Genomic DNA, 230,686 nt, shown 5'->3' with positions numbered 1-230,686 from the left:
CCTAGGCGGCACGCTGTCCAATAGCTCAATACTCCCGTCTTCATTCAGTTGTTCCATATGAATATCAAATCCCCAAAGACGATGAATATGTTTCATCACTTGTTGGCGACTCTTATCCAGCGGTGCTCTGTCATGAGGGATATAACGCAGGGTGAGAGAACGGTCCCCGCGTAAATCGACATTCCATACCTGAATATTGGGTTCATGATTGCTCAGGTTATATTGTGCGGATAATTCATTGCGGATAGCACGATAGCCTTCTTCATTATGAATGGCTGAAATCTCCAGATAATTATTCTTATCATCATCCAGCACAGTGAAGAGACGAAAGTCTCGCATAACTTTTGGTGATAGGAATTGGCTGATAAAGCTCTCATCCTTAAAGTCACGCATCGCGAAATGAAGCGTATCCAACCAATCTTTGCCCGCAATATCAGGGAACCAATAGTAATCCTCTTCGGTCGGTGATTGGCAGATGCGCTTAATGTCTTGGAACATAGCGAAACCCAGTGCGTACGGGTTTATGCCATTATAATAAGGGCTGTTATAAGGCGGTTGATAGACAACGTTAGTATGGCTATGCAAAAACTCCATCATAAACCGTTCCGTGACCTGACCTTCATCATAGAGATGATTGAGAATGGTGTAGTGCCAGAAGGTTGCCCAACCTTCGTTCATGACCTGAGTCTGTTTTTGCGGGTAAAAATATTGGCTAACTTTACGGACGATCCGCAGTACTTCTCGCTGCCAAGATTCCAGCAGAGGGGCATTTTTTTCCATAAAGTAGAGCAGGTTTTCTTGAGGCTCGCTGGGGTAACGTTGGGCTTGTGCTTGTATTTCACCACGGTCTTTACGTGGCAGCGTTTTCCATAATGAATTAACCTGACTTTGCAGGTATTCCTCGCGACTTTTTTGACGAGCTGTCTCTTCAACTAACGAGATTTTTTGCGGACGTTTATAGCGATCCACCCCGTAATTCATCAGCGCATGGCAAGAGTCGAGTAGTCGCTCAACTTCTTCCACACCATAACGTTCCTCGCATTCACTGATGTAGTGGCGAGCAAACAGCAGGTAATCCACGATGGAACTGGCATCTGTCCAAGCACGGAACAGATAGTTATTCTTGAAGAAGGAGTTATGGCCATAGCAGGCGTGAGCCATCACCAACGCCTGCATTGTGATGGTGTTTTCTTCCATCAAATAAGCGATACAGGGATTGGAGTTAATGACAATTTCGTAGGCTAGGCCTTGCTGACCTTGTTTATATTTTTGCTCAGTTTCGATGAATTTCTTACCGAATGACCAATGAGTATAGTTAATGGGCATGCCAATGCTTGAGTAGGCATCCATCATTTGTTCTGAGGTAATAACCTCAATCTGATGAGGGTAAGTTTCAAGCCGGTAATGTTTTGCTACCTTGTCAATCTGATCCAGATAGACCTGCAACAATTCAAATGTCCAGTCCGGGCCGTCAGTCAGGCGCTTGTCTTGTGCAGTCTGTTTCGGTGTTGAAGTCGTCATTAGCGCATCCTCACGGTTATATAACCCTGCAAAATACCGGTACTTCAATAATCCTAGCTCATTATGAACAAATTGAGGCATGGCAAGGCCTTATGTCAATATAGATTATTTATTTATCGACAGACTAGATAAACTAAAATGGCGTTTATCAGGATTATTATTCCGAAATAATAGTGATTATGAAGAATATAAAACTAATAAATGTGGCTTGTGCAAGATGCTAATTAATCATTCTGTAAGTAGGGATAAATTTGACATTTTTTAGCCTTTCTAACGCATAACGACATAAAAATAGAATCTTATCGCTATTTCCTAGCGGCTATTGAACTGAAAACTCATTGCAGAGTAAATTAATTGTGAATCAAGTCACAGGTTATAATTAATATGTTGGATAGTTTTTTCTGCTAGGTTAATTTTCTGTCAACAGAACATTATGCTTTTGCTGTCGTTAGGGAGGGTGATATGCGTATCGTCATTTTAGGCAGTGGCGTCGTTGGTGTTGCGAGTGCATGGTATCTGGCCAAAGATGGTCATGATGTCACGGTCATTGATCGTCAGGATGGGCCAGCGCAGGAAACCAGCGCGGCTAATGCAGGGCAGATCTCCCCCGGGTACGCCGCTCCATGGGCAGCACCTGGTGTGCCACTCAAGGCAATAAAATGGATGTTCCAGCGTCATGCTCCGCTCGCTATACACCTTGATGGCAGTAGTTTCCAACTGCGTTGGATGTGGCAAATGCTCAGAAACTGCGACACCTCCCATTACATGCTCAACAAAAGTCGCATGGTGCGTTTGGCCGAATATAGCCGTGACTGCTTAAAAGAATTGCGGGAAGACACCGGTATTGAGTATGAAGGTCGACAGGGCGGAACCCTCCAATTGTTCCGTACCGAACAGCAGTTTGATAACGCCGCTAAGGATATCGCCGTGTTGGATGATGCGGGTGTGCCTTATTCGTTGCTGACAGCGGATCAATTGGCCACTGTCGAGCCCGCTTTGGCGAAAGTCGCACATAAGCTCACTGGCGGTTTACGGCTACCGAATGATGAAACCGGCGATTGTAAACTGTTTACTGAACGTCTGGCTAAGATGGCAGAACAGGCTGGCGTCAAATTCCGATTTAATCAATCAGTCGATAAATTATTGGTGGACGGTGATCAAATCGCAGGGGTGCTATGTGGCGACGATATTATTAAAGCGGATGCCTATGTGGTGGCCTTTGGGGCTTACTCGACGGCCTTGTTGGCGGGGTTAGTTTCTATTCCGGTTTACCCGCTGAAAGGGTATTCACTGACCATTCCCATTACCGATCCTGCTTCATCCCCCGTTTCTACCGTGCTGGACGAAACCTACAAAATTGCGATCACGCGTTTTGATGACCGTATTCGGGTAGGAGGCATGGCTGAAATTGTTGGCTTTAATACCCAGTTGGCGCAAGCACGGCGTGAAACGCTGGAAATGGTCGTCGGCGATTTATATCCCCATGGCGGTAATATCAGTCAGGCTACGTTCTGGACGGGGTTGCGCCCAATGACACCAGATGGTACGCCAATTATCGGGCGCACATCGCTTAAGAATCTCTATTTGAACACGGGGCATGGCACACTGGGTTGGACCATGGCGTGCGGTTCAGGCCAGCTATTGGCTGATATTATGTATGGGCGTCGCCCTGCAATTTTGGCTGATGACTTAGCGGTTGCGCGATATAGCTCTGGCTTTCGGCCAGTGAATTTTACGCCGTTACATGATGTGCATCCTGTTCGTTAATTTGCGTGATCCATAATGACCGCCTTGCAGCATATGACTAATGGGCGGTAGACCTTCACATTTTGTTCTGAAAGGAATAAACATGCCTCGCCCGATCGCCGCTACGCTGCACTTGTCTGCTTTACGCCATAACTTGAGTCTTGTTCGCCGCCATGCAGGTACAGCCAATATATGGTCTGTAGTGAAGGCCAATGCCTATGGCCACGGTTTGGCTCGTATCTGGCAGGGGCTGGATGCAACGGATGGTTTTGCATTGCTGGACCTCAATGAAGCGGTATTATTGCGTGAGCAGGGCTGGCAAGGCCCCATTTTGCTACTCGAGGGGTTCTTCCAGCCGCAAGATCTCGCACTGTTGGATCACTACCGACTCACCACCACGGTACACAGCGACTGGCAGCTTGAGGCGATCAATGCGGCGCGCTTAACAGCACCGCTGAATATCTATTTAAAGCTGAACAGCGGTATGAACCGTTTAGGTTTCCCCATTGGGCAAGCTGAAGCGGTATGGCAATGGGCGAAAAGCCTGAGCAATGTCGGTGATGTGACACTCATGAGCCATTTTGCCAATGCTGATAATGCTATTGGTGCGGGGGAGCAATTCGCGCGCATTCAGCAAGCAAGCGGGCACATTCCGGCAGCCCGCAGTTTTGCTAATTCAGCGGCCATTTTGCGTCACCCCGAGACTCACTACGATTGGGTTCGGCCCGGTATTATCCTGTATGGCGCTTCTCCAAGCGGAGATGTTGCTGATATCGCCGATATGGGGCTGCGCCCAGTCATGCATTTACACAGTGAAATTATCGCGATACAGGCACTATCAGCGGGCCATCACGTCGGTTATGGCAGTCGTTACAGCGCCAGCAGTGCGCATCGGATTGGGGTGGTGGCCTGCGGCTATGCTGACGGTTATCCACGCTTAGCACCCAGCGGCACCCCCATCATGGTCGATGGCATCATGACGCACACAGTGGGGTCGATTTCCATGGATATGCTAACGGTAGACTTAACACCTTGCCCACAGGCACAGCTTGGCAGCAAAGTTGAGATATGGGGAGAAAATCTGCCTATTGATAATGTGGCCGCAGCAGCAGGAACAGTAGGCTATGAGCTGATGTGTGCGCTGGCGAGCAGAGTGCCGGTCAACGTTTGTGCTTGAAATCGTCATCGTCGCGGCCCACGAGAGAAACTCGCGGGCCAGTATTAATCGCATGGGTTCATTAGCGTCAATTTAGGGGCGCGGTGACCATCTCATTTCGGCCCGAAACCCGCCGTTCTTTCCTTCGCTAAAATGCGCTGTCATACCGTGCAGTGCAGCAATACGTTGTACGATGGATAATCCTAAGCCACTGCCGGTTTGCGCTTGACCAGGGGGGCGGAAGAAACGCTCTCCCAGCCGTTGTAGATACTCAGCGCTAACACCGGGGCCATCATCTTCGATACTAAAATAGTGTGCATCTAGTGTGATTTTTACCGTACTGCCCTGTGGACTGTAACGGATGGCATTATCGAGCAAATTTCTGACTAGCAGCGCCAACAGTAAAGGTTGAGCACGGCGTGGTGGCGGTGTCTGGCGGATATCTAACATCAGCTCCACACCACTGGCTCGCGCTTTGTGGTATTTATCCATCACGCCAGTTTGTAATACATCTTGTAGTGCAATGTCTTGTACATCGTCCAAGCCAGACAGTGAGTCCAAACGAGAAAGGGTGAGGAGTTGATCAACTAAGCGAGTGGCGCGGTCAATGCCTTCGGTGAGGTTGGATAACGCATGTTCCCGCACTTCAGTATCATCTTGCGCGAGTAGCGCGACGTCAGTTTGCACTTTCAGTGCTGCGAGTGGGCTGCGTAACTCATGGGCAGCATCTGAGGTAAAGCGACGCTCTCGTACCAACATATCACCCGTACGGGCGAACAAGCTGTTAAGTGCCTCAACCAAGGGTTTGACTTCACTCGGGATATCATCCAGCGGCAATGGTGTTTCGTCTTCTGGTTGGCGTTGATGCAGACGTTTTGCCAATCGCTTAAGGGGGGCCAGTTCACGCGTGACCAGCCAAATCAACAACAACACCATTATCGGCAACGCAATGACCCAAGGTAAAAGCTGCGCTTTGATGATATCAATCGCCATATCACGGCGATAATCCCATTCTTGCCCTACCACTACGCGATATTGACCATCAGGCGTAGTGAGCCATACTAAGCGCCACGCGTCTTTATCGCCTTGCAAAGTGCCATTACTGAAGCCATCTTGCTGGTAGTCATATTGCAAGTCTGGGCCATTATCACCGTCGTTCAATACCATTTTCCCCTCGGCGGTGAAAATAGCAAAGGCGAGTGCATCATCATCCACGTCACCGCGGCGATGGTGGCCCATTTTTTTGCTGCGTGGCAATTGGGGATGTTTAACCGTGAGGTCGCTGATATTAAGGGCAGTCAGGCGCTTAGCGAAAAGCATTTGCTGAGTATCGAATAGCTCATCAACATTTTTACGGGTCTGATGTAAAGCTAAAAGGCTGGCAAACATCCACGTCAGGGCGATAAGGAGAATGAAGCCTAAAATCAGCCGGAGTCTTAAGCTCCGTGTCAGTGATTTCATGCGCTATCTCCAAGCGTATAGCCGATCCCATGGACAGTACGAATAAAGTGGCTGCCAAACTTTTTGCGCAGATGGTGAATATGGACTTCTATCGCGTTGCTAGACACATCGTCATCCCAGTTATAAATTTTTTCTTCAATCAATGAGCGAGGCAATACACGGCCTTCATTCCGTAACAGCAACTCGAGTAGCGCGAACTCTTTGGGCTTCAAATAGAGAGGTTCACCCTTATGTGTCACAGTTAGGTTGATGGGGTCGAGTGATACCGGGCCATGGGTTAAGGCCGTTTGTACTTGCCCATGGCGGCGGCGGATCAGCACTTGCAGGCGAGCTGCAACTTCAATCAGGGCGAAAGGTTTGCACAAGTAGTCGTCTGCTCCCTGTTGCAGCCCCGCAACGCGCTGCTCAATGGCATCGCGGGCAGTGAGGATCAACACGGGTTCATCACGGCCATTTTGTCGCCAGCTACGCAAAATATCGAGACCATCCATGCCCGGTAGGCTTAGGTCTAATATCACCGCGTCATAGGGGGCCGCCCCCAATGCATTTAGCCCTTGCTTGCCTTCGATAAACCAATCCACGCTGAATCCCATTTTCATCAAACCGGCTTTAATCCCATCACCAATCAATTTGTCGTCTTCAATGAGTAATACCCGCATGATCTTTGTCTCTTATGGTGCGCGAAGGAATGTATCTAACTGTTGGTCTGTATCTAATTGTCTGTATCTAACTATCTGGCTGCGACGTTGTACAGCGATAAGCCGTGTTAATCCAGCTTTGCGGGCAGTTTTGAAAAATAAAAGTGGGTATACCGTGTCCTTAAGATTTTGTTAAGAACTCTTTGGTGTAATGCCTTCCGAAGAGCAACAACAGCCTTTGTTAATGCTGAACTAAATCTGAAGAGAGAGAAAAATAATGAAAAAAACAGCTGCTTTATTTGCCATCCTCGCGATATGCAGTGCACCGGTTTTGGCGCAAAAGGGCGGTTTTATCGACCCCAATACGCCAGTGACTCAGACAACAACTAATGGTGGATTTAGTGGCCCAAATGTCGGGGCGGTAACGGTTGAAAAAGTCAAAACGATGAGTGATGACACTTGGGTGACCTTACGCGGGAACATTGAACAGCGCATCGGTGGCGAGCACTATATTTTCCGGGATGCGACAGGAACTATCAATGTCGATATCGATCACAAACGTTGGAATGGGCTGACGATTACGCCGAAGGATACGGTGGAATTGTATGGGGAAATTGATAAAGACTGGAATTCAGTTGAACTGGATGTTAAGCAAGTGACTAAAGTTAAGTAGTTTGTGCCTTGGTGGTGATGCGTCGTCATCCTCTAACACGAGAGGATGACGACAAAAGACGTGTTGCCTTAATGGCTGATTTTTCGGGGTGTTCGCCACCGAGTTGGACTGTTAGTTTATTTTCTGTAATGAGCCACGAACATGTTTACTGGCGCGGCGTGCCCGCCATGCCAGTAAGCAACCGACTAACATGACGATCGCGAGTGACAATTTAGGTTCAATCGGCAATGCCATTGCTAACAGACCCAATCCCGCTCCCCCAGCCATCTGAACAAACCCGACTAAAGCGGAGGCCACACCGGCTTCATTAGCATAAGGTTCTAGTGCATAGCTTGTCGCTGGCCCCATCATAAAGGCTAAACCTGCGCAGGCACTGGCCACTGGTAACATATAGACCAACCAGTGACCTTGTGTTTCAGGTGAGAGCTGAGTCAGACCAAATAATAGACCCACTGCGCCCAATGCCATCAGTAAACTCCCCGTCATCAGGCAGGTAGGGCGGCCCACTTTTTGGATAATCCGATTAGCGAAAAAGCTGACAGCCATGATCCAAAAACCATTAGCCCCGAAAGCGAGTGAAAATTGCAGCGGACTTAGCCCAGCACCGACCATCAAGACATTGGGTGCCAATGAAACGTAGGTTAATGCCATGCCCATCGCGCCAGCATTGACCAGCGCGAAGGTCAGGAAACGGTCATCGCGTAAAATGCGCAGATAGTTTTTTATCGGTAAGCCATTTGAAGGCTGGGTATCCGCTGGGCGTGTTTCTGGTAAAAAGAGAATTACGAGGATTAAGACCAATAAAGCGTACAGCGCGAGGAACCAGAAGGGGGCACGCCAACCGAAGGCTTCGGCCAGTAAACCGCCCAACAGCGGTGCTAAGGCTGGGACGATATTTAATGTTCCATTCAGGAAGCCAAAGGCGCGTGCGGCCTCGTTGCCATTTAGCCGATCACGAACACCACTGAATGCCACGACGGCTGTGCAGCAAACGGCAACCCCTTGCACTAAACGGGAAGTGACAAACATGAACGGGCTGACTGCCAACGCGGCCATCGCAGCACCTAGCATATAGAGGATGATACCCATGATGGCGACAGGTTTTCGCCCATACTTATCGACCATCGGCCCTGCAATGAGTTGGCCAAGACCAAGCACTAGAATGAACAAAGCGATAGTGGATTGAATCAGTGACTCACTACTGTTCAACCCTGCGGCAATGGCAGGAATCGTTGGTAAGTAAAGATCGATGCCCAGAGGGCCAAGTAAAATCAGGCTTAACAGTAGAAATAGGAATTTTTGCATGACAACAGAACAACATCCAGATGACAAAGCAGCACAGATAGACGATAGGCTGGCAATTGAAAAAGGTTAATAAAACCCATTCAAATCGGTGACAATGTCACTTTTTTGAGGTTTAAGATAAGTGAATAGGTTACTACAACTAATAATTTATCGCTTGTTATTCATCGGCTAACTTGTTGCGTGATGAGTATGCAGCTCTATTAGCTTGTCGTGCGATGTTCTAGCCAGTGCTCAAGTTTGGCGGCTGGTAGTGCTTCAGAGAAAAGGAACCCCTGACCAATCAGATAACCTTGTCGGCCCAACAATGCGCGCTGGGCTTCATTTTCGACCCCTTCCACAATCACGGACAGCTGTAAGCTCTCGCCAATACGTATCACGGCTTCGCTCAAGGTCCGGCTCGTTTCGTCATATTCCAGGTCATGCACAAAGCTTTTATCCAGCTTAATTTCATCCAGGTTTAAGCGGCGCAGATAGCTCAGACTGGAATACCCCGTGCCGAAATCATCCATCGAAATACGTACGCCCAAGAGATGAATCTTTTCAATGGTGGCGAATACTGCCGGATTATTTTCAATCAGAATATCTTCAGTGATTTCTAGTGTGAGATCTTCGGGAGGTAAATGATATTGCTGCAAGATATGGAGAATCATGTCTGGCAGGCCAAGATTGTAGAAGTTGGTGGGGGACAGATTGACGGAAACTGAAGGAATATCAACCCCGCGCAAACGCCAGTCGGCTAACTGTTTACAGGCGGTTTCAATGACCCACAAAGCCAGTTCATTGATCAGCCCACTTTCTTCAGCGATAGGAATAAAACGCTGTGGGGGGATATTCCCCAGTATTGGATGATTCCAGCGGCTCAGTGCCTCAACACCATACAGAAGCCCATCTTTCAGCATCACTTGCGGTTGATAAAACAGCTCAAGTGAACCGATATGGAAGGCATGACGCAGAGCATCTTCCATATCTTGACGTTGTTGATTGAGGTTATTCATTTCGACACTGAAGAAATTGAAATGCCCGCGGCCCATATTTTTCGCTTTATGCAGGGCGATATCAGCATGATTCATCAATGTATCCATATCCAGGCCATTTTCAGGGTACAAACTGATCCCGATGCTGGCGGAAGGAATGATGTTCACATTAGCGATTTGGCAGGGTTGAGAGAGCAGGCTGAGTACTTTTTCAACGGTAACGGTTGCTTGCTGCATCGTGCAAGGCGCCAAAATAATAATAAATTCATCACCAGACAAGCGGCCGATAATGTCACCTCTGGACAGATCGTTGCGTAAGCGTTGGGCAACCGAGGCGAGCAGCTCATCACCTGCGGCTTGGCCAAGTGAATCATTAACTTGTTTGAAGCGATCGAGATTAATCACCACGACGGCAAGTTTGTGACCAATCTCCCCAGCCAGTGCGATAGCTTGCTTAGCATAAGCCATAAATTGGCTACGATTTGGCAGGCCAGTCAATGAATCATAGAACGCTAAATGTTGAATTTGCTTACGTGATTGTTCCCGTTCCATCGCCAGAGAGCACAAACTCGTAATGAGTTTGACTAATTGGCAGTGAAACTCACTGGGGCCACGCTTTTCTTTGTAGTAAAAAGCAAAAGTCCCCAGCACTTGCCCTTGGCTAGACAGGATAGGCGTTGACCAACATGCCAAAAACCCATGAGGTAAAATCAGGTGACGATAGTTCTCCCATAAGGGGTCGGTGGCAATATCCTGCACTTCAACCGGTATTTTTCGAAATGCAGCGGTTCCGCATGAACCGGCGATCGGGCCAATGGGCACACATGAAAGTGCGGCAGTGTATATCAACGGTAAACTTGGGGCGGCAAGGTGGCTAAGGTAATTCTGACTGCTAGCTTGTAAAATACTCGCGGTGACCTCTGGCGCAATGCGCTCCACTTCATGGCACAGCAACGCCATCACTTCATCGAGTGGACGTTCTCGAACCAACGCCTCGAGCACTTTATATTGCAGTACTTCATACATTTTTGTCAGGGTGATATCGGTAAGTACACCAATACTATAATTCGACTTACCTTGCTCATCGACTAACGAGTTGATTACCGCTGAACACCAATGAGGTTGGCGATCTTTGCTATAGAAAAGCTCTTGAGGCAGCAATTGCTGTTGTGCTTCAGGAGAAGTTGAATCCATCATAACGAGCTGCTCGGGATGCTCGCTTTGCAGTAAATCGACCATGTTCTGCCCCAGTGCCTGTTCTGGGGTATAACCGAAAAGTTTGGTAAAGCCCTGATTGATATAAACGGCACGCTGCCCAAACTCACTATTCGCTGCGATAAACATCGCACTGTCACTACGATCAGTTAATTGTGTTAAGAGTTGTACCCACTCTTGTGTCGCTTTTTGTTGTTCAATTAAAAAAGTGATGTCTTTGGCAATTTTCACCATCCGAGTCACGGTACCGTCGGGGCCGGGGACAGGCTGATAAATCGCGGCTAACCAGACAGTTGAACCGTCTTTGTGTAATCGTTCAAAGTGACCTTCCAGAGATTCCCCCGCCAGCAAACATTTTTTTAGCATTTGGTATTCTTCGCTGGTGGCGTAATTGGGATGGCAAAACATCAAATGATACTGACCAATTACTTCATTACGTTCATAGCCAAAATAATCAAGATAGTTTTGGTTAACCGCAATAATACGGCTGGAAAGGTCAAACTCAATAATGGCTAATGAACTGTCTAGCGCGCTTAATAGCGCGTCGTTGTCATTGTATTCAGACTGCGAAGCTTCCTGCACTACTGATGTTTTTATGGGCTTCATGGTGAATTCCTATGCGAAAGAAGCGCTTGGCAGTCAATTATTTAAATATGCTCACCTTGGTAGCCATTGAGATAACACCATTCTTTGATAAATGACATAGGATAAAGCTAAATTTACAACAAAAAATAATAAGTCAGACATGAAAGATACGACAGTCTTATTGATTGACTCTTTATCTCTCTCCTGCCGCAGGTTATTGGCAACATTAATAATTAAGTTTAGCCCATAAACAAATGGGTAAATAGGGATTTTGACGCTGGCTCGTGACAGCAATCGATCTATTTATCGCTGAATGAGAAGGGAGAATTAATCATATTTTTGAAAATAAGATGAATGCCATTACCCAACAAAACAACAGTCAGATAATGGCAATATTGGTCGATATTATGACGGGCTATCCATTGAACCGAAACGGCCATTGTTAAAATCTGCAATAGCTTCATTTATTTGCTGTTGCGAGTTCATGACAAATGGCCCGTAGCCGATAATCGGCTCATCAATGGGCTCACCACTGAGGATCAACAGTAGGGCATCATTATTGGCTTCAATGGTGACGTTGCTGCCCGCCGCATCCAGCAGCACCATCTCAGCATCACGCGCAATCGCATCGCCATTCACTAATACACTGCCCCGAAGCACGATTAACGCGGTATTCCAACCAACGGGCAGAGAAAACTCAGCCACTTTCCCCGGATTCAACCGGATATCCCAAACGTTAAGGGGAGAGAACGTATGGGCTGGTCCCCGTGCATTAGCGTAATCACCTGCGATCACCCGCAGGCTACCTGCATCGTCTGGTAACGCAACCTGCGGAATACTTTCACTGCGAATTGCCTGATAACCAGGAGCGGCCATTTTATCCTTTGCCGGCAAGTTGACCCACAACTGCACCATTTCAAAGGCCCCACCTCGTTGGGCAAAAGTATCAGCATGAAATTCTTCATGCAAAATACCGCCGCCTGCGGTCATCCATTGCACATCACCAGGGCCGATAACACCGCCTTTACCGGTTGAATCGCGGTGCTCAACTTCACCATGATAAACGATGGTGACGGTTTCAAAGCCACGATGTGGATGCTGCCCAACCCCTCGACGGTGTGTTGTTGGGGTAAAGTCTGTGGGCCCTGCATAGTCTAAAAGCAAGAACGGACTGAGCTGTTTGCCGTGGCTTTGATATGAAAACAGTGAACGCACCGGGAAACCATCACCGACCCAATGTTGGCGAGGTGCGCGATAAATACCTTGGACTTTTTTCATCTTAATCTCCTCACATCGTCGTTTTTGTCCCAGATAGCGTTGATGACAGCGTAATGCGATATCGCCATCTTGCTGTAAAACCCGCCTGCGACAAGTTGGATAAAGTATATATTTAGGATAATTTAGGCGCTAGATAACAAAATTAATCATCAGTGTCCTATTATTGGAACAGTTGAGAGATGATGACAGCGAGGCAAACATGCAAGATCTCAATGATCTTTACTACTACGCTGAAGTGGTGGAGCACGGCGGTTTCAGTGCCGCAGCACGGGTATTGGGCTTGCCAAAATCAAAGTTAAGTCGGCGGTTGGCGTTGCTAGAGGAACGGTTAGGTGTACGGTTAATCCAACGTTCAACACGGCGCTTTGCAGTCACAGATGTTGGCCGTACCTATTACGAACATTGCAAAGCGATGTTGGAAGAGGCGCGCGCGGCTCAGGAGTCGATTGATTTAACGCGGGCTGAACCACGCGGCGTGGTGCGCATTACTTGCCCTGTCGCGTTGTTGCAGACCACGGTCAGTAGCATGTTGGCCGATTTTATGGCCAGTTGCCCCTTGGTCACTATTCATCTCGAATCAACGAATCGGCAGGTCGATCCGGTGGCAGAAGCCATTGATATCGCTATCCGTGTTCGGCCACCGCCATTGCAAGACAGCGACTTAGTACTGAAAATCTTGGGTAATCGTTGCCAATGTTTAGTTGCCAGCCCTGAATTGATTGCACGGCAAGGTGAAGTCAATATGCCCGCTGATTTGAGCGGTTGGCCGAGTCTTGGTTTAGGGCAACCTCAGCAAGAGTTTATTTGGCGTTTAGATGGGCCAGACGGTGCACACGCGGCTGTATATCATCAGCCTAGATTGGTGACGGCTGATATGACCACATTACGCAGTGCGGCGCAACGTGGCGTTGGAGCGGTACAACTTCCCGTCATGATGGTGGCAGAACAACTGACGCAAGGGTCATTAATTCGGCTACTGCCAACGTGGTCACTGCGTCATGAGATAATTCACGCGGTCTTTCCTTCACGACGAGGCCTGCTTCCCTCCGTGCGTAGTGTGCTGGATTATTTGGCGTTGCGGTTTAGCCAACTCGATGACAGGTAGTGGGGGGGCTGATCCGCTACCTGTGGCAAATATTGTCTGCGGCCAATACCGGCTTAATGTTTGTGGCGGTGATGTGAGTCGGGAAAATGCGGATGAGTATGTGTCATTGGATGATGTTGATGACGATGCTTATGGGGTACTCCCATATCGATGGGGCCATTGTGAGTATGATGATGATGTTCATCATGGCTATGTAAGTGCTCGTGTTCTAACTCATCGTGGATGTGTGGATGTTCATGCCGTTCAGTCAGATGCAACCAAATCCCTATCGCCATCAGTAGGCCAGCCAAGATCAATGGCATCGTGACAGTGTCACCTATTATAACCGCTAATACAGCACCCAAGAATGGCGCAATAGAGAAATAAGCGCCAGTGCGCGCAGTGCCAAGATGGCGTAAGCCAATCACAAACAACGCTAAACTGACACCATAGGCAAAGAACCCAACCAATAACGCACCGGCCAAATTAAGTAATGGCGGTAAGGTTGCGCCGAGTACGAAAGCAAGGCTGAGATTGACGATACCCGCCACCAGTCCTTTGACACTGGCAATCCAAGTTGCATCTGTTAACGACACTTTTCGGGTCAGATTATTGTCAATACCCCATGCGAAACAGGCACCTAAGATAGCCAACGTCGGCCACAAACCCGCAAAATGTGCCTCGCCGGGCCAACTGAGAATGGCGGCACCCGCTACAATCACGATCATGCCTAGCGCAATACGGCGATCAAAATTCTCTTTAAAGGCGAACCACGCTAGCAGCGCGGTAAAAACCCCCTCGGCGTTGAGCAATAATGAAGCCCCTGATGCAGGCATTCCGGTCAGGCCTATCATCAGCAACACGGGGGCAATAACGCCACCAGACGTAATTGCGCCGATAAACCACAATAATTCGTTTCGCGGTAGGCTAACAGAAGGTGAGCGGATGACCAGTCGATAGAGTGCCAGACCCGCGCCTGAGCCAAAGTACAGCAAACCGGCAAGTAGCCACGGGCTAACAGTATTGAGTAATAGTTTTGCTAGCGGGGTTCCAGCACCAAATAACAGCGCAGCAGTCAGTGCTGCCAATACGCCAGGTTGCCGCAGTCCATCATGCCATTTCATGGAATAACTCTAAAAATAACGAGGAGTGATAATTTTAGCTCAAGAAAAAGCCGGAAAACCACTCCTGCATTAGAGATTTCTCAGTAGGAGGATTTTCCGGCAATTTAATATCAATTATCAACAGTTTGTCGATGGAACAATTCGCGGAACACGGGATAAATGTCTTCAGGTTCACGAATGTGCTGCATGGCAAAATTCTCAAAATTGGCCTGTAAATCTTCATATTCACGCCACAACGTTTGATGCGCGCGGCGGGTAATTTCAATGTAACTGTAGTAACGCACCATCGGCAGGAGCTTTTTCGCCAGCAACTCATGACACAGCGGTGAGTCGTCAGCCCAGTTATCGCCATCAGAGGCTTGGGCTGCATAGATATTCCACTGTGCGGGGTCATAACGCTCCTGCACGACTTCATCCATCAATTTTAGTGCGCTGGAGACGATAGTGCCGCCAGTTTCTTGCGAATAGAAGAACTCTTGCTCATCCACTTCTTTGGCTTGGGTATGGTGGCGGATATACACTACATCCACATTTTTATAGGTCCGGCTTAGGAACAGGTAAAGCAAGATATAAAAACGTTTTGCCATATCTTTTGTGGCTTGATCCATCGATCCTGATACGTCCATCAAACAGAACATCACCGCTTGGCTGGACGGTTCGGGCCGGCGCTCATAGTTTTTATAGCGCAAATCAAACGTATCAATAAATGGGACACGGGCGATTTTTTGCTTTAACTCAGCAATGGCTTTACGTACGCGCTCTTCTTCCAGCAGTTGTGCTGGTTCCGAGTTTTCCAACACACTGAGGGTTTCTTCCAACTCGCGTAACTCACGGCGTTTACTGGCTGTCATGGCAGTACGCCGAGCCAGTGAGTTTTGCAGCGATCGCACCACGCTGATATTGGCAGGTACCCCATTAGAGGTGTAACCCGCACGATGGGTTTTAAATTCGGTCAACTGCTTGTACTGATTTTTCTTCAGGTTGGGCAGGGCGAGATCTTCAAACAGCAAGTCGAGATACTCATCTTTGGAAATCTGAAAGACGAATTCATCCTCACCTTCACCGTCCTGACCCGCATTCCCTTGACCACTACCGCTGCCGCCACCGCCGCCTTGAGGGCGCTCGACCCGATCATTGGTGACAAAATGGTCATTGCCGGGATGCACCCGATGGCGTAATCCCCCTCGGCCCTGATGAAACATTGGCTCATTGATATCATCAATAGGTATCGAGACCGACTCTCCGCTCTCAATATCAGTAACGGATCTTTTATTGATGGCATCGGAAATAGACTGTTTAATTTGCGACTTATAGCGGCGTAAAAAGCGTTGGCGATTGACCATGCTTTTGTTTTTGCCGTTAAGTCGTCTGTCAATGAAGTAGCCCATATGTCCCCCAAACGACTTTGCCACCATCCCCTGCATCTTTCGCGCTGTTGCTGTGTTGGCTGCCTTTACTCACCCTAGTCACTTAGCGGACTAAGCTCCTAGGGCCTCGTTCAGTTGCCGCCTTGCTACAACACGAAAGCTTTGGGGCTATCCCCTGTATTTATCGCGCTGTTGCTGTGTTGGCTGCCTTTACTCACCCTAGTCACTTAGCGGACTAAGCTCCTAGGGCTGCCTTCACTCACTCCAGCCACTTAACTGTCTAAGTGGCTGGGGCTTTATTCTGCGTCCACAACACGAAAGTTTTTGGGGCTATACCTGATACCGAAATATATCGGTATCAGGGTTATGATGATTTTCTTACCCGCAGATACCATTCACACAGCAAGCGAACTTGCTTACGGGTATAACCTTTTTCCATCATCCGATCGACAAAGTCATCATGTTTCTTCTGCTCATCCGTCGAGGTCTTAGCATTAAAGGAAATCACTGGCAGCAATTCTTCCGTGTTCGAGAACATTTTCTTCTCGATCACTGTGCGCAGCTTCTCGTAACTGGTCCAGTTTGGATTACGGCCATTGTTATTCGCTCTGGCGCGCAACACAAAATTGACTATTTCATTACGGAAATCTTTCGGGTTGCTGATACCCGCAGGTTTTTCAATTTTCTCCAATTCCGCATTCAGCGACTCACGGTCGAATAACTGCCCAGTATCTGGGTCGCGGTACTCCTGATCCTGAATCCAGAAATCGGCATAGATAACATAACGGTCAAAAATGTTCTGTCCATACTCGGAGTACGACTCCAGATAAGCGGTCTGAATCTCTTTACCGATAAATTCGGCGTATTTCGGGATCAGATAACCTTTCAGGTGTTCGAGGTATTTCTCCGCAACATCTTGCTGGAATTGCTCACGCTCAATCTGTTGTTCCAACACATAGAACAGGTGTACAGGGTTGGCAGCAACTTCAGCATGGTCAAAGTTAAACACTCTCGACAGGATTTTAAAGGCAAAGCGAGTCGAAAGACCGTTCATCCCTTCATCCACGCCAGCGTAGTCCCGATATTCCTGATAAGACTTAGCTTTCGGGTCCGTATCTTTCAGACTTTCCCCGTCATACACCCGCATTTTGGAGTAAATACTGGAGTTTTCCGGTTCCTTCATTCGAGACAGAATCGAGAAACGAGCCAGTGTTTCTAACGTGCCAGGCGCGCAAGGGGCATGGGTCAACTCACTGTGATTTAACAGCTTATCGTAGATCTTGATCTCTTCCGATACACGTAGGCAATAAGGCACCTTGACGATATAAACACGGTCAAGGAACGCTTCGTTGTTTTTGTTATTACGGAAGGTGACCCATTCTGATTCATTCGAGTGAGCAAGAATAATGCCACTAAATGGCAGGGCGGATATCCCCTCAGTCCCGTTATAGTTGCCTTCCTGTGTTGCGGTTAGCAGCGGGTGCAGCACCTTAATTGGCGCTTTAAACATCTCGACGAATTCCATAATCCCTTGGTTTGCACGGCATAAAGCACCGGAATAGCCATAGGCATCAGGGTCGTTTTGGGCATGATTTTCCAACTTACGGATATCCACCTTACCGACTAACGCAGAGATATCCTGATTGTTTTCATCACCGGGTTCTGTTTTTGCAATCGCAATCTGTTCAAGAATCGAAGGCCAGACTTTGATGACTTTGAACTTAGTGATGTCTCCACCAAATTCATGCAGGCGCTTGGCGGCCCATGGTGACATGATCGTGCCAAGATAACGGCTAGGAATGCTGTATTCCTTGGCCAGAATCGATGCATCCTCTTGCGGGTTGAACAAACACAGTGGGTGGTCATTGACCGGGCTGCGCTCACCATTGGCACTTAATATGTAGATAGGGACTCGTTGCATCAGCGCTTTCAGACGTTCAGCTAGTGAGGATTTACCCCCACCAACCGGGCCCAGCAGATACAGAATTTGTTTCTTCTCTTCCAACCCTTGAGCGGCGTGTTTGAGATAAGACACGATCTGTTCTATGGCTTCTTCCATACCATAAAACTCTTCAAAAGCAGGGTAACGCGCGATGACACGGTTAGAAAACAGCCGAGACATGCGGGACTCAAGTGCGGTATCGACCATGACTGGTTCACCGATAGCCATTAGCAAACGCTCAGCCGCATTGGCATAAGCACTGCGATCTTGCTGGCAGATGGTGAGGAACTCCTGCAGTGTGAACTCTTCGTCCTTGGCCGCCTCATAGCGTTGGCGATAGTGATCAAATATGTTCATAGCGATGCCCGTCCTGTTTGAATGGTTGGGAACTAAAAATAGTAGTAGCGCTTTATTGGGTTAAAATTTTGAAACTACTACCTTATTGTTATGGTCGCGTCTCCTCTAAAGGTCAAGTAACCCTTGACTAACAATTTTCCACCCTAAGAACAATAAATAACCATTAATCGGTAACTAAAGCTATTTTTTATTTAGTTTCTAGTTTTTTATATAATATTCACCGTGGTTATCTATTTGAATATCTCGTTATTTTATTGTAATCAAATCTACGTAAATTTTTAGGTTATGATTCTGTCTATTACTGGTGATAAGTTGCAAAAACAATAGGGATATCAGGCTAACCTGTGTAAAGATTTCGCTACTAGCAACCGATTGATTTACACTAAGTTAACTATTTATTTTGTTATCAATGGGATTTCATCTGTGAAAAAGAACGATACAAAAATGAAGCAAATAAAAACACTAGCGGCATTGGCTGTAGCAACAGCTGTCTGCATGCCGACCGCAATGGCAGGAACTTGGTCTCTGGGGGCCTCTGCATTAGTCAGCCCAGATCCCTATCGTGGAAAGAATGACCGCGTCTATCCAGTCCCAATCGTCTCTTATGAGAGTGATAATTTCTACTTCCGCACTTTGGCTGCAGGTTATTACCTCTGGAAAGACGACAGTAACCGCTTATCAATCGATGCTTATTATTTACCGCTGCACTTTACGCCAGGTGACAGTGATGACTACCAGATGAAGCAGCTAGATAAGCGTCGCAGCACCATGATGGCAGGGATGTCATATTCTCATATTGAGGATTGGGGGACGTTGCGAGCGATGTTCTCAGGCGATGTGCTTGATAACAGCGGTGGCTTTATCGGTGATCTTGCTTATCTTTATCGCTATAACGTCGATAGCTGGACATTGACGCCGGGTGTCGGTGTTAGTTGGAACAGCGGCGATCAAAATAGCTATTATTATGGTGTAAGCCGCGAGGAGTCAGCACGCAGTGGATTAGCCCAATATAACCCAAGCGACAGTTGGGCGCCGTATGTTGAGTTAACCGCGAACTATAACATCAATCCAAATTGGAACGCGTTCTTCACTGGTCGTTATATTCGTTTAGCGAGTGATGTGAAAAATAGCCCGATGGTTGATGCGTCATATACCGGCATATTGTGGACGGGTGTGACCTATACTTTCCGCTAATGTAGCGTGCATTATTTTTCGCATGCTATTTCAGCAATAAAAAATGGGGCGTAAAAGCCCCATTTTTGTGTCCATCGCGGATGCTGCTATCAGGCGTTTTTGCGGCTACGAATCGTCATCGCTAAACGGGCAGGCGAATCAGGTGTCGCGACCAACGGTTTATTCACACGCGCTGTTTCTACACAAACCATCGTTTTATAGCCATCATTGGGCATGTCCACCATGCTACTGGCCAGTTCAGCACCTGGATTCCAAGCGACAACATCACTTTGGTGGTGATGATGTACTTCAATCGTGCGTTTCAGCGCAGCATCTTTAATCAGGCTATAGGCTTCAGGCTGCGTATAGATTCGGTCAGTTTGACCATCAAAGACTAAATCGCCTTGCTGTTTTGCATCAGTAATTTTCAGCACTTTATCGAGATATGTCTCACCCAGTCCGCTGATCTTAATCTGATTGATATCACCAATCTGGAAGTAAGTATGCAGTGCAGCAACGGCTTGATAATCACCGTGTGATTCCAACTCCATTTCGCATTCTTCACCCAATTTAAAGCGTGCGATTAATGTGAATGGATGAGGCCAGAACTTGCGTGAAGCATCACTGTCTTCCAAGGTAAAGGTCAGAATCACCCCATTTTCATTCTCATCGTGGGCGCTAAGTGTCCAAGGAAGAAGACGCGCAAAACCGTGTGACGGTTGTGCAGATGGACCAAACCAAGGCCAACAAATGGGTACACCACCACGAATAGCGACACCGTCTTTAAATGGCGTGTTGTTGCTAAGCCAAATAATCGGTTGTTCACCGCTAGGTTGGTAAGCTAATAAGTGTGCACCTTGCAAACTTACAGCAGCACGCACCTTCGGATGGGATACCACCACGATAGGTAAATCATCCAATTGACGTTGGCTGATGTAGGGTGAAATTTGTTCAACAACTGGAAGGGTGAATACTTTCTCGTTCATTCGTTTAGCCTTATGGGAAGGGGAGCTTGAGATCAATTGAACTTCAGTTATTCGATAATATCACAGGCGTTAAGACTTGCAGCAAACGCAGCGGATAGTTGTGGTGAATCATTGATATTGCGCAATTTATTCCTGTTGCGGTTGAAGCTACAGGCCTGCTTAATCTCACCGTTAATGACAGTTTTGGTTGGGGAGTAGGCGATTGAGGGCCAATAAAAAAGCCACCCGAAGGTGGCTTTTGGCAGAACTCGACATCAATCCATTATTTGGAGATGTGGGAGATCAGATCCAGAACTTTGTTTGAGTAGCCAGTTTCGTTATCGTACCAAGAAACCAGTTTCACGAAGTTGTCGTTCAGTGCGATACCTGCTTTAGCGTCGAAGACTGAAGTCAGTTTTTCGCCGTTGAAGTCGGTAGAAACAACGTCATCTTCGGTGTAACCCAGAACGCCTTTCAGCTCGCCTTCTGAAGCTGCTTTGATTGCAGCACAAATTTCTTTGTAAGAAGCTGGTTTTTCCAGACGTGCAGTCAGGTCAACAACAGAAACGTTAGGGGTAGGAACGCGGAACGCCATACCAGTCAGTTTGCCGTTCAGTTCTGGGATAACTTTACCTACAGCTTTAGCTGCGCCAGTAGATGAAGGGATGATGTTCTGGGATGCGCCGCGGCCGCCGCGCCAGTCTTTGTGAGACGGGCCATCAACAGTTTTCTGAGTTGCGGTAGTCGCATGCACAGTGGTCATCAGTGCTTCAACGATACCGAATTTGTCGTTGATAACTTTAGCCAGTGGAGCCAAGCAGTTAGTGGTGCAAGAAGCGTTAGAAACGATTTCTTGGCCAGCATAGGCTTTGTGGTTAACGCCCATAACAAACATAGGGGTGTCGTCTTTAGAAGGACCAGTCAGAACAACTTTCTTCGCGCCAGCAGCGATGTGCTTACGTGCAGTTTCGTCGGTCAGGAACAGGCCAGTTGCTTCAGCAACTACGTCAACGTTAACTTCGTTCCACTTCAGGTTAGCCGGATCTCTCTCTGCGGTAACACGGATGGTTTTACCGTTAACAACCAGATGGCCGTCTTTTACTTCGACAGTACCGTTGAAACGACCGTGTGTTGAGTCGTATTTCAGCATGTATGCCATGTAGTCAGCATCCAACAGATCGTTGATTGCAACGATTTCGATGTCAGAACGTTCCTGAGCAGCACGGAAAACAATGCGACCGATACGGCCAAAACCGTTGATACCTACTTTGATAGTCATATATTCCACCAGCTATTTGTTAGTGAATAAAAGGTTGGTTGTAAAATTACAAAAACCTTACCGAGCGTCAAGCGGAATCGTGTCAATTATTGCTACAAATCAAACCAAGCAGGGTAGATTGAACATTAATCACGCGTTTCCAGATACGATTAGCCTCTTTTTTATATTGGGGCGAATTATTCAGTTTAAAGTGAGAACGCGTAATATTTGAGATTTTTATCACAATTATTCCGTCTGCACTTCGATGGCATACAGTTTAGGACAATTTTAAATGCTTTGTTGTTAATTTTTTGTTATTATTAGACGTTGTTTTCGTTGACTTTATTCCCTGCCAGAGAATCGCACAAATGGCTAAAGAACTGAACCCTACAGAAAATATTGAGAAACTGTCTGACATTCAACGGCATGTCACCCAACAACATGGGACTGAAGCTCCCTTCAGCGGCAAATTGCTGCACAACAAGCGTGAGGGTGTCTATCAATGCTTATGTTGCCATCAACCCCTTTTTATCTCTGAATCAAAATTTGATTCAGGTTGTGGTTGGCCGAGTTTCTACCAACCTATTGATGTGGAATCTATTCGCTATATTGATGATTATTCACATAATATGCATCGAGTTGAGATTCGCTGCGGCAACTGTGATGCACACTTGGGGCATGTTTTCCCAGATGGCCCGCAGCCTACAGGTGAGCGCTATTGTGTTAATTCTGCCTCGCTGAATTTTGTTGATGATCAAAATGGTGAACAAACGGCCGGCTAAGCAAGTGTCGATGCAACATTTTGATACATGAAAAATCGATTCAGCTTGTTATTCATTTCGCTAAGGATGCTCTGATGGAGCTTGAAGACCTGATTTCAGTGATGAACCCTGAAATATACCAACGTTTAGTGCAGGCAGTTGAACTGGGTAAATGGCCGGATGGTGTGGCGCTGACACCAGAGCAAAAAGAGAATAGCCTGCAAATGGTGATGTTGTGGCAGGCGCGCCACAACAAGGATGCTCAACATATGAGTATTGGCACTGATGGCCAAATAGTGATGAAAACCAAGCAAGAGCTGAAGCAGCAATTCAGCCAGCCGACATTGGTGAAATTAAAGCCAGAGTAGGATAGTTACAGCGAATTAATATTACAGTGTGAACAACGGAGCCAATTGGCTCCGTTAAAGTTTATATCGAATCGGGAGTTATTTTTGGTTCGTGTTAACGCGGTCCAACAATTGCGCCAAAGTCAGTAATTCTGCGCCTGCATCACGCATGGCATCAAATGCTTGCTGGCTATCCTGCGGTTGTATATTTACACCACGGCAGCCGTCGACGATGACAGTGGTTTGATACCCAAGCGCTAATGCGTCCAACACGCTGTATTTCACGCAGTAATCCGTCGCCAGTCCCATTATAAGCAGGTGGTTGATGTCTTGTTGTTTCAGCCAATCATCAAGCGGTGTTTTAGCCCGCCGATCGTTGTCAAAGAAAGCACTGTAGCTATCAATCTCGGGATTTTGTCCTTTGCGAAAGGTCGCCACGATCGCCTCATGTTGTAACTGCGGATGCCATGCCGACCCATGAGTATCTTGTACACAATGCACTGGCCACCATACTTGCGCCAAACCATTTAAGTCTCCAATAGTCCATGGCTCTGCATTTGAGTTAACCGCAAAGCTGCGATGTTCTGCAGGGTGCCAATCTTGACTGGCGATAACGTGTATCTTGAGATTGATGCAGGCATTGATGGCGTGATTCGCAACAGCAATGACGCTATCACCTTCCGATACTGGCAGCGCGCCGCCGGGGCAAAAATCATTTTGTAAATCAACTAAGAGTAGCGCCGTGTTCATTGATGCTCCGCAGGATCAGTGAATATTCGTTAACTCGCCGCGTAGGTTTTGTTGCATTAACCGGCGGATGTCTTCAGGGGCTAGCGATTGGCTCAACAAATAATGCAGCTTTGTCAGTGCGGCTTCAACCGTCATATCAAAGCCGCTGATTACGCCAGCATGCGCTAAGGCATTGCCGGTTGCATAACCTTCCATATTGACGCTGCCAGAAATACATTGCGTAAGATTTATCACCACGATACCGCGCTCGCTGGCATTTTTTAGCTCATCCAATAATTCTGCTTTTTGCGGGGCATTCCCCACGCCATAAGACCGCAAAATCAAAGCTTTTACCGGTTGGAGTAAAAAGTTACGCACAACTGCACCGGATATACCAGGGTAGATAGTGACTACGCCGATGGGTTGCGGTGTGATGTTATGAACGGTGAGGGGGCCGTTATTTACCGGTGACTCAACGGATGCAATGCGACGAATGTGGATACCCGCTTCGAGCAAGACAGATAGATTCGGTGAGGCAAAGGCATCGAAGCCATCAGCATGGGCTTTAGTGGTGCGATTACCCCGAAATAGTTTGTTGTTAAAGAACAAGCTGACTTCATTGACGGGATGATTAGCGGCGAGATAAAGGGCATTGAGCAAGTTGGTTTGGCCGTCGGAACGCAGTTCTGCTAAGGGAATTTGTGAACCGGTAACAATCACTGGTTTGGACAAATTCTCGAGCATGAAGGAGAGGGCTGAGGCGGTAAAAGCCATGGTATCGGTACCATGCAAAATGACAAATCCATCGTACAAGTCGTAATTCTGTTGGATGTCATTAGCGATATGCTGCCAGTCTTCAGGCGTCATATCTGAAGAATCAATCAATGGTGCATATTCGTGGATAGTGAAATCTGGCATTTCAGGCCGATGGAACTCTGGCATCAGGGCAAGCTGGCGTTGCAAATGGCCGGACACAGGAATGTATCCATTTTCCGAACGTTGCATGCCAATAGTACCGCCTGTATAGGCGACATAAATAGATTTTTTCTGCATGAGCACTGGGACCTGAAAAACGCTGAATGATATAGATGAATTATAGGGAGACTGGAGAGGAAAAAAAGCCCGGCATAGGCCGGGCGGAGTCGTTTGCTGTTTTTACTAGCAAATATCACGAAGGTACTAGCGAACATCACCACAAGTTAGACACAACGCATAACGGTTCTGCGGGTCATTCAGCGTATTAAGCAAGTTAGGTTGGTCTTTAACCATCTGTGCTACCGCTGAAATCGGTGCGGGTAACCATGCCTGAATGGCTGCTGGCAACATCGCCTGCACTGAAGCACTCATTTGACCGAAAATCAAATCAGCCAGACTAGGTTCATCCACAAACCAATTCAATTGCCACGTCTTCAGTTGGGCTAATTCTGCCACTTTCTTCACAGCATCATCAAAATCACCCAATTGATCGACTAAGCCGTTATTTTTCGCATCTAATCCAATCCACACGTGACCTTGAGCGATTTGATCCACCTGTTCTGGTGTTTTGTGGCGAGAAGTTGCAACCAAATCAATAAAGGTCTTATAGCCATTTTCGATATTAATTTGCATCATCTGAGAGAACTCAGGCGGCAAGTTTTTAGTTATCGCAATATCAGCTAAAGGTGAAGTGGCCACGCCGTCCGTGTGTACGCCAATACTTTCGAGTGAATTTTGGAAAGTGTTAATCACCCCGAAAATACCAATCGACCCGGTTAAGGTACTCGGGCTGGCAACAATATAGTTAGCTGGTGTGGAGATCCAATAACCTCCAGATGCAGCCATACCGCCCATTGACACCACTAATGGCTTATTTGCGGCTCGTAATGCAGAGAGTTCAGAACGAATCAACTCAGAAGCACTCACACTGCCACCTGGGCTGTTAACGCGCAAGATAACGGCTTTGATTTTCGGGTCTAAACGTGCCTGACGAATTTGCGCTGCTAAAGTTTCGCCGCCGACATTTCCCGGTGTCTGCGGGCCGTCAATAATGGCACCATTTGCGAAGATAACGGCTATCTGCTCACTCTGTTGTGGTGGTGGCGTTGGCTGATAGTCATAAATACTGACGAAGTTAAAGTCGTTGTTCTTTTTATCCCAACCAAAGGTCTGGACCAAAAAAGTGTCCATATCGGGACGTGAAGCTAGCTGATCGACCAGCTTATTATCCAACGCATATTTCGCGGGTGAGCCACCTGCAGCTTGCAATCCACTGATAACGCCTGCTGCGCCAGGGAACAGTTGCTCCGGCGTTAGCTGCCTATTGGCGGCCACAGCGGTAAGATAATTATCCCATAGCCCACCAATCCAACGGCTATCAGCTTCACGTGCGGCCGGTGACATATCATCGCGAATCATAGGTTCAACGGCAGATTTATAGGTTCCTACGCGGAAGATATTGGTGGTGACTTTCAGTTTTTCGAGCAACGACTTGTAATAGAGGTTATTGCTCGCAAAACCATGCAAGTCGACAGCACCTTGTGGTGACAGATAGATTTTATTAGCGAAGCTAGCTAAATAGTATTGGGTCTGATTGTAACTATCACCAACCGCATATATGGGCTTGCCGCTGTCACGGAATTCTCGCAGTGCTTTGCCGATATACTGCAACGAAGGCTGGTCAGCGCCGGTGAAATCGCTCAGAGACAGCACCATGCCATTAATATTATTATCGGTTTTAGCAAGACGAATGGTTTCGACGACATCAAACAGGGAGTTTTCTTGTAACCGATTACTGGATGCCCCCAATAATTCACGTCCTAATTGACGCAGCTTATTGTTGACGGCAGGTTGATCAACGACCACACCACTCAAATTAACTAATAATGCACCTTTTACCGGTTCTACCGGCTTAGATTGAAACTGTAAATAAACACCTACACCGATCAAAATGAGCAGTATAAGGAAAAGATTAAGGATAAATTCTCTGACAAAATTCAATAGCCGCCAGGTCCACTTGAAAAAACCAGAAAAGATTCGCCACAAAGTGTGCATGTTATCTCCAACAAAACCGCGCAAGTATGGCTATCCTAATGACCTGAAGTATAAAAGTCAGCTTTAAATCGCAGAGTAACCTCGCTATTTGGCCAACACTGGTAACAAAACGACAACTTATGTTACCGTGCTGAAAATAAAAATTGTTATCAGGAGAAAGTGATGGATGCGTTGGAATTGCTACTTAACCGTCGTTCGGCGTCCCGTCTGACGACTCCCGCCCCGACGGGGGAGGTATTGGACCATATCATTCACGCGGGTATGCGCGCGCCAGATCACGGTACATTGCAGCCGTGGCGCTTTGTATTAATCGAAAACGACGGTTTAGAACGTTTCAGTCAATTACTACAAAAAGCAGTTCAACACGATGGTGCAGACGAGGCAGTGTTAGAGAAGGCAAAGCAGGCACCTTTTCGGGCACCTTTAATTATCACTGTCATTGCCCATGTCACCGAGAATCCCAAAGTTCCTAACTGGGAACAGGTCGTTTCTGCTGGCTGTGCGGTTCAAGCAATGCAGATGGCTGCCTTGGCGCAGGGATACAATGGGATTTGGCGCACGGGATCTTGGACTCACCATCCGGTAGTTCGTCAAGGTTTTGCTTGTCGTGATCAAGATGAAATTGTTGGGTTCCTCTACTTGGGTACACCACAACTAAAATCTGCAACGAAAGTCACGCCACCGGATTACTCAACTTTTGTTCGTTATTTTTAAGAGCTATCAGTGCTATTTAGCTCGTTTATTAGCGCAGCTTCGATGACATGCTGCGTTATCGCCTGCTTTGTGACCAACCTATCTACCCGACAGCGGGTCCCTACTTACCAATCCACGCCTTAGGCGCTACCATAGACATCCTGGATACTTGCCCTATACGCAGCATTCCTGACTAAATAGTTTAACCTTGGGTTAAGCCACTGATTACTGACCACCAGACGGGAGAGTGTTATGACATCGCCAGCGATACGTCTTACTCAATACAGCCACGGAGCGGGCTGCGGTTGCAAAATTTCACCAAAAGTATTGGATAAAATTTTGCATTCTGAGCAACAGAAATTTATCGATCCCCGTCTGCTGGTGGGTAACGAAACACGTGACGATGCTGCGGTTTATGACATTGGTAGCGGTGTTGGCATTATTAGCACCACTGATTTTTTTATGCCGATCGTTGACGATCCTTTTGATTTCGGCCGTATAGCCGCCACCAATGCTATCAGTGATATTTATGCCATGGGGGGAAAACCTATTATGGCCATTGCGATCCTCGGCTGGCCGATAGATAAATTGGCACCGGAAATCGCACAACAGGTCATCGAAGGTGGAAGACATGTTTGTCAGCAGGCTGGGATTTCGTTAGCAGGCGGCCATTCCATTGATGCACCAGAACCGATTTTCGGTTTGGCGGTTACGGGCATTGTCAGTACAGAACAAGTGAAGAAAAACAGCGCCGCTAAGGCGGGTTGTAAGCTGTTTCTGACTAAACCGCTGGGTATTGGCATTCTGACCACAGCAGAAAAGAAAAGTAAATTGCGGCCAGAACATCAGGGAGTCGCGACTGAAACTATGTGCCAGTTGAATAAGTCTGGTGCTGACTTCGCTCACATCGCCGGTGTAACGGCAATGACGGATGTGACCGGTTTTGGTCTGCTGGGGCATTTAAGTGAAATCTGCCAAGGCTCCGGTGTTCAGGCAACGCTTCATTTCTCTGCGATCCCTCGTTTACCTGCCGTTGAAGAGTATATTGCTGAGGGCTGCGTACCGGGTGGCACAGAACGTAACTTTGACAGCTATGGCCATCTGATAGGTGAAATGACCGATCTCCAGAAAAAACTATTATGTGACCCGCAAACTTCCGGTGGCTTGCTATTAGCCGTATTGCCCGAAGCTGAAGACGAGGTACAAGCAGTCGCGGCGCAACATGGCTTGACGCTCAGTCCTATTGGTGAATTAAGCGCAGTTGATCATCATCGGGCGCTAATAGAGATTGCAGAATGATCTTTTCTTTGACGTATTTATGCGGTGAATGATGCGACTTTTTATTGCCGAAAAACCTAGCTTGGCACGAGCAATAGCAGATATTTTGCCAAAGCCGCATCGTCGAGGTGATGGATTCATTGCCTGTGGTAATGATCAAATGGTGACATGGTGTGTGGGTCACTTATTGGAGCAAGCTCAACCTGATGCCTACGATAGCCGCTATGCGCGCTGGTCACTGGCTGATTTACCGATCATTCCGGAAAAATGGCAACTTCAACCGCGTCCGTCTGTCAGCAAACAACTGAATGTGATCAAACAGTTATTGCTACAGGCTGATGAAGTCGTTCATGCCGGTGACCCCGATCGTGAAGGGCAGTTACTCGTCGATGAAGTCTTGGATTACCTCGATTTGATGGCTGAGAAACGACAAAATGTTCGCCGTTGTCTGATTAATGATTTAAACCCACAAGCTGTCGAACGTGCGGTCGAGCGATTACGCGATAATCGGGAATTTATCCCGTTATGCGTCTCTGCCTTAGCACGTGCTCGCGCAGACTGGCTCTACGGCATCAATATGACTCGGGCTTATACCATTCTTGGGCGAAATGCGGGTTATGACGGTGTGTTGTCCGTCGGTCGCGTGCAAACGCCGGTCTTGGGACTGGTGGTACGCCGCGATGAAGAAATTGAAGATTTTGTCTCCAAAGATTTTTTCGAAGTGAAAGCGCATATCGTCACACCCGCCGATGAGCGTTTTGTTGCGCAGTGGCAGCCGAGTGATTCCTGTGAATCCTATCAAGATGAAGAAGGGCGGTTACTGCATCGGCCCTTGGCAGAACATGTTGTCAACCGAATTACAGGCCAACCTGCGTTTGTCACATCCTATAATGATAAACGGGAATCAGAAATCGCACCCTTGCCATTCTCGTTATCGACATTACAGATTGAAGCTGCGAAAAGATTTGGGCTAAGTGCACAGCAAGTGCTGGATATTTGCCAGCGTTTGTACGAAACGCACAAATTGATTACCTATCCTCGTTCAGATTGCCGATACCTACCAGAAGAGCATTTTGCTGGGCGTCATTCGGTACTTAATGCAATTAGCATTCATCAATCAGATTTGTTGCCGCTTGAGGTGATGGATAGCGATCGCCGCAATCGTTGTTGGGACGATAAAAAAGTCGACGCTCACCACGCGATTATCCCGACAGCACGAGCGAGTCACGTGAACCTGACAATTGATGAGGGAAAAGTATACCGTTTAGTCGCGCAACAATATCTGATGCAGTTTTGTCCTGATGCGCAGTTTAGAAAGTGCGTCATTGAATTGGATATTGCTGGCGGGAAGTTTATCGCGAAAGCCCGTTTTCTGGCAGAAGCGGGGTGGCGTACTTTGCTAGGGAGCAAAGAGCGTGATGAAGAGAATGAAGGCGCACCTTTACCTGTCGTTGAAAAAGGCGCTGAGTTATTGTGTGAGCGTGGTGAAGTGGTTGAACGGCAAACACAGCCGCCAAGGCCATTCACAGATGCCAGCTTATTATCAGCGATGACAGGTATTGCTCGTTTTGTTCAGGATAAAGAGTTGAAAAAAGTGTTGCGCGCAACGGATGGGCTGGGCACTGAGGCGACGCGTGCAGGGATCATTGAGCTACTATTTAAGCGTACATTTTTATTTAAAAAAGGGCGTTATATCCATGCAAGTCCTGCCGGTAGAGCATTGATTCACGCTCTACCAGATATTGCAGCACGACCTGATATGACAGCGCATTGGGAGTCGACGCTCACACAAATTAGTGAAAAAAACTGTCGGTATCAGGATTTTATGCAACCGTTAGAGGCCACGTTGCAGGATTTAATTAGTCAGGCAAAACAAAATCAGAATCGCTCATCGCAGGTGTTTCGTGGGTTGCCAGCAGCGCCGTCAGGGGCGACAAAGAAACGAAAGAAATCACCGACCAAGGCTAAGGAGAATGAATCATGAGAACATGGGTACTGCTAGGTTGTATGGGTTTTGTCTCGCTGATGTCCAGTGCTGCAATGGCTAATCGTAACAATGTTGATGTTGTTGTCCCATTGCCACCTGAGGTTTGGAATAACTCCTCAAATCGCAACACCAACAATAATTCTTGTACCCGCTGCTGTGTTTATCAAAACCAGAATTATTCGGAAGGTGCGGTGTTACGAATTGAAGGTGAAGTTTTGCAGTGTGTGCGTGATTCCAGTGTGATCGGTACCAATCCATTGATATGGAAAAGATTAACTCGATAGCTTGATGGTGTGCTTACCCAAACTCAATACCGTGCAAATGACGGTTTTTGGATAATAAAAGCATCTAATAATGGAATGTCTGCAGGCGCCAGTGGATAGGCATAAGCATCCCGTGGTGGCAACCAAACAAAAGCCGAATGGCAATGCAGTTCCGGTTCTCCACTGAAAGATTTAATGTGCCAGGCATGGAGCCGGATAATATTCTTACCCGAATCCCATTGGTTGGTGGCGATATAACCGGCGACAGTTGCGGCAATATTGAGTTCTTCGCTAAGTTCTCGAATCAATGCTTGAGGCTGGCTTTCGCCAGCCTCAATTTTTCCGCCAGGAAATTCCCATAAACCATCTTGATCACTGGAGGCGTTTCGCTGAGCAAGCAAAATTTTATCGTTGCGTTCGATAATTGCGGCGACAACTTCGATCATTTGAATTTATCCATATTGCTCAGTGACAATAAAACAGTACTGCCAGTATTTAGTCCACGCTATTAATTAGAACTGAAATTCAGACCAAACAGGGGCATGATCTGATGGTTTTTCCATTCCACGGATCCCATAATCAATCCCTGTGGCAATACAACGAGCGGCTAATGGGGGGCTTGCCAACAGTAAGTCAATGCGTAGGCCTCTATTCTCGTCAAAGCCTCGTGAGCGATAATCAAACCACGAAAATTGATCGTTACAATCCGGATTCGCAGCTCGGAAAGTATCGACTAAACCCCAATTTTGTAATTGTGCCAGCCACTCACGCTCTTCAGGTAAGAATGAACACTTTCCAGTACGTAACCAGCGCTTACGACTATCTTCTCCAATACCAATATCTAAGTCCGTCGGGCTAATATTAATATCACCCATAACCAATACTTGGGCGTCGGTTGAAAATTGTTGCTCGAGATACTGTTGTAAGTCTGCGTAAAAACGCGCTTTTGCTGGGAATTTTGTTGGGTGGTCGCGACTTTCGCCTTGCGGGAAATAACCATTGATGACGGTTAAAGGACCTTGCGGCGTTGAAATATCGGCCATGATAATGCGACGCTGCGCATCTTCCTCATCTGTTGGGAAGCCTCGACGAACCGCTAAAGGTTTTTCTTTCGTTAACAGTGCAACACCGTAATGGCCTTTCTGCCCATGATAAAATACGTGATAACCGTATTGGCTGACATCCTCCAGAGGAAACATGTCGTCATGCACTTTTGTTTCCTGAAGGCCGATAACATCAGGCTGATGTTGCTCAATTATTGCGGCGAGCTGGTGTGGTCTTGCTCGCAATCCATTGATATTAAAAGAGACAAACTTCATGGTCAACACCGTTGATTCGTAAAGAAATAGTTTTGAATACTAGCAGATACAGAATCAAAATGTAATCCACAAACAAGATACAGCGAGTGATCGAAAATGATATTTACTGTTTTAGCCATGGAGTTCTTATTACGTAATATGAATTATAAAAATAATTTTAAGTAGTCAATATACTGACTCAGAGGTGATATTTTTATTTAAAACTAAAAACAACTCTATTTCTATAGGTCTGTTTATTTTTAATTGTATTAATGTAATTTGAATGTAATTAGAAAGGAAGTGAATGGCATAATGGGTGGCGATATTAAGCTGTTTATTTAAATGATGACTTATATATCTATTTGTTAATTAATTTTGTACGATTTCATAAATTGATATGAATTGTTATCTATCTTTTATGATGATGATAATTAATGCTTTATAGTGTGATGTATGTATCTTTCCAAGGCGTCTTTTAAAATTGTACATTCAGTCGTACCAATTGATTTTATAACATGACAAACAAAATATAATGATTATAAATCATGGAACTACGCTCATTTGTCTGTTAGAAATAGAGGTAATACTAAGGTGTCAATATATAAAGAATCACCAATATATATCGCTGTGAAGTATGTTCGCATGGTTAGTTTCTATGCAGTAAACATTTATATTGTAGTTATTAAATATAAAACTCATATATAAAATTCATTCAATGCCTAATTATGTTTATGACTAATAGCAAGAATGTAGCAATGCATATTTATTTCTGTGGATTTTTACTCAAAGGACTAGTGAATTATGTTTCTATCTAGAAAGCTAGAAGCCTTTATGGCGGTGGTTGAAAATGGCTCGTTGAGTAAGGCTGCCAGGGTGATGAATAGAACAACACCGCCTGTGGCAAAATCAATCAAAGACTTTGAATATATTATCGGGAAAAAGTTATTTAAGCGGGAGAAGTTTGGTATGAGTTTAACTAGGGATGGCGAGGTTTTATATAATGATCTAAAAGATCTGTATCAGCAGGAGAAAGAGATAACCAAAAAACATCTTACTGGCCATGTATCCAATATTATTAATATTTATTACGACTGGGGTAAAAGTGAAAGTTTGACAAAGATATATTTAATGGCAGAAAAAAACAACATTCAAGCCAATATAATTAAATTCTATTATGAAAGCATAGATGATATAGGCGATTATGATGGAAATTCATTGATTTTATCATCGGAAATTATATCTAGCGATAGGTTTGTATTGCTGAATGAGGTTCCCGATAGTGGGTTTGGCATTTATGGCAGGAAAGGGATTTCGAATGAAAGCCAAGATGTATTAAATATTCTACACAATAATATTTGGCTGTGTAATCCTATCGTCTATAGAAGCCAATTCGTTAAAAATCTTGAAGAATCCGTTAAAAAACAACATGGTAAAGTTAGCGTTAGGTTGGTGGATAATTTAGCATGTTGTTTGAGCTTTATCTATTCTGGACGATATATCTGTATTACCGATTCCATAATGGATAATTTTACTGGTAAGTCTGAACTGGAATTTATAAATTTTTCGAGTTTAAATCATGGGAGTAAGCTATATTTTTATAAGTCACGTTCGCATTCTAGTGTATTGAATAGACTAATTGATTACATCCAAACGTTGGACTAAACTTATCTGGTTTTCTATGGTGCGACGTTGTTTAGTATAAAGCTATTTAGCGGTAGCTATATTTTTCTGAGTATTACCTTAATTTAACCGTCAAGCGTAAAAGTATATGGATAAATAAATCCATACTGAGGTGCTACGCTCGGCTCGAACCTTGTCGAAGGTTCTTACCTTCCCCAGAACGAAGCTATTTTTGAGTTAAATGTTTGCTGATTGCATGAGGAATTTGTAGAGATGGTGGTGGGGGAAGGATTCGAACCTTCGAAGTCGATGACGGCAGATTTACAGTCTGCTCCCTTTGGCCGCTCGGGAACCCCACCACTGATTTTGTGGTTTTTACTAAAAATGGCCTAACCTAATGCTGAAACACTAATATGTAATAAATGGTGGTGGGGAAAGGATAATTCGTCACTCCGTTCCTCACCCTTCGGGCCAACGCGATGCGTTGTTGTCTCGTTGCACTCGGCTCGAACCTTGTCGAAGGTTTTCACCTTCCCCTCAAGTGCTTATATCAAATCCCGATATTCAGTCAGCTGCGTACTCGAGGTTAAATATGGTGGTGGGGGAAGGATTCGAACCTTCGAAGTCGATGACGGCAGATTTACAGTCTGCTCCCTTTGGCCGCTCGGGAACCCCACCACTGGCCTAACACACTTAACAATGCTCTCTTGGTAAGCGGGGCGCATCATATCAAATGAAGCGCCCCTGTAAAGACTTGAAATGAAAAAAATAATTCATTAGATGTTTTTTTGTCCTTGTAGATGGATATCTGGACAAAAAAATCTTATTTGCCACTACTTACAAAATCACAGTGCGGTTACCGTACACAAAAACGCGTTGCGCTAAAACACGATACAAAGCGCGACTAAGCACATTTTTTTCAACATCTCGGCCCGCTCGCATCATATCTTCAGCAGTATACGAGTGATCAACATGAATCACGTCCTGCATGATGATTGGACCTTCATCTAAACTATCATTGACATAGTGCGCAGTGGCGCCAATGATCTTTACGCCCCGCTCATAGGCTTGATGGTAAGGTCGTGCGCCAATAAATGCAGGCAAGAATGAGTGATGGATATTAATAATCTGATACGGGAAACGTTGCACAAAGGCTGGCGTGAGCACACGCATATATTTAGCGAGAACCACGTAGTCTGGCTGATATTGTTCAATTTTTTCAATTAAGCGTTGATCATGTTGATCGCGAGTTAAGCCTTCATGACTGATTAAGTGGAAGGGGATATCAAAACGTTCAACTAAGTTCTGCAGAGCATCGTGGTTTCCAATTACTGCTGCAATTTCAACATCCAAGCCGCCATAGGCACTTTTCATCAATAGGTCGCCGAGACAATGCGCTTCCTTTGTCACCATGATGACAATCCGACGCCGCCCTGCAGTATGCAACTCACGGTTAGTGCCTTCTGGTAACGCATCATCCAAATCTGCCAGCAGCGTGGTATCGTTAAAAATACCTTCTAATTCTGTCCGCATGAAAAAACGGCCCGTCAAATGATCAACGAATTCGTTATTCTGAACAATATTCAGTTGGTGCTTGTAACAAATATTGGTGATTTTAGCGATTAAGCCTTTGGCATCAGGGCAAATAGTGCGTAACACTTTCTTTTGTACGTTCTGGTGTGGCATAAGGTGCTAAATCCTGTCTTAACATTACTTGATGTTGTGTAAGTTTAGTTTTTGAAATTGCGGAAGTCATAAAGCAAAATTATTAATTCTGTCCGCAGCATTTCTTATATTTTGTCCCTGAACCGCAAGGGCATGTATCGTTTCTTCCCACGGAAGGCCGCACGCCGTCGACATAATACCAGTTTTTTTCAATTCGAAGAAAGCGAGAACGTTCATGCATCACGCTGCGTTGAGTTTTATTGTCATCGGTAAAATGGGCAATAAACTCGACAAAGCCTTCATCTTGATGACTACCAGTGGTTTCGGTAATGACGATCAATCGGTGCCATAACGTATTGGCAAAGCTTTGCTCAATTCCCGCACGCCATGCTTGCGCATTACAATCCGGATGCCATGTTTTAATCAGATAATCCACATTCTTTTTGGCATAGGCACTATAACGTGAACGCATAAGAATCGCAGGGGAAGCCGCGACCTGCGTAGCTAAATGATAGGGCTCACAGCATTTTGTGTATTCAATGGTGCTACCGCATGGACACTGTTCTGACAAAATTTCTCCGAAACTATTAATCATGTCGCCTCTTGGTTGAACAGCAAATACGTTCAAACGTCGATTGACAAAAAACTATGTAGATTTGGGGGGTATCTTACCTAATCGTGCGATGGGGTTCAAAGTTGATCATTTTTGTTGTCTTGCGATGCCAATAAGTTTTGTGACTCGCATCACAAAAATACTTGACCGTTGTTTCATTATGGCGTAACTTAATAACCGTGATGTATATCACATAAAAATAATGATATTTACTGGAGCTACCCATGAAATTGATCAATAAAGTCATCGCAATGTTTGAAAAAATGAGTGTTTCATTTGGCACTATCAACGGGTAATTATTTTATTAATCACCTGTAAGTCATCATAATGTTCTGTCGCTATTTTCATTTATCGCAGATGGTACTATAGCGACTTAGAACGAACTATGAAATTCGATAGAAATGAGCAATTCAATTTATCGGATTTCATATTATTTTCTACAATGCATATTTTTAGGATTAGTCTCAATTGTTATTCTGATTAAGTAGATTTTTAAGCACTACTTATATTAAATCCTCGAATAATAAATTCAAACAACTTATGTTAAAATAACGTCTGTTCTTCATTTCACCATTCTATCAACTCACCTCTCCCAAAGACTTCATCATATAAATACTTGAGGCGTCATGCTGGTAGTCCCCAAATGCAGATGTAACCTCGAATCCCAAACGCCGGTACGATCGTATTGCATCAGGTTGGTAAGCTCCTGTTTCTAAAAATATTTAACTGATGTCCAGTACATTGGATCTATTGATAATCGAGGTTATTAGTATTGTTGCTATTCCATAACCTCGATGTTCAGGAGAAACAAAAACGCGCTTAATCTCGGGGAATAGAGTATTAGGCAAAAAAAGAATCGCGCAGCCAACGGCCTTTCCCTCTAATTTAGCAATGTAAGCAAATGTTCTTACTAAACGCATACTCTCAATCGATACAGCATGATTACTTTCAACCGGATAGAGTACATCTTGGTACGCATCTAATTGAGCAATGAGTGCAATAACTTCAGGATTAAACAGATCGGTTTGGCATATTTCAACATTCACGGTATGTCCAACTGTTTTTAAGCTATATGTTAGTAATGAAGTGTAAACTATTTGTTTCAATCTTCCAGAGCGATAAATATTCACTATAGTTCTATAACAAATACGATCACTTAGATTGAGAAATATACACTTTTCATCTGAGTGACAACTAGGTCACTGCTTACTAATTTGTAGGCTCTGTCGTTTTGTTAGCGAGGTTCCTAATACCCGATTGTTTAAGCTAATAAATAAAGTGCCAAACTGATTAAAATGGACGAAATAAAATGAGAAAAATCAAGGTTGGACTGGCACTAGGGGCTGGCGCTGCAAAAGGTTGGGCGCACATAGGCGTGATCAACGCGCTTAATGATATGGGCGTCAAGATTGATATTGTCGCGGGTTGTTCTGTGGGGGCGCTAGTCGGTGCCGCTTATGCTACAGACCACTTGGACGATATTGAACGTTGGGTCCGTTCATTTAAATATTGGGATGTCATTCGGTTGATGGATTTTTCCTGGCGCCGCGGAGGATTACTTCGCGGAGAACGAGTGTTCAATGCTGTAAACGAAATCATCAATACCCAAGCCATCGCTGAGTGTAAGTTGCCATTTGGTTCGGTTGTTACAAATTTAACAACGGGTCGCGAATTATGGCTTACAGAAGGGGACATCAAGCAAGCCATTAGAGCATCTTGCAGCATGCCGGGGTTATTTGCTCCGGTGCAGTTTGGTGGTTATTGGTTAGTCGATGGCGCGGTCGTTAATCCTGTTCCTATTTCTTTAGCTAGGGCTTTGGGCGCAGACATCGTGATTGCCGTCGATTTACAACATGATGCACATCTTGTTCAACAAGACTTATTCACTTCGCAATCTTCCGCTGAAAATAAGCCTTTGGATATACCAGTAAACTGGCAGCAACGCCTGAAAACACACATCGCCAATTTCTCGATCAACACGCCTAAGACCATTCCTAGCGCCATGGAAATCATGTCTACATCTATTCAGGTTTTGGAAAACAGGCTAAAACGCAATCGTATGGCAGGGGACCCTCCTGATGTGCTGATCCAACCTTATTGCCCGCAGATTTCAATGCTAGATTTCCATCGCGCAGATGAGGCGATTTCAGCGGGTAAAACGGCCGCGGAGAACAAGTTTGAGCAGCTACGCCATTTAGTCCGGTAGTGCAGGCATCGATATGTAGCAGCATACACATACTAGAAAAGCGAAGTAGGCGTGACAATTTCTGACAAGCGCAAATAGCTATTTTGAGCCACTATTACACATAAGATTAGCAAGAGAAGCAGTACATGGAAAAACCACTAGCAGGTAAAACTATTCTAGTTGTCGAAGATGAAACGGTTTTCCGTTCTGTCATCGCAGGATTCCTCTGTTCACTGGGGGCGACCGTTTATCAGGCGGAAAATGGGCTAAAGGCATTAGAGCAACTTAAAGTCCAGTCTCCGGATCTGATACTTTGCGATCTTGCTATGCCTAAAATGGGGGGGATCGAGTTTGTTGAACGACTACTCATTCAAGGGATAAAGATCCCAGTATTGGTAATATCCGCCACCGATAAAATGACTGATATCGCAACAGTTTTACGTCTTGGCGTAAAAGACGTCCTTTTGAAGCCAATCGTCGATTTGAATCGACTACGTGAGGCTGTTTTGGCCTGTCTTTATCCCGTGCTATTCACCTCTCATGCTATTGAAGAGACAGAACTTATCCAGGACTGGGAAGCTCTGCGCAAAAATCCTTATGATGCAGCGCAGTTACTAAAACAATTACAGCCACCCGCTCAACAGACTATCGCCAATTGCCGTATAAATTATCGTCAACTGACAATGGTTGAACAGCCAGGGCTTGTACTCGATATCGCTGCTCTTTCAGATAAAGATTTGGCATTTTATTGTCTTGATGTGACCCGAGCTGGAGATAACGGTGTTTTGGCTGCTTTGCTACTGCGGGTGTTGTTTAACGGAATACTACAGGAACATTTGTCGCATCAACAGCAACGCCTACCGCAAATGTCATCCTTGCTCAAACAGGTTAATCAACTGCTGAGACGTACCCATCTGGATGGGCAATTTCCATTACTTGTTGGCTACTACCATGTGGAATACAAAAATTTAATTTTGGTATCAGCTGGTCTGCATGCAAACGTGAGTGCGGGGAAAAATCAGGTTCAACTCAGTAATGGCGTACCACTAGGGACGCTAAAAACGGCACACTTAAACCAAATAAGTCAGCGCTGTGACGCATGGCAGTGTCAAGTATGGGGGGGCGGGAGCCGTTTAAGGTTGATGCTTTCAGCAGATGAGTAGTTCAAATGCTATATTTGTTACGCGATAACTAATTCCTACATTTAATTTATTCCGTCCATGCGTTGAATTTCCTCTCTGAATATAAATGGTTGTATAACGAAATTCCGAAAATAGCCTAATTTGTATCAATCAATGTGTACGGTCGAGATGCGTTAAATATCGATTGATATACTTCCTTCCTTACTTATGTCTGAAAATTTCCACCCAGATTTTATTATTCTCTACCAATAAGGTTATGTCGCCTCAGGTTAACTTAAGGTTAGTTCCTGATAATGGCTGCATGTATGCCCTTATTGAATTGCAATGGAAGGATTGAACGAATGAAAGTGACGGTTTTTGGTATTGGCTATGTAGGACTTGTTCAGGCTGCAGTGCTTGCGGAAGTTGGTCACGATGTCCTTTGCATTGATGTTGATGAAAACAAGGTTGCTGACTTGCAAAAAGGCCGTATTGCTATATTTGAGCCTGGTCTTGCACCTTTGGTAAAAGAAAATTATGAGGAAGGGAGACTTCGATTTTCAACCGATGCGCAGGCGGGTGTTGCACATGGTTGCATTCAATTTATTGCTGTTGGTACACCTCCTGATGAGGATGGTGCCGCTGATCTTAAATATGTGCTGGAAGTTGCTGACACCATAGCGAAATATATGGATGCACCTAAAGTGATCATTGATAAGTCTACGGTCCCTGTAGGGACGGCGGATAGAGTGCAACAAAAGATAAAAACTGTTCTGCAGCAGCGAGGTTTAGATATAGCATTTAATGTGGTTTCAAACCCAGAATTTCTAAAAGAGGGTGCTGCAGTTGCTGATTGCAAACGGCCTGAACGTATTGTTATTGGCATTGATACTCATGACAACGGTGTAATTGACTTAATTAGTGAGCTATACGAGCCTTTTAACCGAAATCATGATCGCATGCTTATCATGGATATTCGCAGTGCAGAACTGACCAAATATGCAGCGAACGCGATGTTGGCGACAAAAATTAGTTTTATGAATGAGATCGCTAATATTGCGGAAAGACTCGGAGCTGATGTTGAAAAAGTACGACAAGGTATTGGTTCTGATTCGCGCATTGGTTATCACTTCATTTATTCAGGTTGCGGCTATGGTGGTTCCTGTTTTCCGAAAGACATCCAGGCATTAATTAGATCGGCCGAAAGCTGCGATTATCAGCCGCAACTCTTGCAGGCAGTCGAGAAAATCAATAACGAACAGAAGTATAAGTTAACAGAATTTATTCAACACCATTTTCATTCACAGATTACAGGCAAAACATTCGCACTTTGGGGACTAGCATTCAAACCCAATACAGACGATATGCGAGAGGCGCCTAGTCGAATTTTAATGGAAGCATTATGGCGCGGTGGTGCGATTATTCAGGCTTATGATCCCGAAGCAATGGATGAAGCTCAGCGTATTTATGGCGCGAGGGATGACCTAAAATTAATGGGGACAAAGGAGTCGGCACTACAAGGGGCTGATGCATTGATAATTTGCACTGAATGGCAAAATTTTAGAGCACCTGACTTTGATGTTATCAAATCTAGATTAAAACAACCGGTTATATTTGATGGACGTAATTTGTACGATCCTGAGCGTTTAAATACTCGAGGCTTCACTTATTACGGCATTGGACGCGGTGATTCGATTAATCAAGTGAAGTAATTGTTAGAGGGTGATGTGTTGGGTACAAGATAAAATGTATTTTTTGTACTCAACGCTGACATACGCGACTTACTCGCGACAAACAATATTGCTTTATATCGTAAGATGACGGGGGGTCTTCTTACCATGATCACACTGATTATTGTGATACTTAGAATTAACAGAGTATTCTTATAGCGTTATAAACGGAATGATAACATAGAGTTATTTATCAGTATCAATAGGTTTGTGGCACCAGTGACTTATCGAATGTATGTAAATTCATCTTTGACATCACGAGTGTTAAACAATGCGAGGTGATATATACATGAACGATAAAAAAAACCCTCCGTATTATCAGAGGGTTTTTTTATCGCAATAGTCGATAAACGAATACTATTACAGCAGGAAATCATCCAGTGATTTACCTTCTTCTTCAATGGCTTTCTTAATCACAGCTGGAGTACGGCCTTGGCCTGTCCAGGTTTTCGTTTCGCCATTTTCATCTACATACTTATATTTAGCAGGGCGTGCAGCACGCTTAGCTTTAGTAGTAGCTTTAGTTGCACTCATAGTTTGCAGCAGTTCATTTGGGTCAATGCCGTCAGCAATAAGCATTTCACGGTATTGGCTCAATTTACGTTCGCGTTCTTCAATCTCAGCTTGTACTTGAGAATCTTCTTCGCGGCGTTCATTAACGACCACTTCAAGTTTCTCCAGCATTTCTTCTAAAGTTTCAAGAGTGCATTCGCGTGCTTGAGCACGTAGAGTACGGATGTTGTTAAGAATCTTTAACGCTTCGCTCATTGTCCTGGTCTCAAATTATAATTGGTGGGGGGGCGTCTGGATAATAATAGAGTGCTATTTTAATTTCTGCAATAGCCAATTTGATTCGCATCCTAGAATTTACGTATTTTATTCACGAAAAGTTGCTGCTTGCTACTAATAAGCGATGGCGTTTTGTTATTTGCCGTGTTTTTTTAAGGCAAAAGTTCATTCTGTTCGATAATGACCCTACACGAGAACATGATTTTCTCACTAAGTTATAAGTTTGCTTTATATCAATAAAGCAAGAATGCCCTGTATCTATGCAGGTATGTACAATAATGGTTCGCGCAGAAAAACGGGATATTGATATAGGGTGCAACAAAAGATTCAGTAAGAAAAAAGCAAGCCGTGTTGGATTTGTCAGATTCTGAGAATATTTGTTATCACTATTTTACGAATTAATGAGGGGAGCACATTACTTGTATCATTAATGAACCAATCGTGCGGTCTGCATATCCAGCTTAACGGATTCTTACCTTCACTAATCTGGTTAATGCTCACTCAGCATACTTTTTCTACATCAATATTGTGAAATTGCTCATGTAATCTACCTAATAATAGCGATTAGCTTCAAATGAAAGTGTTACCGATTTCATTAACGTTATCATTACTTAATAAAGAAAACAGTAATATAGCGTAAGATAGCCAACACCGCATAAAGTCAGAATTTATGATAAACTGCATGCATGTTGTCATTCTGACTATTTATTAAACCACTGGAGCGACGAGCCCATGGCTCAACTTTATTTTTATTACTCTGCAATGAATGCAGGAAAGTCTACGGCGCTGTTACAGTCTTCTTATAACTACCAAGAACGAGGTATGCGTACCTTAGTATTTACGGCTGAGATAGATAGCCGCTTCGGTGTTGGGACCGTCAGTTCACGTATAGGACTATCCTCGCAGGCTTTGCTCTATAATCACAGTACATCTTTATTCTCTATTATCGCTACTGAGCACCAGGAAAAACCTGTTCACTGTATTTTACTTGATGAATGCCAATTCCTGACCAAAGAACAAGTCCAAGAATTGTGCCAAGTGGTGGATGATTTACACATTCCTGTTCTGTGTTATGGACTACGTACTGATTTTCTCGGTGAGCTATTTCCTGGCAGCAAGTATTTGCTATCGTGGGCCGACAAATTGGTTGAGTTAAAAACTATTTGTCACTGCGGTCGCAAAGCAAACATGGTGCTGCGGTTGGATGAACAGGGCAGAGCAGTGCATGACGGTGAGCAAATTGTTATTGGTGGCAATGAAAGTTATGTCTCAGTTTGCCGGCGGCATTATAAAGAAGCCATTAAAGCAGCTTGCCTCTAGCATTATCGCTAAGCGCTAAATCATTGCTATAAGATGCCTCACAGGATTCATCTTTGAAATTGTGGGGTAACTTAGCTTCTATCGTATTCGTGTCATATCAGGCAATACAACGCCAACCAAGATATGGCGCTGGGTGATAACGCTCCATCCTAGTTTTATTCTTCGATTGTCATAGTCACTCTCGTTTTTTTGCATATCACTCAATCTTTAAATCTTTCTCTTGTTCAATAGCTACGCCTAAATATAAGGCCTGTCAGGCTCGCTTAGACGCGCGTTATCGTCACGATATAAACCACGTTGAGTTACCTATAAGGCCGAGTGAAATTAGCTCTGTGAGCCTTGCTTCGTGGGCTTATAGCGAAGACTAAAGGAGTAGGAGGAAGAGTTCAGCTTGAGACTATCACAAACATTTTTTAAAAAGAAACCCCCACAAGGCAATAGCCTGTGGGGGTGATATCTTCGCGACTCACCCCATCCGGAAATAGGGTTCGTTCATTAAGATAATTATTTCTTGGCTTTTTTCTCAGCTTTAGCTGCAGGTGCTGCTACAACTGCAACTTCTTCACGGTCAAGTTCTTCGCTGAACTCACGGCCGTAATAAGTATCCATCAAGATCTGTTTCAGCTCAGAGATCAGTGGGTAACGTGGGTTAGCACCGGTACACTGGTCATCAAACGCATCTTCAGACAGTTTGTCTACTTTGGCTAAGAAATCGGCTTCCTGAACGCCCGCTTCACGAATTGAAACAGGAATACCTAATTCAGCTTTGATTTCATCTAACCACGTCAACAGCTTCTGAATTTTTTGTGCGGTACGGTCGCCCTGTGCACTCAGACCCAGATGATCTGCAATTTCAGCATAACGACGACGCGCTTGTGGGCGGTCATACTGGCTGAAAGCAGTCTGCTTAGTTGGGTTATCATTCGCGTTATAGCGGATAACGTTAGAAATCAACATGGCGTTTGCCAAGCCATGCGGAATGTGGAACTCAGAACCCAGTTTGTGGGCCATTGAGTGACAGACACCCAAGAAGGCGTTAGCAAATGCGATACCTGCAATGGTCGCGGCATTGTGAACACGTTCACGGGCAACTGGGTTTTTAGCCCCTTCGTTGTAACTGGCAGGCAAGAATTCTTTCAACAGTTTCAGTGCTTGCAGCGCCTGACCGTCAGAGTATTCGTTCGCCAACACAGAAACATAAGCTTCCAGTGCATGGGTTACCGCATCAAGGCCACCAAAGGCACACAGTGACTTAGGCATATTCATAACTAGATTGGCATCAACAATTGCCATATCTGGAGTCAATGCGTAGTCAGCCAATGGATATTTCTGACCTGTTGCATCGTCTGTCACTACCGCAAACGGTGTCACTTCTGAACCCGTACCTGATGTGGTGGTGACCGCGATCATTTTCGCTTTCACGCCCATTTTCGGGAACTTGTAAATACGTTTACGGATATCCATAAAGCGCAGTGCCAGTTCTTCAAAGTGGGTTTCTGGATGCTCGTACATGACCCACATGATTTTTGCAGCATCCATCGGTGAACCACCACCCAGCGCGATAATCACGTCTGGTTTGAAGGAGTTCATCTGCTCTGCACCTTTACGCACGATGCTCAGGGTAGGGTCTGCTTCTACTTCAAAGAAGACTTCAGTTTCGATACCGTGAGATTTCAATACGCCAGTGATTTGGTCAGCATATCCGTTGTTAAACAGATAGCGGTCAGTCACGATGAAGGCACGTTTTGCACCGTCAGTTGCCACTTCTTCCAGTGCAATAGGCAGGGACCCACGGCGGAAGTAAATAGATTTCGGGAGTTTATGCCACAACATGTTTTCTGCTCGCTTAGCCACAGTTTTCTTGTTGATCAAGTGTTTCGGACCGACGTTTTCAGAGATGGAGTTACCACCCCAAGAACCGCAACCCAGCGTCAGAGATGGCGCTACTTTGAAGTTATACAGGTCACCGATACCACCATGAGAGGCAGGGGTGTTGATCAGAATTCGGGCGGTTTTCATTTTGTCGCCGAAATACTTAACGCGAGCAGGTTGGTTATCTTGATCTGTATACAGGCAAGATGTATGGCCGATACCGCCCATTTCTACCAGTTTCTCTGCTTTTTCAACAGCGTCTTCGAAGCTCTTCGCACGATACATTGCCAAAGTAGGTGACAGTTTTTCGTGAGCGAAAGGTTCGGATTCATCAACAACTTTAACTTCACCGATAAGAATTTTGGTGTTGGCTGGTACTTTAATACCTGCCATTTCAGCAATTTTAGGGGCCGGTTGACCAACGATAGCCGCATTCAGGCCACCATTTTTCAGAATAATATCTTGAACAGCTTTCAGTTCTTTACCTTGTAACAGGTAACCACCGTGAGACGCGAAACGCTCACGAACGGCATCATAAACCGAATCAACAACGATGATGGACTGCTCTGAAGCACAAATCACACCGTTATCAAAGGTTTTAGACATCAGAATAGAAGCAACAACACGTTTAATATCCGCTGTTTCGTCAACAACAACTGGGGTGTTACCCGCACCCACACCGATAGCCGGTTTACCAGAGCTATACGCTGCTTTGACCATGCCTGGGCCACCTGTGGCCAGAATCAGGTTAATGTCTGGGTGGTGCATAAGTTGATTAGATAACTCAACCGTTGGTGCATCAATCCAACCAATAATATCTGCTGGCGCACCTGCGGCGATAGCGGCTTGAAGCACGATATCTGCGGCTTTATTGGTTGCGTCTTTAGCACGTGGATGTGGAGAGAACACGATACCGTTACGGGTTTTCAGGCTAATTAACGCCTTGAAGATAGCGGTAGAAGTTGGGTTAGTTGTTGGTACGATACCGCAGATCAAACCGATAGGTTCAGCGATAGTGATAGTACCGAAGGTTTTATCTTCTTCTAAAATGCCACAAGTTTTTTCATCTTTGTAAGCATTGTAGATATATTCAGAAGCAAAGTGGTTCTTGATCACTTTATCTTCCACAATACCCATGCCTGACTCCTCAACCGCCAATTTGGCTAAAGGAATACGGGCATCTGCTGCAGCCAAAGCTGCGGCACGGAAGATTTTATCAACCTGCTCTTGAGTGAAGTTGGCATACTCGCGCTGGGCTTTCTTGACGCGTGCTACTAGCTCGTTAAGTTCAGCGACATTCGTTACAGCCATAATGCTCTCCTGATAATGTTAAACTCTTTTAGTAAATGAGCTGTTGAAGCAACTAGTATAGTCAGGCTCTAGCAAGCTGTATGAGCAAATAGACACAGTTTTATTATCTTACTTTCTCATTCTTACCGCTGATTTACTGAAAGAGCTTTTATTCACGAGTAATAAAGGTGAGGGGATAAACGACTTTTTTCAACCTTTAGCCCTAATTAACTTGTGATGTTCTTCTGTACCACTGCCCAGAGCTTAACTATTCTTAGGTATGTTTTTCGTGATTTAAATCACAAAAACGTGAAGCTGACACCATTCAGCTATTATTTGTTGAGAGTAATTATCATTTGCGGGGAATTAACTGATAATTAGTGACCTTTAAATATCACTAACACCACAGAAAATTAACAATACATATCAATTAAGATGGTGTTTGGATTTCAAGTATAAATGCTGGTTTATTCCATAGATTCCTACGGCTAATTCTATTACATTAGCGCGCATATTGAGCGTGGTGTCGTCATAACGGTTATTTTCAGTAGAAAGAACTGCAGTTGAACACTGGGTTTATACGAGGCAGCTTATGCGCATTGTCAGTCTCTTTTTCGACGCAGGATGACGACGAACGGGCATTAAGGTGTGTTGTTTGGGGCATTCGTTATAATGGTTTTTCATCTGTGAAGCATTTATTAGCAATTGCGTGGAGTAATATGTGAGTCAATCATTGTTGGACCTTTCAGGTTACATCAAGTTTTTTGTTGGCTTATTTGCACTGGTAAACCCCGTCGGGATTTTGCCGGTATTTATCAGTATGACCAGCTATCAAGCACCGGCGGGCCGGGATAAAACTAACTTAACGGCTAACCTTTCTGTTGCCATTATTTTGTGGATCTCCCTGTTCTTGGGTGATGCAATTCTAACTGTATTTGGTATTTCTATTGATTCATTCCGCATTGCGGGCGGGATTCTGGTTGTCAGCATTGCAATGTCAATGATCAGCGGTAAGCTCGGCGAGGATAAGCAGAATAAGCAGGAAAAAACAGAAACAGCGGTGCGAGAGAGTATTGGTGTTGTCCCATTAGCATTGCCGTTAATGGCAGGCCCAGGTGCGATAAGCTCAACGATTGTCTGGAGTTCCCGCTATCATAATTGGCAAAATTTACTAGGATTAACGGTCGCTGTTGCCTTGTTTGCATTTTGCTGTTGGCTGTTATTCCGTGCCGCGCCGCTATTGGTTCGATTGCTAGGGCAAACGGGCATCAACGTAATAACACGTATCATGGGTTTGCTGTTGATGGCATTAGGTATTGAGTTTATTGTCACTGGAATCAAAGCACTTTTCCCCGGGTTACTTTAGAACATTCCCACGCATTATGATGAAAGGCCGCAGGTTATTTACCTGCGGCCTTTTTGTTTATCTCATCTCAATCCTGATATAAATAAGCGCTTTTTTGGTGCAAATAGTGTATTAATTTTAATCTATTGCACTTAAATATTGCAGGAATAACCTTTAGGCTAAAATAATTTAGCTTAATGCATATTTGTTTGTCTTTAATAATCGTCATACCAACCTTACGCTGAAAACAAACAGACAATTTGTTGTTAAAATGCTCACATCATTCTGTGGGGCTTGTGCTGAATTTATCTAGATGTTATTAGTGATTACACTCCAATGAGTAGGTGTTTATTCTGGCTAAGGCCAAAATGTTAATTTTATGTGTCTTTAACGATTTTCAAGACTTCTTTTTTATCTGAAAACTAATGTCTTTATGACTTATCATCATGATAACAAACATTTTAATTATGAGTGACTGCGTAAATACAGAGAGTAACTATCGTTATACAGCCCTTAGAAAAGAGAATTACTTAACATTTCTGTAAAAATTATTGGCGTCAAATTTAGGCATCTGTTAGTTTCCGGACAACATGGTAATGAGAGATTTCTTGCTTATTCAATGAAACCGAGCCTCAAATTTTTATTTTTGGAATAGTTATTGCTAGTCGTTGTGTGCAGCAGATTAATACAAACCTTGAGAAAAACATCACAAATCTCGTAAAAGGGCAGTTAGACATGCAAATAAAGTTTAAGCAGCGACCACTGGCGATAATAAGTACTATTCTAAGTTTGTCTTTTTCAACTATTTCATCAGCAGCTAGCGTGCCTTCTGGTGAAGTTTTAGCGATAGATCAAAGTATTACTATCAATAATGGGACTGAAGTTGCTTCTTTAGATCCGCACAAAGTTGAGGGTAACCCTGAAACAAATATTATTCTCAATCTATTAGAAGGGCTGGTGAGTAATGATGCCAATGGTCATCTTATTCCGGCAGTTGCCACCCACTGGGATAATGATGGATATAAAGTTTGGACATTCCACCTACGTGATGACGCAGTTTGGAGTGATGGCACGCCAGTCACAGCACAAGATTTTGTTTATAGCTGGCAACGTTTGGCAGACCCTAAAATAGGGTCACCTTACGCCAGTTACTTACAATATGCCCAAATAGAAAATGTTGATGATGTCCTAAAGGGCACCAAAAAACCCGAGCAGTTAGGTGTTAAGGCACTAGACGCGAAAACATTGCAAGTGACGTTGACCGAGCCGGTGCCTTATTTCATTAGCATGTTATCTCATACTTCGATGAAACCGGTTAAGCGCGACGTTATTGAAAAGTATGGAGATAAATGGACTCTACCAAAGAATTTTGTTGGCAACGGTGCTTATAAACTAAAAGACTGGGTAGTTAATGAGCGGGTTGTGCTCGAACGCAGCCCTACGTATTGGAATAACAGTGCGACGGTTATTAATAAAGCGACTTTCTTACCGATAACTTCTGAGGTGAGTGATATTAACCGCTATCGTAGCGGTGAAATTGATATCACCAATAGCGCCATTCCCCCCAATCTGTTTGCCAAAATGAAAAAAGACCTGCCATCGCAGGTTCACGTTAGCCCGTATCTTTGTACTTTTTATTACGAAATTAATAACGAAAGAGCGCCATTTACAGACGCGAGAGTGAGGGCGGCCATTAAATTAACGTTGGATCGTGACATCATCGCCACCAAAATTATGGGGCAAGGGCAGATCCCTGCTTATGGCTTCACCCCAACCTTCACTGATGGCGGTAATTTTGCTTTACCAGAATGGGCAAGTTGGCCACAAGAAAAACGCAATGTTGAAGCCAGAAAGCTACTTGCTGAAGCCGGTTTCGATGAAAAAAATCCACTAAAATTTAATTTGCTCTACAACACATCTGATCAAAATAAACAGCAAGCCATCGCTGCTGCCTCTATGTGGCAAAAAAATCTGGGTGCTACCGTCACCTTGCAAAACCAAGAATGGAAAACCTCACTAGAAAGTCGTCACCAAGGCCAGTTTGATGTTGCCAGAGCGACTTGGTGTGGTGACTACAATGAGCCAACCGCTTTCCTTAATATGCTGTTATCAGATAGCAGCAATAATACGTTCTTCTATAAGAGTCCTGAATTTGATGCAATTTTAGCGAAAGCGCTGGTGGTTAAAGATACCCAAGAGCGTACCGCACTGTATCAACAAGCTGAGAATTTGCTGGATAAAGATTCTGCCATGGTACCGGTTTATTACCGTGTTAGTGTCCGGCTGATTCGCCCCACAGTGGGTGGTTTTACCGGCAAAGATCCGCAAGATTTAACGGATTTAAAAAATCTTTATATCCGTAAGTTGTAGTCGTCAGAAATTGGGCAGTGTAAGCGTATCGCTCAATAGATAGACAGAGTAATAGGGATGTATAGCACAGTATATATTTTGACCTGATGCTAATACATATGGGGTCTTACATTACCGGATTCGTTCCCCGGACGATGTAATTAAAAAATACCTTTCAAGGTGAGGCTTGCCCATTGACTGGGTGAAGCAAAAATAAAAACTGGAGTGGATATAAGCATGACCAACATCACGAAGAAAAATCTCCTAGCCGCAGGTATTGTCACTGCTTTAGGTATGATGGCTGTAGGAAATACGTTCGCAGCTAATGTACCAGCAGGCGTACAACTGGCTGAGAAACAAGTATTAGTCCGTAATAATGGTTCTGAGCCTCAATCATTGGACCCGCATAAAATTGAAGGTGTACCAGAATCAAATATCTCACGCGATCTGTTAGAAGGGTTGGTGATTAACGATCCTAATGGCAAGATTCTGCCGGGTGTTGCAGAAAGCTGGGATAATAAAGACTTTAAGGTCTGGACTTTCCATCTTCGTAAAGATGCTAAATGGTCAAATGGTGACCCTGTAACGGCACAGGATTTTGTTTATAGCTGGCAACGCTTGGCAGACCCTAAAACGGTATCTCCTTATGCAAGTTATGTCCAATATGCACATATCGCGAATATCGACGACATCATTACGGGTAAACAGTCCCCAGAGACTTTAGGTGTCAAAGCGTTAGACGATCATACGTTGGAAGTAACACTGAGCGAACCCGTCCCGTATTTGGACAAACTATTAGCTCACCCATCGATGTCACCAGTCAATAAAACTGTCGTTGAGAAGTTTGGGGACAAATGGACTCAACCACAAAACTTTGTTGGCAATGGCGCATACAAGTTGAAAGATTGGGTGGTTAACGAGCGTATCGTGTTAGAACGTAGCCCAACTTATTGGGACAACGCGAAAACAGTTATCAACCAAGTGACCTATCTACCTATTTCTTCAGAAGTGACCGACGTTAACCGCTACCGCAGCGGTGAAATCGACATGACGTATAACAACATGCCGATCGAATTGTTCCAGAAGTTGAAAAAAGAGATCCCACAAGAAGTTCATGTTGACCCATACCTGTGCACCTATTACTACGAAATCAATAACCAAAAAGCACCATTTACAGATGCTCGTGTACGTGAAGCACTGAAATTGGGTATGGATCGCGATATCATCGTGAACAAAGTGAAAAACCAAGGTGACTTACCGGCCTATGGTTTCACTCCTCCTTACACCAGTGGCGCTGAACTGGCACCACCAGAATGGTTTAGCTGGTCACAAGAGAAACGTAACGAAGTCGCTAAGAAGTTACTGGCTGAAGCCGGTTATACCAAAGACAAGCCGTTAACATTCAACCTGCTATACAACACCTCTGATTTGCATAAAAAACTGGCCATTGCTGCCGCGTCTATCTGGAAGAAAAACCTGGGTGTTGATGTTAAGTTGGAAAATCAGGAATGGAAAACCTTCCTGGATACTCGCCATCAAGGGAATTTCGATGTGGCCCGCGCTGGCTGGTGTGCTGACTACAATGAACCTTCTTCATTCCTGAATATGATGCTTTCTGACAGCAGCAACAACACTGTGCATTATAAGAGTCCTGCGTTTGATAAGCTGATGCAAGACACGCTGAAAGTGAAAACTGAGAAAGAGCGTGCTGATTTGTACCAACAAGCTGAAGTCTTGCTGGATAAAGACTCAGCAATTGTCCCACTGTTCTATTACGTGAATGCCCGTTTAGTGAAGCCTTATGTCGGTGGTTACACCGGTAAAGATCCACTGGATAATATGCACGTTAAAGATCTTTATATTATCAAGCAATAATTGATTTAGGGCAGCCGCTTTACTCGCGTGCTGCCCTTATTGCATTGAAATATAAAGTCGCAGTAAGAGGCTAAAGGTACAGGCAATGTTAAAATTTATTCTACGCCGCTGTTTGGAAGCGATCCCGACACTATTCATTTTGATAACGATTTCATTCTTTATGATGCGTCTCGCCCCCGGAAGCCCGTTTACCGGTGAGCGTAATCTTCCACCCGAAGTGATGGCGAATATTGAGGCGAAATATCACCTCAACGACCCAGTTTATAAGCAGTATTTCAATTATTTGGGGCAGTTGGCGCAAGGCGACCTCGGGCCTTCATTTAAATATAAAGATTATACCGTTAACGAGTTAGTCTCAGCCTCGTTTCCTGTTTCAGCCAAACTCGGATTTGCTGCATTTCTACTCGCTGTTGTGCTGGGAGTCAGTGCCGGTGTTATTGCCGCTTTGAACCAAAATACTAAGTGGGACTATACCGTTATGGGCTTTGCCATGACGGGAGTGGTGATCCCAAGTTTTGTTGTCGCTCCGTTATTAGTCTTGGTTTTCGCCATTATATTGAAATGGTTGCCAGGTGGGGGATGGAACGGCGGAGCCCCGAAATTCATTATTTTACCGATGGTGGCGTTGTCATTGGCTTATATCGCCAGTATTGCGCGTATCACCCGTGGTTCCATGATTGAAGTGCTCCATTCCAACTTTATTCGCACGGCGCGCGCAAAAGGTTTACCACTGCGCACGATTGTTCTACGCCATGCATTAAAACCGGCATTGCTCCCCGTGTTGTCTTATATGGGGCCTGCGTTTGTCGGTATTATTACCGGTTCAATGGTTATCGAAACCATTTTCGGCTTACCAGGAATAGGCCAGTTGTTTGTCAACGGAGCGTTAAATCGCGATTACTCATTGGTCCTGAGTTTGACCATACTGGTCGGCGCGTTAACCATTTTATTCAATGCGATTGTTGACGTGCTTTATGCCGTTATCGATCCGAAAATCCGTTACTAGCACTGGAGCACGCCAATTATGTTGAGCAAAAAAAATAGCGAAGCTCTGGAAGTTTTCAGTGAAAAACTGGAAGTTGAAGGACGTAGCCTATGGCAGGATGCCCGCCGCCGTTTTATACACAACCGCGCGGCGATCACCAGTTTGGTGATCCTAATGTTTATTACCCTATTTGTTATTTTCGCGCCAATGATAGCGCAGTTTAGCTATTCAGATACTGACTGGGGCATGATGTCCGCGGCACCCGATATGGAATCTGGACACTATTTTGGTACAGATTCATCTGGTCGTGATTTGTTGGTCCGTGTCGCTATTGGTGGTCGCATTTCATTAATGGTCGGTGTTGCCGCTGCACTGGTTGCAGTGGTCGTTGGCACATTATATGGCTCTTTGTCGGGCTATTTGGGTGGGAAAGTCGACTCACTGATGATGCGCCTGCTGGAAATTCTTAACTCATTTCCATTCATGTTCTTCGTTATTCTGCTGGTGACCTTTTTTGGCCAAAATATCTTGCTGATATTCGTGGCCATCGGCATGGTGTCTTGGCTTGATATGGCCCGTATTGTTCGCGGGCAGACGTTAAGTTTGAAACGAAAAGAGTTTATTGAAGCGGCATTGGTTGGCGGTGTTTCAACACGGAATATCGTTTTGCGCCATATCGTCCCGAACGTACTCGGTGTGGTGGTGGTGTACGCTTCTTTGCTGGTTCCCAGCATGATTTTATTCGAGTCTTTCCTCAGCTTCCTTGGTCTAGGAACGCAAGAGCCATTGAGTAGTTGGGGGGCATTACTCAGTGATGGGGCTAACTCAATGGAAGTCTCGCCATGGTTACTGATGTTTCCTGCCGGATTCTTGGTCGTAACCTTGTTTTGTTTTAACTTTATCGGCGATGGCTTGCGTGATGCCCTCGACCCGAAAGATCGCTGAGGAGTAGCGCCATGACGACTATTGATAAACAGTCTGCTGTTCAGCAATCTGCATTGTTGGAACAAAATGTATCGTTGGAACAAAATGCGCAACCAGAGCAAAAAGTCCTGCTGGATGTAAAAGATCTCACCGTGACTTTCGGCACACCAGACGGAGATGTGACAGCGGTCAATGCCCTCAATTTTGATCTGCGTGCCGGTGAAACATTAGGCATTGTGGGCGAATCTGGTTCGGGTAAATCACAAACGGCTTTTGCTTTGATGGGACTGCTCGCCAGTAATGGACGGATAGGGGGCTCGGCGAAGTTTAATGGCCGAGAGATCCTGAATCTCCCCGAAAAACAGCTAAACCGTCTGCGGGCCGAAGAGATCTCAATGATTTTCCAAGATCCAATGACTTCGCTAAACCCTTATATGCGAGTGGGTGAGCAGTTGATGGAAGTGCTACAACTGCATAAGAAGTTAAGTAAAAGCGAAGCGTTCGAAGAGTCAATTCGCATGCTTGATGCGGTAAAAATGCCAGAGGCACGTAAGCGCATGCGCATGTACCCACATGAGTTTTCGGGGGGGATGCGCCAACGAGTCATGATCGCGATGGCGTTGCTGTGCCGCCCTAAACTATTGATTGCAGATGAACCGACCACCGCATTGGATGTGACTGTTCAGGCTCAAATTATGACGCTGTTGAATGAGCTAAAACGTGAATTTAATACTGCGATAATTATGATCACTCATGACTTGGGGGTAGTAGCGGGTATCTGTAACAAAGTTTTGGTGATGTACGCTGGGCGAACCATGGAATATGGTCAGGCTCGCGATGTGTTTTATCACCCAAGTCACCCTTATTCTATTGGTTTGTTGAATGCCGTCCCTCGCCTTGATACTGAAGGCGACGCTCTGATGACAATACCGGGCAACCCACCCAATTTACTGCGCTTGCCGAAAGGCTGTCCGTTCCAACCTCGTTGCCAATATGCCATGGATCGCTGTAGCACAGCACCTGCATTAGAAAGTTTCGGTGAAGGGCGTTTGCGCGCTTGCTACAAGCCAGTAGGGGAATTGGTATGAATGCCATGACAGAGAAAAAAGTCTTGTTGGAAGTGGCTGACCTGAAAGTTCATTTTGATATTCAGGATGGCAAACAGTGGTTCTGGCAACCCTCCAAAACATTGAAAGCTGTTGATGGGGTGACACTTCGCTTATATGAAGGTGAAACCTTGGGCGTGGTTGGGGAGTCAGGTTGCGGTAAATCCACTTTTGCTCGTGCCATCATTGGCTTGGTGAAAGCAACGGGTGGCAGCGTGGCCTGGTTAGGAAAAGACCTGCTCAATATGAACCCTAATGAGTGGCGCGATATCCGCAGTGATATTCAGATGATATTTCAGGATCCCCTTGCATCGTTGAACCCGCGAATGACGATTGGTGAAATCATTGCTGAACCGCTGCGGACTTATCATCCTAAAATGCCACGTCAAGAAGCCAGAGACAAAGTCAAAGCAATGATGCTTAAAGTGGGGTTATTGCCCAATTTAATCAACCGCTATCCCCATGAGTTTTCGGGGGGGCAGTGCCAACGTATTGGTATTGCTCGAGCATTGATTCTTGAGCCAAAGCTGGTGATTTGCGATGAACCTGTTTCCGCACTGGATGTGTCAATTCAGGCGCAAGTGGTGAACTTATTGCAGCAATTGCAGCGTGAAATGGGGTTGTCGCTGATTTTTATTGCTCACGACTTGGCCGTGGTCAAGCATATCTCTGACCGAGTATTAGTGATGTATTTGGGGCATGCGGTCGAACTGGGGACCTATGATGAGGTTTATAATAACCCGCAGCATCCTTATACCAAGGCGCTGATGTCTGCAGTGCCTATCCCTGATCCAGACAAAGAAAAGGCGAAAGTTATTCAATTATTAGAAGGGGAATTACCATCGCCGATTAACCCACCATCGGGTTGCGTATTTCGTACTCGTTGCCCAATTGCAGGGCCAGAATGTGCGAAAACACGTCCATTGATGGAAGGGAGCTTCCGTCATGCGGTTTCTTGTTTGAAAGTGGATCCGCTATAGCGTTGTGATTTGGCTATGATTGCCGACTAAAAATTCCCGCCATATTTCTCTGGCGGGGATTTTTATGATGACTGACAAAGCGCACTCATTATGACGAAATAAAATCGACGGACTGAGTTGAGTCGCAGGCAATGAGATTATTCTTTCCACAATATATGGCAAAGTTTATGGTCTTTCTCGCGGCATAACAGCACACGAGCAAAAACATCGTTAATCTCTTCGCCATCACTTTCTGCTAGGCCAATAACAACCTCCGCGAAAAAGTCTGGGTTGACGTCAAAATCAACATGGTCCTGCCAATCTTCCGCGGGGTCAAACAACTCTGCGCCGCCACGTTCTTCAAACTGAAGATTAAATAATAAGATATCTGCCGGATCTAAGTTATCACCCGCCAGTTCGAGAAAAATATCGTAGGCCTGTTCCAGCGTTTCGTCTTCTGTCAGGCGGTTATTGAGGTCCATTGAGCTTGGCTCTTGTGCATTCTGGTCCATTTTGCAGATTCCCATTTATTATTTGCGGATTGCGCTCATTAAAACATTCTCTTTAGCGTTTATACAATGGTTATGCAGCTTAGCGCTGAAACTCAGAGCATCTACAAAAAAGGGCCGAATGGCCCTTTGCATTATAATAATGGGCTGAAGAAGTAGAATAATCGTTCAGTAACGCGATGCCAGACAGGGCGCTTATTCCACTGCTCAGCATCTAATAATACTGAGCGAGCAATGTAGTCATCCTGCACTTGTGCTAAGTCGGCGCCAAAACCATCATCATCAATCACCAAAGTGACTTCAAAATTGAGCCATAAGCTGCGCATATCAAGATTAACGGTTCCCACCAAGCTGAGTTGCCCGTCAACTAATACACTCTTGCTATGTAATAACCCACCTTCAAATTGGTAGATTTTGACTCCTGCATCAAGTAACTCTGAGAAGAAAGCTTTACTTGCCCAGCGGACCATCATTGAATCATTGTTTCGAGGAACAATAATGCTGACATCGACACCACGCTGTGCGGCAGTACAGATAGCATGTAATAAGTCATCGCTCGGAACGAAATAGGGCGTCGTCATGACTAACTGCTCGCGCGCAGCATAAACGGCAGTAAGTAACGCCTGATGGATCATTTCTTCTGGGAAACCTGGCCCAGATGCAATCACCTGAATCGTATGGCCGCTTTCTTCTTCGAACGGCATGATATGGTTGTCTGGCGGTGGGGGCAGAATACGTTTACCGGTTTCAATCTCCCAATCACAGGCATAGACGATACCCATTGTTGTCGCCACTGGCCCTTCCATTCGCGCCATCATATCAATCCACTGGCCCACCCCCGCATCTTGTTTGAAGAAGCGCGGATCAACCATATTCATGCTACCGGTATAGGCAACATAGTTATCAATCAATACGATCTTACGATGTTGGCGTAAATCCATGCGGCGCAGGAATACGCGGAAAACATTGACTTTGAGTGCTTCGACCACTTCTATCCCAGCATTACGCATCATGGCAGGATACGGGGTACGGAAGAATTGTTGGCTACCTGCAGAGTCCAGCATGAGCCTGCAATGAACACCACGGCGTGCGGCAGACATTAAGGACTCCGCAACCTGATCAACCAGACCGCCAGGTTGCCAAATATAAAACACCATCTCTATATTATGGCGGGCTAATTCAATGTCTCGCACCAAGGCTTTTAATGTGTCATCGGTAGTGGTCAATAGCTGTAATTGATTACCTTTAACGCCGCTGATGCCTTGGCGACGCTCACATAATTGAAACAATGGGGTAGCGACCTCACTGTTTGAATTGGCAAAAATGTGTTGGCAATCTTTCAATTCACTCAACCAGCGCGCCGTGGACGGCCACATGGCTTTTGCGCGTTCTGCTCGGCGCTTACCAAGATGAAGCTCACCAAATGAGAGGTACGCAATGATGCCGACTAACGGAAGAATATAAATGACGAGTAGCCATGCCATAGCCGAAGGAACGGTTCTGCGTTTCATCAGAATACGCAATGTTACCCCGGCAATAAGCAACCAATAGCCAAAAACTGAAAGCCAACTGATTACGGTATAAAATGTTGTCATGAGGGCGGAAATCCTGTTCACAAACGGTCAGTAATGAGTGTACGCACAGTCTGGCAAAGACGAAACCTTTAAGCAGAGATAATGTTAGATAAAATCTTTTAGCTTAAAGGACTTGCAATGAAACATTCAGCAGTTCGCATGTGCTTTGGGGTTTCTAGAGTGTGTTGAGTGATGCATATAGTTTGTGTGACATATCGCAGTGCGACATATATAGAAAGATAGTGCATTTTTTGTAAAATACAGAATTTTGCCCAACAGCGACTTGGCTGAGGAGATGAAAGGTTTATACTAGCCCAGTTCTCAGCTGTGGAAGACTTGTTTCATGAGACGGAGTAAAAATGAGGTAGGCCGTTGGCGTATGCTACGGCAAAATCAGCGGCGAAGAAGTCGCTGGCTTGAAGGTCAATCACGACGTTACCGTCATATCTATAGCATCAGACAGCACAATGAGCACCAGCATCGCAGGTCAATATTGTTTACTGTTGCTTATGAATGGTGATTCACTGAATGAGCGATAAAAACAGTCTCTTTATGAGGCTGTTTTTGTTTTGTGTATAATAAATATGATAGTGTAAATCGTTTTTTCACGCAAAATAGCCTTCATTGTGATTCACAATTCTGGATTGGGTAGGGCTTTTTTGACAATGATTTGTGGTCATCGTTGAAGACGAGTATGATATTTTCCACCCTAAATGTCGCCTTTTTTCGCAGAAAAAAAACACCTATCCTAAATTATTGAAATGCGACAATTCCTATTTCACTATTAATAATAAAAAGTGCAACATAATGGATGGTGAGTTTATTTCACATGAGAATGACAAGGCGCTATTCTATATATTAGGCCGCTTCGTTCAAATCGTTCAGTTTCAGGGGTGTTACTGTTGAGTTGTTCGAAGCGGCCATCCTTCTGGTAAAATATGTGATTATGAAATAATAATCATGTTAATCATCGTATTTAAGTAATACTTCCTATCTATCAACGGGTTGATTTTCTCCCTTGTCTTTGTTGGCGTTTTTAATCATCGATTTTATTGATCGATAATAAAAAATTGATCAATTTTATCAATTGATCAATACTGCATTTCTTATTAAATAAAAGGATTTTTCAGTGGATAGCAGGCTAAACATTGCGGTTGATTGCACTTTTATCTGTGAACCCGTTTATCGTAAAAACGGTGAGTTATTTGCTGTGGAGCTATTGAGTCGTTTTACAACTGACTCTTTCAAGATGCCCATTAATACTGAACGTTTCTTGCATCAACTTAATGCTAAAATGAAGGCTAAATTGTTATATGACCAATTATTTGCTGTGGCAATTCACCAGCAATGGTTTATTGATTATCAAATCATACTCTCGATAAATATAGATTTTGATATGGCGCAAGCCGTGTTGTATGACAAGGTCATCATCTCGTTGCTGGAATCCATGCCCTTTATCCGACTGGAGGTGATGGAGAGTTTCCCCAATCTTAATGATGGGCCGGAAAACACCTTATTAAGTAAACTCGCTGAACGATACACGCTATGGTTAGATGATTTTGGTAGTGGTAATTCGCACCTTGCCGCCGCCGCCAGTGGTTTTTTTGAATGCGTCAAAGTAGACAAGCAGTTTTATTGGCAGTGGGCAGAGAGTGTCACGTTCGATAATCTTGTCATGCGATTACGTGATCATTGCCAGTGTATCATCGTGGAGGGAGTGGAAACGCGCCAACAGTTTATTCAATTATCAAATATCGGTGTTGATGCTATGCAAGGCTACTTATTTAATGCGTTGCCACTGAATGACGCTAAACGGTTCCCTGTGAGCATAGAGACAAATTTTGCACGTAAGACTTGAATTTTGCACGTAAGATACGAAGTTAGGCGGTTTTTGTCGAGAATATCACAGTTAATAAGTGTGGTTCGGTGGATGATATTATCCCTATTACAGCAAAGGCTTATCATTCATGTCTCAATATAAATTAGCGAAAACCGTGTTTTTTGGTGATTTGAAAGTTAGCACTGCGCTTTATAAGTACGAAATCTATTGTGAAGAATCAGAGCTGATTTATCACGCTGCTATTTATGTTGAGCAAGTCATTGCTGCAGGTAAACACACTTATCCTGTCTGGGTAAGAAAAGACCACATGATATTGAAATCGCCAGCGCATATGTTGGATAAAGCCGTTGATGCGTGTGAAGAACATTGGATGAAACACTACAAAGCTTAGCTAACCACTGGTTGAGGTTTGCTGGACGTAACATCTATTTGTGCTGATGTGCTGAGTTAACGTCATACCTATATAAAGAATACGAAATAGGGGCCGCTGATGATATTTGCGGCCTTTACATTAGATAGTTAACTCAGAAGACGCGCTTGTAGGGTTTTACGATGACAGATTGGTAGACGCCCGCAGCAACATAGGGGTCTTGTTTAGCCCAGACCTCGGCATCGTGCTGTGACGCAAATTCAGCTATCACGGTTGAACCAGTAAATCCGACCGCACCGGGATCTGCACTGTCGATGGCTGGATTCGGGCCAGCGGTCAGTAAGCGACCTTGGTCTTGCAATTCTTGCAGGCGCGCTAAATGTGCAGGACGCACAGATAAACGTTTGTCGAGTGAGTCGGGGACATCGGTAGCAAAAATGACATACAGCATGTTTCACCTTTAAGATTTGTTTTGTCAGACTTCATGTGAGCGAGAGATTGGCAATACTGCATTGATCCGCCACTGCCTCAGTTCGTCATATCAGCATGTTCATTCCATAAATTCAATCCACTGAGAAAATAGGCTCATCCTCGGCTATCACCTGTATACACTTATCGTTAATGATGAAATAAAATGATCACTCAGGGTAAATAAAAAGTGTCATTTCACCGATGTCGTCGTTTAAAACAACATTTGAAGGATGAATGATACGATTGTTTGCAGTTGCGTATTGAACATGATTGCTATTTGCATTTAAACTTAGCTGCATTAGAGGACACTGAATTATTATGCAGCTAAATAAATTATTCTTGGGTCGACGGCTAACGTGGCCATTCGTATTTTCAGTCGGGTTACATGGCAGCGTGGTTGCGGCGTTACTGTATGTTTCCGTAGAGCAAATGAGCATTCAACCTGAAGTCGAGGATGCACCGATTGCTGTCACGATGGTGAATGTTGCTGATTTTGCTGCGCCACAACCTGCTGCTGCGGAGCCACCACAGGCTGAACCGGAACCAGAACCAGAACCGGTTGAAGAGGCACCACCTGAACCTGAAGTATTGCCAGAACCCGTTCCAGTGCCTATCCCTGAGCCGGTAAAACCAAAGCCGAAACCTAAACCTAAGCCGGTTAAAAAAGAAGTCAAAAAGCCGGAAGTGAAGAAAACAGAAGCGCCACCGGATGATAGGCCGTTTAAATCTGATGAGCCTGCTCTGACGGCGAATAACGCACCGGTAAAATCAGCCCCCAAAGCTGCTGCACCAGGCGCTTCTACTACATCCGGCCCAAGAGCATTAAGCAAGGCGAAACCAACCTATCCAGCGAGAGCGTTGGCATTAGGGGTTGAAGGGCAGGTTAAAGTTCAATATGACATTGATAGCGATGGTCGAGTTACCAATGTCCGAATTTTAGATGCCAAACCGCGTAATACCTTTGAACGCGAAGTGAAACAGGTGATGCGTAAATGGCGCTTTGAAGCCGTAGCAGCCAAAGATTATGTGACTACTATCGTCTTTAAGATCGGCGGCACGATGGAGATGGATTAGCATCTCGCAAGATTGTCTATCCCAACATTAGATTTGTTGTCTTAGTAAACGAAAAAGGGTCGCTTTTGGGCGACCCTTTTGACCATCTATCACATTGGGCCAGCCGCTATTGCGTCGCACCCACTTCGAAATTCCCACGGCCATCAGGTAGCCCGCGTGCTTTACCGGCATCATCAACAGCCACATAGGTAAATACGGCTTCAGTGGCACGATAACGCTGGCCAATTGGCTCGGAAGAGACCTTTTTTACCCAGACTTCAATATTGATGGTAATAGAGCTGCGGCCGGTTTTAATGCAGCGAGCATAACAACAGACCACATCACCCACCGCAACGGGTTTGAGGAACGTCATTCCATCAACTCTGACAGTCACAACACGGCCCTGCGCGATTTCTTTCGCCTGAATAGCGCCGCCAATATCCATTTGTGACATTAACCAGCCACCGAAAATATCGCCATTAGCGTTGGTATCGGCGGGCATTGCAAGAGTACGAAGTACTAACTCACCGTTAGGTAATGATTGCTCACCGCGAGGTGATTGTTGTTCCTGGGTCATCTCTGCCTGCTTCTAAACTTGAATATTTGACGCTGCCGCCATTTGCATGCCGTGCAACGTCAATAAGTTGAGTTGTTTGTTATTTGAAATTATGACTTTTTCTGTTCTTCTGGCATATGGCGATAAATATACACGCCACTGATCAGTGTAAATACTAATGTCAGCGCGGTTAAACCAAAGACTTTGAAGTTTACCCAAATTTCCTGCGGTAACCAAAATGCCACATAGATATTCAGCAGACCACAAGCCAAGAAGAACAGTGCCCATGCCATATTTAAGTTGGACCAAACGGCATCTGGCAGCGTGAGTTCTTTACCGAGCATGCGCTGAATTAATGGCTTTTTCATAAACCATTGGCTTACCAGCAATGCGACCGCAAACAGGGCATAAAGTACGGTGACTTTCCATTTAATGAATAAGTCACTGTGGAATGCCAGTGTCAACGTGCCGAAAACTAACACCATGGCTGCGGTGATCAGCGTCATTTTCTCGACCTTACGGAATTTCAGCCAAGTAAAGGCTAATGCCAATAAGGTCGCGACAATCAATGCCCCTGATGCGACAAAAATGTCATACATCTTGTAGAAAACGAAAAATACGACCAAAGGGAGAAAATCTAAAAGTTGCTTCATGAATCAATCCATCATTTGTACACTGGCCGACTATACCGGATTCAGTGAGGTGAGGGTACTAGCGGTAAAAGACTATTATCCTTAATTATCTGTTGGAATGCGCGTACTGCCAGTGGAATTTGCAGAAACTTACGATAAATAAGGAACAGATTTTATCTGCATATTGCTAGTGATGCATTAACCCAGCATGATGCATACTGAAAATTGGGTTGAGAATTTATGGAGTAAATATGCAGATAAAACGACTTCGGCAATGGATGCCAGGTTTGACCCAATTAATGGCTTATGAGCGTGACTGGCTCAAACCAGATTTTAGGGCGGGGTTATCAGTAGCTGCAGTGGCACTGCCTATTGCCATTGCCTATGCCGAGTTGACGGGGGTTAGCGCTGCTGTTGGTTTGTATTCATGTATTTTACCAATGATTGCGTATGCCTTGTTTGGATCATCGCGGCAATTAATTGTCGGACCTGATGCTGCCACCTGTGCGGTGATTGCCGCTGTAGTTGCACCGCTGGCGGCAGGTAACAGTGAAGTTCACTGGCAGTTAACCATTATGATGACGCTCATGATGGGGACTTGGTGCTTAGTAGCCAGTCGTTTTAAGCTTGGCGCATTAGCTGATTTGCTATCACGCCCGATATTAACGGGCTTACTCAATGGTGTGGCGATTACCATTATTGTCGATCAGTTGGGCAAGGTATTCGGCTTTATGACTCGTCCCCCGCAATTGATTGAGCGGGTCTTAGCGCTGCCCCATAATTTAATTAACAGCCATCTACCGACGGTGGCGATTTCCTTGCTGACTTTTGTGGTGTTATATGGCGTGAAATGGTTACGGCCTAATTGGCCAGCGCCGTTGTTAGCCATTGTCCTTGCGACCTTTGTCTCTTGGGCGGCCAATTTAGAACAATTTGGTGTTTTAGTCGTGGGTGGATTTAGTGGTGGCTTACCCATGGTGCATTGGCCTGATTTTCAACCTGGCTTGCTACGTGACATGGTGATTCCGGCGTTGAACCTTGCCGTCGTCAGTTTTGTCAGCATGATGCTCACTGCGCGTAGTTTTGCCGCCAAAAATGGCTATGAAGTTGATGCCGATGTTGAATTACGTGCACTGGGTATCACCAACATTGTCTCTGCATTGTCGCAAGGTTTTGCTATTAGTGGTGCCAGTACTCGTACCGCAGTGAATGATGCCAATAACGGCAAGAGCCAATTGGTTTCCATTATTGCTGCACTGGTCATTGCCATGGTGCTGCTATTTTTAACTCGCCCACTGCAATATATTCCCATTGCAGCCTTGGGCGTTGTGCTGATATATGCCGCCTGGTCATTGTTGGGGTTCAGGAGTCTTTGGCAGTTACGCAAGCGGAATACGCAGGCATTTTACTTGGCGATATTTACTTTCGTCAGTGTGGTATTAGTTGGGGTCATCAGCGGCATTGGTTTGGCCGTTTTGTTGGGCTTATTGCAATTTTTACGGACAGTATTCCGTCCCACAGAGCAGCTATTAGGGGTTAATGCCGATGGCATGATCCATTCAATGCGCAGTGGTAATGGTATCAAACCGGTTCCGGGCGTGATGATCTACCGTTTTAATTCGCCTTTGACTTACTTCAATGTGGCCTATTTTAAGCGGCGTATTCTAAATTTGGTTGATAGCACGCCGCATCAGGCCGATTGGGTTGTGATTGATGCGGTCGCCAGTTTTACTTATGCCGATATTAGTGTGTTGGCCGCTATCGATGAACTTAAGCGTGATTTGAAGCAGCGCAATATTAAGTTGATATTAGCGGGACGGCGCACTGAGCTGACACGTTGGTTCCGTATAAATAGACTGAAAAGCCACGATGATGACTTAATCTTGGTGCCGGATCTGTATCTGGCGCTGAAGTTGGTTCAGAGTAAACAGCGGGTCGCTGAAAAGAACGAGCAAGATAATGAAGGGCCAGAAGCCAAGCCTAAGCCAGAAGCAGACGTTGAGCCTGAAATAAGCTGACCGGTTTTCATCACTCATGGCTTATACGAGCATGACTTGTTCGTAGAAAAACAAAAAGGGCCGAAATGGCCCTTTTGTCGTGTTATCGAACCTGATACTTAGGCAGTCACATCAGTAGGGCGCAACAACATATATAAGCGGAACAGATATACCAGTAATAACGCAGAAACCAGATTACTGAGCGCGCTTAAAACAACGGTTGCAATCGGTGTTGGCAGAACCGTGAGGTGGCTGACCAAATACAGCAAAATCAATTTAGCCGCTATCCATAACATCATGGCAGGGATAACTAATCGCACATTGGCGAATGCCAATTTGGTACTGGCTTTGATCGAGGCAAAAACGCCCATTTTTTCAGTTGTCACGATGATGGGCGATAGCGACAGTGCAACGGCAATCACGATACCCGGTACGATAAACATCGTAATCCCTAACTGAATTAATAAGGTACCGATAAACATCAACAGTAATAACCGCGGCAACATCGGTAGTGAAAGCCCAATTGCCTGTAATGCGCTAACACGACGGCCTTGGGAAGCCAGCGAAATTAGCGTTAGCATTCCACCCACCAACAACACATTCCCAATTAACGCAGAAAAGGTGGCAGCAGCGGAGACTTTAAGCAAGACAACTTGCTGCTCTGGCGTCATCTGCGACACGAGTTCACTGATGCTCACATTTGCTGATGATGCGATATCACTTTGCGCGGCACTTAAAATACTCAGTTGTTCAGTATCAGGCGTAAAAGCCTGATTTAGCATGACGGTAATGAACGCAGTCAGTAAAGCCATCAACGCGATGGCAGGTAGCTGATTACGTAAAAAATTAAAACTGTCACGGTATAAAGTGTTTGCCGTGATAGGCATGAAAGCTCCTTGGGATCGAAAACTAATACTTAGCCGATGATTATACCTTGTTATGGGTGTTGTGGGACACTGACGTTAGCGGATAAATCATTTCTTCCGACCTCATTACCTCAACGTTATCCATCGGTCGCCACCAGTAAACCTTCAACCGGTCGCCCTCCGGCGCAAATAACACCCAAGCTTAGCAGCATCCTACTTTTTCATTATTCATTAACCAAAACGGTGTGATTTGTCGTAAATCCTGATTTATGATCCAGATCAATTTCAATGTTATTAAGGAATTAAATAACCTTACTCAAAATAGGATTTATTTAAATTGTTTCCAAAGATGTGATCACGAGTGGATCATAAATAATCATTTGTAGGTATATTCAGTCCGCGAATATACCTACAAATGGAATGGATAATGAAAAAAATCACGTTGGCATTGTTAGCTGTAGCCGCTTTGGCACCCACTGCAGCAAGTGCGCACCAAGCGGGCGATTATATTTTCCGGGCAGGGACGGCAACGGTCAGACCGACAACAGGATCTGATGACGTTTTAGGTTATGGTTCCTTCAAAGCGGACAATAATACCCAGTTGGGCATGACCTTTAGTTATCTGATTACGGATAATATCGGGGTAGAACTGTTGGCGGCGACACCGTTCCGCCACAAGATTGGTCTTGGTCCTACTGGTGATATCGCTGAAGTTAAGCAATTACCCCCTACGTTGATGGCGCAATATTATTTCCGCGATAAACAAGACAAATTGCGTCCTTATCTGGGTATCGGCTTGAACTACACCACTTTCTTTGATGAGAAATTTAACAACACGGGCAGTACTGCTGGCCTGACAGATTTGAGTGTGAAGGATTCATGGGGTATCGCAGGCCAGGCAGGTATGGACTACATGGTCAGTGAAAATTGGATGCTAAACATGTCTGTTTGGTGGATGAACATCGAATCTGACGTGAAATTTAAGGCTGGTGGTGTCGAGCAAACAATTAATACTCGTTTAGACCCATGGGTCTTCATGTTCGGCGCGGGCTATCGTTTCTAGCATTAAATAGGCGGGGAAATTTACCGATTCTCATGGTGTGAGTCATTGACTTACCCCTCGGTGAAACCTCCCCGCCAATCGTCAGACTATAAAGTCAGGCAATTCATACGGTTCATTCTATCAATACAATGCATGCTACAAATACAATACATACGTATTGATTACCTAATCAGCATCTGATTACTGACTGACTTCACGCCTGGTACGGTGCGAGTGACTTCTACTGCACGGTCTGCATCATGGCGTGAGCTCACAAAACCACTCAACTGAACGCGTCCTTTAAATGTCTCAACACTGATTTGAGTCGATTTTATATCTTTTGCTGCCAGCAGCGCTGATTTCACTTTAGTGGTAATCACGGTGTCATCGATATAGCCGCCAGTGCCTTCTGACGTTTTTGTTGGCGCACAAGCGGAAATAGCCATCGCCATAATTACCGCAACGCATAAAGCAGAAAATGTTTTAAAAAGCTTCATAGATGACTCTCCATGTTATTGATGTCACAAGGGGACGGGTAACTCTTTGAAAGTGTTATTAACGCATACATTACACATCACTACAGCGCACGCAGAGCATTCAATATGTAAACAAATACTGGGTGTGTTACACAATTATTAGTGATGAACGCCGTTAATTCAAATTTTGAATGAATGTGTCTTCAGGAAGCACTTGAAAAGAAGGGAATAAAGCGCCTGATGGGAACCTGCTATCAGACGCTTTTCTAAAAATTAACAGCGAGTCGCTGCTTTCATCTCAGCCACAAAACGAGCCAACTGCGCCAACATCTCAGCGGGATTCGAGACATTATTTTCAATGATTTTTACAATCGCGGAGCCTGAAATAGCCCCCGCAGCTCCTGCCGCCAAACTGGTTTTGACTTGCTCTGGTTCTGAAATGCCAAAACCTTGCAGAGCGGGCGCAGCATGATATTCCCGTAATTTATCAATCAAATGATTCAGCGGGAGATGGCCGTGATTCTCAGCCCCAGTCACACCTGCTCGAGAAAGCAGATAGGTATAGCCACGGCCATGAGAAGCAATCTCACGCAGTAAATCGTCATCTGCATTCGGTGGGCAGATAAATATTGGCGCAATACCGTGGCGTAATGCAGAAGCACGGAAAGGCGCTGATTCTTCGAAAGGGACGTCAGCGATCAGCACAGAATCGACGCCCACATCGGCACAACGTTGATAGAAATTATCTATGCCGTTGTGGAAGACTAAATTGGCATACATCAATAGACCAATTGGGATAGTCGGATGTTTCTTGCGAATTTCTGCCAACATCTCAAAACAGATGCTTGGTGTCACGCCAGCAGCAAAGGCACGAAGAGCAGCGTTTTGAATTGTCGGGCCATCGGCTAATGGATCAGAGAACGGGATACCCAATTCCAACGCATCGGCACCTGCTGCAATCAGCGTATCAATAATCTCTAAAGACAACGCTGGTGATGGGTCGCCTAATTGCACGAATGGGACAAAAGCACCTTCATTCTTGGCGGCTAACTGTTTAAACAGTTGTTGATAACGCTCCATTAAATCTCTCCCCGAGCTTTCAAAATATCGTGAACGGTGAAAATATCTTTATCGCCTCGCCCAGACAGATTCACGACCAGAATCTGCTCTTTCTCCGGTGACGCTTTAATCATTTTCAAGGCATGAGCCAGCGCATGAGAGGATTCCAAGGCAGGGATAATCCCTTCTTTACAGGACAGCGCTTTAAAGGCTTCCAGCGCTTCGTTATCGGTCACTGACACATAATCTGCACGGCCGATGCTGTTCAGATAGGCATGTTGTGGCCCAACAGATGGGAAGTCTAGGCCTGCAGAGATGGAGTAAGATTCTTCAATTTGGCCATCACTGGTTTGCATCATTGGCGATTTCATACCGAAGTAGATACCGACTTTACCGTGTTTAAGCGGTGCGCCATGTTGACCTGTTTCGATACCATGTCCTGCCGGCTCAACACCAATCAGCCCCACATTTGCTTCATCGATAAAATCAGCGAACATACCAATGGCGTTTGAGCCGCCGCCAATACAGGCTAATACAGCATCGGGCAGACGGCCTTCTTTCGCGAGGATCTGCGCTTTGGTTTCTTCGCCAATCATACGTTGGAATTCACGCACAATGGTCGGATAAGGGTGCGGGCCTGCGGCGGTTCCTAGCATATAGTGTGCAGTTTCGTAGCTACCAGACCAGTCACGTAATGCTTCATTACAAGCATCTTTCAACGTTGAAGAACCGCTGTGAACAGGGATCACTTCTGCACCCATTAGGCGCATACGGAAGACGTTTGGTGATTGGCGCTCAATGTCTTTCGCCCCCATATAGATGCGGCACTTTAAGCCCAGTAGGGCGCAAGCCAATGCGGATGCTACGCCATGTTGACCAGCACCTGTTTCCGCAATGATCTCAGTTTTACCCATGCGTTTTGCTAATAATGCTTGCCCCAAAACCTGATTGGTTTTATGCGCGCCGCCGTGCAGCAAATCTTCGCGTTTCAGATATAGCTTGGTTTTTGTGCCTTCAGTCAAGTTTTGACACAAAGTCAGTGCCGTCGGGCGACCAGCATAGTTCTTCAGTAAGTCTTGAAACGCGGCCTGAAACTCAGGGTCCATTTGCGCACTGACAAATGCTTCTTCCAGTTGCTTCAATGCTGGCATCAGTATCTGCGGCACATACATGCCACCGAACTCGCCAAAATAAGGATTTAGTGTGGTCATTTTTTGTCCTTTACCGGATTAACCAAGTTCTGTTTTTCGATTTAATTCAATTAATAGTCGCGCAGTGTCTTGAACACGGTGGCAATCAATTGGGGATCTTTGACGCCAGGAGCACTTTCGACGCCGGAATTAAAGTCCAAACCGGCGCAGCCTAACTGTGCAGCACAGCCACTGTTGTCGGCATTTAATCCACCGGCCAGCAGGACGTTGTCCAGCGACTCGCCGGCCAATAATGACCAGTCAAAAGTTTGGCCGGTGCCACCTTTGCCATTGTCCAATACATAACGCTCAACATGTTGTAAGTGACGCGCTGGCAGGGTGTCACTGACACTCAACGCCTTCCAAATTTGGCAACTCGCGGGTAAAACATCACGCAGTTGGTTGATATAGGTTTGATCTTCATGCCCATGTAATTGCACTGCCGCCAGTGACAAGCGCACGGCGATATTTTGAATTGTTTCCGGTTGGGCATCTCGGAAGACCCCAACGTACTTCAGTGGCGCGCCACTGATCACCGCACGGGCTTGGGCGATATCGACATGACGAGGCGAGCTATCAACAAAAATCAACCCACCATACACCGCACCAGCGTGATAGGCAGTAGCAGCGTCTTGCGCTCGGGTCAGGCCACAGACCTTATTTTCACCTAACAAAACACGACGCACGGCGGCATTGAGGTCAGGTTCAGACATCAACGCGCTGCCAATCAGAAAACCGTTAGCGATATGGCCTAATTCGCGGACTTGGCGGTAATGATTAATGCCCGACTCGCTGATAACGGTCACGCCAGCAGGGAGGCGGGGAGCCAGTTCGCGGGTACGATTTAAGTCGATAGACAAATCACGTAAATCACGATTATTGATCCCGACGACTTTCGCACCTAAGGCAATGGCGCGATCCAGTTCTTCGGCGTTACTGGCTTCAGTTAACACGCCCATATTGAGGCTGTGGGCCACGGCTGCAAGCTGTAGATAGCTTTCGTCATCAAGCACAGAAAGCATCAGCAAAATAGCGTCGGCCTGATAAAAACGCGCTAACTGAATCTGGTAAGCATCGATAATAAAGTCTTTACACAAAACAGGCTGAGTGACGACGGCACTGACTTGGGGCAAGAAATCAAAGCTGCCCTGGAAATATTTTTCGTCGGTTAATACTGAAATTGCCGAAGCATAATTCTTATAAACCGCAGCAATCTCAGCAGGATTAAAGTTATCGCGAATGACGCCCTTAGAAGGGGATGCTTTCTTGCATTCCAGAATGAAAACTGTTTTATCACCTTGTAGCGCTTGATAAAAATCGCGTTGACTCAGGGTAATGTCGTTTTGAAAACCGGCCAATGGTTGTTGTAATTTCCGCGCGGCAACCCAGATTTCCTTATCGCGCACTATTTTGTGAAGTACGGTTTCCTGCATGATCTATCCTCTTGCTGCCAGAGCGGTAACACGATCAAAAGCTTGACCGCTATGAATCATTTCTAATGCTTGTTGCGCGTTATGACGCAAATTTTCTTGGCCGTGCAATTTCAGCAATAACGCCACGTTAGCAGCAACGGCTGCGGCATGCGCCGGTTCACCTTTACCTTGTAACAAGCGTGCTAAAATGTCACGGTTTTCTTCCGGTGCGCCACCTTGTAGCGAACCCAGCGAGTAACGGTTCAGACCAAAGTCTTCTGGCGCTAATTCATAGTTTTCGATACTGCCGTTATTCAGCTCGGCGACTTGTGTCGGTGCATGAATGGCCACCTCATCCATACCGCCGCCATGAACCACGGCTGCACGCTGGTAACCCAGAACTTTTAGTGTCTGTGCGATGGGCAAAACTAATTCAGGACTATAAACACCGATCAGCGCCAATGGGGGGCGGGCGGGGTTAATGAGTGGCCCTAATACGTTAAACAGCGTGCGGGTTTTTAACTGTTGGCGCACCGGCATCGCATGACGGAAGCCAGTGTGATACTGCGGTGCAAACAGGAAACACACACCCAATTCATCCAATGCTAAACGTGATTCTTCAGCACTCATATCCAGGCGAATACCAAAAGCGGCCAGCAGGTCTGATGAACCCGAACGGCTGGAAACACTGCGATTGCCGTGTTTAGCCACTTTGACCCCACAACTGGCGGCGACAAATGCGCTGGCAGTGGAGATATTAATGCTGTTGGTGCCATCGCCACCGGTGCCGACAATATCAGCGAATAAATAGTCAGGACGTGGGAACGGCTGCGCATCGGCCAACAGGGCTTGTGCTGCACCCGCTATCTCAGCCGGTGTTTCGCGGCGAACTTTCATGCTGATCAATGCGGCGGCTAATTGGCTCGCTTCTAACTCACCGCGCACGATGGCGGCGAACAACAGTTGGCTTTCTTCTTGGCTCAGTGACTCAGCGCGGAATAATTTTTCTAATAATGTTTGCATCATAAATTCCTTCAATATTCTATTCACCAAGAACGTCACTACGATTTAAGGCCTAAAGGGGATAAGGCCCAAGCCAATGTCTGCTCGAGTAAACGAGCACCCTGAGTGGTTAAAATCGATTCTGGATGGAATTGATAGCCACAAACACGGTGAGCATCATGGCGAACCGCCATGACCATTTCACCAAAGCGGGCGTTAACGGTTAATTCTGCTGGGATATTGCTGCCGACTAAGGAGTGATAGCGCGCCACCGGTAATGGGTTTGGCATACCCGCAAACATACCTTGTCCGTCGTGTTCAATGGCGGAGGCTTTGCCATGTAATATCTCGCCAGCATGACCGACATGGCCACCATAGGCTTCAACAATGGCTTGATGACCAAGACAAATGCCGATAATCGGTAATTGTCCGCGCAGGCGCTGCAATAATTCAGGCATGCAACCGGCCTGAGCAGGCGTCCCTGGGCCAGGTGACAGCATCAGCACGGGCTGTTCCATTTGTTGTAAGCGCTCAATAATGGTTTTAGCCGCAATTTGGTTGCGATAAATCACGACGCGATGGCCGCTAGCACGCAGTTGATCCACCAAGTTGTAAGTAAATGAATCGATATTATCGATCAGTAAGATATCGGCCATTAGAAAATCTCCTTGGCATGGTGTGCTGTCGCAATCGCCCGTAACACGGCACGTGCTTTGTTGCGAGTTTCGTCGGCCTCTGCCTGCGGTATTGAGTCAAGAACCACGCCTGCACCGGCTTGAACCGTGGCGATACCGTCTTCAACATAAGCAGAGCGAATCACAATGCAGGTATCCAAATCACCCTGTGCGGTAAAATAGCCTACCGCGCCACCGTAACTGCCACGACGGGAACCTTCACGTTCAGCAATCAATTGCATCGCACGGACTTTTGGCGCACCGCTCAAGGTGCCCATATTCATGCAAGCCTGATAGGCATGCAGCACATCTAAGTCATGACGTAGTGTGCCGACAACGCGAGATACCAAATGCATCACAAAGGAGTAGCGGTCAACTTTGGTCAAATCGGCCACATAGCGGCTACCCGGTTCACAAATGCGGGCCAAGTCGTTGCGGGCCAAATCCACTAACATCAAATGTTCGGCCAGTTCTTTATGGTCAGTGCGCATTTCCAGCTCAATGCGGCTATCTAAATCGCGGTCTAGTTCACCGTTGGCACGACGTCCACGTGGGCGAGTTCCGGCAATAGGGTAAATCTCAATCTGGCGATTAGTTGCATCGTACTTCAGTGCGCTTTCAGGTGACGCGCCAAATAAAGAGAATTCATTGTCTTGCATAAAGAACATATACGGGCTGGGATTATGATCTTTCAGGGTTTGGTAAGCGGCCAGTGGTGATGGACAAGGCAGAGAGAAGCGGCGAGAAGGAACCACTTGGAAAATCTCACCTTCGCGAATGGCTTGCTGCAATTCACTGACTACCGCACCATATTCTTCATCTGACTGGTTACACTGTAACTTCATTTCCGGCACTGATGTAGCGGGGATCGGTTGGGCAGCCTGCTGTAGCTGGTGGCTAAGTTGTTCTAATCGGGCGCTTAAACGCTGGTGTTCGCTGGTATCTGGCGTGAACAGGCTTGACTGTAACTGTGTTGAGCGATGTTGATGGTCCAAAACGAGTAACGTTTCTGCAAGATAGAAACAGAAATCAGGGCAACGCTGGTCATGGCGTAACGGGGGTAAATTTTCAAATCCAGCGACCAAATCGTAAGCGAATAAACCACCGATAAACATCGCTTCTCTCTCTGTCGCAGGCGTATTTACCAACTGCAACAACAGGCGCAAGGCATCAAATACAGATAATGACTGTAAACGTGAGTCTTCGTCCTGAACTTCATTCACGACGGGGAAAGTGAGTTCACGGCCATTCGGGCGCACCTGAATCTCAACTTGCGGTGGCAGTGCAGCATCCAACAGAGGCAATAGCGATGCGCCATTGCGTGTCAGCGCTTCAATAGTGACTGTTTGCGCCAAAGCAGTAATTCGCAGTGCGCTGTCAATAATGAGCAGGCTTTTCAGATTTTGTTTGCTCGTGACCTCAGCGGATTCAAGCAGCAAAGTTGCTGGACGAGCGCCACACAATTGGTGGAATAACGCGGTAGGGTCATCGCGGTAACACGCCGTGGTCGTTAATAACTGTAAGGTAGGGCGCGAAGTCTGCATCATTTATTTATCTCGAAAAAGTGATTCTGAAAAAGCGGCTATGCCAATATTTATCCATAAAAAAACCCGCTATTAGCGGGCTGAAGCAATCTGCACTGTCTGATGACTGGTATGCGTGATTACACCGCCCGTGAGAGGGATATGTGCCACCAACGCAGTAAAGAAATCAGGGTCGTTTTCATCATCAGTCCTATCATTGCTTTTTCAAGGGGTGGGTGTGCTACCCAATATTCGTGACATCACGTTCATGCCTTGCGAACTTGCGTACTAGTAAACTAGTTCGAGGGGGGAATGTCAACACCTCAATGATTGTTTTTTAACATACTTTGCGTAGGGTGCTTATCCAAGTTGAGCAGCATGACAACTCAAGATTGATTAACCAAACAGGCTTATTAGCGAGTATGATAGGCAGCCACGCTTTCTCCGGATTTTTGTTTTGGTTAATAAGACCCTTTTGATAAATAAACCTGCATTAACAGATAACGCCACCTTGCCTGATACGGTATCAACGGCTTTCACACTCTATGATCTGCACAGCCATACTACTGCGTCAGACGGCTCACTCACGCCTGCGGCACTGGTGTTAAGAGCGGCGCAGATGCGTGTTGGTGTCTTGGCGATCACCGATCATGACACCACTGCGGGGTTGGCAGAAGCCGCCGCCACCATAGAGCAGGAAAAATTAGTATTACGGCTTATCTCTGGCGTAGAAATTTCCACTCTGTGGGAAAACCACGAGATCCATATTGTGGGACTGGGCATTGATGAGCATCACCCTAGCATGTGCAAGTTATTGCGCGAACAGTCTGATCACCGCTATGTACGTGCGCAGGAGATCAGTGCTCGCTTAGCAAAATCGCGTATTCCTGATGCTTGGGAAGGTGCTAATCGATTGGCGCAGGGGGGGCAGGTTACCCGTGGGCATTTTGCTCGTTATTTGGTGGAATTGGGACTGGCGAGCAATGTCGGGCAGGTTTTTAAAAAGTATTTGGCCAAAGGCAAGACCGGTTATGTCCCTGCACAATGGTGTACAATAGAACAAGCTATTGATGCTATTACGCAATCTGGTGGTCAAGCTGTGTTGGCGCACCCAGGTCGTTATGACTTAACGGCAAAATGGTTGAAACGTTTGTTAGCGCATTTTTCAGCACAGGGTGGTCACGCGATGGAAGTTGCCCAATGCCAGCAAGCGCCTCATGAAAGAGCGCAGCTCGCGCAGTATGCACGCGACTATAATTTACTTGCATCCCAAGGGTCTGATTTCCATCAACCTTGCTCTTGGATTGAGTTGGGCCGCAAATTGTGGCTGCCCGCAGGGGTGGAACCGGTGTGGCGTGATTGGCCTACAGAGCCAGCCAATACCGATCGTACGTTGAATGATGAGGTAGAGTCATGAGTCAGTTTTTTTATATTCACCCAGAAAACCCGCAACCACGGTTGATCAACCAAAGTGTTGATGTCTTGCGTAAAGGCGGCGTGGTCGTTTACCCGACAGATTCTGGTTATGCCCTTGGCTGCCGGTTAGAAGATAAAACGGCAATGGAACGCATATGTCGTATTCGTCAGTTAGATGGTAATCATAATTTCACATTGATGTGCCGCGATCTTTCCGAGTTATCCACCTATGCGTATGTCGATAACTCCGCATTTCGTTTGATCAAAAATAACACCCCAGGCAACTACACCTTTATTTTAAAGGCAACCAAAGAAGTGCCTCGGCGCTTGATGAATGATAAACGTAAAACCATTGGGTTACGTGTACCATCCAACCCAATAGCACTGGCTTTGCTGGATGTGTTGGGTGAGCCATTAATGTCGACAACATTGATGTTGCCAGGTAATGATTTTGCAGAGTCTGATCCGGATGAAATCAAAGACAATTTGGGCAAACAGGTAGATTTAATCATTCATGGGGGGTCATTAGGTCAACAACCTACCACCGTGATTGACCTGACTGATTCATCCCCAGAAGTTATCCGTGAAGGCGCAGGGGACGCTACTCCCTTCCGCTAAGTGTCGTTAGTCATACTGCTACATAGACATATTGCTATATAAACATATTGTTGGATAAGGCATCGTCGTTGAACACGGTGGTCATACGCAGAGAGTGATTCTCTCGCTGCCTTATCCAACTGTTACCCGTTCGGGCTTTCCTTTCTGTGCTTAAAACGCGCTCATTTCAATTGAGTAGATTGTGCATACCTATTATTTGTCTAAAAAGGGTCTCATCTAAAAAGCATCCATCCTACAAAATCCCCTGAGTCTCTTAGCAAATCTTATGCTTAGTCAATCATAAATAGTGCATGTCTATGACGATAAAAAATCAATCAGATGGGATAAGCATATTATTATCATTTCATTTCAACTCGGAAAATGAGTTAGTGCGATGAATAGAAAATAAAATGGCAGTCCGTAACCAACTAAAATTAAAGCAGTAATAAAATCGTTTTATATTAATTGTTTTTTAAATATGAATAAAAAGTTAGACTAATTTTCTAGTGAGAATTATCTTCGTGTTTAATTTATTATTCAACTGCATCTCTAGAATGTATTTTTAAGACAAATCCAATAAGATTTTAATTGTGAGTGTCGCTGATTAGATTTCAATTTAATTAGACGATCTTTTATTCTAGGAATCATTCCAATGAAAGGTGTAAAATCCTGTTAAAATTAGATTATTCATTTGTTATGAAGTTATGTGCTGTTTTAATGTAAATTATGAATTAAAAATCCAATAATTGTTTTTTTTATGTATACTTGCCGCGTTTAATGGTCAATAAACTCATAACACGTAAATGCTGCAATATTTTGATGTTTACATTTCTTTTCATTTGAAAAAAATTGATTGGTAGTGATTGCTTTTAATAAACATTTTCCATGGTGGGAATAAAGAATTTTCTTATGCTCCGGTGTATTTTGTTAGGATTTTTCTTGTATTATTTTATAATTTAACTTTATGATTTTGTTGTATAAATTTATTTATCTTCGTTTTGGGTGGGATGTTTCCTACAAATTAAGTCGCTTGCTCCTATATATTTAACTAACAGCTAAAGTTTATTATCGATATAGGTAAGAAGCTATAGATATTAAAATACCCCTTAACGGAAGCTAACTGTCTTAATTACATGCTAATTAAGTGAATGTGTTGCCCGTTATATGTAACCCACAAATATAGAGAGAAAATCGAGAGTTCTATGAATCGAGTATTTAAAGTCATTTGGAATAGTGCATTAGGCCGCTACGATGTTGCATCGGAGTTTTCCAAGTCGAGCAAAAAAAACAAATCATTCAGCACCGGAACTGTCGATACCTCTATAGGGTTAGCAAATCATTCCCGGTTGAGTCAAATAGCATTGATGGTGATAGGTACTTTATCTGTCGGCACTGTTTTTGCCGCTGATATAAGTGTGCCGGTCTTTTCACCTGAAGTGGATTTTGAGCAATCTATCTCTGGTACAGGTAATACACTATCTGGCAGTTTTAGTAACATTGCTCGCGGTGATGCGGGCTATAAAAACAGTAAGCTAGGTGATATTCCTGCAGCGAATTTCCTTAACGGCGCAGAGAACCTACTTGGTAAAAATATTTTCAACTTGGGTGACATGGTCACTGAGACTTTCCTTGATCCGAAGGGTACTGGCGCATTAATTACGATTAATGTGTATAGCAGTACTGCGATGTCCATTAAGCCGCTGGCTGATTTTACGGTGCCTGTGTCATATGCGGTCGGTGAGAATGGTCAGTATGTGAATCGTAACTTATTCCATGTGCAAGATAGCAGTGACTTGACAGTCAATGTGGGCAGTACGGCTGCAGGTTGGGTGAATGATAGTACGAACTACTTTAGTGCTATTTTGAAAGGTGGTTTGAAAGGTAGTGCAGAAGCCACCACCTCGTCAGGATTCTATGTCGATTCCAATAATGCATCATCACAGAATACGGTCATCAATTATAATGCCAAAACTGTGGTTAACCTCGGTAACAACAGTAATAACATCCGTGATAGCGGAACCTCCGTCGCCAATGCGGTACTTGATGACTTTGTCGGTGCATTCACCAGCACCTATTTAGGTGCGCAAAATGTTCAAAATTTTGCGGATTTCCAGAAATACAATAACGATTTGATCGCTGGGATCAAAAGTGGTGCGATTGTTCTGGACAGCAAAGGCTATCAGGCTGAACTGGCGCGGGCCTATTTTACGAACGGCTCCAATACGTCACCTAAAGTGACCCCGATCTATCTTGATATGGGCATTGATGCCAATGATGCTGTAAATCACTTAGTCGATTCTAGCCGCGTTGCCTTTATACATGGTGATGGTCAGCATGCCATCGTGAATATAGGAACTGATGCCAATATTCAGGCTTTCAATACTGATATTACTGTGGTGCGCTTAAACGACGGCGCGACATTAAATAATGCGGGGATTTTAGGCTCAGCCGCCGGCACTGTTCGTGGGACCAATATTGTTTTCGCTACCGACAGTACGGTCATTAATGACGCCTCTGGGGTTCTGGATGCAGGGACTAACCCGGACATGCTGGATTTCAAATCCACACCGACTGCCACGTTACCGCTGAATGTGGCTAGCGGCAGTCATACGGCGATTTTGGCTAATGGCGCCTCTTCCGTGACGAACAATGGTGTGATCAATACGGCGTCGCGCGGGACCAGTGTTTATACCCGCGCAGCGATCATTGATGGTACTTCGACGTTCGTGAATAACGGCGCTATCAACATTGCTGCAACCGTTGATTTATCGCCAGCCACAGGGTATTTGAATGAAGGCGTGAGTGTTCAAAAAGGCTCTACTTTTGAAAATAATGGCTCTGTTTATATTGGCCGCCAAGCTCAGCGTTCATTAACCGATGTTGTTGCCGACCTAGCAATAAAGACAGAGTCTTACGCGGTTAAATTAGTTCAAGATACGGTCAATCTGAGCAATATCGCCACTTTTATCAATAATATTGGCGGTAAAATCGTTATTGGCAGCAAGACTGAGAACTCCACTGCGATTATCGCTCAGGGTGCCAGAACAGCCGTCAACCAGAACGGGACTATTGAGCTAAATGGTGCGGGTGCAGTCACTGGGGAAAAAGCGGCGCAAAATGTGGGTATTTCCTCCAGTTTGAATGCGACCAATGTTGTCAATAATGGCGATATCATTATCAATGGTATTAATACCGTTGGGATGAAAGTGCTGACTAACAGTGCCGCGACCAATGCCGGTCACATCTATGTTAATAAAGGGCTGGATGCAGCGACCAATTTGGCCAACTACGGTATTCAGGCGGTGGGTACAGGTGCGGTGGCCAACCTTTCCGGTCAAGTGAGTCTGGTTGGTGACGGGGCTATCGGCGTGGTTGCCGAAGATAAGGGCACGATTAACGTCACTGGTGCGGGTCAGGTTGAGTTTACCTCCGGTACCAAACAAGTGGGTTACCTGATTTACGGTACGGGCTCTAGCATCAATAACATTGCGACCGGCGATGAAACCGTTTCGACGGAAGGCTCTACTTTATATCGTGTTGATAAGGGTGCCTCTTTTGCCGGTACCACGGCTTCAACCATGAATGCGACGGGTAAAGACTCCTCCCTTATTCAAGTCACCGGTGCAGGCAGTAGCTTTAGCTCTGGCGCGTTAGATATGGTGCTTTCAGGTGAAGGTTCCACGGGCGTTAAAGTAGAAGGTGGTGCTACGGGTACCATCACCGCAGATGCCAGTTTGGAATTGAGCGGTAACGGCGCCACTGCCGGTATCGTTGATGGTAATTATTACGGTCTTGATGGTATTGCGACTGGCGTGACCGGTAAATCGGTGCTGATCAGTTCTGCCATTTTAAGCACAGGTAATACGGCGTCAGGTGCTTACGGCTATATCGCTCGTAATGGCGGTGAGCTGATCCACAAAGGGACTATCGATTTTACGCAAGCGGGCAGTACAGGTGTACTGGTCGATGGCGGTATTCTGACTAACGAAAATCTGATCTCTGTTAACGGGACTGCGGTAAACATTCAGGGCGCTAACTCAACAGTCAATAACACTGGTATTGTTAATGCCACCGACGGCACTGCGGCCTTCCTATTAGGTTCCGGCGCAAGTTTGACCCTGTCCGGCAGTGGTGAAACTCAAGCGGGCGGCACTGCACATGGCGTACTGCTGGATACCGGTGCAACAGCACTGACTGTTGACGGTGCCACCATCACTATGATGGCAGGCGGTAGCGGTAATGCGATTGAAAACAAAGCGGAAATTACTGGGATTCAGCTCAACGATACCACATTGACAGTCGGAAACGGTGCTGGCGTTCGTACTGGCGCTTCAATGGCGGCGACTAACTCAGGCACGATTAATGTCAATGGCAGTGGCACAGGTATTCTGTTTGCCAATACGGGCGATACGATAACCAATAATACGTTGGATATGTCTGATTCTTCGGAACTGGTGATTAATGTTAATTCTGCCGCTGGTAAAGGGATTGTCACCCATTCGAGTCAGGATCTGAAAACCGGCGCTAGCGTTAATGTGAATGATGCCGCAGGCGGTGCAGCACTGATTGTGAATGGAACGACTGCGCAAGTCGAACAATCCGGTCGCTTGATCTCTAAGTCACTGAATAACCCAGTTGTCGATATTGATAATGGCAATGTTACCAGCTTCATCAATAGCGGCACCATTGAAGCTAACAGCGCAGATCAACAAGCTGTTATCACCACAACGGGCACTGGTGTGGCATTTACTAATGCCACCGGCGGTACAATCGTTGGACATGTAGACCTGTTGGCGGGTAATAACACTGTTACCCTGATGCAAGGCAGTAAAGGTACTGACTTCACCACCGGCAGCGGTGACGACTTGTTTATTTTGAAAGATTTGCTTGCCACCGATACTGGTGTCTTCAGTTCACTGAATGGCGGAACCGGCACTGATACGCTGACATTTGATCATTCGGTATATACCTTGAGTGATGTTGATGCTGTCCAGAATATGGATTACGTCAATTTGATTAATGACTCGACACTGACATTAGACAACATGCTATTGGCGCTGGGCAATGCGCAGGATGACAACGCCAACACGGGCTTTAATCTCGGTGACGGTAGCCTATTGCAGATCAAAAATCTGAATGCTGTGAACTTTAACAGTAAGTTAAATGGTCTCGGGACAGTGGGTGTAGATACAGCCGGTAACGCGTTTAACTTTACCGCCAATGCAGCACAAAATGCTTTTAACGGTGTACTGGCATTGGGCCATGCCACTTTTGAGCTCGCGGCTGAAAACACCACGGCGCTGATCAATGCGACGTTGAAGTTGGGCGCGGACAGCATCACGACAGTGGCTGATGGCGTTCAAACGATCGCTGGGCTTACCTTCGACGGCGGTACCGTGAAATTTAACACCGGTACACCTGGTGAGACGGTGGCGAAAAGTACTATCCATACCACTAAAGAGATGAATCTGCTTGGTACGGGTACGGTGGAAGTGAATATTGAGAGTGTTGATAACAGCCAGACACCGGTCAATCCTACACTGCCAATCATGGAACAGGATGATGCTAACACCTTGTTGCAATTGGCGACTAGCGATGTGACGGTGCAGGGCAATGGCAGCAATTTGGTACTCAAAGACCAGCATGGCAATGTGATCACTGATGCCACTACCGCTGATATCGCGCAGAATGGCAACACCGTTGCTAAAGGGACATACGATTACCGCCTGACGAGTAGTTTGAGCAACGATGGTCTGTACGTCAGCTATGGTCTGACAGAGATTGAATTGCTGGGTAGCAATGCAGATGCCTTATCGTTGTATGCCACCAACAAAACCGGTCCAGCAGCGGACATGAGTGCCAAAATTACTGGTAGCGGCGACTTGGCCATTGATACCGGTACAGGAAATACTGTCACGCTGTCTAATTTGGACAATAACTACACCGGCATGACCGATGTGCGCAGTGGCAGCTTACAGATGCTGAACGATAACGTGTTAGGGAATACCTCACTGTTATCACTGGCTGCTGATACTGCCTTTGATATGAATGGTCACAGCCAGATCGTGGGTGAATTGAGTGGCACGGCGGGTTCATCACTCAATCTTAATGGCGGCAACCTGACGTTAACTCAGGGCGGTGTGTCTGATGGGGAACTCACGGGCAGTGGCGAATTAACCATTGCCAGTGACATATTGACGGTAAACGGCGCGAATAATACGTTGACCGCAACGACTAACATTGCCAGCGGCGCACAAGCCTTGCTGAACAATGCAGTGGGTCTGGGCAGTGGCAACATTGTCAACGCCGGTCTATTGACACTGAAAAGTGCGGCAGGTCAGTTGGCTAACGCCATCAGTGATGCCGGTAGTGTGGTGCTGGAAGACAGCAGTGACATCACATTAACGGGTAATAACAGTCTGTTTAGCGGCCTGTTTGATATCACGAACGGCAGCCAGTTAACCGCTTCTCAAGCAGAACATTTAGGGACGGCTGCGGTCACTAACGACGGTTCATTGGTGCTCAATAGTGCGAGTGATTGGTTGTTGGCAAACAGCATTACTGGCAGTGGTAGCCTGACTAAAAACGGCAACGGTACCCTGTCATTGACCCAAGCCGCGGCCTATACCGGGCAGACGGATATCAATGCGGGTGGTCTGATCTTAGGCAGCAGTGCTGACCCAATGACGCTGGCCAGCCAGCAAGTCAATATCGCTGGTGGTGCCTTTATGGGCGGCTTCGGTGGGGTGGCTGGTGCTATTGATAACAAGGGCGTGTTGTTTGTTGGTAACCCAACGGCATCTACCTCGCCGATTATGGGCCGTCTGGCTCCGGCCAGTAACATCTTTACTGTGGGTACTGACTTAACCAACAGCGGCACAGTCTTTATCGGCAACAAAACCAGTGATGGTACAGGCACCACGGGTAATCAATTGGTGGTGAACGGTAACTATATTGGTAACAACGGTCTACTGCATTTTAACACGGCGTTGGGTGATGATATTTCTGCGACCGACAGCATGATTGTGAACGGTAATACCAGTGGCACGACCAACGTCAGTGTTGATAATGCGGGTGGTACGGGCGCTAAGACCTTAAACGGTATTGAGCTCATTCAGGTGAATGGTCAATCCGACGGTGAGTTTGTGCAAAATGGCCGTATCGTAGCGGGTGCATATGATTATTCACTCGCACGTGGAGTAGGTTCAAATGCCAGTAACTGGTATTTGACCAGCCTGAGCAATGTGCCAATTGACCCAGAGAACCCGGTTGATCCAGAAAATCCGGTGGGCCCAGGCGAAGAAACTAAACGTCCAGAAGCGGGTAGCTACACGGCTAACTTAGCCTCGGCTAACAATATGTTTGTGACCCGTTTGCACGATCGCTTAGGTGAAACGCAGTACATCGACGTACTGACAGGCGAGCAGAAAGTGACCAGCATGTGGTTGCGTAACGAAGGCGGTCATAACCGTTCTCGTGATACCAGTGGTCAGTTGAAAACCCAAAGTAACCGCTATGTGATGCAACTGGGTGGCGACATTGCCCAGTGGAGCAACGATGGCTTGGACCGCTTACATCTGGGTGTGATGGCTGGCTACGGTAATAGCAAGAGCAACACCAATGCGAAGTCTGGCTATAAGTCTAGCGGTTCGGTCGATGGTTACAGCACGGGTGTTTACAGCACGTGGTATGCCAATGACGAAGATAAGTCTGGCTTGTATGTCGACGGTTGGGCGCAGTATAGCTGGTTTAACAATAGCGTGCAGGGTGAAGGTCTCGCGACGGAAGAGTATAAATCGAAAGGGTTTACAGCCTCGGTAGAAAGTGGTTATACCTTCAAGGTTGGTGAAAATAAATCGAAGAATGAGACTTATTTTATCCAGCCGAAAGCCCAAATCACTTGGATGGGTGTGAAAGCTGACGAGCACCGTGAAGCAAATGGGACTCAAGTTAGCGGACAAGGCGATGGCAATATCCAAACTCGTCTGGGGTTGCGTTCATATATGAAAGGCCACCACGAAAGTGATAACGGTAAAGATCGTGAGTTCCAACCGTTTGTAGAAGCCAACTGGATCCACAATACCAAAGATTTTGGCACCAATATGAACTCGATTGAAGTTAAGCAGGCGGGTGCTAAAAATATCGGCGAACTGAAAGTGGGCGTTGAAGGGCAATTGAATAAGCAACTGAATGTCTGGGGTAACGTAGGGCAACAACTCGGTGATAAAGGTTACAGTGATACCCAAGTTATGTTAGGTGTTAAATACAACTTCTAATCTCCGTAATATCATAAAAGACGGTACTTCGGTGCCGTCTTTATATGGACTCAATATATATTGTTTATCGTTAATAAACTCGATTAAAGGGTGATGTGACACATGAGAGTCATGGTGGTTAGTTATTGCAATTTAACGCTATTATCATTCGATATAATCATCAGAGAAATTAATATGGTCCATAATGAGGCCATGGGTGTGAATGTTGAACAATACTATTCCATTGACGATGAGAGAATATACAGTGAATCAAACGAGCGTAGTGTTGTTATTCTCGACGTTGACGATATTAATCCTTCCAAGGTATTTAATACCATTAGTCAAATAAGAGCGTCAAACCCACTATCTTTCGTTATGGTTTTTTGCAGAAAGCATGCTGGCACTGAGGATTTCACCTATCTCTCCATTCTATCTGATGGAATACTGTGTAAAACATCATCAGTAAAAAACATTAAGCTAATGATAACCAAGGCATTAAGATCACGAAAAACGCCAAAAAACTTTAATCGACTTGATTTGAAAAATAAAATCAAATCGCAACTCACTGAAAGAGAGAATGAGGTTTTTGAATGTATATTAATTGGGTTAAGAAATCCTGACATATCAGTACGATTAAATATGAAAAGTAAAACAGCCAGTGCCCATCGGCGAAATATTTATAATAAACTAGGTGTAAAAACAGTTAATGAAATACTCAGGACACTACTAACATCGCAATAGGTTAATGGCTGGTTCCTTATTTATATTAAACTAATTGCTAGTTAATCATAATCAGTCGTATTAGGGCATTCTTTGCACGTTAAAAGCTATTGCGCAATATATCACACCGCAATGTGTAACTAATAACGCTAAGTGTCTGCGACCGATGGAAAGTTTGTTAACAATAAAGCCCCTAAGCGGGGCTTCAGACGTGTATTTATAGGGGATAACGTAATATCGCGTTGAGGTCGGCACCGGATGGCAGGTCTTCGCTGCGTACAGCCAATACTCTTGCTCCGGTTGCAATCGCTCGTTTGGCAATCTCATCGATAATCCCGTAACTCACTTCATTACCACTGCCGCTGAAGGAGATTAAGCCTTCATCATCAATGGTCCCATTTACGCTGCTGTCGATATTAATCAGCAGTAATTCAATGGCGCCAAAAGTTGCTGCGCGGGCCGTATCGGATAGATCCTGCGTCACCCGTCGCTTACCTGAGCGGGCCTCGAATTGTGATTTCAGCACATTTAACTGCGTTTGATAATAGTTCTCTAACAATGGACGAACCTGAGTCACCAGCTCAGATGCTCCCAAATGCTCGGCATTACAGAAAAGTGTTTCGTCGGTAAGATTCGGTAACGAGTTGGTTGCACGATAAATAGCAGCTAAAGGCTCGGTTGTAACCAAAATAAGCGGGTAGTTATGTCTCGCAAAGATTGGGCGCAAGGCTTGGTCTATTTTTCGGGTGTATTGCGCTAAGCGTATCTTATGGTGAACCGCGCCATGCTGATGGTCGTTTAATGCAGCGTCGCCCATTGCATCACGTTTGCGAGATGGCATATTCGGCACGATAACTTCCACTGGCGGTGCATCGGCAAAAAATTCAATCAGGCGCGTCTGATTCTCTGATAAAGCCAGAACATAGGCTGAGTGAGGGAAGGTGAGTGCTCGCAGTAAAGGTTTAAGGTAGAAACGCTCGCCTATTTCAAGCTGGTTGGGTAGTTTGTTTGCTAAACGGTAAGTTGTAATACTGTCCGGCGTGGCCAGAATGGCTAGACTGTGGGCATGTAGATCCCAAAAATCCTCATCTTCCAACACCGAATAAAGTTCTTCTTCCAACAGAACTAAACGGCGTTTATCCAAACCTTTTTCCGCAACCTGCTGCAATGCTTCTTTAATGAAGTTGCTCAATTGAATTTTGCTTGCTTCTAATTTTTGGTGCAACGGAGAAGTTTCAAGGTAGATGGAAATACAGGCATCAGAGCGGACATCAGATAAACGAGAGAATTCTGCATGGCTTGGAATATCAACGTATAACATAGGCCACCTCGCGAGTTTACAGTTTAGTTGTATGAGGTTATTCAGTTGGAACAGCTATCATATTATCGACTAGAACTATGCCACATAGGCTGTGTCAGCATTTAGTATAGTCGCATAGAGGATCTTATCACCGGTCACATTCACCAATTGGAGGGGCTGAAATTAATATAAAAAAATCCATTGCGCTCTGTGGTAAACTTAAACCCGTTGTTTACCCATTTGTTATTCATGTTGTGTACCTTAATGTTATAACTCATTGATATTTAATGAGGCGTTAAGCTAACGCATTGATTTTGTAGTTAAAACTGACGCCTGTGAAGGCGACATTAGAGGTTGCTCAATGAGCGAGAAGTCAGAAGACCAAAAGTTACCAAATTCAAAGCCGCAGAGCCCTAAATCACAGGGCGATAAAATCGTGGGCGAAAAATTACAGAAAGTCTTGGCCAGAGCCGGTCATGGTTCTCGTCGGGAAATCGAAGCAATTATTCAGCAGGGCCGTGTTAGCGTAGATGGCAAAATTTCTACGTTAGGTGATCGTGTTGAAGTGACTCAAGCCACTAAAATTCGTCTTGATGGCCATCTTCTTTCTATAACTGAGTCTGAAGAAGTCGTGTGCCGTGTTCTGGCCTATTACAAACCAGAAGGCGAACTTTGTACCCGTAATGATCCTGAAGGTCGCCCAACGGTATTTGATCGTTTACCTAAATTGCGTGGTTCGCGTTGGGTTGCGGTAGGCCGCTTGGACGTGAATACCTCAGGTTTATTACTGTTCACCACAGATGGTGAGTTGGCTAATCGCCTGATGCACCCAAGCCGCGAAGTTGAGCGTGAGTACGCAGTACGCGTGTTTGGTCAAATCGATGATGAAAAGATCAAACAGCTCAGTAATGGCGTGCAATTGGAAGATGGTCCAGCGGCATTCCGCACCATCACTTTCCAAGGTGGAGAAGGGATTAACCAGTGGTATAACGTCACCTTGACCGAAGGGCGCAACCGTGAGGTTCGTCGCCTGTGGGAAGCGGTTGGCGTGCAGGTGAGTCGCTTGATTCGTGTACGTTACGGTGATATCAATCTCCCGAAAGGTCTGCCTCGTGGTGGCTGGACTGAATTAGATTTGAAAGCCACTAACTACCTACGTGAGTTAGTAGAACTCGATTCTGAAACGGTGAGTAAGTTGTCCGTTGAGAAAGATCGTCGCCGAGTTAAAGCGAATCAAATTCGTCGGGCGGTTAAACGCCATACTGAAGTTGCGGGCCGCCAAGTTGCTGGTCGTCAAGCTTCAGCGCGTAAAGGTTCGACTCGTCAAAATGTCGGTAGTGCTGTACCAGTAACAAATACCGGTCGTCGCGGATCGAATAAGCGCGGGTAAAGAGTACGTGTAGGAAAGTGATATTATGGGGAAGGGATAAGTGATCCCCATTTAATCAGATCAAAAAAAATGCCGCAGAGTTATCACTGCGGCATTTTTTTTGCAGATGACTTTGTCAAATTACCAATCAATACCTTGCTGAGCTTTAACACCGGCATCAAAAGCATGTTTCACCGGTCGCAATTCACTGACAGTATCGGCCATTTCCAGTAAATCACGATGGCATCCACGACCGGTAATAATGACTGTTTGATGAGCTGGGCGCTGTTTAAGGGCATTAACGACTTCATCGAGTGCTAAATAGTCGTAAGCAACCATATAAGTCAGCTCATCAAGTACAACCAAATCCAGGGTTGGATCAGCCAACATACGTAACGCGTGCTGCCACACACCCTGACAAGCTTCGGTATCGGTTTCTCTGTTCTGAGTATTCCAAGTAAAGCCAGTTGCCATTACTTGAAATTCAACACCATGTTGTTGCAGTAAATTTTTCTCGCCATTGGGCCATTCCCCTTTAATGAATTGAATGACGCCGGCTTTTAAGCCATGACCCACTGCTCGGGTGACAGTACCAAACGCCGCAGTGGTTTTGCCTTTGCCGTTACCGGTAAAAACGATCATGATGCCGCGAATTTCCTGTGCGGCGGCAACCCGTGATTCAACCTTTTCTTTTATTTTTTGTTGGCGTTGTTGATGGCGTTCTTCGGACATTGAATATTCCTTTTATTACTCAGCAGGGCCGGGTTTACGACCTGGTTGTGCATCAAAGCTGATACCCGTCTTTCTTCGGCTATCATCGCCCATGAGGTAAAGATATAACGGCATAATATCGGCCGGTGTTTTTAATTTAGATTTGTCTTCATCAGGGAATGCACTTGCACGCATTGGGGTTCTTGTCCCCCCAGGGTTAATGCAGTTCACTCGCAGATTAGTCTGTTTATATTCTTCTGCAAGAACTTGCATCATGCCCTCTGTTGCAAATTTGGAAACTGAATAGGCTCCCCATCCCGCACGACCTTGGCGGCCTACGCTAGAACTGGTGAATACCAGTGAGGCACTAGGGGCTTTCAGCAGCACAGGGAGTAGTGCTTGCGTAAGCATAAATGTCGCATTGACATTCACTTGCATGACATCTTGCCACGTGGCGATATCCTGCTCAGACATGGGCGCGATATCACCCAGTAAACCTGCGTTATGCAACACCCCATCCAGATGGGTAATTTGGTCGCCTAGTTTATCCGCTAATTCCTGACAATCGTGTTGAGTGGCCTTTAACAGATCGAGCGTTATCACTACCGCAGGTAAGCCACTCTCCGTAGCAATCTGTTGTTGAACGGCGATCAGTTTGCTCTCGGTACGGCCAACTAAAATTAAACGTGCACCAAAACGCGCATAAGTCAGCGCGGCTTCACGACCAATACCATCACCTGCACCCGTGACTAAAATATAATGATTATTGAGCAGGTCATGTTTAGGTTGATAATGCATAATTATTCCTCTTGATGGCGGTGGGCATTTTGCCCAAGCGTGCCGCGATATCACTTATATTCTTATATTTAAGCGAAACCAATGCAATTCTTCATTTGCGCAAGACGCCGAGGCGTGGGTTCGCTAGAATGCCAATATCTCTCTAATAGCAAATGAATAAGGCGGTATTTGTGGAGTTGATTTCTCTGTACGGACTGTTTCTGGCGAAAGTGGTGACCATCGTGATTGCGATAGGTGCCATCGTGTTATTGATTGTCAGCCAAGGAATGAGGAAACAAGGGCAACGGGGAGAACTGAGTCTGGTTGATCTGGGTGAGCAATATAAGGAAATGCAGCGAGAAATGCGGCTGGGTCGCATGAGCCATGGGGAACAAAAAGCCTGGAGTAAAGCGTTTAAAAAACAGCAAAAAGCCGATCAGAAACTGAAAACACAACGTGCCAAAGCAGGTGCGGTCGCAGCCGTAAAACCCTGTTTATATGTTATTGATTTTAAAGGTAGCATTGATGCACACGAAGTCACTTCATTGCGTGAAGAAATTTCAGCAGTATTGGCCGTCGCTACAGCTCAAGACGAAGTGCTGCTCAGACTGGAAAGTCCCGGCGGTGTGGTTCACGGCTATGGCTTAGCTGCTTCGCAACTCGAACGTTTGCGTCACAAAGGTATCCGCTTGACGGTAGCGGTCGATAAAGTTGCCGCGAGTGGGGGTTATATGATGGCCTGTGTGGCTGATCGTATCATCAGCGCACCCTTTGCTATTATCGGTTCCATCGGTGTTGTGGCGCAAATTCCCAACTTCCACCGTTTGCTGAAAAAGAACGATATCGATGTAGAACTGCATACCGCGGGTGAGTTTAAGCGCACTCTGACATTGTTTGGTGAGAACACCGAACAAGGGCGTGAGAAATTCCGCGAAGATTTGAATGAAACGCACCTGTTATTTAAGCAGTTCGTTCAGCAGCAGCGACCATCGTTGGATATTGATGCTGTCGCCACCGGTGAACATTGGTTTGGTACGCAAGCGAAAGAGAAAGGGTTGGTCGATGCCATTGGGACCAGCGATGATTTACTGATTGCTGAAATGGATAATCACGAAGTTATTGGTGTACGTTATTCACGCCGCAAACGCCTAATGGATCGCTTTACCGGGAGCGCGGCTGAAAGTGCTGACCGCCTATTATTGCGCTGGTGGCAGCGTGGCGAGAAACCCCTGTTATAAACGTTAATCCTATTTCTCACTCAGAATAACAGGGGTTTTGTCCCCTGTTATTTTTTGCGCTATTGGACGGTATTTCAAGTTCAACAGAACGCTAATCAATTAAATGATATTTAGCTGACAAAACGTGAGCTAAGTGCTTAAACATATTAAATACAGCCGTTGTTTTTGCCGTTGGCAACCCGTCAGCATCAAGGAAAAACTCTCCGCGGAAGACTAATACAGGCCCTTTTTGCTCAACTTCCGTCGCCTGCATACCCTGGATATAATCTTCATGTTGACGAATAATCTCATTGGCTTCTGCCAATAATTGATTTCGTGTAATGGGTGTGGTGTTACCGAGCATTATTTCCCCTCATTATCAGGCAATTTATCTCAGCATTGTACTGCGGGTTAGCATTTGTTCGCAAACCGGCTAAGGTTTACTCGAGCCGTTGATGGTTTTATCACCGTGATTGGATAAATACAGATTACAGGCTAATTTGGTTGCGTAGCGCTTTTTATCAGGTAAAGTGTGGGATTTTATACTATTAGGTGGAAGGTTTTGTTCGCACCAAGAGTCAGAATTAACGGATATCTCTCTAGGTGCAGGCGAAAATTTTTGAGCGGTAGCCCGCTAAGACTCGGAGCGATATTTTATCGTCCGATCAAAAAAACAGGTTGATCTCCTGAGAAAGTACCGCAATATAAAAAAGAGATACAGAATGCCGCGGTACGGCAAGATAAAAACCTTCTTTTAGAAGAAATAATTTAGGTAAAGGTAATTATGGGTAAAGCTCTTGTAATAGTTGAGTCCCCGGCAAAAGCCAAAACTATTAATAAATACTTAGGGAATAACTACGTGGTTAAGTCCAGTGTCGGTCACATTCGTGATTTGCCGACCAGTGGCTCAGCCAGTAAGAAGAGCGCGAACTCAACTGAAGATAAAGCCAAGAAAGCAGCGGATAAACCCAAAACCAAAGTAAAGAAAGACGAAAAGGTTGCCTTGGTCAATCGTATGGGGGTGGATCCTTATCATGGCTGGAAAGCGCAGTATGAAATTTTGCCCGGTAAAGAAAAAGTGGTTGCCGAGCTGAAAGCATTAGCTGAAAACGCTGACCATATCTACCTCGCAACCGACCTTGACCGCGAAGGAGAGGCGATTGCCTGGCATTTGCGGGAAGTAATTGGTGGTGACGATAAGCGTTTTAGTCGTGTGGTATTTAACGAAATTACCAAAAACGCCATTCAGCAAGCGTTTAATCAACCCGGTGAACTGAATATCGATCGGGTCAATGCCCAGCAAGCTCGCCGTTTTATGGATCGGGTTGTGGGGTATATGGTTTCGCCGTTGCTTTGGAAAAAGATAGCTCGTGGCTTATCTGCTGGCCGCGTTCAGTCTGTTGCGGTGCGTTTGGTGGTGGAGCGCGAACGTGACATCAAAGCATTCGTTCCTGAAGAGTACTGGGAACTGCATGCTGATTTGCTCGCGAAAGGTGAAGTTCCGATCCAGATGGAAGTCACCCATGCGCACAATAAGCCGTTTAAACCGGTTAATCGTGAACAAACGCATGCGGCACTGAATTTACTGGAGAAGGCCAGCTACAAAGTACTGGATCGTGAAGATAAACCGACCAGTAGCAAACCCGGCGCGCCTTTTATCACGTCCACCTTGCAGCAGGCAGCCAGTACTCGTCTGAGCTTTGGGGTGAAGAAAACGATGATGATGGCGCAACGCTTGTATGAAGCGGGCCACATCACCTATATGCGTACTGACTCAACCAATTTGAGCCAAGATGCACTCACCATGGTGCGTGGTTATATCGGTGATAATTTTGGTGATAAATATTTGCCATCTGCACCGAATCAGTACAGCAGCAAAGAAAATTCGCAAGAAGCGCATGAAGCTATTCGTCCATCAGATGTGAATGTACTTGCTGAACAGTTAAAAGATATGGAACCCGACGCACAGAAGCTGTACCAGTTGATCTGGCGCCAGTTCGTCGCTTGTCAGATGACACCGGCTAAGTATGACTCCACCACATTAACTGTGCAGGCAGGGGATTTCCAACTGCGGGCCAAAGGCCGTACTTTACGCTTTGATGGTTGGACCAAAGTGATGCCAGCTTTACGCAAAGGTGATGAAGATAGAACCTTGCCAGTGATTGAGGTTGGTAGTGAGCTTGATTTGCAGAAACTTATTCCAAGCCAACACTTCACTAAGCCACCGGCACGTTACAGCGAAGCTTCTCTGGTAAAAGAGTTAGAAAAACGCGGCATTGGCCGACCATCTACCTACGCGTCAATTATTTCCACTATTCAGGATCGTGGTTATGTTCGGGTAGAAAACCGCCGTTTTTATGCGGAGAAAATGGGTGAAATCGTCACTGATCGGTTGGAAGAAAATTTCCGTGAATTGATGAATTATGATTTTACTGCACGCATGGAAAGTGGCCTGGATCAGGTCGCTAACAATCAGGCTGAATGGAAAGCGGTATTGGATGGCTTTTTCGCGGAATTTAGCGAACAGTTAGAAAAAGCTGAGAAAGATCCTGAAGAGGGCGGCATGCGCCCAAATCAAATGGTCATGACCAGTATCGACTGCCCAACCTGTGGTCGTCAGATGGGGATTCGTACTGCTAGTACTGGGGTATTCCTAGGTTGTTCTGGCTATGCATTGCCACCGAAAGAACGCTGCAAAACCACCATTAATCTGGTGCCGGAAGCAGAGATTCTGAATATTCTGGAAGGTGATGATGCGGAAACTAACGCCTTGCGCGCCCGCCGCCGTTGCCAGAAATGTGGCACAGCGATGGACAGCTACTTAATCGATAACCAACGTAAATTGCATGTCTGTGGTAATAACCCCGCATGTGATGGTTATGAGATCGAGCAGGGTGAATTCCGCATTAAAGGGTACGAAGGTCCTATTGTTGAGTGCGAGAAATGTGGCTCCGAAATGCACCTGAAAATGGGGCGTTTTGGTAAGTACATGGGTTGCACGAACGACGAGTGCAAGAACACTCGTAAAATTTTGCGTAGCGGTGAAGTAGCGCCACCGAAAGAAGACCCTGTTCCACTGCCAGAGTTGCCTTGCGAGAAATCTGATGCCTATTTCGTATTACGAGATGGCGCAGCAGGTGTATTCTTGGCTGCCAATACCTTCCCTAAATCGCGTGAAACTCGTGCGCCGTTGGTTGAAGAGTTGGTCCGCTTTAAGGATAGGTTACCGGAGAAATTGCGCTATCTGGCTGATGCGCCGGTCACGGATAAAGAGGGGAACAAAACCATGGTCCGCTTTAGCCGTAAAACTAAGCAACAGTATGTTTCATCAGAAAAAGAGGGCAAAGCCACAGGATGGTCTGCTTTCTATATTGATGGAAAATGGGTTGAAGCAAAAAAATAATGACCCCGTGAGGACGGTGGTTTTTCAGCAGAGAAATCATTGCAGAAGAAATACACCGCGACACAATTAAAAACCAGCCTTTATGGCTGGTTTTTTTATTGGGCTAATCTTGCCAAGTGCTTTATAGTCTTAGTTAATCCATCGAAGTTATCCGTCTTTGGCTAACGTCTGCATGATCCCAAATACCATTTTTATGCTGATGCTCTTTATGAGTCACAAGGGTCTATACAGCTACGGATGAAGTGATATAGTAATCTAGTTATATAAAATATTTTCTTATCACCTAAGGTTATTATAAGGTCAATACTGACCAACACAGCATTATGCAGTTACGGGTTTTAGTTAATAACTTCTCGGCGTACCGGGTGATACCGATATACCAAACCGTGGGTTTTCCACGGTGTTCAACCTAGGATGGTCTAGCTATGAAATTGCAGCAGCTCCGTTATATTGTTGAGGTGGTCAATCATAACCTTAATGTATCGTCCACCGCTGAAGGGCTGTACACCTCGCAACCGGGGATCAGTAAACAGGTCAGGATGCTAGAGGATGAACTGGGTATTCAAATTTTTGCCCGTAGTGGCAAACATCTCACGCAGGTCACCCCAGCAGGGCTAGAAATCATTCGTATCGCCCGCGAAGTATTATCAAAAGTGGACGCTATTAAAGCTGTTGCTGGAGAACATACCTATCCAGATAAAGGATCACTGTATGTGGCCACAACACATACTCAGGCTCGCTATGCGTTACCGAATGTCATTAAAGGTTTTATTGAACGTTATCCGCGAGTGTCCTTGCACATGCATCAAGGCTCGCCGACACAGATCGCTGAAGCCGTTTCGAAGGGCAGTGCGGATTTTGCCATAGCCACTGAAGCGCTACATTTATACGACGATCTGATTATGTTGCCGTGCTATCACTGGAATCGAGCGGTTGTTGTCAAGCCTGACCACCCGTTAGCAGGTAAAGCTCATGTCAGCATTGAAGAATTAGCGGCTTATCCGATTGTGACCTACACCTTCGGTTTTACAGGGCGTTCAGAGCTGGATACGGCATTTAACCGAGCTGGCCTGACGCCTCGTATTGTTTTTACAGCGACAGATGCAGATGTCATTAAGACCTACGTACGCTTAGGATTAGGCGTTGGGGTGATTGCCAGCATGGCAGTTGACCCGATACAAGACCCAGACTTAGTGACAGTTGATGCTCGGGATATATTTACCTATAGCACCACCAAAATTGGTTTCCGCCGTAGCACATTTTTACGTAGCTATATGTATGACTTTATTCTACGTTTTGCTCCTCATCTTACTCGTGACGTCGTGGATAAAGCGGTGGCACTGCGTTCTAATGAAGATATCGAGGCGATGTTTAAAGATATTAAGCTGCCGACGAAGTAATAACTAAATCAACAGCTTACATCTGCCTCTAAAAATCGTGGTCGCTCACATGTGTAAGTTATGTGTGAGTTATGTGTAACTTTCCGCCGTGAGCTTAGACTCAACAGAGGAGGGGATCAACCCCCTCTGTTTCACATTTCATTAGAACGCAGGTTTATCCACCACATTGGAGAAACAATGGAGCTTTTAGAAGAGTGCAAATTGTGTGGTAAAAGTGCTGTATTGCAGAACTCGCATATAATCCCACGCAGTTACTATAAGCGTCTTAAAAGAGAATCAAACCAATTAGTTGTCATTGTTGATAGTGATGAGATAGAACCTCGACTCAGTAATTCAGACCCAAAAGAAAAACTACTTTGCACCGAATGTGAACAGTTCCTTAGTGTAAAATATGAATCTTATGGGACTAAAATATTTAGAACTTCGAAGAATGTTATTAAGCAGGACGATCGGATTACAATAAATGGCTTCGATTACAAGAGATTTTATCTATATTTCATAAGCATATTATGGAGAGCATCACTAACTAGTAATGATAATTTTAAAAGTATCGCTTTAGGTGGTGAGTTTGAAGATCTTTTAAAGTTTTGCATTATAAATAACAGAATGAAACTTGGACGAGGCAATAGCTTAAGAATTGACCATTTTTTAAGATTATCAGTGGCTAGAGTGGTTGATAGTTCAAATAATATCTCTGACGATATGATTAAGAACGTAATGATGAACTTCAGAATGGATAAAAGTAATATTGAGAAGGTTGCTATATTTTACCTTATGCTTGAGGGTTTTTTAATCGTTTACTATCTTAGTCCAGGGAAAGATATACATGATGTTAGAGCCAGAAGAATACAATATCAAATAGTGAATGGTAGTAGTGCTAATATTATGAAGATTGAGATTGGCGAACTCAAAGTAATAAGAGAAATGTTTAATTTAGCTATTAATAAAAGTAAAAAACACCACCAATAACCCCCTCCCATTTTGGCCTCTTTTAAAAAAAGGGGCTACTCTCCTATCTTTCTTGCCTTAAAAATATCCGTCTCAGTGTCCTACCTTCTAAGCACTTCACCACAGGCGAGAATCATTCGCATTATAATCCTAAAATATCGTTAGCTGTTTAAGCGCATAGGAAGCCCGTACAGAAGGGTTGGTGTATAGCTGTGGGTATGTATGACTAAGGCCCGTAAAGGGGCTAAATGCAAGGGTTATCAAGGCGCTAGCATGGTGTGATTAGATGATGAAGGTAGTGTAAGTATTATCAACTGTCTGTTGGTCTAAACCGATATAGCGCATAGTGATAGCTGGGGTGCTGTGATTTAGCACCTTTGCAATTGTTTCTATGTTTATCCCTGAGTTGTACATTACCCATCCTCTCGTTTTCCTCATGCTGTGAGTGCCTAAAGCAATACCTATAATCTCACCTATCTCTTTGAACTTTCTAGATACGTTCTCCCTACTTATAGGCTTCCCTTTGGCTCTATTAGTAGACACTTCAAATAGGTATACATGAGTAGGGTTGGCAGCTTTGCGACGCTCTACAATGGCTTTAGCCTTGCCGTTTAGCAGGATGTGACGAGGCTTGCTGGTCTTTCCTTCAATGATAGTCAACCTGTCCCCTTGTACGTCTGCATAAGTCAGAGATAGCAGGTCAGATATGCGTAAGGCTACCTGTAGGCCAAAGTTCCAGATATCAGCATAGGTTTGATTGCCATGCTTTAGGAGTAGTTCGCCTACCTGCTCGGCTTGTTCACTTGTCTTGACTGCATCAACGAGGTTCATCTAGCCACTTCCCTTTGTTTACTGGGTTTTCTAAGTCACAGAATGTTTAGTATGAAGTCAGTTTAATCTAAAAGATGGAATAGTCAATGATTACGAGTGTTTTCTATATCACAGAATACCAATGTGTGACTTAGGCATAACATCTAAACACCTCTTTGTTATGTGTTAAACATGAGAATGCATATCAACAACAAACAATAATAAAATTTTCATTTGTAGTTCATTTTTGCATGGTTTTGAGGATGGAAAGAGATATTCGCTTAGTATCTTTTTACCTCCATTTTATTGTGGATTCAGGTAGGGCGGGGCTTCTAAGCTCATATAGATGTATATGCACTGTTGTAATCACTGCCTAACCAGACAAATCATTACACCATCATTACCGGTTATTTAAAGGTTATATAAACCCTATATTAACTGTTGTTTTTGATCAGTATAAACAATCAAATAAGGAAATGTGATAGGTATAAGCGATAGATTTAACCGATCGATTAAGAGAGTTCGATCGCCACAACCAGTTTTCAAAATGACTAATAGTTGTTTACCCTATATGAAAGACGTATTTATTTTCAACTTATTGATTTAGATCATTTTTGTTAGGGGTGATAATGCACTGGATACTGTTAAGTGGTGTAGATGGTGACTTCATGAATGGTATACTCATAGAACGGGGCTTATTGTTGAATCTGTTGATCCTATTATAACAAAGATAATAGGCGTTTCTAACTAAAAATAAAACGACATACTTATAGTAGTTATCGGTGTGTCGTTACTCACTCCTTAAGCATCCCATTCTTACACCGATAAAACGATCTACTATAGACTCTGTAAGAGTCAGGAATAAAAGCCACTACTATAAGAGTAATGGCTGAAAGAGTGATACTCACTCGGTTAGAGTGTTCACAGCCATAATAGATAATGTGTTCCAGTAACGCTGTACCAGCTACACACACCCAATCTAACTGGAAAGTATGTAATAGGCTTTTAGAAGAACGTTTTTAATAAACAGAGAAAGAAAAGAATAATCTTAAGCCTATAAGGGCTGAAAGAACTAAAGAACAAGGTCAACACAGCAAACCATGCAAGATTTTAATAATATATACATTGTGCAAGCTGTTAGCTAACAGCTTGCACAAGTAGATAGAAGAGACACGAGACCAAGAATATTGCATAGTGTAATATCTTTATCATTACATATGTGATGGTTTGGTTATCGAGTGTTACGTATCATTAAAAGAGTAAGGGACATGGGTTTATCGTGTTCATTAATCATTTAATTATACGGTTACAGTTAGTAGGGGGGTCGGTGTGAGCGTAGCGAAAGAAGACCCTATTATATAGTAATGCGTTTTATAACATGAGTCTGAGGTTTAGCATGAGAAGCGATAGCTTAGAGTGATTAACTCAGTAAACGAATGTTAGAAGTAATCGATAGTCAGAGTGTCAGAAAGACAGTCGGGATGTCGATTTATTCTTATCTCTTATAGTAGTGGCTTTTATAAATGACAGACAGGCTACAACCTTATAGATAACCTTACAGACAGTCTTACAGATGGTTTATCTAATATGCAAGGATAGAGGCACGATTCAGAAGGGATTATGCCTTGTAGAAGACGAGTTCTATTAAAACCTAAGCTACCCTATGCCTATCAGCATGAAGGGCTAAAACAAGGGGGAATCAACAAGAGATATATAGAGAAAATAAGCCGTACAAGGTTTTATCTATTAATCAATCAGACTGCTTGTAAAACGATTTTATTTCTGTTATTGTAATATTGGATATACATAACAAAAATAATATTACTTATATATTGACATTATTCCAAATCTGATGTATTATAAATAGTAGGAGTAAGAGAGTTTGTTTCTAAGCTAGAAAGATAGTTAAAATAAATTAATCGTCTGAGGTCACCCAATAGAGGTGGCCTTTTTGCATTGAACAAAAGGAAAAAAAGAATGAAGAAAACTAAACAAACAGTTCGTAATACAGCAGAAGAAACATTAGCGGATATCCTTTCAGGGAAACTCGCATACTCAGCACTTCGAACTTACATTCAGCCTAGATCTGGTCTTAGTGCTTCGCGTAGGAACATGTACTCACAGGCCATCGTACTTTATAAAATGCACGTGTTAGAACAAAAGTTAAAAGAATTGCAAGAAGAGGCTAAACAATAACAATAACTAGGAGGAAGATTGGCAAGAACTAAGGGTAGCGTTATTACTGTCTGCAATAAAGAAACAAAACATTATTTAAATGATTATTGGGATTATGAAGAACTACCTGATTGGGTTGATAGCTGCATATGCGGCGCATTAGGTCAGGCGGGTAAAGATACCAGATTATCACCTTATCGATTCTTTCGTGCCTTACAAGCACTTGAAACACTATCTACTATTACGGTGAAAAGTTACTTTGATAGAAAAAAGGTAATCTTTGATGAAGACGAGAAAGGTTATTGTGATACAACGGTAAAGAACTATACAAATGTGCTCAAGGTTGCATCCAAGGCTATTGCTCATCATAGACTAAATCCAATTAATAATAAATTTCGTGGTAGTCGCGGCTCTATTCTGGAGCAACAAGCTATTACACCACCAGATATTACTATGCAACAGTCAGTAAGTTCTGCCATCAAAGCCTCTGATGATGAAATGCATAAGCTACATATTTTGAGTCTCCACGGTAGCCTGCCAGATGTTTTAAAATTTTACGATGAAGTACATTATAAAAATGAAAGTATAGCAGCGTAGAGTCTAAATCTTATTCTAAATAGGGGGTGTTATTCGTACATGCAATATTGAACGTAAACAGAAGTATAACGATTGTGTAAACAGCCAAATTAAACATCCTAATGATTTGTACTATGCCCTGACAGCAGCAGAGATAGAACACCTCAAGAAGAAAAGAAAGAAACCTCTTAAGGTCACTGAAGATGGTGTGGATTATTTAGATGGCGGTGTTTATCAAAAAGACTATGCAAAAATCCCCCATATGGGCTGGTTGTACTTTAACCGTCGCGACCAGTACGAGTTAAACGAGCATCAGGCTGGTATGTGGGTTCCAGTTCACGAATAGAGGATCATAAAATGAAGAAGAAATTAATTATAGAATTGGAAAGCTACCAGTACCAACTGCTACTAAAAGAGTGCAATGCTCGTGGGTGGAGTATTAGCGGTTATTTGGTGTGGATAGCCCAACAGGAATCAAAGAGAATTGAACAGGAGGTGAATTGAGAATACTAATTTTACTATTTCTGGTGACTTTGACCGTGGCGGCTTTGCCAATAGTAGCACCAGGATTAATTATTTCACAGCTACCAGCCGCAACGATGGTAATAACCGCAGTAGCGTTACTATAAGATTCAGAAGCGATTGTGCCTTGTAGGAATAGAGTTCTCTATAAACCCAAGCTACCCTATGCCTTATGGTGTACTCGATTAAAATACCGTGTTCGCTCCGTCAGAATGCGGTGATATATAAAAGCCAAACAATAATAATAAAAAACAAGGAAACCAAAATTATGTTTTATTTTCTACAGAGAAGAGCCGAAAAGAAGATTATCAAAAAAGTCGGTAAGGCAATTACTGAATTAGAATCTGTCTACCTTGATTTAGATTACTTTACCAGAGATGACATTAATCTAATCGAACTTATGCAGTGGACTGAAGATAAACTAGACGCTATGGCAGCGGTTATTGAACCGAATGAAGATTTTATTATAGAGAACCACCCTGAATTAATTACGAGAGCTAACGTAGTAAGTCGTATCGCTCTCCGATGCGCAGAAGCAGCCATGAAAGAGTTCCAAGATGAGTTAGCAGGAATGGGTAATATCCTTGCGTGAGATTCATTTAAAATAAATAATAAATAGTCAAGGAAAACCACCACAATATATTGTAGTCAATACCGAATTATGGTATAATAGATTATAGAGGGATGATTTGAAACTTATTACCACGAATAATAGCCATAAGAATTCCTCTCCTTAAAATTTAACGAAAGTTCTGTGCCAACTTAATTTTTCGTAATATAATGTTTATCTGTGGGACAATTCCTTTGTGTTTCTGGCACAACTGCTACAGATGCATTTCTTAAGGTCTTTACTTTAGAGACTTTAATAAATGATACGCTCTTCACGTTCATTTCTCTGATAATCTTATTTCTTCATTGTTACTTCCTTGTTGTTTGTTTGCATAAAGATAAGGGTTCTATCACTGGGTGTGGTAGAGCCCATTATTTTAACTTTAAACTGCATTTTTTCGTAGTTCAATTAATTCATATACTTATCTTCTAATAGTAACAATCAAAGTAACAATTTAACTTTAAAATACTTTCAAAAGTCTCTTGCTGTTGATTTTGATTATTTCTTGTTTATTTATTTATTCTCTAAAATTAAAAATATTCGATTCAAGTCAACTCAAGAGGCTTTTCAAAGTGAACAATAATAACATTAAATAATATGAGGTTAGATGAAACCAAAAAAACTACTAAAAGACGTCACCTTTGATTGGGAGGCTGATAAAAAAGCTCCACTGGGGCCACACCTCGCCTATACACTATCTATTCAAGGTGGTGCAGCATCCGGTTATAACAAAGCGTTAGTTTTTAAAGCTCGAGGAACTAATATTACAGAGGAATTACTTAAAGCTCTAGAAATTGCAGGTATTACCCTTGAAGAAGTAGATATCAAAGAAGAAGAAAATAATAACGATATTCTAAAATCTTTCGAAGACTCTTTATCTAATAAATACAAACAATAATAACAACAAAAGGAAATAATAATATGTCACTACAACAATACGGTAAAACTGGCACATCGCCACTGGGCCAGAATGATATAATCGCATATGCGGCTGATCACATTTTCTGTCAAAAGCTTGTAACTATTACGCTCCCAGCTATTACCTATGCAGGTTCAGTTATTGATACCACATCAGGTGCATTAGCAACCTCATCAAGTACAAAGGTCTACGTAGTCTTGGAGGATTACCCAGCAGGTGCATCACAAACAATCCGTGTAGCAAATCCTTTTGGAGTAGTGTTGCGCGAGGCAGTCTTGCAGGCAGCGGATACCGCAGGTCTAACTAAATCAAGAACACTATTGATTGCTGACGGTTTCCGTCTTCAGTAACAGACTAAAAAGATAACAATAATAATCTAATTTTAATTCTAAACAATAAAATAATAAAAACACTTGCATGAGTAAGTGAAAATAAAATAATAATAAGGAAGATATATAATATGGCTTTTAATCGTGCCCCAAGTAATCCAAGTGACCAAATCGTTTCCCTTGGTGAATTGTATAAAAAAATTAAAGTCCCAAACCGACTATTTAACGCATTGAATTTATTTAGTGTAGAAACCCACGATACATTAAACGTTAGCCTCGATCGCTTATTAGACCGTGCAGAACAGGTGTTTAATGAGAACGTTCCATATGGCCCAGATTTCAACACGATTCTCCGTCCCCAGTTCTCTAACTATTTATATCAGCTCCCGTATTTCAGCAGCGTTGATGAACTTACGAGCCGTGACCTAGAACGCTTCCGTCGTGCTGGCTCTGATAATGATCAATCATTACAGCAAGCTAAATTAGAATTGGTAGAAAAACAAGCTATTCAATTTTATAATACTAAAGATAAGATTCTGGCGGGTTCAGTATTACGTGGGGTTTCTAAATCTCAATATGCTGGGCAAGGTGATTTGAACTATTTCGACGAATTTTCAGGAACCACTCAAACTAATATTGAATTTGATTTTGCTGTAGGTAAATCTGTCCCTCAACAATTAGACAGTTTGATTCAACAATCCCAGATTGAATGCCAAGGTAAGAATGGTGATGTTGAGCAACGCTTTATTATTTGTTCAGGTGAATTAGCTAACCAATTGCGCTATCATCCAAGCGTTGCCGAGACAATGATTTATAATTTATCGAGTCTGTCAGCTGATAACTTTTTATCACAATATACTGAATTGCTTCCTGCATACCAGATGTGGGTTTACAAGGGAATTGTGTTTATTGACGTGACGGGACAAAACGCCCAATATAGCATCCCTGATAATGGCGGTTATATGGTTACGAAATTCAACAAGAATAGTCGTGTCCACGTTCACCATGCTGGGCCTGCGGTTAAATCAGCCTTTATGGTAGGTGAGCAAGGCTCGTTCTTGCAGTATATGCTTCCTGTAAATGAATGGGGCTTCCCAACTGTTGTGAGTGAATTCAGCATGCTGGCTGTGAATAACTTACCGCAATCTACGTTCAGTCTGTCTATCAAAGCTTAAGTTAGGTGTGAGGGTATTTATTAATATAATGCTTACCCTCTTTACATGCCTACTTATTCTATTTTTGAACGGGGTTTATATTAGCCCCGTTCTTATTTATCTATCATTTATATTATATAGAGGTATTGTATTATGGTTATTTGCCTAGAAGAGGGTAGCTCACACCGTGTAATTCGACGTATATCTGGCAATGATGTATTGAATGTCTTGAACATTAGACAACTTGCAAAGCTATTCAATATTTCGGAATCAACGGTACATTGGCGGATGAAACAACAGAATATGTCACTCGAGGATGCGCTGACATTACCACTTCAATCTAAAAAATAAGCTCAGCCTAAATAGCTGGGCTATTTTTTTTATCTAAATAGAGCGAACGGAAATAATAACAACAAGAGGAAGATAAATAATGAATATAACAGCAGCCAAGTTAACAAACATTGTTAAGTATCAAACAGATACCCAAAGCCTAAAGAAAATCAAAGACGACATGAAAAAGCTGAAGAAAGAAGCAGCTGGAATTCTAGATAATAGCATTACTCCCAAGTCGGCAGCTAATAGTGTCAAGATAGCGAAACAGTCAGCACAGGCTCAAGTAAGCGCGATGAAGAAGGTATATGGCAGTGCAGGTGCAAAGGGTGGCCTAACAGGTATGCTAGGAAAACCCCATAAAGACTGGCTACAGACAAGCTTATTGCAGTCAAAGCAGATGGAACAGACAGGGAAAGCTCAACAAGCCCAAACTAAAGCAACTAAAGAGGCTGCACAGGCTGAGAAGCGCCGTTTACAGTTAAAGAAACAATCAGAATTAGCACTGAAACGGGAAATTAACGGGACAATGAAACTCCGTGATACAACGTTTACTATCAGTAGAATGGAGAATCTGGGGGTCGGGCAACGTTATAAAGCAATCCAGCAAGCAAAGCTCCTGAGCCAAGAGTACAAAAAAGGTAACTTAGACCTCAGTGAGATGAATCAACAAATGCGTTTCTTAGTGGCAAATACCCGTAGAGCTGAGGCACAGGCTCGTAGACTTAAACGAGAGACAGCCAAAACAAGAGCAGCAGAAGGCCGGAACGGTGGTGGTGCTTTGTTAGGTGTGGGTTTGGGGGGAATGATGGCAGCTGGTGCTGTAGGCGGGGCTTACGCCGCGTATAGCAGTGCCAGTTCATCTGTAGACCGTGCTAAAAGTATCAATAAGTTAACTAAAGCTGGTGCTGATAGTTACGAAGCACAGGCGCTTCAAAAATTGGTACGGACCAAAGGGATTGATGCAAATTTAGATAATGTTTTCCAAGACTTACAAGAAAAGATTGGTGAACTTACCAGCCAAGGAACTTTTGACAAGAAGACCGGCAAGCTGAAAGGTGGTGGTGAGCTGACCGATGTTTATAACGATTTGTTTAAGCCGTTGGGCTATTCCATCAAAGATATCGGTAAAATGACCTCTGGTGAGTTCGTTGTAAATATGGTGGCCAATGGTAAGCAGCTTAAAAAGAGTGCATCCGAGATGCGTTATTATACCGAGACCGTGAATGACCTATCGAGAGTAAGTGGGCTCTTTGCTGACAATGGCAAGCAAGTAATTGATACCCTTCAAGATATGAAGAAAAAAGGTCAGCTGTTGACTGATGAACAGTTAGCGAGTCTTACCCGTTTGAGAGAGTGGGGAATAGCTGTTAAAGATGCATCACAAACATTAAGCGATAAGTTCTCAATCAGTCTTAGTAACGCGATGGGTGGAACGGATGGCCTAGCCGAAGCTATGCGTCAGTTAACACCTCTTGTCGAGGGATTGGGCAAAATCATTGCAAATATAATCAAGCTTACTGGATTCTCTGTTAACCAACTAGCCGAACCAAAGACAAAAGCACAATTATTTGAAAGTGTTAAAGAACCTCAAAGGAGATTGAATTCCAACTCTAGTTTAATCATGGGGTTGAGTGCTTGGGAGCTATTGAAGAATCAGTTTAAAGATAGCAAATCAGCGATGGTGCCTACACCGCAAGCAATGTTATCTCCTACACCGTACCAAGGCGGTAGTCAGTACCAAGCACCAGTAAATCATATAACTGTGAAACCTGCGGATGTGAAATTGAACATAGATTCGGGAAAGCTCGAAGGTGTATTTAATTTAATAAGTGAAAATAATATCAATAGTTACAACGACAACATCTTAAATGATATTAATAGTTCATATCTAAACCGCTAGGATTTCATGACAACAGCCCAATTGCGAGGCTGTTGTCATTACTCACTAACGACTTTTGTTTGCTTGAGAGAGCACTGATCCAGCAAGCGTCTTAGTCTGTTCGCTGTATTTAGGACTTGTCAGAACTTTTGATGCTACTTCCTCCATATGAGCACCTGTTTGGTTGCTGGTGCCTGCTTGGGATAGTGCCGAACCAGCAAGCTGCTTTTGAATCACGGAAGCATTAGGATTTTTCAATATTTGTGCCGCCTGCGATGCTATTTGTGACGAGGTTTTCTTTGTGTTGGTCATATTTTTTTATCTCATGTTGTGTGTAGGGTTTACTCCATGTAGTGCCTTTTCGTGGTAAAATTCACTACATGTTGATTTTACTGTATGTAAAAACAGTTTCTTGGTCAAGTGGAATCTTTCACAACTACTGCTAATTTTTTACGTTAAATCTATAGCAGACTTTAATAATATAATTGCATCGTCTGATTTATAAATCCTATCGGTAGTTGTCTTGTGTGCATGCCCTAAGAGTTCAAATCTGACATAATCAGGAATGTTCAATTTTCTAAGTCTGTCACTCATACCATATCGATAGCTGTGTGCTGTAACGCCTACTCCCGTATAGATTGAAGAAACAAGCTGAGAAGCCCTATCTGGGGTATAAGTGAATGTTGGTTTATCAGTGAAAACACCGAGTTTTAGCAAGTCTTCATGAATAGGTATGGTTCGCGTAGAGGATTCATTCTTAAGGGTTTTATTCCCTTCATCGTTTATAGAAATACACTCAACTCCATCAATTACACGGTAGTCGGCTGGCTGTAGCTGTGTTATCTCGCTTATCCTGCATCCAGTGAACCAAAGCAACTGGAGTAACCACCAATTCTGTGAATGCTCAGGGAAGCCCTTAAGTGCTTGTTCATGCTCTAGATGGAGTATCCCTCTCTTATCAGTAACATTTGATACCTTCCTAAATCCCATCCCATCAAACGGACTTCTTGTAATGAAATCCCGTTGCTTACAGGCAAATGTGAACAACCCTGATGCCTTGATAAAATAATCATTGCATGTATTAGGACTGAATCCTTTATCGACTAAGTGCTGCTTAAAGTCAGAAATATCAGACTTACTCACTTCTGTTATCAATCTATTACCTAAAAAATCGATGAAGTAACGACAGCGTGATTCATTCACTTTAAGCGTCTTTTCCCTCCAATCGTTTTTATTACTTTTTAAGTAATCATCCAGAACAACTAACAGTGTTAAACGCTTCTCTCTGTTTTTCTTTGGTTTTGGTGCAACAGCCCTTATTGGTCTCTCTACAACTGGCATAGTTTGGGGTAGAGAAGGCGGCACGGCATAACCCACCAGAGCAGTTAATTGAAGCTGTTTTCTGCATGAATAGAGCATCTGACGTACTGTCTCAAGTGGTTCACAGGAATGCTGATGATAAACCATCAATAAACTACGAGACATTACCGCAGCCTCATAGGAATCTCTGGTGCCAAGGGTTATGTGAATGGCTGTCCCATGATGATGCTTGCAAAATGTATACAATCCAGATGGACGACGAAAAACCTGTGTGATTCCTGTGTAATTCCGTTGGTACATACTTTCAATACTCCGCTAAGCCTTGTGCGGAGCGACTCAAAGATATCGAGGCGATGTTTAAAGATATTAAGCTGCCGACGAAGTAAATTTTGCACATCAAGGTAAGTCCATCACTTTTGAGTGATGGATTTACCTTATCAGAGAGAATAAGTAAAAATATAAAAGAAAGTAGAATATTCATTTGATATTTTAATTCATGTCAATTCCCAGAATGCTATTAAAAGGAATGCATATGGATAGAATATCCTACCCAATATCAAATATAGATATTAGCCATACAGTTCAAGCCTTAGAAACAAAGGGCGCTATACACGATAAAGCCCATTTCTATATTGATGGTTATAATATTGCAGATCATGACAATATCAGTAAGGTGTTAGAGCAGTTAGTTCATAAAGGTTGGCTAAATTCACCTAGCGATTTTAATGAATGTGAAAGACGAGTCAATTTGCTTAGTTTAATAAGTGAGTTTTCTATGGCAGATGTCGTCCTTGAATATAGTGATAAAACCTACCTCCACTTAGATCATGATCCTCATATATCAATGGAATTTAAGCGTAATGATGATTCAGCGCTTGAAATGGTCTACTCAGCGACTTATAGCGACGTAGAGGGGGAGGTTTTCACATTGAATTGTAAGATGTTATTAGGTGATGACTTCACGTTAAATGAAAATAAAGCACGTGTATATTTTGAATTTAACGATAACTGCCCGATTGAGCTAAGGAAGGATCTGGATTGTCGAACAGTTACTGAAAGAATTATTGATTGGTTTAAAAAAATATTCTCACCTAGTTCTTACATTGCTGCCAATACTGCTTCATTCACAGTTAATGATCGCGCAGAAATTAAAATCCCCCCTGACGATGATTATGATTGGGATGATATGGCTGATGTCGGAATAATACGTTCAGCGGAAAGTTCAGCTCTCGGGGAAATAGACTCTTTACTTGATGAAATAGATGAGTTATTTGATGGGACAGATCATTATTCTAATAAAATAGATAAGTCACCTAATGAAGGTTTCAAACAACTTACCGAAGAACTTGGGGCGGTGAAAGCTTGGGATCGTAACAATGGATACCAATACGTTACTGTACCAATAGCTGATATTGAAAATAGCGAATAGCCATTACCATCGTTTCCACCTATCACTGCGAATGATCGCCATTGTTGCCAAAATGTTAATGTTTCTTTGTGTTATATTTAGTCTAGACCACATTATTTCAAGGGAATACACCCTTGGCATTAATGCTGACTCAGAACACTTATAAGAAACAATGGAGGCACTATGTCGTTGGATCTGCGGAAAACGAGTATGGCCAAGTTGGTTGCCCTCAATCACGAATATCACTACTACAGCCTGCCGACGCTTGCGGCAGTGCTGGGGGATATCGACCGCTTACCTAAATCACTGAAAGTTCTGTTGGAAAACTTATTACGCCATCTAGATGGGGAACAAATAAAGGAAGAGGATTTAGCGGCAATTGTTGATTGGCAACAAACGGGCCATGCCGATAGAGAAATTGCTTATCGACCCGCTCGTGTACTAATGCAGGACTTCACTGGCGTTCCCGCCGTGGTGGATTTGGCTGCCATGCGTGAAGCGGTTACTCGATTGGGCGGCGATGTGGCGCAGGTTAATCCTTTATCGCCCGTCGATTTAGTCATTGACCATTCAGTGACTGTCGATGAGTTCGGTGATAAAGCCGCATTTGGTGAAAACGTTCGTTTAGAAATGGAACGTAACCACGAGCGTTATATTTTCTTACGTTGGGGGCAAAAAGCCTTTAGCCGCTTTCGGGTTGTGCCACCGGGAACAGGGATCTGCCATCAGGTCAATTTGGAATATCTGGGGCAAACTGTTTGGCATGAACAGCAGGGTGATAAACGTATTGCTTATCCGGATACGCTGGTGGGGACCGACTCCCATACCACCATGATCAATGGGTTGGGGATTCTTGGCTGGGGTGTCGGCGGGATAGAGGCAGAAGCGGCTATGTTGGGCCAGCCTGTTTCAATGCTTATCCCCGATGTTGTCGGTTTCAAAATGACCGGCAAAATGCGCGAAGGGATCACCGCTACTGACTTGGTGCTGACGGTGACCCAAATGCTACGCAAACACGGTGTCGTAGGTAAGTTTGTCGAGTTTTATGGTGATGGATTGGCCGATTTACCTCTCGCTGACCGCGCAACTATCGCCAACATGTCACCCGAATTCGGCGCAACCTGCGGATTCTTCCCTGTTGATGACGTCACGCTGGGTTATATGCGTTTAAGTGGTCGCAGCGATGAGCAAATCGCGCTGGTAGAAGCTTACAGCAAAGCGCAAGGATTATGGCGCAATCCCGGTGATGAACCGGTGTTTACTAGCCAGTTATCACTGGATTTAAGTACGGTCGAAGTCAGTCTTGCCGGACCGAAACGCCCTCAGGACCGTGTCGTGCTACCCAAGGTACCTCTCGCGTTTAAAGCATTTGAAGAGCTGGAATTCAATAGCAAAAAAGATAAAGTCGAGCAGGTCGACTTTACTCTTGAGGGGCAAACCCATCAATTGACTCATGGCGCGGTGGTCATTGCGGCCATCACTTCATGTACCAATACCTCTAATCCTAGTGTGTTGATGGCGGCGGGCCTGCTTGCCAAAAAAGCCTCAGAAAGGGGATTAAAAACCAAACCTTGGGTGAAAACTTCGCTCGCACCCGGCTCCAAAGTGGTCACTGAGTATCTTAATTCGGCAGGCTTAACGCCTTATCTGGATCATTTAGGTTTTAATTTGGTGGGCTACGGATGTACGACTTGTATCGGTAACTCAGGCCCATTACCGGAACCAATAGAGAAAGCCATCAAAGCAGGGGATTTAACGGTGGGTGCGGTACTCTCGGGTAACCGTAACTTCGAAGGGCGCATTCATCCTTTGGTGAAAACGAACTGGCTCGCTTCGCCCCCCTTAGTGGTTGCCTATGCATTGGCAGGGAATATGAATATTAACCTGACTCAGGACTCTCTGGGTAACGACCCTGAGGGTAACCCTGTCTATCTGAAAGACATTTGGCCCAGCGGACTCGAAATCGCTAAAGCGGTGGAAGAAGTCAAAACCGATATGTTCCGTAAGGAATATGCTGCTGTGTTTGATGGCGATAAAGATTGGCAGGCGATTCAAGTTGAAAGTACCCCAACTTACGATTGGCAAAATGACTCGACTTATATTCGTTTACCGCCTTTCTTTAAAGATATGAAAGCATTACCGGATCCCGTTCAGGATATCCACCAAGCCCGTATTTTGGCAATATTAGCCGATTCAGTGACTACTGATCACATTTCACCTGCGGGGAATATCAAGTCAGATAGTCCTGCGGGCCGTTATTTGCGTGATCGTGGGGTAGAGATCGGTGAATTTAACTCCTATGGCTCTCGTCGTGGTAACCATGAAGTGATGATGCGCGGCACATTCGCCAATATTCGTATTCGCAATGAGATGGTTCCGGGGACCGAAGGCGGTATGACACGTCACATTCCATCTCAAAATGAAATGTCTATCTACGATGCAGCAATGCGCTATCAACAGGAAAATGTGCCTCTTGCAGTCATTGCAGGTAAAGAGTACGGATCGGGGTCCAGCCGCGATTGGGCAGCCAAAGGGCCACGATTATTGGGTGTTAGAGTTGTGATCGCAGAGTCATTTGAACGTATTCACCGCTCTAATTTAATTGGAATGGGAATTTTACCACTCGAATTCCCGCAAGGCGTCAACCGTAAAACACTGGGTTTAACGGGGGATGAGTCGATTAGCGTTTCCGGATTGCAAAACCTGTCTCCAGGGCAGGTGGTGCCGATAATGGTCACCTATGCTGATGGAAGGCAACAAACAGTGAATACTCGCTGCCGTATCGATACGGGCAATGAGCTGGTTTATTTTGAGAATGACGGCATTTTGCATTATGTGATACGCAAAATGTTGTAGTAGATAGTGACGCTGTCACTAATGAAGTTGAACGACAAAAAGGGTGATTGAGAGATCACCCTTTTTGTCATAACACGATCTTTAACTCATAAGAGTAACGGGTTTATGGCAGGTCGTTAGCGTCTTACTTTGTCAGTAAATGGCCCATTTTGGCTGCTTTTGTCGCCATGTACTGCTCATTCTTCGGGTTACGGCCAACGATTAATGGCACACGCTCGACAATGTTAATGCCCGCCTCGGTGAGGATCTCAACCTTTTTCGGGTTGTTCGTCAGCAAACGTATCGCTTTGACGCCCAATAATTTATACATGTCTGAACACAAGGTAAAATCACGTTCGTCAGTCGCAAAACCGAGCTGGTGATTGGCTTCGACAGTGTCCGCGCCAAGATCTTGCAGCGCATACGCGCGGATTTTATTCAATAGACCGATATTGCGGCCTTCTTGACGATGGTAGATCAGTACACCGCGACCTTCTTCAGCAATATGGGCCAAAGCTGCTTCTAGTTGAAAACCGCAATCACAACGCAGGCTGAACAACGCATCACCCGTTAAACACTCAGAGTGAACACGGGAAAGTACAGGCTCATCACCGCTGATATCACCAAAGATTAAAGCCAGATGATCATGCCCAGTGGCCAGTTCTTCAAAACCAACCATCAAAAAGTCACCCCATGGAGTGGGTAGTTTGGCTTCTGCTACACGTTTTAACTGCATCTTACTGTTCATATTATAACGTCAGACCCTTAGGGAGGTTGTTGCTATCCTACTGTGGATATCCGCATTAATCAGCGATCTACCCTATACATATTCATTTTAGGGATAGGATTAAATAAAAAGTTTCGCCGCGATTATTATTAGCTATATTGCCATAACTTGATGCGGACTGCTGTTCAACAAAGCAGCAGTAAGTCAATAGTCCATACCTGTTGGTAACTTATATCAATAATATAAAAAATTTGTTTATGTTATCAATGGGTAGCGGCACTTATACTCTATTGCTATAGCACTGGCAAAAATTGTGCTATCAACCGGTACTTGCGGTGAGATAGCGATGGATAGAGATATGATCAAAAAGGGTTTTAGATGGGGAAAATAGCAAAACGTATTAGTGTAGGAACCCTTATTTTACTGCTGCCGACGCTGATTATCTGGCTATACGGTTGGCACTGGCAGCCTGGTGGTAATGAAAACTGGCTTAAGGGACTTTTCTGGGTGACAGAAACCGTCACTGCGCCATGGGGAATACTGACCAGTGTGCTGCTCGGTGGTTGGTTCCTGTGGTGTTTACGCTTTCGGATAAAACCTGCCATCGGTTTGTTGGTCATCTTGGGGGCCGTCATCATCGTCGGGCAAGGCGTTAAGTCACTGATTAAAGAGCAGGTGCAAGCGCCTCGTCCGTTCGTCGTATGGCTGGAGGCGGAACATCATATTGATAATCACTATTTCTATTCCTTACCTCGCGCTGGGCGCAGCGAACTGGTTAAGCAGCAGTTGGAAAATCAAGTTCTCATTCCATCTTGGCTAAGCAGTCATTGGCAGTTTGAAACTGGCTTTGCTTTTCCATCGGGTCATACGGTTTTTGCAGCCACTTGGGCGCTGCTAGCGGTGGGGTTATTATGGCCTCGGCGGCATTATAAAACGGTCATCATACTGATGTTATGGGCACAAGGCGTCATGATGAGCCGTCTGGCTTTAGGCATGCATTGGCCACGAGACCTGGTTGTTGCAACGCTTATCAGTGGATTATTGGTCGCGATTGTTTGCGGGCTAGTGCAACGTTGGTTCGGTTCGTTAACGATTGCACCGACTGAACAACATGAAATTGAGCAGCGGGAGCACAAGGAGAATTAAGTCCTTGATGATAATTCTTCATTCTAACGCTTAAAATTCTATCGATTAGATGCTGAAACGTCGCTTTATCTTGGTGTAGGGTTCTTTGCTGCGTGAGGAAGTGCTAATTTATCAAGTAACGACGCCACATTTTTGGCATAATTCATCAGGTTGATTCGGCCTTTAGGAAAAAACGTGAAATATTTGCTGATTTTTTTGTTAGTGCTGGTGATTTTCGTGATTTCAGTCACATTAGGGGCGAATAACGATCAGGTCGTAACCTTCAATTATTTATTAGCTCAGGGCGAATATCGAGTATCAACTTTATTGGCAACGCTTTTCGCTGCGGGCTTGGTGCTTGGCTGGATTATTTGTGGGCTTTTTTATCTGCGGATCCGTATTTTACTGGGCCGAGCAGAGCGGAAAATTAAACGTCTTGAATCACAGCAAGAGGTGCCTGTCGACACTGGTGCGACTGTCACGACATCTGCTGTCAGCAAGGAATAATTTTCTATGTTAGAAATGCTGTTTCTGCTGTTACCCGTCGCGGCTGCCTATGGCTGGTACATGGGGCGTAGAAGCGCTCAGCAGGATAAACAGCAGGATGCAAACCGCCTGTCACGAGAATACGTGGCAGGGGTTAACTTCCTTCTCTCCAATCAACAGGACAAAGCGGTTGACCTGTTTCTTGAAATGTTAAAAGAAGACAGTTCGACGGTGGAAGCACATCTCACACTTGGTAATTTGTTTCGTTCACGTGGCGAAGTCGATCGAGCAATCCGCATCCATCAGGCATTGATGGAAAGCGCTTCTCTGACTTTTGAACAACGCTTGTTAGCCATTCAACAACTCGGCCGTGATTATATGGCAGCCGGATTCTATGATCGTGCCGAAGACATGTTTAACCAATTGGTTGAAGAACAAGATTTCCGGCTCGGCGCATTACAACAACTCTTAGTGATTCATCAGGCGACCAGTGATTGGAATAACGCAATCGAAGTTGCGGAAAAACTGGTCAAGATGGGCAAAGATAATCAGCGTTTAGAGATTGCCCATTTTTATTGTGAACTTGCTCTGCAAGCGATGGGCATCGATGATCTCGATAAGGCGATGGGGCTATTAAAAAAAGCGGCTTCTGCTGACAAGCAATGCGCTCGCGTCTCCATCATGCAGGGCCGAGTCCATATCGCCAGAGGTGAGTACGCTAAAGGGGTTGAAGCGCTGGAACGCGTCTTGGAGCAAGATAAAGAAATGGTCAGCGAGGCTTTGCCTATGCTGAGCGATTGCTACCAACATTTGAAACAGCCCGAGGCTTGGGCTAATTTCCTTAAACGCTGTGTAGAAGATAATACCGGCGCGACAGCTGAATTGATGCTGGCAGAAATTTTGGAGCAACACGAAGGCCGCGATGTGGCGCAAACTTATATCAACCGCCAATTGCAACGCCATCCTACTATGCGAGTTTTCTATCGATTGATGGATTACCACTTAGCTGATGCGGAAGAAGGGCGAGCGAAAGAGAGCTTGCTGTTACTGCGGGATATGGTTGGCGAACAAATTCGGACTAAGCCTCGTTATCGTTGCCATAAGTGTGGTTTCACTGCTCACTCGTTGTATTGGCACTGTCCGTCATGCCGCGCTTGGGCATCGGTTAAACCTATCCGCGGACTAGATGGCCAATAAGCCAATATTTGTGATGGAATGTGTAGCTGAAGGTGTGATCAGATAGTGATTGATCGGGTGAACTGAATCACCCGATGTTTCGATAAAGCGTTGTATGGCACAATTAGGACGAGTTACTTTTTCTTCTGCGGTGCTTTAACGCCATCTTTCAGTAATTGGCGTAGTTTCTTCAACTCTTTTTGGCTAAGTGGTTGCTCTGAGATCTCTTCTACACCTTGGTTATCAATCTCACCGTGATGCAATTTGCTGTCTTTACGACTGCCCTTCGTATTTTTAACATCAACCTCAAAACTTTTTTCTAATCTCTCGCAGACTTCGGTACTGAGGGAAAATTGTTTCTCTAAGGCGGCAGCCTTAATTTTTTCTTTTAATTCCAGAGGGATTTTAATGGTTAACGTCGATGTTTCGCTCATTATGTAACCTTCAACTTAGGGGAAAATACCAAGCTAAGCGAGGTAAGGAGAACTGTCTAGGGGATAACACGATTGTCACAAAAAATTCACATTAAAAAATCGCAAAAGTGTGAAATGACACTTATTTCAGACCATTAACCGGGGAAATATCTAAATGGAATGGTCAAAAACAAAAAAGAGCGCTGTACGCTCTTTTTTGTTTGGACACAGACTTAATCGAGGGAGGGATGAAGTCTTAACGGTATATTACTGCGGTGCCATGCAGCTTATTGTTACCGGTCGCAGAAGTAATCATGAAGCTTTTTGCACCTGCAGCTTCTGCTTTTTGTGCCAATGCATTTTCTAAATCGGTTAATGTGCTGGCATTGCTAGCAACAACCACGCCAATTTCATTCAATTCAGTTGATTGAGCATGCTGGATTTGCGTAGCGGCAACGCTGGCAAATGAAGCAAGAGAAAGGACCAATGCTGGAACGATGTATTTGATACTCTTCATGTGGAACTCCATTTATCACTGTTATATGTATAGTTAAGGTTTGATTCTTTGTTTGCTAGACAATCAATACCTTGCGATGGAGTGTATGATATAGGTTTGGTATTGAATGAAAATCACAAAGCACTGAAGGTATCATTCAAATTATTTGATTGATAATTTACGCTTCTTGAAACTATTTTACTTAACTGCAGCTATGCTGCTGCCAATTGCTTGACATAACTTTAATTAATCAATCAAAGTCTGACACAGTCACTGTATATACCGTGCTGTGCGATGGCTGTAATTTAAGTGGCGCACCCTGTAGAATGACCGCGTTAATATTCTCTTTTGACTAAAAAAGGCTTAAAAATGACGTCTGCAACGAACACGAATAACAGTGGCCCGTTCTCTTCTCCCATCGTTGTCGCGTTGGACTATGCCAACAAAGACGCTGCATTAGCCTTTGCGGATCGTGTCAATCCACGTGACTGCCGATTAAAAGTGGGCAAAGAGATGTTTACTTTATATGGCCCACAATTGGTTCGTGATCTTCAGCAGCGTGGTTTTGACGTATTCCTCGATTTGAAATTCCACGATATTCCTAATACGACAGCCCACGCAGTTGCTGCTGCGGCTGAACTAGGCGTTTGGATGGTCAATGTCCATGCTAGCGGTGGTGCTCGGATGATGACTGCTGCCAAAGAAGCCTTATTACCCTTTGGCGCACAGGCACCGCTGTTGATTGCTGTCACCGTATTAACCAGTATGGACGGTGAAGATTTACGTGACATTGGCATCAATATCAGCCCAGCAGAACAGGCCGAGCGGTTAGCAAAACTCACTTGGGACTGCGGCTTGGATGGCGTCGTCTGTTCTGCCCATGAAGCGGTTCGCTTAAAACAGGTGTGTGGAACTGACTTCAAGCTGGTGACTCCTGGCATTCGTCCGCAGGGCAGTGACGCAGGCGATCAGCGCCGCATCATGACACCAGAACAAGCTGTCGACGCGGGTGTGGATTACATGGTAATAGGGCGTCCGATCACCCAATCTCCTGACCCAGAAAAAACGTTGACTGAAATTCTGGCTTCGCTAAAAAAGGGCGCATAATGAGCAATGATAATAGCCGCTTAGTTTATTCAACGGATACGGGTCGTATCAGTGAGCCAGAAGTAAAAGCAGAACGTCCTAAAGGCGATGGTATTGTCCGTATTCAGCGTCAAACTAGCGGCCGCAAGGGAAAGGGCGTAAGCCTGATTACCGGTATTGACGGCAGTGATGATGTAATCGAAAAATTGGCCGCTGAATTAAAGAAGAAGTGTGGTTGTGGCGGTTCAGTTAAAGACGGCATTATTGAGATTCAAGGCGATAAACGCGACTTGCTAAAACAACTTTTAGAAGCCAAAGGAATGAAAGTCAAACTGGCGGGCGGTTGAGGTAATTCTGTAGAGAATAAATAGACGGTCTTTATTATGTAAACGCGGTATGTCAGCGACTTTTACGTTTATCCAAAGTTTTTTCCGTTTACCCAAAGTAATTGGCGTTGCAGGTAGGCAGCAAGTGAACTCATCCCGGTGAGCTTACATCAGTAAGTGATTCGGGTGAGTAAACGCCGCGAACACCCCTGCAACGTCAAGTACGAAGGATAAGGTTATTTACTGACCTGATGGCCAATCACCCCACCAATAGCAGCTCCCCCTAACGTCCCTAACGTACTCCCCGTCAGCACGGCACCACCTACAGCACCGGCACCAGCACCAATGGCGGTATTACGATCACGTTTTGACATGTTAGAACAAGCGGACAGTGAAAAAGCGAGGGTTAGCGCTAATGCCGCAGTGGCAAATCGTTTGTTGATCATCATAGCTATTCTCCTGACTGTTAGCTTGGTATGGATAGATCAGGCAATACACTTTGAATGTATATATCCTCATCTAGCTGTATCAAATTGAACTTACCTAACTAAGTATAGGCATTATATCAATTCTAGCTGCAGTCCTAATTTTTGAGTATTTAGAATAAAAAACGCCATATAGGCATTAATTCGGGATTAATGCTGAAAAGTCCTTTTGTCACCAATAGAAACTAGTATAAATGCCCTGAAATCATTTAAAAGGTAAATAGTCTTAATTTGGCTAGCTGAGGGGAATGACTTAAGGGTTTTCTGAGGCGAAAGGCACAATTAACCCATTGTCTGCCTTGAATAAAATATTACCGTCAGACATGCGTAGTTCGCAGACTGCGCTTTCCAGCCGATCCTTACGCAGTTTATAGCGATTTCGCCCATACCGGTTCTGACCTGTGACGCTGAAAATGAATCAAATTCAGTTAATCAGGATATGACGATGCTCAACGAACTGAAGCAGCAAGTTCTTGCCGCTAACTTGGCGCTCCCGCGCCATAATCTGGTGACATTCACTTGGGGTAATGTCAGCGCCGTTGATCGGCAAAGTGGTCTGCTGATCATCAAGCCTTCAGGCGTGGAATATGATGTCATGACGCTGGACGATATGGTGGTGGTTGAGTTGGAAACCGGTAAAGTAGTCGAGGGCAATAAAAAACCCTCGTCAGATACCGACACTCACCGAGTGCTCTACCAGCGTTTTCCGCAAATTGGCGGCATTGTTCATACCCATTCTCGCCATGCCACCATTTGGTCGCAAGCCGGGCTGGATTTGCCTGCATGGGGTACGACGCACGCTGATTATTTTTATGGCACCATTCCGTGTACCCGCCAGATGACCCCCGAAGAGATAGCGGGTCGCTACGAGTGGGAAACCGGCAATGTGATCGTCGAAACGTTTCATGAGCGAGGCATTAAGCCAGAAGATGTGCCTGCGGTTTTAGTCAATTCTCACGGGCCCTTTGCTTGGGGAACCAGTGCAGATAACGCGGTACATAATGCGGTGGTGCTAGAAGAATTGGCCTATATGGGGATCTTCTCACGCCAATTGAACCCACAATTAGGCGATATGCAACCGCAGTTGCTCGATAAGCATTACCTGCGTAAACATGGGAAAAACGCCTATTACGGGCAGTGATGACGTGAACTTTATTCGACCCGTGCTCAGTCTTGCACGGGTTTTTCCAGCCATAACACTGAATCTGTGATGTCTAACATTTTGGCTTCGACTTGGGCAATAGCATCATTGATGCCTTGATTGTAATAGTGCGCACCCAACTCGCGGCTAATAAACTCCAGTAAAAACTCCGCATCAAAATCTTCCAGTTCAATACTGTGCTCTTGTTCCAAATAATGCTGGATCTTTCGCGCCATGCGCTGTGTTTGTTCACGCGTGAACGTAATGTCTGCCACTGTGTGACCCCGTTAATCGTTAAATATTATGGCGAAGTGATGAATTCAACCCACTTATTCACTAATGATATCGACTTGAATATCTTGTGCGACGAGCTGTTGTTGATAATTTGTCGGTAGGCGGCTATCAGTGATCACTCGGCTGATTGAGGATAATGGTGATAGTGAGTTCTGGTGCACGAGACCAAATTTTGATGCATCAGCCAAAATAATATTTTCAGCGCCTTTCGCTAACACGGCATTGATAACGTCTGCCCGAAGCATGTCGCGCCCCGTAAAACCTGCATCTATCTGGTAACCATCAATGCCAATAAATGCTTTACTGAAATTGACATGGCGCAGGCAAAGTTGAGTGAGTGGACCCACCATACTGTCGCTTTTCTTCTGATAAATCCCCCCCAGTAGGATGACCTCGCAGGCAGAATCTTTTAATTGGCGCGCAATGTAGCCGCTTACCGTGACCAAGGTAATCCCGGGGCGTTGGGCTAAATGATGGGCCAGTAGGGCATTGCTGCTCCCACTTTCAATAAACACCGTCTCACCGTCATTTACTAATGAAGCGGCATAATGAGCCATTTTTTGCTTCGTGGCGAAATGGGTCATCATGCGGACATCCACGTCATCACTTTCAAGTGCCGCAGCAGAACCGTGCACGCGCTTGAGCAAACCTCTTTTCTCCAGCACGTTGAGATCTTGGCGAATGGTGACCTCGGAGACATGGGTAGCTTGGGCTAACTCATTGACGCTAATACGTTGGCGGTCATTGACCAATTGTAAAATTGTCTGTTGTCTTGGGTTCATGGCATTCCAGAGGGATAAATGTACTCAATAGGGACGCTGTCAATCATAGTGACAAGTTATCGTCGAACAATAATACCTTAAATAGCATGGTCAATGCGCTGTCGTCATAAGGTAAAAGTGATATTGAATCACATTGTAGTAGTGAATGGTTCTTCGTTTGAAATTAACTTAACTTTCGAATGAAGGTAAATTGATAGAGATCACGTTATTCATTGGCGATTAGTTTATGATTACTGTCAATGAATCTTGACCAATCTATTTGCTCAGATGGGTTCTCAGACTCACTTGAACGCTAAATTTATCCCAATCGGAGGTTTTATGGAGCTTTATCTCGACACCGCAGATGTGGCCGCAGTAAAACGGCTGGCACGCGTATTACCATTGCAAGGTGTGACCACAAATCCCAGCATTTTAGCCAAAGCGGGCAAACCTATCTGGGAAGTATTACCTGCACTGCGTGACGCATTGGGTGGCACGGGCAAGCTTTTCGCCCAAGTCTTAGCCAGCGACAGTGAGCTGATGGTCTCTGAAGCGGTATTATTGTCGCAGCGCGTCCCTGGTTTAGTGATTAAAGTCCCCGCCACTGCTGAAGGGCTCGCTGCGATTAAGAAGTTGAAAGCGATGTCAATCCCGACGCTGGGCACGGCAGTTTATGGTGCAGGGCAAGGGCTATTGTCCGCATTAGCGGGGGCTGAGTATGTTGCGCCTTACGTTAACCGCTTAGATGCGCAAGGGGGAGATGGCATTGCGATGGTACGTGAGTTACAGCAATTGCTGACCCTGCATGCACCCAATGCAAAAGTGCTGGCCGCCAGTTTCCGGACACCACGCCAAGTTTTAGATTGCCTGTTAGCGGGTTGCCAGTCAGTCACTATTCCTGTGGATGTGGCTGAGCAGTTTATCAGCACGCCAGCAGTGAAAGCAGCAGTAGAGCAGTTTGAACATGACTGGCAAGGCGCGTTTGGTTCAGCCATTCTGAGCTAACAATAAAAACGCCCTGCGGAGTATCAACAGGGCGTTACGGTGTCACTGATTTGCAAATTCGGTCAAATCATCAATCGATGAAATTAACCTCCCTTTGGCATTAACAGGGGCATTTCCCCAATTTACCTGCTTTGCTCGGGAAACGAGCGTCAAGACAATAGCGGTGAAAATCCCGTTCACTCATCGGGGGTGTTTCAGGGTGGTGACGGCGCATATGGTTCACATAATTGCCGTAATCCTGAACGCCGACCATCAGGCGAAAGCTCTGCGCTATACGCTGGGCAATCAGTCGCACCCAACCCCAAAAATGGGTTGGATGAGCAACGACAGGCACCAGTGGTATGCAGCGCGTAATGATACGCGGTGCAGTGGTCGGTTGTGGGCGAAAAGGTAAACCAACATTAGCCACGGGCAGTCTCCTCACGGAATACGATTTCAGTTTCATGAGTGGTCGGTTTGCTGGATTTCAACGCGCGACGCACCACAAAGAAGGATGAAATCAACATGGTTACCGCCACCAGCATGAAGAATGCACATAAAGCGGCGTTAATTTGGTTGTTAAACACGATAGTTTCCATGTCCTTAATGCTCTTGGCGGGCGCGATTAATACCCCTTGCTCCACACCGGCAGAGAATTTCCGAGCTTGAGCCAAGAAGCCAATGCTTGGTTTTTCATGGAAAATCTTTTGCCAGCCAGCGGTCATCGAGGTAATAAACAGCCCGACAGTTGGCACAATCGTTACCCAAGCATAGCGTTGCTTCTTCATTTTAAACAGGACGACAGTCCCTAAAATCAGCGCCATTGATGCTAGCATCTGGTTACCAATACCAAACAGTGGCCACAAGGTATTGATCCCACCTAATGGGTCAACCACACCTTGATAAACGAAGAAGCCCCAGCAGGCGACGGCGACCGTGGTGCCTGATAAGTTACCCAACCAAGAGCGGTTATTTGCCATGCTTGGTACGACGACCCCGACCAAATCCTGCACCATAAAGCGGCAGGCGCGGGTCCCAGCATCGACGGCAGTCAGAATAAACATCGCTTCAAACAGAATGGCGAAGTGATACCAGAAGGCCATCATGTGGCGGCTATTAAACACTTCGCTGATGATATGGGCCATCCCGACGGCGAAGGTCGGTGCACCACCTGCACGAGACAGAATCGACTTCTCACCAACATCTTGGGCGATCATCGTTAAGGTTTCAGGTGTGACCACAAATCCCCAACTATTAATCGCTAACGCGGCACTTTCTACCGTGCTACCAATTAATGCCGCCGGTGAGTTCATGGCGAAATAGACACCTGGGTCGATAACAGACGCACAGATGAGCGCCATAATGGCGACAAAGGATTCCATCAGCATTGCGCCGTAACCGATAAAGCGAATATGACTTTCGCGCTCAATCAATTTCGGGGTTGTGCCACTGGCCACCAACGCATGGAAACCTGAGATTGCGCCACAGGCAATGGTGATAAACAGGAACGGGAACAAGCTGCCGGAGAATACTGGCCCGCTACCATCAATAAAGCGTGAAACGGCGGGCATCTTCATTTCAGGCATGGCAAAGACAATGCCCACGGCTAAACCAATGATGACCCCAATTTTTAGGAAGGTGGATAAATAATCTCGTGGAGCCAGCAACAACCACACCGGCAGCACGGACGCGATGAATCCATAGATAATCAGCACCCATGTCAAGGTGGTGCCGTGTAAGGTGAAGAACGGTCCCCAGTAAGGGTCTGCTGCGATATTCCCGCCATAAATAATAGCGGTCATCATCAGTACGAAACCGATGATAGACACTTCGGCAATTTTACCGGGGCGAATAAAGCGCATATAGACGCCCATAAACAGGGCTATGGGGATGGTAGCGGCAATACTAAACAGACCCCATGGGCTATCAGCTAAGGCTTTTACGACCACCAAGGCCAATGCGGATAAGATGATAATCATCACACCCAATGCGCCCAACATGGTAATCACGCCAGCAAAAGCACCCAGTTCTTGTTTCGCCATTTCCCCCAGAGAACGGCCATCGCGGCGGGTGGAGATAAACAGGATCAGGAAGTCCTGTACCGCACCGGCCATCATCACCCCAACCAGAATCCAGATAGTCCCGGGTAAGAACCCCATCTGCGCCGCTAAAATAGGGCCAACGAGTGGTCCTGCACCCGCAATAGCAGCAAAATGGTGACCAAATAGCACCCATTTATTGGTCGGGACATAATCCAAACCATCATTACGGCGCTCAGCCGGCGTTAGACGCCGATCATCGAGCTCAAAAACATTCTTGGCAATAAATAGGCTATAAAAGCGGTAGGCGATGCTGTAACAAGCTACCGCTGCAATCACTAGCCAGATAGCGTTGACATGCTCGCCTCGACTCAGCGCTAGCATGGCAAAGGCAAATGCACCTATTAACGCCACGGTCAGCCAAATGACGACAGTCTTGACGTTCTTCATGGGTAACGACTCCTTCGTTTGTAGGGGGTGATCTCACGATCACTTAACATAGGAGCTTTAATGTGAAAGAAAAGTAGCGGAAGTAAAAAATGTGATGCGTAAATGTTTTTACGTAATAATTGGTAGTACTTTTTTACATATTGCTATGCGGGTAGGAATAAGACGATGGGTAGGTTAGGCAGAGATAAATGAGCGAAATAAGTTGTGATCTGAAAGAGTGGGATCAAAAAAACCGTGGCATGTTTTGCATCACCACGGCTTGTGTTGACTTTTACGACATGACTATTTGTCGCGGGCAAGGCTAGACAACAGGGCGGGCAACCACATTGCGGGTTTCCATGCGTACTTCAGCAATGCGAACCTCAATCTTGTCATTCTGGCTGTAAACCGTCTCGCCGTTAATCTGTACAGTCCCAGTTTCCTGACTGCACACCATCTCATCACGCACGGCGTGAATAAAGGGTGCAGGAATAAAGGCCACCGCGCCGTTATCCAGCAATCGCACTCGTAGGCCGCCACGGGTAACATCAATGATTTCAGCAGGGAAACGCGTATCCGTGCCTGCCTGAGGTTGCAGATAGCGGGCATATAGCCAATCACCGACATCGCGCTCAGCCATACGATTCAGGCGACGGCGCTCAGCCAATTGAACGGTGATTTCATCTTGCGGTTTCTCTGCTTGCTGCCCAGTAATAATGGCTTTTAGCAGACGATGATTGACCATATCACCGTACTTACGGATAGGTGAGGTCCAAGTGGCGTAAGCCTCAAGACCCAATCCAAAGTGTGGACCCGGAACCGTGCTGATTTCAGCAAAAGTCTGGAAGCGGCGGATACGGCTATCAAGGAACTGAGTCGGCAACGCATCCAAGTGGCGACGTAATTCGCAGAAACCTGGCAGGGTGAGCAGCGCCTGTGGATCAGCTTCAACCCCATTGGCTTGCAATACGGTCGCGGCTTGGTCAACCAATGCCGGATCGAATCCGGTATGGACGTTATAAATACCAAAACCAAGGTTATCTCGCAGTGCTAGGGCCGCGCAGACGTTGGCGGCAATCATACACTCTTCAACAATACGGTTCGCAATGCGACGATGCTCAACAATAATATCCAGCACTTCGCCTTTTTCACCCAGCAGGAAACGGTAGTCTGGACGGTCTTTAAAGACTAACGCATTAGCCTGACGCCATTGGCTACGGGCTTCACAAACTTGCTTCAGCAAAGTGATTTGCTGTGCTATCTCAGGGGTTTTCGGCTGCCATTCGCCTTGCCCATCCAGCCAGTCAGACACTTCGTCATAAACCAGTTTGGCTTTAGACTCGACCCACGCCGCTGAGAAACGAATGTCGTGACCCAAAGCGCCATCAGCAGCGATGGTGACACGACAGACCAATACGGGACGGCGTTCATTAGGTCGCAATGAACAGAGGTCATCGGATAAATTGCGTGGCAACATCGGGATGTTAAAGCCCGGTAGGTAGTTGGTAAATGCACGTTTGCGCGCGATTAAATCCAACTCACTGTTTTCATCGACGTAGGCAGTCGGATCGGCAATAGCGATAGTTAATAGCAGGGAACCATCACCGTTGTCTTCCACATACAATGCGTCATCCATATCTTCAGTGCTGGCGCTATCGATAGTCACAAAATTCAGGGCGGTGAGATCTTCACGCTGCAGGTCAGTATCATGCAGAGGGGATTCAACCATCGCTGGGGCTTCACGCTCCAGATTATGGCGCGCTAAGGTGACCCACCAAGGCACGAAATGATCTTCGCCATTAGTGATGAATGCGGTGAGGTCAGCGTGGAAGGTCCGATCCCCTTTTAAGGGATGGCGGCGCATTTCGGCCACTGCCCAGTCACCATTTTGGAAGTCATGTGGCAATTCAGTCACTGGACGGCATTGGATGGCATCACGTAGCAGCGGGTGGTCAGGGACAATAGACAGGCGATCATCTTTACGTTGAACGCGACCGACAAAACGGGCTAAAAATGGCTCAACCAGTGTTTCTGGCTCAACAATTTCACGATCTTTATCCGTGTGCAGTGTGGCAATGATCCTATCGCCATGCATCACTTTCTTCATTTGTGGCGGGGGAATAAAATAACTTTTCTGCCCGTCTACCTCAAGAAAGCCAAAGCCTTTCTCAGTCCCTTTTACCACGCCTTCGACGCGTGGGGTCTGAGTGTGAAGTTGCTGTTTTAGCTGCGCCAGCAGCGGGTTATCTTGAAACATAGCGTCCAGTGAATGGTCAAGTGAGTGGGTTTAATCCGGCTGACAGTTTTACGCGAATCAGCCCCGTCGGGCAAGCGGCATATCATGCTGAGAGAAAATTCCCATCTGAATTTATCAGCCTAACTGCGGCCTTCCTTCTGACCCCATTTGGGGCCAGAAGAGGGTAATAAATTCAGGCAATACGGGGTGATTGTGGTGGTTGCCAGCGCCGGACGGTAACCGGTACGGATTTAGAGGTCGGAGTATGGGTGCCATCGCCAAAACTGGATAAGGGTACCAGCGGGTTGGTTTCAGGGTAATAGGCGGCCAGATTGCCACGGGGAATATCATAGCTAACCAGCTTGAACCCACTGACTTTGCGGGTGATGCCATCATTCCACAGGGTTTCAATTTCAACCAAACTACCATCTTCTAATGCCAATTCGGCCAAATCCTCAGGGTTGATAAACAAAACTTCCCGTTGCCCGTAGACCCCACGATAGCGATCGTCGAGGCCATAAATCGTCGTATTGTATTGGTCGTGTGAGCGTAATGTTTGCAGTACAAAGGGGGCTGCTATTGGGCCATTCGTTTGTGGGAACAAACTATCGGGTAGGGCGGCGGCGCAAAATTCCGCTTTACCACTGGGGGTTGCAAAACGCATTTCAGCGGCGGCACTGCCCAAATAAAAGCCCCCCGGTTGTTCACAACGGGCGTTGAAGTCATCGAAACCAGGCAATGTGGCGGCAATATGGTCACGGATCAAATTGTAATCATCCGCCAGTGCCAGCCAGTCAAGACGTTGGTTTTCTATGGGTTGATGGGCAAAAACGGCATTCGCGATGCCACAAACAATGGCTGTTTCTGAATGCTGTGTTTCTGCCAGCGGTTTACCCACACCTTCAGAAGCGTGCACCATACTGAACGAATCTTCGACAGTGATAAACTGCGAGCCAGTGGCTTGCATATCACGCTCAGTACGTCCTAATGTCGGCAGAATTAAAGCGTCGGCACCCGTGATGAGGTGGCTACGATTGAGTTTAGTGCTGATATGCACCGTCAGATCGCAATTACGCAACGCTTGCGCTGTGCGCTCAGTATCAGGCGCTGCTGCCGCCAGATTCCCGCCAAGGGCAATCAGTACTCTCACTTCCCCACGCAGCATGGCTTCCAATGCTTCGACCGTATTATGACCGGCAGCTTGCGGCGGGGTGAAACCAAAGTGTTGGCCTAAACGATTTAGCATCGCGGCCGAGGGCTTCTCATCAATCCCCATCGTGCGGTTACCTTGCACATTACTGTGCCCACGAACAGGGCATAACCCCGCACCAGCTTTACCTAACTGACCAAACAGTAATTGCAGGTTGGCGAGCTCCCGTACGGTTATCACTGAATGTTTATGCTGTGTAATTCCCATGGCCCAAGTCAGGATAACGCGTTCAGCGTGCTGATAAATACCAGCAGCATGGCGGATTTGCTCTTCACTCAGGCCCGATTGCTGGATGATCTGCGCCCATGACGTGTTATCAACAGCAGCCAAATAATCATCAATTCCCTGAGTGTGCGCGGCAATAAACGCCTGATCGAATAAGCCAGAATCGCCCTGCAGCAACTGCTGACGATGAGTTTCCAGCAACGCTTTGACCATACCTCGCACTGCGGCCATATCCCCGCCAAGGTTAGGTTGAAAATAGGCTGAACTGATCGGTGAAGATTTTGGTGTCAACATCTCAATGGGGTTTTGCGGATCGGCAAACCGCTCTAAACCACGTTCATGTAAGGTATTGAAGCTGACAATCCGTGCGCCGTGATCTTTAGCGTGGCGTAAGCTGTGTAACATCCGTGGATGGTTGGTTCCCGGATTCTGCCCGAAGACAAAAATGGCATCTGCCTGCTCAAAATCTTGCATCCGGATGGTGCCTTTACCGACACCAATACTTTGTTTCAACCCGGTTCCGCTGGCTTCATGGCACATATTTGAGCAGTCAGGGAAGTTATTGGTCCCGAGCATGCGACCAAACAACTGATAAAGGTAAGAGGCTTCGTTACTGGCACGACCGGAGGTGTATAGCTCTATTTGATTTGGGTTATCTAACCCATTAATGTGCTTGGCAATTAACTCCAGCGCACTTTCCCAACTGATCGGCTGATAGCGGTCAGTTTGCGGGTTATAGCGCATTGGATGAGTAATGCGGCCTTGATATTCCAGAAAGTAGTCACTCTGTTGGCGTAGCGTCGTCAGGCTATGCTCAGCAAAAAACTCAGGTTCTACCGCCTTGCGAGTCGCTTCCCAACTTACGGCCTTGGCACCATTTTCACAAAAGCTGAAGGTGCTGTGGTTATCATCACCCCAAGCACAACCAGGGCAGTCAAACCCCTTAACCTGATTAACACGCAACAAATTGCGAATGTTTTTCAGCGCTTGCTGACTATCCAAGACAAAACGGGTCGTTGCTTCAAGCGAACCCCAACCGCCCGCTGCGCCGGTATAAGGTTTTATGGCTGGTTTAAATTTCATGATGATGTGCCACAGATATGCTCTGTATTAAGTCGGTGTTAAGGCAGTGACAAAACAACACATGGCGTAAACCCGTTTTGTCACTCTTCTGGAGGGGAGTATTAACGCATCCAATCGAATCCCACTGTTAGCATTTAATGTGTCGGATAAACTTTATCTTTGAATTCACACAAATCCTCAATGATGCACGAGCCGCAGCGCGGTTTGCGAGCGATGCAGGTGTAGCGACCATGAAGTATTAACCAGTGGTGGCAATCGAGCTTAAATTCAGCGGGAACCACCTTGAGTAACTTAGCTTCAACTTGGTCAACATTACTGCCGGGGGCAAAACCGGTGCGATTACAGACACGAAAGATATGGGTATCTACCGCGATAGTCGGCCAACCAAATGCCGTGTTTAGTACCACATTGGCGGTTTTACGACCGACACCTGGCAAGGCTTCCAGCGCCGCGCGATCTTCTGGTACTTCGCCGTTGTGTTTATCCAGCAAAATACGGCAAGTTTTAATCACGTTCTCGGCCTTGGTATTAAACAGGCCTATCGTTTTAATGTATGACTTCAGGCCATCTACCCCAAGATCCAGTATAGCTTGTGGGGTGTTCGCCACCGGATAAAGCTTAGCCGTGGCTTTATTCACGCTGACGTCCGTGGCTTGTGCTGAAAGCAGCACAGAAATCAGTAACTCAAAGGGAGAGGTATACACCAACTCAGTGGTTGGATGCGGGTCGTTATCCCGCAGACGGGTCAAAATGGCGACGCGTTTTTCTTTGTTCATAAGGCTTTCCCTGCCGCAATATCTTGAGATTGTGGTGCCGTGACCTGCACATGGGCTTTGCGCGCTTTCATTTTTTCATCAATAACGTATTTACCGGCGAGCAACAGTCCCAAACCGATGAAAGCACCCGGTGGTAGCATCGCCAACAGGAATGGGCTATCCAGATGCATCACTTCAATGCGTAAAACTTTTGCCCAGTTACCTAATAACATGTCAGCGCCATCGAACAAGGTGCCGTTACCCAAAATTTCACGCAGCGAACCGAGAACAAATAGCGCGCAGGTTGCTCCCAGCCCCATCGCTAAACCATCCAGCGCTGATAAGCCAACAGGGTTCTTAGCTGCGTAGGCTTCCGCACGACCAATCACAATGCAGTTGGTGACAATCAATGGGATAAATATCCCTAGTGACTCATATAAACCAAAGGCATAGGCGTTAATCAGCATTTGGACGGTACTGACCACTGATGCGATGATCATCACGTAAATCGGGATGCGGATTTCATTGGGTACCCAGCGTCTCAGCGCCGATACCGCTGTATTGGTGCAAACCAGTACCAAGGTGGTAGCAAGCCCCAAACCGAGCGCATTGGTCGCCGTCGATGAAACGGCCAGCAGGGGGCAAAGCCCCAACAATTGCACCAACGCGGAGTTATTTTTCCATAGCCCTTGGGCTAGCAAATTTTTTGCTTCACTCATTGATTCTCTCCACAAACCGGCAAGCTATCGAGCTTGGCTGGCAGGGTTTCCAGATACAGCGCTGTATTTTTCACCGCCCGAACAACTGCCCTTGGTGTAATGGTGGCACCGGTGAATTGATCAAAGTCGCCGCCGTCCTTTTTGACCGCCCAGCGCTTATCTTGCTCGCCATCAACATGCTTACCGCTGAAGTGGGTTATCCAATCAGAAAGGCGTACTTCGATTTTGTCACCCAGCCCCGGTGTTTCATGATGTTCCACCACACGGCTGCCGAGCACATTGCCCTTAAAATCTGCGCCCACTAATAATTGGATTGCACCAGAATAACCATCTGGCGCGGTTGTCTCAATGGCCACGGCAACCGGTTTATTATCCTTACGGGCTAAGTAAAGACGATGGGGGGCCAGATTACCTAACGCAGAATCAGTGACAACGTAACACTCTGCTTGCATGTCATTATCGTAATACTCAGCCGGAACCACCTGATCGAGCAACGCTTTTTGTTGCAAAGCGGCTTGATGCGCGATAGTCGTTTCGGTTAAGGCATTCACTACCGCGGTCAAACCCGTGGCACCTGCAGCAAACAATGCCAGAGTAATGCCGTGACGTTTCATTGTGTTGAGCATAATGGCACCTTACTTATTTGCACGGCTGTTCTTATCCGAAGGCTTGCGCTGACTGGATTGATCATGGCCATAAACCCTTGGCTGGGTATAGTGGTCGATCAACGGAACGGTAATATTGGCGAGTAATACGGCAAAGGCGACGCCATCGGGGTAACCGCCGTAGACGCGAATTAACCACACCAAAACACCAATTAATGCCCCGAAAATCAGACGACCGCGGGGCGTGGTCGATGCGCTGACAGGGTCGGTGGCAATGAAGAAAGCGCCTAACATGGTCGCACCGGAAAACAGATGGAACATCGGCGAAGCAAAGCTCTGTGGCGCAATGAACCAACTGATAGCAGCACAACCCGCTAATGCCAGTAAGAAGCTCACGGGAATGTGCCAATGGATCGCTTTACGCCATAACAGCAACAGACCACCGGCAAGGAAGCCGATGTTAATCCATTGCCAACCGACGCCAGCCAAGGTTCCACCAAAGATAGGTTGTTGCAGTATTTGTTCGGCTGGTTGCGAACGCAATGCGGTTTTGAAGCCATCAAGTGGGGTAGCTTGGCTGATACCATCAAAGCCAATCTGTAGTTGATGCATACTTGCACCGCTGTGGGTGTAGCCAGTAAATATGGTTAATAAACTGTCATAAAGGCCCACTGGTGTGCCCTGTAATGGTAACGGGGGCAACCAACTGGTCATTTGCACCGGGAACGAAATCAGCAGGACGACATAGCCCACCATGGCAGGGTTAAACGGGTTTTGCCCCAAGCCGCCATAGAGCTGTTTAGCGATAACAATAGCGAACATCGTACCTAATACAATCATCCACCAAGGCGCTAAAGGCGGCAGACTTATCCCCAATAACAAGCCGGTCAGCAGGGCAGAGTTATCTCGCAGACGAGTCAACACGGGCTGTTTGCGTAGCTGTAAAACTGCTCCTTCGGCCAGCAGGGCAGTCACCATCGCCAAAGCCACTTGAATCAGGCTGCCATAACCAAAGAAATAGGTCTGGGCAATGATGCCCGGAATACAGGCTAAGATCACCAGTAGCATGATGTTACTGGTGCTCCGTTGATTATGTGTAAAAGGGGAGCTGGCTATCTGCAACCTAGGGTGCTGAGTGGGTGTTACTGGCCTAAATTTCATGAAATTACAACCATATGTCGAATGCTTAACTGGGCTATCAAACGCAAACACCGTGCGAGCAAGCTCATCTTGCTGGCGTCGATACACTTAGCCGTTATGGGGAATAATATTGCTGCGCATTCTACCCTATTCGAGCAGCGTGTAATACGCCTTAATCATAGGGTTATTATCGATTCTAAGCTGAAATATAAGGTTACGAATAGCTTGTGATTAATAGTTAAATTTATAAAAATTAACTTGCAATTTATATCATGATAGTAACAAGAGAATAGTTAAGGTTAATTGATAAAAGTCGCATTTATAATTAGGTGGAAGGTGTTTGGATTAACTTTATCTCTTTGTTTTATTGAGGATAACTACTGTGATTACACAGGGCAATCAACTGTAAATTAACGATTTATTAACGCATTGATTTCGTCAAAAGAAAAGCATTGGCATAATGATAGATTAATGTAGTATGCATTAGATTATATATTTAAAGAATAATGAAATGATGAACGAAGACATATTATTTATTGAAGAGTTAATTGAATGGATCGAAATCAATTTAGAGAAACGTCCGACATTGGACGATGTAGCTAAGATTTCTGGATATTCAAAATGGCATCTGCAACGCAAATTTAAAAGTATTGTGGGGTTACAATTAGCCTCCTATATACGTGGGCGGGTTTTAACTCGGGCCGCCGTTGCCTTGCGAATTTCACGCCGACCCATCATTGAGATCTCTGATGAGCTGGGTTTTGACTCGCAACAAACCTTTACCCGCACGTTTAAAAAGCGTTTCGGCACGACACCCAATAACTTTCGTCAGATGGAGCATTGGGATGTGCAGGGGATGATCCCTCGTTTTGGTTTCTATGAGCATTACACGCCGAAAATCAATAGGGTAACTCTGCCTGAGAAAGAATTAGTGGGTTTTACACGCCGGTTGGATTTTGATGAGCACAATCATTGTAGTGGTCAGCACTCTTCTTTTATGGCGATGAAAGATGAGATTCTGCTCGATTTCTTCAAGGAAATTAACTTCTCATGCCAGCGAGTGTATTCCTTGTTTAATGCTCAGTCGTGTCAGCAAGAGCAGAACAGCTTGGAGTATTCGACGGCAATTGATAAAGACAAGCGTCATGAAATTCAAGGGCACCGTGAAATCGATAATATCGCTATCCCTGCGGGTGAGTTTTTGTCGATATCTCATCAAGGCAGTGCCAAGGAATGCGTGAAGTTTTCGACGTATCTTTTTAACGCTGTTTTGCCCAAATTGCGTGAAGAGTTTGGCGGTGGAGTTGAAATGGAAGTGATTGAGATAGACAGTTGCCATGCCGAATCGAAAATGCGGGATATCGCGTGTAGTTATCGCTATCTCATGTCAGTGCGTTAATACGCTGCCGTTGGTGTACGGCAGCGCGCCATTTAGCCTGTATTAGTCTGGATTAACAGCTTGTGCCGCTTTTTTAGCTTTCACTCTAGCAATGGCCGCAGCAACCGCGGCTTTGCGCGGGTCTTCTTGTAACTCTTCAGCTTGCTGGTGCTCAACCACTGGCGCGGCTTCAGCTTGTGCTGCTTTTTTAGCTTTCACTCTGGCAATGGCCGCAGCAACCGCGGCTTTGCGCGGGTCTTCTTGTAACTCTTCAGCTTGTTGATGCTCGACCACTGGCGCGGCTCCAGTTTGCACGGCTTTTTTGGCTTTCACTCTGGCAATGGCCGCAGCAACCGCGGCTTGGCGTGGATCAACTGCCTCGGTGGGCGTTTCAACTGCGATAGCGTTTTGCTTTTCAGCCTGACGCGCTCTCGCTTGTGCTTTACGGGCCTCACGGGCTGCAATCACCGCGCTATTATCCGGTGTCTGCCCAGCCGTCACTGTGATGGCAGCATCTGTGTCGTTGGTTTGCCGTGCTAATCGGCTAACAGCAGCCTCTACTGTTTGCTGATCCGCATCCGTTAATTTCACAGCGGCTTGCTTGTGGCGCAACTCTCTGGCGAGTTTCTCTCGTGCCAGCCGTGCTTGTTTAGCCTCAAAACGTGCTTTAGCTTCAGCCGCGCGAGCACTCTCTTGGTCTAGCGCGCGTATCTCAGCTTTTTCCTGACGGTAGTACTGCACCAGCGGAATATTGCTTGGGCAAACATAGGCGCAGGCACCACATTCAATACAATCGAATAAATTATGGTTGCGGGCTTTTTCATGCTCTTCGCCGCGACTGAACCAATAGAGTTGTTGTGGCAGCAAACCCGCTGGGCAGGCATCCACGCACAAACCACAGCGAATACAGGATTGCTCTGGTTCTGATAACCCCATTTCGGCTTCTGCTGGCGCTAAAATGCAGTTACTGATTTTAACGATTGGCACATCTAAACTGGGCAGGGTAAAGCCCATGAGCGGGCCACCCATAACCACCATTGGCTGACTCTGTGGTTGGAATCCGGCTAGTTTCAGCAAATGCAGCACTGGTGTACCGATTCTGGCCCAGAAATTACCGGGTTTCGATAAGGCATCACCGGTTAGTGTCACCACCCGTTCAATTAAGGGCTCATCGTCGATAATAGCTCGTTTGATGGCGACGACTGTCCCCACGTTTTGCATTAACACGCCGATGGACGAAGAGTGTTGACCAAAGGGGACTTCTTTGCCGGTCAAAATCTTGGTGAGCTGTTTCGCGCCGCCAGAGGGGTATTTAGTCGGTACGACCCGCAACTGAATATCATCGTGATCGAGTAGCGCTTGTTGTAATGCTTTGATGGCTTCTGGCTTATTATCTTCAATGCCAATCAGCACTTGCTGTGGTTGCAGTAAGTGCATGAGAATTTTGGTTCCCGCAATCACTTCATCGGCATGGTCTTGCATTAATTTGTCATCAGCCGTGATATAAGGTTCACATTCGGCTGCGTTGATAATCAATGTAGTGACGCTATTCAAACCACTTTGTAATTTGCTCGCGGTAGGGAAACCTGCACCGCCTAGCCCCGCAATCCCAGCTTGATGAATACGGTCCAATAGGGTGACTTTGTCCCGCTGTAGGTAGTCAACCCAGGGTTGCTGTTTCCGCCAATTGTCCTCGCCATCGGGAGTGAGGTGCACGCAAAGTTCTGCCAGACCTGAGGGATGTGCAGTGATATGGGGTGCAATGGCGGTGATGGTACCTGATGTTGGCGCATGAACAGGGACTGTTCGGCCACGGCCAACGGTTAGCGGTTGCCCCTTTAAGACATGCTGACCTGCGCTAACGCACAATTCACCCTCAGGCCCAAGATGTTGTTGCAAAGGAATGATCATCTGCTCAGGCAAAGGCGCAATGCGCATCGGCACCGTGCTTGATTGCAACTTCATTTCAGGGGGATGAATACCGCCGTCAAAATCCCAAATGTTGTCGCGTTGGCGGGAAGTAAACAGCTTAAACATGTTGCTCCACATCTATCATTTTCACCGGAATCATCTGTGAGGCAACTAACTGAGGAGGCAAGTTGGTGACCGGAATGGTGCTCAGGTCCCATTTCCAGTTAGCTGTCGTTGCTGCTACAGGGATCATTTCAATGCAATCAGTTGGGCAAGGGGAGACGCATAGATCACAGCCGGTACAAAGATCGGGTAAGACGGTATGCATGGCGCGTGTAGCACCAACAATGGCATCAACGGGGCATGCTTGAATGCATTTGGTACAACCGATGCAGTTGGCCTCATCGATAAAGGCTACTTTCCGCTGCGGGTGGGCTGCGGCCTCATCGCCATCCAAAGGCTGTGGCTCGACGGCCAGTAATTCGGCCAGTTTGAGCATCACTTGCTCGCCACCCGGTGCGCATTTATTGATTTTTTCGCCGCCGCTGGAAACGGCTTCAGCGTAAGGACGACAACCAGGATAGCCGCATTGGCCGCACTGACTTTGGGGCAGAATGGCATCGACTTGTTCAACCACGGGGTCACTCTCGACCTGAAAACGGCGAGCAGCAAAGCCCAGTACAACGCCTGAAACCAGCGCCAATGTACTCAATGCACCAATGGCAATCCATAACGACATCATTAGAACTTCACCAATCCAGTGAAGCCCATAAAGGCTAGCGACATGAGTCCGGCGGTAATCAAGGCGATAGAAGAACCGCGAAAGGGCGCAGGAACGTCGGCCACGGCCAACCGTTCACGGATCGCGGCGAACAGCACCATGACCAGAGAGAAACCGGCAGCAGCACTGAAACCATAGACCGCCGATTGCATGAAATTATGAGATTGATTCACGTTGAGCAACGCCACACCTAATACCGCGCAGTTCGTGGTGATCAGCGGTAAAAAGATGCCCAGTAAGCGATAAAGCGCTGGGCTGGTTTTCCGCACCACCAGTTCAGTGAATTGCACCACAACTGCGATAACTAAAATGAATGCCAGCGTCCGCAAATAGACCAGCCCGAGGGGCAGCAAAATAAAACTGTTCACCATCCAAGCGCAAACCGAGGCTAATGTCAGCACAAAAGTGGTCGCCAGCCCCATACCAATAGCCGTCTCCAGTTTTTTGGAAACTCCCATAAATGGGCATAGGCCAAGAAATTTGACCAGAACGAAGTTGTTCACCAGCACGGTGCCGATAAACAGGAGCAGGTATTCAGTCATTGCGGAACCTAAAAAAATAAAAGCCGCCTATTATCCAAAATTGGCGGCCTGACGACAACAGATGAAGTGCAGGGTTATTACGATTTTCCCCACTTTTTAGGGGGAAAACGTGCGTTTCTCCCTTAATTTTCAGTGAAAGTCATTTTCACCCGTTGAGAACGCTTGATATAAGGGACAAATATCGCCGCGGCTAACAGAGGCCAACTGAGCGCGCGCAGGGCAATATCATCAGTGATTGGTGAGAAAGCGAAGGCTTTTAGCGCTAATAATACGGTGACGAGTAACCACAGAATAAACCATTTTACAAAGCGGCGAGAGCGACTGCAAAACAGCCAGATAACCCAGACCGTGTAGACCCACATCAGGAGCGTGGTGACGACGGAAAAATACCATTGCAGCGTAAACGCTTGCGAGTTGGTCACCAAGTATTCTCTCGATTCCGGCGAGAAGATCGCCATACCATAAAGTGCCAGCATTAACGTGGCACTGAGTAGCGTCACGATGAGATAAGCCAGCGGAGCCAATAACCAGCCCCCAATACGTTGATATTCCTGTGGTTGAGACATGGTGACCCTTTTGATCTATTTTGGTTAGGGATGATAGCTCGTGAGCTATCATCCCCTTTGAATAGCGCTAGCTTAACCCGCAAATATGCCCTTCGTCATCTATATCAATATGGGTATATCCTGGCTGAGCACCCAAACCAGGCATGGTCATAATGTTACCGGCATAGATACGGACAAAGCCCGCACCGGCCGATACCGCGCAGGCGGTGATGGGTAGCACAAAATCACGGGGGACATTTTTCAAATTGGCATCGGCACTTATCGACAACGGTGTTTTGGCCATGCACAGTGGTAAATGACCAAAACCGGCGGTGGTTATCTCATCAAGCTGTTGGCGGGCCTCAGGGGTAAAACGAATTTCTCGTGCGCCATAACGTTGCGCCAAAATTTCGATCTTTTGTTCTAATGTCGCGCTATCTGAATAAGGCAGCAGAGGGAATACTGATTGCTCGCAGGCATTGATCACCTGTTGAGCTAATGCGAGTGTTCCTGACCCGCCTTTGGCGAAAGCGTCGCTAAATTCGCAGGCATAAGCGCCAGCAGAGAGCGCAAAGTCGGCTAAGAATGTCAATTCTGCAGCACTGTCGTCAGGGAAACGGTTTACCGCTACCACAACCGGTAAGCCATAGCTTTTGGCGTGTTCAATGTGCCATTTCAGGTTGGCACAACCTTCATTGAGTAACGGAATGTTCTCTGTGAAGATCGCGACTGGCAGAGGTTGGCCCGGTTTGATATCAAAAGCACCACTGTTCGCTTTCAAGCTACGCAATGTTGCCACTAATACCACGCAAGCGGGGGCTAGACCTGATTGGCGATACTTGATGTTAAAGAATTTCTCCATCCCCATGTCAGAACCAAAACCCGCCTCGGTCACCACGTAATCGGCCAATTGCAATCCTAGCCGGTCTGCGAGCACGGAGGAGTTACCGTGCGCGATATTGGCAAATGGCCCTGCATGGATTAACACCGGTGTCTGTTCGCTCGTTTGCATGAGGGTTGGGTGAATGGCCTCTTTCATCAAGGCGGTCATGGCCCCCGCAACCCCCAAATCTTCGGCGGTAATCGCTTGACCCGTGATTGAGTGAGCCAAAATAATGCGACCAATACGTTGGCGCATATCTTGCAAACTTTCAGATAATGCCAAAATAGCCATCAACTCCGATGCTGCCGTTATTTCGACATGATCTTCGCGTTCGACTCCATTGATACTCCCCCCGATCCCCACACGAATATGGCGTAGCGCACGATCGTTATGATCAACGACTCGCGGCCACAGAATGTGTTTTGAATCAATCTCTAGTAAGGGTAAACCGGTATTTTGACTAAAGGATTGGCCCAATCGCTGCTCATGGTACATGCGAGCATCCAGTGCGGCGGCGGCCAGATTATGTGCCGCGCTGATGGCATGTATATCGCCCGTTAAATGCAGATTCAGTTTCTCCATCGGTACAACTTGTGCAGCACCACCACCTGCGGCCCCCCCTTTAACACCAAAAACAGGGCCGAGGCTAGGCTGGCGGATACACGCCACGCCACGATGGCCCAACAGATTAATGCCTTGGCTTAAACCAATCGTGGTGACGGTTTTGCCTTCACCAAAGGGGGTGGGCGTAATACTGGAAACCAAAATGAGCTTACCTTGTGGGGCATCCGCCCGTAAGGCTTTGATATCGACTTTTGCCATATGATGGCCATAAGGGATTAAGGCTTCTTCCGACAGGCCAAGTTGCTGCGCAATCTGTTGGATGGGTAATAGCGGAGTATCAGGGGTGCGAGCAGGGATAGGGCATCGGTCATCGGCAGTAGAGGATAGTGTCGGTGTCATGGCGAGAAAAAGTCCTGTTATCAGTGATAATACGGCAGGAGCCAACCTCAGTGGCAATTAATCACCGCGAAATTATCACACAAAGTGGTACATCATTGACGATATAAATCAATAAATGTGAAGTGACCCATGGCTATTAGTCCATTGGCTTAAAGACAGAGCGATTAATATACGTTTCCAATATTGTTACCTTGCTTATTCCTAGCGTGAATTTAATTCTTATCTAATAGTTCAATCAACATTTCTTTAATTATAAAGAATTACACACTCTTACCTGACGCTAGTCGTATAGAAAAAACCTTTTATGATATTGGCGCTATATATTATTCGGCGGGTCCGGTATTGATATTTTTGGTGACCGATATTCCTAATGCTTTAGGTGGTAATACAATTTATGGAAAACCATGTTCACTCTTCATTAGTTTGCGCTGCGCGATTACTCCGTTTAGCGGGGTTGAATTCGCAGACGGCTGATGAGTTTAGCCAAAATACGGTTATTGATCATACGACAATGGCCACGCGTGCTTCATTGCAGCAATATTTAACTCAATTTTCTCGTGTCACATCAGCACGTTTTAAAGTCAAAACACAGCAACTTAAAAATATTCAGCCTGAACAGTTGCCGCTAGCCTTTCGTGATATGCGAGGCAGATTCATTTTATTGGCACGGTTTAACGATAAACAAGTCTTATTACAGCACGCAGAGAGTAATAAACCTGAAATTATTACATATCAAGAGCTTGCTGATATGTGGAGTGGGGTGGTTATTTATTGTAGCCAGTCACGCTTTAATATCCGATGGTTTATTCCCGTTTTATGGCAACATCGAAAGTCGTTAACTCAAGTGCTGGCCTTATCCCTGCTGTTACAGTTTCTAGCATTGATCTCGCCACTTTTCTTTCAAGTTATCATGGATAAAGTGCTCGTCCACCATGCGCTGACTACACTGGATGTGTTAATTACGACCCTCATTGTCGTCGGGGTGTATGAAGTTATCTTGAAGTTTTTGCGAGAATATATTTTCGCTCATACCACTACGAGGGTTGATATTTTATTAGGGGGTAAGTTATTTAAGCATTTAATCAAATTACCTTTAAGCTATTTTAAGCAGCGTCATGTCGGGAATATTGTCGCTAGAGTACGAGAACTCGATAATATTCGTGAATTTATTACGGGTTCAGCGCTGACACTCTGTGTCGATGTTGCCTTTACCCTTATATTATTTATTGTAATGTGGTGTATTTCCCCGTTACTGACGTTGATCATATTGGGGGTTCTGCCCCTTTATTTTTTATTAGCGGTATTGACCACTCGGCCATTGCAAAAAAAAGTAGAAGTATTGTGCTGCTGCGCGGCACAAAACGGTGCCTTTTTAACCGAAACCGTGTCGGGTGTTGAGACAGTCAAAAGTTTAGCGCTCGAACCCCAAATGCAGCAACGCTGGGAAACACAGACTCGTGATTTTGCTGAAGCGAATTTTCAGGTGCAAAACCTGCAAAACCTCAGCAGCCAAACGGCGCAGTTACTGCAAAAAGTGGCCGGTGCGGTGGTCATTGTCGTGGGGGCGTATCAGGTGATGTCTGTCCAGCTCAGTATCGGGCAACTGATTGCCTTTAACATGTTGGCTGTCCAAGCCTTAATGCCAATGAGTAAATTAGTCGATTTATGGCAACAGAGCATACGAGCGCAAGTTGGCTTGATGCTGATATCCGACATTTTAAGTTTACCGGCTGAGCAAGCGGTGGATGCCACCCCTAGCGACAAACCCATCCGTGGTGATATCGCATTAAAAAATGTGCTTTTCCGCTATCGCCCTGATCTAGACCCCGTACTTCGTGACTTCTCACTTTCTCTGCGTGCAGGTGAGCATATTGGGTTGGTAGGGCCGTCAGGTTCGGGCAAGAGTACTGTGGCGCGGTTGTTGCAACGACTCTATGTCGCGGAGCAAGGGAACATTACTCTTGATGGCTATTCTTTAGGGAATTTCTCGCCTGAATATTTGCGACGCCAAGTGGGCGTTGTCATGCAAGAAAGCTATCTGTTCAACCGTACCGTGCGTGAAAATATTGCTCACTCGCGACCCACAGCCTCGCTCAGTGAGGTCGTCAATGTTGCATCACTGGCAGGGGCGCACGCCTTTATTCTGGCTTTGCCATTAGGCTACGACACCGTGCTGTCAGAAGGCGGTTCGTCCCTTTCAGGTGGTCAACGCCAGCGTATCGCGATTGCTCGCACCTTGATGGCCAATCCCCGCGTGTTAATTTTCGACGAAGCGACCAGCGCTTTGGATGATGAATCACAAGCTGAAGTATTGAAAAACATGGCCAGCATTATTGCTAATCGTACCGTTATCACCATTGCTCACCGGCTGTCGACCGTTCGGCATTGCCATCGTATTGGCGTCATGACCCAAGGGCGCATCACTGAGTTGGCTAATCATGATGAATTACTGGCGTTGAATGGCGTCTATGCCCAGCTTTGGCTGCAACAGGCTGATTTTAGCCATGAGGAATTAAAATGAAATTGATACAGTTTTTGGCTAACTCGCCGTTCATTAACGGATTAAAGCGCTACTGGCAGCGCCATTTCCCCGCTGATCGCCCCCGCGATGAATACGACTTTCTTCCTGCCTATCTAGATGTCGTGGAGCGACCTGTGGCCCCACTTGCACGGCGTACAGCATGGTTTTTGATGCTGACGTTGTTGCTGGTGTTGATATGGTCGGTTATTGGGAAGCTAGATATTCATGCTTCAGCAAATGGCAAAGCCATTGTCTCTGAGCATTCGAAAGTGATCCAACCGCTAGAACCCGGTGTCGTGACAGCCATTAATGTTCGCGATGGTGACAGGGTTGAAGCCGGTCAGATCTTGATTGAGTTGAACCCGATCGGTATTGATGCGGAGCTCAGTAATATCAATAAACAATTGATGCATCGCTTGCTAGAAGCCGCGCGTATGGTGGCACTGCTGACAGATGACCCGCTGGCGCACTTTATCTCCCCTGTAGAAGCACCTGAAGATTTGATTAAGATGTCAACGGCACTTTTGGCGAAAGAGCATGAGGAAGTGAATGCAGAGTTGTCCCGTATGGACAGTGAGCAGGTGGTTAATCAAGCCCATCTACAGGCCGCTATCGCCAATATCGCCAACCAAAAGACATTGATGAAAAACATTCATCAACGTCTACAAGCATTGCGAACGTTGGCCAAATCAAAATCGATTGCTGAAGTCGAATTGTTGGTGCAAGAACGTGAATGGCTAAACGCGACGGCAGAAGCAAGCCGTTTTCAAAGTGAGCAAGTCGTTTTAGAGGCGAAGAACCTCAACTTAACGCAGACACGTTTGCACTATTTGGCTGAAAAAAAACGCAGCTACCAAGAACGATTAAATAAAGCCCATGAAGTGATTAATCAATTGCAGCAGGAACAGATCAAGTTGAGTGAAAAGCAGCGCCAACAGACCTTGCGCGCACCAGTCTCAGGAGTGATACAGCAATTGGCCGTTCATACGCTCGGTGGTGTGGTGACGACCGCTCAGCCGCTGATGGTGTTGGTGCCCGAAGATCATCAGTTGGAACTGGATGTCATGGTACTCAATAAAGACGTGGGTTTTGTATTGCCGGGGCAGGCGGTAGAAGTGAAAGTCGACAGTTTCCCCTACACCCGATTTGGCACGCTATCGGGTGACGTCAAACATGTCTCCCGTGATGCCATGGAGGATCAACAGCTAGGGTTAGTCTTCCCAGCACGTATTCGGTTGCATAGCGATACGCTTATTGTGGAAGGGAAACCCGTACGGCTATCGGCAGGGATGGCCGTCAGTGTGGAGATCAAAACAGGCCAACGGCGGGTAATCGATTATTTGCTGAGCCCACTGCAACAATATCAATCCGAAGCCATGAGGGAGCGTTGATATGACGAGTTCAACGTCAACTCAGGCGATTCAACCCTTGGCGGCGTTAGCCCATGCCGCTGCGTGTTTTGATCTGGCTGTAGAACCCTCTCAATTGGCCCATCAGTTGGGGTTAACATCCGAAAAAATAGATAGCATTGCTGTCTGTCGCTGCGCAGGTTGGATTGGTTTGCGTGCGAGGAAGGTATACCAGCAATTTGAACGTTTGGGGAATTTAGCGCTACCGATACTCTTTAGGGATGGTGCGCAGTGGTACGTGCTGCTGGCATTCAATGAAGATGGGGCGGTCATTTACAATGCAGCTAGTCACCAGAAGCAATCCGTCAGCCAGCAGCAACTGGCTAGTCTGTGGTCAGGTGAGGCTATATTGCTGGCAAAAGCAGAACAACAAACGCAGAAGAAAACCGCGTTTGGCTTCAGTTGGTTCATTCCGGTGATCGCCAAGTATCGCCACCAACTCCGTAACATCATTTTAGTGTCGTTACTGCTGCAAGGCATTTTGCTGGTCACACCCATGCTATTTGAAACGGTAATCGACAAAGTGCTCGTCAGTCGGGGTGTCGGGAGTCTGATGGTACTTGGCAGTGCCATGATTGTATTGGCGATTGCTGAACCCTGTTACACCTTCTTACGAGGGTGGTTGTTCTCCCATCTATCCAGTCGTGTGGGGGCTGAGCTCAATACTCGCCTTTATCGTCATTTGCTAGGGCTACCACTAAGCTACTTTGGCGAGCAACAAACGGGGCAAACGATCGCCAAAGTCCGCGAAATGGAACAGATCCGCAGCTTCTTAACGGGATCCGCTTTAACGATGCTGCTAGACCTGATTTTTGTCGGCACTTTTATCGCGGTGATGTTTTGCTACAGCAGCCAATTGACGTGGATCGTACTGTTTTCTTTGCTGTGTTATCTGCTGTTTTGGTGGGCGGTGGGAGGCGTTTTACGCCAGCGTGTTGAGCGGCAATATGAAGCCAGCGCGCAGAATACTGCGTTTTTGACCGAAGCCATTAGCGGGTTGGAGACCATTAAAACGTCAGCAACGGAGCATCAATTTAATCGGGGCTGGCGGCAATCATTAGCGGGTTACGTTCGGGCTTCCTTTGCTTGTGCGCGAACAGCGAATACGGCTGAGCAAGGCATTACGCTGATCAATAAGGTGACGTCAGCTATCTTACTTTGGTATGGCGTGAATTTGGTTTTGGTCGGTGATTTGAGTCCAGGGCAATTCATCGCATTTACGATGTTTTCAGGTTATGTCACCCAACCCATCCTGCGTTTGGCGCAGATCTGGCAAGATTTCCAACATACACAAGTTGCTCTGAAACGCATCGGTACTATCTTGGATTGTCCGACCGAACCGGGCAGTGCGGGATTATCCTCCGGCAATGAGCGGACGGGAAGTTTGACCTTTAAACAGGTGCGTTTTCGCTATCGTCCCGATACGGCTGAGGTGTTGCAGAATCTTAATTTGGAGATTGTGGGCGGCGAATTTATCGGCATTACAGGACCGTCAGGCTGTGGAAAATCCACGCTGACCAAGTTGCTACAGCGTCTCTATATCCCGCAGCACGGGCAGATTCTGGTGGACGGGCAAGATTTAGCCATTACCGACGCCACGGCATTACGTTGCCAAATGAGTGTAGTCTTGCAAGATAGCGTACTGTTCTCAGGCACGTTGAGAGACAATATTTGCCAATGCCGCCCCAACGCTGATGACGCTCAGGTTGAACATGTCGCCCGCCAAGCGGGTGCGCATGATTTTATTATGTCACTGCCGCAAGGCTATCAAACGCAGGTTGGAGAAAAGGGCAGTTTACTTTCCGGCGGGCAACGACAGCGTGTCGCTCTCGCTAGAGCACTCATGGCAGACCCCAAAATCCTGATTCTTGATGAGGCCACCAGCGCTTTAGATTATGAGTCCGAGGCGGCCATTATGCGCCAATTGCCGGTCATCACCCGCAATCGCACGGTGATTTGTATCGCCCATCGGTTAAACACTTTACGTCAGTGTGACCGCATTTTGGTCTTAAAAGAGGGGCAAGTGCTAGAACAAGGCAGTCATCAGGCGCTGGTGGATCAAGAGGGTGTCTACGCGCGTTTATGGCAGTTACAAACGGGATAACATGTCGTGTCAGGCAATAAAGCGTCAGCAGCCCCTAAACATGAGATAGACAACGTACATGATGATTGAGTACTGTATATATCATCAGTTGTCGATTGTAACGGAATCTATCGTATTAAAAAGGGGACTTATGATTACTCGACTTGCCATCTCGGGTTACCGTTCTTTGCGTGACGTGGTACTGGAATTAGGGCAATTAAATGTAATTACCGGTGCTAATGGCAGCGGTAAATCTAGCCTTTATCGCGCACTAAGATTGCTGTCTGACATTGGTCAAGGGCAGGTGATTCAGTCGCTAGCGGCAGAGGGAGGGTTGCAATCCACGCTTTGGGCCGGGCCTGAGTCTTTTTCCAAGGCCATGAAATTGGGAGAGCAACCGATCCAAGGCACGGTCAGGCATCATCCTGTTAGTCTTAAATTGGGTTTCGCGGGTGACGATTACGGTTACGCCATTGATCTTGGGTTACCGCCCCCGCGTCGCTCCTATTTTGCCCGAGATCCAGAAATCAAAATTGAAAGTTTGTGGTGTGGCAATATTCTCACTCATAACACCCTTTTTGCTGAGCGTCGCGGCCCGCGTGTACGGGTTCGCGATGAACGCGGCAGTTGGCGTGAGGCTTACCATGGGTTAGCCGCTCATGACAGTATCATGACGCACAGTACCGACCCTCGAGATGCACCTGAGATCCTACTCATGCGCGAGCGGATGCGTGCATGGCGTTTCTACGACAATCTACGCACGGATCGACATGCCCCTGCACGTCAATTGCAGATAGGCACTTATACGCCGGTACTGGCCAGTGATGGTTCGGATCTGGCGGCGGCATTGCAAACCATCATAGAAATCGGGGATGCCGACGCCTTAAACCACACCATTGCAGATGCTTTCTCGGGGACAACATTAGAAATTCTGCCTAATTTTGAAATTCAACTGTCACAGCAAGGTTTACTACGGCCGCTTAAGGTGGCAGAGCTTTCTGATGGCACGTTGCGGTACCTATTATTGGTGGCGGCGCTATTATCACCCCGACCACCAGAGATGATGATACTGAATGAACCAGAAATCAGTCTGCATGTTGATTTACTCAAACCACTGGCTCGTTTAATTGGTCAGGCCGCACGACATACGCAAGTGATTGTGGTTTCACATGCCGCAGAACTGGTGGGGGCCTTGCAGGAAGAAGCGCACTGCAATCAAATCTTGTTGGATAAGCAATGGAGTGAAACACACGTGCAGCAAGAAAATATACCTGAATGGGAATGGCCGACGAGATAGAAAAAGAAAAGGGGCGGTTAAGCCCCTTGGTTATATCGAGAAAATTGGTTTAATCGAAAACAATAAGTTCACTCGTACAGGTTACATGTCGGTGCGCTTAACGATTGTTAAGATGGTAATACACTTCATTCCAACGGATTTCATTCTTGAATGCTGGCAGAGTGGTGTCGTTGTCGATCAGCAGGAACTCAATGCCATGCATTTCTGCATACAGGCGCAACTCGTCGACACCAATAGCTTGCGAGAAAACAGTATGGTGCGCGCCACCCGCGATGATCCAAGCTTCGGCGGCGGTGGCCAGTGAAGGCTGAGCTTGCCAAATAGCGCGTGCCACTGGGAGTTTAGGCAATGGATGTGGCTGCTCAACCGTCTCAACGATATTGACCAACAGCCGGAAACGATCGCCCATATCGATTAAGCTGGCATTCAGCGCAGGGCCAGCAGGGGTAGAGAAGATTAAACGAGCCGGATCAGCTTTCCCGCCGATACCCAAATGTTGCACGTCCAGCAGCGGTTTTTCTTCTTTGGCAATAGACGGGCAGACTTCCAGCATATGAGAGCCGACCACGAGATCATTACCCGGTTGGAAGTTATAAGTGTAATCCTCCATAAATGAGGTGCCGCCTTTCAGGCCCGTTCCCATCACTTTGAGGATGCGCAGTAATGCTGCGGTTTTCCAGTCACCTTCGCCGCCAAACCCATAACCTTGCTGCATTAAGCGCTGTACCGCTAATCCCGGTAACTGCTTCAGGCCGTAGAGGTTTTCAAAGTTAGTGGTGAAGGCTTTAAAACCACCTTGCTCTAGGAAACGCTTCATGCCTAGCTCAATTTTTGCAGCGTCCAACAAGTTTTCGCGTTTGTTACCGTTCAATTTTACGGCATCGGTCAAGCGATAAGTGGCTTCATACTCTTCCACCAGCGTATCAATATCAGCCTGACTAACGGCATCGACGACCGTGACTAAATCACCAATACCATAAGCATTAACGCTGTAGCCAAACTGGATTTGGGCGGCAACTTTGTCCCCATCCGTGACGGCAACTTCACGCATGTTATCGCCAAAGCGTGCCACTTTGAGTTGTTGGCTTTCTTGTTTAGCTGCCGCAACACGCATCCATTGCGCGATGCGTTGATGAGCTTCTTTATCCTGCCAGTGACCGGTGATCACGCTATGTTGCTTACGCATACGCGCGCCAATGAAACCAAACTCACGGCCGCCATGGGCGGTTTGGTTCAGGTTCATAAAGTCCATATCCATGGTTTCCCATGGGATCTGTGCATTAAACTGCGTGTGGAATTGCAACAAGGGCTTATTCAGAATCGACAGACCACCAATCCACATTTTGGCTGGGGAGAAAGTGTGTAGCCAAGTCATCACGCCGACGCAGGCGGTATTAAAGTTAGCTTCGCGGCACAGTGCTGTTATCTCATCGGGTGTGGTCACTAAAGGTTTCAGCACCAGTCTGAGGGGTAAGTCTGCTTCGCTGTTGAGGCTATTGACGACCTGATGGGCATGATCCATCACTTGTTGCAGTGTTTTAGGACCATAGAGGTTTTGGCTGCCGATGACGAACCACACTTCTGATTGTTTGAATATGTCCATCTGATACTCCAATTAAAAATAGATAAGGTTAACCATCAAGATCAGTTGATCGGTGCGTAATGGGGTTCGGCGGACAAACACCACTGCTGGTAACGTTGATAAAGCTGCTGATAACGGGCAACTTGCTCGGCATTTGGAGTCAGGGTACGTTCAATCTGACAAGCCATATGGCGCTGTGCTGTTGGCACATCATCAAACACGCCTGCGGCAACCGCGGCAAAAATAGCGGCACCAAGTGCACAGCATTGATCCGAGGCCACTATTTGCAGCGGGCGGTTCATCACATCGGCACAAACTTGCATGATAACCGGAGATTTACGCGCAATGCCGCCTAAGGCCAGCACGTTCTCGACGGGGATATCTTGTTGTTCAAAGCATTCCATAATGGCACGCGCCCCAAATGCTGTCGCGGCGATGAACCCGCCAAACAGAGTGGGGGCATCGGTACCCAAATTCAGATCGGTAATGACTCCTTTTAGGCGCTGATTTGCATTAGGGGTGCGGCGACCATTAAACCAATCCAGTACCACTGGGAGGTGATCAAGGGAGGGATTTTTCGCCCATTCAGCCGTCAGTGAGGCCAATAGAGTAGATTCAATTTGTTTTAGCTGTGGTTGCAATTCGGGCTGTGCCAAGGCGACTTGGTGTAATGGCCAACTCAGCAGACGACTGAACCAAGCATACATATCACCGAAGGCAGATTGACCAGCCTCCATACCTATCCAACCGGGCACGACGCTGCCTTCGACCTGCCCGCAGATGCCCGCAATAGCACGATCACCTACCAACTTTTCATCAGCAATCAAAATATCGCAGGTGGAGGTGCCGATGACTTTAACCAAGGTATAAGGCTGAGCACCCGCACCGACAGCGCCCATATGGCAATCAAATGCACCGCCAGAAATGATCACGGTGGCCCCGAGACGTTCAGCCCATTCAGCAGTAATTAACCCCACAGGACGTTCGGCAGTATAGGTATCGGTAAACATGGGGTATTCAAGGTCGTTCACCAGACTAGTGTCCAGTGCGGCTAAAAACTCCCGTGGCGGTAATCCTCCCCATGATGGGTGCCACAAACTTTTATGTCCCGCGCTACAACGGCCCCGTTGGATATCCTGTGGCGCCGTAGTGCCTGATAACAATGCTGGAACCCAATCACAGAGTTCAATCCAAGATACAGCCGCTTCACGCACCGCCGCATCAGCACGCGTGACATGCAGAATTTTTGCCCAGAACCATTCGGAAGAATAAACACCGCCGATATAGCGCGAATAATCCGCAAATTCACCACTGCGGCATAGACGGTTGATTTCTTCCGCTTCTTCAATTGCTGTGTGGTCTTTCCACAAGACAAACATCGCATTGGGGTTATCGGCAAAATCAGGGCGTAATGCTAAGACCCGACCTTGCGCATCAATCGGTGCCGGTGTTGAGCCGGTGGTATCCACCCCAATTCCTACAATCTGTTGACGCTGTTCTGCTGACAAGCGGCCGACCACCTGACGAATGGCTTGCTCCATGGCTTCTATGTAGTCAAGGGGATGATGGCGAAATTGGTTTTGAGCCGCCTGAGAATAGAGTCCTTGCTGCCAGCGTGGGTAGTAGACAACTTCGGTATCGATCTCGGTGCCATGTTGACAGTCTACCGCCAATACCCGGACGGAATCGCTGCCAAAATCTAGGCCGAGGGAGATAGCCTTATTTGCCGAAATGGCACTCTCTGCCGAGATAACGTCGCCTGTCATAAGTGGTTGCTCCTAATGATTGCAGAACACGAGGATTGATTGGCAATAGCCTATTGATTGCTATCAAAGATAGAAGTGTGTGCAAGCAAGCGGTGAGGAGTAGATAGCTGGAAGTATGCACTTTTCTGCTTCCTACAGCGTTTTTGTGATGTCAGTCAAAAGTTAGAGAGAGGTTAAATTTGCTGAATATATGGATAAATAAACTGTAATCTCCGGATGTGATAGCGCTCTACATTCCAAAGCATAAATCACGCTAAAACTGTCATCGTCTTACCGGGTATGGCGAGGTTATCTGGCTTTTAATAAAGCATTTAGCCTTGAGGAAACGAAAAAACATGATTGATAACGTTTCCACTAAAAATCGTCAGAATTGAATTCTTGACGAATAAATAAACAAAAAATGTCTCTTCCTACAAAAACAGTCCGGAGAACACTATGCATAAATTAACTAAGGCGCTGGCGGTAGTTGGGTTAGCGGCCGTTATGTCACATTCAGCTATTGCCGAGAGCATGAAGTTAGGCTTTCTGGTAAAGCAACCTGAAGAGCCCTGGTTCCAGACCGAATGGAAATTCGCGGATAAAGCCGGTAAGGACTTAGGTTTTGAAGTGATAAAGATTGCAGTGCCCGATGGTGAGAAGACGCTAAATGCAATTGATAGTCTGGCGGCCAGTGGCGCGAAAGGCTTCGTTATCTGTACACCAGACCCGAAATTAGGGCCAGCCATTGAAGCTAAGGCGCGCAGCTATAACTTGAAAGTCATCGCGGTTGACGATCAATTTGTGAATGCCAAAGGCAAACCGATGGAAAGCGTGCCGTTAGTGATGATGGCCGCGACCAAAATTGGTGAACGCCAAGGGCAAGAATTGTGGAAAGAAATGAATAATCGTGGTTGGCAGCCGGGTGAAACCGCTGTGATGGCCATTACCTCTGATGAGTTGGACACAGCACGCCGTCGCACTACGGGCTCAATGGATGCGCTGAAAGCGGCGGGCTTCCCAGAGAAACAGATCTATAAAGTTCCGACGAAATCCAATGATATCCCCGGCGCATTTGATGCCGCCAACTCCATGTTAGTACAGCATCCTGAAGTGAAAAACTGGCTGATCGTGGGTATGAACGACAACACCGTGTTGGGTGGTGTGCGAGCAACAGAAGGTCAGGGCTTTAAAGCACCGAATGTCATCGGTATTGGTATCAATGGTGTGGATGCCGTCAGCGAACTGTCCAAAGGCCAAGCGACCGGCTTCTACGGTTCCCTGTTACCTAGCCCAGATATCCATGGTTACAAAAGTATCCAGATGCTGCACGACTGGGTAACCAAAGATGTCGAACCGGCGAAATTTACCGAAGTCACCGATGTGGTGCTGATCACTCGGGATAATTTCAAAACTGAGTTAGAGAAGAAAGGCCTGATGTAATTCTGCTATGCGCAATGGCGCACTGGGGGTAGGCGTGGCTTACCCCCAGTGCAACCCCACTTTATAAGGAAGCCATCATGTCAGCACTCCATTCTGCGTTACAAGCCGAGCTGGAAGCCGAGCAGTCACCTTATTTGGCCTTTTGTGGCATCGGAAAAAGTTTCCCCGGTGTTCAAGCGCTGGATGATATTAGTTTCACGTGTCAGGCGGGCCAGATCCACGCACTGATGGGTGAGAATGGTGCGGGTAAATCCACCTTGCTGAAAATTCTCAGTGGCAATTACACGCCAACGCAAGGCGAGATCCGCATTAAAGGCAAAACGGTTAATTTTACCAATACCACTGAGGCGCTTGATGCCGGCGTCGCTATCATCTATCAGGAGCTGCATTTGGTTCCGGAAATGACGGTGGCTGAAAATATCTATTTGGGTCAATTGCCCACCAAAATGGGCATGGTTGATCGCAAATTGCTGCGTTATGAGTCCAGCATACAGTTGGCACATTTAGGATTGGATATTGATCCCGATACGCCACTGAAATATCTCTCTATTGGCCAATGGCAGATGGTAGAAATTGCCAAAGCGCTGGCCCGAAATGCCAAAATTATTGCTTTTGATGAACCGACCAGTTCGCTGTCGGCGCGTGAAATCGAACAATTGTTCAGAGTGATCCGCGAGCTACGCGCTGAAGGGCGGGTCATTTTATATGTATCCCACCGGATGGAAGAGATTTTTGCCTTAAGTGATGCCATTACCGTCTTCAAAGATGGCCGCTATGTACGCACTTTTGATGATATGGCTCAGGTCAATAATGATTCGCTGGTGCAAGCCATGGTCGGGCGTAATCTGGGCGATATCTACGGTTATCAGCCACGTGAGCGAGGTGCTGCGCGCCTGACATTACAAGACGTCAAAGCCATTGGCGTGAAATCCCCCATCAATCTGACGGTGCATCAAGGCGAGATTGTGGGTCTGTTTGGTTTGGTCGGTGCGGGTCGCAGTGAGTTACTGAAAGGGGTATTTGGCGGCACAAAATTGACCAGTGGGCAGGTATTACTGGATGGCAAACCCATCTCGATTCGATCGCCCATTGACGCTATCACGGCCGGTATCATGCTGTGCCCTGAAGATCGCAAAGCAGACGGCATCATTCCCGTCCATTCGGTGCAAGACAATATCAATATCAGTGCTCGACGCAAAACATTGACGGCGGGTTGTCTGATCAATAACCGCTGGGAGCGGGAGAATGCGGCATTACGTATTGAGTCACTGAATATCAAAACGCCAGGTGCTCATCAGTTGATTATGAATCTATCGGGGGGGAATCAGCAGAAAGCCATATTAGGCCGTTGGTTATCCGAAGATATGAAAGTGATCTTGTTGGATGAACCGACACGGGGCATCGACGTTGGGGCTAAGCACGAAATTTACAACGTTATTTATCAACTGGCGAAGCAAGGTATTGCCGTGTTGTTTGCCTCCAGTGATTTGCCCGAAGTGCTCGGGCTGGCTGACCGGATCGTGGTGATGCGTGAAGGGGCGATTTCCGGCGAGTTAGACCACGGTTATGCCACTGAAGAGCAAGCGCTAAGTTTAGCGATGCTCCGCACCCCGAATATTGCTACTGATGCCGCGCCTGCGGTTGCCTGATTAAGGAGTAAACCATGTCCAGCGTTACGTTGAATTCTGATAAGAAGAATCCGGCATCAAATTCGTCACCCTCACAACCGCCACAGGATGCGCCAGCTAAAGGCGGCTTAGGCTTATCTCGCATCTGGGACAGTTACGGCATGCTGGTGGTCTTTGCGGTGGTCTTTATTGGCTGCATCATCTTTGTGCCTAATTTTGGCTCCTTCATCAATATGAAAGGGTTAGGGCTGGCTATCTCGATGTCAGGGATGGTGGCTTGTGGGATGTTGTTCTGTCTGGCATCCGGTGACTTTGACTTATCCGTCGCCTCGGTCATTGCATGCGCCGGTGTCACTACCGCTGTCGTGATAAATATGAGTGAAAGCCTGTGGCTGGGTGTGGGCGCAGGTCTGTTACTGGGGGCCGCCTGTGGCTTGATTAACGGTTTTGTGATTGCGCGTTTGAAGATCAACGCCTTGATCACCACATTGGCTACCATGCAGATTGTCCGCGGCTTGGCCTACATCATTTCTGATGGTAAAGCCGTGGGTATCGAAGACGAACGTTTCTTTGCGCTAGGCTACACCAACTGGCTGGGTTTGCCTGCGCCCATTTGGATAACCATCGCTTGTCTGGCTCTCTTTGGTTTTCTGTTGAATAAAACGACTTTTGGCCGTAATACCTTGGCGATTGGTGGTAATGAAGATGCGGCACGTTTGGCTGGGGTACCGGTTGTGCGCACCAAAATTATTATCTTTGTCTTGTCAGGATTAGTCTCAGCCGCGGCAGGGATCATTTTGGCCTCGCGTATGACCAGTGGCCAGCCGATGACGTCGATTGGCTATGAACTGATTGTTATTTCAGCCTGTGTGCTGGGTGGGGTATCACTCAAAGGCGGTATCGGTAAGATTTCCTATGTGATTGCCGGTGTCTTGATTCTCGGTACAGTGGAAAATGCCATGAACCTGCTGAACATTTCACCGTTCTCCCAGTACGTTGTTCGTGGTTTGATTCTGCTGGCAGCAGTGATCTTCGACCGTTACAAACAGCTCGCTAAGCGGACGGTATAAACGCGCTGACGACAGAAAAATCCATAAAAAATACTCTCTGGCTCACAATTTTGTCACGACTATCGGGCGGCGTGAAATCTGCCCGATAAACTGAAACAAGCAGGATGAGTTTATAGACCAAAAACAGCGTAGGGCTCCAAGGAGGCTATATGTACCATCGAATGGTTCAGGAACCGCAACCCAATCCATTGTTGCCAGGCTATACGTTTAACGCCTACCTGGTCGCGGGATTAACCCCGATTCTGGCAGACGGACCACTCGATTTCTTTATCGACCGGCCGGGCGGCATGAAAGGCTACATTCTGAATCTGACCATTAAAGGTCAGGGTAAGATTTTTGATGGCGAAAACACGTTTTACAGCAATCCCGGCGATTTACTGCTTTTTCCCCCTAAAGCTCCGCACTATTATGGCCGCTCACCCAACAGCGATTGTTGGTATCACCGCTGGGTTTATTTCCGGCCACGGGCGTATTGGGCAGACTGGCTGGAATGGCACAGCAAAACACATGAAGTCGGCCGTTTATCCCTACCGAATAATAATTTGTTGCTGGAATTTGATCGCCTGTTTGCCAATATCGAACAGACACAAAAATCTGGCCGGCGCTTTGGCGAAGAGCTGGGAATGAATTTGCTCGAGCGTTTGCTGCTGCGTGCGATGGAAGAAGACCCCCTTAGCCCGCAACGTATCATGGACCCTCGCGTCATTGAGGCATGTCAGTTTATTACCGGTAATCTGGCGGGTGAGTTGCGTATTGATGAAGTTGCGCGGCATGTCTGTTTGTCGCCCTCGCGGCTGGCGCACCTGTTCCGCGAACAAGTAGGGATTAACATCCTGCGTTGGCGTGAAGATCAGCGCGTTATCCGTGCAAAGTTATTACTGCAAACGACCCAAGAACCCATTGCCACGATTGGCCGTGTCGTTGGATATGACGATCAACTCTATTTTTCCCGTGTTTTCCGCAAGCGTGTAGGGGTGAGCCCCAGTGATTTCAGGCGTCGCAGCATAGAAACGAACTACCCACAACGCAGCCTGCGCCAGCCCGAATGGCGGGATAATACCGAGGCGCTAGTGCGGGTTTAAGCCTGCGAGTCACACACAGTAAAAAATTACCTCTTGTCGCGGGAATCATCATGGTGTCAAATCGGTTAATCGAGAGATATCAGATAACAAAATAACCCCCATAAAATTCAAGGTGTAGGAAACATCACTACGCCTTGAAAGATAACGGGGATTCCGGGCAAGAGGAAATATAATGGCCGAAAAAATTAAAGTGGGTCTACTGGGCTACGGTTACGCCAGCAAAACCTTCCATGCGCCGCTGATTATGGGCACTCCGGGGCTGGAACTGGCAGGTGTTTCCAGCAGTGATGCCAGTAAAGTCCATGCTGACTGGCCAACGATGAATGTGGTTTCAGACCCACAAGCGTTATTTGACGATCCCTCTATCGACCTCATCGTGATCCCCACCCCCAATGACACTCATTTCCCGTTAGCACAAAAAGCACTGGCAGCGGGTAAACATGTGGTCGTTGATAAACCTTTTACCGTGACACTGTCACAAGCAAATGAACTGAAACGCCAAGCAGATGATGCGGGCTTATTGCTTTCCGTGTTCCACAATCGCCGCTGGGACAGTGATTTCCTAACGTTAAAAACGCTGCTGGCGGAAGGTGCGCTGGGGAAAGTGGTCTATTTTGAGTCTCACTTTGACCGCTATCGTCCGGAGATCCGCCAACGCTGGCGTGAACAAGCCGGTGCCGGTAGTGGCATCTGGTACGATTTAGGGCCGCATTTATTGGATCAAGCACTGCAACTGTTTGGTTTACCAGACACCTTAAATGTGGATTTAGGCATGCTCCGCCCCGGATCGCAGTCGGTTGATTATTTCCATGCGGTGCTGAGCTATCCTGAGCAACGGGTCGTGCTGCATGGGACGGTGCTCGCCGCAGCAGAAACCGCGCGCTATATCGTCCATGGTTTGCAGGGGAGCTATATCAAGTTCGGCTTAGACCCACAAGAAGATCGGCTGAAAGCGGGTGAACGCTTACCGCAAGCAGATTGGGGTTATGACATGCGCGATGGTATTGTGACACTGTCACATGATGGTGTGCTTGCCGAGAAACCATTATTGACCATTCCGGGTAATTATCCCGCTTATTACGCCGGTATCCGTGACGCTATTTTGGGCAATGCGGTTAACCCTGTTCCGGCCAGTGAAGCGATTAAAGTAATGGAGTTGATTGAGTTGGGTATCGCTTCTGATCAGCAGAAGAAAACGTTGCCCGTCACGTCAGCAAATTAAGGGCAGCTAAGCAGCTTGAGATAGTTGAAAAAGTGCCCGTTGCGGAGAAGACAAGCAGATCGTAAAGACGCCGTAAAATCATCCTTGATGGCGCGAACGCTTTACTCTTCTGCCTGTCCTCACCGTTCTAGACTGAGTCATCGGTGTTTGCCAGCAGTCTGAGCAGCTTGCTACTCGTTAAGTAAAAGAATGACAACTCCAGCTACGAAGGGAATGAGGAACACTTTGGCATGTCATGGTTACAACGTCTTAAGATAGATACGTTTTTATTAGTCCTGATTTGTGTGGTGATTATCGCGTCAATCTTCCCGTGCGAAGGGGAAGTTAAAGTGTGGTTTGAACACCTGACGACCGCGGCAATCGCATTATTGTTCTTTATGCACGGTGCTAAGTTATCTCGCGCAGCAATAGTTTCGGGGATGGGGCATTGGAAACTGCATTTAGTGGTCTTCCTCAGTACGTTTGCCTTATTCCCGCTGCTGGGTTTAGGGATGAACGCTTTGGTGCCCGGTGTGTTAACCCCAACCCTGTATCTGGGCTTTCTCTACTTGTGTGCTTTACCAGCCACCGTTCAATCCGCCATTGCTTATACCTCCGTGGCGGGGGGAAATGTGGCGGCGGCAATCTGTAGTGCATCAGCATCGAGCATCCTTGGTGTATTCCTGTCCCCGATTTTGGTGGGCATGTTGATGCAGACGCAAGGCGGGGAGACAGATACGTTGCATGCCATTGGTTCAATCGTCATGCAATTGATGGTGCCATTCATTGTCGGCCATCTATCACGCCCGTTGATTGCTAAATGGGTTGAACGCCATAAAAAACTGGTGAATATCACTGACCGGTCATCCATTCTTTTGGTGGTGTATGTTGCCTTCAGCGAAGCGGTGGTCCAAGGGATTTGGCACCAAATTGATGGTTGGTCGTTGTTGGCGATATTGGTTTGTTCGATGGTTTTACTCACCGTTGTATTGGTCGTCAATACGTTGGCCGCACGTTGGTTAGGCTTCAATACGGCAGATGAAATCACCATTGTGTTCTGTGGATCGAAGAAAAGTCTCGCTAACGGTATTCCGATGGCAAATGTATTGTTCCCCGCCTCTGTAGTCGGGGTAATGGTATTGCCATTGATGATATTCCATCAGGTTCAATTGATGGTTTGTGCGGTATTAGCACAACGTTACGCCAAAAGGGTGGCGCGCGAGAATTCCGAGCTGGCGCTGTCGACGGCACAGCAGGCTTCAAGGGATAGCGTCGAGACGAAGTAGACTCCGGTCATAGCCAATTGATTTAGTGTCAAAATATTGGATTCAAAATAGAAAATTAGGTTCAAAATAGGAAAACGCCCGTACCTGATTGAGATACGGGCGTTTTTATGTCGACTGTTGTGACTGACTATCCCAGGACTTTATCGCGCAGAGCCTGCTTTTCAGATTCGCTAAGGAAGGCCATAGTCAGACCATTTTCTTGCGCTTGACGAATTTCTGCTGGCGTTAGCCCCGCAGCAGGTGCAGCAACATGATATTCGTTTCCAATTTCAATGCCTTGAACCGCAGGATCATCGGTATTGATTGAGGCGATAACACCGTGGCGCAAGAACAGGGCCAGTGGATGTGTCGCTAATGAGGCGACCGTACTGGTTTGAATATTGGACGTCAGGCATGATTCGATACCGATACGGTGTTCAGCCAAATAATCCATCAGCTTAATATCTTCCACTGCTTTGACACCATGACCAATTCGTTCTGCGCCGAGCTCACGGATTGCCTGCCAGATACTTTCAGGGCCGGCGGCTTCACCCGCATGAACGGTGATACGTAAACCCGCATCCCGTGCACGATTAAAGTGGCTGAGGAACAGACCGCCGGGGAAACCCAGTTCATCACCGGCCAGATCTAGCGCAGTTATGCCGTCACGATGTGCCAGTAATCCATCAAGTTCTTGCAGGCAGGCTTGCTCTCCAAATGTGCGGCTGAGAATGCCGATCAAACGAATATCAATATCAAAATCACGACAACCGGCGGTAATACCGTCAATTACCGCTTCCACGACACCGGCAACGGGTAATTGGTGCTTCATGGCCATGTAAAAGGGTGAGAAGCGCAGTTCGGCATAATGCAGGCCCGCATTGGCAGCATCTTCGACATTCTCATAAGCTACACGGCGACAGGCTTCCAGCGAACCTAATACCGCGACACCCCAATCTAACTTTTGCAGGAAACTGATCAAATCGGGTTCAGTTTTGGTGATTTGCACATGTGGGCGCAGGGCGCTAAGTTCATTGGCAGGTAAGGGGAGATTAAATTGGCGACCCAAATCCAGAATGGTTTGCGCACGGATATTGCCATCAAGATGGCGATGAATGTCGGTCAAGGGCTGGCGGGGATCAATCATAATGTGCACTCACTTTTATCGGGAATCGATTCTAGTCGGTAAAGTGCGGAACATTATAAAAACAAATCAGTGAAAATATCCACCGAGTTGCATAGAAAGATGATTTTCATCACACATAATGATGAGTGACGAGGTGATAGCAAGATAGCGCACCATTCATCAACGGAATGGTGCGAGAAGAATCAGTGTGGCAGTGGTGAGTTTGAGTTAGTGACACGGACGACTTTCAGCGTGCCATTTTTTTCAGCAGCGACAAAAGCGGCTTTGGCACGTTTCATGCCCTCTATTTTTCGCTGAAGTATCATAAAATCGAGGTGTTTTGATGGCATATCCTCTTCCTCCTTCGCCAATATTTGTCTTGATTTCAACGGGTATATTGAAGTTTCTTTTTTCACACAGTCGGTCATAAAATAGTTTTAACCTAGTATTAACAGCAACAGATAAATAGACCTGAGGTATAAATTTATTATAATGATTACTAATTATAATATTTAATGCATCACCTAATCTCATTAGACTTTGATAATTAAGCTGACTATATTTTTCTGCGGGTAGTTCAAAGTAGTGTTCATTGTGAAAATTTTCTGCTCGGTCAAATTTTATTTCATAACTATTTTTTGGAATGATAAAACCCAGTTCGTCATTAGAAAAATTAGATGTTTCTCCATTTTCTAAGATGACCACTTCCGAGAAAATAATAATAAAATCATGGTCATCAATAGAAAAGTTCAAACGTTGAAATATGAAATCACCATAACTTGCAGTTATAAAATTCATGTTTTCAATTCTAGGCACAAATCCTTGTTCCTATATTTAAATGTAACCCATCCAAGAGAGGTTACATTTTAAATATATTCACTTGGTGCACAAACAGTTATTACCAACTGAATTCAGCTATTTTCCCTGTAAAAACTGGATGCCGTTAATGAGTTTATCCATGCCAGCTTCTACCTTACTACGTGCGCAGCCAACATTAAGCCGTAAGAAGCCTCGACCCTCTTCGCCATAGGTGAAACCCGGCATAATAGCCACTTTCTCTTTTTCGATGAGCACTTCTTGTAACTGATGATCGTCAAGATTCAGTGGACGTAAATCAATCCATGCCAGATAGGTCGCTTGCGGTGGTTGCCAATTCAATGTTGGGAAGGCTTCATTTAAGCGCTGTGCCACATAAACTAAGTTGGCTTGCAGGTAGCTGCGCAATTCGTCTAACCAATGAGCCCCTTGCTGATATGCGGCAATATGCGCCACGATAGCTAATACGGCGGGGGAAGAGAGGCCATCACGACCTTTCAACATTTGGCTATAGGTGTCGCGGGTTTCCGTATCACTGATAAAACCATAAGCGCCAGTTAATGCGGGAATATTAAATGTCTTGGACCCCGACGTTAGCAAGGCCCATGGTGTTTGTCCTACCTGACTCCATGGCGTATGCCGTTGATTACCCCACGTCATGTCCATGTGTATCTCATCACTGATCACTTTCACCTGATGGCGTTCACACAACTCTGACATATGAACCAACTCTTCAGGTGTCCACACTTTACCTGTGGGGTTGTGTGGGCTACACAGTAATAACACCTTGGTTTGAGGCCGCGCTAATAGAGCCTCCAAATGGGCCATGTCGCATTGCCATTGGTTATCCACTTTATGGAGTGGGCAACTGAGTAGTTGCCGCTGGTTACCGAGGATCACCTTATAAAAAGCATCATAAGCGGGGGTGTGGGTGACAATAAAATCACCAGGTGCTGACCAGCAGCGAATCAATTGGGCCACCATGTAAATCACTGATGGCCCATAGACCGCCATCGATGTATCAATATGGCAACCAAAGCGTTGCTGATACCAATGACGAATAGCCCCCAGAAAATCTTCATGCTGCCAACGGCTGTAGCCCAATACTCCGTGCTCAATACGTTGGTTGAGTGCTTGTAAAATCACAGGAGCGGTCGGGAAATCCATATCAGAAATAGTAAATGGCAGTAAGTCCGCCGCACCAAAACGGTCAGCAATATAGTCCCACTGGGTACACCAAGTACCATGACGGTCAACCGGCGTGGAGAAATCGAACATGAGTATCTCGCTTATGAAATATACCCTCGGTTTTTGAGGTGACAGGGCGAACCGCTATCACGTCAAGAACGTTGGGTATATCGGAATGTAAGTAACGGCGCTTACTGTGTGACAGCGCTAAGGTAGGGCAAATTGGCCATTGCTTATCAGTGAGTCTAATTCATCTTTCACTGATTGCACTTGTGGGCCGATAACGACTTGCAAATTATGGTCATTCAATTGAATCACACCGATGGCGCGGTTGGCCTTCAAGGCTTCTTTATCCACGAGGTTCATGTCTTTGACTGACATTCGCAAACGGGTAATACAATTATCCAGTGAGACAATATTATCCGCGCCGCCCAAGGCCTGAAGGATAGCAGGGGAGTTATAGCCAGATTTACCAGTGACGGTACCCGCAGCCGCTTTTTCAGCATTGCTGCTGGCGACGGTTTCATTTTCACGTCCCGGCGTTTTGATATTGAAGTGCTGTATGGCAAATCGGAAGATCATATAGTACGCAACGAACCATATCCCGGCGACAACCGGCACCCAATACCATTTAGTCGCGGTCCCATGCAGAATACCAAACACCACGAAGTCGATGATATTGCCGTCAGTGTTCCCAATGGTAACGCCCAACAACGCCATCACAGTAAAGCCTAAGCCTGTTAAGATCGCATGGATCAGATACAAGAACGGTGCAACAAACAAGAACAGGAATTCAATAGGTTCGGTTGTTCCGCCAATGACACAGGCAACCACACCCGAAATCAGCAATCCTTTAATTTTATGACGATTTTCTGGTTTTGCGCAGTGATACATCGCCAATGCAGCACCGGGCAGACCACCGAGAAATGCGGGCATTTTTCCCTGAGAGAGGAAGCGAGTGGCGCTTTCAGAAAAACCGGTGGTTGTCGGACAGGATAATTGTGCTTGGAAGATAGTCAGTGCGCCACTGACACTATGGCCGCACACATCCATCGTGCCACCCGCTTCTGTGAAACGAATCAACGCGACCAAAATATGGTGCAAGCCGAATGGGAGCAATAAGCGTTCGCCACTGCCAAAAATCATTGGTCCGAATATACCGGCCCCATTTATTAATCGACCCAAACCATTAATACCGGCAGCGAACCAAGGCCAGATCAATGGGATCAATAAGCCAATAAGACCAAGAACCACCGTGGTGACGATAGGGACAAAGCGTGTGCCACCAAAGAAAGCTAATGCATCAGGTAGACGAATGGTATTGAAACGTTCATGCAGCAAATAAACAATAACCCCAACAATGACCGCACCCAATATGCCCGTATCGATAGACTGAATCCCTAATATATTCTGAATGTTATGGGTTTTCAGTACTAAAGAGTCGGTGGTGGGTAACACGCCGCTGGTGGTGAGATAAAAGTTAGTGGCGAGGTTGAGTACGGCAAAGCCGACAAAACCAGAAAATGCTGCGACGCCTTTATTTTCGCGCGCCATACCCAAGGGGATAGCGATGGCAAACATGACCGGTAAGAAGCTAAAAGCAAAAGAACCGACCTTGCTCATCCAAGTGAATAATAGCTGGAAAGCTGGGTGACCGATGAAGGGCAAGAGGGTGATGACATCTTTACTGCTCAGTGAGCTGCCGATGCCTAACATGATCCCACAGAAGGAGAGCAAGGCGACCGGCAACATGAAGGTTTTCCCTAAACTCTGGAAAAATTCCCACAGCGTGATTTTTTGTTTTTTTACCGCTGACATAGTGGCTCCTGTTCTTAAAACACTCGATCGTGGTGATCTTTTCGTCTCCTTATCTGGAGGTAAAATAAGATAAAACGTTTAACCCAGATAATATGAGTGATAACTCACAATTATTGATCCTATTTTTGTATAACCTTCGCATTTATCACGCTAGGTAGAACTAAAGGCGCGTATTTTATCGAATCCACAGCTAATGTATGCAAATCGAGGATCCTTGCTGAGTATTGATCTGCAATGTCAGATCCGTTGATTGTGCTAGAGTCATTTCTGGGATTAAACGTTTAACTTGGCTTATTAGTTGGTATGACCATTAAAAAAATCACCATTACTGATGTGGCGAAATATGCGGGTGTTTCTGTAGCGACGGTTTCGTTAGCTATCAGTGGCAAAGGCCGCATTTCTCCCACCACCTCAGATCGCGTCAATCAGGCTATCGAACAGTTAGGCTATGTCCGCAACCGGCAGGCGGCGCAACTGCGTGGAGGGGAGTCGGGGGTGATCGGCTTGATAGTTCGCGACATAGGCGATCCTTTCTATGCTGCAATGACCGCCGGTTTAAGTGAGGCGATCGAGACAGAAGGTAAAGTTCTGTTTCTGACGCAAAGTGGCCGAGAAGGTAAGGGGCTATTGCGTTGTTTCGATACCCTAATTGATCAAGGGGTTGATGGATTAGTTCTGGGGGGCGGTGCCCGAGCAGAAATGGGGCTACAGCAAAAAGCCGCAGAACACGATATTCCCCTCATTTGTGCGGCCCGTGCGAATGTATTGGAAGGCGTCGATGTTGTACGGCCAGATAATATGCAAGCCGCCAAAATGGCGACTGAGTTTCTCATTGATCGTGGTCATCGGAAAATTGCCTACTTAGGGGGCCTCTCGCACTCATTAACTCGTGCTGAACGATTAGGGGGTTTTTGCGCCACATTGCTACAGTATGGCCTGCCGTTTCGATCAGAATGGGTGGTTGAAAGTGATGGTCAGCAGCAAGCCGCTGCCGATGCAGCTGAAACCTTATTACGGCATCATCCAAATGTGAGTGCCATAATTTGCCATCAAGCCTCGGTCGCGCTTGGGGCTTATTTCGGCATTTTGCGTACTGGTAGAACCATTGGCAGTGCGGGTGTCGATACTTACCTCGATCAACAAGTTGCACTGATAGGGTTTGGCGATGCACCAGAGGCCGAGCTGACTGAACCGCCATTAACTATTATCACCAGTTCAGCACGTGAGATTGGCTACAGTGCCGGACAACGTTTACTCCAGCGCATTGCAGGCGTCGATTTACAATTACAAGACGTTATATTACCGCCGGTGTTGATCCGCAGAGGATCAGCCTAAGAATAGAAGATGAGGTTCGAAGGCCAATGGAGTAAAAAACCACGTTATTAACGCAACTTATTGTTAAGGATAAGTTTTAAATGCCACAGTCGCTAATGGACTCACTGCCGATTTGTCTATTTCCTTATACTGCCCCGGAGTTTTCCCAAAATGTTCTCGGAATATCTCAATATAAGCACTGACGTTGTTATAGCCGCTCAGATGTGCCACTTCGTTTACGGATAATCCGGCGAGAATCCATTGAAGTGAAGAGAGTACTTTTACCTGTTGACGCCATCGGCTAAAAGTTAGACCGGTTTCCTGATGAAACAAGCGGCTAAGATTTCGTACACTAATCCCCCATTTATGGGCCAGTTGTGTCTGACTCAACACACATCCGGGGTTTTTTAATAATTCGTTTGCAACATTTCTCGCCCGACGATCTTCTGGCAGTGTGAGCTGAAGTGGCAATTCAGGTAGCTGATTCAGTTCACAGGTTAATACTTGCAGAAGTGCATCTCTGTAATCGACAGGCCTGTTCAGGCATAGCCGTTCAAGCAGCTCCAGGATGAAACTATCCACTCCGTAGACCCCAGAACTGAGGGGGAAATGAAGACAGTATGATGGTTTAAGGTAAAGACATTTGCCGCTTACGGCCCCCGCACTCCGAGCTTTGTGGTACAGATTCGCCGGAAACCACCCCACCGACCCTGGGGTGACAATCCATTGAATCAATTCCGTCTCAATTATCATAAGTCCCTGGCTAAGCCAGAATAACTGGCCTGATCTGTGCTTATGCCACTCCGTTGAATGCATACCGTCATATTCAATCCGAGATGTTTTTATCTGCATGGCCGATTAACCGTATATGTTGTCCTGATGTCGATAATATACCAGTCAGGTCCTGAAGTAGACTTTCTGTCATTACTCAGAATGGAGAATCAAAATGCAAAACATTAAGCAGACAGTCATTGCGGCACTACAGACGCTCATTACGGATCCATTGCATGACGAGAGTAAAATTGCAGCATTTTTTACTCCTGATTATCAACAGAGCGTGGATGGTAAGCAACTGGACTACCATGGGTTTATCGCACATATGAAGGCCATCAAATCGCATACAAAACGGATGAGCATTTTTATTAAAAGTGTCGTGGCTGAAAATGATACGGTGTTCACTCATCACTATGTGAATGTGGAAAAAAATCAGGGTGAGAAGAGCGAGTTTGAGATTTTTGCCTGCTTTACTTTGTCATCTGACAAAATTATCCGCTGTGAAGAACTCACAAGAATGATTAACGGGCTACCCGGAGACAGCGATCTGGGTAGCAGAAGTTAATTTTTTTCAGTCTATAGTGCGTGGCGCAGAAGTTTGCCCGTTATGGGTCCGCGCCACGGATTCGCTCACGCTCAACTACTGGGGCCAGAATACCTGCTTTTACTCTGCTTTTTACAGGTATCAAATATCATAATATGAGACTGTTAAGAATCGGTATTATCATTTCCTACCTCGACAGAATAATTATCTTAATGAGTTAACTTTTCATAATAACTAATGATATTTAATTTTCACTATCGATTGATATGTGGCTATTCTAATTAAGATACAATTAAACTATATTTAATTGGATTAATAATTTACGCAGATTATTATTAATTAGTTATATTGATACTTATAGGAATAATATATGAAGAAATTATTATTTGTTATTACTCTGTGCTCGATAGGAACGGCAGGTGCAACTTGCAACGTGCCAGAAAACATCGAGGGAAAAGATTTTATTATGGCAATATCAGCCAGTTACAGCCCGACAAACCCGATGGCTGGTAATGTTTACAAAATGCAATACCGTGGTGATAAAAAATACAATTACAAAGTACTTAATAACGGGAATGACTATTCTGGTCAATATCAATATAAGCGAATCGCAGATAACATCGGCATCATTAGCTCAGAGGAAATGTTTGGTGAAAAATTGGCAAAATATACTTTGACGTTAATATGTGACAATGAAAACTCAGGTGTTTATTTTTATCAACAAAGTGATGGTGTTGCAGGGAATAGATCGAATACATCACACTATTATTTATTAAACTAATGAGCTAAATTTAGCCAGCAATATATCTGATAAAAAAACGGAGCCATTCGGCTCCGTTTTATCACGGTACTGATACTGCTTATTGTGCTGGTGTGACTGACTCAGGCGCAGCACCAATAGCAGGTACATCTGCTGGTTCGTCGCCAGTATTTTCTTCAGCAGGTGCTCCGCCGAACATACCAAATAAGCCAACAAACTCTTGTACTGACATTTTCTGACCATTCAAATCGACTTTGTCATCAGCAAAGTGGATGCTACTGCTAATAACATTATCTTTAGTTGTGGTCAGCTTAAACATTTGGCCCATGGCAGCAATGCCTTGAACCTGTTGTTGTGCCAATTTTTGTGCTTCTTCTGGGCTGTAGCCCTGCAACTGAGCTGCCTGCGTGGTCAATTCCGTTGCCATCGGCATTGGAATGGTCAGCGTTGCATCGACTTTTTTCACTGCTTGTGTTAGCAGAGGTTCGCCGTTGGTTTTCGCTGTTGATGGATCAGTGAGATCAACATTCAGCGTAAAGGTACTTTCCCCTTTCGAATTTTTCCAACTCAATGGCGCAATGCTAAACGTTGGGCTGCCTTTCAGTAGTGCAGGGAGCTTAGCAATTAACATTTCTGTCATTTCTTGCTGATATGCTTCCGCATCTAGATTTTCGCCAGCCTGAACGGCTTTCAGCGCTTGTTGATTATAAGCGGCGGTAAACTGCTTGAGGCTTTGACCATCCAAACGATCAAAGGCAAACGCTAATTTGCCAGAGCCAAAATCACTGCCCTGAATTTTCAACGCATCCAATGTGTAAGTCAGCTTACCGTTCAAGTCTTTATCGGTTTCGCCTAATTGGGTATTCAGGTTGAAGCCAACCAATGTTGCAGTCTCTTTACCATCTAGACTGAAGCTCATCTGCTTAATGCCAAGCTGTTGATCGCCAATACTCAGGTCAAATTTACCCATCTGGCTATCGCTTTTCAGTACCAAACCTTGAAGAGTGAATTGCTCGATTTGATCCCACTGATTTTTAGTTGCGAAAACAATATTTTCGCTGTCACCGCTCATCTTCACATTACGGAGATCACGGGAAACATCAGCATCAATCTTGGCACCAGAGAATTTCACACTGGTGGTATTTTGCTTATAGTCGATTGGAATAAAGGTAATGGCAGAAGAAGTATCACCGCTGTAAGAAATGCGAGAGTCTGCTGTAAACGGCGACTGTCCTTTGGTGACCTCAAACAGTTTTTTCAACGCTGGAGTATTGGCAAGTTCGGTATGTACCGATGCCATGCTTGGGATTAGGTTGAATTTCTTTAATTGTGCTAATGGGAAAGGGCCGTGGTCGATAGTTTCGATGAAAGCGACTTCATCGCCATCTTTTAACGCTTTTTCACCAGCAACACTGCTATCTGCTTGCAGGACATAACGAACTTGGCTCGTAAACAAGCCGCGCTGGTAATCTGTATATGCGAGTTTCACACCGGCTTTTGGCAACAGTGTGCGGATCTGGTCATTCGCGTTATTAACCAACTCGCCCATACGTTGTTCAATCAGTTTACCTGTATACCATGAGGCCCCAGTCCATGCTGCGCCAAGAACGACTATGACGCTGACAGCCACTAACGATTTTTTCATTGTTCTGTTCATCCTTTATCTAATATACCAAATACACTGTGTTGATCACGGTACTGAGTTACTCGTTAAATATCACCAAAGAGAATTCTTAAAAAATCCTCAAATCAATATAGGCCAAACTGTTCACAAACAAATATTATTGATGCAATTACTCTTTATTGCGAGAAACGAAATCTAACTATCACAACGGCAAAAGGCCAGTCATTGACAACAAAATGAGTACCTTTGTTCATTCTGCGTTGTAAACACGGGCAATAGAGCCTGTTCCTTGTACAGTTACCGGCGATTCGTTGGCCGGTATAAAGCAGGACTCCCCCGGTTGCAGGGTGACTTTCTGTTGCTGTTTTTGTAATACAGCTTCGCCTTGAACGCAGAATACTATCGCAGCGCTATTTTGCGCTAATGTCTGGGGGGGAGAAGTTAGTGTATGCAACGAAAAGGCAAAATCTTCAACGGGGATAGGGAAGACCAACTCATTACCTTGCTGTTGTGGGCTGGTGAGTAAAGTGTCCGCGGGCTTAGGAATAAATTGTAAGTTAGCCATTAACTCAGGAATATCAATAAATTTTGGCGTTAAACCAGCCCGCAATACATTATCGGAGTTGGCCATCACTTCCAACGCCACTCCGTTTAGATAAGCGTGAGGAGTCTCGGCATAGAGGAACATGGCTTCACCTGGTTGTAACGTGACGACGTTTAATAGCAAAGGGGAGAACAAGCCGCTGTCATCAGGGTAGAAGCGAGAAATGCTGCGAATAGTATCCCAGGGTTCACCCAGTTGGTTATTAAGTGCCGATTTAAGGATGGCCAATGCACGTGTTTTAGGTTCGCCAGCCATACTGAGCAAACTGGCAAAAAGCGTGGCTAAATGTTCAGTATTCGGTTCGCGCAAAAATACGGCGATATCCGGATGAGCAGCCGCCAGCGGCTGAAGTAGCACTTGAATATCATTTAATGTGCGAAAGCCATTCATGGCCTGGAATGGGGTCAGGGCATAGACCAATTCAGGCTTATGGTTTGCATCTTTATAATTTCGCTCCGCAGCATCTAGTGGGATCCCTGCTTTATTCTCTTTAGCGAAGCCAATTTCGGCGGCAGCTTTGCTAGGATGAACCTGAATTGATAGCGGCTGAGCTGCGCAAAGTACTTTAAATAGGAAAGGCAATTCGCCAAAACGAGTGAAAACGTCGTGCCCAAGATTGGCTTCAGGGTCTTGCTCGATGACTTCACGCAATGAATGCCATTGACCGTTTGCATCCGCAACTTCAGAACTACTCTTAGGGTGAGCGCCCATCCACAACTCTGCCATCGGTTTGGCTTGCGGATTTGCAATACCATAAAGCTCGGTCAGTGCGGTAGTACTACCCCAAGCATAGTTTTGTACTGCATTTTTCATTTTTTGCATGTCGATGGTCTGCCGTTTGTTGAGGGCCAAAAGAGGGTAAGACGCCAGTCAGCGATGAGATATGGCCATCTGGTGAAAGCCCGAGCCCGATAAAAATAGTCCCTTAGTAAACAATGGGGGTCAAGGGGTTGCAAGTAGTAATGCTATTCGGTTCGCAGGTTGACATTATAAACGATAGAAATACGAATCAATCGCATCAAGGTGTCGATAAATATGCCATGATAGAGTTCGTGCTGCTGGAGAGCGGTATAGCAGACTTCAACTTTTCAGATCCAAATGTTAAGGAGATAAAGATGGCAGCGACTCGCAGTGAAAAAGACTCAATGGGGCCTATAGATGTACCCGCAAGCCAGCTATGGGGAGCGCAAACTCAACGTTCATTGGAACATTTTAGGATCTCACAAGAGAAAATGCCGACAGCGTTGATTCACGCTTTGGCACTGACTAAACGCGCGGCAGCGAAGGTTAATCAGGAACTTGGGCTGTTGTCAGCCGAGCGCGCAGACGCCATTATGCGCGCGGCCGATGAAGTGTTGGATGACTGCCATTCAAGTGAATTTCCGTTATCAATCTGGCAAACCGGTTCTGGTACTCAAACTAATATGAATATGAATGAGGTACTTGCGAATCGAGCCAGCGAATTGCTCGGCGGTGAACGAGGGAATGGTCGCTTAGTTCATCCCAATGACGACGTTAATAAAAGTCAAAGCTCGAATGATGTATTCCCAACAGCAATGCATGTTGCTGCGGTGATTGCATTAAAAGAAGATCTGCTGCCGGAATTGAAGATATTGCAGGAGACGTTAGCGGAAAAAGCAGAAGCGTTTCGCGATATTGTGAAAATTGGCCGGACACATTTACAAGATGCCACGCCATTAACATTGGGGCAGGAGATATCAGGCTGGGTGGCGATGCTATCTCATAGCCGGTTGCACATTGAGTCCGCTATTCCTCACCTCTGCGAATTGGCGCTTGGGGGAACCGCCGTCGGAACGGGGCTGAATACACATCCTGAATATGCTGTGCGCGTTGCCAACGAAATTGCCGCACTGACTCATCAACCCTTTATTACCGCCCCGAATAAATTTGAATCTTTAGCGACTTGTGATGCATTGGTTCATGGCCATGGCGCGTTGAAAGGTCTCGCCGCCTCATTGATGAAAATTGCCAATGATGTGCGTTGGTTATCTTCCGGTCCTCGCTGTGGTATTGGTGAAATCTCTATTCCTGAGAATGAGCCTGGTAGTTCCATCATGCCGGGTAAAGTGAATCCGACTCAATGTGAAGCGATGACCATGCTATGCGCTCAAGTGATGGGTAATGATGTCGCGGTGAATATAGGCGGGGCATCTGGTAATTTTGAGCTGAATGTATTCCGTCCGCTGGTTATTCATAACTTCCTACAATCAATCCGCTTATTAGCGGATGGTATGCGTGGATTTAATGAACACTGCGCTGTTGGGATTGAACCGAATCGCGATCGTATTACTCAGTTGCTAAATGAGTCATTGATGCTAGTCACGGCGCTGAATACCCATATTGGCTATGACAAAGCGGCTGAAATTGCTAAGAAGGCGCATAAAGAAGGGCTAACGCTAAAAGCGGCTGCCCTCAAGTTAGGCTATCTAACCAGTGAGCAATTTGATGAGTGGGTCCGACCGGAAGAGATGGTCGGAAGTATGAAGTGATTTTTCGTCGTATGATGTTTTAATGCCGGATGAGCTTCCGGCATTTTTCCGCTGGTTAAAAATTTTCGGAATAAAATCGCACGCTGTATAATTTTAATAACACCAGCGGCAATATTATTGACTTGGATGAGCAAGGTCGGCTCATTTGTTTTTAGCTTCTTAAGATTTATCTGCCTCAATATATAAATGTAACCTCGGGATCAGTAACTTCATCGGTTTAGCATCTGGCTTATATTTATGTTTGATATGGCGAACATCGTAATCTGTAAGTTCACCTAATTTAGGTAAATCAGCCTCAGATTGAACCTCGCAAAATGCAATCAATGGCATAGGGCAGGGGTGTTGCACCTGTTTTTGTTGTTCTTGATACCAAACTCGCGCAATGGGTTGCACTTTAACTGGGCGCTTTATTTTTAGTTTTGTTTTCTCGGGTAAACGCTTAATGTCCGTTATTTCTCGACTAATAGATTCTACCCATTGCTCACGTGTAAACGGCGGGACTGCTCGCCCTGAATTCAGACTTTTATCTAACTGAGCCAAAATCTCTTCACGGGTGACATTTTTGATTATATGTTTGTTTGCCCATCCAAAACGTACTGAGCTGGGATTCAGTAGTGGCGTTATTGTGCGATAGGTATTCAAAGTGATCAATCCGTGCAGGTGGGTATGGACAAACTCAAAACGCTGTTCACTAGGTAGTCCTGACTCAATGGTGATGATGCGTTCCAATTCAGTTTTTAACTGGTTAATTTCGCGAATAGTATTCTGACAATCATTTAATTGATGCGTTGTTACTGAAAAGCAGAGCACACCAGGCAAACGCAGAGCCGCTTTGCTACTGGCATTTTGGCCTTGATGATGAATAAACAGCCGCTGAAAATGTTGCAGTCCTAATTCTCTGGCTTGATTACCCACGGTTGCAGCTACTGTAATTTGATCAATAGGTTGATGCTCTGTTCCTTTTTCTATTTCAGGAAGAGTGAAAACCCGAGCCGCAAGCAGCGGTAAATCAATAAGTTGCTGGTGGAGATGTTGCAGCTCAACCTCTAACGAGTTAAACCTCTTATTGAGCCGATCAATCAAATCATATTTGTTCATTTTGTTTTCTAGTAAAGGTAATTTTAGTTACAACATACAGTATTTGATTTTCATAGAAAAGCGATCTATGAAAACATTGCATCGCCTTTAATTAAATTAAATATGAAACGAAGAAGAGGGTTCGACAGGGTAGAGTTGACAAATCGGTAAAACATTTGACCACAACACTAGGGGCTTTATTTAAATCAGACTGATTAAAGAAAACGAAATGAAAAAGGCTAGATGACAAAAAACGACATCTAGCCTTTCGGATGAATCAACGCTTAAGCTAATGCTTTTGCTTTAAGCTGCATGTACTCACTTTCAGTAATCACACCGTCATCCCATAATTTTTTAGCGTCTGCGATCTGTTCGGCGGGAGATTTACCGGCTACCTGACGAATATATTCATTGGTATCTGAAACATTCTTTTGTACTGATGCACGATAACGTTGTGCCATGCCTTTACCGCGAGTAACCAGATAGAGAAGAGAGGTAAGTAGCGGGATGAATAGCAAAAAGATAATCCAAATCGCTTTATAAAACCCACTCAACTCGTGGTCTCTGAACAGATCCGAAATCACCTGAAACAGAATCAGCAAATAAGCAATAAAAAAGAAAATCGAAAATGTAGTCGCCAGAATATCCCACAGCGTTAGAAAATGACTTGTCATATGCTCTCCTGCAATTATTAATAAATTAAGTTAATATTTACCGTAAAAAAGTCGCTATGTACATTATATACTTAATTTAAATTTCAACAGTCCTTGTCAGTAAAATTAAATTTTCGCCGTTTCTGGTAGTTTGCGTAAACGCTGACCAACAAAAAGTGCGACTAGCAGAAGTGCCGTGATAAAAGCGACAACGCCTGTCCAACCTAAATTGAGCCAGAAAATCCCGCCCAATGTTCCTGCCACACTCGATCCCGCATAATAGCAAAAAAGGTAAAGTGAGGATGCCTGCGCTTTTGCGCGACGGGCTCGGCGACCAATCCAACTGCTGGCAACAGAATGAGCGGCAAAAAAACCTGCCGTAAATATCATCATGCCGATAAAGATACTAATGACTGGCGGGAAACAGGTAATAAGAACGCCAACCAACATCATTCCAATGGATGCCAATAATATCGGCCCTCGACCATAACGGCCAGTCAGGGAACCCGCTTTTGGCGAACTATAAGACCCTGTCAGATAAACTATCGACAATAAGCCGACGACTGCCTGACTGAGATAATAAGGCTGAGCCAACAAGCGATACCCTATGTAATTAAATAGGGTCACAAAGCTCCCCATAATGAGAAATCCCTCAGCAAAGAGCAAAGGTAAACCAGGATCACGCCAGTGCAGTTTGAAATTAATAGCCAGTGTTCTTGGCCGTAATGAGGTTGGACGGAAGTGTTTTGATGCGGGAAGAATACGCCAAAACATACAAGCGGCCGCTAATGCAAATAAGCCGATCACCGCTAGTGCAATACGCCACGAGAAGAAATCACTGAGTACCCCAGTCACTAAACGACCACTCATTCCTCCAATAGAGTTACCGCTAATGTATAACCCCATAGACAATGCAACAAAGCTTGGGTGTATCTCCTCACTAAGGTAGGTCATGGCTACTGCTGCAACACCACTGAGGGCTAAACCAATTAATGCCCGCATGAGTAAGATGCCATGCCAACTGGTCATCAATGAGCAAATAATTGTACAGATCGCGGCGAGCATCAGCGCAACGACCATCACTGATTTACGCCCAACCGCATCTGAGAGAGGGCCGGTAAACATCAACCCAAAGGCAAGCATTCCCGTCGCAGCGGAAAGCGATAAGCTGCTTCCAGCGGGCGAGATATTGAAGTCTTGCGACAGTAACGGCAGGATCGGTTGCACACAATAGAGTAGGGCAAATGTCGCCAAGCCTGCTGAAAAGAAAGCCAAGGTTACGCGGATAAACTGTGGTGTGCCTCGTTGAATATAGGGGCGTTTAGACAAACGAGGAACATCGGGTGTTGGTGATAGTGAAGAGGCGTCATCATTAGCTGCGGGCGCGGGCTCTACGCTAGTCGTAGTGCGCAAAGAGGTGGTCACGGTATTTCCTTTTCGTTAATACAATCAAAAAACTCTTTTCACCAAAACTTGGTATAGCCGTTGAGCGGCTCAATGACAAGATCATAGAAATTGCTGAGTTTTTTGTCTAATATATTAATTATTCCGAATAAGACGCTTAACGTATCAATTCACATCAATGACTATTGAACTCAGACATTTACGTTATTTTATTGCTGTTGCAGAAGAACTGCACTTTGGCCGAGCGGCTGAACGACTACGTATTTCACAACCACCATTGAGCCAACAAATTCAAATTCTTGAAGAGCAAATTGGTGCACGATTGTTTGCACGTAACAATCGTAATGTCAGTCTGACGCAAGCTGGCGCATTGTTTTTAAAAGAATCCTACCAAATTTTGGCGCAGGTTAATTCTGCCTCGGAAAAAGCCGCACGCTTGCATCGAGGAGAATCAGGTGAGTTAACTATTGGTTTTACGTCCTCTGCGCCATTTATTAGCACTGTCTCTAAAAACTTGCGGGCATTTCGTCAATTACACCCGCAAGTCCATATTAAAATGCAAGAGGTCAACACAAAACAGCAAATTGAGCCGTTACTGGATGGGCGATTAGATATTGGTGTGATGAGAAATACGCGGCTGCCAGATGCTTTACAATATCGATTGCTATTACGGGAACCCCTAGTCGCAGTGGTTAATGAAGACCATCCGTTAGCTGCATTTCCCGCAGGCAGCGTTAAATTCAGTTCATTAGCCGAGCAGCCTTTTGTTTTCTTTTCTCGCGAAGTCGGAACAGCGCTGTACGATGAAATTCTTACGCTGCTAGCCCGTGCGGGCATTACACCCTATATAACTCAGGAAGTCGGGGAAGCAATGACTATTGTGGGTTTAGTCTCCTCTGGTTTAGGTGTTTCCATATTGCCCGCCTCATTTACTCGCGTAAAAGTAGATGGGGTGAAATATTTACCCTTGGCCGAAGCTAGCGCAACAACCGAAGTCTGGTTGGTTAACCATAAGCACCGTCCCGTAACGGCCCCAGCAGAAGCATTGATTCGCCTGATGGTGGCGGATATTAAGTGACAGTATTGGCTGTGGACCCTAAGAGATGAACATCTCCACCGTATAAATAACGACCATTTCCGCTATCATAAATCGATGATTATGTGCAGTAAATCACATAACTAATCAAATAGTTGACGCCTTATGCTAAAAGCCCCAACATAGCCGATAATCTTTATTTAGAAGCGCGAAAAATACTTGGTTGGCAGAGAAGGAGCCAGTTTAGTGATAACGGATGGACAGCCTGGGCATATTGATCAAATCAAGCAGACCAATGCAGGGGCCGTTTACCGGCTGATTGATTTGTTCGGCCCAATATCCCGTATTGAACTGTCTAAAAGGGCACAGTTGGCCCCTGCCAGTATCACGAAAATTGTGAGGGAATTGGTTGAAGCGCATCTGGTTAAAGAAACTGAATATCAGGATGTTGGCAGTCGCGGTCGCCCAGCGATAGGCTTAGTTCTTGATACTGAAGCTTGGCATTATGTTTCAGGGCGTATCAGCCGTGGTTCTATTACTCTCGCCTTACGTGACCTCAGTAGTAAATTGGTGGTCGAAGATCAAATTCCATTACCTGATAGCCACTCTGAGCCATTGCTTCAGCGTATTCTCAACGAAGTCGATCAATTCTTCATTCGGCATCAGGAAAAACTGGAAAGGCTAACCGCAATAGCGATCACCATGCCCGGCATCATTGATGCACCCGCAGGTATCGTACATAAAATGCCATTTTATGATGTCAATGAAATGCTGCTTGGTCCTGCATTAGAGCAAAGAACGGGGCTTCCTGTTTATCTACAACACGATATTTGTGCTTGGACTATGGCTGAAGCACTTTATGGTGCATCACGTGGTAGCCAAAATGTCATTCAAGTTGTGATCGATCACAACGTAGGGGCCGGTGTTATCACTGCGGGCAGAGTATTACATGCCGGCAGCCGTAGCGTGGTTGAGATTGGCCATACCCAAGTAGATCCCTACGGCAAACGCTGTTATTGCGGCAATCACGGTTGCCTTGAAACGGTTGCCAGTATTGAGAATATGCTGGAAATTGCCCAGCAACGTTTAAGCGGCTCAATGAGTTCGTTATTACACAGTACGCCATTAAGCGTGGAATCTTTATGCGATGCCGCCTTAGCCGGTGACCAACTGGCGAAAGATATTATTTTGGGGGTTGGTCATAGCGTTGGACGAATAGTTGCCATTATGGTTAATTTATTTAATCCCGAAAAAATCCTAGTAGGCTCCCCGCTAAATAAAGCCGCATCTATTTTGCATCCCGCTATTGCTGCTTGTATTCGCCAACAAGCGCTGCCGGCATACAGTGATAATATAGTTGTTGAACCGACTCTATTCTTTAATCAAGGCACAATGCCGGGTGCAGCATTAGTAAAAGAGGCGTTATATAACGGCTCATTATTGGTGAAATTACTGCAGGGCTAGCATATTGCCACTAATAAATAAGAGTTAATTATTAGTGGGTATATCTGAATTATTCGTTAAAAAACCCACTCAGTTCGTTAAAACATTGCGCTAACGCAAGCTGTCCACAGTCTGCATCGCCTAGACTTTTATTCATGTTGCCAATTTCGTGCATGTTAAGCGAAAAAACTTAAGTCGGCGTGGACAGATTTTGGAGTATTGTTATGTTAACGCGAGTATTTGTGACGGGAACCGACACTGCTGTCGGTAAAACCGTAGTGTCACGGGCCTTGCTTCAGGCCTTAAGCCAAAATGGCAGAACGACGGCTGGCTACAAACCTGTCGCAACCGAGAGCAAAGAAACACCCGATGGCTTACGCAATCAGGATGCCCTGATTTTACAAGCATCGTCATCGGTTAATCTAGATTATCAAGAGGTTAATCCATTTCCACTGCAAGCCGATGTTATTCATGCTTGTTCAGATACGCTGATTAACTACGGGGAGATGACACAAGGGCTGCAGCATTTATCCGTTAAAGCCGATACTGTTGTCGTTGAAGGTTGTGGTGGTTGGAAAGTCATGATGAATGATCAACGTTTCTATTCTGATTGGGTAATACAAGAGCAGTTACCTGTCATTTTAGTCGTTGGTATTAAAACAGGTTGTATCAACCATGCGTTATTAACGGCACAATCTATTCTTAATGATGGATTACCTTTATTAGGTTGGGTTGCGAATCGTATTAATCCTGGTTTAGCACACTATGCTGAAACAATAGCGATGTTACGCGAGCGGTTACCTGCGCCTCAGTTAGGGCAATTCCCTTATTTACCGCATCCAGAAGAAAAACCATTAGCAAAATATTTAGATTTATCCGTTATCAACCAATAATACATTTCTCTTGTTGTGTTATTAATTAATGTTCGTATTGCTAATAATGGTTGCGTTGTTAATGATGATCATGTGGTTAAAGGCGATTAAGAAGGGTAATTAACTGAATAATCATCATTAAGAACAATTTTCACTGACAGTATTATTTTAACGCGAATGGTAAACTGATGCTGGCCGCAACCAGCGAGCTATCGTTGTTGAAATCACACAAGAAACAAGCAGGCCGGGGAGAAGAGTATATTCACCGGTCATTTCGCACACCATTAATGCTGCCATTATCGGGGCATGAGTCGTTGCTGCGAGTAAAGTTGCCATCCCGGTCAGTGCCATCAATAAGGCGATGTTGTCACCGAGTGCTGGCCACCAAGCAAATACTTGTCCGCATACCATACCAAATGCAGCACCCACAAAAAGCGTCGGGGTAAATACACCACCCGGTGCACCGGACCCACTGCTCGATAATAGGGCCAATAGCTTACATATCAGTATTCCGCCCATCAATAAAATACCTGGCGGCGTTGTGAGTAACGACTGCACCACACTATAGCCATTCCCCCAAACCTCTGGGAAAATCAGCGAAAGTAATCCTACAATGAGCCCCCCTAACGCAAGTTGTAATGGGGGCAAAAGATTCAGTGAGCGAAAAGCATGCCCGCTTGCACTCATCGCTTTGAGGAATAGCGGTCCAAAAAAACCGGCTAACAATCCCATTAACGCCATGAGGAAATAGTGGATTGGCCAAGGAGAAGGGAGAGGATCCACGAGATAAAGTGTTTCCTGACCACCGTGCAATAAATTCGTGGTGAGCAAAGCACTCACTGCGGCGATAACAACAGGTCCAAGAGAGGCCAGCATCAAAGTGCCAAAGAGAATTTCTGCAATAAATAAACTCCCCGCCAGTGGAGCATGATATGCACTTGCCATGCCGGCTGCAGCGCCACAGGCTACCCAAAGTTTCCATTCACTCGGTTTTGCATAGCGTTGTGCAAATACAGAAGCAAATAGTGCAGCCAAAAGCACCATCGCACCTTCTCTACCAATCGCACTGCCGCTCGAAACAACCAGCAATGAGGCAAGGGATTTGACCAAACTGGCTGAAACATCTAACCGGCCATCCCCCGTTTCAATGGCTTCCATATAATCAGTTGGAGCACTGGGCTTTTGTTGTTGATAACGTTGATAAGCCCAAAGTAAAGAACCTGCCGCCAAACCGCCCAGCGCGGGAGTCAGTACACGTCGCCAACCCGTAATTGAGGATGCAGCGGCAACCAAACTTCCATCAGTTCGAGAAAAGAGTAACCATTCGAGCCCATACATGGACTGATGAAATAGCCAAACAATCAAGGCAGCCATTATGCCTAACATGATCGAAATTAGCAGGCGGCGCAGCATGATGCGGTAGTAATAGAGATGTGCTGGTCGTTTCATGTAACGCCATTACAAGATTGAAAGTCACAGGCTGACATATTGAAAAAAACTCTTATTTTTCGATACAGTAGATTGTTACTTGCCAATGAATAAATGGCCAGTGAATCTTCATCAAAACAAAAGGGCGCACCTAAAGGCACGCCCTGACGGAATACAGCGAGAGATTAGTTGCCGCTATTAATACGCGTATAAACAATCTTCTGGGTATCATTTTCGCAATGCCCAACGACTTGGCCGCCAGCTTGTTCCGCTTGATCGTTAGGGACGATATCCAGCTTAAATCCTGATTCAGGCACACCATTACTGATAATTTTCTGCGTAATATCGGCTTTTACACTTTCACAAGAAGCCAACGCCGCTAACGGTGCCAGAGAGAATAATAATGTGCTGATAATAATTGTTTTTTTCATCATAAAGTCCTTATGTGGATGAATAGCCTATCTAACGTATTGATTCCTAAACTTCTCTTAAGGATAGTTCAGATACCTATAACCTCAAGTAAATCTGAGCCATAGCCTCTATTTACGGATTAATCTGGCGACCGGATGAACGGTCTAGGCAACGTTCAGTATTCGGTTCCCAATAAGCGTTTAAGTTCTCACTACGGTCACAGCTATCTTTCGCATCTTCAGCACGATCGAATTTATCAAAATTCTTTTCGACACGATTGTTCACCTTATTACGTAGGCGATGGGTATCATCCCATTGCTGCTGGCTTTGGCGCGCTTGTTCTTTGGACATGGGATCATTATTCCCACCAACAGAAACACAAGTGCTGCCCTGGGTACAGTTTGCCGATTGTGCCAATGCGGGCATCTGCCAAGCCAGTGGTAATGCTAGCATTGCGACCGGTAAAAAAGCGCGTATAAAGCGTGGCAAGATATTTATTTTCATCGTCTTAAATCCTTTCTGAGTCAATGATGTTAAATCATCATGTAATTAACTGGCACGCTATCCGCGAACAAAAATTATATCATTGCTTGAGGGCGATAAACTAGTCAACGACAACTCGGCTACAAAATGAGTAAAGTAACCGAATGTTAATTGAGAATATTTGTTTTAATAGCAATATGTTAATTACGGTATACCGAGGCTAGGGAATGTTAAAGACATCGCTACTGTTTTTTGTCACTGCGTTAGCAGAAATTATCGGTTGTTTCTTGCCTTATTTATGGCTGCGCAAAGGGGGAACAATTTGGCTCTTACTACCAGCAGCGGTCAGTTTGGCGCTGTTTGTTTGGTTATTGACACTGCATCCTACCGCCAGCGGGCGAGTCTATGCCGCTTATGGTGGCGTATATGTTGCGACAGCATTAATTTGGTTACGCGTCGTCGATGGTGTAAAGCTTTCGATGTTTGATTGGGTTGGTGCGGGTGTTGCACTGGCGGGAATGCTGATTATTGTCGCCGGTTGGCGAGTAAATTAAGGGCGGGGCGCAGAACACCCCAACCACAATAATGTTTGATATTAAAATTGAGAGCTTGATAAATTGATAGCTTGATTTTAACTTTCGCGATGGATGCTTAACCCTGCAAAGGATTGGCTCACCGGCATCATTTCGATTGAGTTAATATTCACACGAGCAGGCAGGGTGGCAACCCAATATACCGCTTCTGCGATATCCTCAGGCGTCAGAGGGTTCGCACCATCATAGGTTTTGTTAACTTTATCGCCATCACCTTTAAAGCGCACTGATGAAAACTCAGTGCCACCCACCATGCCAGGTTCAATATCCGTGACGCGAACGCGAGTACCTTGCAGGTCAGCACGCAGACCCAAGCTAAACTGCTTAACAAATGCTTTCGTCGCGCCGTAGACATTCCCACCTGCATACGGCCAGTTCGCCGCTGTAGAACCAATATTGATAACATGACCGACATTGCGTTCAACCATGGCTGGCAGTAGAGCGCGAGTCATATTCACCAAACCCTTGGTATTGGTATCAATCATTGTATCCCAGTCGTCAGCATTGGCTTTATGCGCTGGTTCCAGTCCTAACGCTAAACCTGCGTTGTTAACCAGCAGGTCGATATTCTTCAATTCAGCCGGTAAGTCATCAATAACTTGTTGAATCGCCGCACGGTTTCGCACGTCTAGCTTCACGATATGCAGTTTATCACCAAGTTCATCCTTTAATTCTTCCAGACGCTCTTGACGGCGGCCTGTCGCAATAACCTGATGACCGTGACTAATAAATTTACGGGCGATAGCCTCACCAAAACCAGAGGTCGCACCTGTGACGAAAACGATCATATACATTCCTTATTTTCGTTGCTAAAAATATAATTGATATGATTAACATACTCTTAACGATAAGCAGAAGCTATTACGGTGAGTCATTTCTGTCTTTCAGCGTTTTGACGGCTTCTTACGGACCTCATCACCCGCATCGTGGTTAAGTGTCAGGGTATCGATTACCGATAATAATGCGACCATACCAATAACCACAAATGCTATCTGGAAATTTTCCAGCGGAATAATGCCGGCTCGATAGGGATGAAACCACTCAGCAATCCGCAGCGCCAGCGCACCTATCGCGATTCCCAAGCCCATCGACAACTGTTGAGCCATATTCGAAAAAGTATTGGCTCCGGACATTTTAGGTGCCGGTACTTCTGAATACGCTAAAGTATTTAGCGCAGTAAACTGCATAGACCGTGTCAATCCACTGATAAATAGCAGCACTATAATCAAAACATGAGGTGTGTCAGGGGTCATCAATGCATAAGCAAAGATAGTGACTGCATTCAGAAAACCATTCACAAGTAGGGTCGGACGAAAACCAAAGCGGTACAAGATCGCAGAGGTAAAAGGTTTCATGGTTAAGTTGCCGGCAAATACGGCCAAGACCAATAAACCCGCATCAAACGCACTCAAACCAAAACCAATCTGGAAGAGTAAAGGTAATAAAAAGGGGACTGCCCCGATAGCCATACGAAATACACTACCACTCCAAATGGTGACACTGTAACTTTTAATGCGCAAAGCCCAAAGGTCAACTAATGGGAAAGTCTGCCGTTTAGCATGATAAACCGCTAACAAGCCCAATATCAGACTGCCCGCAATACAGAATAGAGGGACAAAACGTGACAAAGTTTGATGGTTGAAGAGTTCCAGACCCAACATCAAACTAAAGCAGGCTGAACCAGTCAGTACAAAACCGAGCATATCGAAAGGCGTTTCTTTTTGCGGTAATTCTTGCGGGATAAGCCGCCATGCCAACCATAAACCAATGGCACCCAGCGGCACATTTAAAATAAATATCCAATGCCAAGAGGCATAAGTGGTAATAAAACCGCCGACCGGTGGACCGAGAATAGGAGCGACTAAGCCGGGCCAGGTAATTGTGGCAATCGCTTTTATGAGATCAGATTTAGCCGTATTACGCAGGACAATTAACCGACCTACTGGCACCATCATGGCTCCACCAAACCCTTGTAGAATTCGGGCCCCAGTGAAAGTCAGCAGATCAGTACTTAATGCACAAAATACTGATGCCAAAGTAAAAATTACCATGGCGGCGGCGAAGATATTACGCGCGCCGAAGCGATTAGCAATCCAGCCACTGGCAGGGATAAATACCGTCAAAGTAAGAATGTAAGCAGAAATCCCGATATTCATATCGATGGGATGTACAGAAAATGTTGAAGCCATCTGTGGCATCGCGGTAACAATGACCGTCGCATCAAGATTTTCCATAAAGAAAGCACCGGCAACAAGTAATGGCAATGCAGACCCACGCAGTGCAGTCGAGCGCATGATTTTTACCTTAGAGCTAACGGGCAGTAAATTGATTTGAATAGATATAATGACAGATAGTAAACACTGAAATCACGTTTCAAATCTGCAGACTTTTATGAGTTATTTTGAGCATACCGGAATCAGCGGGTAGAAAGAAGGGGACTTGCGGCAGATGAAAGTATTTTGGGAGAAGAACAAAAAAATTAAGCCGTCTAAACGACAGCTTAATTTATGTTGGAAATTGTTTCGTCATCACTATTTTTTCTTATACACATCAGCAGTCGCATGGATTTTGTCATTGGTCATGGCTGATGTCACAACAAAATAGTCACCGCCAAGCTCGTCCGCTTTTTTAGACAGCTCTTCCTTGGCGTCACTGGGGGCTAACTCGCCAGCGGTGACGATGTTACCAATTTTTTCATACTGATCAGGACTTTTATTAAGATCTTCTTTTGTTAGCAATTCGGCGGCGATAGCACCGGTAGAAAATGCACCCAAGAGAACTAACGTCGTGATAGTTTTTGATAAATTCATAATAATTCCTCTCATCAAATATTTTTACGCGTGAGTAAATCTATTTCTTTGGAAGGATAAGTATTGTTCTCATTACTCGTTTCATCCAGTAAATGACCTGTTTTTAAGAATCTTGTACATTCCATTGATAATCATGGACAGAGAAAGTGAAGCATGGATGAAGAAGATTGATGCGCTATGGAGGAAAGAAGTGGAGTAGGGGAAAGATAGATTAAATCCGCTGTAATAATCAGTCGGATGGACTATCCACCCGACTCGATGACGACATTACAGATAAGAAACCGCGTATTGTACAGAGGCAATGACAGACCCGGGTGTTGCTTGTCCTGTTGCGAAGTACTGAACCGCAAAATCATGCTCTGCTGAAGTTTGGCCTGCTTTCAAAACGATTCCATCTTGCGCCACACCACTGTTCAAATCGATACCGGTCGTTGTCGTGGCATCTTTCAGTAATTGCAGTTCAACATTGGTTGCTGTTCCGCTATTTTTTAAGTTACCTGATGCAGAAACTTGGTTGCCTACAAATACAGTTTTGATATCTACATCACTGGTATCAGCTGTGCAACCTGAAACGCCCAAAGTGAATGTCGTTTTACCCGCTTTTTTACCAGAGGCATCCAAGTCAGCACTTGATACTGTTGGTAATAAGACCAGTGGACTTGATTCAATACCATTTACAGTAACAGAACATGTTTGTGCCGTTACTTCGCCCTGGAAAGTAATCGTATTATTATTTGCTGCCATGGCGAAAGTAGTCGATGCTGTGAATAATGCCAGAGCCAAAGTAATCTTATTCATTTAAAACTCCAAAGCGTTAATTTAAATTTAGTTTGACTTTCATGCTTATATTGATGAAAGCTCAAGTTAATCTATTAATGATGAAGTGGATAATGACTACGACGGCCAAAGCCAATTAATTATTTTCGTCAGATTCCACAAGGGTGGTAATTAAAAGTAATTAGGCGACATTTATTATCTACACATGTCTTACTTGATGTGATGTATAATATATAAGATGTACTTTGCTGCACATAAGACAAACAAACCACTTTGTGTGGGAAATTTCCTAACATAGACTTTTTACGATTGATTAATTCATATCTATATGAATTTAAATGAATTCACTGATAAATAAAAATCAAAATAATAAGATACTTCTCGTTGATTTTAATGCAATTGCTGATTTATATTCTTTTCCCGTTATTTTCATATTGTTTGTTGGTTATTTTTATAATCACGCACTGAAATAATTAATCACACTGCGGAATTAGTTTTGCTATTGCGAACTAAGAATGTCACTAAAAATGGAAAAGTATAAACGTCAGTATGTAGTGAATACTTTAAAGTATTATTCAGAATGATGGTGTAAAGTAAAAATGAAAAGAAAGTTACTTCTTATGGCTATGTTAGCCGCTAGTTTTTCAAGTGTTGCAGCAGAACATGCTCCTCATTGGGGTTATGAGGGACAAGATGGTCCTGAAAATTGGAGTAAACTCTCGCCTGATTTTTCGTTATGCAGTACCGGCAAAAATCAATCTCCTATTAATATTCATGACTCACTCAAAACCCATCATAGCAATCTTCAATTGACTACTCAGCCAAGTAAACAGGAAATTGTCAATAACGGTCATACAATTCAGGTCAACGTTACAGACGGGAGCACTTTGGTATTGGATGAAGATACGTTCACACTGCAACAATTTCATTTCCATTCACCCAGCGAGAACCTGATCGATGGCAAACAATTCCCGCTGGAAGCTCACTTTGTATTTAAAGATAAAGATGGCGAATTAGCCGTATTAGCGCTCATGTTTAAAGAGGGTAAATCAAACCAACAGCTGACTGAAGCTTGGCAAAAAATGCCTGCGGAAGCGGGTCAGAGTGTCGTGCTAAACAAGCCAATCAATATCAAGACGCTTTCAGATAAACAGCAAAAGTTTTATCGCTTCAGCGCTTCGTTAACGACGCCACCATGTTCTGAAGGTGTTCGTTGGATCGTGTTTAAGGAACCGGTAAATATTTCCGCTGAGCAGGTCAGCCAATTTAGCTCTGCGATGAAACACCATGCCAACAATCGGCCAGTGCAGCCGCTAAATGGTCGTGTCATTATCAATTGATTTTGCCAGCGGGCAGCATAGTAGGACTTCAATGAATCTGGTCGCTGATGCATTTTTATGATCGTCTGGTGCTAATGGTAAACTTTACCAAGTAAACCGTCAGTGACAATGCAGCACAACAATGACAGCGGCAAAACCTCAGATTCTACGTACCCTTACCATGGTGCGCATAATGTATATTATGTTAAATTGCATTTGTGAGTTCCCATCGTCACAGATACATGCCCACCCTGAGTTATATCATGTCTCACGTTGCTGTTACCTCCCCTCTACTTATGTCCACGCTATGTAAATGTCATCGCCCAAGTAATCACACCCGCGACCACTGTGGTGAAAGTCAGTGCTAGCAAAAAGAGCACATCAATAACTTTTTCCAGCGCATGGTTACGACGCAATTTTCGGGTTCTCAGCGCCCAATATGATAGTACTGTCGTGATCAAATAAAGAATTGCATTAACTGCCAGTAAGTCATCGCCCAGTGTGTCTTCACGCCTTAATGCCGTGATCACCTGAAATATCCCAATAACCGTAATGCAAACACCGACCATGCCAGCCGATGCCGTGAATATATGAACGCAAATATCCTCGTCCAGTTCTAGGCTGTCTTTCTTGTGGACCATGGAATACCTCTTGAAAAAAGTCACCGTTAAGATGCCATCTGTATGACTTTCTTTAATATCGTTCTTGTATAGGTTTGTTTGATTCTTTTACTTAACTATAAGCAAAAAATCTAGATCTGCGATTTTACTCTGGGGAATTATCGAGTTTCCTAATCGATGGTATCAGGCCCGCGGCAATCGTCGCTATCACCACTGCGGCGGCTGAAACTAATAAAACCCCCGAAGTGCCGTAATGCATAGCAAGAGGACCGGCCGCGAGTTCCCCGACTGGAATCGCAATAAATGATCCCAATGCGTCATAGGCATAAACACGAGCAAGTTTCTCAGGGGGAATATGAGTTTGTAACGAATTCGCCCATACAACGCCGAATTGACCAAAACCAACACCGGCAATAAAAAATGCCCCCATAAGTACCGTTGTCGAAGGTGCGACACTCAAGAGAACAATCGGAACAGCGCACAGTGAAACGAGTAAGACGCCAACAAAAAGATCCCGCCTTGGACGCCACCGCAGGGCAATAAATGAACCGACGATCAAGCCGATACTCTGTGCCGCAACAATAATGCCCCAACCTACCCGCCCAAACGTTGCATCAGCCACAATGGGGCCGAGAATCATGACAACGCCACTAAAAGCAGCATTCACAATAGTAAATTGGGCTACGATGGACCAAACCCATGAGTGAGAGATGAATTCTTTCCACCCATCACGCAGATCCTGCAAGATATTCGTGTTTGACTCTTGGGACAGCGTTGGATTAACCCGAATGAAGTAATACAGTGGTGCGGCGGCGGCGAAACCCAAGGCATCGACTGCTAAGCCCCATCCTGGCCCAATTGCGCTCGTCAAAATTCCCCCTAAAGAGGCTCCGATCACCGTTCCCGCATAGATACCAACTTGGATAAAAGCATTTGCAGTTCTGAGGTGATATTTAGGGACTGTCTGCGGGACCATTGCCGAAGATGCCGGTAAAGCGATTCCTGCTGCTGCACCATTAATGGTACCGAGTAGTGCCAAACCGATAACCGTAGCTGTGCCATCCAACACTAACCAAGCCACCACTGCTTGAGATAAAGCAGCAATCGTTGAGGAAGAGAGTAAAACGAGACTTCGGGAATAGCGATCAGCTAGCACACCGCCAATTAACAAGAATGCGACATTAAAAATCGAACGTGCCGCCACAACCAGGCCGAGATCAGTTGCAGAACCACCGATATCCAACACAGCGAAAGCCAAGGCAATCGGGGCAATTCCATTACCTAATACGGTGAGAAGGCGGGCAAAAAATAAATTTCTAAAAGGGGTGTAGCGAAATAAATGTCGGGAATACGGGACGGGAGAACTTGCACTCACTGGCATGTCTCCGAACTGGCTTGAGTATTATTAACAAATTCTATTGCATTAATTGCTGCCTGACTGCCCTGCTCTTTTTGTTTATTTTGGCAACATCTAGTCACTTTTTACTCCGATAATAGGATGTGGTTAACACGTATAGTAAAAGGTGATGAACTTACCGTTTCCACCTTTTACTAATACGAGTGACAGCCACTAAAGCCCCCCATTAAAACGGTGAAACGACAGAGCCAATACGCTGACAAAAGTCATCGTATGCATCGCCCAGTTTTTCGAATAATTTGCCAATGTTATAGATGTTTTTCATTTGTTGTTCCTCTGCGTAATTGAAATATTTATTGTGTGATGTTCATCACAAAACGAAGCTTAACGCTTTCGGAACGGCATTTCAATATTTTTGTGATTAATGTCACAAAAAACCAATAGTATCTTCCCCTGAGCAATTCCCGAACTCAAGCCACTCAAATACCTTCTTTTTAAGCTGATTTGTCTGTTTGAACTCACGTTTAAAAACTTGTCATTTTAACTGTAACAAGCAAAAACGTGAGTTTGATCTCATTTTATCCACAATAACAAGACTATAAAGAAACGCAGTATTGATAAATATGAAACAAAGTTTTGATTAATGAAGGGATGCAAATGGAAAAGAAAATAACGATTCGTCACACAGTGGCCTACGGGAGTGCCAATCTGTTAGGCAGTGGCGCTTTGGCTATCAGTGGTGCCTGGTTGATGTACTTCTACACCACATTTTGTGGATTATCGGTGGTTGAGGCGGCAGCTATATTTTCTCTCGCCAGTATTCTTGATGCGATTAGTAACCCTATCATGGGTTACATTACCGATAACTTTTACAATACTCGTCTTGGCCGAATGTTTGGCCGCCGTCGCTTCTTTATTCTGATTGGTATTCCACTGGTCTTATTTTATCCCTTGCTTTGGGTGAGCGGTTTTGGGTTTTGGTATTACCTCGTCACCTACGCCATGTTTGAGCTAATTTACACCTCCATCATGGTGCCCTACGAAACCTTAGCGACAGAAATGACAACCGACTTTGCCAAACGCTCTAAGCTAACCGGTTCAAAAGCCATATTCGGAAAAATTGCAAATTTCATGGCAGCCTTTATCCCTGGCCAATTTATTGCCTTCTACGGTAAAGACTCGCCAATGCCCTTCTTGTATACCGGGATCGCATATGGGGTCATTATGTGTCTCGCCATGATCTTCCTGTACGTATCTTCTTGGGAACGCCCAGCCAGCGAAGTGGTAAAAGAAACGACGAGCAGTTTTGTTCAAGCAGTCAAAAAACTGTGCATCGATATGGCATCAACTTTCCGCTTGCGTATATTCCGCAAACATTTGGGGATGTATTTGTTTGGATTTGGTGCCGAATGGTTATTTGCCTCTTCATTTACCTATTTTATTATCTTCGGCTTGCGCCAAAGCGCGGTTTTGGTATCACAACTCAATAGTTTCAGCTCAATAATGCAACTCATCTCGACCGCATTCTTTATCGGTATCTGCGTAAAAATGGGTTTTGCTCGCCCTTTCCGTATTGCATTACAAGTGGTGATCGTCAGTGTTTTCGCTTATGCCGCGCTCTACTTCACCGGTTGGTCTGATACCAGCACGGTGATTGTATTGTTCGCCATTACAGTGGTATTCGGCCTGAGTACTGGGGGTATCTACTATATTCCATGGACCGTTTACACCTTCTTGGCCGATGTGGATGAAGTATTAACAGGGCGTCGTCGTGAGGGACTTTATGCTGGTGCAATGACCTTCGCAGGCAAAATGGTTCGTTCTGTCATTGTTTTTGCCATGGGCTGGACCCTGAGTAAATTTGGTTTTGTTTCGGGCCAATCAGTGCAACCAGAAACGGCTGTTCAAGCTATCGTAGGTGTCTTTGCTATTGGTGTGTCGGCTCTGGCCTTAGTCGCCATCTATTACACCACGCAAATGAAACTCGACCGCAAAAGTCATATGGTTCTGCTAGAAGAAATTGCTCGCATTAAGGCTGGCGGCGCGATTGCAGATATTGAACCACAACCACGCGCTATTATCGAGGAGCTAACCGGTTGGAAATATGAACAATGCTGGGGTAATAATCCACTCGGACAAAAAGTATCACCAGAAAAATTAAGCGAATTAACATCAGAGAAATAATCCAGAAAATAGCCCCTCGAATTTTTCGTGGGGTTATTTGCATGTGTCGTACTTGTTGCCAAATAGGACCAACTTAACTTATGTCCCTAAACAACAGAGTCGCTATCTTGTAATAATCAACATTCAATGAGTACTCGTCTTAATTCATCTGGAACTAATTGAAGTCCTTGTTTAGTATGTATGTATCCCGTCTTTGCCATTAGCCAAACAGATACTTATGAAAAAAATCATGAAGCGGCTGGAGATCATCAAAAGCGCTATCGAGCTTGAAGATGATGATATCGTTCGCCAACAACTTCCTTATCTAAAATGTGAAGCCGATGATGCGGTGCTCGTTTTTATCGTCGCAACGATTGAGCAAGGAAATTATTCCAATGCGCTTAAAGCCATTTCGACTTGGTTGAACAGCCATCATGGCGTTACGCAGTGGCAAGATCTTGAATTAGCTGCCTGTAAGTTAGAATTAAAAGCGTTGGAAGAACAGCTAAGTGAGTTAATCGATAAGCGTAATGAAAGAATTCAGCTATTGGACGATTTTAATGACCTTTACCATGTTCGGCTTGGCCCGATCACTCAACAGATCCTCAATTTACGCAAACAATTAGCAGAAAGCACCTTGCGCAAGGCCGAAGCAGAAGCCCGCCGCAAAGAACGTGATTATCACAACTGTCAGCTATATATTGCTCAGGCTATAGACGAACTAGCCAAACTCAAACAGCATTGGTTATCTCCTTCCACTATCGCCAGTGAAACCATCGAGTTACGCAAACAAATTCAGCAACAGACCGCGTTGGTCTCATCATTACTCATTGAAATTCAAGCGTTAGAAAACAACGTTTACTCACGTAATACTGAGTCAACCCGCAAAGCCCGCGAAGAAGCTAAAGAAAAATATGAGCGCTATCAAGAACAGCAATATGATGCGGAACAGCGGCATGGCAATCATCAAAAACTCTCGTCGGATCAACGTTTGGAGTTAAAAAAATTGTGGCGACAAGCCAGTCGATTATGTCATCCCGATCTCGTCGCCGATGAATTTAAAGAAAAAGCCCACCAACTCATGGTGCAACTGAATCAAGCTCGTCAGCGTGGTGACTTTACCGCCATTTACAGTTTGCTAGAGAACTTGAAACAAGGGCTTGAGCCATTGATGGCGAGTGATTGCATTGATGACCTTGAAAGACTGCGCAGAAAAATTACTGAAGTAAAAGATCAAATTGATGTGATGTTACGTGAACTGGATGAGTTAGAAGGCCAAGAATCATGGCGGCTGGTCACTTCTCATGTTGATAAAGATGACTGGTTCAAAACACAAGAAAACGTATTAGCTAAGATCCTCAACAGCCTAGAACAACAACTCGAAGAAGCTGCGTCAGAGGTATTACAAGAAAGTGCATAATCGGACGATATAGCCAATAGAGCAAAAACAATGGCTTCTTAATTGAATGAATGGGAGTGAAAATGATCAAACTCAGCGGGCGATTAATTTGTCAGAATCTAGATGAAGCCCGAATTGTCCAGCGCTTTCTCCCTGAGCACATTAGCTTAACCAGAAATGAATCCGGCTGCATCGCCTTTGATGTCGCTGTCACTGCTGATCCCCTTGTTTGGTCAGTTGAAGAGTTATTCACCAATGAAAACACCTTCACAGCACATCAAGAAAGAATTAAAACTTCCCAATGGGGCACTGAAACTCGCTTTATTCTGAGAGAGTACGAGATAACGGAGATTGTATAATTTCAGTGTCAATTATGCGTATTATTGAGTTCGTCTTTATTCTCAAAAAGGTCATCCATGATGAAAGATAACCAATACCAGCCCCCAAAGGTCTGGACTGAAAATAATGAAAGCGGCGGTGTGTGGTCCAAGATTAACCGGCCTACAGCGGGTGCTCGATTTGACGCTACCCTACCCGTCGGTAAACATCCGCTCCAGCTTTACTCCCTAGCAACACCTAATGGCCAGAAGGTTACAATCTTGCTGGAAGAGTTATTAGCTATTGGTGTGAAAGAAGCGGAATACGATGCGCATTTGATACGCATAAGTGAAGGCGATCAGTTCTCAAGTGGCTTTGTTGCCGTTAATCCAAATTCGAAAATCCCAGCATTGATGGACCACTCAACATCTACGCCGGTGAGAGTGTTTGAGTCAGGTGCCATCCTGCTGTATTTAGCAGACAAGTTTGGTCATTTCTTACCGAAATCCCACGAAGGTCGCACAGAAGCACTGAATTGGCTCTTCTGGCTACAAGGGGCTGCGCCTTATCTGGGCGGCGGTTTTGGTCATTTCTATCACTATGCGCCAGTTAAAATTGAATACGCGATTGACAGGTTCACAATGGAAGCCAAGCGTCAGCTTGATTTGCTCAACACACTGCTTAAAGATCGCGAATACATCGCAGGGGATGAATACTCCATTGCTGATATCGCTATCTGGCCGTGGTATGGCAACTTGGTACTGGGTCTGCAATACGAAGCTGGGGAGTTTTTGGATGTGAAATCCTATACCCATTTGCTGCGCTGGACAGAAAATATCGCCAAACGGCCAGCGGTACAACGCGGTAGGATTGTTAACCGCACATGGGGAGCCCCAGAGGAACAGTTGCCTGAACGCCATGATGCATCAGACTTTGAGCATTTAAAGTAATATTCTAACGTCTAGTATTATGCTTCACATAGCAATCTCGCCGCCCCCTTCATAGGGGGTTTTACCTGCAATTTTCATCACTTCTGCACCCATAGTCACAAAAGGCGCGCGCCGGCTGGCATAAATAATCCCGCCCGCTTGGGCTCGAACTGCTTGTACCGTATCGGTAATGGGATCGACGATTTCAGCCACCACTTCCCCCTGACTGACCCATTCGCCTGGCTGGCGCAACAACAGTAAGATACCACTGACTGGCGCGCTGACGATTTCACCGGCCGTAAAAGGCAACATTGTAATCTCACGCTGCGGTACTGCCGGTGCGCTCCCCGCGATGGCTCCTCGGTGCTGCAAGTAATGATAGATACGTTCTGCGTCGGCACTGGCTAATGCATGGCTGACATCTTGCTGCCCCCGCAATTCGACGGTAACCGCCATGCAAGCCGGTGCTAATTGACGAAGGTTCGGATGCTGCTCTGCCAGTCGATGCCACGGCAACCCGCAAGCTTCATCAAAAGACCCCCCGCCGCTGTCGTGTGACAGCAAAACGGTATCGATAGCTAAAAACTGCGCCAGTGTTTCTACCTGATCGCGCCAAGCTGGATCGGCGTATAAGTGCAAGATAGCGTGATCGTCACAATGAAGGTCTAGCACCAGATCAGCATCGCAAGCCAGCTCTAATAAATGTTGGCGTATGGCGGCGACTTCACTGAGCACGGGTAAGGTTTGCAGAGCATCAACCATGGCCGTCCGTATGTGTTGGCGTAAGCCTTTTACGTCGGTCAGGCTAGGATTATTGGTAGGTAGATTAGATATCAGGTGTGATGGAATCAATCGGGCCAGATCGGGGAAATCGCGATTGAAATTACGGCCACTGACTAAATCGAAACGGCCAATACCGCTGTTGAGCAACACTTGTGCAATACCCGCAGGATTTGCCATCGGCACAACAATTATTTCGCTTTGAATTTCACCACGCCGTTCCGCCTGACTCAGTAATCTTTTAAGATAATGTAATACCAACATGCCGGGCAGTTCATCGGCATGGAGCCCAGCTTGCAGGTAAATTTTTTCGCCTATGCCCGGCTGGCCAAAATAAAAATGGGTTAATTGACGCTGCCCACCGAGGGCATGTTCAGGTAACTTATGATGATTGATTTTCATTGGACGTCCTATCTGTGGAAAAGAAAGCCCGACTTGACCGAATTGACAAAAAAATCCTCGAAATCCTAAGCCAAGATGGTCGCATCTCTTATCAGAAGCTGTCTGAGCAGGTGAATCTGACTGCGCGCCCCTGCCTTGAGCGTGTCCGGTTATTGGAGCGCGCCGGTATCATCCGCGGCTACAGTGCAATTGTTGAGCTGCCTGAACCAGAGCATGCCTTCGTCATTCAGGCGCAAATCGCCTTGGCTGATCATGGTCAATCGCAAGCAGCATTCGAGCAAGAAGTCCGTAAAACGCCGGAAGTGCTGGATTGCTGGTTGGTCGGCGGCAGTTTTGATTTCTTGGTGCGCATTGGGTGCCGCAACATGGAACATTATCGCTTACTGGCGGATAACTGGCTGACCAGCAAAAAATTTCGGGTCGATAAAATCGTTACCTTGACGGAGTTACAGGTCATTAAGCGCACCTGAGAACTTAATCGTGGCGGGCAAAGGCGAGCCAACGCCGTTCTGCCTGCGAAAACAAAAAGATCAGCACAAAAGTACACAACAGGTACAACGCTGCTGCCATCAAAAAGGGAATAAACGGCGAATAGGTCGAGGCATAAAAAGCCCGCGCTACCCCAGTGATATCCAGTAACGTCACCGTGCTCGCAAGAGACGTGGCATGTAACAAAAATACCATTTCGTTATTGAGTGCCGGAATACCGCGCCGCAGTGTTGCGGGTAGCACTAAACGCCGAATAATCTGCCATTGGCTCATGCCAAACGCTTCACCTGCCACCCATTCTTGGCGCGGGAAAGTGATCATCATGCCCGCCAGTAACTCCGCGACGTATGCACTGGTATTGAGCACCAGTGCTAAAGTGGCACAAAAGGTGGCATCGCGGAACAATAGCCAGAAAGGTTGGTCGTCCTGCCAGCCCAATTGCACGATATCAAATTGGGATAGGCCATAATAAATCAGCATCAGTTGCAGGTAGAGCGGCGTACTGCGAAAGAAATAGGTGAAGCTGCGAATAAGCCATGCCAATGGCCGAGGACCAAACGCCTGCCCGACCGCCATCAGTAACGCAAGCAACATACCCGGTACCACTGACAGTAAAAACAGTTTGGCGGTCATCGCCAGACCCGTCGTCTCAGAACCATCGCTGTACAAAAAAGTCGGGACAGCTTCCAGTATGGTTTGCAGATTCATTAGCGCGCCCTCGCCGCAGTTGAGGTCGAAAGCGCATAGCGCCGCGCAAGGAGGCTAAAGCCCCAACTAGAAAGCGCAGTAATGACCATATAGATCAGCGCCACCAAGAAGTAGAACAAAAACGGTTTTTGTGTCGCTCGCCCCGCCTGCTCAGCCAACCACACCATATCTTCCAAACCGAGAATGGAGATCAATGCGGAAGCCTTCATTAATCCTAGCCAGTTATTATTGATACCCGGAATCGCAAAGCTGAGCATTTGCGGCAACATAATGCGCCTGAACACTTGCCCTGGGCGCATACCATACGCCACCGCAGCTTCAAGCTGTCCACGATCCACCGTTTGAAATGCCCCTCGGAAGGTTTCGGTGTAATACGCGCCGAACACAATACCAATCGCCAATACCCCAGAGATAAAAGTATTGAAGCGAACGGGTCCCAGCCCCAATAAGCTGAGGAACCCGTTCACCAACATTTCACCGCCAAAGAACAACAGCAGCATGATGACCAGTTCAGGAATACCCCGTACTAACGTGGTGTAACCAGTCGATATCCAACGCAACCAGCGCGAGCCAAAGAGCTTAATGACCGCATTAATCAACCCCAAGGTGAGCGCCACCAATAATGAAAGTAGCATCACACACAGCGATAATCCTGCCCCATGAGCCAGTAATGGCAAATACTCTACAACCATTATCGGCCTCCCGCCGCTGACAAGTTGCATCTGGACAAGTCATCACTCATCCACTGGTTTTGGTTAGCAATATTCTTCTGAATAACAATGCTGACTCTGACTAGCCATAAAGTTAGCAAGTTATCAAACTTAGTTGCCGTAAATGTCGAAGCTGAAATATTTCTTCTGAATGGCATCATAGGTGCCATCAGCGCGGATAGCCTTGATCGCACCATTCAACGCATCACGTAATGCAGGGTTATCTTTACCTACCGCGATTCCAACGTCAGAAGAGATGGTTTCGTCTTGGATAACGGGGCCAGCAAACGCAAATTTTTGCCCACGGGGTGTATCGATAAAGCTGCTGGCTGCTTGAATGTTATCTTGCAGCGATGCGTTAATACGCCCAGACAGGAGATCTAAGTAAACATTATCCTGATTGGCATAGGAGACAATTTTCACCCCTTGCCCACCCCAATGTTTTTTAGCATAAGTTTCGTGAATCGAACCTGTTTGCACACCGACAGTTTTGCCTTTCAAGCTCGCGGCGTCTGGCAACAACGGACTGCCTTTACGCGCGACTAATTGGGCTGAACTGCGATAATAGCGATCAGTGAAATCGACTTCTTTTTTACGTTCATCCGTGATGCTAAGAGACGCAATAATCGCATCGAACTTTTTAGCGTTAAGCGCGGCAATCATGCTTTCGAACGGTTGCTTCACAAACACACATTTAGCATGCAAATTGTCACACAATGCATTGGCGATATCGATATCAAAACCTGTTATTTCGCCGTTAGGTGAAAGCACGTCAAAAGGTGGATATCCGCCATCCACACCAAAACTGATCGTCTCAATCGTTTGAGCCGCAACTGGGGTAGAAAGCATCGGAGCAGAAAGTATCAGGCCAGTAAACAATGCAACTAATGTCTTTTTCATGATTAAAATCCCGGTGTTGGCAAGTCGTTATAAACGATAAGTCATTAGAAACGAAGTGAGAGGCAGGTCAAGCCGCCATCCATTTTTTTAAACTCACTGGTATTGAGCTGGATAATCGGCATCCCCAGTTTTTCAATTTGTGCCAAGGTGTAAGGATACCCCTGCGGGGTAATTAACGTATCGTTAATCCATAACGTATTTCCAGCATAGGACTCCGCTTCAGGGATAACAATGGTATTAAACGACGCGAATGCAGGATGATGCTGGTAATCCTCTGTCAGCAACAAAGTGTTGCGGCCCACGTAGTTAACAATCGATTTCAGGTGTAGCCCTGCGCTCACTTCAATAGCGGTGACACTGTAACCATATTGCTCAACTGCCCCCGTAAACTCAGTAATCCCGACCTGATCAGTCCGCGAGGTCAGCCCGATGAAGAATTGTTTACCCACTAACAAAACATCGCCGCCATCAAGATGCCCGTTATTGCTCATCCGAAAAACAGGTCGATCAGTAAAGAGTGGTTCGATGGTATCCACCTCCCCTTGGCGACTTGGCGCGCCTGGGTGTGTTATCACCGCCAACTCCGGCATCACTACCGCAGTGTCTTCGACAAAATGCGCATCAGGATAGGCCGGAGCCGCAGGCAAAATAGTCACTTTCAATCCCAGTCGCAGCAACGTATCCACATAGGCGAGAAACTGTTGTCCTGTGACCGCGACATCGGGGGCGCCCAATTTGGACGTTGTCTGGCCGTGGCCACAAGTGTCTGCTGGGAGTCTGGCGATGGCTTGAGTAAAGTGCATAGCGGATTCTCTTGATTAAATGGGAGCAAAGTCGTTGATCTGATTATTAAACAGATACTGTCTCCAATCAGGTTGAAACTAGCCATCACCGCTATACATTTGCGCTGTATATGAGTTTGATGGCGACCTATTCCGCTGTTGAGATATAATAAGTTATCTAATGTATGAGCCGCGAAGGACGCCCAATGAAGAATTTACTGGTAGTGATGATTGCACTGCTCTTAATCAGTTGTGCCAATACCGGTCATGTCGGCGTGAGTGGTGGCTCGGGAGGAATATCCTCGATCAGTATCGGTACTGGTGTTCGACGCTAAGACAAAGGGCGTCGATATGACACCCTATTCTCAGCATTAATGCTGAGTATCAGCGGTTACTTTAGTCTGTCGTAGATCGAGTTATTGACTAAAAAGTCGGAGGTTAACCCTGATGCTGGTGTATAGACGTCACCCTTAATTAATGAGAAACGGGTACCCATCTTTCCTTTAGAGACATAACGTTCACCCTCATCATTTTCAGTTATACCGGTATACGAAATACTCTGCATCTTTGTATAGAGTTCGGCATTCCTCTGCATTGCGATGTGGAGTTCGAACAATTGTTCTTCATCCAAATCAAGCTTTTTATCCTGATTGACACCCCACCTTGTTAGGCATGTCTCCGCAAAATGACGAACGACCATCCCTGGTTCAAACAAAATCTTACTCCCGGAAATACCATCACTGGATGCATTACCGACCAGCGTCGCATGCCGACCTGACATGGGGTAGATATGCACTGCCGTTGATTTATCCGTTTCGGGGATCACGCAAGAAAAACCTTTTGAACGCTCATCTCTGGCATAGAATGCCACGTATTCTTTGACGTTATGACCTAACGTCACTTTCTCACGTTGGAAATTCATTGGGCCGGGCACGGGGTCTACTGCAAAAATATTCACTGGGATTGTTTTTAAGGTTGGGTCCTCAAGCATTGCATTGGCGAGCATATGGCAACTGATCCCACCTCGGCTCCAACCAACAAGGTTAACTTGCGTTGGAATAACTCCGCCTTTCCGGAAAGATTGAATAATTTGCTGTTGAAGTTGCTGTTGGCTTATTTTCCGCTTGCCGTAGTCATAGTGCCGCCAGAAAAAAGAACCCGTGACTTCAACGTCTTTAATGGGAACGCCCGCTCTTTTTAGTTGAAGATATTGTTGTTCGGTCAACTTCTCTCGCCGCCAGTCGAAATTGCCTTTTATCATCTGGATGGCATGATTCACGTTTTCTTGCCAGCCGTAACCGAAAGCACTGCCCAACCAACCGTAATACTTACCACTTTCCACCCAGAGTTCATCATCCTGAATATTCCCGCTACCCGGGCCATCGATAATAATCCATTCGGCAAATTCTCGACCCAAATGATGAGACGCTAGGTTAGAAATCAACTCCCCATTCCAAAAATTAAGGTTGGAATCATCAAATTTGTTCGATCCTGTACCACAAAAATAAATTGTCAATACTGTCATAAATACCTCACTGAATATATTTACGTTAACCTCTGCGCAAAGAACCAATATGAATGAAACATCTAAATATCGCTAATTCATAGAGTTAGAATTAAACGCAAAGGGATTCGCTAGTGATTGTTATACAACTAAAAAAGGAAATAGTGTTGTATTGGCATATAAAAATATTGGGAATTAATATTGATAGAATAAATACAAGCACCCTCCATTTTATTAATTCGCCAATATTATCATTCACCACATAAACAGGCTGCATAGCTGTCATGCAACCATTTATTTATTAGTGCTATTTATTGGCCAATTATTAACAACCGCCGCAAATGATTCTCGCCTTGCCCATATAACGAGTCAATAGTCATTTTTTATTCGCTTCCCTCTTTATCACTATGTAGGAGGGAAGCTTCTAAAAGACCCGCTCATGGGTTATCGCCATTTATTGCGGCAATCAGTGCTTATTAACGGAATGGGGGTTCGTTAAAGGTCCGTAATTTACGTGAATGTAATTGATCACCTTCTGCACGCAATAAGTCTATGGCTCGAATACCAATCTGCAAGTGCTCAGAGATAGCACCCTCATAGAAATGATTAGCCTGACCCGGTAATTTAATTTCACCGTGTAAAGGTTTATCCGAAACACAAAGTAACGTGCCATAAGGCACTCGGAAGCGATAACCTTGCGCTGCAATAGTCGCACTTTCCATATCCACGGCCACTGCACGGCTTAGGCTGAAACGCAGCGCCGAAGCGGAAAAACGCAGTTCCCAGTTACGATCGTCTGAGGTCACCACTGTACCAGTACGTAACCGCTGTTTTACCTCAACACCCGGCATACCACTCACGGCTTTGGTGGCATCGTATAGTGCCCGCTGCACTTCAGCGATACTTGGAATTGGGATATCCGGCGGTAATACTGCATCGAGTACATGGTCGTCACGTAAATAGGCATGCGCCAGAACATAGTCACCAATCGCCTGACTTTCTCGCAAACCGCCGCAATGGCCGATCATCAACCACGCGTGTGGCCGTAATACCGCCAAATGATCACAAATAGTTTTGGCATTGGACGGGCCCACACCAATATTCACCAAGGTGATGCCATGCCCACTTTCAGCCACTAAGTGATAAGCAGGCATTTGATGTTTCTTCCAGGCCAAATCAGAAGTCGTTCTTTCCGGATCGGCCGTTTCCGCCGTAATGTAGTTGCCACCGGCACACGACAGCGCGATATAAGGGCTAGATGGGTCCAGAATTTGCTCACAAGCCCAACTGACAAACTCATCAACGTAGCGGCTGTAATTGGTAAAAAGAATATAGGGTTGAATATGTTCTGCCGGTGTACCGGTATAGTGTTTCAGGCGCGCCAGTGAAAAATCAGTGCGCAGCGCATCAAAATGCGATAACGGGAAATCCGCTGAGGCGGTATCAATTCCATCAGTGATGTCATCACCAATTTTTGCCAGATCAGTGGTCGGGAAATGCTGTGCGAGCCCCGCCGTCATTGAGCGATCCAGAATCAGATCGGAACCATCAATAACAAAAGGATATGGCATTTCTTGTTGTGACGGTGTCACTTCAAATACGGCACCATACTCAGTTTCTAGCAGAGACAACTGCTCAGTCAGGTATTCGCGGAACAGCGCTGGCCGCGTGACAGTGGTGCTGTATTGACCCGTACGCGAGAAACGCCCATAAGCACGAGTGCGTTGGTGATCACGGAACCGGCCATCCCAACTCACACTCAATTGCGGGTATGAGAATAAACCCTTAGCTCGCTCCCCCACATCCGGCAAAGCACCGTCGCGGATAAATGCACTGATCGCATCACGTAATGCTGCCAGTGCAGAGTCGTATAACGTCTCCAGCCGATCAATCGCCTCGGTTGCTGAGAGATGAGTTGTCGCTTGTGATTGATTCAAAATAACTCCTTTTATTACGCCAAAGCCGTGTGACTAAATTTCTCAATGGGTTGCCTCACCAGAATCATCATGCATTAAAAAGATGACAGTGCCACCGCGAATTGTTTTTTAAATTAACTGTTTTCGACAAACAAGGTGCCATTTTGCCACTTATTCCGGCGTTTGATTCCGCTTATCAACACTAAAGTATAGGTTGTCGCAGATAACACATTATTTTCTGCCTTGGGCTTCATTACAAAGGTCTTTTTTGCGTGGCGAAATCATTTTTACGCAGTGGTAGTTTGGACGATCTTCTCGCGTTGGGCGAAAACGGGCAACCGGTTTATGCCTCAGCACTTCAGATCAGAGAGGCATTGCGCCTTAAAAAACAGCAGCATATCGCTGATTGCTTAGCCATTCCTCAGGTCAATGAGCAAGGCGACCGAATTGATTGGTATGCCCCTGCGGAGGGTAAGGTCACCTCGTGGATGGCGGCCAGCCACGCTGAGCGTAAAGCGGCGATAAAGCAGCTATCTGTGTGTTTGTCGAGTATGAGTGACTTGTGTCAGCGCGCGCAAAAATCAGATAAGGCCGCTCAACGACTGTTTGGCGTCCTGCTCGCGAAAACCTTGCAATTTCCGGATCAAAGCTACGTCTATTTAGTGGCGGGTAAACCTGTCGTAACGTTCTGGGGCTTTATCAGCCAAGATAAAAAAATGCGCACTGACCCGCTTGATTGTCTCCGTCAGACCGCAGAAGTTACCGAGCCACCGATCACCACGCTAAGCGCCGCTTCACTTGCACCGATTGCCCCGCCGGTGGCACCTATCGTCGAATTACCGCCTGAGCCTGAAGCGCCACCTGCCCCGCAGCTCGAGGCTGCTGTGCCGCCAATACCGACCGTTGAACCGATCAAAAAAACCGTTAGTTGGTTGCGATTCAGTTGGGCGCTACCCGTGGTCGCGTTAATCATCGCACTGATCGTGCAGTTTAGTGGGGGAATGACCGATAAACCCTCTACTGTCCCAGAGGCTAATGCAGCGGTCATTGAGGATACCGTTGCTGAGGATAAAATAACTGAGGATAAACCGGCCGAAGATAAAACGGCCCCTGCCGTTTTGCAAACGCCTGCAACCCCGCAAATTAATCTGGCGCAACCGGAAACCAAGACTCCACCGCCTTCAGCGGAACCAACACTGCCAATGGGTCATGCCACTGTCATCCCTGCACCTATCGTTGCTGAACCCGCTAGCGCGCCGGTTGCCAACACCACTGAAAATAAAAATGAACTGATACTGCCTTTCGATGCAGTCAAAGTGGGATCGACTACGTTCCTTAACGGTAACTGGCGTGTCAGTCCAGAGATTAAAACCGCCCATACAGGGAAAGCGCCGAGTCTGAGATATCAGATTAAAAATGGCAAAGGCACGGTAAAAATCACCCACGGCGATAATGTCACCTGCCGTGCGAACATCACGACCGGATTGATGAAGTCCGGCAATTTGGTGATCAATAGCCGCTACAGGGCGCAGTGCAGCGATGGTTCTAAATATCAAATCCCCGAGATCGTCTGTAAACAAGGTGTCAGCGGCGTTGCCGATTGCAAAGGCAAATATGACGCTAATACGATTCTTCCAATGACGATGAAGCGTGAGACTAAATAATATTATGCTGGCTACGATCACCGACTATAAACAGAAAATCACGCTTATTCAGAATAGTGGTATCCAGTTTCTGGACTTCGCGTTTAAACCACAATTAGAGACTGAACAACAGAATAAATTTGTCCGTAAGAGTGCTAACGGCCCGTTGTTACGCCTTAATTACCATGAAGAAAATGGTAAGTATGCGTTGATAGTGCCAGGTGCAGCCCCTGAGATTGTGAAACCTGAATTTGGTTTTCCGTTGGCGCAATCACTCAAATTGTTGAATAAAATTTGGCTCCCGCTCCCCTTTTTACGCTTCAATCCGCCGCGTAATTTTATTGCTGGGCCTGATAACTGGGCCAGAGTACAAATTTTAGTCTTAGATACGCCGGATCAGGATGGCAATACATTACGCGTCACGTTGGCCTTTGACACTAAAACCTACCCTGAAGGCCACGCCAATGAACCCTTAGCCCCAAATGAAAACGACATCAAAACCGGTCTGAGTTTTGCGCTCGCCTACCAAAATGAAGAGCTAGCCGAGTTCCTCGATTTGACGTGGGTGGATGGTTGGCTAAGGGAAGTGTTCACACAGCAGGCGTCTGAACAAGAAGCGCGGACAGCCCGCCATATCAGCACTTCACTGCGTGAATTTGAATATCAAGCACATTATCTTAACTTGCTGGAATTACTGGGTAGCCAGATTGGAATACCTGAAATCAAAATCAATACCAGCACCTTGCAAGAGCCGGTGGTGAATGTCGATTTGATTCTAGATGTAGGCAACTCCCACACCTGTGGCATTTTGGTTGAAGACCATGCTGATGAAAGCAACGGGCTAAAACAGACTTACGAATTACAAATTCGAGATTTGAGTGAGCCTCATTTTCTGTATAACGAGCTGTTTGAAAGCCGCGTGGAATTTGCTCAAGCGAAATTTGGTAAACCAAATTACTCAGTCGAAAGTGGTCGCGATGAGGCTTTTGTGTGGCCATCGATCACTCGTGTCGGCCGTGAAGCTAGCCGTATGGCACTACACCGCTTAGGGACTGAAGGGTCCACTGGGATCTCCAGTCCTCGCCGTTACTTATGGGATGAAGAAACCTATGCGCCTGGTTGGCGCTTCAATGAAACACAAACTGCGCAAACACTGGAGCCGCCTGCGACCGCGCTTCCGCTCACCCATTTGGTGAATGATGATGGTCAACCGCTGTACAGTATGCCGGTGGACGAACGACTACCCGTATTTTCACCTCATTATAGCCGCAGCTCATTGATGACATTTATGTTGTCAGAGTTGTTGACGCAAGCACTGATGCAAATCAATAGCGCTGCGCAACGTTCGAAAATGACCCACGCCAATGCGCCGCGGCAATTACGCGCCATTATCCTGACACTCCCGTCTGCCATGCCCAAACCTGAGCGCGAGATTTTCAGACACCGGATGCATGAAGCCATCGCCTTAGTCTGGAAAGCCATGGGCTGGCATCCCGCAGATGATAATTTTATATCTGAAGCTGATCGCGCCAAAAGCCAGATACCAGTCCCAGATGTGCAAATGGAGTGGGACGAAGCCACTTGTGGCCAGATGGTCTATTTATACAACGAAACTCAGGTTAATTTTGGTGGCCGCACCGCCGCCTTTTTTGCCAGTATGGCACGACCGGATAAGCAGCTTGATGCCGGTGAGGTGGCGGGCAAAACGTTGCGTATCGCCTCAATTGATATTGGCGGCGGCACAACAGATCTCGCGATTACGCAATATTGGCTGGATGATGGCATGGGGAATAATGTCAAAATTAGCCCGCGATTGTTGTTCCGTGAGGGATTCAAAGTTGCGGGCGACGATATCTTGCTCGATGTCATCCAGCTTTACATCCTGCCAGCCCTTCAGGCACGGTTGAAGAAAGCCTCAGTCGCGGATAGCAATGGGCTAATGGATAAATTATTCGGCAATGACGGCAGAATGGACGGGCAATCAACGCTACGCCAGCAGGCAACATTACAAATATTTATGCCAGTTGGACGTGCGATTCTAGAAGCCTATGAAAAATTTGATCCGCTGGACACCAGTGCTGAAGTCGATGCCAGTTTTGGCGAGTTATTGGCGCAACGCCCAACACAGAAAGTGCTGGATTATATCAACAGTGAAGTTCAGCGAGAGTTGCCTGCCGAGGTTGGCGAATTTGATATTTTGCAGGTGCCATTGGTGCTGAAGCTGAGCAAATTGCATGGCGAATTTTTGTCTCACCGGATGAGCATCACACAAAACCTGCGGTCATTGTCTGAGGTTGTGTCACTTTATGCTTGCGATGTGTTGTTGCTGACCGGCCGCCCTTCGCGCTTCCCTGGAGTTCAGGCACTCTTTCGCCATCTGCAACCGTTGCCTAACAACCGTATCCTTTCGTTAGATGGCTATCACACTAATGACTGGTATCCATTCAACAAACATGGCCGTATTGATAACCCGAAATCCACAGCCGCAGTGGGTGCAATGCTCTGTTTACTGGCACTCGATTTGCGGTTAGCGGGATTTTACTTTAAAGCGGGCGATTTTCAGCCTTACTCCACCATTCGCTATTTGGGCATGATCGACAGTAGCCATACGCTGACAGAAGAAAATGTTTACTATCGTGATATCGATATGGATAGTCACAGCTTCGCTTTACCCACCGAGGTGCGTTTTCAATTGAGGGGTGCGGCATGCCTTGGCTTCCGCCAGTTGGATAATGACCGCTGGCCTGCTTCACCACTTTATACCCTATCCATCGTCGATCCGGAGTTAGCACGCAAAGTCGCAGGCGACAGTGTATTGCACATAAAGCTAAAACTGGTGAAAGGCGATAGCCATGTCGCGAACAAACACAGTGAGAATGGGCCAGAACGTTTCGAAATAGCCGATGCGGTACTGTTAGATGGCAGCCGTGTACCGCTGCATCATCTGCGCCTCAAGCTAAACACACTCGTCAGCAATGGCTCTGGATCAACCCATTATTGGATTGATAGTGGGAGCGTATTTAGAAAATGAAATCATTGACCAGCAAACAGCTTAATAGCCAGCTTCAGCAAATGGCGCAAGGTATTGATCAAACGATCGGATGGGTAAGCAACACGCGCCAACACAGTGTTCGACTGGATACCGAAGCCGACCTATTGACCATCAAACTTCAGCGTCATCGCAAAAAAACACGTCAGTTAGCAGACTCAGTTTTAACCGCCATGACCATTGGCTTCTTTGGCCAGTCGTCCGCAGGGAAGCAGTACCTTATTTCAGCACTAACAGCGGGTACTAATGGCCGCTTGGAAACCACGCTCGGGGGTAAAACACTCGACTTTTGGCAGCAAATCAAGCCCTCTTATCAGGCCAGTGGCATTGTTACTCGATTCAGTCATCAGACTGGCATCCTTCATGAAAGCCATCCAGTCCTGCTTTCCTTACTGACTGAAATAGATATAGCCAGAATTGTAGCGGGCGCTTATTTGTCAGAAAATCAACAGAATGAATTGGATCATTCCCTTGATGAACAGCATATCGCCGAGCATTTACAACAACTGGCTATGCGCCGACAACCTAGTGTCACCGCTGGGATGAACAGTGACGATGTCATTGGTTTATGGGACTCTCTGGCCCGCCATGATGCACTCCGTCAAAAGAAATTGGAGACCCATTTTTGGCCTGCCGCGGTTGAATTGGCTCCTTATCTGAACATCGATGATCGCGCCAATTTATTCTCCGTGCTTTGGGCCGAACGCCCCCCAATGACCGATGCATACCGTCATTTCGCCTACACGTTGCAACATCTAGAGGGAGCAACACAATTACTGGCACCACTGAGTGTGTTAGTCGATGATACCTTGCTACCTGCCAATGGCATCATGAATGTCGCCACCCTCAATGACTTGAACACCCCTGCTGACAGCCACATTCATGTACTGCCATGGATCAACAATGAAGCTCATCAATCAGTGACGTTGTCACTTGCTGAGTTAACCTTCTTGGCGACAGAATTGCAGATCCCATTACCTATGTCCGCCAATGAAAATGCTTTTGAATCGGTGGACTTAGTCGATTTCCCTGATTTTAGCGACACGCATAATACGCCAACGGCACTTGAATACACGGCTTATCCGCTGGCGACACGTTTATCACAAGCAAAAAATGACTTCCTGCTTGAACACTACACGGATAAACAGCAGGTCAACTTGCTATTAGTGTGTCATGCGGCAGCGACACGCGATGATGTGAAGACGGTAGGCAAAGCACTGGATTATTGGGTTAAGCAGACGCAAGGGGAAAATGCCCAAGTACGTGACCGGCGAAATCCTGGGCTTATCTGGGCGCTCACACCATTCGATCAACGGATGAGTACCGAACAACCCGAGAATGGCATGTCTCATCATGACGAAGCCGTGCAACGTTATGTCGGCAACCCCGGCGACAGTTGGGGTACGCTGCTGGCATTAGATGCGCGCGGTGTTGAACGAATGATGGCTTATCTGACACAAGAAATTCGTCGAGATATCAAGACTGAACGTATTATCGAACAATGCCAAGAACTGCAACGGGAACTGACTGACAATTTGCTCGCTGATTGGGCTCAGCCAATTACCAGCGAATCACAACAAAAACAGCAGGTCGCAGAAACTTTGCTCAAAGTATTGCAAACCCGAACTGGTTTACATGGTGAATTACTGGAACGGCTATTACCTTCGCGGGATGACCTACGCAGCCTTTATTTACAACAGCAAGCACCAAGGCAGCAGCAAAGTCGTGTGGCTGAATCCACCACATCAACACTCAACGCAGAGCCATTTAGCATCGGTATTGATATCGACTTATTTAGCGACCAGCCCCTATCATCTGATGTCCGGCCAACAATCAAGCCCAATGTCGAAAGTGATTATGAAACTGAATTTGCAGCAAGTGTGCATCGCTATTGGATCAATCATCTGCGGCGACTGCCGGATAATGGCCCGTTGATTGAATTATTAGGCATCAGGAAACCGATCATTGAGATGTTATCCGCTGAGCTCATTACCGCGAGTATCCGGTTAGATATTGCTGGGCAGTTGGTCACTATTCTTGCCGACAGCGAGCAAGTGGGATTACATCGTGAAACTAAAGCAGACCGTCAAGTTTCACGCGCTTTGACTGTCTTGGGTGATTTTGTTGCTTGGATAGGTTTTTTGCAAATCAGTGAAGAGCTACGCCCTAATAGCCGTATTAATCGGGGCGCTAAGATTTTTGCCAAACCTCCTCAGTCAGCCTCCCCGTTGGGTGTTTCGCAGCGATTAACAAAACTCGCACACACCCCAACCAATACCACTGCGTTTTATATTTATGATTGGTTGGTAGGTTTAGGTGAAATGATTATTCATAACGAAGGATTCTCAGCTCGCAGTGAAATAACAGCGCAGCATCGTGAGCAGTTAGCATCAATAGTTTTGTTGTTGAAAAATGATGGGCTGAAAAACGATAAAAGCTAATTGCCCCACTCCCAGTCGAAACGCAACAAAACGGCAAGATATTATGCTGCCTAAAAGTGCGTTAAAAACACTTCATTGGGGGAGAGATAGCCAGCGATTTTCACCCTCGCGTATTGAGCAAATGTTCAAGTGCAGCAATCTTGCGATGGGTGAATGGGGCAAGTCGCTTGCCATGCTTCGAATTTCTCGATATCTCCTATTGACGGACGTCGTAACAACCAACGTGCCAGCTTAGACTTGTTTTCTTTCTCAACGCTTTTGGAGACTACTGTGTTATCCGTTGGGATAGTGCGTTGTGGTTTAGGCGTTTGGGCAGCAACTGGAAAAATAGATTCAACGATAATGCACAAACGGAGATAACCATTAGTGGCGGAAAATTTGCGGGTGTGAAATACAATATTGCCTTGGGTATGGCGGTGGCAGATATAATGCAAAATATCGCTGGCTTGCCGCAATGTAATGTGAAAAGCCGCGCTAATTTCATCACGCCCTACTGGTTTATCTTCAAGTAAAGCCCAATGGGCGACAATAAAATACAATGGATTATTGCTCAGATGTTTTAAATTTTCAGGGATGTGATAATTAAAATTATGACTTTCTGTGTTATCAGATTTTAGCTGCTTCATACTATTTCTAAGGGTTATTTAGATATTCAAATTCGGCACTCCAGCTTTAAAAACCTTATCGGTATTGAGTGCAGAAAATGTGGGTTGTGCTTGATAAACAATAAAGTTAGTTACCAAAACAGTGTTTGAGGGTTTCCATAATCTACTCTTCAATGTCTGCTGTGGAAAATAACATCCTTATCTCTGCATTTGCACCATCAAAATGACCTGAACATCCATGCCATTCGCGCAAATAGTTACTGAAGCAGTTTTCTGAAATCCCAAGCCACATAGACCAGTGGTCATCATGAAGGATTTGACGATATTGCCATACTAGGGGTTGGCGTACGCACCGCCGGTAGTTAAGTAACTCTTTTGCAATGAGAACAAGTTCATCAGCAGAAATGCTTTTTGGCACACTTCCCGAGTTCCCGCAGGCTAGTGAAGATAATCGTTCGGTTGTAATTAACATGACTTACCACGTAAAAAGTTGAGTTGTTTACAATGTGAAGGAGCATTGATATTACCACTTGAGTAATTTTATGCTACGCAATTTCCTGACATGCGGATTAATCTAAACTTACATCAGACCAGCGAGAATATAGATATATAATAAATACGAGAACACCCTGTAGGCGTGTCTTTCCAATGTAATAAAAATTACTCTCCTGTTATGGATTTAAATAAATCTCGTTACCAGGTTACATTTATATACTTATTTCGATCTTATTAAATATCTATTGTTTGCAAAAAAATAAATATTGACATCGCTATATTGTCGTTCTTAGGGTTCGCTTATCATCAATAGAACAACGATATTGGAGTTATCAATATGAATATTTCTGACGGCCGTCAATTATGGCGCGGCCATGTTGTGGCCACCGATAAAATATCAATCGCCACCATGAACAGTAGAAACTTTAATTTAGCTGCCGCATTAACCATTGCCTTACTACCTGGTTTTCCTGTGTGTGCGGAAGACACCTTGCCCACTATATCAAGTACTGTATCTGGAGCAGTACAAATATCCCAGTCGGGAAAAAATATGCAAATTGATACATCCTCCGCGCGCACGGTTATTGACTGGAAAGATTTTAGCATCGGTGCAGATAATAAAGTCCATTTCCGTCAACCAGATGGTAGTTCAATAACGCTGAACCGTGTGGTGGGAAAAGATCCCAGCAAAATATTTGGTGTGCTTACTTCAAATGGCCAATTAGTCCTGCTCAACCCAAATGGTATTTGGGTTGGCCCAAATGCCAAAATTAATACTCAGTCGTTGGCCGCGGGAGCCGCCATGGTAACAGAGGAGCAACTCAAGAAATTTGAACAGTCGGGTAAATTAGATATAGCCATAACCGGCATGCTGAAAAACGAAGGTACTTTAACCAGTGCAGAGAGCGGCACGATTACGTTGTTGGGCGCTCAGGTTGAAAATAACGGAGTGATCAAGGCACATAAAGGCACGGTGAGATTAGCGACTGGGCCTGCGGCAACGCTTGATTTTCAGGGAGACGGTCTGATCAACCTTACCATTAATGGCGCTCCAGCGGAGAGTAATAGTGTCAACTCCGGGCTGACTGGTGGGGTGCATAATAGCGGGCAAATTGATGTGGGTAGCGGCGTTGTAGCAATGAGTGCACAGCGAGCGGCCAAACATCTGGACTCAGTTATCAACCTAGGTGGTGCAGTCATTGCTGACTCTGTCAGCGAGCAAGGTGGAAGCATCATTCTAGGAAATGCTGAGCAGAGCATAATATCAGGCAAATTGTCAGCTAAAGGAACCCAGGGCGGGAACATCACATTGTTCGGAAACAACGTGGTATTGACGTCTTCTGCCAATATTGACGCTTCGGGTACACAAACCGCGGGCGGAAAGATCTTAGTCGGCGGTGATTATCAGGGCAAAGGAACAATGTCCCGAGCTGATAAAACAATTGTAAATAAAGGTGCGGTGCTTAAAGCCGAGGGGAAAACAAATGGCGGTACAATCGTTGCATGGGGCGATAAGCAAACTCATTTTGCAGGGAGTGCTAGCGTAAAAGGGGATGTACGGGGTGGCTTAGTTGAAACTTCAGGGCAGCAACTAAATGTCACCAGTGATGCAAATATTGATGTATCAGGTGGAGAGATTGCAGGCAAATGGCTGCTTGATCCTAAAAATCTAACCGTGAGTGACACGGGCAGTATGGTTATTCCTGATGTCAATGATACGAACAACTGGACTGTATCCAATCAGGCCATTATTAATGCTCTGCAACAACGAGGCACCGTTGAAATCACAGCGACCGAAAGAATAGATATCAATGCTCCGATTGTTGTAAAGAATGTGTTCAAGGATGCCAATTCTAGCGCAACGCTATCGATTATTTCCAGCGGGAACCCGACTCAGGGAAAAAACTATGCAGGTACTGATCTAGAAGAGAAAAGTGGCAGTATTTATATTAATGCTCCAATTATATTGCAGGGGGGGAACTTATTTATTGCAGCGACTGGCGATGTCGTATTTAAAGATAATGCAGGTAGCGAAACAGGTGATGCGGCTTGGAATAAAAGAGCGATTGTTGATTTGGGCAGTGGTATCGCATGGATCAAAACATCTAACGCAGGTTCAATCAGACAAGATGCTAATACGGCATTAAAAGCAGCACAGGTTGCACTAGAAGGTGCCAGTGTCCGAATGGACAGTGAACTGAACTACGCCGGGAAACTTGCTGGACGTGCGAGTAATGGAATATTCACTTACTCACAAACGAATGCATCAGGTACCACTCTTTATGGCCCAGGCGTCACTATCAATTCACCCATCATTGGTAGTAATGAAAGTATGACAGGAATTACCAGCCAGCAGTTAATACTGGTGGGTGAACAAACTGTATCGGCAGTCAGCGGGAAAATGGATGCGAATGTCACACTTAAAAGTAATGAGCAATTTGATTATTTAGTGTTTACCGCAGTGGACTATAACGTTATTGATAAAAATGGGAATTCTGTCACCCTTTCCACGCAACAGCTAATAGATTTTTTAGATAGTTCGGATTATTTATTAGGTGGTCTGGAATTTACTGACTCTAATGGAGATAAATGGGTAATTAAACCTAATATATCGAATGCAAATCTTTCTGATGTAACTTTAAATGATGTTCCAGTGGCTTCACTACCGGTTGGTTTTTCATTTGGAGCCAATAATGGGAGCCATGTCGCTTTTGAATTTAATAATACAGCGAGTTGGGGCGTTATTCCTTACCAGGGGCAGGATATCCCTGGCGCTAAACTAAATCAGGAGATCCAGTATAACCCTATCGACCAACAAAGCCAGCAGCTCATTATTAACCTTGGAGTGAAGACGGATACAGTACGGGCTAATTTAGGTTTTCTAATGGATGACGTGCAATGGGTTAATGATGCCAATAAAAACCCTGATGGATATAGGAATTTATTTGAACAAGCGAAAGTCTATATGCTGTCTTCTACACAAAATCCGGAAGGGTCGATAAATATCGCCACTTATCAGGCAAAGGTTAAGGTAAACACGGAAGACACTACACGCGTTTATGGTGAGGCTAATCCCGGCGTGGTAGAGGTCAGAAGTAACAATGAACAGATGAATAAAATTATTGATGTCGATAATTTTATAGCCCGCCAACTGGATAATAGTGGACGCAATGAATTTACCATTCAGTACAGTCTGCCAGATATTAATGAGAATGTAGGAAAATATAATATATTTAATTTAGTGGAAGGAGGCAGTGAAGTTAATTCTCGCTTCAGCGTTGACGTCGATAAAACCGTGATGAGCATTACTCCCGCTGATTTGGTGGTGGTGGCCGACAGCGTGAAGAAGAACGTGGGTGATGCCGATCCAGCGCTTACCTATAGCATTGATAATAAATACTGGAAGTTTGCCGGAGATCAGAAAAATGTAACATTAGGCCGGGAAGCTGGAGAATCTGTTGGCAAATACAGCATCAACACACTAACCCATGAAATCAGCGCAAATTATCGGGTAGTGTTGGTCGATGGTGAGTTACGGATCGAAGGCCCTTTAGACTCCGAATTACCTCTGCCGCAGCTACCAGTACCGCCTAAAACCGATTCTGGTCACCCTGCTGTTTTACCAGGAACAAACCCGATCATTCTATCCGGTGGCTCGTCGGCTGAACGCTGTACAACAACGGAATCGCCCTCTTCTATTTTTGCCAGCGATACTGCGAGCGCTGCAATCGTACGTGCGTATTCTGTTCATCTGATTTGTAAACCACGCAGTTACGGCACAGAACAGGATTCATTCCCTACGCAAGAAGAAGTGATTGGCTACATAAAAAATCTGGTTATAGAAGGGAAATTAGACCTTCCTGACTGGAACCGTACGCTTATTCCGCGCGTCCACCAGGTTGAACAAAATAGTCGAGAGGATTAATCATGAGCAAATTTACAGATAGAGCTATTCCAAAAGAACAAATGCGCATGATGCTCGGCGCAACATTAATGATTCCCGTTATTCCATTTTCTTTTGCGGCTGACTTGCCATTATTTAAAACCATTGACCCCAGCAGAATAGAAATGCTGGATGCAAGAGGCGAGAAAAAGGATGCATATAGTATGTCAGGCGCATCCGAAGAGTTATCTGAGTTGAACCAACAGCAAAAGATTTTGGATATCCAACAACCAGAAAACGCACCCTCAAAAACGCCTTCCCGACCTTTTACTGTGAAGCATGTGGAATTATCAGGAGTTTCGGTTTATCCAGAAGAAAAATTCCGCCCTTTACTCGCCAAACTGGAAGGTAAATCGATAACATTACAGCAAGTTAATGCTGTCGCTCAGCTGATTACCCAGCAATATAGAAACGACGGTTATTTACTGGTGAGAACTTTTGTTCCTTATCAGCAGATTGTTGATGGACAAATACGTATTCAGGTCATTGAAGGGAAGATTAACCACGTAAATAATCAAGGCGACACAAATAAAGCCATGAAACGTTATGCGGATAATATTCTTCAGGACCAGCCGCTGACAAGCGCGCAACTGGAACGTAATTTATTATTGATGAACGACTTACCTGGAAATGTAGCACAGGGTACCCTAAGCCCCTCAACTGAATCTGCGGGTAGCGACTTGTTAATCACAAACGAATTACAGCGCTGGGATGGTTTTTTAGGCATTGATAATCGTGATAGCCGTTATTATGGTTCCTGGCAAGGCTATGGTGGTCTGAATCTTAATAATCCATTTGATTTAGGTGATCGCCTCTCGGCACGCTATGGGCACTCTTTTGAAAGCAATTTCATGGCCTTTTATGAGGGACAATATGAAGCACCAATAAATCGTTATGGCACGACAATGAGTGTGTTATATCAACATAGCGATGGGCACCCTGATATCTATAGTTTTCTTAATGCAAACAGCCACGGTGACAACATAATTGCACGTCTGAATCACCCTTGGGTGCGTTCAAGAATGAAAAATATAAACACCTCGATTGCCTTTACCTGGTACAACGGAACATCAGAATATCTTAATGACCCCGACTATGCGCCTTCGAGCGACGACAAAATTCGTGCTTTGCGTTTCGGTTCAAGTTGGGACTTTATCGATGTTTACCATGGTAGTAATCTTATTAAAATGGAGCTTAGCCAGGGACTTCATGTGATGAATGCCAGCCATGAAAGACGGCAAAACCCTTCACGAGAAAATGGCAAGACTAATTTCACCAAGCTTCAAATTGATATCCAGCGATTGCAAAACCTGGATCCGATCACCAGTGGATTAGGGCTATATATAGCAACCTCTGCTCAGACGGCATTTAATGACCCACTGTTAACACCTGAACAATTTGGTATTGGTGGTAGCCAGTTTGGCCGTGGATATGACCCTTCTGAAATTGCCGGTGATAGCGGTATCGCAGGGAAGACTGAATTACAATATTCAAAGCAACATGTTATTCAGGAAAAAACAATCCCTGTGCAATATTATAGTTTTTGGGATATTGGTAAAGTATGGAATAATAAGCCGCGATATGAAGTGACTCAAAGCTTGGCTTCTGTAGGTGCGGGGGCTCGTATTAATATTCTTACTGATTCATATATCACTGGGGAGGTTGCATTCCCACTTACGCGCCCTGTCGCAGCAGAAGAGTCTAAAGGTTACAATGGGAATAAAGCACGCTTTTACTTTAACTTCTTGAAAACTTTTTAGGTGAAATATAATGATATAATGCACGAGTCAATAATGTTCTAGGTCATAATGGTGGCTTAAGTTTTTATTTAAGTCGGTGTTATGACCTGTATTATCTCCCCAGAAAATCATTCATTAACAATCTAAAATTTTCTTGCTTATCCATTTCTTTACGATAGACAATGTAAGCCTCTATTTTTGGCGTGGCAAATGTATAATTTAATCGGCGAAGGTTGAATATTTCCCCAAAAGAATCGAAGGTGTTTTTTGATAGAAATGTAAAACACTGAGTGTTTGATACTGTTGATAAAAGAAATAATAATGAGTTGGTTTCGACAATAGAATTAACAGCTTTAATTTCAGAAGAAAAATTCTGTTTGTGAAAATTCATTATATCGTCAGAAGTCAAATATGTGATTAACTCAAACGTCGTAAAATCTTCCTCTGTTACCAGTTTATCCCCCCAAGTATTATTCTTACTGCATACTAACTCAAGCTCAATATCTTTAATTTTTATACAATTAAGTGTGGCTTGAGATACTGGCCCTGAAGAGAGTACTATGTCAGCTTTTCGATAGTTAAGAAGATCGACAGTAGAGGGGATATCGAAATTAGTCTCATAATATTTTATTTTGTATTTAAATTTTTGGCTGCTAATGTTTTTGAGCATATAATCGTAAGCAAAAACATAAAACGGAGAATATACTGACAGTGTTTCCTGATTATTAACAGAACTATCATTACAGAGGAAATCACTCATTGATTTTATACTGTTCTCTGTCTTTCTGTAAAGATCATCAGAAAAAACAGTTGGTGATAATGTATTACCATGACGGATAAAAAGCGGGTCTTCAAAGTGCAGACGTAATTTTCTTAATGATTGGCTAATGGCCGGGCGAGAAATATTAAGAATATTAGCCGCTTCCGTGACACTACGTGTTGTATAAATAAGACCGAAAATTGTCATCAAATTGAGATTGAATGAAGATAACTTAATTAACTCATCTGAGATGGGTTTTCTGGTCATTTGTTAACTTCCCCTCTAAAGATACAAGCCATGCTAGTTAATAAAATTAGGAATCATTTGTAATAACTTAATCAATATAAATAGTTTAATGAGAAAGTGTAGCAGCGGAGAGTGATTTTTCCAGCATCAGGTGCTCAAACAACTTAATGGGTAAGCAAACCCTACAACGAACGAACTCAACTCCAGTTTCAGGGTGTTGAGATTACAGATAACCGCAACTCTGCTGGGCCCCCATCCCCAATCGCAGCGGAAATATAATGAGTTACTCTTGGCAATGTACCAAGAGTAACTCACTGCCGCCATTTTTATTATGGTAATCATTAAGCATTAATTTTTATTGGCTAAATTTCTAATTCAGCCAGACGTTAATGCAATTAATTCACCATGAATATCTTACAATGCTCTAAGAACAATGATTCCGGGCGTATTTTTTACATATTGTAGAAAAGGCGAATCAACAACTTTCATGTTCTTCTTCAATGAGGAAGCATTACGCAGTACAGCGCCCTCTGGGGTCATGATAAAAATGCCGGTATGCGTGACATCTAGCCCTTTTATCTTGGTGTAGATACCAATGTAATCACCTGTTTTTAAATGATTAACGACTTCATCATTGATAAACTCCGCTGGAATATAGTTTATATTCCGCTTAACAACACCTAACGTCGGAATAAACTCATCACCATTTTCTCGTTGATTTAAGTATTTGGTGACAGTGACCGTATGAGGGCTAATTTGCGCGGTGATATCTTTTGCGTTTAATGGCTGTCTATTTGCCCAGTCAGTAAAGAAATGCTTGCGATGTGTATAACTAATGTCATTGTTAACGTAACGCGTGCTGATCAGTTTTTCAAAAAAATCAGACTGACTCGTGGAGTGGCGTAGTGAATTGACATAATCAAGATAAGTAAAACAATCCAATCCTCTGAAATCAATCACCAATCTCTCCGGATTGGTAGGCGAACCTACTAGCACGTTTGCTTTATAAGGTGTACCTAGAAATTCAGCTGATACCGCATCAATCATTTCACCAGTACGGGATGTTTCGATTTTTTTTGCATGTGTATTGATGATATTAACAATACGACTTTCAGTATAACTATCAATGTCTGTCATGCCTTCAGCGCTTGTGGCATTTTTCGCGCTACACCCCATCAATGGTGCGATTAAAATTAAAAGTGATAATTTATGCATAATTCCCTTCTGCAATAGATCAAACGACTTTAATTTTCACACTTTAAGACTTGGAAATTAAACCGGCCATCAACAAACCATGGATTCATTGAATCAGCGTGACATGATAATTTTGTTTAATTCCATCACTAAAAACAAACATTAACAAAATATAAACATCAAGGCGTATTTTCACCATTAATAAAAAACGCATCAATTAAAATAAGCAAACAACTGGCAATGTAATAAATTCAATTCCCCACAAACATATAACCCCATGAATAATAAAATCAAATAATAAACAAGCTAACTAAAATAATCATCACACTGCTTAATTTCACCTTGCGTCATATAATCTAGCCGTCTACGTTTAAAACTCCCATTCATACACGACGGTAATTACATCATGATTAGTAATACTACTAATAAATTGCAAGAAGAATTATTGGACTCAAGGTTTGGTTCACAGGCTATTCGCCATGTAGCTGAATCCACCCATTTCCCATTAAAAGAAATGCGTGATGATATTGCTTATCAAATTATTCATGATGAGCTCTATTTAGACGGTAATGCACGGCAAAATTTAGCGACATTTTGTCAAACTTGGGATGATGAGAACGTCCATAAACTCATGGATCTTTCCATTAATAAAAATTGGATTGATAAAGAAGAATATCCGCAGTCAGCCGCTATCGATTTACGCTGCGTTAATATGTTGGCTGACCTTTGGAATGCACCCAAACCCATCAATGGGCAAGCGACAGGAACGAATACTATCGGTTCATCCGAAGCCTGTATGTTAGGGGGGTTGGCGATGAAATGGCGCTGGCGTAAAAAGCAGTTAGCCGCCGGTAAGCCCATCGATAAACCTAACCTTGTCTGTGGACCCGTACAGGTGTGCTGGCACAAATTTGCGCGCTATTGGGATGTTGAGATTCGTGAAATTCCTATGGAACCGGGTAATTACTTTATGGATGCGAAGCGAATGATCGACGCCTGTGATGAGAATACCATCGGTGTTGTTCCCACGTTCGGCGTGACCTATACCGGCAATTATGAGTTCCCTGAACCTTTACACCAAGCCTTAGACAAGCTGCACAAAGAGAAAGGAATAGATATCGATATCCATGTGGACGCCGCGAGTGGTGGTTTCCTGGCTCCATTTGTCGCATCAGAGATAAAATGGGACTTTCGTCTGCCAAGAGTAAAATCAATCAGTACTTCAGGCCATAAGTATGGGCTTGCACCATTAGGATGCGGTTGGGTTATTTGGCGAGATCAGGATGCACTTCCTGAAGATTTGGTCTTTAAAGTCGATTACCTTGGTGGGCAAATCGGCACGTTTGCTATCAACTTCTCCCGCCCTGCAGGGCAAGTTATCTCCCAATATTATGAGTTTCTCCGATTAGGCCGTGAGGGATATACCAAAGTCCAACAGGCGGCCTATCAGGTTGCGCATTTCTTAAGTAAATCAATTGCACCATTGGGCCCGTATGAATTTATTTGTACAGGTGATCCCAAAGGTGGCCTACCCGCCGTTTGCTTCAAAATAAAAGACGGCGCCAAAACGGGCTACACCTTATATGACCTCTCTGAGCGGTTAAGGCTGCGAGGCTGGCAAGTACCCGCTTTTACGCTGACCGGTCATGCAACTGATATCGTCGTGATGCGAATAATGTGCCGTCGTGGGTTCGAAATGGACTTCGCCGCACTCTTACTTGAGGACATGAAATGTTCTCTCCACTATTTACATGAGCACCCTGAACTGCATGGTATTGCACACCAAAATAGCTTCAAACACACATAGAGATTGCCGGCTTAATTGCAAAAATTAAAGGATGGATGTCAATGACAAATAATCAGCCTAAGCCTGTGGCCATAAAGAAGCTCGGCATCGCCACATTGGCTATTATGAATATTGTCGCCGTTGTCAGTTTAAGAGGCTTACCTGCTGAGGCTGAATACGGATTAAGTTCTATATTTTATTATATTTTCGCTGCTATTTTTTTCCTTATTCCTGTTTCATTGGTGGCGGCTGAACTCGCAACGGGTTGGCCCGAGAAAGGCGGTGTTTTCCGTTGGGTCGGTGAGGCATTTGGCCCTCGCTGGGCATTTTTAGCCATGTTTATGCTCTGGATAGAAGTGACTGTTTGGTTCCCGACAGTATTAACTTTTGCTGCTGTCTCCCTCGCTTTTATTGGCCCCAATCAACGTTGGGATGAGGCGCTATCAGCCAATCGTTTTTTTGTCCTCAGTATTGTGTTAGTGGTTTATTGGCTCGCGACCTTTATTGCCTTTAAAGGTGTAGCCACCTTTTCCAGAGTCTCCAAATGGGGCGGCGTTATCGGTACAATCATTCCGGCTATTATTTTGATCATCTTTGGTTTCGCTTATTTGTTTGATGGCGGTACACCACAAATAGTACTTTCATGGGATGAAGTGATTCCCGACTTCTCCAATTTTAACAATATCGTTTTAGCTGCTAGTATTTTTCTGTTCTATGCAGGTATGGAAATGAATGCCATTCATGTTAAGGACGTCGACAATCCGAATCGTAATTATCCCATTGCCATTATGTTATCTGCACTGGGAACAGTCATTATTTTTGTTTTCGGCACCCTTGCCATCGCATTTGTTATTCCAAAAGCTGATATCAATCTGACGCAAAGTATTTTAGTGGCTTATGGTGATATGTTCAGGTGGGCAGGATTTAACTGGCTCAGCCCCGTTATTGCAATTGCCCTAGCGATCGGCGTATTAGCAGGAGTGGTCACTTGGGTTGGTGGGCCTTCGTCAGGGTTATTGATTGTGGCAAAAGCAGGTTATTTACCTCGTTGGTGGCAACACACTAATAAGAATGGTATGGCAACACACATTCTATTATTGCAAGCACTGATCGTTTCTCTGCTATCCATATTGTTCGTTATTTTACCTTCGGTACAGGCAGCATTTCAGATTCTCAGCCAATTAACCGTTCTTTTGTATCTCGTTATGTATATCCTGATGTTTAGTTCCGCCATTTATTTGCGCTATAGCCAACCGCAACGCCCTCGCCCCTACCGTATCCCCAGCGGCGATATTGGTATGTGGATCATTGGTGGCGCAGGCTGGATTGCATCCATCGTGGTCTTTTTACTCAGTTTTGTGCCACCGAGCCAAATTGCCATTGGCAGCCCAAAAACCTATGTTTGTATATTAATCATTGCAACCCTATTCTTCATTATATTGCCGCTTCTGATTTATGCGTTCCGTAAACCTCACTGGCGTGATGAAAAAGCCGATTTTGCACCCTTTACTTGGCAAGAGGCAAATAGTCATCCCGGTCTGCCCGCTGAATCAGGCAATATTGCCACGGAAGGTAAAACATCGCATTTGGTCTCAGGAAAAACAGATAAATAAGCTACTAATAACGGTAGCCACTGTGGAGTGGGATGATGAAACCAGACTTAAAAGTACTGCAACACTGTGTCAATAAAGCACATAAGCAATATTCAACCGCCGCCGGAGGGCACAACGCCAGTTATATTCCGTATCTGGCCAGTGTCCCTTCAACATTAGCCGGTCTGGCCGTGGTGACTGTTGACGGTGATATTATTGTGGCCGGAGATGCTGAATACCGTTTTGCCATCGAATCTATTTCTAAAGTCTGTACTCTCGCACTGGCATTAGAAGATGTTGGCCCGCAAAAAGTCCAAGAAAAAGTGGGTGCGGACCCCACTGGCTTGCCGTTTAATTCTGTTATGGCGCTCGAATTGCACAAAGGAAAACCGTTATCGCCTTTAGTGAACGCAGGCGCAATGTCTACTGTGAGCTTAATTCAAGCGAATGATCGTGAAACCCGCTGGCACAATATTCTGCAAATTCAGCAACAATTATGTGGTGCACAGATTAGCTTATCAGATGAAGTCAACCAATCAGAGCAAACGACAAATTTCCACAACCGCGCAATTGCTTGGTTACTTTATTCTGCAGGTGCCATGTATTGTGACCCAATGGAGGCTTGCGAAGTCTATACCCGCCAATGTTCAACGCTGCTCAATACCATCGAATTAGCGACAATTGGTGCAACTTTCGCGGCTGCTGGCATTAATCCCATTAGTAAGTTACGGGTCTTAACGGCCAATCATATTCCCCATCTTTTGGCCGAGATGACGATGGAAGGGTTATATGGCAGCTCTGGTGACTGGGCATATAATGTGGGGTTACCGGGGAAAAGTGGCGTTGGTGGTGGGATATTGGCCGTAGTACCTGGCGTGATGGCTATCGCTGGGTTTTCCCCACCTTTAGACGCAGTAGGAAATAGTGTCCGCGGCCAGAAAATGGTTGCCCATGTCGCAAAATCAATGGGTTATAATTTGTATAAAGTGTAAGAACAAAATAGCCGCTATCGGAAGCCTCCGCTAGCGGTTCTGTATTTTGGGAAGACGGTAATCACGCCAATAATAACTTCTGTAATTCAGCGAGTGAATTAACTTGGTAACGAGGTGAAATATGACTCTCGACTTCAGCACCATGCATATTGAGCCAACAAGTATCAATGCCGGCATTAATTCCACCCTGAATATCGGAATGAAGGTTATCCCCTACCATCAAGATCTGCTCTTTGGCCGGATTATTCATTAAATTGAAGGCGTGCTCGAATATTGCAACATCCGGTTTAGCCGCACCCACTTCTTCTGAAATAATGAGTGGCGAGAAGATATTCTTTAACCCAGTACGCTCCAGGCGAATGGTTTGTAACTCGGTAAACCCATTAGTAATGATGCCCATATTCACTTTACCGCTTAGCGCATCAATCAATTCACGTGCCCCAGGTAACAATGAACAAATATCTGCCATTGCCACTAAGAATTCACTGTTTAGACGCGTCGCAGCAACACCCAATTTCTCTGCCCACATTTCAAAACGCGTATTTTGCAATTGAGAAGCCGATATTTTACCGTCCTGATAATCAACCCACAGTGGTTTATTAACCAATTGATAATATTCGAAATCTTGTGTGGAAAAATTCACGCCAAAACGCGAGAACATCAACTTTAGCCCTTGATAAGCATCAAAGTGAAATAATGTTTCATCCGCATCAAACAATATCCATTGGTATTTCATTACGTTTATCTCTCTGACGTCATTAGGCGCGCTATGGTAGCGGTTAATGCCTTGTTGCTCAAGTTCAGGGTCTTTCACTATAAGAAGCCCGTCTAACGCGGCTCATCAAATATTCATCATCAAGCGTTAAGCATCAAACAAGCAATGCCGCCGATATATCACGGTCTATTGTGATGACTGCTTCACCTGTAATTAGCGGAGTGTTAAATGCCGCGAGCACTTTGCGGTTAATCTCAATCAGTGCATCATCAAGCTTAACCTCCATGTCTGATGCAATATCGAGCAATTTCTCGCGTTCCCAAGTATCACGGGAAATCAATAATCTTAAGAATGTTGCCGTACTGTCCGGTAAGTCAGTTGCGATGGCTGTCATTGACTGAGGATTGATCTCAGCAGGCGGCTGAATCGTAACGTTGTCGGAAACGAACAAACTTTCGAGCAATTTAACCAATGTCTGGCTTTCAGTTTTTAACAGATTGATACGGTCGGTGTTATTAATCACCTCAGCCGTTGGTGAAGGCAAACTTAATGTCATGGGGGTTGCCAAGCTATCAAGGTCGGTATAAACCAACTTACTGTCTAAGGCAAAACGCTTATACACACGCTCAAGGAATTTCACCTCTTGCGGCGTAATCGTCCCCTCAACTTGGATTAAATGGGCTAGAAAACGAGCAATGGCCCGGCGATTATCCAATGAAAGCGGCTCTAGATTATTTTTTAGCGCTAACAAGGTGTTGCTCTTTCTAATGCCCGGCTGAAGATAGGCTTTCAAACGCATACGTTGGCCTGGACTTAGATAACCCCAAGCATCGATGTGTCGTGTCAGAATATTTGACTCAGGTTCACCAATGCGGCCATCGATCATCACGGCAGCACAAGCCAATTCTACCGCCAACATCGTGACACGGTACGCGGCAAAAGTTGCCGACTCAGCCACCATCGATTCAATGGGAAACAGTGCTACTGTGTCTTGCAATACTGGAGTTCGATTATCGGCTCTAACATCAGGCTCGATGCCAACGTGCAAAGAGGCTAGAGCAAAAGTCAGTGCCATAACTTGGCTGCGGGAGAGACGCTCCAATGGTTTGGTCTCACAGGCAGTACTCAGGCAGAGAAAAAGCTCCTCTAATGTGACCATTAGCAACCCGTACCCGACTCTTGCCTTGATACTCTCTAGTTCAGTTTTTAATGCTTCAGACCATAATGTCATTGGCATTAATAACTGCCCTTCCAGTGACATTTTTTTCTTAGGGTTAACACTGGCAAAGCGGTTATAGATATCGAGGTCTTGCTGACAGGCTTCAAATATTGCACGAAGTTTATCTCGGTGCGCTTTACACACCGCAACATTGGGTAACTCACCCATATGCTGGAAAAACTCTTGCCCAATGAGGCCGGCAGAGGCTGGGCGATAAAATATCAGCAACTTAGTTTTATTAACGGGTAATAAAAATCCATCGCCATATTTTTCCTTATAGCGCTGCTGAAAAAGGGAAGAAAATATATCTGCGCAATGTGCCATCGAAATATTCTGGTTGATTGCAGGATCGGCTTCACCCCAGGCAAGAGCCCATGCAGCAGGCAATGGTTTTTGATCAATGGCTAATTGTCCCAAACCAACCAGTAGCGCTAATGGTAATTCCGTTGACGACTCACGCGTTGGTGGCGGGGGCGATAAATAGAGTTTCTCTTCGATGTTTACGCGGGAGAGATAGACCAATAAGTTCTGCGCATAATGATTAAATGCATTATTTTTTCCGTAAATTATCAACAGGCGGTTAATTTCTGCCTCAAGAAGAGGCAGTTCCCTTTTAGCCACGAAATCAATCGCGGCATCAATGAGTATCCGATGTTCCAACCCATAAAAGAATAAGAAAACATAACCAATATCTGCGGTAGGTGATTTACGGCCTTCTGATAACCATTGTAGATAACCTCGCCTCGCCTCAGGAGAGCAAGTTGAGTAATCTGGCGTGTTATCGATTAGGGGTAATGACGTGTCTACTTCCTCTTGCGCCACTTCCATTGAGGGGTTAATAAACGCGGGCTCTGCACCAGTACGATTGCTTTTATATTTATTACCAATATAAATCATGCCATCAGGCAAATTAATACCTGCGACAACCGCCAATTCACCTGGACGCAGCCACGACGCTCGGGCTAACGAACCGCGAGAAGGTTCAGCTTTCTTCTCATCAGGCTTTTTGACTTCTTCCACTGGCGGGGACTGATTCGTGTTGCTACTACTCACAGTAGGTTCGGGTTCCAACTGCGAAGGTAAAATCGGGTAATCGCCCATATCAGGAATTGTAGCGGTTTTTTGCATATCAGGGGCAATGACAGAACCGAGGCGGTGTTTTGCCCCTTTGAGATTTTGCCAAACAAAGAATAGGCACAAGATAGCCGCACTCAGTGCAATCCACGCTTCTCTTGGGATCCCAGTAATCAGCCCTAAACCGACTATCAAGAGAATAACCCAGCCAGTACCGTTAGATTTTTTCTTCGCCACGATGGTTTATCTGCCCCTATCTTAAAATAGTGATTTTTATACTGCCTTTAACAACCATTTTTAATAAAAAGTTCTTTTTACACATTATTATTTTATAATTTAATCGCCATAAAAACGTAGTGAAAACCTCTAATTTAGACTTAAGTCAAATTTATAGGTTAAATAATAACTCAGTATTTTATTTTGAATATCATCTGTACTACAAAACAGTAGGCTGCTGCCTGCATTAAAGCAATTATGCCAGTTGATTATGCATTCAGCTAGTAAAGACTATACTACGTTGGGTAAATTCTGACGTCGGCACTCGCCCTACGCGTATTAGGAATATAATCAAATATAAAGATTTATGACACACCGTGGTGTTGCGATCGCAAACAGAGCAATTTTTATCACTCTTGTGGGGATATATGCATAAATTAACTGAAATTCTTGATACCGTCGCCCATCCCATCAGCGATGTAGCGTTCGTTGCGAAGTGCAAACACACGCTCGAAACCTTCGGTGCGCTGGTATTGTCCGATTTCTTGTTACCCTCAGCTCTAGACAGCATTAAGCAAGAAGGGGTTGAGCATCAACATAAAGCTTATTATGCCGCAAACCAGCACAATGTTTATTTGACCCAACCTGACCCTGCATTTGAGGCTAATCACCCGCGAAACAGGTTAGTCACATCCTCAAAAGGTTGCATCACCGATGAGGAGATACCGGCTGACTCAGCGCTGCGAGCACTGTATAACGCCACTGACTTTCAAGATTTTCTGTGCGCCGTATTAGGCGAAAAAAAACTCTATTCATACGCTGATTCACTTTCATCAATTAACTTACATTATGCGAGTCAAGGCCAAGAGTTAGGATGGCATTTTGATAATTCATCGTTCGCCATAACACTATTGATACAAAAGCCTCGGTCGGGGGGTGTTTTTGAATATATTGAAGAAATGCGTGACGCTGATAAAGGTGAAATGAATTATTCCGGTGTGGAACAATTATTAAATCAGCATGTTGTTCCTAAAACGTTACAGATTGAACCGGGGGATTTAGTGTTATTCCGTGGCAGAAATGCCATTCATCGTGTGACGCCGACACAGGGAGATATTACAAGAATGCTGGTGGTGCTGGCGTATAATGCTCAACCTGACATTGCATTATCTGAAACCGCCAGAATGACTTTTTATGGTCGTATTTAGCTATGGCCGTATTTAGTTTTATCTTGCGGGCCATTTATGGCCCGCAAAGCCATAAACATAGTGTCTATCTAAAACAGACTATTTATCTAAAAACGCACTGCTTATCTAAAAACATACGGCTATCTATAAACAGGCTACTTAGCTAAACAATTCCCGTAGTAACACTGAAATGTCGGCTTTCACCTGCCGATAACATCACTAAAGTTCCTTTTTCTTTTGCCGCCAAAAAACCTTCAGGGCGACATGTTGCGGGTAGAATAAATGCAGCCACCTTTTGATCGCCATTATGCAATATCCAGCGCGTTGCATGATTAAATTGCGCGGTGGGAAAACGGGTGACAAAGCGATGCCCTTGTGGTGACAGCATAAAGAACTCTGCATGATCAACATATTGTGATAAATCATCCGCAAAGAAGACTATCTCAGGATCATAAAACTCTGGTTCATTTAAGTCAGATAAGCCCGCAGGACGATCCCGCAATTGTTGAGTGTAATCCAACCATTGTTGCGTTGGGTTCACATGGGCAGGTATTGTCTCACGTAGCTTTAATGCCGTCCCCGGCAAGTTTTGCCGAAAAGTTGCCCCGGGGATATAGGTGTAATTCATATGGCACATATATTGGAGAGGCATCGGCATGCTAGACAGGTTTGTCACACTCATTTCAATATCAAATTGCGTACTGTCGGCCCTCAATCTCACCAAGGGGCGAGCACTATAACGGTCACCGAACCCTTTAACGTATTCCACACTACCGGTTAGAGCGATTGTTGTGTCATCAATCAGCAACCAAGCATGGTCCATCTCTGCACAAGGCATTTCGCCATGTAATGCATGATCATCATCGGGTGTTGGGCAACCATTTCGGCGTAAACCTGAATGGAAAGCAAAACAGCCATAAGTATCGACAATATTCTCCCCCCTTTTCGGCTGAGAAAACATGCTCTCCATTTTTAGATTGTGGCCATCAAATTCTGCATCCCAAATCATCTGTCCATAATATGGCAAAAGTGTCACGTAACCACGTGAATTGGCTATCTTGAGCGCTTCAATACCTGAGGCATATTTAAAACTGGTCACAATAAAGTTGTCGCTGCTGTAAATTTCCTGCTCATAGCGACTGAATTGTTCGCGGAGTAGTGATATTTTAGCGGTCATTTTTCATGACTCCTAATTTGATGAAGATTACCTGCTAACGCCGATCGACTCTCTTGATTCCAGTAAAAATGATTAGCGATGCGGCTAATCCACAATCATGAGTTGGGATACTTCAATGTCTCTTAAATGACATTATCAGGAATTAAATGTTATTATTGTGACATTAATCTCAATGATTAAAGATATAAACGCCGTAAAATGAGGCCAGGACTCTCAATTAAATGTTATTATTATAACAAATGGTAAGCGGTAGTAATATGATTTGGGATGTTTATTGGTGGAATCAGGTATTAAAACAAGAAATCCCAGCCATCAGTATGGTCTGGAATTTCTTGTTTTATGTGAAGCGGAAAATAGATTATTTAATCGCCATAGCATCGCGCATGGTAAAGAACAAATCTGTTTGATCCGTTAGACCCACCACGTTTGCGGCATGTGGGCCATAAGCAGCAATACGTAATTGTGTACCCGTATGTCCCTGTGAGTCATCTTCAGAATTGCCGTAGCTTATCGCCATCACTGCACCATCTTTGGTAGTTAATGCTTGCGTTAAGCCAGGTGCTTTGGCATCTGCTTCGATAATTTGGCTTGAATGCGCATGGTCTGCCGTGACGATAACTAAGGTATTTCCATCTGCACGAGCAAATTCTAATGCTTTTTGTACTGCTTCATCTAAGTCAACGGTTTCACCAAACTGACCGCATGGGTTAGCTGCGTGATCTTGCTTATCAATTGACGCCCCTTCCACTTGCAAGAAGAAACCGTTCTCATTGGTTTTCAGTAGGTCAATTGCTTTTTCAGTCATGGCAGCCAATGTCGGAATATCTTTGGTTCGCTCGGCATTATTTTCACAAACGACGGGTGGTTTATCCAAATTGCCATGGTAGGAAGCCTTCGGCCCTTGCCAACGCACTGGCATATTACCTGGGCTGAATAATCCCAACAGCGGTTTTTGTTGGTCTGCCTGCTTGATGGCATTCAAGTCATCGAGGTTCTCGACAATGATGTAGCCTCGCGCCAAGGCTTGCTCACGCAAAGATTTATCTTTCCATTCACCCGCTTTGGCAACTTGGCTGAATGATTTAGCACCACCGCCTAATGTGACATCAGCACGTCCGTCGATCATCTGCTCGGTGATGGAACCACGCCCACCATTTTCCAGTGCATTGGTACCGCATTTCTCACTGGTTTCTTCTGGGCCATAGCATTTTCGCCCCGTGACATGCGCAAACTGAGCCGCAGGGGTGGCATCTTGTAATTCAGCCGTTGAAACGTTACCGGTCGCTTTACCCGACTTTTTTGCCAGTTCCAGCAGGGTAACGTGATCTTTACCGAACACATCGACACCCAGCGCACCATTATAGGTTTTCACGCCGGATGACCATGCCGTCGCTGATGCCGCTGAGTCAGTCACATAATCCGGTTTTTGTGTTTTCTTATCGAGTGAGTAATGCGTGTATTGCCCCGTCAGTGGCAGAGCATCAATCCCTTTAAAAAAGCCACCCGCGCCCATAGCATAGTTACGGGCCGAGGTAATTTCTGAATCTCCCATGCCATCGCCAATCAGCAAGATGACATTTTTGACTGTTTTATTGGACAGCGAATCACGCAACGCTTGAGTCTGATCACCCGTTAAGCGGCGAGCCCCACCAAATTGAGTGACATCACCTTGTGCACTGCGATCATATAAGCCCGCTTCGGCAGCAACGGCATTCGGGGTGAACAACGCGCTGCTTAACATCAGTGTGGACAATGCAATAGCGGACAATTGAGTACGGCCGATAAAAGGGGATACGCGGTTCTGCATCAGAATAATTCCTTGTTGTAAAACAGTAATACAGTTTGTATTAATTGGTTACAACGGATACTAGAACAAGCGAATGACGTTTTTATGACAATCACGTTTCTGGGGGGATTTCCTAACAACAGTTCCGTTAGGTTGCGCGATCTGAATGGACAGACCACATCGCCCTCCTTTCATACGGCCATTTACTATCAATGCGATAGAACCCGTAATATTGTCTCTGCAACAACTCCAAAGATGCATACTTACCACAAATAACTGGCCGAGCATTTGATGAAAGCAGCCTTCAGGCTGCTTTTTTGGATTATTCGCAATCGCCGGAGATTTTTACCAAAGCAGCTTTCAAGATATTATCATTATCGGAAGCAAATACAGCTATACCTTTTGCGATCTTACCTACTTTCAGATGACCAGAGCTTAAAACTTCATCAACTGTATCAAGCTTGAATGCTTCATTGGCAGGAGAGTAAGCCTTAAGACAAAGTTTCGATAAATCAATAGGCTCACCTGATAACATTGCCAGCGCAACCTCAAAGGTTTTCGTGTAGGCATTTTTATCTCCAATGGATATAGACCCTTGAGATTGTTCCGTAGCGTATACGGCAACATTACTAGGAGTAACGGCGTTTGCTGCAACGCTAAAACCAGCCACTGCCAGAGATGCAACAATAGTAAAAACTTTCATATTAATTCCTTTTTGTAGGATAATTATCTTGATTGCGGAACGTATGCAAGCGACAGCGTCCCGATAATAATAGGAGAATATAAAATTGTGCGGGTATTCCAAGAAAATTTACTCAATAAAATATCTTTACTATGGATCCCATCTACCATTGACCTTTTTCCCTGGAGCAACTTTCATAAGACGTTCATACTTAGTAGAATGGCTATTATTTCTATAATAATCATAATAATCGAGTTCATAATCACAATGCAAATTGAATATATAGTGATTATATTCCCCTCCTTTATCAGCGTAACGTTGTGCTGGGTTGTGATAGGGCGTAATGATATGTTTTGCTATTTTATCCCGTACAACTTTTTGACGGGGGTTGGGTATATTGCTCAAATTTAGCGAAATATTTTCTCGACTAGTAATCCCAATGTTAGGGAAATACCAATCCTCAGTCCATCCATCCACGACAACAGCTGTTTTACCAAATTCCTTTAACGATGTTGGTATAAAACCAACCGGATCTGAAATAATAATATAGACATGGTCATAGCCATAAAATTTCTTCATTATTCCATCATAATAAAAGGATTTACAAAAATTAATTTTATGGTCCGATCGCGATAAGCCCCCCTCTTCTTGTAGTTTCATTAATGCGACCAGACAAACCTTACCTTTTTCGTCACAGTTTCCAATACGCGTATCTCGAGTACGTTGTTCAACAGTATAAAGATCTTGAGGCCCATTATACCGGCCAAATTCAAATGCAAGAGCTTTCTTATTGGAAACGTGAACGAACGGATTATTCGTACTTCTCACTTTTAATGGGCGGAGCGTATTAATAGCAACCTTTGCGGCATTTTTACGTTGCAACAGTTTTTTTTCATCAGAATTCATATTGTTTTTTAACTATTCCCAGGGAAATTTGAAAGAAAAAACAATATCAGAATAAAATTATCAATTAAATAAATGAAGTCTATACAACTCAACAATAAATAAGTTATTTATAAACATTAGACTTTTATCGTCTCTGATACGCCCAATTCTGAGGTTCAAAACAAGTTGAATTTACGTGATAGCAACTATGGTAAGCAGCCGAACGGTCAAGCTCAGCTGCTGGCAAGAGTTAAGATGTTTTTTCTACCGATTGATAGATATCGATATCGAAGTAGCCATCAGTTCTACCGTCATTGAGATAGACCTCATAACATGCCCCTTCCACTGGCCGATATCCACTTTGCGGTATGTGCTGGTGATACAGTTCACCCCATGCTTTGGCGTAATCATCATCAGTGACACGGGTGTGATACACAGCATACAAACCGCCAGGGATGGTCTGTATTTGCATTTGATCACTAAGCTCTGTTGGCAGCACATAATCATCTGCGACAGACAAGGAAACATCGGCACGTAACTCAGCAGGTAAATTAGTTTCTGGGTTGTCCCAGTAGAGTGCGAGCCAGTCTTTGCCCGGAATTTGGTACTGGGCATATAGCGACGAAAGCTGGTCAAAGGCCCGAGGGATCGTTTCGTGATAGGGACCGACAGCCCGAATACCAACAATTTTTTGCGGTTCTTTTTCCACTATTTTAAATGTCATATCATTACCTCGACTTGATGATTTCAATAAAGACTCAGTGACTAAAATTGAGATCTAATATCAATACTGTCTATTTATACAGTATATCGGTATTTTATGACATTTGATGGGTTTTTAACCTAGATCTGCGAAGCACTTCGCAAAAAATCGTCCGCAAGTTCAAACTGATGATGGCTAAAAACTTTGATGCCATGCCGGCGCAATAACGCGGTAGTGACCCCCTGACCGGCACGCTGAGTACCATCAAAATGGCCATCGTAAATGCGACTACTGCCACACGATGGGCTACCTTCCGTCAAAATAGCCAATACGCAATGGCTTTTTTGCGCCAATTCTAATGCTTGATAAGCCCCTTGCAGAAATTCGCGACTGACATCATTGCCCCACTGTTCAATCACTCTCGCCTGCCCTTGCAATACCGCTTCGCCATTGCCTTGCTGAATCTCTGCTGGAGGACGAGGCACCGGCATCCCGGCAGCCATTTCAGGGCAAACAATAACCAAGCGCCCTTCCTTCTGCCAACGCTGAATGATTTCGTCACTGACTGACAGTGCACTGCCGTTATAGCGCACAGGTTTACCCATCAAACAGGCGCTGATCAGGATGCGTGCAGGCTTCGATTCCGATTCCATGGTGTTATAACCTTAATTGTTATTAATTTTGATTGTTATCAACATTAATATTGTGCTGCGAATAAAAATGATAATTAAGTCGATAATATCTAATTAACAGTTGTAGGTCATGAACACAGAGCACAACATTTCCATGCCAAATAACATGCATCACTCGTTATTTAGCCTTATTTATCACTTCTAGCACCTGGGGTAATAACTGCGCTAAGCGTTTCGCCCACTGTACTTGTCCTGTTTGATGAGTAATAAGATCTTGGCGAATCTCAATACCCACATAAGGTAACTGCCGCTGTTCAGCATGAAATGGTAAGGTAAAGTCAGTTGCATCCGTCATGGCATAAGGCTCGTTTATACCAACATGCAATTCACTGTCTTGCTGTAAAAACGCAACCAGTTGCAAAGCAAACACAGGATTGCGATTAAATAACGTGCCAATTTGCCACGGCCGCTCGATGTTTTTAAAAGACGGCGTAAAACTGTGCATTGAGATAATGATACTTGGCTGCCCATGGTCTCGACGCTGGTTGAGTGTTTGCGTGATCAAATCGTGATAGGGCTGGAACACCTCAATACGGCGCGCTTCAGCCTCTGCCACGGTAACCCCAATATTGCGTGGGATTCGTGTGTGCTCAGAAATTTCAGGTATAGAGCTGGCAATACCTGGGGTACGGTTACAATCAATGACTAAGCGAGAATATTGCTGATGAATCAGCGTGGCATCCAAATACTCACTCAGTAAACGGGCGGTAGCCAATGAGCCGATATCCCAGCCAATATGGCGGTCAATCTCACCAACTGCTAGGCCGAGATCACCTAATTGGCTAGGGATACGCTGTCCGGCATGGTCTGCCAGTAAAAGGAATGGTGACTGGCCCTGTGGGCGCTCAATAACAGCGGACGGGGGCTCACCAGCGCGCAATAAAGGAGACAAAGTGATATTTGACATGGCATTAATACCCAATTTAGAGATAGCGACGGTTACCGATAATATGTAACTATCCTAGCGGCTATTGCCCCATTCGCCCACCTCGAGCTTATAACTAAACTTTCTGGGTTATGCGATCCCCATCACGATAAATACAGGTATTTGA

At 45.4% G+C, this 230,686-nt stretch carries 189 protein-coding genes, 2 tRNA genes, 1 other RNA gene, 1 pseudogene and 1 other annotated feature (1 of these 194 only partly in view); of the genes and pseudogenes, 91 read left to right on the top strand and 102 right to left on the bottom strand.

Annotated elements, in window-relative coordinates:
• Positions 1 to 1,521, bottom strand: partial view of a SpoVR family protein gene (locus BN68_RS05520; protein ID WP_019210162.1) — the 5' portion only. It extends 15 nt beyond the left edge of the window; 1,521 of the gene's 1,536 nt are visible here — the first part of the coding sequence; the start codon lies at positions 1,519 to 1,521; its stop codon lies off the left edge, out of view.
• 462 nt (positions 1,522 to 1,983) lie between these two features.
• On the opposite strand from BN68_RS05520, the gene BN68_RS05515 reads away from it, so the two are divergent.
• Both BN68_RS05515 and dadX read left to right on the top strand, forming a co-directional pair.
• Complete coding sequence (locus BN68_RS05515; protein ID WP_019210161.1) at positions 1,984 to 3,288, top strand: D-amino acid dehydrogenase; 1,305 nt, start codon at positions 1,984 to 1,986, stop codon at positions 3,286 to 3,288.
• 82 nt (positions 3,289 to 3,370) lie between these two features.
• Positions 3,371 to 4,444: a catabolic alanine racemase DadX gene (dadX, locus tag BN68_RS05510; protein WP_019210160.1), complete on the top strand. Its 1,074-nt coding sequence runs from the start codon at positions 3,371 to 3,373 to the stop codon at positions 4,442 to 4,444.
• A 72-nt stretch (positions 4,445 to 4,516) separates the two neighbouring features.
• On the opposite strand, the gene qseC is transcribed toward dadX, so the two are convergent.
• Positions 4,517 to 5,884, bottom strand: coding sequence for a quorum sensing histidine kinase QseC (qseC, locus tag BN68_RS05505; RefSeq protein WP_019210159.1), 1,368 nt, complete (start codon positions 5,882 to 5,884; stop codon positions 4,517 to 4,519).
• Positions 5,881 to 6,543, bottom strand: a complete 663-nt coding sequence (gene qseB / locus BN68_RS05500; RefSeq protein WP_019210158.1) for a quorum sensing response regulator transcription factor QseB — start codon at positions 6,541 to 6,543, stop codon at positions 5,881 to 5,883. Before qseB ends, qseC begins: the two co-directional genes overlap by 4 nt.
• Positions 6,544 to 6,799: 256 nt before the next feature.
• On the opposite strand from qseB, the gene BN68_RS05495 reads away from it, so the two are divergent.
• The gene (locus tag BN68_RS05495) at positions 6,800 to 7,195 is read left to right on the top strand and encodes a YgiW/YdeI family stress tolerance OB fold protein (RefSeq protein ID WP_019210157.1); all 396 of its coding nucleotides are present in this window, start codon (positions 6,800 to 6,802) and stop codon (positions 7,193 to 7,195) included.
• A gap of 111 nt (positions 7,196 to 7,306) precedes the next feature.
• On the opposite strand, the gene BN68_RS05490 is transcribed toward BN68_RS05495, so the two are convergent.
• From BN68_RS05490 to BN68_RS05480, 3 genes are all read right to left on the bottom strand, one after another.
• Entirely contained in the window at positions 7,307 to 8,500 is a 1,194-nt protein-coding gene (locus tag BN68_RS05490; RefSeq protein ID WP_019210156.1) for a multidrug effflux MFS transporter, read from the bottom strand.
• Positions 8,501 to 8,700: 200 nt separating this feature from the next.
• Positions 8,701 to 11,295: a sensor domain-containing protein gene (locus tag BN68_RS05485; protein WP_019210155.1), complete on the bottom strand. Its 2,595-nt coding sequence runs from the start codon at positions 11,293 to 11,295 to the stop codon at positions 8,701 to 8,703.
• Positions 11,296 to 11,679: 384 nt separating this feature from the next.
• The gene (locus tag BN68_RS05480) at positions 11,680 to 12,552 is read right to left on the bottom strand and encodes a pirin family protein (RefSeq protein ID WP_019210154.1); all 873 of its coding nucleotides are present in this window, start codon (positions 12,550 to 12,552) and stop codon (positions 11,680 to 11,682) included.
• 199 nt (positions 12,553 to 12,751) lie between these two features.
• On the opposite strand from BN68_RS05480, the gene BN68_RS05475 reads away from it, so the two are divergent.
• Positions 12,752 to 13,657, top strand: coding sequence for a LysR family transcriptional regulator (locus BN68_RS05475; RefSeq protein ID WP_019210153.1), 906 nt, complete (start codon positions 12,752 to 12,754; stop codon positions 13,655 to 13,657).
• 53 nt (positions 13,658 to 13,710) lie between these two features.
• Here the strand turns inward: BN68_RS05475 and BN68_RS05470 are convergent, their stop codons facing one another.
• From BN68_RS05470 to yeaG, 3 genes are all read right to left on the bottom strand, one after another.
• Positions 13,711 to 14,760: a DMT family transporter gene (locus BN68_RS05470; RefSeq protein WP_019210152.1), complete on the bottom strand. Its 1,050-nt coding sequence runs from the start codon at positions 14,758 to 14,760 to the stop codon at positions 13,711 to 13,713.
• A 110-nt stretch (positions 14,761 to 14,870) separates the two neighbouring features.
• Positions 14,871 to 16,148, bottom strand: a complete 1,278-nt coding sequence (locus BN68_RS05465) for a YeaH/YhbH family protein (protein ID WP_042806406.1) — start codon at positions 16,146 to 16,148, stop codon at positions 14,871 to 14,873.
• Between the two features lie 343 nt (positions 16,149 to 16,491).
• Positions 16,492 to 18,426 carry a protein kinase YeaG gene (gene yeaG / locus BN68_RS05460; protein ID WP_019210151.1) on the bottom strand — a complete coding sequence of 645 codons (1,935 nt, stop codon included), beginning with the start codon at positions 18,424 to 18,426 and terminating at the stop codon, positions 16,492 to 16,494.
• Between the two features lie 444 nt (positions 18,427 to 18,870).
• On the opposite strand from yeaG, the gene BN68_RS05455 reads away from it, so the two are divergent.
• Positions 18,871 to 19,620: a MipA/OmpV family protein gene (locus BN68_RS05455; protein WP_264192471.1), complete on the top strand. Its 750-nt coding sequence runs from the start codon at positions 18,871 to 18,873 to the stop codon at positions 19,618 to 19,620.
• An 89-nt stretch (positions 19,621 to 19,709) separates the two neighbouring features.
• Here the strand turns inward: BN68_RS05455 and BN68_RS05450 are convergent, their stop codons facing one another.
• Together BN68_RS05450 and gapA are read right to left on the bottom strand one after the other, a co-directional pair.
• The gene (locus BN68_RS05450; RefSeq protein WP_019210149.1) at positions 19,710 to 20,585 is read right to left on the bottom strand and encodes a D-hexose-6-phosphate mutarotase; all 876 of its coding nucleotides are present in this window, start codon (positions 20,583 to 20,585) and stop codon (positions 19,710 to 19,712) included.
• A 262-nt stretch (positions 20,586 to 20,847) separates the two neighbouring features.
• The gene (gene gapA, locus BN68_RS05445; RefSeq protein ID WP_019210148.1) at positions 20,848 to 21,843 is read right to left on the bottom strand and encodes a glyceraldehyde-3-phosphate dehydrogenase; all 996 of its coding nucleotides are present in this window, start codon (positions 21,841 to 21,843) and stop codon (positions 20,848 to 20,850) included.
• A gap of 347 nt (positions 21,844 to 22,190) precedes the next feature.
• Between gapA and msrB the strand changes: the two genes are divergently transcribed.
• Together msrB and BN68_RS05435 are read left to right on the top strand one after the other, a co-directional pair.
• Positions 22,191 to 22,604, top strand: a complete 414-nt coding sequence (gene msrB, locus BN68_RS05440; RefSeq protein WP_019210147.1) for a peptide-methionine (R)-S-oxide reductase MsrB — start codon at positions 22,191 to 22,193, stop codon at positions 22,602 to 22,604.
• A gap of 74 nt (positions 22,605 to 22,678) precedes the next feature.
• A complete protein-coding gene (locus tag BN68_RS05435; protein ID WP_019210146.1) occupies positions 22,679 to 22,951 on the top strand; it encodes a YeaC family protein in 273 nt (90 codons plus the stop codon).
• Positions 22,952 to 23,029: 78 nt separating this feature from the next.
• Here BN68_RS05435 and pncA read toward each other — a convergent pair whose 3' ends face one another.
• The 3 genes from pncA to sppA form a co-directional block, all read right to left on the bottom strand.
• The gene (gene pncA / locus BN68_RS05430; protein ID WP_019210145.1) at positions 23,030 to 23,680 is read right to left on the bottom strand and encodes a bifunctional nicotinamidase/pyrazinamidase; all 651 of its coding nucleotides are present in this window, start codon (positions 23,678 to 23,680) and stop codon (positions 23,030 to 23,032) included.
• 15 nt (positions 23,681 to 23,695) lie between these two features.
• Positions 23,696 to 24,712 (bottom strand): asparaginase, encoded by a 1,017-nt coding sequence (gene ansA / locus BN68_RS05425; RefSeq protein ID WP_019210144.1) that lies wholly within the window; start codon positions 24,710 to 24,712, stop codon positions 23,696 to 23,698.
• A 126-nt stretch (positions 24,713 to 24,838) separates the two neighbouring features.
• Positions 24,839 to 26,689 (bottom strand): signal peptide peptidase SppA, encoded by a 1,851-nt coding sequence (gene sppA, locus BN68_RS05420; RefSeq protein WP_019210143.1) that lies wholly within the window; start codon positions 26,687 to 26,689, stop codon positions 24,839 to 24,841.
• 162 nt (positions 26,690 to 26,851) lie between these two features.
• On the opposite strand from sppA, the gene BN68_RS05415 reads away from it, so the two are divergent.
• The 4 genes from BN68_RS05415 (at position 26,852) to BN68_RS05400 (ending at position 30,931) form a co-directional block, all read left to right on the top strand.
• Entirely contained in the window at positions 26,852 to 27,403 is a 552-nt protein-coding gene (locus tag BN68_RS05415; protein WP_019210142.1) for an NAD(P)H nitroreductase, read from the top strand.
• Positions 27,404 to 27,634: 231 nt separating this feature from the next.
• Positions 27,635 to 28,681 carry a selenide, water dikinase SelD gene (selD, locus tag BN68_RS05410; protein ID WP_019210141.1) on the top strand — a complete coding sequence of 349 codons (1,047 nt, stop codon included), beginning with the start codon at positions 27,635 to 27,637 and terminating at the stop codon, positions 28,679 to 28,681.
• Positions 28,682 to 28,712: 31 nt separating this feature from the next.
• Complete coding sequence (locus BN68_RS05405; RefSeq protein WP_019210140.1) at positions 28,713 to 30,644, top strand: DNA topoisomerase III; 1,932 nt, start codon at positions 28,713 to 28,715, stop codon at positions 30,642 to 30,644.
• Positions 30,641 to 30,931, top strand: a complete 291-nt coding sequence (locus BN68_RS05400; protein WP_019210139.1) for a DUF1496 domain-containing protein — start codon at positions 30,641 to 30,643, stop codon at positions 30,929 to 30,931. Before BN68_RS05405 ends, BN68_RS05400 begins: the two co-directional genes overlap by 4 nt.
• A 23-nt stretch (positions 30,932 to 30,954) precedes the next feature.
• Here the strand turns inward: BN68_RS05400 and BN68_RS05395 are convergent, their stop codons facing one another.
• Together BN68_RS05395 and xthA are read right to left on the bottom strand one after the other, a co-directional pair.
• Complete coding sequence (locus BN68_RS05395) at positions 30,955 to 31,356, bottom strand: pyrimidine (deoxy)nucleoside triphosphate diphosphatase (RefSeq protein ID WP_019210138.1); 402 nt, start codon at positions 31,354 to 31,356, stop codon at positions 30,955 to 30,957.
• Positions 31,357 to 31,422: 66 nt separating this feature from the next.
• Positions 31,423 to 32,229, bottom strand: coding sequence for an exodeoxyribonuclease III (gene xthA, locus BN68_RS05390; protein ID WP_019210137.1), 807 nt, complete (start codon positions 32,227 to 32,229; stop codon positions 31,423 to 31,425).
• A gap of 780 nt (positions 32,230 to 33,009) precedes the next feature.
• On the opposite strand from xthA, the gene BN68_RS05385 reads away from it, so the two are divergent.
• The gene (locus BN68_RS05385; RefSeq protein WP_019210136.1) at positions 33,010 to 33,870 is read left to right on the top strand and encodes a LysR family transcriptional regulator; all 861 of its coding nucleotides are present in this window, start codon (positions 33,010 to 33,012) and stop codon (positions 33,868 to 33,870) included.
• Positions 33,871 to 34,102: 232 nt separating this feature from the next.
• On the opposite strand, the gene BN68_RS05380 is transcribed toward BN68_RS05385, so the two are convergent.
• The 6 genes from BN68_RS05380 to BN68_RS05360 form a co-directional block, all read right to left on the bottom strand.
• Positions 34,103 to 34,187 (bottom strand) — tRNA-Tyr (locus tag BN68_RS05380).
• A 64-nt stretch (positions 34,188 to 34,251) separates the two neighbouring features.
• Positions 34,252 to 34,378, bottom strand: a non-coding RNA gene (locus BN68_RS23185) — RtT sRNA.
• A gap of 43 nt (positions 34,379 to 34,421) precedes the next feature.
• A tRNA-Tyr gene (locus BN68_RS05375) sits at positions 34,422 to 34,506 on the bottom strand.
• A 159-nt stretch (positions 34,507 to 34,665) separates the two neighbouring features.
• Positions 34,666 to 35,514 (bottom strand): formyltetrahydrofolate deformylase, encoded by an 849-nt coding sequence (gene purU, locus BN68_RS05370; protein WP_019210135.1) that lies wholly within the window; start codon positions 35,512 to 35,514, stop codon positions 34,666 to 34,668.
• 82 nt (positions 35,515 to 35,596) lie between these two features.
• Entirely contained in the window at positions 35,597 to 36,064 is a 468-nt protein-coding gene (locus tag BN68_RS05365; RefSeq protein ID WP_042806531.1) for a YchJ family protein, read from the bottom strand.
• Between the two features lie 764 nt (positions 36,065 to 36,828).
• Positions 36,829 to 37,152: a GNAT family N-acetyltransferase gene (locus BN68_RS05360; RefSeq protein WP_019210133.1), complete on the bottom strand. Its 324-nt coding sequence runs from the start codon at positions 37,150 to 37,152 to the stop codon at positions 36,829 to 36,831.
• A gap of 263 nt (positions 37,153 to 37,415) precedes the next feature.
• Here BN68_RS05360 and rssA point away from each other — a divergent pair, with 263 nt between their 5' ends.
• The 3 genes from rssA to BN68_RS05345 all read left to right on the top strand — a co-directional run bounded on the left by rssA (position 37,416) and on the right by BN68_RS05345 (position 41,124).
• On the top strand, positions 37,416 to 38,312 hold the full coding sequence (gene rssA, locus BN68_RS05355; protein ID WP_019210132.1) for a patatin-like phospholipase RssA: 897 nt from the start codon (positions 37,416 to 37,418) through the stop codon (positions 38,310 to 38,312).
• Positions 38,313 to 38,437: 125 nt separating this feature from the next.
• Complete coding sequence (gene rssB, locus BN68_RS05350) at positions 38,438 to 39,454, top strand: two-component system response regulator RssB (RefSeq protein WP_019210131.1); 1,017 nt, start codon at positions 38,438 to 38,440, stop codon at positions 39,452 to 39,454.
• 320 nt (positions 39,455 to 39,774) lie between these two features.
• On the top strand, positions 39,775 to 41,124 hold the full coding sequence (locus tag BN68_RS05345) for a UDP-glucose dehydrogenase family protein (protein WP_019210130.1): 1,350 nt from the start codon (positions 39,775 to 39,777) through the stop codon (positions 41,122 to 41,124).
• Positions 41,125 to 41,502: 378 nt separating this feature from the next.
• Here the strand turns inward: BN68_RS05345 and hns are convergent, their stop codons facing one another.
• Positions 41,503 to 41,910 carry a histone-like nucleoid-structuring protein H-NS gene (gene hns, locus BN68_RS05340; protein ID WP_019210129.1) on the bottom strand — a complete coding sequence of 136 codons (408 nt, stop codon included), beginning with the start codon at positions 41,908 to 41,910 and terminating at the stop codon, positions 41,503 to 41,505.
• Between the two features lie 753 nt (positions 41,911 to 42,663).
• Between hns and BN68_RS05330 the strand changes: the two genes are divergently transcribed.
• Positions 42,664 to 43,251 (top strand): thymidine kinase, encoded by a 588-nt coding sequence (locus BN68_RS05330; RefSeq protein WP_019210128.1) that lies wholly within the window; start codon positions 42,664 to 42,666, stop codon positions 43,249 to 43,251.
• Between the two features lie 504 nt (positions 43,252 to 43,755).
• On the opposite strand, the gene adhE is transcribed toward BN68_RS05330, so the two are convergent.
• Positions 43,756 to 46,434, bottom strand: coding sequence for a bifunctional acetaldehyde-CoA/alcohol dehydrogenase (adhE, locus tag BN68_RS05325; RefSeq protein WP_019210127.1), 2,679 nt, complete (start codon positions 46,432 to 46,434; stop codon positions 43,756 to 43,758).
• Positions 46,435 to 47,134: 700 nt separating this feature from the next.
• Between adhE and BN68_RS05320 the strand changes: the two genes are divergently transcribed.
• The 7 genes from BN68_RS05320 (at position 47,135) to oppF (ending at position 55,977) form a co-directional block, all read left to right on the top strand.
• Positions 47,135 to 47,779 carry a YchE family NAAT transporter gene (locus tag BN68_RS05320; protein WP_019210126.1) on the top strand — a complete coding sequence of 215 codons (645 nt, stop codon included), beginning with the start codon at positions 47,135 to 47,137 and terminating at the stop codon, positions 47,777 to 47,779.
• Between the two features lie 714 nt (positions 47,780 to 48,493).
• Positions 48,494 to 50,128, top strand: coding sequence for an ABC transporter substrate-binding protein (locus BN68_RS05315; RefSeq protein ID WP_042806405.1), 1,635 nt, complete (start codon positions 48,494 to 48,496; stop codon positions 50,126 to 50,128).
• A gap of 216 nt (positions 50,129 to 50,344) precedes the next feature.
• Positions 50,345 to 51,982, top strand: a complete 1,638-nt coding sequence (gene oppA, locus BN68_RS05310; RefSeq protein WP_019210124.1) for an oligopeptide ABC transporter substrate-binding protein OppA — start codon at positions 50,345 to 50,347, stop codon at positions 51,980 to 51,982.
• Between the two features lie 85 nt (positions 51,983 to 52,067).
• Entirely contained in the window at positions 52,068 to 52,988 is a 921-nt protein-coding gene (gene oppB, locus BN68_RS05305; RefSeq protein WP_004875191.1) for an oligopeptide ABC transporter permease OppB, read from the top strand.
• A gap of 15 nt (positions 52,989 to 53,003) precedes the next feature.
• The gene (oppC, locus tag BN68_RS05300; RefSeq protein WP_042806404.1) at positions 53,004 to 53,912 is read left to right on the top strand and encodes an oligopeptide ABC transporter permease OppC; all 909 of its coding nucleotides are present in this window, start codon (positions 53,004 to 53,006) and stop codon (positions 53,910 to 53,912) included.
• An 11-nt stretch (positions 53,913 to 53,923) separates the two neighbouring features.
• Positions 53,924 to 54,979 (top strand): ABC transporter ATP-binding protein, encoded by a 1,056-nt coding sequence (gene oppD, locus BN68_RS05295; protein WP_019210122.1) that lies wholly within the window; start codon positions 53,924 to 53,926, stop codon positions 54,977 to 54,979.
• Positions 54,976 to 55,977 (top strand): murein tripeptide/oligopeptide ABC transporter ATP binding protein OppF, encoded by a 1,002-nt coding sequence (gene oppF, locus BN68_RS05290; protein WP_019210121.1) that lies wholly within the window; start codon positions 54,976 to 54,978, stop codon positions 55,975 to 55,977. The genes oppD and oppF overlap by 4 nt, the downstream gene beginning before the upstream one ends.
• Before the next feature lie 137 nt (positions 55,978 to 56,114).
• Here the strand turns inward: oppF and BN68_RS05285 are convergent, their stop codons facing one another.
• Together BN68_RS05285 and cls are read right to left on the bottom strand one after the other, a co-directional pair.
• The gene (locus BN68_RS05285) at positions 56,115 to 56,438 is read right to left on the bottom strand and encodes an HI1450 family dsDNA-mimic protein (protein WP_042806529.1); all 324 of its coding nucleotides are present in this window, start codon (positions 56,436 to 56,438) and stop codon (positions 56,115 to 56,117) included.
• A 161-nt stretch (positions 56,439 to 56,599) separates the two neighbouring features.
• A complete protein-coding gene (cls, locus tag BN68_RS05280; protein ID WP_019210119.1) occupies positions 56,600 to 58,060 on the bottom strand; it encodes a cardiolipin synthase in 1,461 nt (486 codons plus the stop codon).
• Positions 58,061 to 58,382: 322 nt separating this feature from the next.
• Here cls and BN68_RS23180 point away from each other — a divergent pair, with 322 nt between their 5' ends.
• The 3 genes from BN68_RS23180 (at position 58,383) to BN68_RS05270 (ending at position 60,270) form a co-directional block, all read left to right on the top strand.
• The gene (locus BN68_RS23180) at positions 58,383 to 58,559 is read left to right on the top strand and encodes a YciY family protein (RefSeq protein WP_071822390.1); all 177 of its coding nucleotides are present in this window, start codon (positions 58,383 to 58,385) and stop codon (positions 58,557 to 58,559) included.
• Between the two features lie 609 nt (positions 58,560 to 59,168).
• The gene (locus BN68_RS05275) at positions 59,169 to 59,897 is read left to right on the top strand and encodes an EAL domain-containing protein (protein ID WP_019210118.1); all 729 of its coding nucleotides are present in this window, start codon (positions 59,169 to 59,171) and stop codon (positions 59,895 to 59,897) included.
• A gap of 109 nt (positions 59,898 to 60,006) precedes the next feature.
• A complete protein-coding gene (locus tag BN68_RS05270) occupies positions 60,007 to 60,270 on the top strand; it encodes a hypothetical protein (RefSeq protein ID WP_019210117.1) in 264 nt (87 codons plus the stop codon).
• Positions 60,271 to 60,403: 133 nt separating this feature from the next.
• Here the strand turns inward: BN68_RS05270 and BN68_RS05265 are convergent, their stop codons facing one another.
• Complete coding sequence (locus BN68_RS05265; RefSeq protein WP_019210116.1) at positions 60,404 to 60,700, bottom strand: YciI family protein; 297 nt, start codon at positions 60,698 to 60,700, stop codon at positions 60,404 to 60,406.
• 338 nt (positions 60,701 to 61,038) lie between these two features.
• Between BN68_RS05265 and tonB the strand changes: the two genes are divergently transcribed.
• A complete protein-coding gene (tonB, locus tag BN68_RS05260) occupies positions 61,039 to 61,794 on the top strand; it encodes a TonB system transport protein TonB (protein ID WP_019210115.1) in 756 nt (251 codons plus the stop codon).
• Positions 61,795 to 61,900: 106 nt separating this feature from the next.
• Here tonB and yciA read toward each other — a convergent pair whose 3' ends face one another.
• Together yciA and BN68_RS05250 are read right to left on the bottom strand one after the other, a co-directional pair.
• On the bottom strand, positions 61,901 to 62,350 hold the full coding sequence (gene yciA / locus BN68_RS05255) for an acyl-CoA thioester hydrolase YciA (RefSeq protein ID WP_019210114.1): 450 nt from the start codon (positions 62,348 to 62,350) through the stop codon (positions 61,901 to 61,903).
• Between the two features lie 89 nt (positions 62,351 to 62,439).
• On the bottom strand, positions 62,440 to 62,982 hold the full coding sequence (locus tag BN68_RS05250) for a septation protein A (protein WP_042806403.1): 543 nt from the start codon (positions 62,980 to 62,982) through the stop codon (positions 62,440 to 62,442).
• Between the two features lie 230 nt (positions 62,983 to 63,212).
• On the opposite strand from BN68_RS05250, the gene BN68_RS05245 reads away from it, so the two are divergent.
• Positions 63,213 to 64,979 carry a SulP family inorganic anion transporter gene (locus tag BN68_RS05245; RefSeq protein WP_019210113.1) on the top strand — a complete coding sequence of 589 codons (1,767 nt, stop codon included), beginning with the start codon at positions 63,213 to 63,215 and terminating at the stop codon, positions 64,977 to 64,979.
• 98 nt (positions 64,980 to 65,077) lie between these two features.
• Here the strand turns inward: BN68_RS05245 and BN68_RS05240 are convergent, their stop codons facing one another.
• Entirely contained in the window at positions 65,078 to 65,845 is a 768-nt protein-coding gene (locus BN68_RS05240) for a YciC family protein (RefSeq protein WP_019210112.1), read from the bottom strand.
• A 406-nt stretch (positions 65,846 to 66,251) separates the two neighbouring features.
• Here BN68_RS05240 and ompW point away from each other — a divergent pair, with 406 nt between their 5' ends.
• Complete coding sequence (ompW, locus tag BN68_RS05235) at positions 66,252 to 66,887, top strand: outer membrane protein OmpW (protein WP_072102420.1); 636 nt, start codon at positions 66,252 to 66,254, stop codon at positions 66,885 to 66,887.
• Positions 66,888 to 67,048: 161 nt separating this feature from the next.
• Here ompW and BN68_RS05230 read toward each other — a convergent pair whose 3' ends face one another.
• The 6 genes and pseudogenes from BN68_RS05230 to BN68_RS05200 form a co-directional block, all read right to left on the bottom strand.
• A complete protein-coding gene (locus BN68_RS05230) occupies positions 67,049 to 67,363 on the bottom strand; it encodes a BON domain-containing protein (RefSeq protein ID WP_019210110.1) in 315 nt (104 codons plus the stop codon).
• 252 nt (positions 67,364 to 67,615) lie between these two features.
• Complete coding sequence (trpA, locus tag BN68_RS05225; protein WP_019210109.1) at positions 67,616 to 68,422, bottom strand: tryptophan synthase subunit alpha; 807 nt, start codon at positions 68,420 to 68,422, stop codon at positions 67,616 to 67,618.
• On the bottom strand, positions 68,422 to 69,612 hold the full coding sequence (gene trpB / locus BN68_RS05220; protein ID WP_019210108.1) for a tryptophan synthase subunit beta: 1,191 nt from the start codon (positions 69,610 to 69,612) through the stop codon (positions 68,422 to 68,424). The genes trpA and trpB overlap by 1 nt, the downstream gene beginning before the upstream one ends.
• A gap of 50 nt (positions 69,613 to 69,662) precedes the next feature.
• Positions 69,663 to 71,024: a bifunctional indole-3-glycerol-phosphate synthase TrpC/phosphoribosylanthranilate isomerase TrpF gene (trpCF, locus tag BN68_RS05215; RefSeq protein WP_019210107.1), complete on the bottom strand. Its 1,362-nt coding sequence runs from the start codon at positions 71,022 to 71,024 to the stop codon at positions 69,663 to 69,665.
• Positions 71,025 to 71,027: 3 nt separating this feature from the next.
• Positions 71,028 to 72,661 (bottom strand): annotated as a pseudogene (trpD, locus tag BN68_RS24265) (bifunctional anthranilate synthase glutamate amidotransferase component TrpG/anthranilate phosphoribosyltransferase TrpD).
• The gene (locus tag BN68_RS05200) at positions 72,661 to 74,223 is read right to left on the bottom strand and encodes an anthranilate synthase component 1 (RefSeq protein WP_042806528.1); all 1,563 of its coding nucleotides are present in this window, start codon (positions 74,221 to 74,223) and stop codon (positions 72,661 to 72,663) included. The pseudogene trpD and the gene BN68_RS05200 overlap by 1 nt, the downstream one beginning before the upstream one ends.
• A 56-nt stretch (positions 74,224 to 74,279) precedes the next feature.
• Positions 74,280 to 74,381: a sequence feature (Trp leader region), on the bottom strand.
• A gap of 278 nt (positions 74,382 to 74,659) precedes the next feature.
• Here BN68_RS05200 and rnm point away from each other — a divergent pair.
• The 4 genes from rnm to BN68_RS05180 all read left to right on the top strand — a co-directional run bounded on the left by rnm (position 74,660) and on the right by BN68_RS05180 (position 85,211).
• Positions 74,660 to 75,619 (top strand): RNase RNM, encoded by a 960-nt coding sequence (gene rnm, locus BN68_RS05195; protein WP_019210103.1) that lies wholly within the window; start codon positions 74,660 to 74,662, stop codon positions 75,617 to 75,619.
• On the top strand, positions 75,616 to 76,236 hold the full coding sequence (locus BN68_RS05190) for an L-threonylcarbamoyladenylate synthase (protein WP_019210102.1): 621 nt from the start codon (positions 75,616 to 75,618) through the stop codon (positions 76,234 to 76,236). Before rnm ends, BN68_RS05190 begins: the two co-directional genes overlap by 4 nt.
• Positions 76,237 to 77,417: 1,181 nt before the next feature.
• Complete coding sequence (locus BN68_RS05185) at positions 77,418 to 84,491, top strand: autotransporter outer membrane beta-barrel domain-containing protein (RefSeq protein ID WP_019210101.1); 7,074 nt, start codon at positions 77,418 to 77,420, stop codon at positions 84,489 to 84,491.
• 174 nt (positions 84,492 to 84,665) lie between these two features.
• The gene (locus tag BN68_RS05180) at positions 84,666 to 85,211 is read left to right on the top strand and encodes a helix-turn-helix domain-containing protein (RefSeq protein WP_226720399.1); all 546 of its coding nucleotides are present in this window, start codon (positions 84,666 to 84,668) and stop codon (positions 85,209 to 85,211) included.
• A 196-nt stretch (positions 85,212 to 85,407) separates the two neighbouring features.
• Here the strand turns inward: BN68_RS05180 and BN68_RS05175 are convergent, their stop codons facing one another.
• Complete coding sequence (locus tag BN68_RS05175) at positions 85,408 to 86,511, bottom strand: baeRF11 domain-containing protein (protein WP_019210099.1); 1,104 nt, start codon at positions 86,509 to 86,511, stop codon at positions 85,408 to 85,410.
• Positions 86,512 to 86,851: 340 nt separating this feature from the next.
• Between BN68_RS05175 and rluB the strand changes: the two genes are divergently transcribed.
• Entirely contained in the window at positions 86,852 to 87,880 is a 1,029-nt protein-coding gene (gene rluB / locus BN68_RS05170) for a 23S rRNA pseudouridine(2605) synthase RluB (RefSeq protein WP_019210098.1), read from the top strand.
• 120 nt (positions 87,881 to 88,000) lie between these two features.
• Here the strand turns inward: rluB and cobO are convergent, their stop codons facing one another.
• Together cobO and BN68_RS05160 are read right to left on the bottom strand one after the other, a co-directional pair.
• On the bottom strand, positions 88,001 to 88,591 hold the full coding sequence (gene cobO, locus BN68_RS05165) for a cob(I)yrinic acid a,c-diamide adenosyltransferase (protein WP_019210097.1): 591 nt from the start codon (positions 88,589 to 88,591) through the stop codon (positions 88,001 to 88,003).
• A gap of 15 nt (positions 88,592 to 88,606) precedes the next feature.
• Positions 88,607 to 89,368 (bottom strand): YciK family oxidoreductase, encoded by a 762-nt coding sequence (locus BN68_RS05160; RefSeq protein ID WP_019210096.1) that lies wholly within the window; start codon positions 89,366 to 89,368, stop codon positions 88,607 to 88,609.
• A 170-nt stretch (positions 89,369 to 89,538) separates the two neighbouring features.
• On the opposite strand from BN68_RS05160, the gene sohB reads away from it, so the two are divergent.
• The gene (sohB, locus tag BN68_RS05155) at positions 89,539 to 90,585 is read left to right on the top strand and encodes a protease SohB (protein WP_019210095.1); all 1,047 of its coding nucleotides are present in this window, start codon (positions 89,539 to 89,541) and stop codon (positions 90,583 to 90,585) included.
• A gap of 91 nt (positions 90,586 to 90,676) precedes the next feature.
• Here sohB and BN68_RS05150 read toward each other — a convergent pair whose 3' ends face one another.
• The gene (locus tag BN68_RS05150) at positions 90,677 to 90,928 is read right to left on the bottom strand and encodes a YciN family protein (RefSeq protein WP_019210094.1); all 252 of its coding nucleotides are present in this window, start codon (positions 90,926 to 90,928) and stop codon (positions 90,677 to 90,679) included.
• 420 nt (positions 90,929 to 91,348) lie between these two features.
• Between BN68_RS05150 and topA the strand changes: the two genes are divergently transcribed.
• From topA to BN68_RS05135, 3 genes are all read left to right on the top strand, one after another.
• The gene (gene topA / locus BN68_RS05145) at positions 91,349 to 93,967 is read left to right on the top strand and encodes a type I DNA topoisomerase (protein ID WP_019210093.1); all 2,619 of its coding nucleotides are present in this window, start codon (positions 91,349 to 91,351) and stop codon (positions 93,965 to 93,967) included.
• Between the two features lie 425 nt (positions 93,968 to 94,392).
• Positions 94,393 to 95,367, top strand: coding sequence for an HTH-type transcriptional regulator CysB (gene cysB / locus BN68_RS05140; RefSeq protein ID WP_005165856.1), 975 nt, complete (start codon positions 94,393 to 94,395; stop codon positions 95,365 to 95,367).
• A gap of 177 nt (positions 95,368 to 95,544) precedes the next feature.
• Positions 95,545 to 96,336, top strand: coding sequence for a hypothetical protein (locus BN68_RS05135; protein ID WP_019210092.1), 792 nt, complete (start codon positions 95,545 to 95,547; stop codon positions 96,334 to 96,336).
• Positions 96,337 to 96,597: 261 nt separating this feature from the next.
• On the opposite strand, the gene BN68_RS05130 is transcribed toward BN68_RS05135, so the two are convergent.
• Positions 96,598 to 97,146 carry a tyrosine-type recombinase/integrase gene (locus BN68_RS05130; RefSeq protein WP_019210091.1) on the bottom strand — a complete coding sequence of 183 codons (549 nt, stop codon included), beginning with the start codon at positions 97,144 to 97,146 and terminating at the stop codon, positions 96,598 to 96,600.
• A 1,956-nt stretch (positions 97,147 to 99,102) separates the two neighbouring features.
• Here BN68_RS05130 and BN68_RS05125 point away from each other — a divergent pair.
• The 9 genes from BN68_RS05125 (at position 99,103) to BN68_RS24100 (ending at position 105,643) form a co-directional block, all read left to right on the top strand.
• Positions 99,103 to 99,321, top strand: coding sequence for a hypothetical protein (locus tag BN68_RS05125; protein ID WP_019210090.1), 219 nt, complete (start codon positions 99,103 to 99,105; stop codon positions 99,319 to 99,321).
• 18 nt (positions 99,322 to 99,339) lie between these two features.
• A complete protein-coding gene (locus BN68_RS05120) occupies positions 99,340 to 99,897 on the top strand; it encodes a hypothetical protein (protein ID WP_019210089.1) in 558 nt (185 codons plus the stop codon).
• 106 nt (positions 99,898 to 100,003) lie between these two features.
• Positions 100,004 to 100,222: a hypothetical protein gene (locus BN68_RS05115; RefSeq protein WP_019210088.1), complete on the top strand. Its 219-nt coding sequence runs from the start codon at positions 100,004 to 100,006 to the stop codon at positions 100,220 to 100,222.
• A gap of 11 nt (positions 100,223 to 100,233) precedes the next feature.
• Positions 100,234 to 100,380 carry a hypothetical protein gene (locus BN68_RS24260; RefSeq protein ID WP_019210087.1) on the top strand — a complete coding sequence of 49 codons (147 nt, stop codon included), beginning with the start codon at positions 100,234 to 100,236 and terminating at the stop codon, positions 100,378 to 100,380.
• A gap of 286 nt (positions 100,381 to 100,666) precedes the next feature.
• On the top strand, positions 100,667 to 100,990 hold the full coding sequence (locus tag BN68_RS05110; protein WP_019210086.1) for a hypothetical protein: 324 nt from the start codon (positions 100,667 to 100,669) through the stop codon (positions 100,988 to 100,990).
• 625 nt (positions 100,991 to 101,615) lie between these two features.
• Entirely contained in the window at positions 101,616 to 101,906 is a 291-nt protein-coding gene (locus BN68_RS05105; RefSeq protein ID WP_019210085.1) for a hypothetical protein, read from the top strand.
• 23 nt (positions 101,907 to 101,929) lie between these two features.
• Positions 101,930 to 102,277, top strand: a complete 348-nt coding sequence (locus BN68_RS05100; RefSeq protein ID WP_019210084.1) for a hypothetical protein — start codon at positions 101,930 to 101,932, stop codon at positions 102,275 to 102,277.
• Between the two features lie 110 nt (positions 102,278 to 102,387).
• Positions 102,388 to 103,431: a major capsid protein gene (locus BN68_RS05095; protein ID WP_019210083.1), complete on the top strand. Its 1,044-nt coding sequence runs from the start codon at positions 102,388 to 102,390 to the stop codon at positions 103,429 to 103,431.
• A 409-nt stretch (positions 103,432 to 103,840) separates the two neighbouring features.
• Positions 103,841 to 105,643, top strand: a complete 1,803-nt coding sequence (locus BN68_RS24100; protein ID WP_019210082.1) for a hypothetical protein — start codon at positions 103,841 to 103,843, stop codon at positions 105,641 to 105,643.
• Between the two features lie 45 nt (positions 105,644 to 105,688).
• Here the strand turns inward: BN68_RS24100 and BN68_RS05085 are convergent, their stop codons facing one another.
• Both BN68_RS05085 and BN68_RS05080 read right to left on the bottom strand, forming a co-directional pair.
• Positions 105,689 to 105,934 carry a hypothetical protein gene (locus BN68_RS05085; protein WP_019210081.1) on the bottom strand — a complete coding sequence of 82 codons (246 nt, stop codon included), beginning with the start codon at positions 105,932 to 105,934 and terminating at the stop codon, positions 105,689 to 105,691.
• Between the two features lie 138 nt (positions 105,935 to 106,072).
• Positions 106,073 to 107,242 (bottom strand): site-specific integrase, encoded by a 1,170-nt coding sequence (locus tag BN68_RS05080; protein WP_042806401.1) that lies wholly within the window; start codon positions 107,240 to 107,242, stop codon positions 106,073 to 106,075.
• Positions 107,243 to 107,474: 232 nt separating this feature from the next.
• Between BN68_RS05080 and BN68_RS05075 the strand changes: the two genes are divergently transcribed.
• Positions 107,475 to 108,371, top strand: a complete 897-nt coding sequence (locus BN68_RS05075; protein WP_019210079.1) for a hypothetical protein — start codon at positions 107,475 to 107,477, stop codon at positions 108,369 to 108,371.
• A gap of 162 nt (positions 108,372 to 108,533) precedes the next feature.
• Positions 108,534 to 111,206 carry an aconitate hydratase AcnA gene (acnA, locus tag BN68_RS05070; RefSeq protein WP_019210078.1) on the top strand — a complete coding sequence of 891 codons (2,673 nt, stop codon included), beginning with the start codon at positions 108,534 to 108,536 and terminating at the stop codon, positions 111,204 to 111,206.
• A 124-nt stretch (positions 111,207 to 111,330) separates the two neighbouring features.
• On the opposite strand, the gene ribA is transcribed toward acnA, so the two are convergent.
• Positions 111,331 to 111,921, bottom strand: a complete 591-nt coding sequence (ribA, locus tag BN68_RS05065) for a GTP cyclohydrolase II (RefSeq protein WP_042806400.1) — start codon at positions 111,919 to 111,921, stop codon at positions 111,331 to 111,333.
• Positions 111,922 to 112,290: 369 nt separating this feature from the next.
• On the opposite strand from ribA, the gene pgpB reads away from it, so the two are divergent.
• The 3 genes from pgpB (at position 112,291) to lapB (ending at position 114,720) form a co-directional block, all read left to right on the top strand.
• Positions 112,291 to 113,058 carry a phosphatidylglycerophosphatase B gene (gene pgpB / locus BN68_RS05060; RefSeq protein ID WP_019210076.1) on the top strand — a complete coding sequence of 256 codons (768 nt, stop codon included), beginning with the start codon at positions 112,291 to 112,293 and terminating at the stop codon, positions 113,056 to 113,058.
• A gap of 174 nt (positions 113,059 to 113,232) precedes the next feature.
• Positions 113,233 to 113,544, top strand: a complete 312-nt coding sequence (locus BN68_RS05055; RefSeq protein ID WP_019210075.1) for a LapA family protein — start codon at positions 113,233 to 113,235, stop codon at positions 113,542 to 113,544.
• Between the two features lie 6 nt (positions 113,545 to 113,550).
• On the top strand, positions 113,551 to 114,720 hold the full coding sequence (gene lapB, locus BN68_RS05050) for a lipopolysaccharide assembly protein LapB (RefSeq protein WP_019210074.1): 1,170 nt from the start codon (positions 113,551 to 113,553) through the stop codon (positions 114,718 to 114,720).
• A gap of 113 nt (positions 114,721 to 114,833) precedes the next feature.
• On the opposite strand, the gene BN68_RS05045 is transcribed toward lapB, so the two are convergent.
• Both BN68_RS05045 and bhsA read right to left on the bottom strand, forming a co-directional pair.
• Positions 114,834 to 115,133, bottom strand: coding sequence for a hypothetical protein (locus BN68_RS05045; protein ID WP_019210073.1), 300 nt, complete (start codon positions 115,131 to 115,133; stop codon positions 114,834 to 114,836).
• A gap of 235 nt (positions 115,134 to 115,368) precedes the next feature.
• The gene (bhsA, locus tag BN68_RS05040) at positions 115,369 to 115,629 is read right to left on the bottom strand and encodes a multiple stress resistance protein BhsA (protein WP_019210072.1); all 261 of its coding nucleotides are present in this window, start codon (positions 115,627 to 115,629) and stop codon (positions 115,369 to 115,371) included.
• A gap of 348 nt (positions 115,630 to 115,977) precedes the next feature.
• Here bhsA and pyrF point away from each other — a divergent pair, with 348 nt between their 5' ends.
• Both pyrF and yciH read left to right on the top strand, forming a co-directional pair.
• The gene (pyrF, locus tag BN68_RS05035) at positions 115,978 to 116,715 is read left to right on the top strand and encodes an orotidine-5'-phosphate decarboxylase (RefSeq protein WP_019210071.1); all 738 of its coding nucleotides are present in this window, start codon (positions 115,978 to 115,980) and stop codon (positions 116,713 to 116,715) included.
• Positions 116,715 to 117,041, top strand: coding sequence for a stress response translation initiation inhibitor YciH (gene yciH / locus BN68_RS05030; protein WP_019210070.1), 327 nt, complete (start codon positions 116,715 to 116,717; stop codon positions 117,039 to 117,041). The genes pyrF and yciH overlap by 1 nt, the downstream gene beginning before the upstream one ends.
• Positions 117,042 to 117,256: 215 nt before the next feature.
• Here yciH and osmB read toward each other — a convergent pair whose 3' ends face one another.
• Positions 117,257 to 117,469, bottom strand: coding sequence for an osmotically-inducible lipoprotein OsmB (gene osmB / locus BN68_RS05025; RefSeq protein ID WP_019210069.1), 213 nt, complete (start codon positions 117,467 to 117,469; stop codon positions 117,257 to 117,259).
• A gap of 481 nt (positions 117,470 to 117,950) precedes the next feature.
• Here osmB and araD point away from each other — a divergent pair, with 481 nt between their 5' ends.
• Entirely contained in the window at positions 117,951 to 118,646 is a 696-nt protein-coding gene (araD, locus tag BN68_RS05020) for an L-ribulose-5-phosphate 4-epimerase (RefSeq protein WP_019210068.1), read from the top strand.
• A gap of 26 nt (positions 118,647 to 118,672) precedes the next feature.
• Here the strand turns inward: araD and BN68_RS05015 are convergent, their stop codons facing one another.
• Both BN68_RS05015 and BN68_RS05010 read right to left on the bottom strand, forming a co-directional pair.
• Positions 118,673 to 118,921 carry a DUF2164 domain-containing protein gene (locus BN68_RS05015; protein ID WP_019210067.1) on the bottom strand — a complete coding sequence of 83 codons (249 nt, stop codon included), beginning with the start codon at positions 118,919 to 118,921 and terminating at the stop codon, positions 118,673 to 118,675.
• Between the two features lie 54 nt (positions 118,922 to 118,975).
• A complete protein-coding gene (locus BN68_RS05010) occupies positions 118,976 to 119,722 on the bottom strand; it encodes a DeoR/GlpR family DNA-binding transcription regulator (RefSeq protein WP_019210066.1) in 747 nt (248 codons plus the stop codon).
• A 318-nt stretch (positions 119,723 to 120,040) separates the two neighbouring features.
• Between BN68_RS05010 and fsa the strand changes: the two genes are divergently transcribed.
• A complete protein-coding gene (fsa, locus tag BN68_RS05005; protein WP_019210065.1) occupies positions 120,041 to 120,706 on the top strand; it encodes a fructose-6-phosphate aldolase in 666 nt (221 codons plus the stop codon).
• 100 nt (positions 120,707 to 120,806) lie between these two features.
• On the opposite strand, the gene BN68_RS05000 is transcribed toward fsa, so the two are convergent.
• The 8 genes from BN68_RS05000 to rsxD all read right to left on the bottom strand — a co-directional run bounded on the left by BN68_RS05000 (position 120,807) and on the right by rsxD (position 131,147).
• Positions 120,807 to 121,115 carry a YbdD/YjiX family protein gene (locus tag BN68_RS05000; protein WP_019210064.1) on the bottom strand — a complete coding sequence of 103 codons (309 nt, stop codon included), beginning with the start codon at positions 121,113 to 121,115 and terminating at the stop codon, positions 120,807 to 120,809.
• A complete protein-coding gene (locus tag BN68_RS04995; RefSeq protein WP_019210063.1) occupies positions 121,108 to 123,174 on the bottom strand; it encodes a carbon starvation CstA family protein in 2,067 nt (688 codons plus the stop codon). Before BN68_RS04995 ends, BN68_RS05000 begins: the two co-directional genes overlap by 8 nt.
• A 301-nt stretch (positions 123,175 to 123,475) precedes the next feature.
• Positions 123,476 to 125,410 carry an exoribonuclease II gene (locus BN68_RS04990; protein WP_019210061.1) on the bottom strand — a complete coding sequence of 645 codons (1,935 nt, stop codon included), beginning with the start codon at positions 125,408 to 125,410 and terminating at the stop codon, positions 123,476 to 123,478.
• 172 nt (positions 125,411 to 125,582) lie between these two features.
• The gene (locus BN68_RS04985; RefSeq protein WP_019210060.1) at positions 125,583 to 127,907 is read right to left on the bottom strand and encodes an FdhF/YdeP family oxidoreductase; all 2,325 of its coding nucleotides are present in this window, start codon (positions 127,905 to 127,907) and stop codon (positions 125,583 to 125,585) included.
• Between the two features lie 134 nt (positions 127,908 to 128,041).
• Complete coding sequence (gene nth / locus BN68_RS04980) at positions 128,042 to 128,683, bottom strand: endonuclease III (RefSeq protein ID WP_019210059.1); 642 nt, start codon at positions 128,681 to 128,683, stop codon at positions 128,042 to 128,044.
• Positions 128,680 to 129,381: an electron transport complex subunit E gene (locus BN68_RS04975; RefSeq protein WP_019210058.1), complete on the bottom strand. Its 702-nt coding sequence runs from the start codon at positions 129,379 to 129,381 to the stop codon at positions 128,680 to 128,682. Before BN68_RS04975 ends, nth begins: the two co-directional genes overlap by 4 nt.
• A complete protein-coding gene (gene rsxG / locus BN68_RS04970) occupies positions 129,378 to 130,007 on the bottom strand; it encodes an electron transport complex subunit RsxG (protein ID WP_019210057.1) in 630 nt (209 codons plus the stop codon). Before rsxG ends, BN68_RS04975 begins: the two co-directional genes overlap by 4 nt.
• A 9-nt stretch (positions 130,008 to 130,016) precedes the next feature.
• The gene (rsxD, locus tag BN68_RS04965; protein ID WP_019210056.1) at positions 130,017 to 131,147 is read right to left on the bottom strand and encodes an electron transport complex subunit RsxD; all 1,131 of its coding nucleotides are present in this window, start codon (positions 131,145 to 131,147) and stop codon (positions 130,017 to 130,019) included.
• Positions 131,148 to 131,637: 490 nt separating this feature from the next.
• On the opposite strand from rsxD, the gene BN68_RS04960 reads away from it, so the two are divergent.
• Positions 131,638 to 132,525 (top strand): helix-turn-helix domain-containing protein, encoded by an 888-nt coding sequence (locus tag BN68_RS04960; RefSeq protein ID WP_019210054.1) that lies wholly within the window; start codon positions 131,638 to 131,640, stop codon positions 132,523 to 132,525.
• A gap of 42 nt (positions 132,526 to 132,567) precedes the next feature.
• Here the strand turns inward: BN68_RS04960 and rsxC are convergent, their stop codons facing one another.
• The 5 genes from rsxC to BN68_RS04935 all read right to left on the bottom strand — a co-directional run bounded on the left by rsxC (position 132,568) and on the right by BN68_RS04935 (position 138,129).
• Positions 132,568 to 134,541 carry an electron transport complex subunit RsxC gene (rsxC, locus tag BN68_RS04955; RefSeq protein ID WP_019210053.1) on the bottom strand — a complete coding sequence of 658 codons (1,974 nt, stop codon included), beginning with the start codon at positions 134,539 to 134,541 and terminating at the stop codon, positions 132,568 to 132,570.
• Complete coding sequence (gene rsxB / locus BN68_RS04950) at positions 134,534 to 135,157, bottom strand: electron transport complex subunit RsxB (protein WP_019210052.1); 624 nt, start codon at positions 135,155 to 135,157, stop codon at positions 134,534 to 134,536. The genes rsxC and rsxB overlap by 8 nt, the downstream gene beginning before the upstream one ends.
• Positions 135,157 to 135,738 (bottom strand): electron transport complex subunit RsxA, encoded by a 582-nt coding sequence (gene rsxA, locus BN68_RS04945; RefSeq protein ID WP_019210051.1) that lies wholly within the window; start codon positions 135,736 to 135,738, stop codon positions 135,157 to 135,159. Before rsxA ends, rsxB begins: the two co-directional genes overlap by 1 nt.
• A gap of 122 nt (positions 135,739 to 135,860) precedes the next feature.
• On the bottom strand, positions 135,861 to 136,304 hold the full coding sequence (locus tag BN68_RS04940; protein ID WP_019210050.1) for a DUF2569 domain-containing protein: 444 nt from the start codon (positions 136,302 to 136,304) through the stop codon (positions 135,861 to 135,863).
• Between the two features lie 67 nt (positions 136,305 to 136,371).
• Positions 136,372 to 138,129: a formate--tetrahydrofolate ligase gene (locus BN68_RS04935; RefSeq protein ID WP_019210049.1), complete on the bottom strand. Its 1,758-nt coding sequence runs from the start codon at positions 138,127 to 138,129 to the stop codon at positions 136,372 to 136,374.
• A 394-nt stretch (positions 138,130 to 138,523) separates the two neighbouring features.
• Here BN68_RS04935 and BN68_RS04930 point away from each other — a divergent pair, with 394 nt between their 5' ends.
• The 4 genes from BN68_RS04930 (at position 138,524) to BN68_RS04915 (ending at position 145,439) form a co-directional block, all read left to right on the top strand.
• Entirely contained in the window at positions 138,524 to 140,650 is a 2,127-nt protein-coding gene (locus BN68_RS04930; RefSeq protein WP_019210048.1) for a type I secretion system permease/ATPase, read from the top strand.
• Entirely contained in the window at positions 140,647 to 142,041 is a 1,395-nt protein-coding gene (locus BN68_RS04925) for an HlyD family type I secretion periplasmic adaptor subunit (protein ID WP_019210047.1), read from the top strand. Before BN68_RS04930 ends, BN68_RS04925 begins: the two co-directional genes overlap by 4 nt.
• A 1-nt stretch (position 142,042) precedes the next feature.
• Complete coding sequence (locus tag BN68_RS04920; protein WP_019210046.1) at positions 142,043 to 144,163, top strand: type I secretion system permease/ATPase; 2,121 nt, start codon at positions 142,043 to 142,045, stop codon at positions 144,161 to 144,163.
• Between the two features lie 130 nt (positions 144,164 to 144,293).
• Entirely contained in the window at positions 144,294 to 145,439 is a 1,146-nt protein-coding gene (locus tag BN68_RS04915; RefSeq protein WP_019210045.1) for an AAA family ATPase, read from the top strand.
• Positions 145,440 to 145,536: 97 nt separating this feature from the next.
• Here BN68_RS04915 and araA read toward each other — a convergent pair whose 3' ends face one another.
• Positions 145,537 to 147,042 carry an L-arabinose isomerase gene (gene araA, locus BN68_RS04910; protein ID WP_019210044.1) on the bottom strand — a complete coding sequence of 502 codons (1,506 nt, stop codon included), beginning with the start codon at positions 147,040 to 147,042 and terminating at the stop codon, positions 145,537 to 145,539.
• Between the two features lie 41 nt (positions 147,043 to 147,083).
• Positions 147,084 to 148,787 carry a ribulokinase gene (locus BN68_RS04905; protein WP_019210043.1) on the bottom strand — a complete coding sequence of 568 codons (1,704 nt, stop codon included), beginning with the start codon at positions 148,785 to 148,787 and terminating at the stop codon, positions 147,084 to 147,086.
• 435 nt (positions 148,788 to 149,222) lie between these two features.
• Between BN68_RS04905 and BN68_RS04900 the strand changes: the two genes are divergently transcribed.
• From BN68_RS04900 to BN68_RS04875, 6 genes are all read left to right on the top strand, one after another.
• Complete coding sequence (locus tag BN68_RS04900; protein WP_019210042.1) at positions 149,223 to 150,206, top strand: arabinose ABC transporter substrate-binding protein; 984 nt, start codon at positions 149,223 to 149,225, stop codon at positions 150,204 to 150,206.
• A gap of 77 nt (positions 150,207 to 150,283) precedes the next feature.
• The gene (gene araG, locus BN68_RS04895; protein WP_019210041.1) at positions 150,284 to 151,855 is read left to right on the top strand and encodes an L-arabinose ABC transporter ATP-binding protein AraG; all 1,572 of its coding nucleotides are present in this window, start codon (positions 150,284 to 150,286) and stop codon (positions 151,853 to 151,855) included.
• A 14-nt stretch (positions 151,856 to 151,869) separates the two neighbouring features.
• Positions 151,870 to 152,904 carry an L-arabinose ABC transporter permease AraH gene (gene araH / locus BN68_RS04890; RefSeq protein WP_019210040.1) on the top strand — a complete coding sequence of 345 codons (1,035 nt, stop codon included), beginning with the start codon at positions 151,870 to 151,872 and terminating at the stop codon, positions 152,902 to 152,904.
• Between the two features lie 149 nt (positions 152,905 to 153,053).
• Complete coding sequence (araC, locus tag BN68_RS04885; protein WP_019210039.1) at positions 153,054 to 153,986, top strand: arabinose operon transcriptional regulator AraC; 933 nt, start codon at positions 153,054 to 153,056, stop codon at positions 153,984 to 153,986.
• Positions 153,987 to 154,158: 172 nt separating this feature from the next.
• On the top strand, positions 154,159 to 155,208 hold the full coding sequence (locus BN68_RS04880; protein ID WP_019210038.1) for an oxidoreductase: 1,050 nt from the start codon (positions 154,159 to 154,161) through the stop codon (positions 155,206 to 155,208).
• Positions 155,209 to 155,438: 230 nt separating this feature from the next.
• Positions 155,439 to 156,473 carry a bile acid:sodium symporter family protein gene (locus tag BN68_RS04875; protein WP_019210037.1) on the top strand — a complete coding sequence of 345 codons (1,035 nt, stop codon included), beginning with the start codon at positions 155,439 to 155,441 and terminating at the stop codon, positions 156,471 to 156,473.
• Between the two features lie 127 nt (positions 156,474 to 156,600).
• On the opposite strand, the gene add is transcribed toward BN68_RS04875, so the two are convergent.
• The 4 genes from add to malX form a co-directional block, all read right to left on the bottom strand.
• Positions 156,601 to 157,599 carry an adenosine deaminase gene (gene add / locus BN68_RS04870; RefSeq protein ID WP_019210036.1) on the bottom strand — a complete coding sequence of 333 codons (999 nt, stop codon included), beginning with the start codon at positions 157,597 to 157,599 and terminating at the stop codon, positions 156,601 to 156,603.
• A gap of 243 nt (positions 157,600 to 157,842) precedes the next feature.
• Positions 157,843 to 158,394 (bottom strand): hypothetical protein, encoded by a 552-nt coding sequence (locus tag BN68_RS04865; RefSeq protein WP_231294018.1) that lies wholly within the window; start codon positions 158,392 to 158,394, stop codon positions 157,843 to 157,845.
• A gap of 99 nt (positions 158,395 to 158,493) precedes the next feature.
• Positions 158,494 to 159,672 (bottom strand): MalY/PatB family protein, encoded by a 1,179-nt coding sequence (locus BN68_RS04860; RefSeq protein WP_019210034.1) that lies wholly within the window; start codon positions 159,670 to 159,672, stop codon positions 158,494 to 158,496.
• 117 nt (positions 159,673 to 159,789) lie between these two features.
• Positions 159,790 to 161,400 carry a maltose/glucose-specific PTS transporter subunit IIBC gene (gene malX, locus BN68_RS04855; protein WP_019210033.1) on the bottom strand — a complete coding sequence of 537 codons (1,611 nt, stop codon included), beginning with the start codon at positions 161,398 to 161,400 and terminating at the stop codon, positions 159,790 to 159,792.
• 303 nt (positions 161,401 to 161,703) lie between these two features.
• On the opposite strand from malX, the gene malI reads away from it, so the two are divergent.
• The gene (malI, locus tag BN68_RS04850; protein ID WP_019210032.1) at positions 161,704 to 162,735 is read left to right on the top strand and encodes a Mal regulon transcriptional regulator MalI; all 1,032 of its coding nucleotides are present in this window, start codon (positions 161,704 to 161,706) and stop codon (positions 162,733 to 162,735) included.
• 63 nt (positions 162,736 to 162,798) lie between these two features.
• Here the strand turns inward: malI and BN68_RS24255 are convergent, their stop codons facing one another.
• Entirely contained in the window at positions 162,799 to 163,296 is a 498-nt protein-coding gene (locus BN68_RS24255; RefSeq protein ID WP_226720394.1) for a helix-turn-helix transcriptional regulator, read from the bottom strand.
• Positions 163,297 to 163,660: 364 nt separating this feature from the next.
• On the opposite strand from BN68_RS24255, the gene BN68_RS04840 reads away from it, so the two are divergent.
• Together BN68_RS04840 and BN68_RS04835 are read left to right on the top strand one after the other, a co-directional pair.
• Entirely contained in the window at positions 163,661 to 164,053 is a 393-nt protein-coding gene (locus BN68_RS04840) for a nuclear transport factor 2 family protein (protein ID WP_019210030.1), read from the top strand.
• A 349-nt stretch (positions 164,054 to 164,402) separates the two neighbouring features.
• Positions 164,403 to 164,813, top strand: coding sequence for a hypothetical protein (locus BN68_RS04835; RefSeq protein ID WP_019210029.1), 411 nt, complete (start codon positions 164,403 to 164,405; stop codon positions 164,811 to 164,813).
• Between the two features lie 79 nt (positions 164,814 to 164,892).
• Here BN68_RS04835 and BN68_RS04830 read toward each other — a convergent pair whose 3' ends face one another.
• Complete coding sequence (locus BN68_RS04830; RefSeq protein WP_019210028.1) at positions 164,893 to 166,437, bottom strand: YdgA family protein; 1,545 nt, start codon at positions 166,435 to 166,437, stop codon at positions 164,893 to 164,895.
• Between the two features lie 229 nt (positions 166,438 to 166,666).
• The gene (gene manA / locus BN68_RS04820) at positions 166,667 to 167,842 is read right to left on the bottom strand and encodes a mannose-6-phosphate isomerase (RefSeq protein ID WP_019210027.1); all 1,176 of its coding nucleotides are present in this window, start codon (positions 167,840 to 167,842) and stop codon (positions 166,667 to 166,669) included.
• A gap of 293 nt (positions 167,843 to 168,135) precedes the next feature.
• Between manA and fumC the strand changes: the two genes are divergently transcribed.
• A complete protein-coding gene (gene fumC / locus BN68_RS04815) occupies positions 168,136 to 169,530 on the top strand; it encodes a class II fumarate hydratase (protein ID WP_019210026.1) in 1,395 nt (464 codons plus the stop codon).
• Between the two features lie 159 nt (positions 169,531 to 169,689).
• Here the strand turns inward: fumC and tus are convergent, their stop codons facing one another.
• From tus to BN68_RS04800, 3 genes are all read right to left on the bottom strand, one after another.
• Entirely contained in the window at positions 169,690 to 170,628 is a 939-nt protein-coding gene (tus, locus tag BN68_RS04810; protein WP_019210025.1) for a DNA replication terminus site-binding protein, read from the bottom strand.
• Positions 170,629 to 170,891: 263 nt separating this feature from the next.
• Positions 170,892 to 171,281 (bottom strand): SHOCT domain-containing protein, encoded by a 390-nt coding sequence (locus BN68_RS04805; RefSeq protein ID WP_019210024.1) that lies wholly within the window; start codon positions 171,279 to 171,281, stop codon positions 170,892 to 170,894.
• A gap of 105 nt (positions 171,282 to 171,386) precedes the next feature.
• Positions 171,387 to 172,685 (bottom strand): MFS transporter, encoded by a 1,299-nt coding sequence (locus BN68_RS04800; RefSeq protein ID WP_019210023.1) that lies wholly within the window; start codon positions 172,683 to 172,685, stop codon positions 171,387 to 171,389.
• Between the two features lie 157 nt (positions 172,686 to 172,842).
• Here BN68_RS04800 and BN68_RS04795 point away from each other — a divergent pair, with 157 nt between their 5' ends.
• The 3 genes from BN68_RS04795 (at position 172,843) to bioD (ending at position 176,036) form a co-directional block, all read left to right on the top strand.
• Complete coding sequence (locus tag BN68_RS04795; protein ID WP_019210022.1) at positions 172,843 to 173,742, top strand: LysR family transcriptional regulator; 900 nt, start codon at positions 172,843 to 172,845, stop codon at positions 173,740 to 173,742.
• 204 nt (positions 173,743 to 173,946) lie between these two features.
• Positions 173,947 to 175,164: a sugar metabolism global transcriptional regulator Mlc gene (mlc, locus tag BN68_RS04790; RefSeq protein WP_019210021.1), complete on the top strand. Its 1,218-nt coding sequence runs from the start codon at positions 173,947 to 173,949 to the stop codon at positions 175,162 to 175,164.
• Between the two features lie 203 nt (positions 175,165 to 175,367).
• Positions 175,368 to 176,036 carry a dethiobiotin synthase gene (gene bioD / locus BN68_RS04785; protein WP_019210020.1) on the top strand — a complete coding sequence of 223 codons (669 nt, stop codon included), beginning with the start codon at positions 175,368 to 175,370 and terminating at the stop codon, positions 176,034 to 176,036.
• Positions 176,037 to 176,183: 147 nt separating this feature from the next.
• Here the strand turns inward: bioD and clcB are convergent, their stop codons facing one another.
• From clcB to BN68_RS04770, 3 genes are all read right to left on the bottom strand, one after another.
• The gene (gene clcB / locus BN68_RS04780; RefSeq protein WP_019210019.1) at positions 176,184 to 177,464 is read right to left on the bottom strand and encodes a voltage-gated ClC-type chloride channel ClcB; all 1,281 of its coding nucleotides are present in this window, start codon (positions 177,462 to 177,464) and stop codon (positions 176,184 to 176,186) included.
• 164 nt (positions 177,465 to 177,628) lie between these two features.
• On the bottom strand, positions 177,629 to 177,874 hold the full coding sequence (locus tag BN68_RS04775; protein WP_019210018.1) for a DUF1161 domain-containing protein: 246 nt from the start codon (positions 177,872 to 177,874) through the stop codon (positions 177,629 to 177,631).
• A 112-nt stretch (positions 177,875 to 177,986) separates the two neighbouring features.
• A complete protein-coding gene (locus BN68_RS04770; protein ID WP_019210017.1) occupies positions 177,987 to 178,358 on the bottom strand; it encodes a DUF1283 family protein in 372 nt (123 codons plus the stop codon).
• A 206-nt stretch (positions 178,359 to 178,564) separates the two neighbouring features.
• Between BN68_RS04770 and BN68_RS04765 the strand changes: the two genes are divergently transcribed.
• A complete protein-coding gene (locus tag BN68_RS04765; RefSeq protein ID WP_019210016.1) occupies positions 178,565 to 178,891 on the top strand; it encodes a YnfA family protein in 327 nt (108 codons plus the stop codon).
• 77 nt (positions 178,892 to 178,968) lie between these two features.
• On the opposite strand, the gene ydfG is transcribed toward BN68_RS04765, so the two are convergent.
• The 4 genes from ydfG to BN68_RS04745 form a co-directional block, all read right to left on the bottom strand.
• Positions 178,969 to 179,718, bottom strand: a complete 750-nt coding sequence (gene ydfG, locus BN68_RS04760; protein WP_019210015.1) for a bifunctional NADP-dependent 3-hydroxy acid dehydrogenase/3-hydroxypropionate dehydrogenase YdfG — start codon at positions 179,716 to 179,718, stop codon at positions 178,969 to 178,971.
• A 96-nt stretch (positions 179,719 to 179,814) separates the two neighbouring features.
• Positions 179,815 to 181,224 (bottom strand): MFS transporter, encoded by a 1,410-nt coding sequence (locus BN68_RS04755; RefSeq protein WP_019210014.1) that lies wholly within the window; start codon positions 181,222 to 181,224, stop codon positions 179,815 to 179,817.
• A 237-nt stretch (positions 181,225 to 181,461) separates the two neighbouring features.
• Positions 181,462 to 181,740, bottom strand: a complete 279-nt coding sequence (yahO, locus tag BN68_RS04750; protein ID WP_019210013.1) for a DUF1471 family periplasmic protein YahO — start codon at positions 181,738 to 181,740, stop codon at positions 181,462 to 181,464.
• A gap of 267 nt (positions 181,741 to 182,007) precedes the next feature.
• Positions 182,008 to 182,538: a fimbrial protein gene (locus BN68_RS04745; RefSeq protein WP_019210012.1), complete on the bottom strand. Its 531-nt coding sequence runs from the start codon at positions 182,536 to 182,538 to the stop codon at positions 182,008 to 182,010.
• Positions 182,539 to 183,116: 578 nt separating this feature from the next.
• Between BN68_RS04745 and BN68_RS04740 the strand changes: the two genes are divergently transcribed.
• Positions 183,117 to 183,857, top strand: a complete 741-nt coding sequence (locus tag BN68_RS04740; protein WP_042806397.1) for a carbonic anhydrase — start codon at positions 183,117 to 183,119, stop codon at positions 183,855 to 183,857.
• A gap of 284 nt (positions 183,858 to 184,141) precedes the next feature.
• Here the strand turns inward: BN68_RS04740 and BN68_RS04735 are convergent, their stop codons facing one another.
• Positions 184,142 to 184,477, bottom strand: coding sequence for a hypothetical protein (locus tag BN68_RS04735; protein WP_019210009.1), 336 nt, complete (start codon positions 184,475 to 184,477; stop codon positions 184,142 to 184,144).
• Between the two features lie 124 nt (positions 184,478 to 184,601).
• Entirely contained in the window at positions 184,602 to 185,831 is a 1,230-nt protein-coding gene (locus BN68_RS04730; protein ID WP_042806522.1) for an MFS transporter, read from the bottom strand.
• A 639-nt stretch (positions 185,832 to 186,470) separates the two neighbouring features.
• Here BN68_RS04730 and BN68_RS04725 point away from each other — a divergent pair.
• The 4 genes from BN68_RS04725 (at position 186,471) to yghU (ending at position 190,643) form a co-directional block, all read left to right on the top strand.
• Complete coding sequence (locus tag BN68_RS04725; protein ID WP_019210006.1) at positions 186,471 to 187,997, top strand: MFS transporter; 1,527 nt, start codon at positions 186,471 to 186,473, stop codon at positions 187,995 to 187,997.
• Between the two features lie 217 nt (positions 187,998 to 188,214).
• Positions 188,215 to 189,396 carry a DNA repair ATPase gene (locus BN68_RS04720; RefSeq protein ID WP_019210005.1) on the top strand — a complete coding sequence of 394 codons (1,182 nt, stop codon included), beginning with the start codon at positions 188,215 to 188,217 and terminating at the stop codon, positions 189,394 to 189,396.
• Positions 189,397 to 189,458: 62 nt separating this feature from the next.
• Positions 189,459 to 189,734 (top strand): putative quinol monooxygenase, encoded by a 276-nt coding sequence (locus tag BN68_RS04715; RefSeq protein ID WP_019210004.1) that lies wholly within the window; start codon positions 189,459 to 189,461, stop codon positions 189,732 to 189,734.
• Between the two features lie 60 nt (positions 189,735 to 189,794).
• Complete coding sequence (gene yghU, locus BN68_RS04710) at positions 189,795 to 190,643, top strand: glutathione-dependent disulfide-bond oxidoreductase (RefSeq protein WP_019210003.1); 849 nt, start codon at positions 189,795 to 189,797, stop codon at positions 190,641 to 190,643.
• Positions 190,644 to 190,667: 24 nt separating this feature from the next.
• Here yghU and BN68_RS04705 read toward each other — a convergent pair whose 3' ends face one another.
• A complete protein-coding gene (locus BN68_RS04705; protein WP_019210002.1) occupies positions 190,668 to 191,804 on the bottom strand; it encodes a M14 family metallopeptidase in 1,137 nt (378 codons plus the stop codon).
• Between the two features lie 14 nt (positions 191,805 to 191,818).
• Between BN68_RS04705 and BN68_RS04700 the strand changes: the two genes are divergently transcribed.
• Entirely contained in the window at positions 191,819 to 192,274 is a 456-nt protein-coding gene (locus BN68_RS04700; RefSeq protein ID WP_019210001.1) for an Lrp/AsnC family transcriptional regulator, read from the top strand.
• A 4-nt stretch (positions 192,275 to 192,278) separates the two neighbouring features.
• On the opposite strand, the gene BN68_RS04695 is transcribed toward BN68_RS04700, so the two are convergent.
• The 4 genes from BN68_RS04695 to BN68_RS04680 form a co-directional block, all read right to left on the bottom strand.
• The gene (locus BN68_RS04695) at positions 192,279 to 193,001 is read right to left on the bottom strand and encodes an ABC transporter permease (RefSeq protein WP_019210000.1); all 723 of its coding nucleotides are present in this window, start codon (positions 192,999 to 193,001) and stop codon (positions 192,279 to 192,281) included.
• The gene (locus tag BN68_RS04690) at positions 193,001 to 193,693 is read right to left on the bottom strand and encodes an ABC transporter permease (RefSeq protein WP_019209999.1); all 693 of its coding nucleotides are present in this window, start codon (positions 193,691 to 193,693) and stop codon (positions 193,001 to 193,003) included. The genes BN68_RS04695 and BN68_RS04690 overlap by 1 nt, the downstream gene beginning before the upstream one ends.
• Positions 193,694 to 193,822: 129 nt before the next feature.
• Positions 193,823 to 194,611, bottom strand: coding sequence for an ABC transporter substrate-binding protein (locus tag BN68_RS04685; RefSeq protein WP_019209998.1), 789 nt, complete (start codon positions 194,609 to 194,611; stop codon positions 193,823 to 193,825).
• Between the two features lie 44 nt (positions 194,612 to 194,655).
• Positions 194,656 to 195,414, bottom strand: coding sequence for a dimethylarginine dimethylaminohydrolase family protein (locus BN68_RS04680; protein ID WP_019209997.1), 759 nt, complete (start codon positions 195,412 to 195,414; stop codon positions 194,656 to 194,658).
• Between the two features lie 185 nt (positions 195,415 to 195,599).
• Here BN68_RS04680 and BN68_RS24425 point away from each other — a divergent pair, with 185 nt between their 5' ends.
• Entirely contained in the window at positions 195,600 to 195,728 is a 129-nt protein-coding gene (locus BN68_RS24425) for a hypothetical protein (RefSeq protein WP_261373454.1), read from the top strand.
• 56 nt (positions 195,729 to 195,784) lie between these two features.
• Here BN68_RS24425 and BN68_RS04675 read toward each other — a convergent pair whose 3' ends face one another.
• Together BN68_RS04675 and BN68_RS04670 are read right to left on the bottom strand one after the other, a co-directional pair.
• Positions 195,785 to 196,918, bottom strand: coding sequence for a hypothetical protein (locus BN68_RS04675; protein ID WP_019209996.1), 1,134 nt, complete (start codon positions 196,916 to 196,918; stop codon positions 195,785 to 195,787).
• Between the two features lie 455 nt (positions 196,919 to 197,373).
• Entirely contained in the window at positions 197,374 to 198,834 is a 1,461-nt protein-coding gene (locus BN68_RS04670) for an AMP nucleosidase (protein ID WP_019209995.1), read from the bottom strand.
• A gap of 251 nt (positions 198,835 to 199,085) precedes the next feature.
• Between BN68_RS04670 and BN68_RS04665 the strand changes: the two genes are divergently transcribed.
• From BN68_RS04665 to BN68_RS04655, 3 genes are read left to right on the top strand one after another with little or no spacing between them, the layout of a single operon-like run.
• On the top strand, positions 199,086 to 200,477 hold the full coding sequence (locus tag BN68_RS04665) for an SrfA family protein (RefSeq protein ID WP_019209994.1): 1,392 nt from the start codon (positions 199,086 to 199,088) through the stop codon (positions 200,475 to 200,477).
• Between the two features lie 4 nt (positions 200,478 to 200,481).
• A complete protein-coding gene (locus BN68_RS04660; RefSeq protein WP_019209993.1) occupies positions 200,482 to 203,487 on the top strand; it encodes a virulence factor SrfB in 3,006 nt (1,001 codons plus the stop codon).
• Positions 203,484 to 205,946 carry a putative virulence factor gene (locus BN68_RS04655; protein ID WP_019209992.1) on the top strand — a complete coding sequence of 821 codons (2,463 nt, stop codon included), beginning with the start codon at positions 203,484 to 203,486 and terminating at the stop codon, positions 205,944 to 205,946. The genes BN68_RS04660 and BN68_RS04655 overlap by 4 nt, the downstream gene beginning before the upstream one ends.
• Positions 205,947 to 206,071: 125 nt before the next feature.
• Here BN68_RS04655 and BN68_RS22875 read toward each other — a convergent pair whose 3' ends face one another.
• Positions 206,072 to 206,572, bottom strand: coding sequence for a CaiF/GrlA family transcriptional regulator (locus BN68_RS22875; protein WP_019209991.1), 501 nt, complete (start codon positions 206,570 to 206,572; stop codon positions 206,072 to 206,074).
• 811 nt (positions 206,573 to 207,383) lie between these two features.
• Between BN68_RS22875 and BN68_RS04645 the strand changes: the two genes are divergently transcribed.
• Both BN68_RS04645 and BN68_RS04640 read left to right on the top strand, forming a co-directional pair.
• Positions 207,384 to 210,971: a two-partner secretion domain-containing protein gene (locus BN68_RS04645; protein ID WP_019209990.1), complete on the top strand. Its 3,588-nt coding sequence runs from the start codon at positions 207,384 to 207,386 to the stop codon at positions 210,969 to 210,971.
• A 2-nt stretch (positions 210,972 to 210,973) separates the two neighbouring features.
• Positions 210,974 to 212,749, top strand: coding sequence for a ShlB/FhaC/HecB family hemolysin secretion/activation protein (locus tag BN68_RS04640; protein ID WP_019209989.1), 1,776 nt, complete (start codon positions 210,974 to 210,976; stop codon positions 212,747 to 212,749).
• A 91-nt stretch (positions 212,750 to 212,840) separates the two neighbouring features.
• Here the strand turns inward: BN68_RS04640 and BN68_RS04635 are convergent, their stop codons facing one another.
• On the bottom strand, positions 212,841 to 213,755 hold the full coding sequence (locus tag BN68_RS04635; RefSeq protein ID WP_019209988.1) for a LysR family transcriptional regulator: 915 nt from the start codon (positions 213,753 to 213,755) through the stop codon (positions 212,841 to 212,843).
• A 393-nt stretch (positions 213,756 to 214,148) separates the two neighbouring features.
• The gene (locus tag BN68_RS04630; RefSeq protein ID WP_019209987.1) at positions 214,149 to 214,949 is read right to left on the bottom strand and encodes a DUF1460 domain-containing protein; all 801 of its coding nucleotides are present in this window, start codon (positions 214,947 to 214,949) and stop codon (positions 214,149 to 214,151) included.
• Positions 214,950 to 215,334: 385 nt separating this feature from the next.
• Here BN68_RS04630 and BN68_RS04625 point away from each other — a divergent pair, with 385 nt between their 5' ends.
• Genes BN68_RS04625 through glsA form a run of 3 tightly spaced genes read left to right on the top strand, consistent with a single transcriptional unit; the run spans position 215,335 to position 219,298 of the window.
• Positions 215,335 to 216,735: a glutamate decarboxylase gene (locus tag BN68_RS04625; RefSeq protein WP_019209986.1), complete on the top strand. Its 1,401-nt coding sequence runs from the start codon at positions 215,335 to 215,337 to the stop codon at positions 216,733 to 216,735.
• A gap of 35 nt (positions 216,736 to 216,770) precedes the next feature.
• The gene (gadC, locus tag BN68_RS04620; RefSeq protein WP_155965362.1) at positions 216,771 to 218,327 is read left to right on the top strand and encodes a putative glutamine/gamma-aminobutyrate antiporter GadC; all 1,557 of its coding nucleotides are present in this window, start codon (positions 216,771 to 216,773) and stop codon (positions 218,325 to 218,327) included.
• Between the two features lie 35 nt (positions 218,328 to 218,362).
• Positions 218,363 to 219,298 (top strand): glutaminase A, encoded by a 936-nt coding sequence (gene glsA, locus BN68_RS04615; protein WP_019209984.1) that lies wholly within the window; start codon positions 218,363 to 218,365, stop codon positions 219,296 to 219,298.
• A 61-nt stretch (positions 219,299 to 219,359) separates the two neighbouring features.
• Here the strand turns inward: glsA and yjjG are convergent, their stop codons facing one another.
• Together yjjG and BN68_RS04605 are read right to left on the bottom strand one after the other, a co-directional pair.
• Positions 219,360 to 220,034, bottom strand: coding sequence for a pyrimidine 5'-nucleotidase (yjjG, locus tag BN68_RS04610; protein ID WP_019209983.1), 675 nt, complete (start codon positions 220,032 to 220,034; stop codon positions 219,360 to 219,362).
• A 133-nt stretch (positions 220,035 to 220,167) separates the two neighbouring features.
• Positions 220,168 to 222,543, bottom strand: coding sequence for a tellurite resistance TerB family protein (locus BN68_RS04605; RefSeq protein ID WP_019209982.1), 2,376 nt, complete (start codon positions 222,541 to 222,543; stop codon positions 220,168 to 220,170).
• Between the two features lie 407 nt (positions 222,544 to 222,950).
• Between BN68_RS04605 and BN68_RS04600 the strand changes: the two genes are divergently transcribed.
• A complete protein-coding gene (locus BN68_RS04600) occupies positions 222,951 to 223,730 on the top strand; it encodes a HalD/BesD family halogenase (protein ID WP_019209981.1) in 780 nt (259 codons plus the stop codon).
• Between the two features lie 142 nt (positions 223,731 to 223,872).
• Here BN68_RS04600 and BN68_RS04595 read toward each other — a convergent pair whose 3' ends face one another.
• From BN68_RS04595 to BN68_RS04565, 7 genes are all read right to left on the bottom strand, one after another.
• Complete coding sequence (locus BN68_RS04595) at positions 223,873 to 224,886, bottom strand: aldose 1-epimerase family protein (RefSeq protein WP_019209980.1); 1,014 nt, start codon at positions 224,884 to 224,886, stop codon at positions 223,873 to 223,875.
• Between the two features lie 358 nt (positions 224,887 to 225,244).
• The gene (phoA, locus tag BN68_RS04590) at positions 225,245 to 226,693 is read right to left on the bottom strand and encodes an alkaline phosphatase (RefSeq protein WP_019209979.1); all 1,449 of its coding nucleotides are present in this window, start codon (positions 226,691 to 226,693) and stop codon (positions 225,245 to 225,247) included.
• A 301-nt stretch (positions 226,694 to 226,994) separates the two neighbouring features.
• Positions 226,995 to 227,375, bottom strand: a complete 381-nt coding sequence (locus BN68_RS04585; RefSeq protein ID WP_019209978.1) for a DUF4354 family protein — start codon at positions 227,373 to 227,375, stop codon at positions 226,995 to 226,997.
• A gap of 129 nt (positions 227,376 to 227,504) precedes the next feature.
• On the bottom strand, positions 227,505 to 228,260 hold the full coding sequence (locus tag BN68_RS04580; RefSeq protein WP_019209977.1) for a hypothetical protein: 756 nt from the start codon (positions 228,258 to 228,260) through the stop codon (positions 227,505 to 227,507).
• Positions 228,261 to 228,489: 229 nt separating this feature from the next.
• Complete coding sequence (gene sbmC / locus BN68_RS04575) at positions 228,490 to 228,963, bottom strand: DNA gyrase inhibitor SbmC (protein ID WP_019209976.1); 474 nt, start codon at positions 228,961 to 228,963, stop codon at positions 228,490 to 228,492.
• Positions 228,964 to 229,082: 119 nt separating this feature from the next.
• Positions 229,083 to 229,595 (bottom strand): DUF523 domain-containing protein, encoded by a 513-nt coding sequence (locus BN68_RS04570; protein ID WP_019209975.1) that lies wholly within the window; start codon positions 229,593 to 229,595, stop codon positions 229,083 to 229,085.
• A gap of 157 nt (positions 229,596 to 229,752) precedes the next feature.
• The gene (locus BN68_RS04565) at positions 229,753 to 230,541 is read right to left on the bottom strand and encodes an N-formylglutamate amidohydrolase (protein ID WP_019209974.1); all 789 of its coding nucleotides are present in this window, start codon (positions 230,539 to 230,541) and stop codon (positions 229,753 to 229,755) included.
• Between the last annotated feature and the right edge of the window lie 145 nt (positions 230,542 to 230,686).

Source organism: Yersinia massiliensis CCUG 53443 (genome assembly GCF_000312485.1).
GTDB classification, from domain to species: Bacteria; Pseudomonadota; Gammaproteobacteria; order Enterobacterales; family Enterobacteriaceae; genus Yersinia; species Yersinia massiliensis.
Note: the sequence above shows the minus strand (reverse complement) of the source record. Positions and strands in the feature narration are given on the sequence as shown.

Coding starts and splice junctions, on each gene's coding strand:
- BN68_RS05515 (WP_019210161.1), top strand. CDS start 1,984: ATGCGTATCGTCATTTTAGGCAGTGGCGTCGTTGGTGTTGCGAGTGCA.
- dadX (WP_019210160.1), top strand. CDS start 3,371: ATGCCTCGCCCGATCGCCGCTACGCTGCACTTGTCTGCTTTACGCCAT.
- qseC (WP_019210159.1), bottom strand. CDS start 5,884: ATGAAATCACTGACACGGAGCTTAAGACTCCGGCTGATTTTAGGCTTC.
- qseB (WP_019210158.1), bottom strand. CDS start 6,543: ATGCGGGTATTACTCATTGAAGACGACAAATTGATTGGTGATGGGATT.
- BN68_RS05495 (WP_019210157.1), top strand. CDS start 6,800: ATGAAAAAAACAGCTGCTTTATTTGCCATCCTCGCGATATGCAGTGCA.
- BN68_RS05490 (WP_019210156.1), bottom strand. CDS start 8,500: ATGCAAAAATTCCTATTTCTACTGTTAAGCCTGATTTTACTTGGCCCT.
- BN68_RS05485 (WP_019210155.1), bottom strand. CDS start 11,295: ATGAAGCCCATAAAAACATCAGTAGTGCAGGAAGCTTCGCAGTCTGAA.
- BN68_RS05480 (WP_019210154.1), bottom strand. CDS start 12,552: ATGAAAAAAGTCCAAGGTATTTATCGCGCACCTCGCCAACATTGGGTC.
- BN68_RS05475 (WP_019210153.1), top strand. CDS start 12,752: ATGCAAGATCTCAATGATCTTTACTACTACGCTGAAGTGGTGGAGCAC.
- BN68_RS05470 (WP_019210152.1), bottom strand. CDS start 14,760: ATGAAATGGCATGATGGACTGCGGCAACCTGGCGTATTGGCAGCACTG.
- BN68_RS05465 (WP_042806406.1), bottom strand. CDS start 16,148: ATGGGCTACTTCATTGACAGACGACTTAACGGCAAAAACAAAAGCATG.
- yeaG (WP_019210151.1), bottom strand. CDS start 18,426: ATGAACATATTTGATCACTATCGCCAACGCTATGAGGCGGCCAAGGAC.
- BN68_RS05455 (WP_264192471.1), top strand. CDS start 18,871: ATGAAGCAAATAAAAACACTAGCGGCATTGGCTGTAGCAACAGCTGTC.
- BN68_RS05450 (WP_019210149.1), bottom strand. CDS start 20,585: ATGAACGAGAAAGTATTCACCCTTCCAGTTGTTGAACAAATTTCACCC.
- gapA (WP_019210148.1), bottom strand. CDS start 21,843: ATGACTATCAAAGTAGGTATCAACGGTTTTGGCCGTATCGGTCGCATT.
- msrB (WP_019210147.1), top strand. CDS start 22,191: ATGGCTAAAGAACTGAACCCTACAGAAAATATTGAGAAACTGTCTGAC.
- BN68_RS05435 (WP_019210146.1), top strand. CDS start 22,679: ATGGAGCTTGAAGACCTGATTTCAGTGATGAACCCTGAAATATACCAA.
- pncA (WP_019210145.1), bottom strand. CDS start 23,680: ATGAACACGGCGCTACTCTTAGTTGATTTACAAAATGATTTTTGCCCC.
- ansA (WP_019210144.1), bottom strand. CDS start 24,712: ATGCAGAAAAAATCTATTTATGTCGCCTATACAGGCGGTACTATTGGC.
- sppA (WP_019210143.1), bottom strand. CDS start 26,689: ATGCACACTTTGTGGCGAATCTTTTCTGGTTTTTTCAAGTGGACCTGG.
- BN68_RS05415 (WP_019210142.1), top strand. CDS start 26,852: ATGGATGCGTTGGAATTGCTACTTAACCGTCGTTCGGCGTCCCGTCTG.
- selD (WP_019210141.1), top strand. CDS start 27,635: ATGACATCGCCAGCGATACGTCTTACTCAATACAGCCACGGAGCGGGC.
- BN68_RS05405 (WP_019210140.1), top strand. CDS start 28,713: ATGCGACTTTTTATTGCCGAAAAACCTAGCTTGGCACGAGCAATAGCA.
- BN68_RS05400 (WP_019210139.1), top strand. CDS start 30,641: ATGAGAACATGGGTACTGCTAGGTTGTATGGGTTTTGTCTCGCTGATG.
- BN68_RS05395 (WP_019210138.1), bottom strand. CDS start 31,356: ATGATCGAAGTTGTCGCCGCAATTATCGAACGCAACGATAAAATTTTG.
- xthA (WP_019210137.1), bottom strand. CDS start 32,229: ATGAAGTTTGTCTCTTTTAATATCAATGGATTGCGAGCAAGACCACAC.
- BN68_RS05385 (WP_019210136.1), top strand. CDS start 33,010: ATGTTTCTATCTAGAAAGCTAGAAGCCTTTATGGCGGTGGTTGAAAAT.
- purU (WP_019210135.1), bottom strand. CDS start 35,514: ATGCCACACCAGAACGTACAAAAGAAAGTGTTACGCACTATTTGCCCT.
- rssA (WP_019210132.1), top strand. CDS start 37,416: ATGAGAAAAATCAAGGTTGGACTGGCACTAGGGGCTGGCGCTGCAAAA.
- rssB (WP_019210131.1), top strand. CDS start 38,438: ATGGAAAAACCACTAGCAGGTAAAACTATTCTAGTTGTCGAAGATGAA.
- BN68_RS05345 (WP_019210130.1), top strand. CDS start 39,775: ATGAAAGTGACGGTTTTTGGTATTGGCTATGTAGGACTTGTTCAGGCT.
- hns (WP_019210129.1), bottom strand. CDS start 41,910: ATGAGCGAAGCGTTAAAGATTCTTAACAACATCCGTACTCTACGTGCT.
- BN68_RS05330 (WP_019210128.1), top strand. CDS start 42,664: ATGGCTCAACTTTATTTTTATTACTCTGCAATGAATGCAGGAAAGTCT.
- adhE (WP_019210127.1), bottom strand. CDS start 46,434: ATGGCTGTAACGAATGTCGCTGAACTTAACGAGCTAGTAGCACGCGTC.
- BN68_RS05315 (WP_042806405.1), top strand. CDS start 48,494: ATGCAAATAAAGTTTAAGCAGCGACCACTGGCGATAATAAGTACTATT.
- oppA (WP_019210124.1), top strand. CDS start 50,345: ATGACCAACATCACGAAGAAAAATCTCCTAGCCGCAGGTATTGTCACT.
- oppB (WP_004875191.1), top strand. CDS start 52,068: ATGTTAAAATTTATTCTACGCCGCTGTTTGGAAGCGATCCCGACACTA.
- oppD (WP_019210122.1), top strand. CDS start 53,924: ATGACGACTATTGATAAACAGTCTGCTGTTCAGCAATCTGCATTGTTG.
- oppF (WP_019210121.1), top strand. CDS start 54,976: ATGAATGCCATGACAGAGAAAAAAGTCTTGTTGGAAGTGGCTGACCTG.
- BN68_RS05285 (WP_042806529.1), bottom strand. CDS start 56,438: ATGGACCTCAATAACCGCCTGACAGAAGACGAAACGCTGGAACAGGCC.
- cls (WP_019210119.1), bottom strand. CDS start 58,060: ATGACAACATTTTATACCGTAATCAGTTGGCTTTCAGTTTTTGGCTAT.
- BN68_RS23180 (WP_071822390.1), top strand. CDS start 58,383: ATGAGACGGAGTAAAAATGAGGTAGGCCGTTGGCGTATGCTACGGCAA.
- BN68_RS05270 (WP_019210117.1), top strand. CDS start 60,007: ATGTCTCAATATAAATTAGCGAAAACCGTGTTTTTTGGTGATTTGAAA.
- BN68_RS05265 (WP_019210116.1), bottom strand. CDS start 60,700: ATGCTGTATGTCATTTTTGCTACCGATGTCCCCGACTCACTCGACAAA.
- tonB (WP_019210115.1), top strand. CDS start 61,039: ATGCAGCTAAATAAATTATTCTTGGGTCGACGGCTAACGTGGCCATTC.
- yciA (WP_019210114.1), bottom strand. CDS start 62,350: ATGACCCAGGAACAACAATCACCTCGCGGTGAGCAATCATTACCTAAC.
- BN68_RS05250 (WP_042806403.1), bottom strand. CDS start 62,982: ATGAAGCAACTTTTAGATTTTCTCCCTTTGGTCGTATTTTTCGTTTTC.
- BN68_RS05245 (WP_019210113.1), top strand. CDS start 63,213: ATGCAGATAAAACGACTTCGGCAATGGATGCCAGGTTTGACCCAATTA.
- BN68_RS05240 (WP_019210112.1), bottom strand. CDS start 65,845: ATGCCTATCACGGCAAACACTTTATACCGTGACAGTTTTAATTTTTTA.
- ompW (WP_072102420.1), top strand. CDS start 66,252: ATGAAAAAAATCACGTTGGCATTGTTAGCTGTAGCCGCTTTGGCACCC.
- BN68_RS05230 (WP_019210110.1), bottom strand. CDS start 67,363: ATGAAGCTTTTTAAAACATTTTCTGCTTTATGCGTTGCGGTAATTATG.
- trpA (WP_019210109.1), bottom strand. CDS start 68,422: ATGGAGCGTTATCAACAACTGTTTAAACAGTTAGCCGCCAAGAATGAA.
- trpB (WP_019210108.1), bottom strand. CDS start 69,612: ATGACCACACTAAATCCTTATTTTGGCGAGTTCGGTGGCATGTATGTG.
- trpCF (WP_019210107.1), bottom strand. CDS start 71,024: ATGCAGGAAACCGTACTTCACAAAATAGTGCGCGATAAGGAAATCTGG.
- BN68_RS05200 (WP_042806528.1), bottom strand. CDS start 74,223: ATGCAGACTTCGCGCCCTACCTTACAGTTATTAACGACCACGGCGTGT.
- BN68_RS05190 (WP_019210102.1), top strand. CDS start 75,616: ATGAGTCAGTTTTTTTATATTCACCCAGAAAACCCGCAACCACGGTTG.
- BN68_RS05185 (WP_019210101.1), top strand. CDS start 77,418: ATGAATCGAGTATTTAAAGTCATTTGGAATAGTGCATTAGGCCGCTAC.
- BN68_RS05180 (WP_226720399.1), top strand. CDS start 84,666: ATGGTCCATAATGAGGCCATGGGTGTGAATGTTGAACAATACTATTCC.
- BN68_RS05175 (WP_019210099.1), bottom strand. CDS start 86,511: ATGTTATACGTTGATATTCCAAGCCATGCAGAATTCTCTCGTTTATCT.
- rluB (WP_019210098.1), top strand. CDS start 86,852: ATGAGCGAGAAGTCAGAAGACCAAAAGTTACCAAATTCAAAGCCGCAG.
- cobO (WP_019210097.1), bottom strand. CDS start 88,591: ATGTCCGAAGAACGCCATCAACAACGCCAACAAAAAATAAAAGAAAAG.
- BN68_RS05160 (WP_019210096.1), bottom strand. CDS start 89,368: ATGCATTATCAACCTAAACATGACCTGCTCAATAATCATTATATTTTA.
- BN68_RS05150 (WP_019210094.1), bottom strand. CDS start 90,928: ATGCTCGGTAACACCACACCCATTACACGAAATCAATTATTGGCAGAA.
- topA (WP_019210093.1), top strand. CDS start 91,349: ATGGGTAAAGCTCTTGTAATAGTTGAGTCCCCGGCAAAAGCCAAAACT.
- cysB (WP_005165856.1), top strand. CDS start 94,393: ATGAAATTGCAGCAGCTCCGTTATATTGTTGAGGTGGTCAATCATAAC.
- BN68_RS05135 (WP_019210092.1), top strand. CDS start 95,545: ATGGAGCTTTTAGAAGAGTGCAAATTGTGTGGTAAAAGTGCTGTATTG.
- BN68_RS05130 (WP_019210091.1), bottom strand. CDS start 97,146: ATGAACCTCGTTGATGCAGTCAAGACAAGTGAACAAGCCGAGCAGGTA.
- BN68_RS05125 (WP_019210090.1), top strand. CDS start 99,103: ATGAAGAAAACTAAACAAACAGTTCGTAATACAGCAGAAGAAACATTA.
- BN68_RS24260 (WP_019210087.1), top strand. CDS start 100,234: ATGAAGAAGAAATTAATTATAGAATTGGAAAGCTACCAGTACCAACTG.
- BN68_RS05110 (WP_019210086.1), top strand. CDS start 100,667: ATGTTTTATTTTCTACAGAGAAGAGCCGAAAAGAAGATTATCAAAAAA.
- BN68_RS05105 (WP_019210085.1), top strand. CDS start 101,616: ATGAAACCAAAAAAACTACTAAAAGACGTCACCTTTGATTGGGAGGCT.
- BN68_RS05100 (WP_019210084.1), top strand. CDS start 101,930: ATGTCACTACAACAATACGGTAAAACTGGCACATCGCCACTGGGCCAG.
- BN68_RS05095 (WP_019210083.1), top strand. CDS start 102,388: ATGGCTTTTAATCGTGCCCCAAGTAATCCAAGTGACCAAATCGTTTCC.
- BN68_RS24100 (WP_019210082.1), top strand. CDS start 103,841: ATGAATATAACAGCAGCCAAGTTAACAAACATTGTTAAGTATCAAACA.
- BN68_RS05085 (WP_019210081.1), bottom strand. CDS start 105,934: ATGACCAACACAAAGAAAACCTCGTCACAAATAGCATCGCAGGCGGCA.
- BN68_RS05080 (WP_042806401.1), bottom strand. CDS start 107,242: ATGTACCAACGGAATTACACAGGAATCACACAGGTTTTTCGTCGTCCA.
- BN68_RS05075 (WP_019210079.1), top strand. CDS start 107,475: ATGGATAGAATATCCTACCCAATATCAAATATAGATATTAGCCATACA.
- acnA (WP_019210078.1), top strand. CDS start 108,534: ATGTCGTTGGATCTGCGGAAAACGAGTATGGCCAAGTTGGTTGCCCTC.
- ribA (WP_042806400.1), bottom strand. CDS start 111,921: ATGCAGTTAAAACGTGTAGCAGAAGCCAAACTACCCACTCCATGGGGT.
- pgpB (WP_019210076.1), top strand. CDS start 112,291: ATGGGGAAAATAGCAAAACGTATTAGTGTAGGAACCCTTATTTTACTG.
- lapB (WP_019210074.1), top strand. CDS start 113,551: ATGTTAGAAATGCTGTTTCTGCTGTTACCCGTCGCGGCTGCCTATGGC.
- BN68_RS05045 (WP_019210073.1), bottom strand. CDS start 115,133: ATGAGCGAAACATCGACGTTAACCATTAAAATCCCTCTGGAATTAAAA.
- bhsA (WP_019210072.1), bottom strand. CDS start 115,629: ATGAAGAGTATCAAATACATCGTTCCAGCATTGGTCCTTTCTCTTGCT.
- pyrF (WP_019210071.1), top strand. CDS start 115,978: ATGACGTCTGCAACGAACACGAATAACAGTGGCCCGTTCTCTTCTCCC.
- yciH (WP_019210070.1), top strand. CDS start 116,715: ATGAGCAATGATAATAGCCGCTTAGTTTATTCAACGGATACGGGTCGT.
- osmB (WP_019210069.1), bottom strand. CDS start 117,469: ATGATGATCAACAAACGATTTGCCACTGCGGCATTAGCGCTAACCCTC.
- araD (WP_019210068.1), top strand. CDS start 117,951: ATGCTCAACGAACTGAAGCAGCAAGTTCTTGCCGCTAACTTGGCGCTC.
- BN68_RS05010 (WP_019210066.1), bottom strand. CDS start 119,722: ATGAACCCAAGACAACAGACAATTTTACAATTGGTCAATGACCGCCAA.
- fsa (WP_019210065.1), top strand. CDS start 120,041: ATGGAGCTTTATCTCGACACCGCAGATGTGGCCGCAGTAAAACGGCTG.
- BN68_RS04995 (WP_019210063.1), bottom strand. CDS start 123,174: ATGAAGAACGTCAAGACTGTCGTCATTTGGCTGACCGTGGCGTTAATA.
- BN68_RS04990 (WP_019210061.1), bottom strand. CDS start 125,410: ATGTTTCAAGATAACCCGCTGCTGGCGCAGCTAAAACAGCAACTTCAC.
- BN68_RS04985 (WP_019210060.1), bottom strand. CDS start 127,907: ATGAAATTTAAACCAGCCATAAAACCTTATACCGGCGCAGCGGGCGGT.
- nth (WP_019210059.1), bottom strand. CDS start 128,683: ATGAACAAAGAAAAACGCGTCGCCATTTTGACCCGTCTGCGGGATAAC.
- BN68_RS04975 (WP_019210058.1), bottom strand. CDS start 129,381: ATGAGTGAAGCAAAAAATTTGCTAGCCCAAGGGCTATGGAAAAATAAC.
- rsxG (WP_019210057.1), bottom strand. CDS start 130,007: ATGCTCAACACAATGAAACGTCACGGCATTACTCTGGCATTGTTTGCT.
- rsxD (WP_019210056.1), bottom strand. CDS start 131,147: ATGAAATTTAGGCCAGTAACACCCACTCAGCACCCTAGGTTGCAGATA.
- BN68_RS04960 (WP_019210054.1), top strand. CDS start 131,638: ATGATGAACGAAGACATATTATTTATTGAAGAGTTAATTGAATGGATC.
- rsxC (WP_019210053.1), bottom strand. CDS start 134,541: ATGTTTAAGCTGTTTACTTCCCGCCAACGCGACAACATTTGGGATTTT.
- rsxB (WP_019210052.1), bottom strand. CDS start 135,157: ATGATGTCGTTATGGATTGCCATTGGTGCATTGAGTACATTGGCGCTG.
- rsxA (WP_019210051.1), bottom strand. CDS start 135,738: ATGACTGAATACCTGCTCCTGTTTATCGGCACCGTGCTGGTGAACAAC.
- BN68_RS04940 (WP_019210050.1), bottom strand. CDS start 136,304: ATGTCTCAACCACAGGAATATCAACGTATTGGGGGCTGGTTATTGGCT.
- BN68_RS04935 (WP_019210049.1), bottom strand. CDS start 138,129: ATGACACCGACACTATCCTCTACTGCCGATGACCGATGCCCTATCCCT.
- BN68_RS04930 (WP_019210048.1), top strand. CDS start 138,524: ATGGAAAACCATGTTCACTCTTCATTAGTTTGCGCTGCGCGATTACTC.
- BN68_RS04925 (WP_019210047.1), top strand. CDS start 140,647: ATGAAATTGATACAGTTTTTGGCTAACTCGCCGTTCATTAACGGATTA.
- BN68_RS04920 (WP_019210046.1), top strand. CDS start 142,043: ATGACGAGTTCAACGTCAACTCAGGCGATTCAACCCTTGGCGGCGTTA.
- BN68_RS04915 (WP_019210045.1), top strand. CDS start 144,294: ATGATTACTCGACTTGCCATCTCGGGTTACCGTTCTTTGCGTGACGTG.
- araA (WP_019210044.1), bottom strand. CDS start 147,042: ATGGACATATTCAAACAATCAGAAGTGTGGTTCGTCATCGGCAGCCAA.
- BN68_RS04905 (WP_019210043.1), bottom strand. CDS start 148,787: ATGACAGGCGACGTTATCTCGGCAGAGAGTGCCATTTCGGCAAATAAG.
- BN68_RS04900 (WP_019210042.1), top strand. CDS start 149,223: ATGCATAAATTAACTAAGGCGCTGGCGGTAGTTGGGTTAGCGGCCGTT.
- araG (WP_019210041.1), top strand. CDS start 150,284: ATGTCAGCACTCCATTCTGCGTTACAAGCCGAGCTGGAAGCCGAGCAG.
- araH (WP_019210040.1), top strand. CDS start 151,870: ATGTCCAGCGTTACGTTGAATTCTGATAAGAAGAATCCGGCATCAAAT.
- araC (WP_019210039.1), top strand. CDS start 153,054: ATGTACCATCGAATGGTTCAGGAACCGCAACCCAATCCATTGTTGCCA.
- BN68_RS04880 (WP_019210038.1), top strand. CDS start 154,159: ATGGCCGAAAAAATTAAAGTGGGTCTACTGGGCTACGGTTACGCCAGC.
- BN68_RS04875 (WP_019210037.1), top strand. CDS start 155,439: ATGTCATGGTTACAACGTCTTAAGATAGATACGTTTTTATTAGTCCTG.
- add (WP_019210036.1), bottom strand. CDS start 157,599: ATGATTGATCCCCGCCAGCCCTTGACCGACATTCATCGCCATCTTGAT.
- BN68_RS04860 (WP_019210034.1), bottom strand. CDS start 159,672: ATGTTCGATTTCTCCACGCCGGTTGACCGTCATGGTACTTGGTGTACC.
- malX (WP_019210033.1), bottom strand. CDS start 161,400: ATGTCAGCGGTAAAAAAACAAAAAATCACGCTGTGGGAATTTTTCCAG.
- malI (WP_019210032.1), top strand. CDS start 161,704: ATGACCATTAAAAAAATCACCATTACTGATGTGGCGAAATATGCGGGT.
- BN68_RS04840 (WP_019210030.1), top strand. CDS start 163,661: ATGCAAAACATTAAGCAGACAGTCATTGCGGCACTACAGACGCTCATT.
- BN68_RS04835 (WP_019210029.1), top strand. CDS start 164,403: ATGAAGAAATTATTATTTGTTATTACTCTGTGCTCGATAGGAACGGCA.
- BN68_RS04830 (WP_019210028.1), bottom strand. CDS start 166,437: ATGAAAAAATCGTTAGTGGCTGTCAGCGTCATAGTCGTTCTTGGCGCA.
- manA (WP_019210027.1), bottom strand. CDS start 167,842: ATGCAAAAAATGAAAAATGCAGTACAAAACTATGCTTGGGGTAGTACT.
- fumC (WP_019210026.1), top strand. CDS start 168,136: ATGGCAGCGACTCGCAGTGAAAAAGACTCAATGGGGCCTATAGATGTA.
- tus (WP_019210025.1), bottom strand. CDS start 170,628: ATGAACAAATATGATTTGATTGATCGGCTCAATAAGAGGTTTAACTCG.
- BN68_RS04805 (WP_019210024.1), bottom strand. CDS start 171,281: ATGACAAGTCATTTTCTAACGCTGTGGGATATTCTGGCGACTACATTT.
- BN68_RS04795 (WP_019210022.1), top strand. CDS start 172,843: ATGACTATTGAACTCAGACATTTACGTTATTTTATTGCTGTTGCAGAA.
- bioD (WP_019210020.1), top strand. CDS start 175,368: ATGTTAACGCGAGTATTTGTGACGGGAACCGACACTGCTGTCGGTAAA.
- clcB (WP_019210019.1), bottom strand. CDS start 177,464: ATGAAACGACCAGCACATCTCTATTACTACCGCATCATGCTGCGCCGC.
- BN68_RS04775 (WP_019210018.1), bottom strand. CDS start 177,874: ATGAAAAAAACAATTATTATCAGCACATTATTATTCTCTCTGGCACCG.
- BN68_RS04770 (WP_019210017.1), bottom strand. CDS start 178,358: ATGAAAATAAATATCTTGCCACGCTTTATACGCGCTTTTTTACCGGTC.
- BN68_RS04765 (WP_019210016.1), top strand. CDS start 178,565: ATGTTAAAGACATCGCTACTGTTTTTTGTCACTGCGTTAGCAGAAATT.
- ydfG (WP_019210015.1), bottom strand. CDS start 179,718: ATGATCGTTTTCGTCACAGGTGCGACCTCTGGTTTTGGTGAGGCTATC.
- BN68_RS04755 (WP_019210014.1), bottom strand. CDS start 181,224: ATGCGCTCGACTGCACTGCGTGGGTCTGCATTGCCATTACTTGTTGCC.
- yahO (WP_019210013.1), bottom strand. CDS start 181,740: ATGAATTTATCAAAAACTATCACGACGTTAGTTCTCTTGGGTGCATTT.
- BN68_RS04745 (WP_019210012.1), bottom strand. CDS start 182,538: ATGAATAAGATTACTTTGGCTCTGGCATTATTCACAGCATCGACTACT.
- BN68_RS04740 (WP_042806397.1), top strand. CDS start 183,117: ATGAAAAGAAAGTTACTTCTTATGGCTATGTTAGCCGCTAGTTTTTCA.
- BN68_RS04735 (WP_019210009.1), bottom strand. CDS start 184,477: ATGGTCCACAAGAAAGACAGCCTAGAACTGGACGAGGATATTTGCGTT.
- BN68_RS04725 (WP_019210006.1), top strand. CDS start 186,471: ATGGAAAAGAAAATAACGATTCGTCACACAGTGGCCTACGGGAGTGCC.
- BN68_RS04720 (WP_019210005.1), top strand. CDS start 188,215: ATGAAAAAAATCATGAAGCGGCTGGAGATCATCAAAAGCGCTATCGAG.
- BN68_RS04715 (WP_019210004.1), top strand. CDS start 189,459: ATGATCAAACTCAGCGGGCGATTAATTTGTCAGAATCTAGATGAAGCC.
- yghU (WP_019210003.1), top strand. CDS start 189,795: ATGAAAGATAACCAATACCAGCCCCCAAAGGTCTGGACTGAAAATAAT.
- BN68_RS04705 (WP_019210002.1), bottom strand. CDS start 191,804: ATGAAAATCAATCATCATAAGTTACCTGAACATGCCCTCGGTGGGCAG.
- BN68_RS04695 (WP_019210000.1), bottom strand. CDS start 193,001: ATGAATCTGCAAACCATACTGGAAGCTGTCCCGACTTTTTTGTACAGC.
- BN68_RS04690 (WP_019209999.1), bottom strand. CDS start 193,693: ATGGTTGTAGAGTATTTGCCATTACTGGCTCATGGGGCAGGATTATCG.
- BN68_RS04685 (WP_019209998.1), bottom strand. CDS start 194,611: ATGAAAAAGACATTAGTTGCATTGTTTACTGGCCTGATACTTTCTGCT.
- BN68_RS04680 (WP_019209997.1), bottom strand. CDS start 195,414: ATGCACTTTACTCAAGCCATCGCCAGACTCCCAGCAGACACTTGTGGC.
- BN68_RS24425 (WP_261373454.1), top strand. CDS start 195,600: ATGAAGAATTTACTGGTAGTGATGATTGCACTGCTCTTAATCAGTTGT.
- BN68_RS04675 (WP_019209996.1), bottom strand. CDS start 196,918: ATGACAGTATTGACAATTTATTTTTGTGGTACAGGATCGAACAAATTT.
- BN68_RS04660 (WP_019209993.1), top strand. CDS start 200,482: ATGCTGGCTACGATCACCGACTATAAACAGAAAATCACGCTTATTCAG.
- BN68_RS04655 (WP_019209992.1), top strand. CDS start 203,484: ATGAAATCATTGACCAGCAAACAGCTTAATAGCCAGCTTCAGCAAATG.
- BN68_RS22875 (WP_019209991.1), bottom strand. CDS start 206,572: ATGAAGCAGCTAAAATCTGATAACACAGAAAGTCATAATTTTAATTAT.
- BN68_RS04645 (WP_019209990.1), top strand. CDS start 207,384: ATGAATATTTCTGACGGCCGTCAATTATGGCGCGGCCATGTTGTGGCC.
- BN68_RS04640 (WP_019209989.1), top strand. CDS start 210,974: ATGAGCAAATTTACAGATAGAGCTATTCCAAAAGAACAAATGCGCATG.
- BN68_RS04635 (WP_019209988.1), bottom strand. CDS start 213,755: ATGACCAGAAAACCCATCTCAGATGAGTTAATTAAGTTATCTTCATTC.
- BN68_RS04630 (WP_019209987.1), bottom strand. CDS start 214,949: ATGCATAAATTATCACTTTTAATTTTAATCGCACCATTGATGGGGTGT.
- BN68_RS04625 (WP_019209986.1), top strand. CDS start 215,335: ATGATTAGTAATACTACTAATAAATTGCAAGAAGAATTATTGGACTCA.
- gadC (WP_155965362.1), top strand. CDS start 216,771: ATGTCAATGACAAATAATCAGCCTAAGCCTGTGGCCATAAAGAAGCTC.
- glsA (WP_019209984.1), top strand. CDS start 218,363: ATGAAACCAGACTTAAAAGTACTGCAACACTGTGTCAATAAAGCACAT.
- yjjG (WP_019209983.1), bottom strand. CDS start 220,034: ATGAAATACCAATGGATATTGTTTGATGCGGATGAAACATTATTTCAC.
- BN68_RS04600 (WP_019209981.1), top strand. CDS start 222,951: ATGCATAAATTAACTGAAATTCTTGATACCGTCGCCCATCCCATCAGC.
- BN68_RS04595 (WP_019209980.1), bottom strand. CDS start 224,886: ATGACCGCTAAAATATCACTACTCCGCGAACAATTCAGTCGCTATGAG.
- phoA (WP_019209979.1), bottom strand. CDS start 226,693: ATGCAGAACCGCGTATCCCCTTTTATCGGCCGTACTCAATTGTCCGCT.
- BN68_RS04585 (WP_019209978.1), bottom strand. CDS start 227,375: ATGAAAGTTTTTACTATTGTTGCATCTCTGGCAGTGGCTGGTTTTAGC.
- BN68_RS04580 (WP_019209977.1), bottom strand. CDS start 228,260: ATGAATTCTGATGAAAAAAAACTGTTGCAACGTAAAAATGCCGCAAAG.
- sbmC (WP_019209976.1), bottom strand. CDS start 228,963: ATGACATTTAAAATAGTGGAAAAAGAACCGCAAAAAATTGTTGGTATT.
- BN68_RS04570 (WP_019209975.1), bottom strand. CDS start 229,595: ATGGAATCGGAATCGAAGCCTGCACGCATCCTGATCAGCGCCTGTTTG.
- BN68_RS04565 (WP_019209974.1), bottom strand. CDS start 230,541: ATGTCAAATATCACTTTGTCTCCTTTATTGCGCGCTGGTGAGCCCCCG.